Raw genomic sequence first — 228,658 nt, 5'->3', positions numbered from 1 at the left:
ACCGGTGTTCGGCATGTATGCCGTCTGCGCCCGCCTGCAGAACGCGCCGCTGATCGAGGTGCCCCTGGTCGATCAGGGCGATGCGCTGGTCGCCGATATCGATGCGGTGATCGCCGCCGCGCTGGGTGGTAACGCCAAGCTGGTGTTCCTGTGCTCGCCGTCCAATCCCGCAGGCAGCGTGATCACCCTGGCTGAGATAGAGCGTGTGGCTGCGGCGTTGCAGGGCAGGGCGATGGTGGTGGTGGATGAGGCCTACGGTGAATATGCCGAGCAGCCGTCCGCGACCACACTGTTGAGCCGTTACGAAAACATCGCCGTGCTCCGCACGCTGTCCAAGGCGCATGCGCTGGCGGCCGCGCGCATTGGCAGCCTGATCGCCGATGCTGCCCTGATCCAGGTGCTGCGCCGCTGCCAGGCGCCGTACCCGGTGCCCGCGCCCTGTGCCGAGCTGGCGTTGGCCGGTCTCGGCGCCGAGAGTCTGTCCATCACCACCCAGCGCATCGCGCAGGTCAAGGCCGAACGTACCCGCCTGCAGTCCGGCCTCGCCGCGCTGCCCGGTGTGGTGCGTGTCTATCCCTCGCAGGGCAACTACCTGCTGGCCCGCTTTGCCGACGCACAAGGCGCGTTCGATGCGCTGCTCGCCGCCGGTGTGGTGGTGCGTGACCAACGTGCCGCGCCGCAACTGGGGGATGCACTGCGCATCACCCTCGGCAGCCCGGAACAGAACGACCGTGTACTCGCCGCCCTGATGGCCCGGAGGGCTGCCGCATGACCCCGATTCTGTTCGTCGACCGCGACGGCACCCTGATCGAAGAACCCGCCGATTTCCAGATCGACGCCTACGAGAAGCTGCGCTTCGTGCGCGATGTGATCCCGGCGATGCTCAAGCTGCGCGATGCGGGCTATCAGTTCGTGATCGTCAGCAACCAGGATGGCCTGGGCACCGAAGGCTATCCGCAGGCCAGCTTCGATGGCCCCAACGACCTGATGCTGCAGATCTTCGCCAGCCAGGGCATCACCTTCCGTGACGTGCTGATCGACGGCACCTGGCCGCAGGACAACGCGCCGACCCGCAAGCCGGGTATCGGCCTGATGCTGCCGTACCTGCAGGACCGCAGCATCGACTGGTCACGCTCGGCGATGGTGGGTGACCGCCTGACCGATATCCAGTTCGCGGAGAACATGAAGATCCGAGGTTTCCAGCTGCGCACCGAGCAGTTCGGCGGCGACTGGGACTGGACCTCGATCGCGCATGAGCTGGCCGATGCACCGCGCCGTGCCACTGTGCAGCGCAATACCAAGGAGACGAAGATCCGGGTCGAGGTCGATCTGGATCGCACCGCCGAGCCGCAGACCCACACCGGGCTGCCGTTCTTCGATCACATGCTGGAGCAGATCGGCAAGCACGGCGGCTTCGCGCTGAGCGTGCAGGCCGAGGGCGACCTGCACATCGACGAGCACCACACCATTGAAGACACCGGCCTGGCGCTCGGCCAGGCCCTGCGCGAGGCACTTGGCGACAAGCGCGGCATCGGCCGCTACGGCTTCACCCTGCCGATGGATGAGACGCTGGCCAGTGCCGCGCTGGATTTCAGCGGCCGCCCGTACTTCGTCTTCGAAGGCGAGTTCAAGCGCGAGCGCGTGGGCGACATGCCGACCGAGCTGGTGCCGCACTTCTTCCGCTCGCTGTGCGATGCGGCCGGGTTGAACCTGCACCTGAGCGTGCGCGGTGACAACGACCACCACAAGGTCGAGGCCTGCTTCAAGGCGCTGGCGCGCGCGCTGCGCCAGGCCTTGCCGCGGCAGGGCACCGCACTGCCGAGCACCAAGGGGGCGCTGTGACCGAGGTTGCGCTGATCGATGCGGGCGGCGCCAACCTCGGCTCGGTCCGCTATGCGCTGGAACGGCTGGGCGTGCAGGTGCGGCTGGTACGCGATGCGCAGGGCCTGCAGGGCGTCTCGCGGGTGATCCTGCCCGGCGTCGGCGCGGCCCCGCACGGCATGGCGCGTCTGCATGCACAGGGCCTGGTGCAGCCGCTGCGCGAGCTGCAGGTGCCGCTGCTCGGGATCTGCCTGGGCATGCAGCTGCTGTTCGACGGCTCCGAGGAAGGACACGTCGAATGCCTGGGCCTGTTGCCCGGAGTCGTGCGCCACCTGCGTCCTGCCACCGGCATCCGTGTGCCGCACATGGGCTGGAACCGGCTGCTGCCCCTGCGCACGTCGCCGCTGCTGGCCGGCGTGCCGGCGCGGGCCAGCGCGTACTTCGTCCACAGCTACGCCGCGCCCCTGGGCGAAGACACCGTGGCCGCGTGCGATCACGGCGGGCTGTTCGCGGCCGTCGTGCAGCGCGGCCGGCACAGCGGTGCCCAGTTCCACCCGGAGCGCTCAGCCGACACCGGCGCGCGCATCCTGCGCAATTTCATCGAGAACGAACCGACATGAGTTTCATCGTCTATCCCGCCCTGGATATCCGCGAAGGCCGCGTGGTGCGGCTGCTGCAGGGTGACTACGCGCAGCAGACCACCTACGGCGATGACCCGCTGCCGCGCGCGCAGGCCTTTGCCGCGGCGGGCGCAAGCTGGATGCACCTGGTGGATCTGGATGCGGCCCGCGCCGGTGGCTACACGCTGGCACCGCTGCTGTCCTCGATCGCATCACAGACCGGCCTGAAGGTGCAGACCGGCGGCGGTGTGCGCTCGCGCGATGACGTCGCCCGGATTCTCGATGCCGGTGCCACCCGCGTGGTGGTCGGCTCGGTATCGGTCCGCGAGCCGGACACGGTGATTGGCTGGCTGCGCGAGTTCGGTCCGGAGCGGCTGACCATCGCGCTGGACGCGCGCCAGGCCGAGGACGGCCGCTGGCTGTTGCCGGTGCATGGCTGGACCGAGACCGCCGAGGACACGCTGGACGTGTTGGCCCAGCGCTACGCAGAGGCGGGCATGCAGCACCTGCTGTGCACGGATATCGCGCGCGACGGCATGCTGTCCGGGCCGAACATCGATCTCTACCGGCATCTGGCCGCACGGCTTCCCGGCGTGGCGGTGCAGGCCTCCGGTGGCGTGCGCGATGCCGATGATGTCGCCCAGGCCAAGGCGGTCGGCTGCGGCGGGGCGATCCTCGGCAAGGCATTGCTGGAAGGGCGCATGACCCTGGAAGGGGCGCTGGCATGTTGAGCCGCCGCCTGATTCCGTGCCTGGATGTGCGCGATGGTCGCGTGGTCAAGGGCGTGCGCTTCCGCGATCACGTGGACATGGGCGATATCGCCGAACTGGCGATGCGTTACCGCGACCAGGGTGCGGATGAACTCGTGTTCTACGACATCGGCGCCAGCCCGGAAGGGCGCGCGGTGGACGTGGCCTGGATCGAGCGCATCGCGCGCTTGATCGACATTCCGTTCTGCGTGGCCGGTGGGATCAGCGATGTGGAGACCGCGCGGCGCGTGCTGCATGCCGGTGCCGACAAAATCTCGATCAACTCGCCGGCTCTCGGTCGGCCCGAACTGATCGAAGAACTGGCCGATGCCTTCGGCGTCCAGTGCGTGGTGGTCGGCATCGATTCGGTGCGCGAGGCGGACGGCGAATGGCGCGTGCGTCGCTTCAGCGGCGATCCGGACAAGACCCAGGCGGTGGCGGTCCGTACCTTGGACTGGGTGGTGGAGGCACAGCGCCGGGGTGCCGGTGAGATCGTGCTCAACTGCATGGACAGCGATGGCGTGCGCCGCGGCTACGATGTGGCGCAGCTGCGCCAGGCCCGTGCGCTGTGCCAGGTGCCACTGATCGCCTCCGGCGGCGCTGGCGAGATGCAGCACTTCGCCGATGTGTTCGACCAGGCCGATGTTGACGGTGCGCTGGCCGCCAGCGTGTTCCACAGTGGCGCCATTGCCATTCCCGCGCTCAAGCAGTTCCTGCGCGAGCAGCAGATCGAGGTTCGAGATGTCTATTGACGTGAATTCCATTGACGTGCAGCCATCGCGCGAGGCGCTGGCGCAGCTGGACTGGGGCAAGGGCGATGGCCTGTTGCCGGTGGTGGTGCAGGACACGGATACGTTGCGCGTGCTGATGCTCGGCTATGCCAATGCGGCCTCGCTGGCGCAGACCCTGGCCACGGGCCACATGACCTTCTACAGCCGCAGCAAGCAGCGGTTGTGGACCAAGGGCGAATCCTCCGGCAACGTGCTGGCGGTGACTGCCGTGCGGATCGACTGCGACAGCGACACCCTGCTGGTCAGTGCGCGCCCGGCCGGGCCGACCTGCCATACCGGCAGCGAGAGCTGCTTCCCGCAGGCACCCGGCAACTTCCTGGGCCGGCTGGATACCGTGGTGCGCGAACGCGAGCAGCAGCGCCCGGCCGGCAGCTACACCACGTCGCTGTTCGAGGGCGACATCCGCCGCATCGCGCAGAAAGTGGGCGAGGAGGGCGTGGAGACCGCGCTGGCAGGGGTGGTGCAGGACGATGACGCGCTGCTGGGCGAGTCGGCCGATCTGCTGTTCCATCTGACCGTGCTGCTGCGTGCGCGTGGGCTGTCGCTGGATGATGCGGTCGCGGTGCTGGCGGCGCGCCACGCCGGGTAAGCACGGGCTGCACATCGTTTAACGTCGGTGAAACGCGGTGCAGGCGATGATGTGCGGCTCTACATTCCCCACCCCCGACCGGACCGCCCCCGATGACCCGTACTGCCGCCTGGCTGGCTTGCCTGCTGTTGATGACTTCGCCTGCCTGGGCTGCTGAAACGACCGTCACCGGCAAGGTGTATCAGGAGCGCGACGGCAAGCCCGGGCGCGGCCCGACCGATCCCGGCCTGGCCGGGGTACAGGTCTCCAACGGCGAAACGATCGTGCGCACCGCCGCCGATGGCAGCTACAGCCTGCCGGTGCGCGAGGGCCAGACCATCTTCGTGATCAAGCCGGACGAGTACCGCTTCCCGGCGGCGGCCAATGGGCTGCCTTCCTACTGGCGCCACTACGCGCCCCAGGGCTCGCCAAAGCTGAAGTACGACGGCATCCGCGCCACCGGCGGCGCCCCCCGCAACTGGGATTTCGCGCTGGAACCGGCCAAGGGCACCGATGCGGCACGCAACGGTTTCGAGATGCTGGTGTTCACCGATTCGCAGACCGCCAGTCGCCAGGACATCGGCTACTACCAGCGCGCCATCGTCGAGCCGATCATCGGCAAGCACCCGGCGCGGCTGGGCACCACCCTGGGCGACATCGTCAACGACGACCTGAGCCTGTACCCGGACATCAACAAGGTCACCGCGCAGCTGCAGGTGCCGTGGTTCCACGTGCCGGGCAACCACGACCTGGACATGGACGCCGGCAACGATGCGCACTCGCTGGACAGCTGGCGCGCCGTGTACGGCCCGGATACCTATGCGGTGGAAGAGGGCGGCGCGAGTTTCGTGTTCCTCGATGACGTGGTCTACGACCCCAAGGCCAAACCGAGCTACGTGGGTGGCCTGCGCGCGGACCAGTTCACCTTCCTCGGCAATTATCTCAAGGGGCTGCCGCGTGATCGGCTGATCGTGCTTGGCATGCACATCCCGCTGTTCGATGCCGCGCCCGGCCGGGAGACGTTCCGCCATGCCGACCGCACGCGTCTGTTCGCGCTGCTCAAGGACTTCCCGAACGTACTGGTGCTCAGCGGCCACAGTCACACCCAGCAGCACTACTACCACGGTGCGGCCGAAGGCTGGCAGGGCAGCAAGCCGCTGCACGAGTACAACGTGGGCGCGGCCTGCGGGGCATTCTGGTCGGGCGTGAAGGACAGCAACGGCATCCCCGATGCGACCATGAGCGATGGCACCCCGAACGGCTATGCGGTGCTGTCGGTCAAGCCCGGTGGCGACTACGGCCTGCGCTATTACGTGGCGCGTGCGCCGGACGATTACCAGATCGCCCTGCATGCGCCGAAGGTGCTTCGCCAGGGCGCGTATCCGGCCTGGGGCGTATACGCCAACGTGTTCATGGGCCAGGCCGATTCGTTGGTGGAGTACCGCGTGGACGATGGCGCCTGGCAGCCAATGAAGCGCGTCGAGCAGCCCGATCCGCGCCTGCTGCAGGAGAACGTCGCCGACGACACCGCCGAGCGCCTGCGTGGCTTCGACCGCTCGCCGGAAGCCACGCCGTCACCGCACCTGTGGCGCGGCGCGCTGCCGACCCACCTGGCCGTGGGCGAGCACAAGGTGGAAGTGCGTGCCGTGCAGGGCGATGGCCCGACGGCCACGGCCAGCACCAGCTACCGCCTGCAGACCGCCAAGCCCTGATCACGGCGCCGTGGGTTCAGTACGGCGCTGTATGGCGCAGGCGGCTTTGCATTCCCCCGGCGATGCCTGAGAATCGCCGGGATTCAATCGATTCAACCAAGGCAAGCGAGTGAGCGCAGCGGTACCGGTTCCGGCTCAACCTGATGTGGCGCGGACCGCGGCCCACCGGGATTCCCCCCCTGACACGCTGATCGTGGCCGATGTGGGCGGCACGTTCGCCCGCGTCGCGCTGGCCACTGTGCGGGCGGGTGCTGCGCCACAGCTGAGCGGCCTGCAGCGTTATGCCTGCGCCGAGCACCCCAGTCTGGCCGCGATCCTGGCCGCTTTCATCGCCACGCTGCCGGCAGCGCCGGACAGTGCCGTGGTGGCGATCGCTGGCTTGCTGGACGGTGATCACTTGGTCAACACCAATCTGCCCTGGCCGGTCTCGGTCGCCCGGACCCGTCACGATTCCGGGCTGGCGTCGCTGGCGCTGATCAACGATTTCGAAGCGGTGGCCTATGCGATTCCGCACGTGGCGCCGGAGACGATGGTGGCCCTCAATGGCGATCCCGAGCCGGGACCGCGCTGGCCGGCGCTGGTGCTGGGCCCGGGCACCGGCCTGGGCGCAGCGCTGCGCTTCGAGGGCGGCGAGCGGCCGGTGCTGGCCAGCGAGGCCGGCCATGCCGCGTTGAACGCGTGCAACGGGCTGGAACTGGAGGTGCTCTCGCGCCTGCTGCAGCGTTGGGAGCACGTGGACAACGAGCGCGTCCTGTCAGGTGGCGGCTTGATGAACCTGTATCCCTGCCTGTGCGATATCCGTGGCGTCACGCCGCACTTGACGAGCACCGAAGCCCTGATCGCGGCCGCCCATGAGGGCGTGGATGCGGTGGCGGTCGAGACGCTGGAGGTGTTCTGCGCCTGGCTCGGCAGTCTGGCCGGCGACCTGGCCACGACCTTCGGTGCGCGCTCGGTCTACCTGGCCGGTGGCATCTCCACGCGGGTAGACCGCTTCCTGCGCGATGGCGGTTTCCGCGCACGCTTCCTGGCCAAGGGCGTGATGCACGATGTGCTGTGCCAGGTGCCGATCTGGCGGGTGGACCACGGCGAGCTCGGCGTGCTTGGCGCGGCGGTCTGGCATGCGGAGCATCGCTGCATCGTCGTGTAATTCCCTCATTTTCCGTTCGCTGGAGACCTACCCATGACTGACCGCAGGCGATTTCTCCAGGCCAGTGCCTTGGCCGCTGGCGCCCTCGCGCTGCCGACGTTGCAGGCACGTACTGCCTCCGGCGCGCGCGTCGTGTCCACCTGGGATTTCGGTGTGGGAGCCAACCAGGTGGCCTGGAAAACGCTGGCGAGCGGCGGCTCCGCGCTCGATGCGGTCGAGGCCGGCGCGCGCTGGGCCGAGAGCGATCTGTGCAATCCCACGGTCGGGCGCTGCGGCAATCCGGACCGTGACGGCGTGCTGAGCCTGGATGCCAGCATCATGGACGGCGATGGCCGCTGTGGTTCGGTGGCGGCGCTGAGTGATATCGCGCACCCCGTCTCGGTGGCACGGCGGGTGATGGAACAGACGCCGCACGTGATGCTGGTGGGCGAGGGCGCGCAGCAGTTCGCGGTGCAGCAGGGCTTTGAACGCAGGAAGCTGCTTACCCCGGAAGCCGAGAAGGCCTGGCGCGAGTGGCTCAAGACCGCGCAGTACACGCCCGAGATCAATGCCGAGCGCCGCAGCCGCCCCGGCGACAGCAGCAACCACGACACGCTGGGCATGCTCGCCATCGATGCCCAGGGGCATCTGGCCGGTGCCTGCACCACCAGTGGCATGGCCTGGAAGATGCACGGCCGCGTCGGCGACAGCCCGATCATCGGCGCGGGCCTGTACGTAGACAACGAGGTCGGCGCCGCCACCGCCTCGGGCGTCGGTGAGGAAATGATCCGCAATGCCGCCTCATTCCTGGTGGTCGAGCTGATGCGCCAGGGCCGCTCGCCGGCCGAGGCCTGCCGCGAGGCGATCGCCCGGGTAGTGCGCAAGCGCCCTGAGGCAAGCAAGACCCTGCAGGTGTGCTTCCTCGCGTTGAACAAGCACGGTGAGGTCGGCGCCTATGCGCTGCACCGCGGCTTTGTCTACGCGGTCTGCGACAAGGACCGGCAGGACGATCTGCGTGATTCCGCCTCGGTGTACACGAGCGAGCAGACGTGAGCGCGCCGTGCCGAGTGCTGGAGATCGCGTCCAATTCGGTGGCCTCTGCGTTGGCCGCCCAGCAGGGTGGCGCGGATCGGATCGAACTGTTCGACAACCTCGCCGAGGGCGGCACCACCCCGTCGCAGGGCAGCATCGCGGTCGCCCGTGATCGCCTGCAGATTCCGCTGTTCGTGCTGATCCGGCCGCGGCCTGGCGATTTCCTCTACACCGCGCTGGAGGCCGAGATCATGCTGCGCGATATCGCGTACTGCCGTGCACTCGGCTGCGAGGGCGTGGTGATCGGCGCGCTGGATGCCGACGGTGGCATCGACATGGCGTTGTGCCGTGAACTGGTGTCCGCGGCAGGTCCACTCGGCATCACGTTCCACCGCGCCTTCGATGCGGCGCGTGATCTGCCGGCGGCGCTGGAGCAGATCGTGACGCTGGGCTGCCAACGCATCCTGAGTTCGGGCGGACAGGCCAGTGCACTGGCCGGTGCCGATGTGCTGGCCGCCCTGGTGGCGCAGGCCGGCGACCGCATCTCACTCATGGCCGGTGCGGGAATCACTGCGGCCAACGCCGTGGAGGTAGCCCAACGCAGTGGGTGCGTTGAACTGCACGCCTCAGCGAAGGCGACGCAGCCGTCGGCAATGCGTCATCACAATCCCGAGTTGACCGGGTTGTCACCGGACTGGAACGTGACCGACACAGCGCACGTCAGAGCACTGCGCGCGGCTCTTGATAATAGTGATAATAGGGACGGAGGTAGTTAATCCGCGACGCCCGGCCGCAATTAACTACCTCCGTCCCCATTAGAAAAACGGCAGCCGCCTGTACAAGCGCAGCTGCCGTGGAGGACCGTTGCCCCGCCCGAAGGCGGGGGCGGGTGAGGCTTAGAACTTCCAGTTCACGCCGAAGTACAGCTGGCGGCCGGCATAGATGTTGGACAGCAGGCGGGCCTGGCTGTCATCGCCGATATAGCTCTGCAGCTCGGACTTGGTGGCGTTCAGTACCGAGGCGGTGACCGTCCAGTCCGGGGTGATGTTGTAGGCCACGTTGAGGTCGAGCTGGTCGTACGGCTTGGTGTAGGTGGTCATGCCGTTGTTCAGGCCGCCCACCACTTCGCCACGGCGGTTGTACGAGGCGCGGGCCAGGATCGTGTCGTTCTCATAGAAGATCGTGACGTTGGCCTGGTTCTTGGCGCTGCCCACCAGCGGCGAGGCACCGATTTCTTCCCCATCCAGCACGATCGAGGCGAGGTTGGTGTCGTTGTAGGTGTAGTTGGCCTGGACGCCGAAGCCCATGTCGAAGGTGTACTGGCCGTACACTTCAACGCCCTGCGAGACGCCGTCACGGCCGTTGGCTTCGGTGCGGTACTTCTGCACGGTGACCGACTGCCCGCCGACCGTCATCTGCTGGTCGCGCACCACCGGCACGGTGAAGTTGTCCACGTTCTTGCGGAACAGCGCCACGCCCGCGGCAGAGCCGGGCTTGAAGTACCACTCCAGGCCGAGGTCGAACTGGACGGCCTTGAACGGTTCCAGGTTCTTGTTGCTGCCCGAGCCGTACCAGCCCGGGGTGTCAGTACCACCGGCCACACGGCGGTCGTTGCTGTACTCCTCGCTGATGTAGTTCAGGCCGCCCGGGTAGGCGATGCTGGTATAGCCCGGCCGCGCGATGACCTTCGAGGCTGCGCCGCGCAGCACCAGGCTGTCGTTGATGTCCCAGGCGATGTTGAAGCTCGGCAGGAAGTCGGTATAGGTCTTGTCCAGCGAGCTGAGGGTGTAGACCTTGTCGCGCACCTGGTTGTCCGGCAGGCGCACGAAGCCACCCTGGCAGCGCAGGGTCGGATCCGCGGCCGGGTCATCGCAGCTCATCGGCGACCCGTTGGCGTTATCGACGAAGTAATCGTTGAAGCGCTCGACCGAATCGCTCGACTGGGCGAACTGCTCGGTACGCACCACGCGCACACCGACATTGCCGCGCAGGCGCTCGGTACGGAAGTTGGCCTGGAAGTACCCGGAGTAGATCTTCTCGTTGACGTCGTAGACGAAGTCTTCTTCGGTGCGGTTGTGCGAGCCGCCGTAGGTCTGGTTGAGGTAATTGATGTAGGCCGGGTAGTTGATGCCCGGGAACACGTTGGCGTTGAAGCCGCCGGCGATGTTGCTGATCGGGTTGGACAGGAAGAAGCCCGGCTGGGCATCACCGGCGGTGGAATCGCAGCCGGCCTGGTAACGGTTGTTGTCGTAGTCGGCCGGATCCAGGCCCTGGCACACCCAGTAGGTGTTGCCGGTGTTGCGGTGGACCTTGCCGTCACGGTACTTGGTGCCGAACTGGATGGAATCCAGCCAGCCGGTCTCGAACAGTTTGGTGAAATCGGCCTGGAAGTAGTTCTGTTCAACCTCGGTCTGCATCCACGACGAGTCGGTCGAGCCGGTGTCGACTTCGGCAATGCCGGCCATCAGCTGCTGCTGCAGGTCCGGGGAGAACTGCACCGACGGCGTGCCGGTCAGGTCCCATGCGGTGTACTGGTTACCCGACAGATAGTCCGGACCGACCTTGCGGCGCGGCTTGGCCGACATCCGGAAGTTCATCGACGGGCCACCTTCGGACCAGGTACGGCCACCGGTGAAGGACGCCTTCCACAGCGGGCTGATGTCCCATTCGACCGACAGGTCGGCGGTCTGCGAAAGCGCCTTTTCCTTGCTGTAGCCACCGGTCAGCTGCGGGGTGGGCAGGGTGCAGTCGTCCGGCCCCCAGCCGCCCGGCGCAAGGCCGGCCGCCGCGGCCTGTTCTTCGCTGCAGATGTAGGCCTTGCCTGGCAGCTTCTCGAACTGTGCGCCGGTCACGATGCTGCCGCTGGGATCGAAATCGAGCCCGTTGAGCAGCCGGCCGCCGGCCCAGTTACCGTCACCATTGAAGCGGGCCATGCTCCACTCCGGCACCTTGAGCATGTTCTGGGTGTAATCGCCCTGCAGCTCGAAGCGGAAGTAGTTGGCGGTCAGGGTCAGGTTGTCGAGCGGCTTGAACTGGAAGGTCAGCTGGCCGCCCTTGCGCTCGCGTTTTTCTTCCTTCACCGCGAAGTTGACCGAGGTCGGCATGAAGAAGTCGCTGTAGTTGCCGCCGGTCTGGTTGTTGAAGCCGGACTGCCCCCACCAGTAGTGGATACCATCCTGCGGCAGCGCATTGCCGTTGGCATCACGCGCGTCACCTGCGCCATACCACTGGTAGTCCTCGGTGCTGGCTTCCATGGTGCGGCTGGTGCGCTTCTGCTGCGTCACGCCCACCAGCACGCCGAAGCGTTCGTCCTTGCTGTGCCAGGAATACAGCGCCGAGGCCTGCGGATCGATGTCGTGGCTGGTGTCCGATGAGGTGCCTTCCAGGTTGACGTAACCGGAGTTGGCTTCCATATCGAGCGGGCGGCGGGTATGCAGGATCACGGTGCCACCGATGCCGCCTTCGTCGATGCGCGCTTCCGGGGATTTGAACAGCTCCGCGCTGGACAGCATGTTCGACGGCAGCAGCGTGTAGTTGAACGAACGCGACGCCTCGTTGTTGGTTTCCGAGGTGGCGACGTAGTTGCCGTTCAACTGGGTGAGGGTCAGGTCCGGCGCGAGGCCGCGCACGCTGACGCTCTTGCCTTCGCCGCCACTGCGCGTGATCACCACGCCGGGCACGCGCTGCAGCGCGTCGGCCACGTTCTTGTCGGGAAATTTGCCCACGTCTTCGGCGGTGATCACTTCGACCACGGCGTTGGCATCGCGCTTCTGCTGCAGGCTCTTCTCGATGGCGTAGCGATAGCCGGTGACGGTCACGCTGTCGAGCGTGGTCGCATCGGGGGTGCCGGTGGCCGGGGTTGCTTGTTGCGCGAAGGCGCTGGCCGGCACGATGGCCGTGGCCAACGCGCTGGCAATGGCCGCGGACAACGCAACGCGGCGGTGCATGCGTGACATCTTCATTCCACTCTCTCCCTCTCCTGGATTGAAACGGTGGCGATACGAATTCTTTGAATCGATCTAATGTTTGAAGCCGACTTTCTCGAGCGTCGAGTTGCCTGGCGCGTCCCGCATGCATCGCGTGGGGCAGTCCCCCGGCTCCCCACTTCCGGCAATCGTGACCGTTTTAAGTTGGATCGATCTAAACGATTGGCGGGGGATTTTTAGCACGACCGCGCGGGGGACGCATGCTGCTCCGCAATATGGATCCCGGCGGTGCTTTCGCTTGTGCCGGGCCGAGGCCGCGGCGGCGCTGGGTTGGCCGCCCCAGCCCTGTCGGCGGGCCGACGGGTGCCGATCCGCTTGCCCACGCGTGGGCGGTGCAGCCGAGTGCGCAACTGGACACGCTGCTGCTGGCCCCCAGGGTGCCGCCGATGTTGCAGCGCAGAATGCATCCCCCGAAATTCCCGTGCTTTACTTAAATCGATCTAAATTCACCGGGGTGTGGATTGGGTCCCAGTCCAGGGAACCAGCGGCGCCCGCCGCCACTGGTTCGCGCTGCCGCCACGTCCGCCAAGGAGTCCGTGTCCGTGACCCGTTTTTCTCACCGTCCTTCCGTTGTTCCCGCCGCCGGTGCCGTCCCGGCCCGCCGCCGCCCACTGGCGGGTCTGGCCTGCCTGCTGGCCCTGAGCTGCGCGCCGCTGTTGCTTCAGGCCGCGCCTGCGGCGCTGGAGCGCGAGGTCAACACCTTCATCGGCAGCAAGGACGATGGCAATACGTTCCCGGGTGCCTCGGCGCCGTTCGGCCTGATCCAGGTCAGCCCGACCGGTGAGCACTATGCTGGCTGGCGCTACGACGATCCCAAGATCCGTGGCTTCGGTCATTCCTTCCTGTCCGGCGCCGGCTGCTGGGAGCAGGGCGGCCAGGTCTCGGTCCTGCCGGTGACCGGCAGCATCGGCCCGGGCGGTGACTTCAATACCGACGACGCCAAGAGCTTCGACCACAAGCGCTACGCCTCCAGCTACACCCACGAGGGTGAAATCGGGCAGGCGGGCTACTACAAGGTGCGCCTGACCAACTACGGCGGCATCGACGCGGAGGCTACCGCACGCACGCGTGCCGCGGCCGAGCGTTACACCTTCGCCGCCGATGCGGGCACCGGCCACGTGCTGGTCAACCTCGGCCAGGCCAACGAGCGCCATTCGGTGATCGGCAGCGTGGTTGATGTTGTCGGCGACCGCGCGGTGGAAGGCAAGCTGGTCACCAAGAGCTTCTGTGGCGGGCATCAGTACACCACCTGGTTCCGCATCGAGTTCGACCGCCCGTTCAAGGCGTTCGGTACCTGGGGCGAGGGCGGCGGCCTGCCGGGCGCACGCCATGGCATGGAAGGCGAGCTCAAGCCCAGCGGCGCCTGGCTGAGCTTCGATCTGGCCAAGGGCCGTGCGGTGACCGCGGTCAGCGCGATCTCGCACGTGGATGACGAAGGGGCGCGCGCCAATCTGCGCAGCGATGGCATGCAGGGCGGTCGCCTGCTCGGCTTCGATCAGATGCGCCAGATGGCCCAGCAGCAGTGGCGCAAGGAATTGGCGGCCGTGCGTGTCCAGGGCGGCAGCAGCGACGACCGCACCGTGCTGTACACCGCGCTGTACCACGCGTTGCTGCAGCCGCTGACCGGCAGCGATGCCGACGGCCGTTACCGTGGCTACGACGACAACATCCATCGCGCCGATGGCTGGACCTACTACGAGTACTTCTCGCTGTGGGATACCTACCGCGCACAGAACCAGTGGCTGGCGTTGACCAAGCCGGAGGTCGCGCGCGATATCGGCCGCACCCTGCTGGCGATTGAAGCGCAGGGCGGTTGGCTGCCGCGTTGGGGCTACGCCAACTTCGAAACCAACGTGATGACGGGTGACCCGGTCACGCCGTTCCTGGTGGACCTGTGGCGCTTCGGCGCGCTGGCCGGCCGCGAAAGGGAGGCCTACACCGCGCTGCGCAAGAATGCGTTCGAGGTGCCGCCGATGAACTCGCGTCATGCGGGCCGTTCGGGCAACCCGAGCTACCTGGCCAATGGCTATGTCCAGTACGACCGCGCCTTCCCCTCCAAGGGCATGGACGTGGATCCGCACCACGGGGGTTCGGCGACGCTGGAGTACGCGCTGGCCGACTGCGCCCTGGCGCAGATGGCCGATGGCCTCGGCCATGCCGCCGATGCCGGCGTGCTGCGCGAGCGTGGCCGCAACTGGCACAAGGTGTGGGACCCGTCGGTGCGCGATGAAGAGGGCGATTTCAACGGCTTCCCGCGGCCGCGCATGGAAGATGGCGCGTGGTACCTGCCGGCCGATGGCGCGTACAGCCCGCGCTCGCACCATGGCTTCCATGAAGGCACCGCGTGGCAATACCAGTGGCTGGCGCAGCAGGACGTGCCGGGCCTGGTCCAGGCCATGCACGGCCGCGAGCAGGCCGCGCGGCGCTTGGATACCTTCTTCGCTTACGACGCGCTGGTGAAGTCGCCGCTGACCGCCGCCCGCAAGGAATGGGTGGTCGGTCCCTACAGCTACTACAACCAGTACCGCTACAACCCCAACAACGAACCGGACCTGCACGCGCCCTGGATGTACACGCTGATCGGGCAGCCGTGGAAGACCGCCACCGTGGTGCGCGCCGCGCAGCAGTTGTTCACCAACGCGCCCAACGGCGTCACCGGCAACGATGACCTGGGCACGATGTCGGCCTGGTACCTGTTCAGTGCGCTGGGCCTGTACCCGGCGGTGCCGGGCAGCGGCGAGTTCCTGTTGCATACGCCGCGCTTCGCCCGCGCCGAGATCGATCTGGGCCAGGGCAGGACGCTCACCCTGAAGGCGCCGGGCGCGGATGGCCGCCAGTTGCAGTATGTCCAGAACGTGCAGGTCGATGGCCGAGCGCATGCGCCGGTGTGGCTGGACTGGGCGCAGCTGCAGCGCGGTGGCACCATCGCCTTCGCCCTGGGCAGCACCGCGCAGGAGAACGGCTGGGGTACCCAGGCCGAGGCGCTGCCGGCGTCCTTCTGCGCCACCCCCGGCGCGGTACTGGAATGAGCCACACGCTGGTCCGCGCCGTGGCCAGCCCACCGGGGTTGACCCTCGGCGCGGGCAGGGACCGCTGGTCAATGCGATCGTTTAGGCTTGCACCTTGCTTGAGGAACCCGACGACCCGATGAAAGACAAGGCCACCCCCGCCGGCAAAGGCACGCGCGCGGTCACCGTGACCGACATCGCCGAAGCGATCGGCGTGTCGCGCGCGACCGTCTCGCTGGTGCTGCGTGGCAGCCCGCTGGTGAACGTCGACACCCGTGCCAAGGTGGAGGCCGAACTGCGACGGCAACGCTACGTGTACAACCGCGGCGCGGCCAATCTGCGTCGCCGCACGTCCTCAAGCGTGGCCCTGGTCATCAACGACCTGTCCAACCCGTTCTTCGCCGAATTCGCCTCCGGGGTGGATGAAGCGCTCGGCGGCAAGGGCTTCGTGACCCTGCTTGGCAGCACCGGCGAATCGCCGGAGCGGCAGCAGGCGGTGCTGACCACGCTGATGGAGCACATGCCCGCCGGGTTGATCCTGTCGCCGGCCGAAGGCAGCGATGCCGGGCAGCTGCGCCAGGTGCTCGGCCATGCCAACGTGCTGCTGTTCAACCGCGAACTGCCGGGGGCCGACTGGGACTTCCTGACCCTGGACAACCAGCAGGGTGCCTACCTTGCCACCCGTCATCTGATCGAACAGGGCCACCGCCGCATCGCGTTCTATGGCGGCCACGCGGTCTCCAGTTCGTGCCATCAGCGTCGTACCGGGTATGCGCAGGCGCTGGTCGAGGCGGGCATGCCGGTGCAGCCGGCGTGGCTGATCGAAACCTCGCCCAGCCGCCTGGATGCGGCTGCGCGCGCCGGCGAGCTGTTCGCGCTGGATGCCGTGCCGACCGCAGCGGTCTGCTACAACGACAGCGTCGCGCTGGGCCTGATGCTGGGCCTGGCCTCGCGCGGCGTGCAGCCGGGCCGCGACTTCGCGGTGACCGGTTTCGATGATATTTCCGAGGCCTCGGTGGCATCGCCGCCGCTGACCACGCTGACCGTCAACCCGCGCGAGCGCGGGCGACAGGCGGCTGAACTGCTGTTGCTGCGTCTGGATCATCCCGACGCGGCGCCGGCCCGTACCGTTGCACCGGTCCAGCTCCGCGTTCGCGAGAGCAGTGGCGCGATGACCGTCTGATGGTTTCCCCAATCACCTGCTCGCGCACTGAGGCGCGTACCTGAATGCCCATCTCTCCTACGCCCCGCCTCCCATCCTCATCCTCCGCTGCGCCCGTGGTGAACACGCGTGTCGCGCTGGCCGTGGCGACCACCATCTTCTTCATGTGGGGCTTCCTCACCTGCCTCAACGACATCCTGATCCCGCATCTGAAGGCGGTGTTCGAACTGAACTACGCCCGCGCGATGCTGGTGCAGTTCACCTTCTTCGGTGCGTACTTCCTGATGTCGCTCCCGGCCGGCCGGCTGGTTGCGCATCTGGGGTACAAGAAGGGCATCGTGGCTGGCCTGGCGATCGCCGCGGTTGGTGCGCTGGGCTTCTGGCCGGCCGCCGAACTGCGCGTGTATGAAGCCTTCCTGGGCGCCCTGTTCGTGCTGGCCACCGGCATCACGGTGCTGCAGGTCGCGGCCAACCCGTACGTGGCGCTGCTCGGTCCGGAACAGACGGCCTCCAGCCGGCTGACCCTGGCCCAGGCGCTGAACTCGCTGGGGACCGCGATCGCACCGATCTTCGGTGGCCTGCTGATCCTGGGCAACACGGTCAAGAGTGCCGACGAGATCGGCGCGCTGCCGGCTGCCGAGCAGATCGCCTACCGCGTGCAGGAAGCGCAATCGGTGCAGGGCCCGTACGCCGGCCTGGCCGTGGCGCTGTTCCTGCTGGCCGTGTTCGTCTACCTGTTCCGTCTGCCCGCGCTGACCGAGACCACCGAGCAGGCCGATACCAGCAAGCACACCCTGCTGGATGCGCTGCGCCATCGCCACGTGCTGTTCGGCGTGCTGGCGATCTTCTTCTACGTGGGGGCGGAGGTGTCGATCGGCAGCTTCCTGGTCAACTACCTGTCGCTGCCCAACATCGGCGGCTTCACCGAGAAGGAAGCCACCCATTACGTTTCGGCTTACTGGACGCTGGCGATGATCGGTCGTTTCGCCGGCTCGGCGATCATGACCCGGTTCTCGCCGCGTGTGCTGCTGACCCTGTTCGCGGGCATGAACGTGGCGCTGCTGGCCCTGACCATGCTCAGCCAAGGGCAGGTCGCGCTGTATTCGATCGTGGCGGTGGGCCTGTTCAATTCCATCATGTTCCCGACCATCTTCGCGCTGAGCATCGAACGCCTGGGCACGCTGACCAACAAGGCCTCCAGCCTGTTGATCATGGCCATCGTCGGCGGCGCGGTGGTGCCGTACCTGCAGGGCCTGCTGGCCGACCAGATCGGGCTGCATGAGTCCTTCATCCTGCCGCTGCTGTGCTACGGCTACATCATCTTCTACGGCCTGTCCGGTTCGCGCCCGGCCGTCGGATTCCGACAGGGAGCTTGAGGCCACGATGTCCAAGATTGTTTGTTTCGGCGAGATTTTGATCGATCTACTTGCCCAACCGCCGGCCACCCCGGACACCCCGCGTGCCTTCCTGCAGTATGCCGGCGGTGCGCCGGCCAACGTCGCCGTTGCCGCAGCGCGGCTCGGTGCGGACACCCATTTTGCCGGCATGCTCGGCCAGGACATGTTCGGCGACTTCCTCGCCGAGAGCCTGGCCAGTGCCGGCGTGGCGACCGACTGCATCGTGCGCACCGACGCCGCCAAGACCGCGCTGGCGTTCGTTGCCCTGGATGCCAGCGGCGAGCGCAGCTTCAGCTTCTACCGCCCGCCGGCGGCCGATCTGTTGTTCCGCAGTGTGCACTTCCACCCGAACTGCTTTGAAGGCACGCGCAGCTTCCACGTGTGCTCCAACAGCCTGACCGAGGCCGAGATCGCGCAGGCCACGCTGGAGGGCATGCGCCGCGCCCGCCAGGCCGGTGCGATGGTGAGCCTCGACCTCAACCTGCGCCCCGCGCTGTGGCCGACCGCTGTCGACCCGCTGCCGCGGTTGTGGGAAGCGCTGTCGCTGGCCGATCTGGTCAAGCTCTCGCGCGAAGAACTGGAGTACCTGGCGGCCGCAGTGCCGGGCGGCGACGCCGCCGTGATCGCGCGCCTGCTGGGTGCGCAGGCGCAGGCGGTGGTGATCACCGACGGTGCCGCGCCGATCCGCTGGCATACCCGCCACGCCCACGGCGTGCTCACCGGCTTCCGTGTCACGACGGTCGATTCCACCGCGGCCGGCGATGCCTTTGTCGGCGGCCTGCTGTTCGGGATTGGCGAGCGCGGCGGCGACGGCACCGGTTTTGCCGGGTTCTGCCAGGACCCCACCGCGCTGGTGGAGGCGATCCGGTTCGGCGCGGCCGTCGGTGCTTTGGCCGTGACCCGCAAGGGCGCCTTCGCCGCGATGCCCAGCCTTCATGAAGTCCAGCAACTGCTGCAGCAACAACAGGATGACGCCGCATGACCACGCCGGTTCCGCCGACCCCCGACTTCCGCTCGCCCGCGTTCCTGCGCGCCCACATCGCGCAGACGATGGCGTTCTACCAGCCGCATGAAATCGACCCCAAGGGCGGTTTCTTCCACTACTACCGTGACGATGGCAGCGTGTACGATGCCAGCCACCGCCATCTGGTCAGCAGCACCCGGTTCGTGTTCAACCATGCGATGGCTTACCGCGAATTCGGCAAGCCCGAGGATCTGGCGGCGGCCGAACACGGCGTGCGCTACCTGCGCGAGGTGCATCGCAATCCGGCCACCGGCGGTTATGCGTGGACGCTGCGCGACGGCGTGGTCGAAGACGCGACCAACCACTGCTACGGCGTGGCGTTCGTGCTGCTGGCCTACAGTTGCGCGCTGAAGGCCGGCATTGCCGAGGCGCGTTCGTGGATGGACGAGACCTGGCAGCTGCTGGAAACGCGCTTCTGGGAACCGGCGTTCGGCCTGTACAAGGACGAAGCCGATGCCGACTGGAACTTCACCGACTACCGCGGCCAGAACGCCAACATGCACATGTGCGAGGCGATGCTGGCCGCCTTCGAGGCCAGTGGCGAGCAGCGCTACCTTGATCGTGCGCTGTTGCTGGCCGACCACATGACCCGCCGCCAGGCGGCGCAGGGCGACGGCCTGGTGTGGGAGCACTACGACACCCAGTGGCAGATCGACTGGGACTACAACCGCCACAACCCCAAGCACCTGTTCCGTCCGTGGGGTTTCCAACCCGGGCATCAGACCGAGTGGGCCAAGCTGCTGCTGATCCTGGATCGCCACGTACAGGCCGACTGGCTGGTGCCGACCGCGCGGCATCTGTTCGATGTGGCGGTGGCGCGCAGTTGGGACGCCGAGCGTGGTGGGTTGTATTACGGCTTCGCGCCGGATGGCAGCGTCTGCGATGACGACAAATATTTCTGGGTACAGGCCGAATCGCTGGCCACCGCCGCGCTGCTGGCCAAGCGCACCGGCGATGCCGTGTACTGGGACTGGTACGACGCCCTGTGGGGCTACGCGTGGCAGCACATGATCGATCATCGCTACGGTGCCTGGTATCGCATCCTGGATGCGGACAACCGCAAGTACAGCGATGAGAAGAGCCCGGCCGGCAAGACCGATTACCACACCATGGGCGCGTGCTACGAAGTGCTCAACGTGGTCCGTTGAATCCGGAAGCCGACCGTCGGTCGGCTTCCCCGACATCCCGGTAGCGCCGACCGTTGGTCGGCTGCCCCCGCAGCCAGGCAGGTCCCCATGCGCGCGCACAGCCGTCTCCATGTCGTTGCACCGGCCAGCTGGCTGATGCTGGTCCTGCTGGCAGCATGGGCGCTGCCCGTGGCAGCCGCCCCGCTGGCGGCCGAGTGGTCATTCCGCCTGATGCCCGGCGATGCGCAGCTTCGTGCCCACCCGCAGCTAGCCGAGTGGCGTGCCGCACAGGTGCCCGGCGCGGTGCATACCGACCTGCTGGCGCGGGGGCAGTTTCCCGATCCTTACGTGGGTGCGCCGGAGGCCGGGCTGCAGTGGATCGGCCTGGCCGACTGGGAGTACCGCGCACGATTCGATGTGGATGCGACGACCTTGGCGCGCGCGCACGCCGAGCTGGCCTTCGAAGGCCTGGATACGTTCGCCACGGTCACGCTCAACGGCCAGCCGTTGCTGCAGGCCGACAACAGCCATCGCACCTGGCGTGCGCGGGTGGAGGGCAGGCTGCGGCCTCGCGGCAATGAACTGCGCGTCGTGCTGCGCTCGCCGATCCGCACGCTGCTGCCGGGCGTGCAGGCGATGCCGCACAAGATCGCCGGCAACTACCCCTCGCCGTATGGCGATGAGCCCAAAGACGCGATGGTCGGCAATTTCGTACGCAAACCGGGCTACCACTTCGGTTGGGACTGGGGCCCGCGTTACGTGACCGCGGGCATCTGGCGGCCGGTGACGCTGGAGAGCTGGGACGCGCAGCGGCTGACCGCGCTGGTGGTGCAGACCCGCAGCCTGGACGCGGCCAAGGCTGAGCTTGAGATCGCGGTCGAGGTGGAAAGCGCAGTGGTTGGTTCCGCGTCGGTGCAGATCGAGGTGCTGGATCCGGACGGCACGCGCGTGGCGCGCATCGACCGCAGGACGATGCTGAAGGCCGGTGACAACCGCGTCGCGGTGCCGGTGGCGCTGCAGGAGCCGCGGCGCTGGTGGCCGGCCGGGCAGGGCGAGCAGGCCCGCTATACCGTGCGTGCCACGCTGGCACCTGAGACGGCGGAGGCGACGCACATCGAGCAGCGCACCGGCCTGCGTACCGTCGAGCTGCGCCGCGAGGTGGACCGCAACGGCGGACAGGGCTTCGTGTTCGTGATCAACGGTGTGCCTATCTTCGCCAAGGGCGCCAACGTGATTCCGTTCGACATGTTCCCGGCGCGTGTGGACGCGGCGCGGATCCGGCGCGAGCTGACCGCGGCGCGCGATGCCAACATGAACATGCTGCGCAACTGGGGCGGTGGCTATTACGAAGAGGATGTGTTCTTCGATATCGCCGACGAGCTGGGGCTGCTGGTCTGGCAGGACTTCATGTTCGGTGGCGGCATGCAGCCCGGCTACGATCCAGCGTTCCGCGCGAACGTGGTCCATGAGGCGCGCGACAATGTGCGTCGTCTGCGCCATCACCCCAGCGTGGTGCTGTGGTGTGGCAACAACGAAGAAGAGACCGCATGGAAGGACTGGGGCCACGGCCGTGACCTGACCGCTGCCGATCCTGCCTTCGCCGCGAGGGTCTGGCAGGGCTATGTGGAGCTGTTCGGCAACGACCTGCGCCAGGTGGTGGCCGAGGAAGGGCTGGGCGTGCCGTACTGGTCCAGCTCGCCGAGCAATGATCTGGACGAGAAGGCCAACGATTCCACCCGTGGCGACAAGCACTACTGGCAGGTGTGGGGCAACCCGGCGCTGCCGGTGACCGCCTACCTGCGCGAGACGCCGCGCTTCATGTCCGAATACGGGCTGCAGGCCTGGCCGGTGCTGCGCACGCTGGACGGCATCATTCCCGCCGCCGAGCAGCAGGTGGACAGCCCAACGGTGCGCGCGCACCAGAAGTTCATGGCGGGCGAGGGCAACCAGCGCCTGCTCAAGTACATTGAGGAGGAGTACGGCACGCCGCGTGACTTCCCCACGTTCGTCTACCTGAGCCAGGTGATGCAGGCCGATGGCATCCAGCTCGCTGCCCTGCATCACCGGGCCTCGCGGCCGTACACGATGGGCTCGCTGTACTGGCAGCTCAACGATGTATGGCCGGGGGCGTCGTGGTCCAGCATCGATTACGCCGGCCGCTGGAAGGCGCTGCACTTCCACGCCAAACGTTTCTTCGCCGACCACGCGGTGGCGGCGTTGCGCGACGAGGGCGTGACCCGGGTGAGCCTGCTCAATGATCGTCAGCAGGGCCTGCAGGCGACATGGCGGCTGCGCGTGCTCGATCTCGATGGCACCCAGCGCAGCGAGCAGCGGCACACCGTGGCAGTGCCACCGCTGTCAGCACTGGAGGTAGGGCAGTTCGCCGATGCCGTGTTGTTGAAGGGCGCCGATCCGGGCCGCACCGTGGCGGTGGTCGAGCTGTTCGACGGCGCCACGCTGTTGTCGCAGCAGGTGGTGTATTTCGTCCCGGCCAAAGCGTTGGCGCTGTCACCGGCGAAGATCGACAGCGCGCTGCGCGCCGATGGCGACGGCTACCTGCTGACGCTGCGCTCGCCGACGCTGGTGCGGGCGCTGTGGATCGACTTCGATGGGCTGGATGCCGCGCTGGAGAACAATGCGCTCGACCTGTTGCCGGGTGAAACGGTGACGATCCGGCTGCGCGCGGAGGCGGATCTGGCCACGCTGCGCGGCGCGTTGCGCCTGCACTCTTTGGCAGATATCCGGAGGTAGGGCCACGCCATGCGTGGCTGGCGTGGTACCGGAATCGCGCGAAAGGCATCCACGCGTGGCGTGGATCCACCCGTTACAGCGTGATCTGCTGGAAGTTCTCGACGCGGTCGTGGCCGTGGGTGGCCTCACCGCTGCGCGGCAGCGGGTAATCGTCCAGGCGGTCGATCAGGCGCGTCTGCAGGCCGGCGTCGCGCGCGGCATCCAGCTCTTCCACCACGTCAGACAGGAACAGGATCTGCGCGGCCGGTACGTCGATCGCCTCGACGATGTGACGGTAGCTGTCGGCCTCACGCTTGCCGCCCACTTCGGTGTCGAACCAGCCCGAGACCAGCCCGGTCAGGTCACCGGCTTCGCTGAAGCCGAAGAACAGCTTCTGCGACGGCACCGAGCCGGAGGAATACACGTACAGCGGCTTGCCCTGCGCATGCCAGCCCTTCAGGACGGCGGCCACTTCCGGATAGAAGTGCGCCTTGTAATCGCCGTTGCGGTAGCCGCTTTCCCAGATCATGCCCTGCAGCGCCTTGAGCGCGGTGTGCTTGCGGTCCTGGTCGATCCAGCCCTGCAGCGTCTCCACGATCAGGCTGTCCTGGCAGGCACCACCGATCTCCACCGCCACCGCGTCTAGCCAGCGGCGCACCTGCGGCTCCTGGCCGTGCGCGGCGACGAACGCCGGCAGCGCCTTGCGCGCATACGGGAACAGCACGTTCTTGACGAACGAAATGCTGCTGGTGGTGCCCTCGATATCGGTGAGGATGACGGTCGGTTGCGGCATGGATCAGTCGGCCTGGTGCTGTGCGGGGTGGTAACGCGGGAAGGTCTGGGCGATGTCGCTGCCGGTGAAATGGCCGACCCAGCCATCCGGCTCGGTGAAGAAGCGGATCGCCACGAAACTCGGTTCCTCGCCCATATCGAACCAATGGGTGATGCCATCGGGCACGGCGATCAGGTCGTTCTTGACGCACTCGATCTCGTAGACCTTGCCGTCCACGTGCAGGGTGAACAGCCCGGAGCCGGCGACGAAGAAGCGGACTTCATCTTCCTTGTGGAAGTGCTCGTCCAGGAACTTCCTGCGCAGCTCGGCGCGGTTCGGGTTGTCCGGCGCGATCGAGGCGACGTCCACGCTCTTGAAACCGTGCGTGGCGACGAGACGGTCGATATCGACCTTGTAGGCGGCGAAGACCTCGTCCTGGCTGGCGCCCGGCGCGACCTCGTGGGCCGCCTGCCAGCGCTCGAACGTGACGCCGATCTTCTTCAGTTCGGCAGCGATCGCCTCGCCATCCCGGCTGTCGAACAGCGGGACATCCGGGGCGGTGTCATCAAAGATACGGAGTCGGCTCATGGCGGCGGCATCGAGGCGAAGAGGGGAAGGAAAGGGTACCAGTGCGGCGCCGGGGTGGGGGCGACGTACTGATGCCGATGCGCGGAATACAGATTCTCTTCAGGAATCTGAGCGCGATCAGCCACGCAGCTTGCGCAGTTCCAGCTCACAGTGCAGCAGGAATTCGAAGGCTTCCATGTGGCGGCGCGCCTCGGCCATGGTGCGGCCCCACGCGTACAGGCCGTGGCCGTCGATCAGGTAGCCCCACAGCGGCTGGGTGTCGAGCAGGGCATCGACCTGGGCCGAGAGCACGTCCATGTCCTGTGTATTGGCGAACACTGGCACATCGATCGCCATCTCGTGGGTGCTGTTGCCGTGGAAGGCCTTCAGCAGCTCGTAGCCTTCCAGGCGGATATGGCCCTGCGGCGCATACAGGCGCGAGGCGATGGTCTGCACCGGCGAATGGGTGTGCAGCACGCAGCCGATCTCCGGGAACCGGCGATACAGCTGGGTGTGCAGCAGCGTCTCGGCGGACGGGCGCAGCGGGCGGCCGACGGCCTGGCCGTCGAAATCGACCACCATGATGTCGTCCTCCACCAGCCGGCCCTTGTCCTTGCCGGACACGGTGATCGCCGCGTGGCGGTCATCCAGGCGGTGGGAGAAGTTGCTGCTGGTGGCCGGGGTCCAGCCGGCGTGCGCCAGCTCACGGACGTTGTCGATCAGCAGCTGGGCCAGCTCGCTCAGGCGCGCGGTGTCGTACGGGAAGGTGGGGGTGCTCATGGGGCTATTTTACGGCGCTTCCATCGATTTCGCGCGCTCTGCGGTAGTGCCGGCCGCCGGCCGGCTCCTCATGAGCGTGTTGGGTGCAGGTGGAGCCGGCCAGCGGCCGGCACTACTTGCGCAGCCGGCTATGGCGATACCCATAACAGAAATAGATCGCGAAACCGCCCAGCGTCCAGAAGCCCATCAGCATCCAGTTGTGGGCCGTCATCGCCGTCAGCAGCGCGATGCAGCTGAGCACGCCCAGGCTGCAGATCAGCCACGCCATCGGCATCCGGAACGGACGCGGCAGGTCCGGTTGGGTACGGCGCAGGATCAGCACGCCCGCGCAGACCGCCGCGAACGCGATCAGCGTGCCCATCGAGGTCAGCTCACCCAGCACGTCCAGCGGGAACACTGCCGCCAGCAGCGCGATGCCGATACCGGTGATCACGGTGTTGATGTGCGGCGTGCGGTACTTGGGATGGATCTTGGTGAACAGGGACGGCAACAGCCCGTCGCGGCCCATGATCATGAAGATGCGCGGCTGCGCGATCACCATCACCAGCACCACCGAGGACAGCCCGATCAGCGCGCCGATCTCCACGACCACGCGCAACCAGCCCAGCTGCGGATGCGCCGCCACCGCGGTCACCACCGGCTCATCGGTCCCCAGCAGTTGGTACGGCACCAGCCCGGTCATCACCGCGGCCATGGCGATGTACAGCACGGTGCAGATCACCAGCGAGAGCAGCATGCCGATCGGCATGTCGCGCTGCGGCTTGTGCGACTCCTGCGCGGCTACCGACACCGCCTCGAAACCGATATAGGCGAAGAACACCATTGCCGCACCGCGCAGCACGCCGTCGAAGCCGTACTTGCCCGGGCCTTCGTTTTCCGGAATGAACGGGGTCCAATTGGCCGGGTCCACGTACTTCCAGCCAACCACGATCACCAGCACGATCAGCGCGGTCTTGAGCACCACCATCGCCATGTTCATGGCCGAGGATTTGCTGATGCCCACGTAGCACAGCCAGGTCAGCAGCAGCACCAGCACCGCGGCCGGGATGTTGGCGATGGCGCCGGTCGGGCGCAGCTGGCCATCCAGTGGCGCGCTGACCAGCGCGGCGGGGAGATGGATGTCGAAATGGCTGAGCAGGCTCAGGAAATAGCCGGTCCAGCTGACCGCCACGGCCGAGGCGGAGACGCCATATTCCAGCACCAGCATCCAGCCGATGAACCAGGCCGAGAGCTCGCCGAAGGTGGCATAGGTATAGGTGTAGGCACTGCCGGAGACCGGCACCATCGCCGCGAACTCGGCGTAGGCCATCGCGCAGAATGCGCAGCAGATCGCGGCGAGCACGAACGACAGCATGATCGCCGGGCCGGCGTGGTTGGCCGCGGCCTGGCCGGTGATCACGAAGATGCCGCCGCCGATCACCGCGCCGATGCCCAGCGCGGTCAGGCCCCAGGGGCCGAGGGTGCGGCGCAGGCTCAGGCCGTTGGCGTCTTCATGGGCGGCGTGCGGATGCTTGGTGGCCCACAGTTGCTTGAACATGGTTTGGATGTCTTCTCAGGCGCGACGTATCAAACGGCCGGGCCGGCACGTGGCCGGCCCGGCAGCACTCAGGCGTTCTTCTTGTTCAGCTTGCTGTGGCGGATGCCGTAGCCGAAGTAGATGCACAGACCCAGCAGGGTCCAGGCCACGAACAGGTGCCAATGCACGACGAACGCCTGGTAGAACAGGAACAGGCAGGCCAGGGCGCCCAGCGGGCAGATGACCCACACCAGCGGCACGCGGAACGGTCGCTCCAGTTCCGGGCGCGTGTAGCGCAGGACAAGCACGCCGATGCAGACGGTGGCAAAGGCCAGCAGGGTGCCCATCGAGACCAGTTCACCGAGCACGTTCAGCGGCACGGTACCGGCCAGGGTGGCGGCAATGGCGCCGACAACGATGGTGCTCCAGTACGGGGTACGGAAGCGCTTGTGCACCTTGCCGAAGATCTTCGGCAGCAGGCCGTCGCGCGAGATCGTGTAGGCGATGCGGGTCTGGCCCATCATCATCACCAGCACCACCGAGGAGAGGCCGGCGATCGCACCGATTTCCACGGCGGTCTTCAGCCAGGACAGGGTCGGGTAGGGCTCCAGCGCGGTCGCGACGGGCTTGTCCGTGCCCAGCAGGTGGTACGGCATCATGCCGGTCAGCACGGCGCAGACGATGATGTAGACGATGGTGCACACGGCCAGCGAGCCGAGCAGGCCGATCGGCATGTTGCGCTGCGGGTCCTTGGTTTCGCCGGCGGCGGTGGAGACCGCATCGAAGCCGATGTAGGCGAAGAACACGATGGTTGCCGCACGGAACACGCCACTCCAGCCGAACTCACCCGGCACGCCGGTGTTCTCCGGAATGAAGGGGGTCCAGTTGGCCGTATCCAGGTGCGCGGCGCCGAACCCGATGAACAGACAGATCACGGTGACCTTGATCGCCACGATGATCGCGTTGACGAAGGCCGACTGCGTCACGCCGACGTACAGCAGGCCCGAGACGGCCGCCACGATCAGCACCGCCGGCAGGTTGAACAGCTTGCCGGAGGAGATGAACTCATGGCCAGTCCAGGCGATGGGCGCGGCGCTGAGCGCATCGGGGAAGGGCATGTTCAGCGTGGTGGTGATGAAGCTGATCAGGTACGCCGACCAACCCACCGCGACCGAGGCCGAGGCGAACAGGTACTCCAGCACCAGGCACCAGCCGATGAACCAGGCCATGCCTTCGCCGAGGGTGGCGTACGAATAGGAATAGGCGCTGCCGGAGACCGGCATCATCGCCGCGAACTCGGCGTAGCACAGGCCGGCCAGCGCGCAGGCAAAGCCGGCGAACACGAACGAGAGCATCACCGCCGGGCCGGCATGGTTCGCCGCGGCCTGGCCGGTGAGCACGAAGATACCCGCACCGATCACCGCGCCGATACCCAGCAGGATCAGGTGTTTCGCTGTGAGGGTCCGCCTCAGTGTGGGCTCGCCGTCCAGGCTGCCTTCGATGGGCTCGCCGGCATCGACGTGCGGTGCCGGTGCGACCGGTTTGACCCTCAACAGAGACTTCAGCATGCAGTGCTTCCCTAAATGAACAAAGGTGAGGCGCGCGGTACATTGCCGCACGCCCTGATGGCGACTGGGCGCCCCAGCGGTGCGGGGGCCGCTGTACCTTAGCCAAAGCTGAAGCCGCTGTACAAGCACAAATGCAGCATGGCCGAGCGATAATCGGCCAAATCCGCACGATGCCTGCACCTGCCATGTCGCTGAACCTCGAATCCGTTGCCATTCCTGACGCCGCCCTGCGCAGTCAGCTTGATGCTTACGCCCGCCGACACCCCGAGCACGCGGCATTGGCTGACGAATTCAGCACAGTGCTGGACGATCCGGACAACCCGTTCCTGCGCGAGCGCCTGGCCGGGCACTTCACCGGCAGCGCGTGGCTGGTCAGCGCCGACGGGCAGCGCGTGCTGCTGACCCACCACCGCAAGCTGGACCGCTGGCTGCAGCTGGGCGGCCACGCGGATGGCGAGCGCGATCTGGCCCAGGTGGCGCTGAAGGAAGCCGAGGAGGAATCCGGGCTGACCGCGCTGGTGCTGGAGGATGGCGAGTTGTTCGACATCGACAAGCACTGGATTCCCGAACGCAAGGACGTCCCGGGGCATTGGCACTACGACGCGCGCTACGTCGTGCGGGCGCTGGGCAGTGAGCAGTTCGCGATCAGCGACGAATCGCTGGCGTTGGCCTGGCGCGAGATCCGTGACGTGGCCAATGCGGCGATCGAGACCCCCGATGGGGATGATTCGTTGCCACGCATGGCCAAGCGCTGGCTGGCGCGGTGATTTAACAGGATTTAACAGGGACGGGGGTAATTATTAATTACCCCCGTCCCCTTTAATACATTAATACAGCACGCGGGTGCGCAGGGTGCCGGGGATCGCCGCCAGCTCCTCGCGCACCGCGCCGGCCTGGGCTTCGCTGGCGGTGATGTCGATCACCACGTAGCCCACCTTCGGGTCCGTACGCAGGAACTGGCCGTCGATGTTGACGTTGTGGCGCGAGAAGATCTCGTTGACCTTGGAGAGTACGCCCGGCACGTTCTGGTGGATGTGCAGCAGGCGCAGGCTCTCGGCGTGCTCGGGCAACGTCACTTCCGGGAAGTTGACCGCCGACAGGGTGCTGCCGTTGTCGCTGTAGCGCACCAGTTTGGCCGCCACTTCCACACCGATGTTGTCCTGTGCTTCCAGTGTGCTGCCGCCAACGTGCGGGGTCAGGATCACGTTGTCGTGGGCGGTGAGCGGGGAGACGAAGACATCGCCGTTGCCCTTGGGCTCCACCGGGAACACATCCAGCGCCGCACCACCGAGGTGGCCCGAGCGCAGCGCCGCATCCAGCGCGTCGATGTCGACCACGGTGCCGCGCGCGGCGTTGATCAGGTGTGCGCCGGGGCGCATGCGCGCCAGTTCGTCGGCACCGATCATCCACTGCGTGGCCGGGGTTTCCGGCACATGCACGGTCACGATGTCGGCGCGCGCCAGCAGGTCATCCAGGCTGATCGCCGCGCGGGCATTGCCCAGTGACAGCTTGGTTTCCACATCGTGGAAGATCACCTGCATGCCCATCGCCTCGGCCATCACGCCGACCTGGGTGCCGATATGGCCATAACCGATGATGCCCAGCGTCTTGCCGCGCACCTCATGGCTGCCGGCGGCCGACTTGGACCAGCCGCCGCGATGGCACTCGGCGTTTTTCTGCGGGATGCCGCGGGTCAGCATGATCGCTTCGGCGATCACCAGCTCGGCCACGCTGCGGGTGTTGGAATAGGGGGCGTTGAACACCGGGATGCCGGCCAGTTCCGCCGCCTCCAGGTCGACCTGGTTGGTGCCGATGCAGAAGCAGCCGACCGCCATCAGGCGCTTGGCGTTCGCCAGCACCTCCGCACTGAGTTGCGTGCGCGAACGGATGCCGACGATGTGGGCCTCGGCGATGCGCGCCTTCAGTTCGTCTTCGGGCAGCGCCTTGCTGTGCAGTTCGATCTGCGAATAGCCGGCCGCGGTGAACACGTCGATCGCGGTCTGGCTGACCCCCTCGAGCAACAGTACGCGGATATCCTGCTTCGGGAACGAGGTCTTTTTCGGCGACATGGGCGGCGTGCGACGTGTGGCGGCGGGAGCCCTCAACTATGCCAGAAGCCGGCCGCGATGGTGCGGTGCGCCAATCGATGTCCAAACGGTTTCAGATGCACCTATTTGGGTGAGGCCGACGAGCCGCGGGAACAGGCCCCGCTACTGGACGCGGCGTGGAGTGGCTGGCAGGCTTGCGGGCTCCCCCGGCACCGCCAGACGCCCCATGACCGATCCGCGCCTTGATTCGCTGTTGCACGCTTGCCCCGGGCTGCGCCTGAAGACCGATCCGGCCGATCTGGAGCACTACGGCCGCGATTGGACCCGGCGCTGGACACCCGCGCCGCTGGCGATCGCCCTGCCGGGCACGGTGGAGGAGGTGCAGGCGATCCTGCGCTGGGCGACCGCCCAGGGCGTGGCCGTGGTGCCCTCCGGTGGCCGCACCGGCCTCTCTGGCGGCGCGGTGGCAGCCCACGGTGAGCTGGTGCTCAGCCTGGAGCGGATGAACAAGCCGCTGGCCTTCGATGCGGTCGACCGCACCCTGACCGTGCAGGCGGGCATGCCACTGGAGGCGGTGCACAACGCGGCGCTCGAGCATGGCCTGATCTACCCGGTGGATTTCGCCGCGCGTGGTTCGTGCTCGATCGGCGGCAACATCGCCACCAATGCCGGTGGCATCCGCGTGATCCGCTACGGCAATACCCGCGAGTGGATCGCCGGCCTGAAGGTGGTGACGATGGCCGGTGAGCTGGTCGAGCTCAACAAGGGCCTGATCAAGAACTCCAGCGGCTATGACTTCCGCCAGCTGCTGATCGGCTCGGAAGGCACGCTCGGCGTAATCGTCGAAGCCACCTTGAAGCTCACCGATCCGCCGCCGGCCAGCAACGTGATGCTGCTGGCGCTGCCCTCGTTCGAGGTGTTGATGCAGGTGTTTGCCGCTTTCCGCGAGCGGCTGCAGCTGCAGGCCTTCGAGTTCTTCACCGACCGCGCGCTCGGGCATGTGCTGGCGCATGGCGCGCAGGCACCGTTCGACGAGGTCCACCCGTATTACGTGGTAACCGAATTCGCTGCCGGCGACGAGGCGCAGGAAGCCGCCGCGATGGCCGCGTTCGAAGACTGCATGGAGCACGGCTGGGTCAGCGATGGCGTGGTCAGCCAGAGCGACGCGCAGGCCGCGCAGCTGTGGCGCCTGCGCGAGGGCATCACCGAAGCGGTGGCGCGCTACACGCCCTACAAGAACGATGTCTCGGTGCGGATCTCGGCGATGCCGGCCTTCCTTGCCGAAACCCAGGCCCTGATCGGGCAGGCCTACCCGCAGTTTGAAGTGGTCTGGTTCGGGCACATCGGCGACGGCAACCTGCACATCAACGTGCTCAAGCCGGACGAGACCGCCGATGCGGAGTTCCTGACCCAATGCGAGCATGTCACCAAGCTGCTCGCTGGTGTGCTGGCGCGCTTTGACGGCAGCATCTCGGCCGAACACGGGATCGGCCTGGTTAAAAAGGGCTACCTGGACAGCACGCGCAGCGCGCCGGAAATCGCACTGATGAAGGCGGTCAAACGTGCGTTTGATCCCCAAGCGCTGCTGAATCCCGGCAAGCTCTTCGACCTCTGAGGCAAGACAGGATTTCACGCAGCCTATACGCTCTGTGCTTTCCACCGCGAACGACACCCCGATGATGCGTCCGATCCTGCTTGTTGCCGTGCTCGCCCTGCCGTTGTCGGCGATGGCCTCCAGTTTTGCCGGCAGCTCTGCCGGTTCCGCCTCCGGCGCGTCCTCGGCCGGTTCGTCCAGCTCGGGCGATGACAAGATCGTGCTTGATGCGCGCGATGATGCAGCCGCCTTCGTGGCCAGCGACGGTGCGATCCGTGGTGCCCGTCTGGAAGCTGCGCTGCTGCACCTGCGCGAACAGAGCGTTGCGAAGCAGCAGGCCAGTGACATGGCGCTGGCCAGGACCCTGCTGGCCCGCTGATGCGAACGCTTGGTCAGGTCCGCCGCTGGCGCTGGGCGGTCCTGATCGCGTGGCTCGCCGCGCCGTTCGCACAGGCGGCGCTGCAGCTGGAGCTGCAGCCGCAGGGATTGAGCGTGGCGCAGATCGTGGCCGCCGAGCGTGCCCTGCAGCAGGTGCACACGCGCCTGCCAGCGCCGTGGCAGGCACGTTTCCAGCACCCGGTGCAGGTGCGCTGGTCGGAAACGCTGCCGGCCCACGTGCACGGCCGCACCCGCAACGGCACGATCACCCTGCAGCGCGCGTTGCTGGACACCGTGCAGGACGATCAACCGTTGCCACGCCCGCTCGAAGCCGCGCTGATCCATGAATTGACCCATGTGCTGGACCGTTCGCCGCAGGGTGGCTGGTCGCGCGATGCGCGTCTGCGTGACCTGGCCGGCTGGCAGCGACGCCCGTGGAAGCTGGGGCGTACAGCGAATGCCTTCAGCGAGCGCAGTCCGGACGATTACGAGCGCATGCGACCGGCCGAGTTCCTGGCGGTCAACGCCGAGCACCTGCTGCTCGATCCGGATTACCCCTGCCGCCGTCCGGCCGTCGCCGCGTGGTTTGCCGAGCACCTTGGGCCGAACGACCCGGCCGAGGGATGCGACACCCGTCTGCCGTTGATGCAGGCCGAAGAGGAGGCGGGCGCGGCGACGCTGCTCGAACTGGATCCGGCCCGGATCTACGCGGTGGACTACCTGCTCGCCGAAGGCAATGACCAGCTGATGAGTCGCTGGGGCCACAGCATGCTGCGCCTGGTGATCTGCGCGCCAGGCCGCCCGCGTGGGCCGGCCTGCCGGATGGATCTGTCCCATCACCGCGTGCTGTCCTACCGTGCCTTCGTCGGCGATGTACAGATCTCCAGCTGGCGCGGGCTGACCGGTGCCTATCCTTCGCGCCTGTTCGTGCTGCCGCTCAACCAGGTCATCAACGAATACACACAGGTGGAACTGCGGGGGCTGTCTTCCGTGCCGTTGGCGTTGGATGCGCCGGACATCGCCAGCCTGCTGGAGCGCGTCGCGCAGGTGCACTGGAGCTATGACGGGCGCTATCTGTTCGTCAGCAACAACTGCGCGGTGGAGACCGGCAAGCTGCTGCAGGAAGGCGTGCCACGCCTGGCTTCGCCGGGGTTGAACCGGCTCACCCCGCGCGGGCTGCTGACCCGCCTGGAGCGCCAGGGCGTGGCCGACGCCAGCGTGCTGGCCGATCGCGGGCAGGCGACGCGACAGGGCTACTACTTCGCCTCCGCCGAGGATCACTACCAGCAGTTGTTCGATGCGGCGCGCCAGCAGCTACGGCTGGGCACGACAACCGTCGGCGAGTGGTTGCGGCAACCGGCCAGCGAGCGTGCACGCTGGGTAGGGCAGGGTGATCTACGTGCCACCGCCGCCCTGCTGTTGCTGGAACAGGCTGCCCTGCGTCGCGAAGAACTGCGCGCACGCGACGTGCTGAAGCGGCTGCTGGGCGATCCGGCCAAGGAAGATGCTGCGGCGCGCGACACGCTGCGCGCGTTGCTGGAAGACACCGGCCAGCTGATCAGCCCGGCCGCACTGGTGGCGGGGGGCGGCTACGGGCTGCCGTCGGCGCACGAGCGGGCGCAGGCCAGCGAGGCGGCGGCGCGGCTCAGTGCACAGGGTGTGCCGGCCTGGCAGGCGTTACAGACACAGCTCAAACACCGCCTGCCACAGGCACAGCAACGCGAACTGGCCCTGATCGACAGCAACCTGGCACGGCTGGGTGCGCGCATGCGTGCGCTGGCGCGAGAGGACGAAGGACGGGTCGCACCGCACTGAACCGCGTGTTCAGCGATGCCCGGAAGGTCAGCGTCGCTTCACCTGTTCTCACGGCCCGGCAGGTACGATCAAGTGTTGTCGACGTTATCGCAAGGAGTCCCTCATGCGCGCATCCCCCTGGTTGTTGAGCCTGGCCATTACCGGCGCACTCGCCGCCTGCCAACCGGCCAGCCAGAGCAGCCCCGCCGCCGATGGCAGCGAAGCGCCGCCCCCGATCGATGCCTCCACTGCTGAAGAGCGCGCGTATGCGTTCCGCTGTGGGGAGCTGGAAGTGCATGCTACTTACCGCGGTCAGGATTCGGCAACGGTGGTGGTGGGCGACCGCACTTTCCCGATGTCCTCGCAGCCTGCAGCGTCCGGCGCGAAGTATGGCGATGGGCAGGGCAACGAATTGTGGACCAAGGGCACCACCGAAGGCAGCCTGATCCTGAAGGGCGAGCCGGACCGCACCTGCACCGGCACCGGCGAGCAGGGCGGACAAGCACCGCCGGCCAATGCGACCGCCCATGGGGAGACGGACGCCGATGCGGCAGGCGGATTCCGCGCGACCGGCAATGAGCCCGGCTGGCTGGCCCAGGTCGGTGCGGGTGCCACCCCGGCGCTGCACATCGAGATGGATTACGGCGAGCGCAAGCTCGAGATTTCCAGCCCCACCCAAGGCCGTGACGGCTGGTCGGGTACTGCCGCCGATGGCACCCCGGTCAAGCTGACCTTCCAGCGCACGGTGTGCCAGGACGACATGAGCGGCCAGGCCTTCGGTGCCACGGCCATGCTCACGGTCGGCGCGCGCCAGTACCACGGCTGCGGGGATTTTGCCGGCGCGCCCTCGTTGGCGGCCAAGCCCTGATCCAGCAAGCTCTGACTCAGTTGAAGGCACCGGATGCGCGCATGCGCGTCCGGTGAACCATCACATGCCGCGCGGGCAGGGGTTGGGCAGCGCCCGGCTGTCGGCATCCAGCATCAGCTCATTGCGGGTGCCCAGCAGCATCAGTTCGGTGTGCACCAGGCAGTTGTCGGCATGGCGCTGCAGGAGTTGATTGAAGCGCCGGGCACGGTCGTCGCAGCTCTCGTGGATCGCGTAGGCCAATTCGCGCGCACGGTCTTCGTCGTACGCTTCTTCGCCAGCGAAGTGCTGGCACGCGCTTTCGCGCGCCAGGAAGGCCTGCACATCGCCGGGCATCGCGCAGTACATGCGGATGTCCTCGGCCACGAACACCTCCGCCGGGACGTCGCAGCGCTCACCGTGGGCGGTCTCAGCCAACGTGGCGGGTGCGCGCGGGGTATCCAATGTCTCACTCTCCACCGCCCGCGGCGAGCACGCCGCGAGCAGCAGGAGCAGGACGATCAGTGCAGACCGTTTAGTCGGCACGGCCGGCGAATTCACCGGTGGTGGTATTGACCAGCACACGTTCACCGTTGGCGATGTACTCCGGCACCATGATTTCGATGCCGGTGCTGAGCTTGGCCGGTTTCGGGCGCTTGGTGGCAGTGCCGCCCTTGAGCTCCGGCGGCGTTTCGACCACTTCCAGCACCACGCTGGTCGGCAACTGCACGCCCACCGGGGTCTCGTCGATCACCTGCACGTAGATGCCGGTCAGGCCATCGGTGATGTAGCCGGCGTCATCGCCGAGCACATCCGCATCGACCATGTACGGGGTGTAGTCCTCGTCATCCAGGAAGACGAAGGCGTCGCCATCCATGTACGAGTAGGTGGCCTGGCGGCGCAGCAGCTCGACTTCCGGCAGGTTGTCGTCGGCGTCGAAGCTGGAGTCGAGCTTGTTGCCGCCCGGCACGCTGTACATGATGAAACGGAAGCGGACATTGCCGCCGCGGCCCTGCGGGGAGCTGCGTTCGATGTCGCGGATCTGGTAGACGCCGTTGTTGAATTCGACGACGTTGCCTTTCTTGATGTCGCTGGCTTTCATGGGAATGAAGGTCGGTTCGTGGAGGTGGCGGGTGCCGGAACCGGGCACCCAGCGGGTTGCGTGCTCGCTTACTTCGGCGCCAGACGCACGGCGCCGTCAAGGCGGATGGTCTCGCCGTTGAGATAGGTGTTGCCCAGGATATAGGCGACCAGGCCGGCGAAATCCTCCGGCTTGCCCAGGCGGGGCGGGAACGGGATCGAGGCGGCCAGCGATTCCTGCACGGCCGGCGGCATGCCATCGACCATCGGGGTCCAGAAGATGCCCGGGGCGATGGTCATCACGCGGATGCCGAAGCGCGACAGTTCGCGGGCCATCGGCAGGGTCATGCTGACCACGCCGCCCTTGGAGGCGGCATAGGCGGCCTGGCCGATCTGGCCCTCGTAGGCCGCCACGCTGGCGGTGTTGATGATCACGCCGCGCTCGCCATCCTCGCCCGGGGTGTTGTGCTGCATGCGGTTGGCGGCGGCCTTGGCGACGTTGAAGCTGCCGACCAGGTTGACCATCACCGTGCCCTGGAAGTTGGCCAGCGGCATCGGCGCTTCCTTGCCGAGCACGCGGCCGGCGCCCAGGATGCCGGCGCAGTTGATCGCGGTGTTCAGCCCGCCCAGGAAGTCGCAGGCGGCATCGATCTGCGCGGCCACGGCGGCTTCGTCGCTGACGTTGGTGCGGTAGTAGCGCGCGTTGGCTTCGCCAAGCGCGGCCACGGCGGCCGCGCCCTTGTCGTCATTGAGATCGAACAGGGCCACCTTGGCGCCGTTGGCGACCAGGTGCTGGGCCACGGACAGGCCAAGGCCGGAGACACCGCCGGTGATGACGGCGCGGACAGAAGACAGCTGCATTGCACGATCCCGCTGGTTCAAGAACCGCCGATTCTAGCGGAAGCGGCCGCCTTCACCGTTGTGCACTGCCCACGGCGACCTTCGCACGCAGTGCCAGCCGCCGGGCGAACTCGTCCGCCGCCAGCCCTGGGGCGAACAGGAAGCCCTGGCCGACCGAGACCCCCAGCGTGGTCAGGAACTGGCGCTGGGCCTCCGATTCGATGCCCTCGGCGACCAACCCAAGGCCCAGGCTGCGCGCGATGCCGCAGACCGCCTCGCAGACCGCCACGTCCGAACGGTTGGTCGGCACGCCCTCCACGAACAGCTGGCTCAGCTTGAGGCCATGGATCGGCAGCCGGCGCAGATAGTTCAGCGCGCTGTAGCCTTCGCCGAAGTCGTCGATGGTCAACAGCACGCCCATCTCGCGCAGCTGCGCGAAGGTGCGCAGGGTGTCCGGGGCGTCTTCGATCAACACCCGCTCGGTGAACTCCAGCTCCAGTGCGCTGCCGGGCAGGTGGAATTCGTCCAGTACGGCGCGCACGTTCCGGGCCAGATCCTCGCCGACGAACTGCCGGTAGGACACGTTGACCGCCACCCGCACGATGCCCAGCCCGTCGTCCTGCCACTGGCGCACCTGCCGGCACGCCTCGCGCAGCACCCACAGGCCGATCCGGACGATGTCGCCGGTGCTCTCGGCATGGCCGATGAAGATGTCCGGGCGCAGTTCGCCCAGCTGCGTGTTGCGCCAACGAATCAGCGCCTCGGCGGCGATCAGCTGGCCGCTGTGCAGGTTGACCTGCGGCTGGTAGACCAGGTGGAACTCATCGTCGTCCAGCGCCCGGTGCAGCCGGCTCTCGATCTGCAGCCGATCATGCTGGCGCTGGGCCAGCTCGGGCGAGAACACCTGCCAGCCGTTGCGGGTGCGCCGCTTGCAGTCGTACATGGCGATGTCCGCGTTCTGGATCAGCTGCTGCGGGCGCAGCCCATCCTGGGGCGCACGCGCGATGCCGATGCTGGTGGTCACCGGGAATTCGTCGGCACCGAAGCGGAACGGGGTGCTGAACGCACGGGTGATCGCATCGGCCAGCCGCTCGGGCTGATCGGCCTGGTCGCGGGTATCGCAGACCACCAGGAACTCATCGCCGCCGAACCGGGCCAGCAGCCCCTCGGTACCGATCGCGGTGGCGATGCGGCGGGTGGCATCGATCAGCAGCTCATCACCGGCGTTGTGGCCGAGCAGATCGTTGACGATCTTGAAGCGGTCCAGATCGATGTACAGCACGGCCACCCGGCAATGGGTGGGGTTGGCCATGCGTGTGGCCAGATCATTGAGCACCGCATCGCGGTTCATGATGCCGGTGAGCGGATCGGTGCGCGCCTGGATGCGCAGCGTCTCTTCGGCCTGCTTGCGCGCGGTGATGTCCTGCACGGTGCCGGCGATGCGGGCGGCGTCGACATCGCCGGCCTCGGCTTCGCCGATCATGCGCACCCAGAACGAATGTCCATCACTGCGCTGGCCCTGCAGCTCCAGTTCGAAGGACACCTGCCGGTCGATCACATCCAGCAGCGCCTGCTGCAGCAGCGCGCGATCATCCACGCGCAAGCACTCCAGCAGCTCGGCCATGTCGCGCATCGGCAAGTTCTGGCCGAGGATGCGGGTCGCCTCATCAGTGAGGTACAGGCGCTGCAGGCCGCGGTCCCACTCCCAGCCGCCGATGTGCGCCAGCGACTGCGCGCGATCGAACAGGGTGTTGTTGCGCTTGAGCTCGGTGATGTCGCTGAACAGCCCGAACACGTGGTCAGGCGCGTCGCGCCCGTTGCCGTATACCGGTACGTTGGTGGTGGAGATCCAGATCATCCGGCCGCGCGGGCGGTGGTACAGGCCGACGATGGTGCTGCGCACGATGCGCCCGGTCTGCAGCGAGACACTGGCGGGCCATTGGTCGCGGGTGAGCGGGTGGCCGTGCTCGTCCACGCTGATCCAGTCCTCCGGCGCCAGCATCGCCTGCAGGCTGCCGCCATTGCCGGCGGTGCCCAGAATGCGGTGCGCGGCCGGGTTGGCCGAGACCACCCGCAACTGGCGGTCAAACAGGACCACGCCCTTGTCGATGGATTCCATCAGCAGCCGGTAACGCGATTCGGCCTGCCAGCGGCTGCTCAGATCGCGCGCCACCGCCACGATGCAGTGCTCGCCCTGGTGCTCGAAGCCGGCCGAATGCACCTCCACCGGGAAGCGGCTGCCATCGCCGCGCATGTTGGTGACTTCGATGACGTAGGTCTCGCCCCGATGCAGGGCTTCCCAGACCGGGTCCAGGTGGTCGCCGGGCAGGTCCGGGTTCAACAGTTCGATCGGCTGGCCGACGATCTCCTCACGGGGGCGGCCATAGGCACGCACGCCCGCCTTGTTGAGGTCCAGCACCACGCCGCGTTCGCTGAGGATGCTGACCGGGTCCGGGACGGCATCGAACAAGGCGGCGTAGCGACGCAGGGCCAGCTGCCGCTCGTCCATCGCTTCCTGCAGGGCCTGCTGGACCTCCTCCAACAGGCCGCGCAGGTCGCCCGGCGAGTGGGCCAGGGCGCGTTCCAGGGCAGCCAGCGCGTGGACGTGGGGGGTGAGGTGATCACCCACCGCAGCGTCCTTGCGCGGGCCGCCGCTTTTCATGTCGCCGCCAGGGCCCTGCCGGTCTTGCTGCCGGTCTCGCGGCCCAGCCGTGCGGCCAGCCAGCGCCCGGTGGCGGCCAGCGCCGGCAGATCGATGCCGGTGCGCATGCCGATGCCATGCAGCATGTAGACCACGTCTTCGCTGGCGACATTGCCGCTGGCGCCCTTGGCATACGGGCAGCCACCTGCACCGGAGACCGCCGAATCGACCACGCGCACACCTTCGTCCAGGCAGGCATCGATGTTGGCCAGGGCCTGGCCATAGGTGTCATGGAAGTGCACGGCCAGCGCGGCCATCGGCAGTTCGCTGGCGACCGCGTTGAGCATCGCGCGCGCCTTGCGTGGCGTGCCCACGCCGATGGTGTCGCCGAGCGAGATTTCGTAACAGCCCATGTCATGCAGCGCACGCGCGACCCGGACCACCTCGCTCACCGCGACCTCGCCCTGGTAGGGGCAGCCGAGTACGGTGGAGACATAGCCACGCACCTTGACCCCGTCGGCCTTGGCCCGCTCAAGGATGGGTGCGAAGCGCGCCAGCGACTCGTCGATGCCGGCGTTGGTGTTGGTCCGGTTGAAGGTTTCCGAGGCGGCAGTGAACACCGCCACTTCCTGTACGCCCACCGCGCGTGCGCGGTCGTAACCCTGTTCGTTGGGCACCAGCACCGGGTAGTCGATGCCCGGGCGGCGCTCGATGCCGGTGTACACCTCGGCAGCGTCGGCCAGTTGCGGCACCCAGCGCGGGCTGACGAAGCTGGTCGCCTCGATGGTGCGCAGGCCGGTCAGCGAGAGCTGGCGGATCAGTTCGATCTTGTCGGCGGTGGCCACCGGCTGGGCTTCGTTCTGCAGCCCGTCGCGCGGGCCGACCTCGACGATGCGCACGAAGTCATTCATTCGCCAGCCCTCCGCGAACGGAGCGACGGACGACCAGCAGGGGGCGGGGCGGGGTAGAGATCACGGAGATTCCTGTCAGACGAAAGGCGGCCCACGGTCCCCGGCAGGCCACGAAAGGGGGATACGCGGGATGGGCGACAAAGCGGCCATCCCGCCGGCGATGGGCGGTCAGCCCGGGTGGTGGCAGACCGCTTCGATGTTGTTGCCATCCGGGTCGAGCACGAAGGCCCCGTAATAATCGGGGTGGTAATGCTCGCGGATGCCCGGGGCACCGTTGTCCGTGCCGCCGGCTGCCAGTGCGGCGCGGTGGAAAGCGTCCACGTCGGCCCGGCTGCCCGCGCTGAAAGCGATGTGCACGCCGCCATGGGCGCCCGGGGCGTTGCCGATCCAGAAGTCCGGCTTGCCGCTGCGGCCGAAGCCGGCATGGTCATGGTCGCCGGTCTGCGCGGCCGAGACGTGCATCACCACCGCGATGCCCAGCGGGGCCAGGGCCTGCTGGAAGAACGACAGGCTGCGCGCGAAATCGCCGCAGCGGATGCCAACGTGGTCGAGCATGGTGCTTCTCCTCAGTCCTGGGTGACCCAGTGCGGGGCGCGCTTGTCCAGGAAGGCGCCGAGGCCCTCCTGGCCTTCGGCCGAGACCCGCAGGCGGGCGATCAGGGCCGCGTTGTCGCGGTCGGTGGCGTCGCGGTCGCGGCCCAGCGCGACCCGCCGGACCAGCTCCTTGGCAGAGGAAGAGGCCACCGGACCGGCCTTGTCGAGCAGCCCGAGCTGGCGCTGGACGGCCTCGTCGATCCGTTCAGGCTCGATCAGCTGGTGGACCAGGCCGATGCGCAGGGCGGTCTCGGCGTCGAAATGCTCGCCGGTGGCGAACCAGCGCCGCGACTGGCGTGGGCCGATCGCGTCGATGACATAGGGCGAGATCACGGCGGGCAGCAGGCCCAGGCGGCTCTCGGTCAGGCCGAAGCGGGCGCTGGTGCTGGCGATGGCGATATCGCAGCAGGCCACCAGTCCGACCCCGCCACCGAAGGCGGCGCCCTGGACACGGGCGATGGTCGGCTTGGGCAGCTCATCCAGGGTCCGCATCAGGCGGGCCAGGGCGAGCGAGTCCTGGCGGTTGTCCTCCTCGCTGGCGGCGGCCATGCCACGCATCCACTGCATGTCCGCGCCCGCCGAGAACGAGGCGCCTTCGCCGGCCAGCACCACCGCCCGGACGTGGTCGTCGCGGCCGGCGGCCTCCAGGGCGGCCGTCAGCTGGGCGATCAACGAGGCGTCGAAAGCGTTGTGCAGGGCCGGGCGGTTCAGCCACAGGGTCAGCACCGAGGCGCTGCGTTCAATCCGTAGTGCATCACTCATGGGTCGGCTTGCTCCAGTACATGTACAGATCATAGCGGGCCATCGGTCACGGGCAATGGCGCGGCGCGTCGATGGTAGAATTGATAACCATTCCTATCATCGAGAAGGCGCTCCGTGACGTTGTCCGATCTGGCGCTGTACAGCTCCGCCGTGGTGGAGTCCGTGCAGGAAACACACGCAAACGATGCGATCGCCCGCCGACTGAAGGAGCTTGGCTTCGTCAAAGGGGAAGAGGTGCGTCTGGTCGCCCGTGGTCCCGTCGGCGCCGAGCCGCTGCTGGTGCAGGTGGGGTTCACGCGTTTCGCGCTTCGCCGCAGTGAGGCCGCCCGCATCGTGGTAACCGCGTTGCAGTCCCAGGAGGCCCGCGCATGAGCGCCGCCAGCAACGCCCTGCGCATCGCCCTGGTCGGCAACCCGAACAGCGGCAAGACCGCGCTGTTCAACCAGCTCACCGGCAGCCGCCAGAAAGTGGCCAACTACACCGGCGTCACCGTTGAACGCAAGGAAGGCCGCCTGCGTGCGCCGTCCGGCCGCGAGTTCGCCGTGCTGGATCTGCCGGGCGCCTACAGCCTGCAGCCGGCCAGCCTGGACGAAGCGATCACCCGTGACCTGTGCCGGGGCTTCTACCCCGGCGAGGCCGCGCCGGACGTGCTGCTGTGTGTGATCGATGCGACCAACCTGCGCCTGCACCTGCGCTTCGCGCTGGAGCTGCGTGAGTTGGGCAAGCCGATGATCGTGGCCCTGAACATGGTCGATGCGGCCGAGCGCCGCGGCATCAAGATCGATGTGCAGGCGCTGGAACAGGCCCTGGGTGTGCCCGTGGTGGAGACCGTGGCGGTGCGTCGCAACGGCGCGGCCAGGCTGGTCGAGCGCCTGGATGCGATGGTGCCGCACCTGCAGGCCCCGGTGGCGGTGCCTGCCGCCGAGGCCGATTACCACGCCCAGGTGCGCGACATCCTGGCCGCTTCGGTGAGCATGCCGACACGTACGGCGAAGATCGATGACGCACTGGATCGCTGGCTGCTGCACCCGGTGTTCGGTCTGCTGACCCTGGCCGTGGTGATGTTCCTGATCTTCCAGGCGGTGTATGCCTGGGCGACGCCGGTCATGGACCTGATCGAGGCCGGTACGGCGGCACTGGGCGGCTGGATCGGTGGCGCGCTGCCGGAAGGCCCGCTCAACAGCCTGCTGACCGACGGCATCATTGCCGGCGTGGGTGGCGTGATCGTGTTCCTGCCGCAGATCCTGATCCTGTTCGCCTTCATCCTGGCGTTGGAAGAATCCGGTTACCTGCCGCGCGCGGCGTTCCTGCTGGATCGCATGATGGCGGCGGCCGGTCTGTCCGGGCGCTCGTTCATCCCGTTGCTGTCCAGCTTCGCCTGCGCGGTGCCGGGCATCATGTCCACCCGCAGCATCCAGGACCCGCGCGACCGGCTCGCCACGATCCTGGTGGCCCCTCTGATGACCTGTTCGGCGCGCCTGCCGGTGTATGCGCTGCTGATCGGCGCCTTCATCCCGCAGAAGCAGATCTGGGGCGTCTTCAACCAGCAGGGCCTGGTGTTGTTCGGCCTGTACGCGGCCGGCATCCTCAGCGCGCTGCTGATGTCCTGGACAATGAAGAAGTGGCGCCGCGACAAGAGCGAGCATCCGTTGATGCTGGAACTGCCGTCCTACCGCATCCCGCACCCGCGCGATCTGGCGGTGGGGCTGTACGAGCGCGGCATGATCTTCCTCAAGCGCGTGGGTGGCATCATCCTGGCGCTGACCATCCTGCTGTGGGTACTGCTGTCGTTCCCGGGGGCGCCGGAAAACGCGACCATGCCGGCGATCGACTACAGCTTCGCCGGCCAGATCGGCCATGCCATGGCGGTGTTCTTCGCGCCGCTGGGCTTCAACTGGCAGATCTGCATCGCACTGATCCCGGGCCTGGCCGCGCGTGAAGTGGCGGTGGCCTCGCTGGCCACGGTGTACGCGCTGTCCGCCGCCGATGACGATGCCGCCAGCCAGGCGCTGACCCCGCTGATCAGCGACGGCTGGTCGCTGGCCACCGCGCTGTCGTTGCTGGTCTGGTACATCTACGCCCCGATGTGCATCTCCACGCTGGCCACGATCAAGCGTGAAACCAACTCGTGGAAGCAGATGGGCTTTGCCACGTTCTACCTGTTCGCGGCCGCCTACATCGCCTCGCTGATCACCTACCAGGTGACCGTGGCCCTGGGCGGCGGCTGATGGAGACCGGTCTGCTGCTGCAGTACGTCGTGATCGCGCTGGCCGTGCTGGTCAGCGCGTGGGTGGTGATGAAGAAGCAGTTCCCGGGCACCGTGCGCAAGGCACGCGGGGCGATCGCGCTGGGGTTGGTCAAACCGCAGCGCGCCGCCTGGTTGCAGGCGCTGGGCCGGAAGATCGCACCACCGGCGACCGGTGGCGGTGGTGCGTGCGGTGGTTGTGACAGCTGCGGGCCGACGCCGCCGAAGCGGCACTGAGGCGCTCGGCGGTAGAGCACGCCCTGCGTGATTGCTCAATCGCGCACCAGCCCCCCATCCACCACCAGGTTCTGCCCGGTCACCGCGCGTGACCATGGCGAAGCGAAGAACAGCACCGCATCGGCGAACTCGGCCGGGGTGGTGACGCTGCGCAACGGGGTGTTGGCCGCGATGTAGTCGAACACCGCCTCCGGCGTGGCCGCACTGGCATCCGTGGTGCGCAGCAGACCACCGGAGAGCATGTTGACGGTGATGCCGTCCGGGCCGAGATCGCCCGCCAGCGTGCGGGTCAGCGACAGCAGGGCGGCCTTGGCCGCGGTGTAGTCGTGGTACGGCACCACCGGGTTCTGGAACAGGTTGGTGCCGATGTTGATCACGCGGCCGAAGCGCTGCGCGCGCATGCCGGGCAGGGCGGCCTGCACCGTGTTGAGTGCGCCGCGCACGCTGCCTTCGAACTGCTGGTTGAAGGCGTCCCAGCCGATCACGTCGGCCTTGTCGCGCGCATCGCCGTTGAACGAGAACGCCGCCAGTGCGTTGTTGACCACCGTGGTGATGTCACGGCCGAAGTGCTGGCGCGCCTGTGCGAACAGGGCATCGACCTGGGCGCGGTCGGTCACGTCGGCCTGGATCGCCACGCAGGCGCTGCCCAGCTCGGCCGCCAGCTTCTGCGCGGCTTCTGCGCTGGCGTGGTAGTTGATGACGACCTGTGCGCCCTCGCGGACGAAGGCGCGGACCAGATGCTGGCCGAGCCCGCGGGCACCGCCGGTGACGAGAACGAGCTGCTGCGAAAGCTGCATGGAGGGGCTGCCATGGGGATCCACCCGCTAGCGTAGCAAGCGGTGCGCGGATTTCCTCTTGTGCAGCGCCGCCGGCACCCGCTAGCCTGCATGCATGACTACCACTCCCCTACGTTTGCTCATCCACGGTGCGTCCGGCCGCATGGGCCAGGCACTGCTCCGCCTTGCCGCTGACAATCCCGCCCTGCAGGTGGTGGCCGCGGTGAACCGCCGCTCGCCGGCCCAGCGCGTGGTCGAGGGCGTGCCGCATTTCGCCAGCAGCGAGCTGGCTGGTGCCCCCCCGTTCGATGTCGCCATCGATTTCAGCCTGCCCGAGGGTTTTGATCCGGTGCTGGCGCTGTGCGTGGAGCGCGGTGCGGGCTTCGTGTCCGGCACTACCGGCATCAGTGAGGCGCAGCGCCAGGCACTGATCCGGGCGGCCGGCCGGATTCCACTGGTCTGGGCCTCCAACTTCAGCCTCGGTGTGGCGGTGCTGGATGAGCTGGTCGAGCGGGCTGCCGCTGCACTGGCCGGCTGGGACTGCGACATCGTCGAATCCCACCACACCCAGAAGAAGGACGCGCCCTCCGGCACGGCCCTGACCCTGGGCGCGGCGGCGGAGAAGGGCGGGGCGCATCCGCACTACGCCAGCCTGCGCGCCGGCGACATCGTGGGTGAGCATCTGGTCCAGTTCACCGGGCTGGGCGAGCGCATCGAGCTGACCCACCGTGCCACCAATCGGGACATTTTTGCCCGTGGGGCCCTGTTCGCGGCCAGCCAGCTGCCGGGTCGCGCGCCGGGCAGCTACCGGGTCCGGGATCTGCTGGATGGGGCCACGCCGCCGCCCGCCGTCTGAATTGGGGCCTCGGGGCAGGATGGGCGGGCGCCTGAACCGGCGCTGCGCCCTCCGTCGGCCTGAATAGGGCAATTGCACGCGGATACTGGCGCCGCACCCGGCTTGCCTTTACAATTCCCGCTCGCCGAATCACGACAGCCGGACCGGTCCAGAACCGCAGTCCGCGCTTTTTTGCAGCCGCTTTTTCGTGAAGCGCAGGCGTGACTTCGGCGACCCCTCGGTAGCCAAAGTGAGATTTCCGTGACCCAAGCCGCAATCCTCGTCCTCGAAGACGGCACCGTATTCGAGGGCGAATCCGTAGGCGCGCCCGGCCTGTCCGTCGGTGAGGTGGTGTTCAACACCGCCATGACCGGCTATCAGGAAGTGTTGACCGATCCTTCCTACGCCCGGCAGATGGTCACGCTGACCTACCCGCATATCGGCAACACCGGCATGACCGACCAGGACGATGAAGCGGCCAAGGTGTGGTCGGCCGGCCTGATCGTGCGCGATGTCCCGCGCCGCCCGAGCAACTGGCGCAGCCAGGTGTCGCTGCAGGATTGGCTGATCCAGCGCGGCGTGGTCGCCATCTCCGGCATCGATACCCGCAAGCTGACGCGCATCCTGCGCGAGCGCGGCGCCCAGAACGGTGCGCTGATGGCCGGCGAAGGCCTGAGCGTGGAAACGGCGCTGGAAGCGGCGCGCAAGTTCCCGGGCCTGAAGGGCATGGATCTGGCCAAGGTGGTCAGCACCGACAAGCGTTACACCTGGACCGAGGGCCAGCTGGATCTGGACAGCAATGCCTTCGTCAACGCCGCACCGCGTTTCAAGGTGGTGGCCTATGACTTCGGCGCCAAGCTCAACATCCTGCGCATGCTGGCCGAGCGCGGCTGCGAGCTGACCGTGGTGCCGGCGCAGACTCCGGCTGCCGACGTGCTGGCGATGAATCCGGACGGCGTGTTCCTGTCCAACGGCCCGGGCGATCCGGAGCCGTGCGATTACGCGATCGCCGCGATCAAGACCTTCCTGGAGAAAAAGGTGCCGACCTTCGGCATCTGCCTGGGCCACCAACTGCTGGCGCTGGCCTCCGGCGCGAAGACGGTCAAGATGGGCCACGGCCACCACGGCGCCAACCACCCGGTCCAGGATCTGGACGGCGGCCGTGTGATGATCACGTCGCAGAACCATGGCTTCGCGGTGGATGAGGCCTCGCTGCCGGCGACCCTGCGCGTGACCCACCGCTCGTTGTTCGACGGCACCAACCAGGGCATCGCCCGCACCGACGTGCCGGCGTTCTCGTTCCAGGGCCACCCGGAAGCCTCGCCGGGCCCGCACGATGTCGGTCCGCTGTTCGACCGGTTCGTGACGATGATGGCCGAGGCCAAGGCGTGATGCGCAGCCCCGCGCTGCTGCTGTCGCTGGTGTGCCTGACCGGTGTGGCCCAGGCTGCACCGGCGTCCGATACGCAGGTGCAGGCGGTCATGCAGAAGTTGAGCATGGGCACGCTGGGCACCGACATGGCCAAGCTGATGATCGACAACGTGCCGGCGCTCAAGGCCCTGCCCGAGACCGATCGCCAGTGCGCGCATGCGCCGATCCAGAATCTGCTCGATGCGCAGTTTCGTCATTCGGTGATCACCGGCCTCGGCAACGACGGCGACCAGGTGATCGCCGAGTGGTCGCGCTTCCTGGGGACGCCCGGCGGCAAGAGCCTGTCCTCGGCCTTCGCCGGTGCCAATCCCGCGACGATGGCGGAAAAGGCCAACGTGAACCTGAGCGAGAAGGACCGCGCCGAGGTGACCGCGTTCCTGGCCAGCCCGGCGTACACCCGCTTCATCGCCACGTTCGACACCGAATCGGAGCTGCCCGACGACATCGGCGTGCGGCTGGCGAAAGGACTGCAGGACCAGTGCCGGATCGCGCTGAACCCCGACGATATTTCCTGATCGACAGCGTGCGATCACCCCCATCTGCCTCGCTGTCCAGACTTAGAGAAGACAATGCCCAAGCGCACTGACCTTAAAACCATCCTCATCATCGGTGCCGGCCCGATCGTCATCGGCCAGGCCTGTGAGTTCGACTACTCTGGCGCGCAGGCCTGCAAGGCACTGCGCGACGAGGGTTACCGCGTGGTGCTGGTCAACAGCAATCCGGCCACCATCATGACCGACCCGGAGATGGCCGACGCCGTCTACATCGAGCCGATCAACTGGCAGACGGTCGAGAAGATCATCGCCAAGGAAAAGCCCGACGCGCTGCTGCCGACCATGGGCGGCCAGACCGCGCTGAACTGCGCACTGGATCTGGCCGACAACGGCGTGCTGGAGAAGTACAACGTTGAACTGATCGGCGCCAAGCGCGACGCGATCCGCATGGCCGAAGACCGCGAGCTGTTCCGCGTGGCCATGGGCGAGATCGGCCTGGAGTGCCCGTCCGCTGCGGTGGCGCACACGCTGGAAGAAGCGATCGACATCCAGACCCGCGTCGGCTACCCGACCATCATCCGCCCCAGCTTCACCCTGGGCGGCAGCGGCGGCGGCATCGCCTACAACCGCGAAGAGCTGGTGGATATCGTGACCCGCGGCCTGGAACTGTCGCCGACCACCGAAGTGCTGGTGGAAGAATCGGTGCTGGGCTGGAAGGAATTCGAGATGGAGGTGGTGCGCGACACCGCCGACAACTGCATCATCGTCTGCTCGATCGAGAACCTGGACCCGATGGGCGTGCACACCGGTGACTCGATCACCGTGGCCCCGGCCCAGACCCTGACCGACAAGGAATACCAGCGCCTGCGCGATGCCTCCATCGCCGTGCTGCGCAAGATCGGCGTGGATACCGGCGGTTCGAACGTGCAGTTCGGCATCAGCCCGACCACCGGCCGCGTGGTCGTGATCGAAATGAACCCGCGCGTATCGCGTTCCTCGGCGCTGGCCTCCAAGGCCACCGGCTTCCCGATCGCCAAGGTCGCGGCCAAGCTGGCCGTGGGTTACACCCTGGACGAACTGAAGAACGAAATCACCGGTGGTCTGACCCCGGCCTCGTTCGAACCGTCGATCGATTACGTCGTCACCAAGATTCCGCGCTTCGCCTTCGAGAAGTTCCCGGCCGCCGATGCGCGCCTGACCACCCAGATGAAGTCGGTGGGCGAGGTGATGGCGATGGGCCGCACCTTCCAGGAGTCGCTGCAGAAGGCCCTGCGTGGCCTGGAAACCGGCAAGATCGGCCTGGACCCGACCGGTCTGGACCTGTCCAACGAAGACGACATCACCACCATCAAGCGCGAGCTCAAGGCCCCGGGCCCGGAGCGCCTGTTCTTCGTGGGGGATGCGTTCCGCGCCGGTTTCAGCGTGGAAGAGGTCTTCGCGCTGTCGCACATCGACCCGTGGTTCCTGGACCAGATCGAAGAGATCATCCAGGCCGAAGCCGAGGTGGCCGCCGACGGCATCGACGCACTCGATGCTGCGCGTCTGCGCAAGCTCAAGCGCGCCGGATTCTCCGATGCCCGCCTGGCCGAACTGACCGGCACCAACGAAGCGGCCGTGCGCGCGCTGCGTCGTGCCCACAAGGTGCGCCCGGTATACAAGCGCGTGGATTCGTGCGCCGCCGAGTTCGCCACCAGCACCGCGTACCTGTACTCGACCTACGAGGACGAGTGCGAAGCGGCGCCGAGCAACCGCGACAAGATCATGATCCTGGGTGGCGGTCCGAACCGTATCGGCCAGGGCATCGAGTTCGACTACTGCTGCGTGCATGCGGCACTGGCGCTGCGCGAGGATGGGTATGAAACCATCATGGTCAACTGCAACCCGGAAACCGTCTCCACCGATTACGACACCTCCGACCGCCTGTACTTCGAGCCGCTGACGCTGGAAGACGTGCTGGAGATCGTCGAGCTGGAACAGCCGAAGGGCGTGATCGTGCAGTACGGTGGCCAGACCCCGCTGAAGCTGGCGCGCGCGCTGGAAGCCAACGGCGTGCCGGTGATCGGCACCTCGCCGGACTCCATCGATCTGGCCGAAGACCGCGAGCGCTTCCAGCAGCTGGTCGACAAGCTCGGCCTGAAGCAGCCGCCGAACCGCATCGCCCGCAACGACCAGGAAGCCCTGCTGCTGGCCCGCGAGATCGGCTACCCGCTGGTGGTGCGCCCGAGCTACGTGCTGGGCGGCCGTGCGATGGAAATCGTCTACGGTGAATCCGATCTGGCCCGCTACGTCCGCGACGCGGTGAAGGTCTCCAATGATTCGCCGGTGCTGCTGGACCGCTTCCTGGACAACGCCGTGGAAGTGGACGTGGACATCATTGCCGACAAGGACGGCAACGTGCTGATCGGCGGCGTGATGGAGCACATCGAAGAAGCCGGCGTGCATTCGGGCGATTCGTCCTGCTCGCTGCCGCCGTACTCGCTGTCGGCTGAAACCCAGGCAGAGCTGCGTCGCCAGGTGGTCGAGCTGGCCAAGGCCCTGAACGTGGTCGGCCTGATGAATACCCAGTTCGCGATCCAGACCGGCGAGAACGGCGAAGACATCGTCTACCTGCTGGAAGTGAACCCGCGTGCCTCGCGCACCGTGCCGTTCGTCTCCAAGGCCACCGGCATGCCGCTGGCCAAGATCGCCGCGCGCTGCATGGCCGGCAAGACGCTGGCCGAGCAGGGCGCGACCAAGGAAATCGTGCCGGGCTACTACTCGGTCAAGGAAGCGATCTTCCCGTTCGCCAAGTTCCAGGGCGTCGATCCGATCCTCGGGCCGGAGATGCGCTCCACCGGTGAGGTGATGGGCGTGGGCCGCAGCTTCAGCGCCGCCTTCGCGCGTGCGCAGGAAGCCGGTGGCATCAAGGCACCGCCGCTGGGCAAGGCGTTCGTGTCGGTCCGTGACCCGGACAAGAAGCGCGTGCTGCCGGTCGCCAAGGCACTGGTCGAGCGCGGCTACACCCTGGTCGCGACCCGTGGCACTGGCGCGTGGCTGCAGGAGCACGGCATGACCTGCGAAATCGTCAACAAGGTGGTCGAAGGCCGTCCGCACATCGTCGATTCGATCAAGAACGGCGAGATCGTTTACATCGTCAACACGACCGAAGGTCGTGCGGCGATCAATGACTCGTTCTCGATCCGTCGCGAAGCGCTGCAGCATCGCGTGACCTATTCGACCACCATCGCCGGCGCCATGGCGCTGGTGCAATCACTGGAATTCCGCGGTACCGGCCCCGTCTGGTCGCTGCAGGAACTGCACAAGGAGTTGAACGCATGAGAGCACCGATCACCCTGAAGGGCGCGCAGCGTCTGCGCGAAGAGCTTGACCACCTGAAGTCGGTCAAGCGCCCGAAGGTCATCGCGGCGATCGCCGAGGCACGCGAACACGGCGATCTGAAAGAGAACGCCGAGTACCACGCCGCGCGCGAAGAGCAGGGCTTCATCGAAGGCCGCATCAAGCAGCTGGAAGGTGAGCTTTCGCATGCCGAGATCATCGACATCACCAAGCTCAACGCCGGCAGCAAGGTGGTGTTCGGCGCCACGGTCGAGCTGTCGGACGTGGAGAATGATGAAGAGAAGCGCTACCAGATCGTGGGCGACCTGGAAGCGGACATCAAGCTGGGCCTGATCGCGATCTCCTCGCCGCTGGCCCGTGCCTTGATCGGCAAGCTGGAAGGCGATGCGGTCACCATCGACGCACCGGCCGGCCAGCGCGAGTACGAAATCGTCAGCGTCCAGTACCTGGACTGACGGCGATGGCCACGGCGACGTTGTTGCTGCCGGCGCGCAGCCGGTTTCCGGCGGCGCCGTTGCCCGATGGCGTCGCCAAAGCGCTGGGGCGTGCGCAGCGCCACAGCGCCGAGGCGGGCGAACGCGCCCAGCTGCGTCGGCATTTCCAGACGCAGCCGGACGCGTGGTCCGCCGCCGCCCTGACCCGCCAGCTGGATGGCGGCGATGCCGATGGGGCGGTGTGGTTGCGGGCCGATCCGGCCAATGTGGTGCCGGACATGCATGGCGCACGCCTGATGGGGCACGGGGATACCCTGCGGCCGGATCTGGCCGATGTCATGCACCTGCTGCCGGCGTTGCAGCCGTTGTTTGCCGGGTTCGGCTTCGTGCTGGATGCCCCGGTGCCGTCACGCTGGTACCTGCGGCTGCCGCCGGGCACCATGCTGCCCGCATTCGCCGAGCCTGATGAAGTGCTCGGCGATGATCTGTTCGCCCATCTGCCCGAAGGCGATGCAGGCCGCCGCTGGCGCGCCTTGTTGACCGAGGCACAGGTGGTGTTGCACCAGCATGAATGGAACCAGCAGCGCGTGGCCGACGGCAAGCGCGCGATCAATTCGCTGTGGTTCTGGGGTGGCGGTGAGCTGCCTGAGCGCGTGACCACCCCGCATGCCCAGGTCCGCAGCCGCGATGCGCTGCTGCAGGCGCTGGCCAGGGCGGCGGGCCTGCAGGCCGATGGCGAGCAGACCGTGGATGCGCTGGTGGACCTGCGCCAGCTGCGCTCACTGGAGCAGCTGGGCAATGAGGCGATCCGCCCGTTGCTGGCGGCGATCGCACGCGGGGAATTGAAACGGCTGGTGCTGGATTTCGAGGACGGGGCCCGCGTGGAGATCGACAAGAGCCAGCGCTGGCGGTTCTGGAAGAAGCCGGTGCAGCTGCACGACCTCTGAGTTCGTCGAAGGACAGCCGGCCAGCGGCCGTCCCCGGCGCGCCATCCACGCCATGCGTGGATGCGTTCACCGGGCAGTATCATGGTCGCGCACGTCATCGATCGAGCCCGTTTTGACCCCGTCTGAAGCACCCCGTATCCAGCGCCGTCCTGCCGCCGCCGTCAGCGAGTGGCCGTCCTCCATGTTGCCGTTGCTGCAGCGCTTGTACGCCGCGCGCGGGGTGACCGATGCCGCGCAGGCCCAGCCGAAGCTGGCCCAGCTGCATGCGCCGGATCTGCTGGGCAGCATGCAGGCCGCGGTAACGCTGCTGGCCGATGCGATCGCCCACAACGAACGCATCCTGATCGTCGGCGATTTCGACTGCGATGGCGCCACCGCCTGTGCGGTCGGGGTGCGCGGCCTGCGCATGCTCGGCGCGCGCGATGTGGTGCACGCGGTGCCCAACCGCATGCTGCATGGCTATGGGCTGTCGCCATCGCTGGTGGCCGAACTGGCCCCGCTCAATCCGGGCCTGCTGGTCACGGTCGACCATGGCATCGCCTGCCATGCCGGCGTCAACGCGGCCAAGGCACTGGGCTGGAAAGTACTGGTCACCGATCACCATCTGCCGGGCGAGCACCTGCCGCCGGCCGATGCCATCGTCGACCCCAACATCAGCGGCGATGCGTTCCCCAGCAAGGCACTGGCCGGCGTCGGGGTCATCTTCTACGTGTTGATGGCGCTGCGCCGCCACCTGCGCGAGCAGGGCGCGTACGCCACGGCACCTGAGCCGGACCTGCTGACCCTGCTGGATCTGGTCGCAGTGGGCACCGTTGCCGATCTGGTCGCGCTGGATGACAACAACCGCGCCCTGGTCTCGGCCGGCCTGCGCCGGCTGCGCAGCGGCAAGGGCTGCGTCGGCCTGCAGGCGCTGATCGAGGCCAGTGGTCGTGACGCCTCGCGGCTCACTGGCAGTGACATTGGTTTCGCGCTCGGCCCACGGTTGAACGCCGCTGGCCGGCTGGAAGACATGGCACTGGGCATCGAGCTGCTGCTCACTGAAGACCGCGCCCACGCGCGTGAGATCGCCACGACGCTGGAGTCGATCAACACCGAGCGCCGTGCGGTCCAACAGCTGATGACCGACGACGCGGAGCTGGCAGTGTCCCGTGCAGTGCTCAGCGCCGAGGGCGTGCGCCCGGTTGCGGCCTGCCTGTTCGATGCCGAATGGCACCCCGGTGTGGTCGGGCTGGTGGCGTCCAAGATGAAGGATCGGCTGCACCGGCCGGTGATCGCGTTCGCACCTTCAGAGCCCGGCGGCGATTCGCTGCGGGGCTCGGCGCGCTCGATTCCCGGCTTCCATATCCGTGACGCGCTGGCCTTGGTCAACGCGGCGCACCCGGGCCTGATCGACAAGTTCGGTGGCCACGCCATGGCTGCCGGCCTCAGTCTGCCGCATGCGCAGCTGGCCGCGTTCGAGCAGGCCTTCGTGGACGTGGTGGAGCGCACGCTGGATCCGCTCTCGCTGCAGCAGCTGCTGCTCACCGACGGCGAGCTGTTGCCGCAGGAGCTGGATTTCGCCCATGCCGAGGCGCTGCGCCTGGCCGGCCCGTGGGGGCAGGGCTTCCCCGAGCCGTTGTTCGATGGTCACTTCCAGGTGGCGCGCTGGCAGGTGCTCAAAGAGAAGCACCTGAAACTGAGCCTGCGCGTGCCGGGCCGGGCCGAGCCGGTCAGCGCCATCCACTTCAGCGGCTGGAGCGGCAACGCGCCGGCCAACCGCGTCCATATCGCGTACCGCCTCGTCAGCGACGACTACCGCGGCGGTGGCGCGATCCAACTGATCGTGGAGCACTGCGCCGACGCGTAACCGGGCGGGTGCGGATTATTCGCGCACCTGCGTCACCAGTGTCGGCATTTCCCAGGCGCCACCGGCGGCGACCAGGCGGCACAACCCGGTGCTGCTGTCCGCCGTCTTCACGAATTGCGTGCCGGTCCAGCCCCAGGTGGTGGAGTACCAGCAATCGCCGAGGCCACGGCCCTTGTGCGCCTCCTGGATGGTGCGCACCTCATCACCGACCGCTGCCGTGGTGACCAGCCGCGGCTGGTACGGCGCGCGGTCGTTGATCACCCAGTAGCCGTCACCGGTGTTGTACGCGCCGCGCCAGCAGCTCAGCGAGACCAGCAGCTTGTCGGCGCTGAGCCGCTGCACCGTCAGCGCTTCGGGTTCCTCGCCGGGTGACAGGCTGCCGCTGGGTCCCAGCGCTTCGCAATCGTCGGCTGACGTCACCGCTGCGAGGGCGGCACGCAGCGCCGGCGATGCGGCCAGCGCGGTGTCCGCCGGGCGGGTGGCCACCGGCTTGCCCAGCCGCACGACCGGCACCGGTAGTGCGGGCGGCACCGAGGATTCGGCGAGGGTGCCTTTGCGCATCAACGCGCCGGGTGTGCCGAGGCGACCTTGGAACGCATCCATCTTCAACAGCACGGCCGAGGCGCCCTGATCAGAGACCGTCCAGCGCGCGCCATCGTCGCCGATCAGCTCGATGCGGCTGTTGCGTGTCAGCGAGGTAAGCAGGGCAGCGAGCTGCTTCGCAGAAAAGGTGGCGGTGCCCTCGGCGGCATCAAACTGCATCGGGCCCAGCGAGGTGCCGTTGATCTGCAGGCTGAGCCGCCGGGTCGCGGTGTTGTCGTCGTATTGGCCGAGCATCAGTTCAGCCTGCACCGGCTGGTCCGGCCCGCCCGCGCGGGTGAGCAGGATCGAGACCGGGTCGCCGCCATTGTCGTCGGCCTGATAACCGGCGGCGCGGCAGGTACGGGTGTTGTCGCAGGCCAGCGTCCAGTCGTGGTGGGTGAACGTCACGCCCTCGATGGCGGCGGCGGCGTAACCGGGCAGGGCGAGGCCCATCAACAGCGGGGCGGTCAACAACAGGCGCATGCGGCATCCTTGGTCCATCAATCCGTGGAGGGCGATCTTGGCCCAGCACGGATGAGGCGTCCATGACCGGAACAGGCGGTTGCCAGCGCTCAACCCCGTTCTCGTGCGCCGTGCGTTCAATGAGGTGTCATCGGATCAGGAGCGTCACATGGGACTCGCACTGCGCAGTATCGGTCTGCTCGCGCTGCTGTGCTGGCAGCTGCCCAGCGCCCACGCACAGGCGCGGCGTTTCCCGCCGCCACGGCCGCCGATCCTGCAGGTCGCCGGCGCCGAGGTGCCGGTGCGGCTGACCGAGGCCCGTATCGACAGCCGCGTCATGGCGGGGCTGGGTGAGACCACGATCGAGTTGACCTTCCACAATCCCAACGCGCGGGTGCTGGAAGGGCAGCTGGCGTTCCCGCTGGCCGCGGGCCAACAGGTGGCCGGGTTCGCACTGGATATCGACGGTGAGCTGCGCGACGCGGTGCCGGTCCCCAAGGCGCAGGGCCGCCAGGTGTTCGAGGCGATCGAGCGCCGCCAGGTTGATCCGGGGCTGCTGGAACAGACCGCCGGCAATCAGTTCCGGCTGCGGCTCTATCCCATCCCGGCGCGTGGTGAGCGTCGCGTCCGTCTGGTGCTGCGCGACAGCCTGCCGACCGTTCCGCAGGGCCTGCAGTGGTCACTGCCCGTGTTCTTCGCACGCCAGGCCGAGCAGGTGACGGTGAAGCTCGAGGCGAGCGGGACGGGCAAGCCGGTCGCCGTGGGCGCCAATCCACTGGGATTCACAGTGAAGACCGGCGCCTATGTGGCGCAGTGGCAAGGGCGCGGTGCGGATCTGCCCGCACAACTGCAGTGGAGCCTTCCGCTCGCCCGCAGCGCTGACGTGGTCACCGGGCTGCATGAGGGGCAGCGCTATCTGCTGGCCAGCGTGCCGGTTCGCACGTCCACCGCGCCGCGCGTTCTGCCTCGGCGCATCGGCCTGCTCTGGGACGCGTCGGGCTCGGCAGGGTCACGCGACCGCGCGGCCGAACTGGCGGTGCTGGATCGCTACTTCAACGCCCTCGGCACCGGTCAGGTCCAGCTGACCGTGCTGCGTGACCGCAGCGAAACGCCGCAGCAGTTCCCGGTGACCCAGGGCGACTGGTCAGCACTGCGCGAGTACCTGCGGGCACTGCCCAACGATGGCGCCAGTGCGCTGGGTGACTGGACGCCGAACCCCGCCATCGGCGAGTACCTGCTGGTCAGCGATGGCCTGGCCAACTACGGCAGCCAGACCTTGCCCACCCTGTCGCCCGATCAACGCCTGTATGCGCTGAGCAGCGCCGGTGCGAAGACCGACACACCGCGCCTGCGCGCCTGGACCGGCGCCCATCATGGCCAGCTGCTGCAGGTGAGCAGCGAGGCGGAGGTGCCAGGCGTGATGCCGCTGCTGCTCCAGCAGCCGGTCGAGGTTGCCGAGGTGCGGGCACGTGGCGTGGAGGACGTGAACGTGGATGCCTCCAGCGCCACACAGGGTTGGATCCGCGTCACCGGCCGCGTGCTGCGTCCCGATGCGACGGTGCTGCTGTCTCTGCGCGGTGGCGGCACCGATCCACAACCGATCACGCTCAACGTCGCGAACGCACGGGGGGTGGAAGGCGGAATGGTCGCCCACGCGTGGGCGAATGCGCGGTTGGCCGCGCTCGCCGCTGACCCGGCCGGGGCGCAGGCCGCCAAGGCGCTGGCGCAGCAGTTCGGGATGGTGACGGCCGATACGTCGCTGCTGGTCCTTGAGACGCTGGAGGACTATCTGCGCTACGGCATCCGTCCGCCTGGCCCGTTGCGCGCGGCCTACGACCAGCGCCATGCGTTGACGGTGGCCGATGCGGCAAGCGAGCGGAAGCGCCGCCTGGATGGCATCGCCCGCCAGTTCGCCGAGCGCGAACAGTGGTGGAATACCCGCTGGCCCAAGGATGCGCCGCCGCGACCCAAGCCGGAATCCCGATCCGTCGCCGCGCCAGTCGCCATGGCGATGGCCGCGCCACCGCCGGCACCTGCGGCGCCGATGGCGCTGGACCGTGTCGAGCTGACCGCGTCGGCGGTTGCCGATCAGGAAGAGGCAACCACCGAGCGCCGCGCTAAATCTGCACCCAAGGCCAACAGCGGCCAGATCACCCTGACGCTGGCGCCGTGGGCACCGGATTCGGCCTATGCACGCCGCCTGCGCGATGCCACGCCGGCGCAGCTGTATCCGCTGTATCTGCAGGAGCGCGAACAGCACGCTGGCAGCAGCGCCTTCTATCTGGACGTGGCCGATCTGCTGCTGGCCAGCGGACAGCGTGACCTGGCCCTGCGCGTGCTCTCCAACCTGGCTGAGATGCAGCTGGAAAACCGCCACGTGCTGCGCGTGCTCGGTTATCGCCTGATGCAGGCCAAGGCGCCGGCACTGGCCGTGCCGGTGTTCCGCCAGGTGCTGGCGATGGGCGAGGAGGAGCCGCAGAGTTTCCGTGACCTCGGCCTGGCGCTCGAAGCGGCCGGGCAGTACCAGGCGGCGGTGGCATCGCTGTATGAAGTGGTGGTGCGCCCGTGGGATGGGCGGTTCGACGGTATCTCGCTGATCGCGCTGGACGAACTGACCCGGCTGATCGCGCGCGAGCGTGTGGATGCTTCCGCGGTCGACCCGCGTCTGCGCCGTGCGATGCCGTTGGACCTGCGCGTGGTGCTGAGCTGGGACAGCGATAACAGCGACATGGACCTGTGGGTCACCGATCCCAACGGCGAGCGCGCGTACTACGGCAACCGGCTGACCTACCAGGGCGGGCAGATGTCGCAGGACTTCACCGGCGGCTATGGCCCGGAGCAGTTTTCGTTGCGTGATGCCAAGCCCGGCACTTACAGGATCGAAGCGAACTACTTCGACAGCCGCGAGCAGCTGGTCACCGGCGCCACCACGTTGATGCTGCGCCTGAGCACCAAGTGGGGCAGCCGCGACCAGCGCGACCAGCAGGTCACGCTGCGGTTGAAGGACCGGGCGGAGACGGTGCTGGTCGGGGAGTTCGAGGTGAAGTAGCCGCCTAGCCGGCCCGCGGCGATCCCGCTGCTGCTCCAACGGCGGTGGGACTCTGCCCCTGCAACCGCTGCCGGCGCAGTCCGAAAAGAGGGCGCAACCAATCGACGCGACGGATCAGCCCTTCGTGCAGCAGCAGGCAGCCCGCCACCGTCCCGGCCACGACCAGCAGCGGCTCCCACCACAGCCCAAGATGCAGCGGCTTGAGCCAGAACAGGAGCGCGATGATCAGGCTCTGGTGCAGGATGTACCAGGGATACACCGCCTCGGTGCAGTACGGCAGCCAGCGGAATGGGCGATCCAGGTACACCTTGGCCCAGCCGAGCACGGTCAGCAGCACGGCCCACAGGTACAGCGACTGGCTGGCAATCACCTGCACCGTCCAGATGCTGTCCGGCCACTGCCGCAACAGGGAATCGGCCGGCAACACCCGCCCCAGGATGCGGATGCCGAAGTACCAGCACGCCGCAAAGACCGCCACCCCCAGGGTGAGCCGGCGCAGCTCGACCACGCGTGCCCAGAACGGGGTGGCGCGGGCAAGCAGATAGCCGGCCAGGAACACCGTGCCGTACTTGGCGTGCTGGTACCAATCGCCGAACAGCAGGTTGGTGGAGGGAAACAGGGGATCGAGCCAGGCCACCCAGCCGAAGGAGAGCAGCGAGGGCAATCCGATCAGCATCGGCGCCGGCGCCCGGGCATAGCGCTCCACCGCGCGGCGCACCGCAGGGGTATCCAGTACCGGCATCAGCAGCGCCAGCACCAGTGTGTAGACCCATAGGTAGGCCAGGTACCACAGGTGGTTCCAGGTGATGCGCAGTTGCCAGCCGGCAAACGTGTCCTGCGGCCAGGCCGGCATCTGCCAGTAGCGCAGCAGGAAGGCGCCGAAGCCGGGCTCGATCTGTCCGTTGGTCAGTGCCTCGGCGTAGGGCTGGATCGGCACCACGACGAACATTCCGAACAGCAGCGGCAGCAGCAACCGCCACGTGCGCAGCACGGCAAAGCGCGCGATGCGCGCCTCGGGCCGCATCAGGGCGATGGCGATACCGGAGAGCAGGAACAGCAACGGCATCCGCCAGCGGTTCACCAGCAGCATCGGCCACTGCAGCCACTCGGCGGTGTACTCGCTCTTGAGATGGAAGCCCCAGCCATCCACGTAGGCCATGGCGGTGTGATAGAGGATGAGCAGGGCGAAGGCGAGCACGCGCAGGGCGTCGATGTCGTGGCGGCGTGGCATGGACGGGGCAGGCAGGAAAGGAGACTGCACGGTGCGCAGTCGCCGCGCGGTCCGCCATGGCGGAGGGGCCTGCCGCCGGGGGCAAGTGACGAATGGCGGTCGCCAAGGGACGGGTGGGGCGCACTACCATGGCCTGATGAGTCAGGCTGACGACCCTTTGCGAATGGACGATTCAATGGCGAACGGACGTGCCGCGCGGTGGCGGCCGCGTGCGCGGATGCTGGTGTGGTCGGTCATCCTGTTGACCACGGCGGTGGCCAATGCGCTGGTGGAAGTGATGGATGCGGGCCGCCGTGGCGAAGACCTGGGCCTGTGGCAGCCGATGATCTGGGAGCTGAGCAGCGTCACGATGATCCTGCTGACGCTGCCGGTCCTGTGGTGGGGCTGCCAGCGTTGGCCGCTGCACGCCGATACCTGGAAACGACGGCTGCCGCTGTACCTGCTGGCCAGCGTGGCGTGGTCGCTGGTGCATGTCACCGGGATGATGGGGCTGCGCCATCTCGCTTATGCCGCGCTCGGCTACCACTACCAGGACGATGCCACCTGGCCGGTACGCTTGATGTACGAGTACCTCAAGGATGTCCGTGCCTTCTTCACCTTCGTGGCGATCGAGCACTTCTTCAGCTGGTTCGGGCGGCGCCGGCAGGGCGAGGCCCACCTGCTGGTGGCGCCGGATGATGCGCCCCCGGTGGACGCCGTGGAGCGCCCGGAGCGGTTTCTGGTGCGCAAGCTGGGCCGCGACTTCCTGGTCGCCACCGGTGATATCGAGTACGCCCAGGCGGCCGGCAACTACGTCAACCTGCGGGTGCGCGGGCACGACTACCCGCTGCGCAGCACCATGGCGGCGCTGGAAGAACGATTGGATCCGGCGCTGTTCGTGCGTGCCCACCGCAGCTGGCTGGTGAATGTGCGGCACCTGGTCTCGATCGAGCCGCTGGATGGGGGCGAGGCCCTGCTGCACATGGACGATGGCGGCCGGGTGCCGTGCAGCCGCCGGCAGCTGCCCTCGTTCCGGCAGGCGCTGGCCGTGCAGGGGGCGGCGTGAGATCAATGCGTACGGGGGGGGCGGCACCCCGCAGGCTTGGCCGGGCAAGCCCCGGATAGGCTATGATGGACAGTCTTTTCGCACGCATTAATCGCCGACATGATCGAGCTCAATCCTGTCCGCCAGCGCATCACCGATCTCACCGATCGCGTGCTCTCGCTCAGGGGGTATCTTTGACTACGACGCCAAGAAAGAGCGTCTGGAAGAAGTAACCCGGGAACTGGAAAACCCGGATATCTGGAACAACGCCGAATACGCCCAGAACCTTGGCCGCGAACGCGCCAATCTGGAGAAGACCGTCGGCGGAATCGCCACGATCCTCGACGGCCTGGCCGAATCGGGTGAACTGCTGGAACTGGCCGAAAGCGAACAGGACGAAGAAACCGCCCTGGCCGTGGTCAGCGACCTGGACAAGTACCAGAAGCATGTCGAGCAGCTGGAGTTCCAGCGCATGTTCTCCGGGCAGATGGATACCGCGGCGGCCTTCGTCGACATCCAGGCGGGCGCCGGCGGTACCGAAGCCCAGGACTGGGCCGAAATCCTGCTGCGCATGTACCTGCGCTGGTGCGAATCGCGCGGCTGGAAGACCGAGCTGATGGAAGTCTCCGGCGGCGACGTCGCAGGCATCAAGTCGGCCACGCTGCGCGTGGAAGGCGATTACGCCTATGGCTGGCTGAAGACCGAAACCGGCGTGCACCGGCTGGTGCGCAAGTCGCCGTTCGATTCGGACAACCGCCGCCACACCAGCTTCACCTCGGTGTTCGTGTCGCCGGAAGTCGATGACAACATCGAAATCGACATCAACCCGGCCGACCTGCGTACCGATGTGTACCGCTCCTCCGGCGCGGGTGGTCAGCACGTCAACAAGACCGAGTCGGCGGTGCGTATCACGCACATCCCGACCAACACGGTCGTGGCCTGCCAGACCGGCCGCAGCCAGCACCAGAACCGCGACAACGCGATGAAGATGCTGGCCGCCAAGCTGTACGAGCTGGAAATCCAGAAGCGCAACGCCGAGCGCGATGCCGTGGAAGCCACCAAGTCCGACATCGGCTGGGGCAGCCAGATCCGCAACTACGTGCTCGACCAGAGCCGTATCAAGGACCTGCGCACCGGCATCGAACGCTCCGATACGCAGAAGGTGCTGGATGGCGACCTCGACGAATTCGTCGAAGCGAGCCTGAAGTCCGGCCTGGCCGTGGGTGCCAAACGCACCGACGCCTGACCGTCGGGGCCGCCACGCGCGGCCCCGATCCGTTGTGCCCGGGCCACGCCCGGTTTCGCAATCCGCCCCGACCATCGGCATGATGGCGGGGACCGTCCCTCCCCCCGACATACATAGACCCACGCCATGAACGATCAGACCGCCGCGCCGCAGCCCCCCGTCGACGAGAACAGCCTCATCGCCGAGCGCCGCGCGAAACTGACCGCCCTGCGCGGGCAGGGCATCGCCTACCCGAACGATTTCCGCCGCGAGCACTTCGCCGGGACCCTGCAGGCCGAGTTCGCCGATGCCGAGCAGTGGACCGCCGAAGCACTGGAAGCCAGTGACCGCCAGGTCAAGATGGCCGGCCGCCTGATGGCCAAGCGCGTGATGGGCAAGGCCAGCTTCGCCCAGATCCAGGACGAGTCCGGCCGCATCCAGCTGTTCCTGCAGGGCAGCACCCTGGGTGACGCCTACACCGCCTTCAAGGGCTGGGACGTGGGCGACATCATCGCCGTCGAGGGTGGGCTGACCCGCACCAAGACCGGTGAGCTGTCGGTCAAGGCCACCAGCATCCGCCTGCTGACCAAGTCGCTGCGCCCGCTGCCGGACAAGTGGCACGGCCTGGCCGACGTGGAGCAGCGCTACCGCCAGCGCTACGTCGATCTGATCGTGACCCCGGAGTCGCGCGAGGTGTTCATCAAGCGCTCGCGGATCATCCGCGCCATGCGCGCCTGGCTGGACAACCGCGACTTCCTGGAAGTCGAAACGCCGATGATGCATTACATCCCCGGCGGCGCCACGGCCAAGCCGTTCACCACCCACCACAACGCGCTGGACCTGGACCTGTACCTGCGCGTGGCCCCGGAGCTGTACCTCAAGCGCCTGGTCGTGGGTGGGCTGGAGCGCGTGTACGAGATCAACCGCAACTTCCGCAATGAAGGCGTCAGTACCCGCCACAACCCGGAATTCACCATGATGGAGCTGTACGAGGCCTATGCCACGTACACCGAAGTGATGGACCTGACCGAAGGCGTGATCCGTGACGTGGCCAGCAAGGTGCTGGGCACCACCACGGTGGAGTGGGACGGCGCCACGATCGATCTGGCCCCGGCCTTCCGCCGTTGGCGCATGGACGAGGCGGTGCGCCACCACAACCCGGAGATCAGTGCGGCCGACTGTACCGACCGCGATGCGCTGGTGGCCCACTGCGAGCGCCTGAAGATCCGCATCAAGCCGTCCTACGGCTGGGGCAAGCTGCTGCTGGAGATCTTCGAAGCTACCGTCGAGCACACCCTGATCCAGCCGACCTTCATCACCGACCACCCGGTGGAAGTCTCGCCGCTGGCCCGTGCCAACGATGACCAGCCGGGCTATACCGACCGCTTCGAGCTGTTCATCAACGGCAAGGAGCTGGCCAACGGCTTCTCCGAGCTGAACGATCCGGAAGACCAGGCGGCCCGTTTCCAGGCCCAGGTCACGGCGAAGGAGGGCGGTGATGACGAAGCCATGCATTACGACGCCGATTACATCCGCGCGTTGGAGTACGGCATGGCGCCGACCGGCGGCCTGGGCATCGGCATCGACCGGCTGGTGATGCTGCTGACCGGCAGCAGCTCGATCCGTGACGTGCTGCTGTTCCCGTACATGCGTCCCGAAAACTGAGACCTGGGTCCGGGCGTGCTTGGGGCGCGTCCGGATGGGGGTTCCGCTCCCGTGGCCGCGCGAGTATGGTTTCTGCGTGGCCTTAGCAAGGTGCTATGGCGTGATGGCCACGGACCATGACGGGTCGCAGCAGGTGCTTACATCGGCATCACACTGTGACGACGATCATGAACTGGGGTGTTCATGACGGGAGGCGGACCCATGCAAGGTGCCAGTGTGCTGAGCGGCGGAGTATCCTCTCCGCAGCATGTTCCAGTGTGGTCAAGGAAGAAGGCAGAAGCAGCCTTGAATATTGTCATCGTTGACGACCAGACGTCCGCGCGTACCATGCTGCGCCATGTCATCGAAGACATCGCGCCGGAACTGTCCGTGCACGACTTCGGCGATCCGCTGACGGCGCTCGCCTGGTGCGAGTCGCATGCCGTGGATCTGCTCCTGCTCGATTACCGCATGCCGGAAATGGATGGGCTCGAGTTTGCCCGCCGGTTCCGCCGCCTGCCCAAGCACCGCGACATCCCCGTGATCCTGATCACCGTGGTTGGCGATGAGCCGATCCGCCAGGCCGCGCTGGAAGCAGGGGTGATCGATTTCCTGGTCAAGCCGATCCGCCCGCGCGAACTGCGCGCGCGCTGCTACAACCTGTTGCAGCTGCGCCAGCAGTCGGAGAACGTGAAGCAGCGCGCGCTGTCGCTGGAGCAGCGGCTGCTGGCCAGCATGCACGAGGTGGAAGAGCGCGAGCGCGAGACGCTCTCGCGCCTGGCGCGGGCGATCGAGTTCCGTGATGCCGGCACCAGCGCCTATCTGGAGCGCATGGCGCACGTGGCGGGCCTGATCGCCGAGCAGCTCGGGCTGCCGGAGGAAGAGGTCAAGCTGATCGAGATGGCCGCGCCCCTGCACGACATGGGCAAGATCGCCATTCCCGATGCCGTGCTGCTCAAGCAGGGCAAGCTGAGCGATGAGGAGCAGGCGATCATGCGCCGGCACCCGCGCATCGGCTATGAACTGCTGAGTGGCAGCCAGAACCGGTTCATCCAGGTCGGCGCGCTGATCGCGCTGCGACACCATGAGCGCTACGACGGCAGCGGCTACCCGGATGGGCTGGTCGGCGATGCCATTCCGCTGGAAGCGCGGATCGTGGCGGTGGCCGATGTGTTCGACGCCCTGATCTCACCCCGTCCGTACAAGGAAGCATGGACCATGGAAGCCACGCTGGCTTATCTGTACGCCCAGCGTGGCCGGTTGTTCGACCCGCGCTGCGTTGATGCCCTGCTGCGCGGCCGCCTCCAGCTTGATGAGATCTGCGCACAGCACTCCACTGCGTCATCCCGCCCGGGGATGTGATATGCGTCGTCTGTACCCGCGCCTGAAGCAACGTCTGGCGCAGCGCCCGGATACCGAGCACGGCCAGGCGATCGTGCGCATCGTGCTGATCACCCTGATCCTGCTGTATGTGCTGATGCCGGGGCCGCGGCACGATCTGCCGCCGGCGCAGTACCACGGCGTGCTGGCGATCGTGCTGACCGGCCTGACCCTCTCGCTTGGGCTGTTCGGCTGGCTGCTGTGGCGGCCGGGGCGTTCGGATCCACGCCGGGTGGCCGGCATGCTGGCCGACTACGGGCTGATCGCCGCGGGGATGGTGCAGATGGGTGAGCCGCTGGCCTGGGTCTACATCGTGGTGATGTGGGTGACGGTCGGCAACGGCATGCGCTATGGCAACAACTATCTCTATGTGGCCGTGGCGATGGCCATGGTCAGCTTCGGCAGCACCGCGCTGCTTACGCCTTACTGGGAACGCAATGCCCGGCTGGCGTTCGGCCTGTGGCTGGGCCTGGCCGCGGTGCCGCTGTATTTCTCCACGCTGCTGCGCCAGTTGACCCGGGCGATGGCCGAGGCGCGCCGTGCGAGCGAGGCCAAGAGCCGCTTCCTGGCCAACATGAGTCATGAATTCCGCACGCCGCTCAACGGGCTGTCGGGCATGACCGAGCTGCTGGCCACCACCAAGCTCGATGAAGAGCAGCGCGAGTGCGTCAATACCATCCAGGCCTCCTCGCGCAGTCTGCTGGCGCTGGTGGAAGAGGTGCTGGACATCTCCGCGATCGAAGCGGGCAAGCTGCGCGTCACCGCCGAGGATTTCGCGCTGGCCGATGTGATCCAGGCGATCGGGCTGATCCTGCTGCCGCAGGCCAAGGCCAAGCGATTGGACTACCGGGTCAAGGTCGCCGATACCGTGCCGCCTTTGTTGCGCGGCGATCTCGGTCACCTGCGCCAGATCCTGCTCAACATCGCCGGCAACGCGGTCAAGTTCACCGACCATGGCCGGGTCGAAATCCGCGTCGGCGTGCTCAATGCCGAATCCAATGGCGGGGTGCGGCTGCGCTTTGACATCCTCGATACCGGCATCGGCGTTGCGCCGGAAATGCGCCCGCGTCTGTTCGAAGCCTTCGAGCAGGCCGATGTCAGCATGGCCCGCCGGCACGAAGGCACCGGCCTGGGGACGACCATCGCCAAGGGCCTGGTCGAGGCGATGGGCGGCGACATCGGCTACGAAGAAAACCCGCCGCAGGGCAGTCATTTCTGGTTCGAGCTGCCGTTCGCGCCGCCGCGCGTGCCGTTGGGCGCGGTCACCCCGGCCCTGGTCGGCGACGGGCTGCCGGACCGCAACGGCAATGTCATTGCCTTCGCCGATCCGTTCCTGCGCCACCGCGCGCGCGTGCGCAGCATGCACATCCTGGTCGCCGATGATCATGAGGCCAACCGGATGGTGCTGCAGCGCCTGCTGCAGAAAGCGGGCCACAAGGTGCTGTGCGTCAACGGTGGCGAAGCGGTGCTGGATGCGATGGCCGAGAGCGATTTCGATGCCGCCATCGTCGATCTGCACATGCCCGGCATGAGTGGCCTGGACATGCTCAAGGAGCTGCGCGTGATGCAGGCCGGGGGCGGTCCGCGCACGCCGGTGCTGGTGCTCAGCGCCGATGTCACCCCCGAGGCGATCCAGCGCTGCACCCAGGCCGGTGCGCACACGTTCCTGGCCAAGCCAGTGGTGGCCGTGCGGCTACTGGACGTGCTGGCCGACATCGCCTCCAACGGGCAACTCAAGGCCAGCGCGCCGATCGTGCGCACCGCCACCGTATTGGATGGCGTGCTGGATCCCGGCGTGCTCGACGAGTTGGCTTCGCTCGGCATGGGCGATGGCTTCGAGCGCGAGTTCATCCGCCAGTGCCTGGCCGATGCCGAGCAGTGCGTCGGTGTGGCGCTGGCCGACGGCGAGCGCGGCGATTGGGTGCATTTCCGTGAGCAGGCCCACGCGATCAAGGGCGTGGCCAGCAATCTGGGCCTGGTCCGCGTGGCCAACCGCGCGGGCGACCTGATGCGCATGGCCGATTGGCAGCTCAAGAGTGAGTGGCGTCAGCGCGTGACCCTGCTGCAGGCCGGGATCAAGGAGGGCCGTCAGGCACTGGATGCGCGTGCCCAGCGCAAGGCACAGGGGCACGCCGACGACGGCGGCGACATGCGCTGAGCGGGCAACACTAAAAAATGTCCGCAGTCAAGCGATTGTTGAAATCAGCCTGATGGCCGGAAGTCTATATGGGGTGCGGGTTTGGCTCTACTTCGGGCCGCCTTGCGGGGCTGTGGCGTTGTGGGCTGGGAGCCACATAGGAGCTTCGCGGTAGAAAGCCCGAGCGTGCTGCATCGGGGGCGGTTGCCTGCAGGCGGTAGCCGCGTTTGGTCTTCATAGCCCAATCGGTCGCCGTCCTCCAGAATGAAGAACGCGCAGCCTTGGGCTGCGCGTTTGAGGGATGGCCGCCAGCGGAAACCGGCATCATCAGCTTGGCTTCGGCGGCGCGGCCTTGCCCGCGCCTCCCTTCCTGAATCCCCGATCTCCGACCATGAAGGCTTCTAGCATGTGCGGAATTAGCACCGTGGCATCGACCGCCTCGCCGTAGGTCTGCGCGTGCAGCGTAGCGTAGCGGTCGAGGTCGGCTTTCAGGCTGGCCGGGCAAGCAAAAGTCAGCTTCGTGGATTCCGTTTTCGGCAGCGGCCCGAGCCGTAGCTTGCGCGTCGTCATCGCGAAGTCCCCCTGTTGAAGAAAAGTGGCTGGTACGGCCGCAGCACCAGATCGCGGTTGACGATGATGCGAACCGGCAAGCCGGGGCGCTCCGTCAAGGTGGGCTGGATGTTGAGGTTGCGCCGGGTCATCTCCTGACCGACCTGATTGATGCTGTCCTGGGCGCTATCGCGGCCGGCGATGATGACGCGATCACCGTCCTGCCGGTTCTCCGGCGCAGCCAGTTCGGCACCGATGCCCAGTAGCGTCGTCAGTGCCGCACCGGCAAAGACGCGATCCCAATGCCAATCCACATCATCTTCCAAGCCGGCGTAGCCGGCCGGATCGGTGCCGGCCAAGTTGTCGAGCTTGAGCGAAGACGTGTCGGGCAGGATGATCCGGTTCCACACCACTTGCACGCGGCTCTGCCCGTAGCTGACCTGGCTGTTGTATTTGCCCAGGATGCGTGACCCCTGCGGGATCAGCAGGAACTTGCCGGTAGCCGTGTCATAGACCGGCTCCGTCACTGTGGCGATCACATCGCCCGGCAAGTCCGACTTGATGCCCGTCACCAGCGCCCCGGCGACCACCGTTCCGGCCATGACCTGATACGGCGACGCCGGCAGCGTCAGGTTGCCGGAATCACGGGCTTCCGTGGTTCCGGCTTTCTGGAATGCCTCTTTCTGGTCTTGCCGGTTCTGCACGGCGGTCGGGTCGGCGGGCTGGGCCGCCGTCGACGCAGGCCCGGCCGCCAGCGGGTCGAAGGCCGCATTGGCGGTGAAGCCCGGCGCAGCGGCTACCTGTGTCTGCGCCACCGGCGCGGCCTTCTGCGAACCAGAGCGGAAGAACACCGCCGATGCCGCTGCTGCTTCGGCTTCCTTGCGCAACGCGTCGTTGGGGTCGTTGCCGGGGGCCGCGTAGGCGGCCGTCACCGGCTGCTGCGACTTCACAATGGCCGGGCCAAGATCGCCTGGCAGCGGCGGCCCCAACTCCGGCACGGATGCCGCCAAGGGGGGCGGCAGCTTCGAGTAGTCCGCCGGCAGCGCGTCCAACCCTTCGGACTTCGAGACGCGATCGACGTTGTAAAGCTCGGTCTGCTCGCCTGCACCGCGCCGCTGCGGTTGCAGCGACCACATCAGCGCGCCGAGCACAGCGACCGAGAGACCGCCGACGAGGATGGCCAGCGTGCGCCGGTTCAGGCGCGTGACCGGGCGCGGTTGGGCGCGCAGCGCAACTGCCTCGGGTGCCACCTTGCCCGCATGCGGCGTGGCGAGGTCGGGAGTGTCGTCCTGGCTCATGGTCAGTTCCTCCGCGCCAAGCCATCCGTGCGTTCGATACGCACCACGTCACCCTTGTCGCCGCCCAGGCGCAGTTCGGCCGCGCCGAACAGCCGATCCACGATGTAGTAAGGCGAGCGAAAACGGTAATTCACCAGTTGTCCGTCGCCCTGCGCGCCGATGACGAACAGCGGTGGCAGCTCGCCTTGGGCGATTCCCGGCGGGAACTGGATATAGACCTTCTCGCCATCGTCGAAGGCGCGCAGCGGCTTCCACGGCGGATTGCTGCCTGAGACGGAATATCGGAAGCGGATCTTCTCCAGCGACAGTCCGGTATCGACCGGTGCGGCGGCGCTAGCCGCCTGCGACTGGCGCTGCAAGGCCAACATCCGGTCTTTTGGGTAGTCCCAGGACACCGACGCCATCCATGCCTTTTCCGTCGAGGTCAGTTCCAGCAGGTATGTTCTGCGACTGGTGGTGATGACCAAATTCGTCTTGAGGCCTGAGCGGATGGGCTTGACCAGCACATTGATGCGCATCGCGTCGCCGCTGCCGCTGGACGTGTCACCGACGATCCAGCGCACGGTATCGCCGGCTGCGACCGTCACTAGTTCCTCGCCCGGCTGCAAGGAAACCACGGTCACGCGTCCCGGCGCGGCATAGACTTGGTAGAGCGCACCATCGGTGAAGGGCCACACCTGAATCGCATTGACGTAGCCCTCGCGCGTGGGCGCGATGCGCGCCTCGGCATTGGCACGGGAAACGCGCACCTTCTCATCGGCCGGCTCCGGCTTAGCCGGGGCCGCGTCCAACTCGTGCAGCGGCTTCAACTGCGCTGGCAGCGCCAGCGGCTCGGGCATGGCGACGACTTCCACTGGAGCAGGCGGCTCCGGCAGCGGCTGTGCCTGCACCGGCTCATCGAGCGAAATGGACGGAGGCGGCTTGCCCTGCGAAGCGCAGCCCGACAGGGCCACCACGGTCAGCGCGAAAGCGTATAAGCGGAAAGACAGGTTCATGGCTTGGCTCCTTCAGAAGAATCCAGTTCGCGGCTCCACGACAGGCCGTTGACGTAGATACCCAGCGGGTTCTTGCGCAGGCGCTGTTCGGTGCGCGGGGTTTGCAGGACGGTGGAAAGCACCGCGTTCCATCGCTCGGTCCCGGCGGGGGCACCGTTGATGAACCGTTGCTCCGTCCAACGGACGTTGAACGAGGCATCGCTGGCGCGTACCACGCTGGTGATCTGCACCGTCACCGACTCGCGGCCAACACGGGCGAAAGGATCGTTCTTGCTGGCGTAGTCGTTGAGCACCGCCGCGCCTTTGTCGGTGGTGTAGTCGTAGGCGTCCAGCCAGTTTTGCCGCACCACGATGGGATCGATAGACAGCGAGCGCACCAGCGTCACGAAGCGCGCCAGGTGGTGCGCGATCTGCGCATCGGCGGGCCGGTACGGCGTGGCGGCTTCGCCGACGGCGCGCACCTGCCCCGACTGATCGACCTCGATGACGTAAGGGGTGACGATGGACTGCGCCGAGCGCCACACCAGGCCACCGGCCATCAGCAGCGCAAGCGTGAGGCAGCCGAAGGCCATAAAACGCCAGTTCTTGGCCTGGACGCGGGCCGAGCCGATGCGCTCGTCCCACACCTGCGCGGCGGATTGGTACGGGGTGGCAGGCTGCGGCGTGTCGGCATAGCGCACCTGCGGGCGTTTGAATCGCATAGGGTTCTCCTTGGTGGTCAGGTATCGGGTCACGCATCGGGGCGCAGGCTTGGGCCTTGCCCTGAGCCGCCGCCGTCGCCACTGCGCAGCGTGTGGGCTGCGGTGGTTGCGGCATGGGTGATCTGCTGGCGGCGGTGCATCCGCTTTGCCCAGGCGGGTTGCTCTTGCTTCGGCGCGCTGGCTGCGCCTTCGCCTGCGGCGGCCTGGCCGGAACCGGCAGCGCCGACATCCGCACCGTTCCATCCTGCCCGGAAGGAGTCGGCCACCTTCTGACCGGCAGCGGAAGCGCCCGATGCAGCTCGGCGGCCTGCCGCTTGCGCGCCGGTCTTGGCGACATTGCCGAGGCCCGCAGCCGCGCCTTTAGCCCCGCCGCCCGCAGCGGCGGAACCGGCCTGGAATGCGGACTTGGCGCTGCTGGCCGCCGACGTGGCGGCGCGTGCGCCGCTCCCGGCCAGCTTTGCGGCGGCCGGGGCCATGCGTGCGCCCGCCATGACGGCACCGCCCACGCCGGTCGCGGCGGCACCGATGGCAACACCCGTGCCTACCGCGCCGACGGCAGCGCCCGCCATCGCACCCGCGCCGAGCTGCGGCGCACCGGACACAAGGCCCGTGGCGATGCCGGGGCCGAAGATGCCCAGCGCCAGCAAGGCAAGCGAAGCCAGCATCACGACAAGCGCATGGTCGATGGAAGGCTCGTCGGGATGAACCTGGAACTCCGCGAACAGGCCCGAGCCGATGCCGACGATTACCGCCAGCACCAAGACCTTGATGCCTGACGAAACCACATTGCCGAGCACCTTTTCCGCGAGGAACGAGGTTTTGTTCCAGAGCGCAAACGGGATCAAGACGAAGCCGGCAAGCGTGGTCAGCTTGAACTCGATCAACGTGATGAAAAGCTGAACCGCGAGCACGAAGAAACAGAGGATCACCACCAGCCAAGCGATGAACAGCACCACGATGGGGTCGAGGTTCACGAACACTTCGGGGAAGCCGGCCATGTCACCGATCTGGTCGAGGATCGGCGCAGCGGCGTCGATGCCGGTCTTGGCAAGCCGACCCGGCTGCAAGAAGTTCTCCATCGTTATGGCCGAGCCAGTGGCGGTGATGCCTAGCCCGGCGAACGAGCGGAACACGATGCTCGACAGCCAATTGAAGTTACCGATGATGTAGGCGAAGGCACCGACGTAAAGCACCTTGCGCAGCAGCTTGGCGATCACGTCCTCGCCCTGGCCGGTCGCATGGCTCATGGCCCAATACAGACCGGCAATGGTCATGTCGATGACAATGAGAGTGGCCGTCAGGAACGCGACTTCGCCTTGCAGCAGACCGAAACCGGAGTCGATGTAGCGCGAGAAGGTATCGAGGAATCTGTCGATGATCGTTACGTCGTTCATGGCGTGTCCTCCGCAGCGGCGAGCGACGCATCACCTTCCGGCGCGTCGTCGGTTGGCGTGTCGAAACTCGCCGGAATCGGCGGCAGTTCTGCCAGCGTCCGGTATTCGTCCGGCCCAGTCTGGCCGGTGAAGAAGCGCCGCCGGAAGGCTTCGGCAGCGGCGCGACAGGTGTCTTCGCCTGCGGTTTGCCGGTCGGCTGCGCATTGGGCGCGCAGCGCCTTGAGCCGCACGGGATCGGCGGCCAAGGTGGCGGTCAGGTCTTCAGCCGGCTGCTGGCCGCATGCGGTCAGCAGCACGGCCAGCAGGACAGGAACGCATCGCATGGCCGCCTCCCGTCAGTTGTTGTAGAAGTTGACGGACTGCGGTGTGTACGGCGTGCCGGTGCCCAGGAAGCGCCGCCGCACTTCGCGGGCGCGCTCGGTGGCCGCTGCCTGCCGCGCCAGCTCCAGCGAGGCCGCCCTGTCTTGTGTGATCTGGAGCTGCTGGGCCTGGATGGACTGCTTGGCCTGCAAGGCGAGAAGCTGGTTCGTTGCCTGCATCGCTTGCAGCGCACCCGTGGCCGATTGGCTTTGGCTCACGAGGTCGGCCAGCGCGCTTTCGTCTTGCGTCAGGTTCTGCGACACCTGCGCCTGCATCCGCATCGCGGTGTGCAGGCCGTCGAGCGTGTTCTTCCAGCGTTCGCGTGCGTCCTGTGCCATGCGGTCGCCGCTGATGGTGGCGGCGTACTGCTCCGGGTACAGGCGCGAGAACGTGGCATCCATGCTCTGCACGTCGTAGGCCAGCCCTTGCGCCTCGGCAATCAGGCGTTCAGTCGTGGCGAGCGTCGAGCGCAGCCGGTTGACGATGTTGAAGTCGAGATTCGCCAGGTTGCGCGCCTGGTTCATCAACATCTGCGCTTCGTTCTGGAGCTGGTTGATCTGGTTGTTGATCTGCTCCAGCGTGCGGATGGCAGTCAGCGTGTTCTGCACCAAGTTGACGGGATCAACGAAAGTGAGCGCCGCCGCTGGCTGAGCGAGCATCAGCGAGCCGGCCAGCGCGGCGGCGAGCGAAACGGAAAGTACACGGGTCTTCATGGCGAAATCTCCAGGGGTTGAGTAGCGAGGAAAGAAGCCGCCGACGGCGAGGACGGCAGCAGGTCGGCGGCCCAATCGAGGCCGCGATGGCGTAGCCACGCACCGGCGAAGCCGGGAGCGCCGGCCTGCGTCAGCACTCGGTCAATGTCGCGTTGGTCTTGCGGTGTGGATGCGCCCGAGAAGGCGAGCGCGGCTGGCCCCAGGTCGAGGTCGAACAGACGATTGCCCAGGCGCGATTGGTAGTAGTAGTCGCGCTTGGGCTGCGCGGTGGCGACGATTTCGATTTGCCGACTGTTGAGGCCAAAGCCCTCGTAGACCGTGCGAATCTGCGGCTCGGTCGCCTGCGGGTTGGGCAAGAAAATCCGGCTCGCGCAGCTTTCGATGATCGCGGGCGCGATGGTCGAATCCTTGATGTCGGCAAGCGACTGCGTGGCGAAGATCACCGACACGTTTTTCTTGCGCAGAGTTTTCAACCATTGCCGGATGCGTGCCGCGAAGGACGGTTCATCAAGGAATAGCCAGGCTTCATCGAGAATCAGCAGCGTGGGAGCACCGTCGAAACGTGCATCGAAGCGGGCGAACAAGTAGCGCAGCACCGCTTGCACGGCGGCGGGGCTGTGCATTAGCTCTTCCATCTCAAAGCCCTGCACGTCGCCGCTGCCGAGCCGGTCGCGGTCGGCATCCAGTAGCTTGCCGTGCGCGCCGCCCAGCACATACGGCGACAATGCCTGCCGCAGCGCGTTCGATTGCAGCAGCACCGAAAGCCCGGTCATCGTGCGCTGCTCCACCGGCGCACCAGCGAGGCTGCCGAGCGCCGACCAAATGGCGGCTTTCTCGTCGGGGCCGACGGTCACGCCTTCATGCAGCAGGCGGCCTTCGATCCACTCGGCGGCCCAGGTGCGATAGCCTTCGCTGTCGATACGGGCCAAGGGCTGAAAGGCAATGGCGCCGTCCGCGCCGAGGTCGTAGTGTTCGCCGCCCAGGCCCAGCACCGTCGCCCGCATGGATCGCCCCATGTCGAAGGCGAAGATGCGCGAGCCGCCATAGCGGCGGAACTGCAAGGCGAGCATCGCCAGCAGGACAGATTTTCCCATGCCCGTCGGCCCCGCGACCAGCGTATGCCCCACGTCGCCGATGTGCGTCACCAGCCGGAACGGCGTCGCGCCATCCGTGCGCGTGACGATCAGCGGCGGGCCGTCGAGATGGGCGTTTTTCTCCGGCCCAGCCCACACGGCGGACACCGGCATCATGTGCGCCAGATTCAGCGTCGAGACGATGGGCTGGCGCACGTTGGCATAGGCATTGCCTGGTATGGACGACAGCCACGCATCGACTGCATTTAAGGTTTCGGGGATGGTGACGAAGCCACGTCCTTGGATGACACGTTCCACCATGCGCAGCTTTTCGTCGGCTACGGCAGGGTCGTCATCGAACACCGTCACCGTGGCGGTGAGGTAGCCGAAGGCGACTTGATCGCTGCCAAGCTCTTGCAAGGCGGCATCCGCGTCGGCCGCCTTGTTGCTGGCATCCGTGTCCACCAGCGGCGATTCCTGCTGGAAGATGGTTTCGCGCAGTAGCGCAATGACATTCTTCCGTTTCGCAAACCACTGGCGACGCAGGCGGCCCAGCTCCTTTTCCGCCTCGGCTTTATCGAGGCAGAGAAACCGGGTACTCCAGCGATAGGCAAAGCCCAGGCGATTGAGGTCGTCCAGCAGGCCCGGCCAGGTCGAGGTCGGAAAGCCCCGCACCGACACCACGCGCAGATGCTGGTCACCCAGCATGGGCGCAAGGCCGCCGACTAGGGCGGAATCGGCCAGCAGTGCGTCGAGGTGGAAAGGCACCTCGGGCACGGCCAGCCGGTAGCGCCGCGTGGACACCGTGGCGTGAAGATAAGTCAGCGTCGCGGCATCGTCCAACCAGACGATTTCTGGCATCACGCCATCGAGCAGGTCGAAAACCCGATCCGTTTCTGCCAGGAAGGCGTCAAGCCGACCGCGCCAGTCCACACCATCGCCCGGCGCGTGCTCGTAGAGCAGCTTGGCTGCACGAGCGCGGGATTCCTCCGGCGGCAGATAGGCTAGCGTCAGGTGATAGCTGCTTTCGTAGTGGTTCCCCGATTCCTCAAAGGCAGCGCGGCGTTCTTCGTCCACCAGCCAGGACAGCGGTTCGGGAAAGTCGGAATGCGGATAGTCCGCGGCCGACTGGCGCTCGGCTTCCACGAACAGCGCCCAGCCCGAACCCAGCCGGCGCAACGCGTTGTTTAGCCGTGCCGTCGTGGCGATCAATTCGCCCTGCGTGGCGCTGTCCAGATCAGGCCCGCGAAAGCGCGCCGTGCGCTGAAACGAGCCATCCTTGTTCAGCACCACGCCCGGCGCGATCAGCCCAGCCCAGGGAAGCCAGTCGGCCAGCAAGGCGGGCCGCTGGCGGTATTCGGCAAGGTTAAGCATGGCGGCGTCTCCTACACGTCCAGCAGCGGCTTGTGCTTGATGTGCCGGGCGAAGACCTGCATGAACTGCGGATCGACCCTCGCGCCCCACACGGCCAGCGAGTGACCGACGATCCAGAGCACTACGCCAGGAATCCAGAGTTGCAGGCCCAGCCCGACGGCAGCGGCTAGCGTGCCGTTGGCAATCGCCACCGTGCGCGGTGCGCCGCCCATCAAGAGCGGCTCGGTCAGCGAGCGATGTAGCGGCACCTCGAAGCCGGCCGCGAAGCTATCCGGGCCACTCATACGACAGCCCCGCCGGAGAAGCTGAAGAACGACAGGAAGAACGAGGACGCGGCGAACGCGATGCTCAAACCGAACACGATCTGGATCAGCTTGCGAAAGCCGCCCGACGTGTCGCCGAAGGCGAGCGCGAGGCCCGTGGCGATGATGATGATGACCGCGACGATGCGTGCCACCGGCCCCTGAATCGACTCCAGAATGGATTGCAGCGGGCCTTCCCATGGCATCGAGGAGCCGGATGCCTTCGCCGTGCCCGCCGTCATCAGCATGACTGCGGCCAGCAGCAGGCCGTGGTGCGCGGGGCCGGCCAGCCGCCGCAGGCGTGCGATGGTTGAAACCGGATTTACGGAATTACGGAAAGCGTGAACGTGCATCTGCGTCATGGCAGTTCTCCAGGTAGGTCAAGGGACGAGGAAGGCGCAGCGGCATCGGCTGCGAGAGGAACCGGCATCAGCTCGGGAAACGGTGTTTCCAGCGCGTCCGCCAGGCGATAGCCGGTGCCGTCGAAACCGACGACACGGGCGATGCTTTCGACGCGGCGCTTGCGGCCACGCCCGGCGATGTGGATCACGACGTTGACCGCCTCGGCGATCAGCGCACGCGGTGGGTTCACCGCCACTTCAAGAATCAACTGTTCGAGGCGCAGCAGCGCGCCCAGCGCGGAACCGGCGTGGATGGTGGCGATGCCGCCGGGGTGGCCGGTGCCCCACACCTTAACCAAGTCCAGGGCTTCGCCGCCGCGTACCTCGCCGACGATCACGCGGTCGGGGCGCAGGCGCATCGTGGCCCGCACCAGCTCGGTCATAGACACGACGCCAGCGCGGGTGCGCAGCGGCACATGGTCGCGGGCTGCGCATTGCAGCTCGATGGTGTCTTCGAGCACAAGCACGCGGTCGCCCGTGGCGGCGATCTCCGCAAGCAAGGCATTGGCGAGTGTGGTTTTGCCGCTGCTCGTCGCCCCGGCGATCAGGATGTTCTGGCGCTCACGCACGGCGCGGCGCAGGAACTCGGCCTGGCCTGTGGTCAAGATGCCGTCGGCCACATAGCGATCCAGCCCGATGATGCTCACGGCGCGCTTGCGCAGCGCGAAGGCTGGGCCGGGCGCTGCGGGCGGCAAGATGCCCTCGAACCGCTCGCCGGTTTCGGGCAGCTCGGCGGTCAGCAGCGGCCGCCCGCGATGCACCTCTGCGCCGACGTGCGCAGCCACCAGCCGGATGATGCGTTCGCCATCGTCTTGGGACAGCTCCACGCCCAGCGGCATGCGGCCCGATGACAACCGATCCACCCATAGGGTGCGGTCGGGGTTGAGCATGATTTCCACCACGTCGGGGTCGGCCAGCGCAGCGGCGATGACTGGCCCCATTGCCGTGCGCAGCATCTGGATACGGCGATCCAGAGAGGTTGCGGCGGATGAGAGTTCGGGCGGGGTTTGCGGAATGGCGCTCATGAGGCACGCTCCTGCGCTTCAGCCAGTGCCTCCGCGTCATCCATTCGCGCCGGGTCTGGGTGCAGTTCTTCCACAACGTCGCGCACCAGGCTGCGGCCACGCAGCAGGTGGCGGCCGAGCCGCTCCACGAATTGCTCGAAACGCGCTTTGCCTTGGGCGCGAGCTGCGTCCTGATGGGCTTCGGGAATCGGGGTGCTGACGGTCAGGAAGTAGCGGATGAACAGCGCCAGTGTTTCGATCTGGATGTTCTGGTCGCGCTCCATGCGCTCGGCCTGCCGCGACAGGCGATCGAGCCGCTTGGCGATGGCCGCCTCGCGCTGGTCGCCAGCATCGGGCGATAGCCACGACGCGAGCGCCGCCGCGACAATGGACGACTTGGACACGCCTTTCTTGGCGGCCAGTTCTTCGAGACGCTTGGCGTGCTCGGGCTGAATGAACAGATTGAGGCGGTATTGGCTCATAAGTCGATTCCGTCGTTGGGGTCGAGGGAAGCCAGCCGGGCCGTGCGCTGCATGGCCGGGTCGAGCTGGCCGGGAAGCGGCAGCGGCAGGTCGTCGTCGTCATCGAGCAGAGTCAGGTCATGGCCGGCGAGCAGCGGTTCGGGGCTGTATTCGCTGACTTCGGATAGCTCCGGCTGTCGGCGTGGGCCGCCGTCATCGGCGGTGCCTGTGCCATCGCCGGACAGGCCCGCAGCCCGGACCGTTGACACGGCTGGGATCGATAGGCCGCTCCAGTCGTCGGGCCGGGCCGGTGGCGCGTCCGCGTATTGCCCGGCCGCGAGCACAGGCGGCGGTAAAACGCGGTTCTTGAAATTCGCGTCGGCGTAGTAGCGCAGCTTCTTGGCCTTGATCGGTGCCACGCTGGACACCATCACCACAGCTTCCTCAGTCGGAAGCTGCATCACTTCACCGGGCGTCAGTAGCGGGCGGGCCGTCTCCTGCCGCGACACCATGAGGTGCCCCAGCCACGGTGCCAATCTGTGCCCGGCATAGTTGCGCTGCGCGCGCAGTTCGGTAGCGGTGCCAAGCGTTTCGGAGATCCGTTTCGCAGTGCGTTCATCGTTGGTGGCGAACGTCACGCGGACATGGCAGTTATCCAGAATCGAATGGTTCTGGCCGTAGGCTTTGTCGATCTGGTTGAGCGATTGGGCGATAAGAAAACTGCGGATTCCGTAGCCCGCCATGAAGGCAAGCGCCGTCTCGAAGAAGTCCAGGCGGCCCAGCGCCGGGAACTCATCGAGCATCAGCAGCAGCTTGTGGCGGCGTTCGATGCCGTCGCTGCCGTCGAGCGATTCGGTGAGCCGTCGGCCGATCTGGTTGAGGATCAGGCGAATGAGCGGTTTCGTCCGCGAAATATCCGAAGGTGGCACTACCAGATAAAGCGACACCGGATGCTCGGACGCGATCAGGTCGGCGATACGCCAGTCGCAGCGCGAGGTGACTTCGGCCACCGTGGGGTCGCGGTAGAGGCCCAGGAACGACATGGCGGTGCTCAACACGCCGGAACGCTCGTTGTCCGACTTGTTGAGCACTTCGCGCGCCGCCGAAGCGACGACTGGATGCGGGCCACCACCTTCCACGTTCACGAGGTGCTGTGTGGTCATCATCCGGTGCAAGGTCAGCTCGAAGGGGCTGGCCGGATCGGAGAGGAAATTGGCGACGCCGCGCAGCGTCTTGTCCTCGCCCGCGTAGAGCACATGCAGGATGGCCCCGACCAGCAGCGCGTGCGAAGTCTTCTCCCAATGGTTGCGCTTCTCAAGCGCGCCTTCTGGATCGACCAGAATGTCGGCTATGTTCTGTACGTCACGCACTTCATGTGCGCCGCGCCGAACTTCTAGCAGCGGGTTGTAGGCCGCCGACTTCGCATCGGTCGGATTGAACAGCAGGCAGTGTGAGTAGCGTGAGCGCCAACCTGCGGTGATCTGCCAATTCTCGCCCTTGATGTCGTGGACTACGGCGGATGCAGGCCAAGAAAGCAGCGTCGGCACCACAAGGCCGACGCCTTTGCCTGAGCGCGTGGGCGCGAAAGTGAGGATGTGTTCCGGGCCTTCATGCCGAAGGTACTTGCCATCGTGCTGACCGAGGAACACGCCGATCGGCTGCGTAAGGCCGGCTTTGCGAATGTCCTCCGTACTTGCCCAGCGTGCCGAGCCATAGGTCGTGACTAGGCGTGATTGACGAGAGCGCCAGATCGACATGCAGACTGCGACCACCACCGCCAGCAAGCCACTGCCACCCGCTATGGCACCGCCCGTGTCGAAAACGCGTGGCGCGTAGGCATCGAAGAAGAACCACCACTCAAACAGCTTCCACGGGAGGTAGATCGGTGTGCCGAGGAAATCAAACCAGGGGGAGCCAAGGCGTACCTGATAGCCAAGGGCTGCTGCCGTCCATTGTGTGGCGCCCCACACACCCGCGATCACGATGCCGAATACCACGGCTATCTGACCGAACAGCACATTCGTACCTTGCATAGCCCCGCCTCCAATCTCTCCTACGCTGATTCCCTTGGGAAACGCGGCTTAGAAATGTGCCGCAGGCGTCAGGATCGGTGCTGGCTTAGTGCCGGTCAAAGACCGTTTGGGGCAGAAAGGTCGATAAGAAAGAATGAATTCGCGCTGTGTCTAGCCAGGGAGTGACTCCGTAAGCGCCGGCGAATATCAGCGTGCCGAACAGAAGATTCAGGCAGACTAGCGAATTGCTGAATTGCTGAATTGCTGAATTGCTGAATTGCTGAATTGCTGAATTTCAGAATTTGGGGGATTCTTTGGGCGGTGTGTATGGCGTTTTTCCGTCACCGTAGAACCGCTTACGTGTTGCCTCCGCTACCCGGTTGCAAAGCAGTTCGCCCAAAGTAGGCCGATCCGTCTTGCATTGCTGGCGCAACTTCTTGAGCTGTTCCGGGTCTGCCACCAGCTCTTCTACTGTCGGGGTTTTCTTTTCTGCACTAGTGGCTTTGTGCGGTTTATCAGATTGACCGCATGCGACTAGCATTGCAGCGACGAGCGTGATGGCGAGTCTCATGGCATCAATTCCTCCGGAAGATCGGGATTTCGGCTTTTTGTTGACCTGAGAAACTCTGGCAATTCGATGGCCTGTACTCGCTGAATGAAGCGCGCAAGCTCGTCAAACGGATCGCCTTCAAGTCTGAGTAGATAGGTCGTCAAAGGTGGTACGCGTGTCGAAAGCGGCCTCGCCACGACTCCTGGCTCTCGGGAGGCTGCAATGTGTGCAGCCCCTGTAAGTCCGAGTGCAAAACCGGCAGATACCAACGCCATCATCAGGTCGAAAGTGGTAACCCGCTCGGCAACTAGAGGCTGCATTTCAGCCCGGCTAAGTACTCGCTCAATGTGCTTGGCGTGGCCCTCGCACACTTGAGGATCAGATAGCACTAGCGGGTAGCGCAGCAGTTCATCCAATGGAATTCGCTTAAGAGCCAGCAACGGATGCCGAGCTGGCAGCGCCACCATAAGCGTGTCAGTCCACGCGGGAAGTGCGACGATTCCATCACCTACGTCGTCGGACTGTGCAAAGCCGACGTCATACAGGTCGTCGTGCAATCCTTTGATTTGTTGGGATAGTGGCACCTCAAAAAAGCGAATCTCAACCTCGGGCTCCTCCTCGCGACACAACGCCAATAGGGCTGGTAAGCACAGTAGTGTTGCGCCGTCTGACAAGGCGACGCGGAGTTGTCCATGAAAGCCATTTTTTGCTGCCTTCACGCAGTCCCGCGCCTGTTGCAAGGATGCGAACACCCGAGGTGCGTGCTCCATGAGCATCAACCCAGCTCGTGTCAAACGCGTGCTTCTCGTGTTCCGAATAAAGAGCTGTGCTCCTAACTCCTCTTCGAGTTCTTTGATCGTGCGAGACAGTGGGGACTGCTCAATATGCAGTTTCGCAGCGGCGCGAGCGAAGTGAAGTTCCTCGGCGAGCGCCATAAAACAACGTAGATGTCGAATTTCCATGCGTCCCCTACTAATCGTCGATCTATTCAGTATTTAAAACTCGCTGCCATGCTGCGTTCTTCCAACTCAAGGACTCAGGGTGAAGATTGCAGATTCACATGCTCTGGCGAACCAGAAAGCGCTTTAGCGAGAACACCCCATTGCACGGCTGCGTCGGCGCGAGCACGGACCAGAGCCGCTCGCTGGGACAAGGTGCCACGCTCCGCTTCTGCAACAACGGTCGCATCCACCTGTCCCGCCTCAAAGAGGCGTCGACTGCGGTCAAGGAGTCGATCAGCGACGACAAGACCATCGACCTGATGCTGCAGAGAAGTCCGCTGGGTCTGCCAGCCCAGATAAGCGTTCTCCACATCCTGAAGCGCAAGCAAAACCGTGCGTTCCAGGTCAGCCTGTGCGCCGCGACTGCGTGCTGAGCCCTCGTCGATTCCCGCTTGTATTGCTCCACCGTCAAAGATCGGAAGCGTCACACCCAAGCCCAGAGAGAAAATGTTCCCTGCCACACGTGTTCCGTTGTTCTCGAAGCGTTGGCGCCCACCACTCAAATCGAGCACAAGTTTGGGGAACCGCTCGCCTTCTGCTGCGTTCCATCGCGCCGTCGCCGCTGCAAGACGCGCCTGCGCGGCTCTGACGTCGGGGCGCTGCTGCAGCAATTCGCCTGGCACGCTTCTGGGAGTCCAATCGGGCATGGTGAGAGAGGCAAGCGCAGGACCGCTGCCAAGCGCCCCCGGAATCCGGCCAACGAGCACATCCAAGGCATGCGTTGCTTCGCCGCGTACGCGTCGCAACTGCTCTTGCTCCACCCGGAGGGCGATGACCTCGGAACGCGTGCGTTCAATGTCAAAGCCCGTAGCTTGACCTGCCTTGAACTTCTGCTCTGTCAGACGCTCAAGGCGCTCGGCGACTTGAAGTCGCTCTTTTGCCAGATCTTCCAGCTCTGCCGCCTGCCGCTGCTGCAGTGCAGCGGACACTGTCTCAAAGGCGATCTGCCAACGTGTCGCGAACCAGTTCTGTTCGACAGCAACTGCGTCCATCCGTGCGCCATCAGCGGCATGCGAGAGGCGGCCCGCTAGATCAACTTCCCATGAAGCCGACAGCGGAAGCCTGGCATCGCTGCTGATGGTCGGTGCCAAAGAAAAGTCGCGCGCGCGCGTTGCTTGGGGCGTGAGCGCCAAGCTAGGGAACATTGAAGCGCGTGTACGTCGGGTGATCGCCACAGCTTCATCAATCCGCGCTCTTGCAATAGCGAGATCGGTGTTGTGCTCCAGCGCGTTGCGCACCAGCGCGTCAATCAGCGGATCACCGTACGCCGTCCACCACTCGGCCGGGAGTGCTTGTGCTGGCACCTGCTGCACAGCCAGACCCGCTTCGTTCATGAATTTGGCCGGAACCTCAACGCGTGATGTCTCCACCCTGTGAGGCGAGTGGCTGCACGCGGCGAGAAGCGTGATCGATAGGAATGCAACAGCAGTAAGGCCGCGGCGGGCGTAGGGATCGGACATGTTGAGCCACTAGGTTGTGAATTGAGGAGGCCGTCTTGACGGGCATAGTTCATGGCGTGTACTATACCGTCCAGACGGTTCAAAAATCAAGCATCTTTGGAGTTTCACCATGGCAACTCGTATGAAATCAAGCCCAGAGGAGTCGCATTCGGCGGACAACGGCGCTGAAGCCCCCTCCATCTCTAAGAAAGCGCAACAAACACGGGAGCGCATCCTTCAAGCTGCGCGTGACGTAGTCATGGAGGGAGGTGCCGGGCACCTAACGCTTGACGCGGTCGTTGCACGGGCAGGAATGAGCAAAGGTGCGTTCCTGTACCACTTCGAGACCAAGCGCGATCTGCTCCTCACGATGATTGATGACCAGGTCTCGGCGTTTGATGGCGGGCAGGAAGAGCGAGAGCTGCCATTCGTCGGCGATCCAGACCCTTGGCTATCCAGCCAGGTCTCGGCTATGCCTGACGGCGGGATGCAAAAGATGAGCGCTGCATTGCTGGCGGCCGTGGCTGAAGACCCCACGCTGCTTGAGCCTGTGCGCGGCTGGTACCGCAGGCAGTACGAGAACGCGAGCAAATCTCCACGCGGCACCGATATCGCCGGAATCGTTCTATTTGCCTTGGACGGAGTCTTCCTCGCCGAAATGATGGGTTTTCCGACGTTTGCTGCCGAAGACCTTTCTCGACTCATGCACACCCTCCAGGCGCTCGCCCGCGGCGAACTGGAACTCACCCCTATTGATAAACGCTGATGAAAGGCCTTCCCGTGTCTTGCACTCCCTTTAAATCCCAGTCCTGGCAAATGCAGAAAGTCGGCCTCGCGTTTGTTCTGCTCGCATCGCTTGCCGGCTGTGGTAGTCAGAAGGAGCCTGCTTCCGATCCACCGCGAGCGGTCAAGCTGCTCACGGTGGGGGATGTAGGTTCTGTGGCCAATCGCATTGAATTGAGTGGTCTAGCTCGCTCCAGTGAGCGGAGTACCTTGGGGTTCGAGACTGGCGGGCGTATCAGCAAGCTTCATGTGGACGTGGGAGATCGCTTCTCTCGCGGACAGCTTCTGGCTGAGTTGGATGTTCAGCCCGAGCAACTCCGCCTAGAACAGGCTCGGGCGACACTCGCTGCTGCGGAAGCCGCATTGGCAGACAGAATCGTGCAGACAACGCAGCAAAGGGGGCTGCTTGAGGGCAACGTAATCTCCCCGGCTGCATTCGAGAGTGTGAAAGCACAGTTGGTTGCAGCTGAAGGCCAGGTGCGCAATGCAAAGGCCGCATTCGGCCTTGCCGAGCGTGCGCGAAGGGGGGCCGCCATTCATGCGCCATTCGACGGCGTCGTCGCGGAGAAACTCGCTCTGCCGTTCACAGATATTGCAGCCGGAGCGCCGGTGCTTCAAGTGGATGGACTACGCAGCGGCGTAGAAGTCCTTGCGACTGCATCGACGACCCAGGCGGCAAATATCAAAATTGGGCAGGTCGCCGAACTGCGCCTGAGCGAGTCAGCAAGTCCCGTTCGTGCTTCGGTACAACGCATCGGCTTGCGTGCTGAAAATGGCTCACTTTTACCTGTCGTGCTCGTTCCTCAAGATGCTACTCTTGCGCGCAGTCTTCGACCCGGGTCTGCCGTTCAAGTATTGCTGAAGGCACCGGAAGCGAAGGATGCCTCACCAGATCGTCTGATGCTTCCCTATTCGGCACTGGTGCTCAGTGAGAAAGCAGGACAAGCCGCAGTGTTTGTATATGACGTGACCGGAAAGAAGGTGCACCGCCGGGAAGTGCAATTCCAGAGCGAGCCAGGCGGCGACAACGTTCGCGTTGTGGGCGGCCTGAAGCGCGGCGAGATGGTAGTCGCGGCTGGCGCGAGTTGGCTGACGAACGAGCAACAAGTCACCCCACTCAAGGCCACGACCCAATTGGCCGGACGCTGACCCGCTACAGGAAGACTTCGCTATGAAGATCACAGAAATGGCGCTGCGCGCCAGCAGACTCACCTACCTTGCCGCGGTCATCATTCTTGTTGCCGGCATTGCCACGTTTCTCAATTTCCCTTCGCAGGAAGAGCCATCGGTCACGATTCGAGATGCGGTTGTTGCCGTTCTGAACCCTGGCATGCCAGCCGAACGTGTTGAGCAGTTGATCGCGCGTCCGATCGAGGAGCGTTTGCGGGAGCTGGCCGAGGTCAAGCGTGTAACCACAACCGTTCGCGCGGGCGGGGCCGTCATACAGGTCACGATCTGGGAGCGGTACACCGACCTAGCCCCCATATGGCAGCGCGTTCGCGCGAAGGTTGCCGATGCTCAGCCTCTGCTTCCACAGGGTACGTTGGGGCCATTTGTCAACGACGACTTCGGCCGTGTTGCCGTGGCCTCCATTGCGGTGACCGCGCCGGGCTACTCCATGGGCGAAATGCGTGTGTCGTTGAAAGAGATGCGCGATCGCCTATACGCGCTTCCCGGCGTTGATCGCATCAGCTTCTACGGCTTGCAGGAAGAGCGCGTCTATCTCGAATTTGATCGACCAAAACTAGCCCAGCTTGGATTGACCCCACAAGGGGTGATCGATCAACTCGTTAAACAAAACGTCGTGCTTTCAGGCGGGCAAATCGCCATCGGTGGCATCAACGCTTCGCTGGCTGTTAGTGGAGAGGTTCGCGACGCCGCCTCGCTGCGCGCGTTGCCGATCATGATGGCGCAAGCTCAGGGTGCGCGCGGTGCTTCGCCTGCTCCTTCAATCTCACTGGGAGAGCTTGCGCGCGTGCAGGTACAACCTGCAGATCCTCCCGAGTCTGCTGCAGTCTATAAGGGCCAGCCTGCCGTAGTGATGGCAGTGTCCATGACCTCGGGCCAGAACGTGGAGCAATTCGGCGTAGCCCTCAAATCCCGTGTGGCCGAGCTTGAGAAACTTCTGCCCGCAGGTTTCGAGCTCTCCTATGTGACATTCCAGGCAGACGTCGTCAAACGTGAAATGGGCAAGATGAACCAGGTGATGATCGAAACGATTGTCATCGTGCTCGGCGTCGTCGTCCTTTTCCTGGGATGGCGCACAGGATTCATCGTCGGGATGATCGTGCCGCTTACCATTCTGGGGGCACTGATCGTGATGCGCGCGCTGAACATCGAGCTGCAAAGTGTTTCGATGGCAGCCATCATCATCGCTTTGGGGCTCTTGGTAGACAACGGCATCGTGATTGCCGAAGACATTGAACGGCGCTTGGCAGCCGGTGAAGACCGCAAACAGGCTTGTCTCGAAGCGGGTCGTACCCTCGCACTGCCGCTGCTGACGTCCTCATTGGTTATCGTCATCGCCTTCTCCCCGTTCTTCTTCGGCCAGAGTGCGACGAGTGAGTATCTGCGCTCTCTCGTCATTGTCCTCGCGCTCACGTTACTCGGATCTTGGCTGTTGTGTCTGACCGTCACTCCACTGCTGTGCTACCACTTCACCAAAGTGCATCATCAACCGGCGAATGACGCGCAAACCTACAACACACGCTTCTATCGCGGCTATCGCAAGTTGCTTGAGTGGGTGCTTGACCACAAGGCGATCTACGTTGGTGTGATGACGGGTGCATTGGCCGTAGCTCTGTACGGATTCACGACACTGCCATACGACTTCTTGCCGAAGTCCGACCGAGTTCAATTCCAAATACCGGTGCAGCTCGCCCCTGGAACGGATTCACGGCTCACTCTTGCCAAAGTGAAGGAAGTGAGCGGCTGGCTCGGTGATCAAGAAATCAACCCCGAAATCACGGATCACATTGGCTACGTCGCTGACGGTGGGCCGCGCTTCATCCTTGGGCTCAATCCCCCATTGCCAGCATCGAACATCGCGTACTTTGTCGTGACGGTCAAGGCAGGCACCAACATTGACGTCGTGATTGCCCGAACTCGGGCTTACTTCGCGCAGCATCATGGAGATGTACGCGCAGAGCCTCAGCGGTTCTCGCTAGGCACTACCGAAGCCGGCACAGCCGTCTACCGGGTCAGTGGGCCGGATCATGAGGTGCTGATGAATGCGGCGGCGAAAATTGAGTCCGCGCTACGGGAGCTGCCAGGTACGGCCAACATCAAGAACAACTGGGATACCCGTGTCGGCCGTCTCGATGTTCGGGTCGATCAAGATCGTGCGCGACGTGCTGGCGTCACCACCGACGACATAGCTGCCTGGCTTGGCACCCGCTACATCGGCCAGTCGATCTCTGTGATCCGAGATGGCGATACCAGCGTGCCAATCGTGATGCGCGGGACGTCCAATGATCGGCGCAGCACTGCGGACGTTGGTTCGACGACCATCTATCCAGCGTCGGGTGGCCAGCCGGTTTCCCTGGCGCAAGTGGCCGATGTCACGCTCGCTAGCGAGCCGTCTGTGATCCAGCGCCGCAATCTCATTCGTACAGTCACAGTTCAGGGGCAGAACACCGCATACACCGCGCAAGAGATCGTGGATCACCTCGCACCTCGGATCGCCGCAATTGAACTACCTGCAGGCTATGCCATAGAGCTTGGTGGAGAAATTGAGGAATCGGCTGAATCGAATGCATCGCTCACGCACTACATGCCGTTCGCTCTTCTGGCGATGTTGCTGCTATTCATCTGGCAGTTCAACTCCTTCCGCAAGCTGATCGTGATTCTCGCAACGATTCCCTTCACGTTGATTGGGGTCGTGATTGCACTGAAGGCAACAGGCACTCCTTTCAGCTTCATGGCGACATTCGGGGTGCTTGCGCTGTTCGGAATCATCGTCAACAACGCCGTTCTTCTGCTCGAACAAATTGAACACGGCCTCTCGGAAGGTCTCGCCCGACATGAAGCCCTGGTGGGAGCTGCGATGCAGCGGCTGCGTCCAATCGTGATGACCAAGGTGACCTGTATCGCGGGTCTCGTGCCCCTGATGTTGTTTGCGGGGCCGCTGTGGAAGGGCATGGCCATCGGCATGATCGGTGGTCTCGCACTTGGCACGCTCGTGACGCTTGGCCTGATTCCGTTGCTCTACGAGGTGCTGTTCGGAATGAAGTGGCCGGGCAGCAAACGGAGTCACGAGGCGGTACAACAACCAGTGCAACCGGTCTGATCCCTCAGCGTAACTGTCCACACGCTTCCCCCGATCTCTCTCGTGGCCGGAGAGATCGGGGAGACAGATTCTCGCCATCAGAGAGTTTAAGAAGAAATCAGAAGCAGAGCGAATTGACCGCCTACTGCCTATTCTTTGATGCTTTGATGCTTTGATAATCAATTTTCACTGAATAGATTTGGAGAAATATATGAACCCGTTGTCATGGAATCCATGGTTGGTTCTACTGATTGCCGGCCTGTTCGAAATCGGTTGGCCACTAGGCCTCAAGATGGGTGCGGCCAATGCAGCGATGCGCTACGTGGGGCCGGCGATTGCAGTTGCCTGTATGGCAGCCAGCGGCTTTTTCCTATGGTTATCTCTTAAACAGATCCCCATAGGAACAGCTTATGCGGTCTGGACCGGCATCGGTTCGCTGGGCGCGTTTTTCGTGGGCGTGTATGTGTTCGGCGATACCGCCTCCTTGATACGTTGGGTTGGAATTGCGCTGGTTGTTGCTGGCATCGTCTGTCTGAAAATGGGATAAATGAAAATATATATGAAACGCCCTATTTCATTAATCCATTTTGTGCTGCTGGCAGGCCTCACGGCAACCTTATCTGGCTGTGCTTCAAACGGAATGACTCGATCAGGGTTTCTTGGTGATTACGATGTATTGGGAAAAACGAAGTACGAAAATGTTCTGCTCTTCAAGGCGCCAGGCTTTGAACCCAGTCGTTACCGGGAAATATTAGTCGAGGATGCTCAGGTAGTGACGGCAACTGGACGCATAGGTGGGCTTGAAGCTGAGCAAGTGCGAGAGCTTCTCGATCACGTCAACAGTGAACTGCGACATCTCCAAACTAAGTCCGAAGCTCCCGCATCGTCAGGCCGCATACGTGTGCGTGTGGCAATTACGACCATTGAGACGCCCAATAGAGCAGTCAACACCCTAACGACGTTGCTTGTTGGACCAGTGACAACTGGGGGAGCTAGTTTGGAGTTTGAGGCAGTAGATGAACAAACAGATCGTCGGGTGGCTGCTGCTAGCTGCTTCGAGCACGGCAACGCTCTCGCGGATTTCAAAGGCTCCTACACACTGCTCGGGCATGCAAAGTCTGCAATCACCACCTGCCTTGAACGGATCAATAGCGCTTGGAGAAGTGCTGGCTCGTGAATAGCTGCTATTCCATAACTTCGCGCGGATCGCGAGGAGCCTCATCAAGGGGATTCGTAGGGTGCCGTTCTTGTAACGTCTGCAGCATTCTGGAGTGGCTCTGCTTCGTCGCAAAATTGCCGGCGTTTCTCGTTCTTGTCTATTCGAAACGCTGCGTGGTGCTGCTTGCAGAGGTAAAGCGCCTGGAGGTGTGTAAATTCACACGATGGAGTTTGGCCGGTGTGCTGGCAACGGTAGTTCTGACAGGGTGTTCCACTTACCGTCCTTGGATCAACCCGACACTTTCCGACGCCGCCTTAATGTCTCTCGCCGAGAACGACCAACGCATCAGGCCGTCGGAGGTCAACCAACCGGTGGTTGTAGCGGTGACACTGTCAGGCGGGGGCGCTCGGGCGGCGGCCTTCGGCCTGGGCGTGCTGCGCGAACTCAAGGCCACACGCTTCGCGCTAGAGGGCCAGGAGACCACTCTGTTGGATCAGGTGTTCCTGGTCAGCGGAGTGTCGGGGGGCAGCATCCTTGCCGCGCACTTCGCGGCCTTCGGCGATGCCACGCTGACTCGTTTCGAGCCGGATTTTCTGCTTGTGCCTTTTGAGGGGCGACTCATACGTGAAGCTCTGTGGCCTGAGCGTCTTTATAGACTAACTTCACCTTGGTTTGGGCGCAGCCAGATCCTGGCTCAACGCTTGGACGAACTTTTTGAAGGCCGCACCTTTGGTGACGTGCGCCGACGACCGGGCGCGCCCGAACTGATGATCACGGCAACCGACCTCACGACCGGTGCCCCTTTCGATTTCACCACCGAGCAATTCCGGCTAATCTGTTCCGACCTCGATGCAACGCCGCTGTCTTTCGCGGTGGCGGCCTCGTCGGCAGTACCGCTGGTGCTGTCGCCCGTAACGGTGCGAAACAACGCCAATACCTGTCCGCCGCCTCTCCGATCTTTGCCTGTCAGAGGGCAAAATTACAGATCACGCATCCTGCAAAGCGGCATAGACAGCTACCTCAATGCGCACGATCGGCCCTATATCCACCTCGTGGACGGTGGTGTCTCCGACAACCTCGGCGTACGTCTGATGCTAGACCGGCTAGTAGCTTCGGGCTCAATGAGCGCCAATTTCTCGGAGGTCAAGCCCGGAAGCTTGCGCCGACTCGTGTTGGTGACGGTGAACTCCGAACGAGGACTGAGCGAGAGAGTGGACAGTAGCGACCGAGTTCCCAGCACGACGCAAGTACTTGAGTCGCTGATCTTCGGTGCCGGCGCTCGCGAGACCCAGGTGACGCTGGCCATGCTTAACGACGACCTGCAACACTGGCGTTCCGAGATTGTCCGCACCCGTGGCCAAGCGGACAGCCCCTTTGCGGCCGACGCAGAAATCTACGTAGTAAGCGTAAGTCTGAACGACGTGCCGGACGACAAGATCCGGCATTCGCTGCTGCGCGTGCCCACAGCCTTCACGATCGAGGCTACGGATGTCTTGGACCTGCAAACTGCGGGAGGCGAAGCACTGAGGCAATCCAAGGAGTTTATGGCATTGATTGAATCTCTAAGAAGAATCACAGCAGCCAAGCAGACTGCGCCTGGTACTCAGCTTCCCTTGATATCTAACTGATACCGATACTGGGCTTTCGTCCAAGTTCCCAAGAGGCACTTCCGCCGATAACCTTTGCGGCAAGCTGTTGTCCCAGTCGCGGCTCAATTACCGGCCGCCACGGCACAAGGCTGAACCCCATGCCGTCATCGAGCATCGCGTAGCGCCCGCTGGCGAGCATAATGGAACGCCGGTAGATACCGGCTACGCGCTGCCCGTCGGCCACCGGGCGATGCTCTAGGCCGGTTTCCGCCGCAATGTCTTTCGCGGCCTGCACTAGTTCCCGATTGCGTAGCGTGCCCAGCAGGTTGCGCGCGAGGATGACGCGCTGCCCGCGGCGCTGTGCCAGCCCCTGTTCTTCGAGGAAATCGGCTCGCTGCTGTATGGCCTGCTTGGTATCACCGCCAAAGCCCAAGTTGCCCAGCCCACGGCCACCGCCGATCAGTTGCTGGTCAAGCCAAGTCGCGCCGATGACGCGGGCCTGCCGTTCAATAGGAAGGTGTGATTTCAGCTCTACGGCTACATCGCCCAGCCGTTGCGCGTCGTATTGGCGGCCACGCTCGGCCAGGTCGTCCGGTACCTTCCATAGCCCTTCGGCCACGCGCTCCACGATGCAAGCCCGGCGCAGGGCTTCCAGCCGCCGGACATGAGCGGCGACGACTTCCTGCGGGTCGCGTCCGGGCGTAGCCCGGCCCTGCTCGATTACCAGGTGATGATCGGTGCGGTACAGGCCATCGCTCGCCAGCGAGGCGATGTTCTTGTCGGCCGTGCGCACCTCAGTCGAACCCTTCACCTCTACCACAGCGCCCGTGGGATAGTTCGCCAGTTCGTCGCGGGCGTTCAGTGCAACGTAGTGGGCCTTACCGTCCGTGCCGTCGATGATCAGATAGCCTCGGTCGTGCAACTCATCGGCAAGCCCCTTCGCGGCCACGCGGCCGATGAGGCTGCGACCATCGTCGCCCGGCTCGAACACCGCCAGCTCACGCGGCTGGCCGCTCATGGCCCGCTGCATCGTTCGGATGATGTCGCCACGCTCACCCAGGGCACGCAAGGTCTTCTCGGCATCGGCATGAATGGCCCAGGTGCCGGGCTGCACCTCGTCGGCTAGGCCCAGGCGCTGCAAGCGTTGCAGGCGGCCGATCAGCAGCAGGCGCTGGCGTTGCAACCTCGGCTCGTTGAGCCGTTCGACATGCACCCGGCCATCCTCGCCGGTCTCGCGCTGCAAGGTGCGATCCAGGCTCGTCCACCGCTCCTGTTCCACCTCGCGCCTCAAGGTCTGCTGAATCTCCAGTTCGGTGCGCGGCCCCAGCCACTCGGTCGCCAGCTCGGCGGCGCGATGGCGGAAGCCGTGGGCGATGTAGTCACCCGCGATGATGAGGTCTTTGCCGGTGTCGTCGCGCCCGCGCACGATCAGGTGGGTGTGCGGGTTGTCGGTGTTCCAGTGATCCACCGCCACCCAATCCAGCCGCGTGCCCAGGTCGGCTTCCATGCGGCTCACCAGATGCCGGGTGTAGGTGCGCAGGTCGTCCAGCTCGGCCCCGTCCTCGGGCGAGACGATGAAGCGGAAATGGTGCCGGTCGTCGGCGCAGCGTTCCTTGAAGGCGTCCAGATCGGCTTCGTCGGCCTGTGGCCCGTAGCCCCGGCCCGGTTCGCCATCGCGACCCGCGCCGTCGCGCTCGATGTAGCGCAGGTGCTTGGCGAGCGATTGCGGGCTGGCCCGCTGGTGATTGACCAGCAAGGTCTTGATGGTCACGCGCCGCGACATGGGCATTAGCTTCGCCCCGGCGAAGCGCGCCGCCGTGTGGCCACGTCCGAGCCGAGAGCCGGGCCGCTGGCCGGTGCCAGCCGCGCCAGGACGGCGTACTGCCGACTTGCCGCTGCTGGCTTTGCCGGCCTGCTTGAGCACCTTGGAAACGAAGCTCTGCCCCTGGCCCTTGCCCCGGTTCTTCGGGGCGCTGGGGCGCACGCGAAAGTCGTCGTCGCGGCTGTCGGTCATGGCTGCGCTCCCCGCAAGCTTGGGCGTGTCCTGTCGTGCGAAGCACGCGGACATGCCAGCATTGGCGCGACCCTCGCGCCAAACGCGGCACGGTGGCGAAGCCGCTCCGTGCCGCGTTCCCCCCATGTGCTGACTGGCTTTCGACGCGGCCAGGTGCCGCGTCCTTTTGTCTTGCCTTCCGCCTTTGCCCCTCGCTGGCGCTCCGGGCAGCGGCGGCCCGGCGGCGCTGCTGCGTGAGCAGCCAGCGCGCCGGCGAACGCGGCGACGGCCATAGGCCGGGCGCGTTCGAGGCAAGACGCCTGCACATGGGAAGGCAGCGCGAAGTGCAGCGCGGATGCGCTGGCATTGCACGCGCGACGACATGCAGAAAGCCACTGGATCGGCACGCCCGATGGCACGATGAGATGCACGGCAACGTGCAGCGAATTGGCCGCCATCATGGGCGGGCCTCCAGCCAGACCGGACGCGCAACGCCGATCACGGCGGACGCGCGCACGGGCCCGAAATACCGGCTGTCGAATGACGCCGGGTTGGTGACGCTGAGCAGGAACAGCTCGCCGGGCCGCAGGCGGCGGCACTGCTGCCAGGATGGCAGCGGCCGGCCCCAGCGGTCGGCGGACAACACAGCGGCCGAAGGCACACCGTCGATGCGAACGCTGCCGCCAGTAATGCACACCTCCTGCGGTGCTATCGCGCCCACGCGCTTGAGCAGTGGAACGCGCGTCGGCAGGTAGCCGCGCTGCGCGGCCAGCGCGGCAGCGTCAGGCGGCAGCGTGGTCAGGACGATGCTGCCCACGGCCAATGGACGTGGCAGCGCGCCGGTGCGCAGGTCAAGCGGATCGACGCGATACCAGCCGACCGCCACGCTGTCGGACGGGTTGTAGGTCAGACGCGGCAACGGATGCACAAAGGACGCCCAGGCCAGCGCAGCGAGGCCGCAGGCGGACAGGCCCGCCAGCACGAGGCGAGCGCGCAGGCGTGAGCGAGGCCGCGTTGCCATCATCGTGGTCATGGCAATGCCCTCCCGGCCAGCCAGGCGGCGTGCCGCTCGGCGGTGTATTCGGGCAGCGGCAGGCGCGCAGCGAGCCGATTGCCCAGCGTGCGCCAGTACGCGGGCGAGACGGCAACGGGCGCGATGCCCAGCGCCTCGATGGCGTCGATGCGTTCCAGCACGGCGCGCACCTGGTTGTCGCCCTCGGCGTGCAGCAGCAGGCGCGCGCCTGGCTGCACGCCGGGGATGCGCTGCGCCGCATCCAGCGGCGTGCAAGCCTGCATCACCATGAGCTGCCAACGCACAGTGCCGTAGTCGTTGGCCTGCCAGTGGATGCGGCACAACATGGCGCCCGGCTGGAACACCGCGCAGCGCCGCCAGCGGTCGAGCTGGTGTGTGCGCGCAGGCTCGCCGAAGCGCAGGTAGAGCTTGAAGCGCGGTTCGATGTAGGCCAGTGCCACGCGCGTCAGCGGCGCGCTGGCAGGCTGGCCGGAAGGTGCTGCGAGCGCAGCCGTGGCCGCGCTAGCGGCAGGCGAAGCGGATGCAGTCATGGTGCGTTCTCCCTACGTTGCTCTGGAAACTCCCGTTCCAGCAGGCCGCGCAGCAGGTCGGCCACGGTCACGCCTTGCGTGAAGGCCGACACCTTGATGCGCGCCCGCATCGCGGACGTGATGTCGAGAGTCAGGCGGGCGGTGTAGAGGTCGCCCTTGCCCAGCGCATCCGCGTCGCCCTGGCGAATCCACGCCTCGGCATGCGGATTCGCGGGCGGACGCGCGCCGATGCCGACGCGCTTGGCCGTGCGCTTGCTGTTCGGTGATGGCTTCTCTGTCATGACGGCCACCGCAGCAGTTCGTCTACCAGCGCAGTGATTTCACGCGCGGCCGCGCTGTCCGGCGCCGTCTCGCGTGTAAGCCGGCCAGCGGCCACGCTGTCGGCGAACACGATGCGTTGATGCACTTCCGAGCGCAGCGCAGGAAGCGGCTGGTCTGCGAGCGCCTGGCGTGCTTCGCGTCCGATCACGGTGGTGCTGACGCGCCGGTTGATGACGAAGGCCGCGCGCAGCGCAGGCCGGAACACCTGCGCCTCGCGGATCAGCGCCACCATCTCGGCGCTGGCCCACAGGTCGTAAGGGCTGGGCTGCACCGGGATCAGCACGCGCTCGGCCGCCAGCAGCGCGGAGCGCGCCAAGGCGGCGATGCGCGGCGGCCCGTCGATGACGACGTGATCGGCCCGCCTGGCGAGTTCTGGCGCCTCTTGGTGCAGCGTTTCGCGTGCGAGGCCCACGGCGCCGAACAGCCGTGGCAAGCCTTGCTGGCTTCTGCGCTGCGTCCAGTCCAGCGATGAACCCTGCGGGTCGGCGTCCAGTAGCACGACGTGCTGGCCGCGCATCGCCAGTTCGCCGGCGATGTGCGTGGCGAGCGTGGTCTTGCCCACGCCGCCTTTCTGGTTGAGCAGAGCGACGATCATGGCCTGGCCCTCCGCGTTGGAAAGCCCGGCTGTTGCCGCTGCGTTTGCGGCCGCGTGGTGGTTGTCCACCGCAGCGGCGTTTCCCTACTAAAAGTTAGAGAAATTAAGTTAGGGAAGTTAGAGGGCGAGGAAACCCAGCGCTGGCGCGGGTTTGCGGCCGATCTGCACGCCTGATAGCACGATAGTCCCACGCCTGATAGCACGATACCCCGCACGCCTGATAGCACGACACCATCCACAGGCTTTTCCGAAGTTATCCCCGTGCCGTATGCGGCACGGGCCGGAAGGTCAGCAGCTCCATGCCGTTGTCCGGCATTCGCTCGATGCCCAGGACGTAGCCGGGCAGCGACTGCCGCGCGACCAGCGCGCGCAGGTCGCAGGCGAAGTCGTAGGGCTTGGCGGTACTGCCCGATTTCTGGTGCAGGTAGCGAAAGTCGAACTGCCAGCCGTATTCCTGCTTGCCGCCGTGCTTGCGCACCAGCCGGTACAGCCAGCGCTCGATGCCGCCCGTGAGCCGGAAATACGCCGGGTCGATGGTCAGCACCAGGGCGGCGTCGAGCACGCCGGCATAGAACCAGTCCGGCAGGATCAGCTCGATGCCCAGCGGCGTGCCGCTGGCATCGGCCAGTTCCTTCCATTCGTTGATCCACGAAAACCGATGCAAGCGTCGTCCGCTCGTCTCGCGGATGGACGTGGCCACCGTGGTTGATTGCAAGCGATCCAGCGCGGCTTTGAGGCGCTGGTAGTCGCGCAGCGACTTGCCGCGCCCGATGAAGCGCAGGATCTCGTAGGGCGTGGCGCGCATCAGCCGTGAGGGCCGCAGGCCCGCGTCCTTCGCCTCCACGATCTGCGAGGCCGCCCATATCAGCACGTCCGAATCCCAGATCGTGGCGATGCCGTGTTCCTGCGTGCCCTCCACGCGGATCGTCACGTTGCCTGCACGGAAGTCGATGGGCTTGACCCGCTTGGACTTGCCGAGCGAGAAGAACGGATAGGCCATCAAGTCCTGGCTGTCGCGCGGCGCCATGTCGCCCGGCAAGGCGCGGAACAGGTCGAGCTGTTCGCGTTCTTGCAACGGCCGCTGCCGCATGGGCAGCGCAGTGCTGGACATGGCGATGGCCTGCCGCGCGCCGCCGATCAGCGCGCACGACTGTCGGCCGAGTGGTGCTCGGCGTATTCGGGATCGGAGGTCGTCTCGAAGCTGCGGTCGGCCGCCCAGGCATCGAGGTCGGCCACGGCGTACATGACGCGCCGGCCGAACTTGCGAAACTTGGGGCCGCCGCCGATCACGCGCTGCTTCTCCAGCGTGCGCGGCGACAGGCGCAGGTAGTCGGCGGCTTCGTCGTTGGTGAGATAGCGCTGCGGCTGCGCAGCGGGAGTCGAGACAGTAGCGGCAGGCCGCAAGGGAGCAGGACGCATGGTGAACACCTCCATAGCTTTCAAAGCTCCGGCCACACAGCGCAACCGGATGGAGGCAGTCTCAGAAAACGCGGCCCGCGTGCTCAGGGTCGTTTTGCGTCGCCTTCAAAACGACCCTTCTCAAGCGGTGAAAGCTGTGCTAAGCGGCGATAGCCGCCGCGCATCAACGCATCGCCGCGCCGCACCAGGCGGCGCACCTTGGAGCGCAGGCCGCCGTCGCTGTACCAATCGGCCACGGCGTCGGCACCGAACAGCCCTTCGCCGACCTCGCGCAAGGATGCGCCCGCCAGGGTCGCGTCGAGCGCCTGCAAGGTATGCAGCTCCAGCAGTGCAGCGGGTGGTGGCCTGGGCATGGCATGGGCCAGGGCGGCATCCAGCACGGGCACATGACCACAGGCAGGCGCGGCAGCGCCGCCGCGATGGGCATGTGCGACCGCCATGCCGTCTTCAAGGCTTGGAGCGAGCGCGAAGCGCGCGCAATGGCCGGGGCTGCGCGCGATCAGCGTCAGTCCCTTGCCGTCGTGCAGCAGTTGCTTGTGTCCGGGTATGCGCCAGAACGCGAAGACGGCCGCATCCGGCGGTGGATCGGCATCGGGATGGAGCTGCACCACGGCCGTATGGCCGGGCAGCCAGGCCGGATGCGCGTCGCGCGCATCCAGCGCCGGGTCTTCCAGCAGGCGCAAGCCCCAGCGATGCGCCGCCTGCTGTGCGGCCTGTGGCCGGCGATGGTGGCGCAGCCAGTCAAGCCGGTAGTCGGGATGCCTGCGCAGGTACTCCCAGGCCAGCGCCAGCGCATCCAGCCACAGGATGTAGAGGTAGGCGGCAGTGGGATACCAGTGCGCAACATGATGAGGCTGGATCATGGCGAAAGCTCCTGTCGAACCGCAGGAACGCCGCCACGGGCAGATCAAAACGGAGCTACCGCATCCAGATCAAAACCATCATTTGCATCAATTCAAAGCTGTAACATGCGGTGTCAAGACCGATTGGCTCCGGTGTATTGCGAATCCCGTCCGAATGCGACGGCCGCCTGACCTCAAAACGTCGCGCGGCATAAAACACCGTGCCCGAACCCGCATCAGAGATCGTGACTGATTCGGTCATGCCAGCACGGTTTTGGTGCAAGAGTGCGAATTCAGACCGGACAGGTCTGGAGTAAGACGGAAATAGTCTCAATACGCCTCGCTTGTCCGCAGGGCGAATCGCTCAATCGAGGACGGAACCGTTCTCCTGGGCCAGCCGCAGATATTCCGACAGCGGGCGTGCCGCCTGGAAATACCGATCACGCATCACGGGCTGCTTGCGCGGCCCGACGATGGACTCCAGATCGGACAGCTTCACGGTGCCCAGCTCAGGCATACCGATCCCCAGGTCGATCAGGCCGAAGGCCGTATCGGCATCAACGGGATCGAGCGCGGTCAGCAGCCAGATGGCGTGCGCGTCGGGGGTGAACAGCCGCACGACGGGTAACGGGTCGATGGCCTCGCCACCGGCACGGGCCCGGCCGTGGGCCAGCAACTGCCTGCGCTCGTCCTCGGTGATGAGTCGGTTCATGGGCGGCCCCTTCTTGGAACAAATCCGCCGAAACGTGAAAGCGTAAAGCCATCTCGGCGGATTTGGAGATATGCACGGATGCGGCTTTGCGCTTTTGTGGGAAGCCGCAAAAGCGGATTTCCGTAAAAACGTAGAACCACAAAAAAGGATCGAATCGTATGAATGAGTTAAAGATAACGTGGTTTTAATTGTGCTGCGAATTGACGCTTCTGTCTATGCAGAAGCGCACCGTCCAGCGCGGCCGACCGGCCGGCTCCACCACCCATGACGCCGAGTTGGCTCACGCCTTCGGCGCAGCGGTGCGTGCGCTGCGGATGGAGCGCGGCATCGCGCAGGAATCGCTGGCGCACCAGGCCGGGATCGAGCGTTCCCACATGGGCAAGATCGAGCGCGGCGAGCACATGCCCACGCTGGCGATCATCTTCAAGATCGCCGGCGCGCTCGAATGCAGCACGGCGGTGCTGATGAGCGAGGCTGAAAGCCAGCTCGCAGCAGCGGCCCAGCCGTAGGCGACGGCCCAGCCGATCCGGCGCCGCCGGTTCGGGGAGTTCAGGGGCGCCAAGCCACGCGCGGCGGGGATAGCCCGCAGGGCTTTCCCTGGAGGCAAGCGAAGCGCGCCGCGTCGCAGTCGCAGAGGGAGGTCAGTACCCAGCCACCCCAAATAGCTGGTGTGCCATTTTATGAGGGCCTACTACGTTGATTCCTATCCCCCTATCTCTATCGCTGTGATGCAAAAGTAGATCGACCGCCTCGTCAAGAACCTGTGTATCACCTTCTTCTTGCAAATGTGCTTGGTACCAGCGCATTGATAGACCCGCCACTATATCGGAGAGTTGAATTCCTGTGCTTTCTGGTGATGCCTTAAAAAACAAATCAGCCATTTGCTGAAAGTTATAGTCTGAATAAGGCAATTTGAATTGTGCGGGGTCTACCTTAGCGTTCTCAGCCTGGAATTTGGCTTCGGCGATGATTTCATCGAAGTGGGCTTGCTCATCATGGAAAATTCGACATCCCTCCAAACTCCCAGACAAGTAAAGATTCATTCTGGCATAAATGTTGGTGAAAGATGAGAAATTCGGAAGCAGCCAAATCTCTTGGTCGCGCTTGCCGATGTCCGGGAGAGGCAAGAACCGTCTATGGGCTTTGTCTCCCTCTTTCTCAATCATGATGCGGAAGTCATCTTTGCTTTCTTCCACCTGCGAGGCGATGCCCTGCGCAACTTCATGGGAATGTTGGCTTACACAATCTTTGAGAAGATCGAAGTAGGTGCCAATCTTTTCATTTGATGGATTGTTCATGCATTGAACGAACTCATAAACCACATCGCTGGGAACTCGGTAATAAATGTAATCGGCAAAGATGTTTTTCATCCAAACGGTATCTTGTGATTCTGGAGTATTGAAATACGGAGGCCAGATGAAGCCGTTGGTAATGCTTACAGCCAGTTGGTACTTTTTGTCTACAATCTCAATGAAGAATGGGAAGTCGCTCTTCACCAAGAGATTGATGGCATCAAGAGCGAAGTCAGGCTTGCGCCTCAGAATTTTGCTGAGTTTAAGTTCGTTGGCCTGAATTTTGTGCTTCTGCCTTAAGGCGGCAAGCTCTGCTACAAGGCTGCTCTCATTAGAAATTCCCACTGCTGCCAAACTGAAAACAGCTTGCCCACCGAAATCAAGCGCTGCGCTAGTTCGCGCAAGATCCCCGGTATTGCCACTCTCGTCTATGTAGAAATCCATATCTCCCCCATCACAACGGAAAATTACAAATGAATGCCAATAGACTTGCGCAGCTTACGTGCTGCGAGAAGTCTAATGGAGACGTAGAAAGAGCCAAACCTCCGAGGGAAGCCAAAGGAGGTAAATAAGTTCCACATGATGCCTGAGGGGGCCGATTTCTTTGGCCTGCCCAATCGCTTCTGGTCAACGCCACCGGTTCGGGGCATTCAGGGGCGTCGAGCTACGCCCGGCGGGGATAGCGTTCCGGGCTTTCCCCCAGAGGGCAAGCGAAGCGCGCAGTGCTGCAGGCGCGAAGGCGTGAGGGATTGGAGCCGGATGGCCGTGACGGCGAAGTCGGCACGGGGCGCAGCCCGCAAAGCCCGGCGGTGCGACGCACCGACACGCCCGGCCGTTCTTGCAGCCTCAGTCCCAACGCATACGGAAGCGACTCGATACGGCGCAGCCCAGGCGATGGTGCTGCCTCCATACAGTGCCGCGAAAGCAGCACTGCGCCCCGCCGCGTGGGCGGGGCGCGGCGGCGGTCACGCCGCCTGGAGCTTGCTGCGCGACCAGATCAGGTCGTGCGTGCCGTTTTCGCCTTCGATCAGGCGGGCATAGACCGTGGCCGGGAACGAAGGATCGTCGAGGGTCACGGAGATGTATTCCCGCCCGGCCTCGCTGATCTTCTTCCACGCCGCGCCGATGTCGTGGCCGGCCGCCTGCAGGCGGAAGTCCGGGGCCTTCTCGTTGTCCCCCTTATCGTTGGGCATCAGCTTGACCTTGACGTTGAGCGTCAGGGTGCGAAGCGTGCCGGTGAAGCCGTCTTTGTCTGCGGTGAAGGTGCCGATGTTGGCCATGATGATTTCTCCTATCGGTGGAACAAGGTTCGCGCCCATCGCGTCCTTGTTGTGATCCGGCCGGCGGGGGACGGGCTGGCTGCACCGCTGGCGGCCGCAACGTAGTGGAGGGCCGGGAGGCGAAAAGAATTTGTCCCGCGAGGAATGCGCCGAACGCAGTGACAAAGCAGGGGAAATTGTTTTCGCCGGACGGTTGCAGCCATGAAGCCCGAGGCGCAGCCGTGCCACCGCCAGGATTCACAACAACACAAGGACGCCTTGGGCCGAACCACCCCCCATCCGAAAGGAGACAGGGCCGACTCGGTATCCCCGCCCGAAGGCTGCACCGGCTCGCCCCTGACGCGGGCCAGGTCAACCACCCGACGACAGGCGAGAACGCACCCGCCGCACCGTGCGGCGCCGGTCTATAGGCGTGCTGTGGAAGCGCCATAGCGATGCCGGGCGGGTTGTCTGTGAACCGTCCTTCGTGACGTGATGGGCAGGAACCGCCAGCGTTGAGGACGGCACGTATCCGCACAACCTGCCGCAGCAAGCTCCAGCGCGTTCGCCAGCGGCCCGGCCATCCGGCGCAGCCGGTTCGGCGGCATCGAGGGGCGCCAAGCTGCGCGCGGCGGGGATAGCCCGCAGGGCTTCCCCTGGAGGCAAGCGCAGCGCCACAGGCGCGGAGGCGTAAGGGATTGGAGCCGAATGGCCGTGACGGCAAAGGCGGCACGGGGCGCAGTCTGAAAGCACGGCGGCGCTTTGCGCCGTCACGCTCAAAAGTCTAAATGCACAACGAGGAGTTCATTCGGGGAAATGGCAGGTAATATTTACCCCCATTTTTGAATGGATTTCATTTGCCGATAACTACAGATTCGCCAATGAAATGGGATAACCCTGGGCCGCCATTTCCTTTGCCAGAAGCGGCCCTGCATCTTTTTGCAGATTGTCCTTGAACGGGATATAGAGCAACCCTTGGATGTCGGATGGGCGCTCCATATTGTCTTGTTGCTTCATGAGAATGGCAACGTTCTTGCGGCCGAGCAGCGTGAGCATCATGCCCAATTCCATCACAACGTTTTGGCGCGCACGGAACGCCTTTTCGTCTTCGTGACCAGCACGGTAGCCCTCGTCATCAGGCGTGGCCAGCACCACAGCAAAATTTACCTCTGCCGTGTACTTTTCCAATTTCTCGATGATGGTCTGCCCTTCCGAAGGAAGTTGATCCAAGATCAACGGCTCAAGCCTCCAGCGGCGCAGCATCGCTTCAAGCTCGGTTCGAGCAGCATTATCGTGTCCATAAACCACGAACACCTTGCTGAGCATTGGCTTAGCAGCGGCACCATTCTGTGGAGCTGCTGCCGCAGCCTGCGCAGGTTGTACGCCAAGGCAAGCCTTTACTGCCTCTTGGTTTTTGCCCTGAACATTGAAATTACCGGTGTGGTAGCTATTGACGATTGCACCATTTTGCAAACGAAGCTGTGTGCCAGTGCCGTTCGCAAGTGCTGTCTCATTCGCAATCTGAAGATTACCGGCCTGTAGGCAAGCTTTAATTTCGTCGAGAGTCATCGCCATTCCTTCTAAGCTCCCCAAATCGCTTTTTTCGCAGCTTCGCTGAGTACATCAACAACAATGTCGCGCACACCAGATGCAACCGAAGTGCCAACCTTCGTCATCACCTTCTTGAATCGAAGGGATGCAACTTGAGTTTTGGGACTGTCTTTGGTCAATTCCGTCAAATCAGTACGGAACTGCTGGACTTCTTCTGGCGACAGCTCTGCGCCTGCTTCCACTAGCTCAACAGCGCCAGCAATCTTGCGTTCAGTCCAAGGGAATCGGCCACCGCAGTTGTAGCAGAACGAGGGGGGCTCGTAATCACCCCCAAAGCCAAAAACGCCTTCAACGTAGTAATCGCCGCGAATGGATGCGCTGCACGAAGGACACTGCAGGATGGTCGCTTCGCCGCACTTAGAGCAGAACGCCTCTCGAAGCTCGGGATTCTGATCAGCGGCTGTTGTTGCGACATGCCCATTAGGGCAAACTTGTGCGACCCGATATGTCCCCATTGCGCTCCCTTGTTGATTTATGCCGATAGATACGACGTTGGTCAATTCAAGGCATTTTAAAGCAGCAGCGTGAAAATTGAAGGCGTGGACGTCACCGGGCGCGGCCACTGCCGCGCCCGGATTTTGCGTCCACCGCGCCCAGGACGGAACGGCCTGGGCGCGGTGCTGATCGCGGTTATTCCTTCGTCTCGATGATCCACCACACGGCACGCGGCAAGGCGCGGCCTGTGATGGGGTGAATGTCGGTGAGGTCGGCGCGGGCCGCCCAGCCCAGGGGCGGGCGATAGCCGCGCACGTCGCCATCGCCGTGCCAGCGGCGGGCGCGCACCGTGCCGGGGGCGTAGATTGCAGCCATGCGCGGGCGGCGGGTGGTGGTGCGGGTCATAGGCGGTTCTCCTTCCAGCGAAGCGCCCCAGTCAAGGCCGGGGCGCTTGCCTTCGGCGCGGGTCAAGCGGCCAGCGCCTCGGCGGGTTCATCCGCCATTGCTTCGGCATCCGCCGGTGCGTCCCGCTGCGGGCCTTCCTCCTGCGCGGCATCTTGTGGGCCTGCGATCTTGAAGATCGCAGGCATCCACCCCGTGCCATCCGCCAGCCGTTCGGCTTCGCTGGCAATGTCGGCCTTCTTCAATTTCGCCAGCCGGGAAACCTGCTCGGGCGCGTACTCGCCCACGGCTTGCAGAATCGCGGCCTTCGGCACATGCCGGAAATAACCGTCATTGGTGGGCTGCCACCATGCGGCCATGTCCAACCCCACGGCCTGCGCGAGTTCTGCGCCCGGTTGCTGCGGCGTGGCGCGGGGCGTCACCACATCCACCGTGGAAGCCACGCACACGGCCAGCAGTCGCACCAGTTCGTCTTGCGGCTTCGCCAGCAGCGCGGCGAACAGTTCGGCGCTGTCCTGCGGCAAGGCTTCGTCCGCCACCTGTTGCAGTTCGCGCAGCGCCACGACGGCGGGCGATTCCGGCCAGTCCGGGGCCATGCCTTCCAGCCGGTCTTGCACTTTCAGGCTCACGCCCAGGGGGAAGTCGTGGCCGTAGTAACGTTCCTGCAAGACGGTCTGCACCATGCCATGCACCACAGCAGCCAGTGCGGCTTGCGGATGCCGGGCGACTTCGATTTGCAGCGCGGCGGTGCGGTGGGCGCTCAAGCGTTGCGCCAACCGGTCGGACATGGCGGCGGTCTTGGGTGCGTCGTCGGCTTCCTCGTCTTCGTCGCTCCCGGCTTCGCCTTCGCTGTCGAAACCTTGGCGCAGCCGTTCCAACGTCCGTAGCGCCTTCGCCTCGGCCTCGCGCATCAGGCCGCGATGAATCACGGCCTCGCCGTTGCGGTCGATGGTGATGATGGCACCGGCTGCGGCCTTCACGTTCGGGCCGTAGCCTTGCAAGCCATCTTCCAGCGCCTGCAACTGCTCGCCCAGGGCTTCGCCTTCCTCCTGCAAGGCGTCGGCCTTATCCTCGTCGTCGGCATCCATCGCCGCATCCACGGCTTCGCCGATGGCTTGCATCTTCTCTTGCAGCTTTTCGATGCGCTGCGCTTCGCGCTTGTTCGGCTCGCGCCGTTCCCTCGGCGCACGCTGGAAGGCGTGCAGGTCGGCATGGGTGACGCCCGGCGTGGCATCCACCCAAGCCCAGCCCTCGGCGCGAACCGTGGCGGCGATGCCCGCCAGCCGGTCTTGCGCCAGCCGTTCCAGCAGCGCGGCGTCGGTCAGATACACGCCCGCGTCCCCCTCCGCGAACAGGTCACGGCGCACGCCGCCGCCTGCGGCCTCGTAGGTGTCCAGCCCGACGAAACGCACCAGTGGATGCCGGTAGGCGTCGATTTCGCGCTCGGTGAGACGGTCGCGCAGCGCGGACGGCTGGCGCTGCCATGTCGGTGCATCGTAGAAGGCGTTTTCCTGCGCGGCGTGGTCGTCAGTGATGGACAAGGCCATCAACTGATCGAGCGTGACGGCATCGGCGCGATAGTCGCCCATCAGGCGCGGCGAGACGTTCGCCAGCTTCAAGCGGCGCTGCACCACCAGCGGCGTGACGGAGAAATCCGCCGCAATGTCCTCAATTGGTCGGCCTTCTGCCACCAGCGCCGCGAAAGCCTCGAACTGGTCTGCGGGGTGCATCGCCTCGCGCTGCACGTTCTCGGTGAGGCTGGCGGTGCGGGCCGTGCCATCGGCCACTTGCAGGCAAGGCACCTCCCATTCCTTGCTGATGCGGTGCTTTTTCGCCAGCAGCTTCAACGCTGCGAGGCGACGGCCACCGGCCACGACTTCGTAATGCTCGCTACCTTCTCCATGTCGGGCGGATGCAATCACGATCAGGTTTTGCAGCAGACCCACGCGCTGGATGCTTGCGGCCAGTTCGGGGATGGACATGCGCGGGGTCTTGCGCACGTTGCGGCCCGTAGGGCGCGACACCAGCCGCGACAGCGGAACCAGAATCAGGTTCTTGGTCGGGTCGGCGGCTTCCAGCGCGGGGGCTTGGATGGCGCGGGCTTCGGTAGTGGTAACGGCGTTCATGGTGTATCTCCAATCGAATGAAACAAGGAATGGAGGGGAAACCGCCCCTCCTACGGGGGACGGGTCAGGCTTTCAACTGGCGCAGGCCATCGGCCAGCATCCACAAAGCGCGATTGAGGCGCACATCGGAATCAATGCCCTGTATCGGGCGGGTCTGCTGGCGGCGTCCGTTGGCGCTGCGGCCATGCAATCCGCCTTTGGTCAGGTTTTCTTGGGTGCGGTTGAACACGCTCCACAGATCGGGGCGGCGATCTTCAAACCGGCGCGGCATCAGAATCTGGCTTTCGGTGATGGGCGCAGGCTTGTTCGGGTCGTCGTACTTGAGCGTCAACGCGGCGCGGGCGAACACTTCGGCCTCGCCGTCGTCAAGCGTGATGGCGCGCATGGCATCGCGGGAATCGCGCACACGGTCGAAACCGCGCAGCACCTCGAAAGCGCCTTCGATGACTTGGCCCGCCACGTCGCCTTTGTGGGGGACGCGCACGTCCGCCACGGTGTCGCCGCACACAAGGCCATTGCTGCAAACAAATCGGAACTGGCCTGCCAGCATCTGGTAGCTGCTCGTGCCGTCGTGCGAGTTCAGCAGGATGATTTCATTGGCCTCCGTGCCGTTGATCTGGCTGGTATGGCGCAGGCGCAGCATGTGTTTCGTGTGCTCGCGCTTGCCTTCATCGCGCACGCGGGTTTGCGTCACCATGAAAGGCTGAAACCCTTCCTTGCGAAGCTCGGTCAGAACCGCCGCCGTGGGGATATAGGCGTATCGCTGCGAACGGCTCTCGTGCGGGGCATCCGCGAAGATGGACGGCGCTACCCGGTGAATCTGGTCATCGGACAGCGGGGTGTCGCTGCGCAGTGCGGGGGAATGGGAAGCGAAACGGTTTGCAAGCATGTCGTTCTCCTGACTTGGCTGTTGAAGAAAGCGCACACCGGATTCCTAGATTCAGAGCCCAGCCTTTCGGCTGTTCGGTGCGGTCGGCACGAGGAACCCGGTTGGCCCTGTTGCCACCGTCTTTCCTGAGTTCATCGCCCGCGACGGTCAGGAGCGCGCGGACGGGGGCCGTCAAGGAGACAAGCGCAGGGTTGGTGCGGCCCGCAGGCGCAGCCGAGGACACGGCCCTGCGCGCCTTGACGGCACACGGGCGCGGGCTACAGTCGCGGACAAGGTGATGAAGTCAGGGGAGACGGCTGGACATGGCAACGGCCCTCCCACACGCCGACCGCACGGCAAGCGAAGCGCGCAGGCCCGAAGCTGGAAGCCGGGCCGGAGGCGTCAGCGATGCGAAAGGCTGGCAAAGCCAGTCCCGCCAGGGATGAGCGACTAGCGAACCTGGAGCAGCGCGATCCGCGAAGCGGAGACGCAAAAGAACTCTTCGTTTATTATTTGTTTTGCAAGCAAATGTTGCTAAAGCAAGAACACGGGGGCTAAAAGTGATCGTCTGCATTAACCGTCTCAAGCAGTTCGGCATCTTCAGCGACTTCAATGGAACGAAGATCCAGAAGTTCGGCCGGTACAACCTTGTCTATGGCTGGAACGGAACAGGCAAGTCAACCCTATCGAATCTATTCTCTTGCTTTGAGCTTCGCTCGATGGTTCCTCGCTTCAGTGCGGGCCAGTTTTCAGTCGTTTTGGAGGACGGCTCCACGATCACGGAAACCACACTCCCTTCATCCCAATTAAATATCCATGTCTTCAATCAACGCTTTGTGCATGAGAACATTGATTGGGACAAATCCGTAAAAAGCATCCTTCTCATTGCGAAAGAGAAGATTGACGACTTGCAGAAACTGGAGAAGCTAAAAGGCGAGCTTCAATCGAAAAAGAAAGCTCACGACGAAAAGCAAAGTGACATCAAGAAGCAGCGTGAAGCATTGGATAAATTTCTGACCAATGCTGCCAAGAAAATGAAGCTAGGACTTCAGGCGATTGATACGAGCGATAGCTACTACTTGAATTATGATCGCCGAAAGCTCTCTAATTTCATTCAGAGTAATGGCGATGCCATTATTAAGCCTGACTCGGTTCTTCCAGATGAAAAGGTCATCGACCTTACGAATGCCGCCAAGCCAGATCAGCTTCCAAGCATCACTTTCGCCTCAACGGCCATTGAGCCGGACTACTTTAAGAAGGCGGCAGGTCGCATCAGAGACTTGATTGGAACTACAGCAGTCAATCAAGCTATCCAGCGGCTGACTGATAATCCGGACATTCGTGACTGGGTTCAAACAGGCTTGGAAATTCATAAGAACCATGATTCGCAATCCTGCGAGTTCTGCGGCTCTCCATTCACCCAGCTTCGTGCCGAGGCACTTGCCGCTCACTTCAGCAAAGAGTTCACGGATTTTCAAAGCCGGCTTCAGAGCGCCGCGACTTGGATTGAATCTCAAGGTGCTCCAGCCAATCAGTTGCCCGCAGCGACGGAGTTTTATAAAGAGCTATCGGCTGACGCAGATAAGCTCCAGAAAGAATACACATCTGCTGCTGAGAAGATCAACCAGCAAATAGACGGATGGCGGCAAGCTCTGAAAGCCAAAATTACAGACCCCGCAAAGACAGACATTCAGATTTCGGATGTGGTTGAAGAGGATGTCACGAATTTCAATGAGATCCTAAAGTCGATCGTTGCGCTCGTCGGAAAGCACAACAATAAGACTTCAAACTTCAAATCTGAGACATCCAAAAGCAAGGTGGCACTGGAACTTCACTTTGCTGCGGCTGAGGTGCAAGAATTTGACTATGCTGGAAGTGAGAAGAAATGCAATGACCTTGAGGCTGAAGCAAAGAATGACTACAAGGAAATTGAAAAACTTGGTCAAGAGGTCGGAGCAATAGAGGCGCTGCTCTCAAATGAGACGGTTGGGGCGAAGGAGTTCAATGACATCCTGCATCGTTTCATCGGTCGCTCTGAGCTTTGCCTGAGCTTTAATCAAAAGAAAAAAGGCTATGAGATCATCAGAAACGGAGTGGGTGAGCATGATGGGAATTTGAGCGAAGGTGAGAAGACTGCGATTGCATTCGTCTACTTCATCACGAAGCTCAAAGAAAACGGAAACAACATCAAGGACACGATTGTGGTTGTTGATGATCCCGTCTCAAGCTTTGACTCAAATCACTTGTTTCATGCCTATTCGTTCCTGAGAACTCAATGCACTGAAGCCAAGCAACTTTTTGTGCTGACTCATAATTTCACCTACTTCAAGCTAGTGAGAGACTGGTTCACTGGAACGAACAGGAACAGGATTGCCAAAGGAAAAGCTGAGAATTGTTTCTTCTATCGACTGGATGCGCCTCCTGGTTCACCCCGCCATTCGCTGCTTGTTGATGCCGATGATTCTCTGAAAAATTACGGTTCTGAGTATCACTACATCTTCAAAAAGCTCTATGAATACAGGGCGCATACGATCCTTAATAGAGATGAAGCCTTTTTGACTGCGAACCTCGCTCGCAAGCTCATTGAATCGTTCTTTACCTTCAAATATCCCAGGCGGAGAAGCGACATCAGTCAACTGATGGATGTTGGTCTGAAAGACTGCGCCATCACAACGCCGGAACTCAAGGAAAAAATATATCGCTTTATCAACAAATACTCGCATAGCGATGTAATTGAAATAACCGAGGAATCGGCAGAAAACTTGGCTGGCGAAAGCCATAGCGTCATCGGACACATCTTTCAGTGGTTTGAAGAAGTGGACAAGAAGCATTACGACGAAATGATTCAGGTTGTGACTTCTTGAGCATTAACTTCAGAACGAAGGCACGGACAGGCAAGGGCCGCGCGCAGGCCCTGCCAGCAGGCGCAGCAAAAAGGGGCCGAAGCCCCTTGAGCTAGATCAGCCCACGCTCGGCGAACGATGCCGTTGCGTTGCCGGCGACGATGACGTGATCGAGTACGCGCACGTCCACAAGCCCCAGCGCTTCCCTGAGCCGCTGGGTCAGCGCTTGGTCTGCCGCACTCGGCTCGGGATTACCGCTCGGATGATTGTGCGAAACGATGACCGCGGCCGCGTTGTGCCGCAGGGCTGCCTTGACCACCTCGCGCGGATGCACTTCGGCCGAGTCGATGGTGCCCTGGAACATCTCGGCATACTCGATCAGGCGATGCCGTGTATCGAGGAACAGCACGGCGAACACTTCATGCTCGAAGCCACCCAACTTGGTGCACAGGTACTCCTTGACCGCCGCCGGCGAAGTGAACGATGCACCGCGCTGCATCTTGTGCTCGATGGCCTGGCGCGCAGCGTCCAGAATCTGGTCGGCCGTCGCCGGCTGGTAGTGACCCTTCGCATCGCGCACCATCAGCGAGGCATCGAACGAGGAAAAGGAAAATTGCGACATGAGCGTGCTCCGGTTGCACGGGCGGAATTGCCCGGAACCGTCGCCAGCACGGCGCAGCGCAAGCAGTCAGGGGTCGCAGACGGCCGCCAGGACGCAAGCGCGCATGGCGCGCGCTGCCCTTGACGGCGAGAACGCCGTGATACGGTGATGGGAACAGCAAGACCGCCCACACCCGCCCACTGCACACACCTTGCTTTTGGGGCAAGCGGAGCGCGTAGGCCCGGATCAACGAGCAGGGCCGGAGGCGTCAGTGATGGAAGCCCGGCAGGGGCGAGACTCGCGCAGCGAGGCTTGATGCGCAGCACGAGAGCGCGACGGCGGCACGCCGGGACGCCCGAATGCCTGGGGCAGAACTACTCGGCATCCGTCTTGCGCTGCTCGATCTGCAAACGTGCCCTCTCGGTCGCCTGCTGCAACCGCTCACCCAACACCGCACGCGGCGGCAAGCTCGTCAGGTACTCGGCCACATGGATGCCCGACTTGTCCAACTCCAGCAACTCGATCTGTTCGCGCTTCTTGCCGGTGCAAAGGATGATCCCCAGCGGCGAGGCTTCCTCCGGCTCGCGCTCATGCTTGTCCAGCCAGCGCAGATAAAGCTCCATCTGCCCTTTGTACGCGGCCTTGAACTCGCCGACCTTCAACTCCACCGCCACCAGGCGCCGCAGCTTGCGGTTGTAGAAAAGCAGGTCGAGGTGGAAATCCTCGTCGTCGATCTGGATGCGCTTCTGCCGGGCAACGAAAGAGAAACCCGCGCCCAGCTCCAGCAGGAACGACTCCATTTCACGGATGATCGCGGCCTCCAAATCGCCTTCCTGCCAGGTGTCCCGCAGCCCGAGGAAGTCGAGGATGTAGGGATCGCGCATGACCAGGGCGGGCGACATGCGCTGCGCGTCGCGCATCGTCGCCAGCTCCTGCGCAATGGTTTCGTCCGGCTTTTGGGACAGCGCGGTGCGCTCGTAGAGCATCGAGTCGATGCGCTCGCGCAGCGTCCGCACGCTCCAGCGGCCGGCACTCGCCATCTGCGCGTAGTAGTCCCGCTGGAGCGGGTCTTTGAGCGGCAGTAGGGCCAGAAAATGTGACCAGCTCAATTGTCGTGACAGCGTCACGACAATTGGCTCGTCCGAGTAGGTGGCGGCGAACTGCACCATCCGGCGCAGATTCTTGTCCGCGAAGCTGCGCCCGTAGTCGCGTACCAACTGCTCGGCCAAGGTTGGCAGGATTTCCTCGCCGTACCCGGCCCGCTGACCGGCCAGCACTTCCGTATGGATACGCTGGCCGATGCGCCAGAACAGCAGGGTCAGCTCGGCATTGACGGCCGAGGCAGCGCGCTTGTGCGCCGCCTCGATCAGCGCCCGAATATCGCCCAGCAGCGCCGACGGCGCTGCGGATGACGCCACGGATACTTTGCGCCGGTTCATGTCGTCACCTTCACGGGGCGCTGCGCCCCGGTGATTGTCTTGCGCCGGTTCGCCACCAGTTCGGCCGCCTTGCGCACCGGGTCATCCTCGGTGTGGACGTAGCGCATGAACATCGCGACGGTCTTGTGCGCCGTCAGCGCCATGCCGACCTTGACCGGGATGCCCGAGTTGGCAATGTCGGTAGCCGAACGATGCCGGATGCCGTGCGTACCGACGTGGGCCGCTCCAGCAGCCTTGAGCGCACGGCACCAGCCGTTGTAATACTCGCCCGTGGTCAAGTGCTGGCCCTCATGGTTTGGGGACGGCAGCACATGGGGAATGCCGTCCTGCCTCGGCGCGGTCGAAAGCAGTCGGTAGGCTTCCTCACTCATGGGCTTGGACATGCCGCCGGTCTTGCTGTCAGGCCAAACCACGCGCCGGTTCTCGAAGTCCACCCAATCCCATTGGAGCGTGACGATTTCGCCACGGCGGGCAGCGAACTCGAATTGCAAGCGGATCGCCAGGGGAATGACGTAAGGCTCCAGCCCTTCCGCCTCCAGCTTGCCCAGATGGCGGAAGATCCGCGCCATGTCCTCGTCGCTGATGAGGTGCGTGGCCTTCCCGTTGGGGTACATCGGGACGTGGCGGCACGGGTTGGTTCCATCCGTCCGGTAGCCCCACACCTCGGCCAGATTGAACATCCTGCGCATCACGCTGAAAGCGTTGTTGGCCTCGGCCGGCTTGTGGGCCATCTTCTTCATCACCGTGGCCACGTCGGGCCGCTTCACGTCCTGCACCTTCATCCGGCCCAGCATCGGAACGATGCAGCGGTCTATGACAGCCTGATAGCCGCGTTGCGTGCTGGGCTTGTTGCGCAGCTTGGAGTAGTCCTCCATGAACTTGCCGCACAGTTCCGCGACCGTAGGCGCGGCACGGGCGGCGGCCTTGGCCGCCCCAGGATCACCGCCCTTGCGCACCTCGGCCAGCCACTCCTGGGCCAAGGCGCGGGCCTGCTCGACGGTCAGTTCCCCATACAGGCCCAAGGCGGGCTTGCGCCGCTCTCCGGCATTCGTGCGGTATTGCAGCATGAACACCTTGCGGCCCGCCGGGGTGATCTTGCAGAGGAAGCCGGGCACCATCGTGTCCCGGAGTTCGACAGCCTGCGCCTGGGGTTGTGCCGCATCGACGGCGGACTTGGTGAGCTTGAGTTTTGCCATGATGACTCCTCGGAACGACCCGGTTTCCAAGAGCCACATGGGAGCCATGCGAGCACAAGCCGGGTCAGGTTTCAGAAAGCACCGGCATATGTTGAACTCGCCTAAGTCATTGATAAACCTGCTGCATCTGGCTTGGGCGTAGTCCGGCGTAATGTCGGGCTGGAGTCATCGTGAAATAAAAAAAGCCCGGCGGCAGCCGGGCTTGAACAACACAGGGGAGGGGAGGACTCAGGCGACGTCGAGGGTGGCGCGGCGGGTCTGGGCCTTGATCAGGCGGTCCATGGTGCGCAGCGACTTGTCGCCCAGCGCCAGCGCCGAATCGACCCACACTTTGGTGATCTCCAGCAGTTCGTCGTAGCGCACGGCCTGGGCCAGGTTGCGCGCGGCATTCATCGCCAGGTACGAGTGCGGAATGCGCTGATGCTGGCGGATCAGATCCTCGACCGCCTTGACCCCCTGGCCCTTCGGCACCAGCACGTCGACCACGCCCATGGCGTGCATCTCTTCGGAGGAATACACGCGGCCGTCCAGGATGATCTTCTCGGCCAGCTGGGGGGCCACGCGCTTGCACAGGAACGAGTACGCGCCCATGCCCGGGAACAGGCCGAACAGCACTTCCGGCAGGCCCATGCCGCAGCCTTCCTCGGCCACGATGGTGTGGCAGGCCAGCGCCATCTCCAGGCCGCCGCCGAGCGCGTCGCCCTGGATCAGCGCGATCGAGCGCACGTCGCCACCGAAGCCGGTGTGCAGGTGGTGCACGCCTTCCACGCAGCGCTGTGCGTAGGTCAGCAGGCGGTCGCGGTTGCCCTCGCGGATCAGGCGGGTGAACAGATCCAGATCGCCGCCCAGGTTGTAGGCATTCGCATCGGAGGCGAGCACGAAATGGCGCAGCTTGCCGCTGTTGCGCTCGGCCGGTGTGCGGGTGATGGCGCTCATGAAATTCCACATTTCATCGAGCATGTCCTTCCGGCAGCACGGGCGGATGCCGCTGGCGGCATCGGCGTGCATGTACAGCCAATGGGCATCGTCGTTGCCCGTGGTGTCGGTGCGGATGGTGGCGTAGCGGTGGTTGACGGGCAGCTTTTCAATGGTGCTCATGGCGATTTCCTCGGAGGCTGGCCCGCTGGGAGGACGGTGGGCGGCGGGCCTGACGGGTCCACACGCCGCGATCCTACACCCCCGGCATCTCACGCAATGCAAAAGGCCCCCGCCGTTGCCGGCAGGGGCCCTGTGAAGATGCAGCCGTTGGGGAACCGTTACGGCGCGGGCGTATCGCGCAGTTCGCGGCGCAGGATCTTGCCGACGTTGGTCTTCGGCAGCTCCTTGCGGAACTCCACGATGCGCGGATGCTTGTAACCGGTCAGGTTGGCACGCGCATGCTCCTTGACCATTTCCGCGGTGAGGTTGGGGTCCTTCTTGACGATGACCACCTTGACCACTTCGCCGGATTTCTCGTCGGGCACGCCGACCGCGGCGACTTCGAGCACGCCGGGCATCATCGCGATGACGTCTTCAACCTCGTTGGGATACACGTTGAAGCCGGACACCAGGATCATGTCCTTCTTGCGATCCACGATGTAGAAGAAGCCCTGCTCATCCATGCGCGCCATGTCGCCGGTGTGCAGCCAGCCCTCGGCATCGACCGCCTGCGCGGTGTCCTCCGGGCGCTGCCAGTAGCCCTTCATCACCTGCGGGCCCTTGATGCACAGCTCGCCGACTTCGCCGGCGGCCAGCGTCTTGCCGGCGTCATCCTTCACGCAGGCATCGGTGGACGGGATCGGCAGGCCGATCGCGCCGTTGTATTCGGCCAGGCTGAGTGGATTGATGCAGGCGGCCGGCGAGGTCTCGGTCAGGCCGTAGGCCTCGACCAGGGTCACGCCGGTGACCTTCTTCCAGCGCTCGGCGACGGCGCGCTGCACCGCCATGCCGCCCCCCAGGGTGACCTTCAGCGAGGAGAAATCGACCTCGTCGAAGCCGGGCGTGTTGAGCAGGCCGTTGAACAGCGTGTTGACGCCGGTGATCGCGGTGAAGCGGGTCGCCTTGAGCTCCTTGACGAAGCCCTTCATGTCGCGCGGGTTGGTGATCAGGTAGTTGCAGCCACCGAACTTCATGAAGACCAGGCCGTTCGCCGTCAACGCGAAGATGTGGTACAGCGGCAGGGCGGTGATGATCACCTCCTTGCCCATCTCGATCCCCGAGGCGGAGATCCAGGCCGAAGCCTGCTGCATGTTGGCGACCAGGTTGCGGTTGGTCAGCATCGCACCCTTGGCCACGCCGGTGGTGCCGCCGGTGTACTGCAGGAAGGCGACGTCGTCGTGATCGATCTCGACCTTGGGCAGGGTGTGGCGGCTGCCCAGCTTGAGCGCCTGGTTGAAGCGGATCGCACCGCGCAGGCTGTAGTTGGGCACCATCTTCTTGATGTACTTCAGCACGAAGTTCACCACGATGCCCTTGGCGCCGAGCATGTCGCCCAGGCCGGTGGTCACCACCTGCTTGATCGGGGTATCAGCGATGACCTGCTGCACGGTGTCGCAGAAGTTGTCGACCACCACCAGCACGGCCGCGCCGGAATCCACCAGCTGGTGCTTGAGCTCGCGGGCGGTGTACAGCGGGTTGACGTTGACCACGGTCAGGCCGGCACGCAGCACGCCGAAGGTCGCGATCGGGTACTGCAGGCAGTTGGGCATCATCAGGGCAACGCGGTCGCCCTTCTTGAGCTGCAGCTCACCGAGCAGGTAGGCGGCGAACTGTTCGACCAGTGCGTCCGTTTCCCCGTAGGTCAGAACCTTGCCGAAACTGGAGTAGGCGGGGCGGTCGCGGAACTTGGCCACCGAGGTGTCGAAGACGGCCGACACCGAATGGAACTCATTGACGTCGATCTCGGCGGGTACGCCTTTGGGATAACTCTGCAGCCAGGGTCGTTCCAGACTCATATTCCCCCTCCAGGAAACGTGGATGATGTAACGCGATGACGGAGAGTATCCGTCGTTTCATGCCTCGGCAGCATACCGTCCCGAATGGGAAACGCGAAGGGCCGGTGAAGAAAGGCGGCGGAGAGGGTTCCCGGGCGCGCTGTTTGCGACATGCCAGGTCGATGCCCACGACCAACGGTCGTGGGCTACCGTGGGGATCACGACCGTTGGCGGTGTGACCCGGTGCCGCCGAGAGCGCGGCGGCTGGCTTACTTCTTGCCCGCCAGCTGGCGCAGCACGTACTGCAGCAGGCCGCCGTGCTTGAAGTACTCCACTTCCTTCGGGGTCAGCAGCATTACATGGGCCTGGAAGGTCTTCCTGGTGCCATCGGCGCGGGTCGCGGTGAGGGTGGCCGACTTGCTGGCGCCATCCTCCAGGCCGGTGATGTCCACCACTTCCGAACCGTCCAGGCCCAGGCTCTGTGCGTTGTCGCCGTTCTTGAACTGCAGCGGCAGCACGCCCATGCCGACCAGGTTGGAGCGGTGGATGCGCTCGAAGCTCTCGGCGATCACCGCCTTGACGCCCAGCAGGTTGGTGCCCTTGGCTGCCCAGTCGCGGGAGGAACCGGTGCCGTATTCCTTGCCGGCGAACACCACCAGCGGGACGCCCTCGGCCTTGTACTTGACGGCCGCATCATAGATCGCCAGCTTCTGCGGTTCGCCGCCGTCCTTCGGGAAGTACAGCGTGTTGCCGCCTTCTTCGCCGCCGAACATCAGGTTCTTGATCCGGATGTTGGCGAATGTGCCGCGCACCATGACGTCATCGTTGCCGCGACGGCTGCCATAGCTGTTGAAGTCGGCCGGCTGCACGCCACGCCCCTGCAGGAAGCGGCCCGCCGGGGAATCCTTTTTGATGTTGCCGGCCGGGGAGATGTGATCGGTGGTGATCGAGTCGCCGAACAGGCCCATCACACGCGCGCCGTGCACGTCGTCGATGTGGCCGACGTCCATCGTCATGCCCTCGAAGTAGGGCGGGTTCTTGATGTAGGTCGAGGTGCCATCCCACTCATACAGATCGCCATCGGGCGACTTGATGGTGTTCCAGCGGGTGTCGCCCTTGAATACGTCGGCATAGTTCTTCTTGAACATCTCCGGCCCGATGGTCGCGGCGATCACGTCGCCGATTTCCTTGTTGCTGGGCCAGATATCGCGTAGGTACACCGGCTGCCCATCACTGCCCGTGCCCAGCGGCTCGGTGGTCAGGTCGATATCGGTGGTGCCGGCGATGGCGTAGGCGACGACCAGGGGCGGGCTGGCCAGGTAGTTCATTTTGACTTCCGGGTGCACGCGGCCTTCGAAGTTGCGGTTGCCCGACAACACCGATGCCACCACCAGGTCACCAGCAGCGATGCCCGCGCTGACTTCGGTCGGCAGCGGGCCGGAGTTGCCGATGCAGGTGGTGCAACCATAGCCGACCACATAGAAACCGATCTTCTCCAGCTCGGCGAGCACACCGGCTTTTTCCAGGTAATCGGTGACCACGCGCGAGCCCGGGCCGAGCGAGGTCTTGACCCACGGCTTGCGGTCCAGGCCCTTGGCCGCAGCGTTGCGGGCGAGCAGGCCGGCACCGATCATCACCGCCGGGTTGGAGGTATTGGTGCACGAGGTGATCGCGGCGATCACCACCGCGCCATCTTTCAGGCGGAATCTGTGACCATCCAGCTCGACATCGCTGTAGCCCTTGGCCAGCTGTTCGTTGCCGACCGCCGCACCGCCGCCTTCGTTGACGAACTTGGAGACGTCGTCATTGCGCTTGTCGCGGTTGGTGGTCAGGCCGACCAGGTTCTCGCGGTAGTTCTGCTTGACGTCTTCCAGCAGCACGCGGTCCTGCGGGCGCTTCGGGCCGGCCAGCGACGGCTTGACCTGACCCATGTCCAGTTCCAGCGTGGCGCTGTAGCTGGCGTGCGCGGTGTTGGCGTCGTGCCACAGGCCCTGGGCCTTGGCATAGGCTTCGACGAGATCGATCTGCGCTTCGCTGCGGCCGGACAGGCGCAGGTAGGTCAGTGATTCCTCATCGATCGGGAAGATGCCGCAGGTCGCGCCGTACTCCGGCGCCATGTTGCCGATCGTGGCACGGTCAGCCAGCGGCAGATGCTGCAGGCCCTCACCGAAGAACTCCACGAACTTGCCGACCACGCCGTGCTTGCGCAGCATCTGGGTGACGGTCAGCACCAGATCGGTGGCGGTGGCGCCTTCGGGCATGCGGCCGGTCAGCTTGAAGCCGACCACCTGCGGGATCAGCATCGACGACGGCTGGCCGAGCATGGCGGCCTCGGCTTCGATACCGCCCACGCCCCAGCCGAGCACGCCGATGCCATTGATCATCGTGGTGTGGCTGTCGGTCCCGAACACGGTGTCCGGGTACGCCACCGCCTTGCCATTCTTGTCCGCGGTCATGACGACGCGGGCCAGGTTTTCCAGATTCACCTGGTGGACGATGCCGGTGTTGGGCGGCACCACCTTGAAGTTGTCGAAGGCCTTCTGGCCCCAGCGCAGGAAGCCATAGCGTTCCTGATTACGCTGGAATTCGATCTTGCCGTTGAGGTCCAGCGCGTCGGGCGTACCGAACACATCGACCTGCACCGAGTGATCGATCACCAGCTCGGAGGGAATCTGCGGATTGATCTGCTCCGGCCGACCGCCGAGCTTGACCACCGCATCGCGCATCGCGGCCAGATCGACCACGCAGGGCACACCGGTGAAATCCTGCAGCACCACGCGGGCCGGCATGAAGGCGATCTCGATGTCGGGCTCGGCCTTGGGGTCCCACTGGGCCACGGCCTGGATGTGGTCCTTGCCGACGGTGACGCCACCATCCTCATGCCGGAGCAGATTCTCCAGCAGGATCTTCATCGAGTAGGGCAGGTGGGAGATGTCGAACGTCTGTCCGAGCTTGGGCAGGCTGAAGTAGTCGTAGGTGGTGCCGCCGACGTCCAGCTGGCTGCGGGTGGAGAACGAATCGCTCATTGCAGATGACTCCTTTGCTGATGGCTTGCAGCGGCTGCGCCGGAACGCGCGCCTGCTTGCGGCTGCCGTCGGGCTCGCTGCGCCCGCCGATCCCTCGCAGTATGCGACAGCGGCGGGGGCGTGCCAGCCCTTGGGCTCAGGACGCAAGGTTACACGGGCATGTGTAGTGCCGATGTCACGGCTGGCCGCGCCACTGGCTCATCAGCATCTGCAGGAAGCGCTCGGCGCTGGGCGAGAGCAGGGCGCCGCGGCGGCGCACGATGCCGATGGTGCGCGAGACCACCGGGTTGCCGATCGGTCGGGTGACCAAGGTCGGGTGCTCGCCATCCGGGGTCGCCATCTTCGGCAACACCGACACGCCGATGCCGGCCTCGACCATGCCCAGCGAGGTGGACAGGTGGGTCACTTCGTAATGCCAGCTGAGCTTGAGGTTCTCGCGCGCCAGCGCACCATCGAGCAGCGTCCGGTTGCCGCTGGTGCGGTGCACCGTAATCAGCTGATGGCGGGCGAGGTCGGCCCATTCAACCTTCTTCTTTTTCGCCAGCGGGTGGTCGCGGCGGCAGGCGAGCACGAACGGGTCTTCTGCCAGGACGTCGAAATCCAGATTGGGATCGTTGGCACCCATGAAGTTGATGCCGAACTCGACCTCGCCACGTTCGACCGCCTGCAGGCCTTCAGTGGCCGGGATGTCCAGGATGCGGAAGCGCACGTTCGGGAAGGCCTCGTGGAAGCGGGCCATCACACTGGGCAGGAAGTAGAACGCGGCCGTGGGCAGGCAGGCGATGGTGACCTGGGCACCGCGGGTGTCGTCCTGGCCCCGCACCGAGAACAGCGAGCCGTCGAATTCTTCCAGCATGCGCCGCACCAGCGGCAGCAGGTTCTCGCCGACGGCCGTGGTGGAGACGCTGCGCGTGGTGCGCTCCAGCAGCGGCGCCCCGACGGCCTGTTCGAGCTTCTGGATGCGGCGGCTGAGCGCAGGCTGGGACACGTGCAGCGCTTCGGCCGCGCGGTGGAAACTGCGCGTCTCGGCGATCAGCAGAAAGGCGCGGAGATCCAGAATTTCGCAATTGATGCTCATGGGGTATCAATCATCCAAAAAAGAGCAATTCACAGATTAATTATGCTCATGCCAGTATCGGATCACAGAAGTTCATTGATCTGATAGGCGCATCAATCTAGCACACGTATGTCCAACGATCTCACCAGCATTCCCTGCGTTCTGATGCGCGGCGGCACCTCCAAGGGGCCGTTCTTCCTCGCCTCGGACCTGCCTGCCGATACCGCCCGCCGCGATCGCCTGCTGCTGGAGGTCATGGGTTCGGGTCATCCGCTTCAGATCGATGGCATCGGTGGCGGCAACGCCCTGACCAGCAAGGTGGCGATCATTGATCGCGCCAGCCGGCCGGACGCCGATGTCGACTATCTGTTCGCCCAGGTCAAGGTCGAGCAGCGTGTGGTGGATACCTCGCCCAACTGCGGCAACATGCTGGCGGCCGTAGGTCCGTATGCGATCGAGAAGGGCCTGGTGGCTGCGCGCCATCCGCGCACCGAGGTGCGCATCCACAACGTCAATACCGGCAAGATCATCCTGGCCACGGTGGAAACGCCGGGCGGCCAGGTGGTGTACCGCGGTGACACGCGCATCGCCGGTGCGCCCGGTAGTGCAGCACCGGTCCGGTTGTCGTTCCTGGATGCGGCGGGCGCACGCACCGGTCGCCTGCTGCCGACCGGCAATGCGCAGGAACAGATCCACGGGGTGACGGTAAGCCTGATCGATTGCGCGATGCCGATGGTGCTGATGCGGGCGTGCGATCTGGGCCTGCGTGGCGGCGAGAGCCCGGCCGAACTGAATACGAATGGCGCACTGCTGGCGCGGATCGAAGCGATCCGCATCGAGGCCGGTGCACGCATGGGCATTGCCGATGCCGGGGACAAAGTGATTCCCAAGCCGGTGCTGTTGTCGGCCCCTGAACACGGCGGCGACCTACAGGTGCGCTACTTCATGCCCCACCACTGCCATACGGCACTGGCGATCACCGGCGGCGTCGGCATTGCCACGGCGGCCGCCACCGAAGGCACCTTGGCCAACACTTTCGTCGGGTGTGTGGACCTGCCTGTGGGGATTACCCTCGAACATCCGAGCGGTGCCCTGGAGGTGGGCTTGAGCCGCAGCTCGGAGCACGCGCCGGTCGTGGCCAGCGTGGTGCGCACCGCCCGTCGCCTGTTCGAGGGTCGCGTGTTCGCCACCTCGTCTCTGGCGACCGACGCCGCCCAATGGACGTCCGCGGCATGACCTGACTTCGTCGGGAGGGGGCGCCGTGCTGGTGTGCCCTCCGGACCCCTGAAAGCAACAACGCACCACAATCCTGGGAGGGATGATGTACAAGCAGATGTTCAAGGCCGCGCTGGTCGCGGCAACGCTGGCGCTCGCCGCGTGCGGTAAAGGTGACGCCGAAGGCGCCGCCGGTGCGGACAACGCGCCGGTCCGCATCAGCGTCGGCTCCTACAACCTCAACAACCTGCCGTTTTTCATCGCCGATGCGAACGGCTATTTCGACCAGGTCGGGTTGAAGGTGCAGACGGAGAACTTCGCCCAGGGCGGCTCGAAGGTTCTACAGGCCCTGGTGGCCAATTCCACCGATGTGGCGGTGGGCTTCTACGATCACACCATCCAGATGCAGGCCAAGCACAAAGAGGTGGTCGGCTTCGTCCTGCTGTCACGCAACTCGGGCCTGGTGATGGCCGGGCGCGAGGACGGCAGCTTCGACCCGGCGCGGCCGGAGACGATCAAGGGCCAGAAGGTGGGCATCACCGCACCGGGCTCTTCATCGGATTTCTTCGTGCGCCATTTTCTTGCCCAGCACGACATCCCGGTGGACAGCATTGCGCTGATCGGGGTCGGCTCGGGTGCCGCCGCGGTGGCCGCACTGGAGCAGGGCAAGATCGATCTGCTGGTGAACTATGACCCGGCAGCGACGCTGATCACCGAGCGCAAGGTCGGGCGCATCATCATCGATGCACGCAGTGATGAGGGCGCGCGTCAGGTGTACGGCGGGCTGTATCCGACCTCGGTGATGTATGCCAACCAGAGCTTCCTGGACAAGCGTCCGGAAGCGGCGACCAAGATCGCCCGTGCCCAGCAGATGGCACTGCGCTTCATCGCCGACAACACCGCCGAAGACATCGTCGCCGCGTTGCCGGATGCCTACATCTCCGGTGACCGCAAGACCTATGCGCGCGCCGTGGAAAACGCCCGCGCCATCTTCACCACCGACGGCCGCTTCGTTCCTGCCGATCTGGAAACCCCGCTGGCGGTGCTGCGCGAGTTCAACAAGGACGTTGCCGGGACCGAGATCGATCTGTCCAAGACCTATACGAACGCCTTCGTCGAACGTGCCAGCGCCTCGGCGCCGGCCCAACCGTAACCCACAAGGGAGACTCCCCATGGCACTCAATGCCACCGTGCGTCAGTTCAATGGCGCGCCGCAGCTGGAGCCTGCGCAGACCATGGTCAGCATCAACCGCATGACCATGTCCTTCGGCGACTTCACCGCCGTCCGCGATGTCGACATCCAGGTCGGCAATGGCGAGTTCCTCGCCATCGTGGGGCCAACCGGCTGCGGCAAGAGCACCATCCTCAACTCCGTCGCCGGGCTGCTCAAGCCGTCGGCCGGCGAGATCGCCATCGATGGCAAGCCGGTCGCCGGCGTACAGGAGGCGGTTGGTTACCTGTTCCAGCAGGACGCGCTGTTGCCGTGGAAGACGGCGTACCAGAACGTTGAGCTCGGCCTGCGTTTCCGTGGCGTTGCCGACGCCGAACGCAAGCAGAAGGTCAACGCCTGGCTGGCCAAAGTCGGCCTGACCGGTTTCGAGCACCGCTACCCGCACCAGCTCTCCGGCGGCCAGCGCAAGCGCGTGCAGATGGCGCAGGCCCTGATCGTGGAGCCCAAGGTGATCCTGATGGATGAGCCGTTCTCGGCCCTGGACATCCATACCCGGCACCTGATGCAGAACGAGCTGCTGCGGCTGTGGCAGGAAGATCGCCGCTCAGTGATCCTGATCACCCATGACCTGGAAGAGGCGATCGCGCTGGGTGACCGCGTGGTGGTGTTGTCCTCCTGCCCGGCTGCACGGGTCGTGCGCAGTTTCGATGTCGATCTTGAGCGGCCGCGCAACGTTGCCGAAATCAAGCTGGATGAACGTTTCACCGACCTGTACCGCGATATCTGGGCCTGCCTGCGCGGCGAAGTGGAGAAGAGCTATGCACGCCAAGACTGACCGTTTCATCCAGATCGCGCTGGTCGTCACCGTCTTCGGTGGCTGGCAGGCCGGCACCACGCTGGGCATCATCGACCCGTTCTTCTTCCCGGCACCGCTGGATATCGGCCGGCAGATGTATGCCTGGCTGGCTGATACGTCGTTCTACCAGCACGTCTACATCACCCTGACCGAAACCGCGCTGGGCTATCTGATCGGCACCGCGCTGGGCGTGGCCGGCGGTGTGTGGCTCGGCCTGAGCCGTCGTTCGGCGCGCATCCTGGATCCGTTCATCAAGGGCTTCAACGCGATCCCGCGCGTGGTGCTCGCGCCGATCTTCGTGTTGTGGCTCGGCCTGGGGTTGTGGTCCAAGGTGGCTCTGGCCGTGACGCTGGTGTTCTTCACCACCTTCTTCAACGCCATGCAGGGCGTGCGTGAAGTGAACCCGGTCGTGCTGGCCAACGCCCGCATTCTCGGTGCAGGCCGCAGCGATCTGCTGCGCCATGTGTACTTCCCGGCCGCCGCGAGCTGGATTCTGTCCTCGCTGCGTACCTCGGTAGGCTTTGCCGTCGTCGGCGCCATCATCGGTGAGTATCTGGGCGCCTCGGCGGGCCTGGGCTACCTGATCGCACAGGCCGAAGGCAACTTCAACGCGGTCGGCGTGTTCGCCGGCATCATCATCCTGGCCGCGTTCGTGCTGGTCATCGATGCGTTGCTCGACGTGGTCGAGAACCGTCTCATCACCTGGCGCCCGAACGCCCAGCAGTCAGCCACCAGCTGACCGATCGCCCGGCGGCGCCGGCTGTCTGGCCGGCGCCGCTGCTGCTGCGACCTCCCACGTTTTTTCCGCACCCCTGCAACAGGCCAGCACCGGCTGCGTGCCGGTTGGCCGGAGAGACCTCATGCATACGTCCCATGTGCTGCCCCGCGCAGCGCTGTCGGTGGCGCTCGGCCTGCTGTTGGCCAGCGGCCATGCCGGCGCCCAGACTTCCACCGCCCCTGCGCCACTGAGCCAGGCCGAACTCAGCCAACTGGTCCAGCGGCAGGCGCTGCAGATCCAGCAGCTTGAAGCCCGGTTGCGTGCAGTGGAGGGCAATGCTGCGCCGGCCGCTGCACCGGCATTGGAGCAGCGCGTCGCCGCCGTCGAAACGGCCCAGTCCAAGGCGCCGAAGGTATCCTGGTCCAAGGGCGCACCGGAATTCAGCAGTGCCGATGGCGAATCCACATTCCGCCCGCGCGGACGCTTGTTCGTGGATCAATCCAGCACCTCCGGATCCGGATACGGTGCGCGCAACCTGTCGGGCACCGAAATCCGTTCGGTGCGCCTGGGCGCGGAGGGCCGTCATGGCGTTCTGGGCTACGTGGTGGAAGGTGATTTCGCCGACAACGCGGTGGCGTGGAAGTCCGTGTACGCCAGCGTGGATCACACGCTGTTCGGGCAGGCGGCTGACCTGACCATCGGCAATCGCCTCAATGACCGCGGTCTGGATGGCTCCAGCAGTACGTCCAATACGCCGTTCCAGGACCGCAACGTGGTCGGCACACTGATGCTGCCGCAACGCGGCCTGTTCGGTGTCGGTCTGACCGAGCGGGTGTACGGCAACGGATGGCACGCCAGCGTTTCGGTGGCCGGCAACGATCTCAACAACAGCGGCAGCGACAATGACAGTCTGACCTGGGCCACGCGCGTGCACTGGAATCCAGTGTTGGGCAGGAACGCGACCGTGCATCTGGCCGGCTGGGCGTTCCACGAGGAGATATCCGCGGGCGCCTCCGGTGTGCTGCGCTCATCTGCGATCAGTGGTCACTTCAATGACGAGATCAAGATTGCGCCGGGCACGCTGCTCGGCGCCGAACGCAGCAATGCCTGGGGACTGGAAGCCGCAGGCTTCTTCGGGCCGTTCTGGACCAGCGGCGAATGGGGTACCCGCACGCTGCGGGGCGTGGATGCGCGGGGCCGCTATGATCTGGATCATGCGGCGTGGGCGGTCGGGGCAGGGTGGTTCGTTTCCGGCGCGCGGCCGTCGTACTCGGCCAAGGCCGGCACCTGGGGCAAGGTCAAGGTCGCCGAGCCAGTCACCGCAGGCGGGCATGGCGCCTTCGAGCTGAAGGCGCGCTATGAGGATGTCGATTACGCAGAACTCCCCACCGGCGGTACCGGCCGGGCCTGGACGGTCGGCGGCAACTGGTACCTGAACGACTACAGCCGGGTGATGCTGGATGTGGTCCGTTGGCGGACCGACAACCGCGGTGGCGCTTACACCGGTCCTGACGAGGGCACGACCTTCAACACCCGTCTGCAGCTGGTGTTCTGAACGCAGGGCAGGGGGCGCTTGAGCCCCGATCGCCCTGGATGCTGGCGGTATGCCCTCGCAGGTATGTATAATTCGTACATACCGAAGAGGGCCTACCCATGGAAGCCACTGTTGCTGAACGCGGACAGATCACGCTGCCCAAGGCCGTGCGTGATGCCCTGGGGCTGACCAAGGGCACCCAGTTGACCGTGGAGCTGGAAGGCGGCCGGATCATCCTGCGCAAGAGCGTGGACGATGCGATCTCGCGCGCCCGCGGCAAATTCGCACTCGATGGCTTCGAATCGTCCGAGGCCGCGGTGAAGGCTGTCCGTGACGAAGAGTGAGCCCGCCATGATCGCCGTCGATTCGCCGGTGCTGATCGAACTGCTCAGCAACGGCCCGCAGGCCGATGCCGTGGAGGCCTGCCTGCGGCAGAGCCTGGTCGGCGGGCGCGTGGTGGTCTGCGGCGCGACCCTGGCCGAGCTGTGTGCCTCGCTGCGCGGCGGCGCCGAAGTGCTTGAGGCCCTGGAGGAGATGGGGGTCCATTTCAACGCGCTGGAGGCGAAATCCGCCCTGCGCGCCGGCGAGATGCAGCGCCGCCACCGGCAGCGTGGCCAAGGCCGGCGCAGCCTGGACGACTTCATGGTGGGGGCCCATGCACTGCTGCAGTGCGATGGCCTGATCACCTGGAACGACACGTTTTACCGCGACTACTTCAAGGGCCTGAAGCTGATCGTGCCGCACGCCTGAGCCCATACTTTTAAACCGCATTCTTTCAAAGAATCACCCGGGAGTTGTCATGTTGGAAGCCTACCGCCACCACGTAGCCGAGCGCGCCGCGCTTGGCATCCCGCCGCTGCCGCTGAGCGCCCAGCAGACGGCCGACGTCATCGAGCTGCTGAAGAACCCACCCGCCGGCGAAGCCGAGTTCCTGCTGGAACTGCTGACCCACCGCGTGCCGGCCGGCGTCGATGACGCGGCCAAGGTCAAGGCCTCGTACCTGGCCGCGATTGCCCTGGGCAGCGAAGTCAATCCGCTGATCACGCGCGAGCGCGCCACCGAACTGCTGGGCACCATGCTCGGCGGTTACAACGTCGCCCCGCTGGTCCAGCTGCTGGACGACAGCGCCGTGGGTGCCATCGCCGCCGATGCGCTGAAGAACACCCTGCTGGTGTTCGATGCGTTCCACGACGTGCAGGAAAAGGCCAAGGCCGGCAACGCGAACGCCCAGGGCGTGCTGCAGAGCTGGGCCGATGCCGAATGGTTCACCAGCCGTCCGCAGGTGCCGGAAAGCCTGACCATCACCGTGCTCAAGGTGACCGGCGAAACCAACACCGACGACCTGTCGCCGGCCCCGGACGCCACCACCCGCCCGGACATCCCGCTGCACGCCTTGGCGATGCTGAAGAACAAGCGTGATGGCATCGAGCCGGAAGAAGACGGCAAGCGCGGCCCGGTCAAATTCATCGAATCGCTGAAGGACAAGGGCCACCTGGTCGCCTACGTGGGCGACGTGGTCGGTACCGGTTCCAGCCGCAAGTCGGCCACCAACTCGGTGCTGTGGTTCACCGGCGAAGATATTCCGTTCATTCCGAACAAGCGCTTCGGCGGCGTGTGCCTGGGCTCGAAGATCGCGCCGATCTTCTACAACACGATGGAAGACGCCGGCGCGCTGCCGATCGAACTTGACGTGTCGCAGATGAACATGGGCGATGTGATCGAGCTGCGCCCGTACGACGGCAAGGCCCTGAAGGACGGCGCGGTCATTGCCGAGTTCAAGGTGAAGTCCGACGTGCTGTTCGACGAAGTGCGCGCCGGTGGCCGCATTCCGCTGATCATCGGCCGCGGCCTGACCGCCAAGGCGCGTGAAGCGCTGGGCCTGGCCCCGACCGATCTGTTCCGCCTGCCGATGGACCCGCCGGATACCGGCAAGGGCTTCTCGCTGGCGCAGAAGATGGTCGGCCGCGCCTGTGGCCTGCCGGAAGGCCAGGGCATGCGCCCGGGCACCTACTGCGAACCGAAGATGACCTCGGTGGGCTCGCAGGACACCACCGGCCCGATGACCCGTGACGAGCTGAAGGACCTGGCCTGCCTGGGCTTCTCGGCCGACCTGGTGATGCAGTCGTTCTGCCACACCGCCGCGTACCCGAAGCCGGTGGACGTCAAGACCCACCACACGCTGCCCGAGTTCATCTCCACCCGTGGCGGCATCTCGCTGCGCCCGGGCGACGGCGTGATCCACAGCTGGCTCAACCGCATGCTGCTGCCCGACACCGTCGGCACCGGTGGCGACTCGCACACCCGTTTCCCGGTGGGCATTTCGTTCCCGGCCGGCTCGGGCCTGGTGGCCTTCGCGGCCGCCACCGGCGTGATGCCGCTGGACATGCCCGAATCGGTGCTGGTCCGCTTCAAGGGCAAGATGCAGCCGGGCGTGACCCTGCGTGACCTGGTCAACGCGATCCCGCTGTACGCGATCAAGTCCGGTCTGCTCACCGTGGCCAAGGCCGGCAAGAAGAACATCTTCTCCGGCCGCATCCTGGAAATCGAAGGTCTGCCGGAGCTGAAGGTCGAGCAGGCGTTCGAACTGTCCGATGCCTCGGCCGAACGTTCGGCCGCCGGTTGCTCGGTGCACCTGAACAAGGAGCCGATCATCGAGTACCTCACCAGCAACATCACGCTGCTGAAGTGGATGATCGCCGAGGGTTACCAGGACGCCCGTTCGCTGGCGCGCCGCATCGAGAAGATGGAAGCCTGGCTGGCCAACCCGGAGCTGCTGGCCCCGGATGCCGACGCCGAGTATGCCGCCGTCATCGAGATCGACCTGGCCGACATCCACGAGCCGATCGTGGCCTGCCCGAACGATCCGGATGACGTCAAGACCCTGTCCGACGTGGCCGGTGCGGCGATCGACGAAGTGTTCATCGGTTCGTGCATGACCAACATCGGTCACTTCCGCGCGGCCGCCAAGCTGCTGGAAGGCAAGCGCGACATCCCGACCAAGCTGTGGGTGGCCCCGCCGACCAAGATGGATGCTTCGGAGCTGACCAAGGAAGGCCATTACGGCACCTTCGGCACCGCCGGTGCACGCATGGAAATGCCGGGCTGCTCGCTGTGCATGGGCAACCAGGCGCAGGTGCGCGAAGGCGCGACGGTGTTCTCGACCTCGACCCGCAACTTCCCGAACCGTCTGGGCCGCAACTCCAACGTGTACCTGGGTTCGGCCGAACTGGCCGCGATCTGCTCGCGTCTGGGTCGCATCCCGACCAAGGAAGAGTACATGGCCGACATCGGCGTGCTGGATGCCAGCAGCAAGGACATCTACCGCTACATGAACTTCGACCAGATCGAGGACTACCAGGAAGTGGCCGGTACGGTTGCTGCCTGATCCGGGCGCCGGGCGGTGCCCGGCTCCGATGGCCATCGATCGTTGATCGGTGGATGAAAGACGAAAACACCCGGCGCGAGCCGGGTGTTTTTGTAAGAACACGAACTGACCGCGCGACATCAACGTGAGCCAATCTTCTTCGAGCAGAAGACCGCGGGTGATCAATGCCGAAGCGCATTCAATGCTCAGCCATGGCGTCACTCCACTCAACGCTGACCCAAAGGTTGCGCGGCGACGCCATATTTACAGCGGGGGCTTCTGGCTGCGGGCAATCGCATCGTAGTCGGCATCCGGTCGGGTGCAGACTAGCGGCGCTTGCCGGGCCGCTACCGGCAACCGGCTGCCATCGGCGTCCACCCGATGGATGCTCAGCTTGCACGCCCTGCCTGCGGTGTTCATCACCACCTCGTAGTCTTCTCCGGACTTCGGCACGAACTGCGAAGCAAGGTGTCCTGAGCAGAAGTAGCCGCTCAGTCGCATTGCAGCATCAAAGATCAGTGGCTGCCCAGCCTCCACCGCGTACTCGCGATACTTGGGATGCTTCACGCTGCGCAGCGTCTCGGTTTCGGGGATGCCAAGGCTGAGGTTCTGCGCGTCCGGGTCCCCAGCGGGTTCTGTGCGCGAGACGCTCCAGCGCGGGTCGTTGAAGGTCGCGCCGTGATCACTCATGCAACGGGCGTTGGTAAGCATGGTCACGCGCTGGGTGGCTTGGCTGAGCACGCGCACACGTGCAGTTCCGACGCTGCTGCCATCGGCCGCTGGCAACTGTGCAGCAACCGGCGGCTGGGGAAAGTACAGCGGTATCTTGGCGACGAACTGCTGCACACAGGCAGCGGCCAACTCGCGTGACGCGGCGCGCAGACGAGCATAGTCATCGGCCTGCCACTGTTCCATGGTGGCACTGCGGCCCTGATCGTGACACCGCAGCAGTTCATGTGCCGTGCCATCTGGCTGCAACAGGCGCAGCATGCTGAAATGGCGGAGCTCGTAGGGTCGTTCGCCCCGCTTCGTCTCCTGATAGATCAGCGCCCATTCGTTGGCTTCAACCCGCAGGGTCGCCCGGCCGTAAGGAACAGCGTTGGGGAAGACGCTGAAATAGCCATCAAGCCATGACGCCAGCATCGCAGGCATATGTTCTATTGCCGGGCTTGCCACGGCATCAACGTTGGTCCCGCTCAGGTAGTTCTTGTCGAAACGTGTCGTCGAAGAGGCACCGAAGACCTGGCGGACAAACTGACCGCTCTTTGCCGTTGCGCTGATGCGCTCGCCATCGGATGGGTTGACGACGCGCAGCACTACGTCCGGGCGATGTTCGCGATGGACTACGGTTCCTGCCCCGGGGCTGATCTGTACATGCGAGCTCCATTCAGCCGATGGCGCCGTCGAAGGAGCTGCATCGCGGTTGTCGCTGGCGACGACCGGGAGCGGCAGCAGGAAGGTTGAACAGATCAGGTTGCGAAAGTGGTGTAGGCGTAATGCCATGGTGAAGCTCCTTGGGAATCAGACTACGCCTGGTTATCCATCCAGGTCGGTGATGTGAGGGATGACGGGGCAGAGCGCGCGTGGAGCTTCAACGCGACGCTGTTCCACGTCAACCCCGCGCCAACGCCATCAACCGCTCCGCAATCCGCTCCAGCGGCACCATTTCTTCCGCGGCGCCGATCCTCACCGCGCTGCCCGGCATGCCCCAGACCACGCTGGTGGCTTCATCCTGCACGAGGGTGGGGGCGCCGGCGTTGCGAAGATCCAGCAAGCCGCGGGCACCGTCGTCGCCCATGCCGGTCAGGATCGCGCCGATCGCGTTGGCGCCGGCGCTTTCGGCCACCGAGCGGAACAACACGTCCACCGCCGGCTTGTGCCGGTTGATCGGCGGGCCGTCGTCGATCCGGCAGCGCCAGCGGGCGCCGTCGCGGATCACGCGCAGGTGCTTGCCACCGGGCGGCAGGTAGGCGTGGCCGGGCAGGACCGCTTCGCCGTCGCTGGCTTCGCGCACGGACATTGCAGAATGGCGGTCCAGGCGCTCGGCGAACGGGGTGCTGAACTGCGCCGGCAGGTGCTGGGTCATCACCACGGCCGGGGCATCGGCAGGCAGGCCTTCCAGCACCACGCGCAGGGCCTCGGTGCCCCCGGCGGAGGCGCCGATCGCGATCAGGCGGTCGGTGGTGCGGAACTGGATGGAGCGCGGTGTCGCCACCGGCGCCACGGCACCCAGGGTGATCCGCGGCGGATTGGGCCGGGACAGCGGGTGCACGCGCGAGCGTGCGGCCATCTTGACCTTGGCGATGATCTCGTCGGCGTAGCCCTGCAGGCCACGGGCGACATCCAGCTTGGGCTTGGACACGAAGTCCACCGCGCCCAGCGCCAATGCCTGCAGCGTGGTGTCAGCGCCACGCTCGGTCAGCGAGGAGATCATCACCACCGGCAGCGGATGCAGGCGCATCAGGTTTTCCAGGAAGGCCAGGCCATCCATCCGTGGCATTTCCACGTCCAGGGTGATCACGTCCGGCGCCAGGCGCTTGATCTTCTCGCGCGCCAGCAGGGGGTCGGCAGCGGTGCCGACGACCTCGATGCCGGGATCGCTGGCGAGGATCTCGCTCAGCATCTGGCGGACGACCGCCGAGTCGTCGACGATCAGCACTTTGCAGGGCACACCGTGGGTCATTCGAACAGCTCCACGCCGCCGGTGACCGGGGCCTTGGACAGGCGGGCGCGCACGGCCGATTCGGTCGCGGCCACTTCGGCTTCATGCGCGTGCGGCAGGCGCTGCACGACCACGCGGCCGGTATCGGCGAAGAACCACACCTTGCGTGGATGGATGCCGCACAGGTCCTCGGCGATGATTGGAATGTGCTCGGCCTGCAGGTACTGGCGCACGAACTCGGCGTTGCGGGTGCCGACCGGGTTGCTGGTGAAGCCCTTGAGCACGTTGGCCCCGCCGAACACCTTGGCCTCCAGCCGCTTGCGGTGTGCGCCGCGCTTGAGCAGATCGTTGATCAGCAGTTCCATCGCGTAGCTGCCGTAACGCGCGGGCGCGCCATCACCGACGTTGCCCTCGGGCAGCAGGAAGTGGTTCATGCCGCCGATCTTGAGCACTGGATCGCGCAGGCAGGCGGCCACGCAGGAGCCCAGCGTGGTGGTCAGTGCGGTGTTGTCATCCACGGCGAGGTACTGGGTCGGCAGCAGCTTGGCGGCGGTCACCTGGAAGCGGCTGTCGTAGTAGCGCATCACCTCATCGTTGCGGATCGGCAGACTCATACCGGCGCTCCGGGCGCGCGCTTGTACAGGGTGCGGCCGCAGGGCTGGATCAGGTCGGCGGCGTGCAGGTAGTTCTCCGAGTGGCCGGTATAGAGCAGGCCGTCATCGCCCATGTGCTGGATGAGACGCGAGAGGATCCCGCGCTGGGTCGGTTTATCGAAATAGATCATCACGTTGCGGCAGAACAGGGCATCGAACGGGCCGCCGACGTCGTAACGGTTGGCGAGCAGGTTGAGCGGGCGGTAGTCGATGAGGTCACGCAGGGCCGGATTGACCCGGCAATGGCCTTCGTTGGGCCCGGTACCGCGCTGGAAGTAGCGCTTTCGGAGGGCCGGATCCAGCCCGGCGACGCGGTCGATCGCGTACACGCCGCGGCTGGCGGTGGCCAACACCTGGGTGTCCACGTCGGTCGCCAGGATGCGTACCGGCGGTTTGAGCGTGCCAAAGGTCTCGCAGGCCGTGATGGCCATCGAGTAGGGCTCTTCGCCGGTCGAAGCCGCGCATGACCACAGCTGCAGCGTGCCATGGCCGGCGCGAAGGCGCAGTTCCTCGGTGAGCTTCTCGAAGTGGTGTGGTTCGCGGAAGAACGCGGTGAGGTTGGTGGTCAGCGCGTTGGTGAACGCCTGCCATTCGTCACCGCCGTGGGCTTCGAGCTGGTCCAGGTAGTCGCTGAAGCTGCGCATGCCGAGCGCACGCAGCCGCCGCGACAGCCGTCCATAGACCATGTCGCGCTTGGCCGGCGCCAGCGAGATGCCGACGCGCTGGTAGATCAGCTCGCAGACGCGGCGGAAGTCACGGTCGGCGAACTCGAATTCGCGAGCGTTCGGTGAAGCGGCGTTGGCGGGGGGCGTGGACACGGGCGGACTCGCAGGGGAAGGGGGTGCGGCGATCGCGGGATCGCCGCGGGAACTCAGAATGCTTGCCAGTTGCCGTCATCGGCTGGCGTGCTGCGCGGGGTGCGCACCGGGGCGGCGGCACGCGGGGCAGGCGGTGCCGGCGGTACCGGGCGGCTGGGGCGGCGCATCGGGGCCAGCTCGGCAACCGCACGGGCGGTCACGGCACTGACCGCCTGGGCGACCTGATTGTCCAGCCGGAAGATCGCCACCGCATCGGCCAGCTGGGTGGCCTGTTCTTCCATCGCGCGGGCGGCGGCAGTGGCTTCTTCCACCAGGGCGGCGTTCTGCTGGGTGGTCTCGTCCATCTGCACTACGGTCTGGTTGACCTGATCGATGCCGGCGGACTGTTCCTGCGAGGCAGCGGAAATCTCGGCCATGATGTCGGTCACGCGCTGCACCGAGGCCACGATCTCGCCCATGGTGGCACCGGCCTGATTGACCAGCTGCGAGCCCTCGGCGACCTTGCCGACGGAGTCGTCGATCAGGCCCTTGATCTCCTTGGCCGCGCCGGCCGAGCGCTGGGCAAGCGTGCGAACCTCTGAGGCGACCACCGCAAAGCCGCGGCCCTGCTCGCCGGCACGCGCGGCTTCCACCGCGGCGTTCAGCGCCAGGATATTGGTCTGGAAGGCGATGCCGTCGATGACCGAGATGATCTCGGCGATCTTCCTGGAGGAGGTCTGGATCGCGGCCATGGTGGTCACCACTTCGCCGACGACATTGCCTCCCTGGGAGGCCACCGTGTGTGCGCCGATCGCCAGCTGGTTGGCCTGGCGGGCATGTTCGGCATTCTGGCGCACCGTGGAGGTGAGTTCCTCCATCGAGGCGGCGGTCTCTTCCAGGTTGGCGGCCTGCTGCTCGGTGCGGCGCGACAGATCGCTGTTGCCGGTGGCGATTTCACCGGCGGCCAGGTTGATGCTGCCGGCGGCCTCTTGGATCTGGCCGACGATCTGGGTCAGCTGCGCAACGGTGGCGTTGGCATCGTCACGCATGGTGGCGAAGACGCCCTGGAAATCGCCGTGCATGCGCGCGGTCAGATCGCCTTCGGCAATGGCCGACAACAACTGCGAGAGCTTGCCCAGGTTCTCATCGCTGACCTGCATCATCGCGTTGAGGTGACCGATCATCCGGCGGAAATCGTGATCGAAGCGGGCGGCATCGCCCCGCTGGCTGAAATCGCCGGCGGCGGCGGCCGCAGCCAGGCGCTGGATCTCGCCATTGATGCTGCCCAGGTTCTGCTTGACCGCATCGACGGTGCTGGTGATGGCGGCCTTCTCCCCCGGGTAGCGCGCGATATCCGCGCTGAGGTCGCCCTGTGCGTAACGCTGCACCACCGCCAGTACTTCGTCCATGGTCTGCACGTGCGCGCCGACCAGGGTGTTGGTCTCGTGCACCATCAGGCCGTACTCGCCGGGGAAGGCGGTTTCGTCCATGCGGTAGCCGGTGTTGCCGGCGTCATGGCGGCTGGCCATCTCGCGCTGGCCGCTGATCACCGCGTGCAGCTGTTCCTGCATGCGCGCCATGCTTTCCAGCAGGCGGCCGGGTTCGTCATGGGCCTGCTCGCCGATGCGGCTGTCCAGCTTGCCGCGGGCGATGCTCTCGGCCACATGGGTGGCCTGGCGCAGGGGCAGGGTGATGCGGTTGCCGATCAGCCAGCTCAGCGCCAGCACGATCAGCACCACGCCGCCGCCGGTCGCCGCCATGATGGCGGTGAACACCAATGCCTGCTGCTGCACATCGTCCATGTAGACGCCGCTGCTGATCACCCAGTTCCATGGTGCGTACATGCCGGCATAGGCGACCTTCTCCACCACCTTCTCGGTGCCCGGCTTGGCCCACTGGTAGGAGACGAAGCCGCCGCCGAGGCGGGCCATGCCGATCTGGTCGTAGTACACGCGCACCCCGTCATCGGTGCGGTAGTCCTTCATGTCCTGCCCGATCAGCTCCTTGCGGAACGGATGCATGAGCATGCGGTAGTTCGTGTCGTACACGTTGAAGTAGTAGGTGTCGCCGTCGGCACGCATGCTTTCCAGCGCCGTCAGCGCGGCCTGCTTGGCCGCGGCTTCGGTCAGTTCACCGCTGTCCGCCAGCCGGTGGTAGTGCTCCAGGATGCCGTAAGTGAGCTCGACCTGGGTCTTCAGGCTGTCCTTGCGGGTGTCGGTCAGATCCAGGTACTGCATGCGCGCAGCGACCACCGACAGGGCGATGACACCCAGGGCGATCAGCACGGTCAGCAGGTTGAGCTTGCGCCTGACGGACAGGTTGGAGAAATACGGGTTCCAGCGGCGGAATAGATTCATGGGCAGGGCATCTGAGCGGGCAAAAGCACGTGGCGATGCCAGGAGCACGCGGTGGCGATCACCATCCTGGCTGGCCGCGACGACGTGTCGGGCAATGCTGTTATCGGCCGGATCCGGCGAGTATTGAGTGCGTTGCCTATCGGCCATTCAGCCGGCCAACAAAAAACCCCGGTGCCGAAGCACCGGGGCCTGTCATTCACAACACGCCGCAGGGCGGCTTAGAACTCCTGCCAGTCGCCGTCGGCTAGTTCGGTGGCCACCGGGCGCGAGGCCGGGCGACGCACTGCAGCCTGCGCCAGCGGCGCGCGGACGGCGCGCGGCGGGGCTGCCACGACCGGAGCGGGTGCGAGCTCATGCTCGTCCAGCTTGAAGATCGACACCGCATCGGTCAGATGGCCGGCCTGTTCTTCCATCGCACGGGCGGCGGCGGTGGCTTCTTCCACCAGCGCGGCGTTCTGCTGGGTGGTCTCATCCATCTGCACCACGGTCTGGTTGACCTGCTCGATGCCGGCGGACTGCTCCTGCGAGGCCGCGGAGATCTCGGCCATGATGTCGGTCACGCGCTGCACCGAGGCGACGATCTCGCCCATGGTGGCGCCTGCCTTCTGCACCAGCGCCGAGCCATCATTGACCTTGCCGACGGAGTCGTCGATCAGGCCCTTGATCTCCTTGGCCGCACCGGCCGAACGCTGGGCCAGGGTGCGTACTTCGGAGGCCACGACCGCGAAGCCGCGCCCCTGTTCACCGGCGCGTGCCGCTTCGACGGCCGCGTTCAACGCGAGGATGTTGGTCTGGAAGGCGATGCCGTCGATGACCGAGATGATCTCGGCGATCTTCTTGGACGAGGTCTGGATCGCGCTCATGGTCGTGACGACCTGGCCGACCACGTCACCGCCCTGCGAGGCCACGGTGTGCGCACCGATGGCGAGCTGATTGGCCTGGCGGGCATGCTCGGCGTTCTGGCGCACGGTGGACGTCAGTTCCTCCATCGAGGCCGCGGTTTCTTCCAGGTTGGCGGCCTGCTGTTCGGTACGGCGCGACAGGTCACTGTTGCCGGTGGCGATCTCGCTGGCGGCCGAGTTGATCTGCTGGCTGGAGTGCTTGATCCGGGTGACGATGCCGCTGAGCTGCTCGGCGGTGGCGTTGGCGTCGTCGCGCATCCTGGCGAACACGCCCTGGAAGTCGCCGTGCATACGCACGGTCAGGTCGCCCTGGGACAGCGCGGCGAGCAGGTTGGAGACCTGTTCGATGCTGGCCGAGTTGGCATCCAGCAGGCCGTTGAGCTGCTGGGCCAGCTGCAGGAAGAAGCCTTCCTTGCCATCGCTGTCGATGCGGCCGGAGAGGTCGCCGGCTGCGGCCTGGGCGATCACGCGGGCCACTTCGGCTTCCACCAGGGCTTCCGGAGTGCGGTCGCGCCATTCGATGACGTGGCCGACGGTCTCACCCTGTTCGTTGGCGATCGAGGAGATGACCTGGGCGAACTGGGCTTCGCCGAACTGCATCGGGCGGCGGCTGACGCCGTGCTGCTGCAGCTGGGCCAGGGTCTTGGGATCCATTTCGCTGCCGTGCTCCAGCGCGGCGGCCGACTTGCCGATCAGCGAGGCGGCGGCGTCGAAGTCCGGCAGGTCCTTGCGGATGTCGGCTTCGTACTGGCTCAGGGTCTGCTGCAGGGCGCGGTTGCTGTACACGATGGTGTGGTGCGCATCGGTCAGGTAGACGCCAGTGGAGCTGTAATCCAGCGCAGTCCGGATGCGCAGGTTCTCGCGGGCGATGGCCTGGTCGGTTTCGGTACGCTCGCGCAGATCGCGCTGCATGCGCTGCATGGCCTGCAGCAGATCGCCGACTTCATCCTTGCGGCTGACATCGATATGGCCGTCCAGCTTGCCGCTGGCCACATCGTTGGCGACCGAGACGGCGCCGCGCATGCTGCCCACCAGCGAACGGGCAAACAGATACACCAGCACCAGGCCCAGGGCGGCGCCGCCGAGCAGGGTGATGACGGTCAGCGTGGCCGAGGCGGCATAAGTGGATTCGGCTTCTTCGCGGGAGGCGCGCGAGAGGCGGTTGTCTTCGGCGATCAGCGCTTCGAGCGCGGCCGAGGCCTTGCGATGCTTGGCGCGGGTTTCACCGACAAAGGTGTCCACGGCATCGTCGGGCAGGTCCAGCTCGAGCATTTCGGTGACGGCGTCGTAGGACGCCAGCGAGTCCGTCCAATCCTTGGCGAAGGTGTCAAACAGCTTCTTCTGCTGCGGATTGTCGATCAGCGCGGGGTATTTTTTGATCGAGGCATCGATCTGGGTGCGAAGCTCCGCCGCGCGGGACTTGGCTTCGGCCTTGACGTCATCGCTGGCGCGGATGAGGCCCTGGTAAGCGGAGTTGCGGTACTCGCCGACCATGCCACGCAGCTCGCCGGCCATGCGGATGCTGTCCATCCGGGGTCCGGCCAGTTCGGTGGTGACGTTGTTGAGTGAGTGCAGGCCACGATAGGCCACGATGCCCTGCAGCAGCATTACCAGCAGGAGGACGCCGAAAGTCAGCATCAACTTGGGCATCAGTTTGAGGTTGTTGATCCACGGCATGGCAGGTGCGGTCTCCAGTGGCAAGCGCGTCCGGCCGTCGGGGCCGGTTGCAGCGACCACGCCGGCCTGGGCCGGCGTGGCAGGGCGTACGGGGAATTACTTGATGTTGGCCAGCTTCAGGCCGGCCGGCGAGCTGACTTCGATTTCAGCGCGCGAGGCATCGCGGGCGATCTTGCCGATCACGCAGACGGTCTTGCCTTCCAGCGATTCCAGCGGGAAGCTGAACTTGTCGCGGTTGGCGCCGGCGATGCGGGCCGAGAAGGTGTGGCGCGGGAAAGCGCCGCCCATGTACAGGAAGGTCGGCTGGCCTTCAGAGCCTTCGGCGTACCGGGCCTTTTCGACCTTGCCGCAGACCATGCCGTCCTTGCCGACCGAGCGCGGGGCCATTTCCGGCGGAATCATTTCACCGGACTGGGCGAATGCAGTAGAGGTGGAAGAGGCGATCACGGCGACCGAGAACAGGGCAAGCAGGGACTTCATCGGGAAGATTCTCCGGGGATATGGGTAGTTGGCCCGGCCATGGGCGATCCAGTGCAGCCGGGTTCTGAAACCAGCTATCGGCCGGTCCGGGCGGAACTGAAGCACGTTTTTTCGTCAGTGGCCGCCACGGTACGTACCGGGCGCAGACAGCGCTTTGTTCTGTGACGTATGTCTCAGGCTGCGACGTCGTCGATGACCGGGGCCTGGCCCATGTCGGCGCTGTCGAGCAGGGTTTCGATATCCAGCAGGATCAGCATGCGATCGTCCTGGGTGCCGATGCCGGAGATGAAGCGGGTATCGACGGCGGCGCCGAACTCGGGCGTCGGGCGGATCTGATCGGCAGCCAGCGGGATGACGTCGGAGACGCTGTCGACGACGATGCCGACGACGCGGTCTTCGACGTTGAGCACGATCATGACGGTGAAGGCGTCGTAGGTGGCATTTTCCAGGCGCAGCTTGAGGCGCAGGTCGATGACGGGGACGATGGTGCCGCGCAGGTTGATGACGCCTTTGATGTAGTCCGGGGCATCGGGGACGCGGGTGACGGAGTCGTAGCCGCGGATTTCCTGGACTTTGAGGATGTCCACGCCGTAGTGCTCGGCGCCGAGGGTGAAGCTGAGGTATTCGCCGCCGTCGCTGGCGGCGTTGGTATTCTTGTCGTTCATCGAGGGGTCCTGGGTCGGGCGTGGCGGTCGAATAACCGGGGGTCACGCTGGATATCGGCCTGGCCGGGGGCGACTTTAGGGTGCTTGGCGAGAGCAACGGCGTTGGCGGTGCTGCGTTCGGCGGCTGGGCTGGTGTGGGTGGGGGCGTGTCCCGCCAACCCACCCGCGCCGACCCAGTCACGCAGCATCAAACCGCCGAGCAGTTGAGGCAGCCATCAACTCTCCCCATTCTTCCTCGCACTGCGCTGCCGGTCGATGCGGAAGATGTAGCGCTGGATCGCGCTGTCGCCACCGCGCGGGAGGTCGTCGAAGCGCATGCCGATGCGCTTCATCTCGACACCGTTGGGCAGCTTGACCGCCAACTGGTTGCAGACGATCAGCGAGACATGCAGCGGGCTGCCGTCGGGGAGGTCGAGCTGGGCGGCGTAGCGTTTCTGCAGGGAGAATACGTTGCAGTCCACCGGCACCGTGACGGCCAGGCCGCCGCCGCTGATGTCCACCACGCGCAACTGCAGGATCTCACTGCGGTCTTCGTTGATCGGGAACTGCAGGTGGGGCGAATCGGTGATCGGCGTTTCCAGCCGGTACAGTTCGCGGCGCTGCAGGTGCACCAGCTCGTCGGGGAAGGGCACGCGGAAAGCAACATGCCCTTCGTTGCGAACGCGTTCCAGGCCATCCAGGCGGAAGCGCACCATCACCCGGTCCAGCTGGGCGAAGCAGAGCAGGTGGCCGGCGTCTTCGGCGGCGCGGTTGGCGGGCTCGGACGGGCTGCCGTCCAGCAGCAGCCAATCGTCGTCTTCGTCCAGTTCCAGCACCGCGGTGGGGAAGGATTGATCGCGGCCGCCCAGATGGGCGTTGATCAACGAACGCTGGTCGATCAGCGCCTGCAGCAACTGCCGGATCTGGCGGGGATTGCGGACCAGGTACCTGTCATCCGTGCCGTCGTCGTGCGCGGCATGGGATCGGTCGTGTGCGTCGAGGCTGCCTTCGGACATGGAATCTGCTGAGTTGGGCGGGTGCTGGCATGCGTAGATGCCGGGGCTCAGTCCGTTTATCGGCAGTAGTTCACATTTATGTAGGGGAATTGTGCGGCTGTGGCGTGGCATGGCACCGGCGAAACGACGACACCCCGCCGGAGCGGGGTGTCGAAGGTCGATCGATCACGTGCCGAACGCGATCAGAATTCCTGCCACTCGGTATCGTTGGCCAGGGCCGGTTCACGGCTCATGACACGGCGGGGCGCGGCCACCACGCTGCGCGGCTTGGCCGGTGCCGCAGCGCGCGGCGGGGCGGGTGCGCGGATGACGGCTGCGGGTGCTGCGTGCGCCTGGCCCTCCAGCTTGAACAGCGCGACCGCATCGGTCAGATGGCCGGCCTGTTCTTCCATCGCACGGGCAGCGGCGGTGGCTTCCTCCACCAGCGCGGCGTTCTGCTGGGTGGTCTCATCCATCTGCACCACGGTCTGGTTGACCTGCTCGATGCCGGCGGACTGCTCCTGCGAGGCCGCGGAGATCTCGGCCATGATGTCGGTCACGCGCTGCACCGAGGCGACGATCTCACCCATGGTAGCGCCGGCCTGGTTGACCAGTTGCGAGCCTTCGGCGACCTTGCCGACCGATTCGTCGATCAGGCCCTTGATCTCCTTGGCCGCGCCGGCCGAGCGCTGGGCCAGGGTGCGCACTTCGGAGGCGACGACCGCGAACCCACGACCCTGCTCACCGGCACGGGCGGCTTCCACCGCGGCGTTCAGCGCCAGGATGTTGGTCTGGAAGGCGATGCCGTCGATCACGGTGATGATGTCGGCGATGCGGCGCGAGGAGGCGTCGATCTCGTGCATGGTGCTGACCACGCGGCCCACCACATCACCGCCCTGCGACGCGACCGAGTGCGCGCCGATGGCAAGCTGGTTGGCCTGACGGGCGTGTTCGGCGTTCTGGCGCACGGTGGAGGTCAGTTCCTCCATCGAAGCCGCGGTTTCTTCCAGATTGGCGGCCTGCTGCTCGGTACGGCGCGACAGATCGTTGTTGCCCGAGGCGATCTCGCCGGCCGCGGTGCTGATGCTGGAGGACGCCTGCTGGATGCGCCCGACGATCTGGGTCAGCTGGGCGACGGTAGTGTTGGCATCGTCACGCATCGAGGCGAACACGCCGTGGAACTCGCCCTGCATGCGCGCGGTGAGGTCGCCGTTGGCGATGGACTGCAGCAGATGCGAGAGCTGGGACAGATTGCCGTCGGCGACCTGCATCATCGTGTTGAGGTGCTCGATCATGACCCGGAAGTCGTGGTCGAAGCGCGTCGCATCGCCACGCTGGGTGAAGTCACCTGCAGCAGCGGCCTGGGCCAGCGACTGGATCTGGGTGTTGATCGCCAGCAGGCTCGCCTTGGCCGCATCCATTGATTCGTGCAGGATCGCGCGGGTGCCGGGCAGGCGGCGGGCGTTCGGCGAGAGGTCGCCGGCGGCGTACTGGTTCAGGACGTTGATCGCGTCCTTGATTGAATCCAGGTGCTCGAAGATCACCGTGTTGATGCCAACGGCCAGCTGGCCATACACGCCCGGGAAATCTTCCGGAATACGGTGGCTGATGTCCGGGCCGGCGTGCATTTCCACCATCTGCTGGGTCTGCTCGGAGAAGCGGCGCAGCATCACGGTCATGTCGCGGGTGGCGGTCAGCATCTTGCCGGCTTCATCCTTGCTGGTGGCCTGGATGTTGACCGACAGATCGCCACGGGCGACCGACTGGATGGCGTGTACGGCCTGGCCGAGCGGGCGGGTGATGGCGCGCGAGATCACGACGCCCATCACGGCAGCCAGCAGCGACAGCAGCACGATGCAGCCGATGATCGCGTAAACGCTGTTCTGGTGCGTGGCGTTGGCGCTCTCGATGCGGCTGGCCATCACGCCGTTGCTGAACTCACCCAGGTCCTTGAGCGCGGCGAACAGCGCACGGCGCGCCGGGCGCGATTGTTCATCGGAAATCTGCTGGGCAGTGACGCCGTCGCCGGCGGCGATGGCATCCTTGATCAGGCCGTTGGCCTTGAAGTAATCGGCGGTGCGGGCGGCAACCACTTCGTACAACTGACGTTCCTTGTCGCCGGCCGGCAGCAGCGCGTAGGCAGCCAGCTCGGCGTTGACGATCTTGCCGGTGTCGGCCATGCGCTTGTCGTAGTCGGCGACCGACTCCGGCTTGTCCAGCACGGTCAGCTGGGCCATTTCGTAGGTGCGGAACTCGCCGAGCTGCGCACGCACTTCGCCCAGGTGCTGCACGGAGGGAATGTCGTTGGTGCTCATCGCGCGCAGCTGGGCGTTGGCTTCGCCCAGGCGGAGCAGGGCGAAGCTGCCCAGGGCCAGTGTCATCAACGTGGTGAGGGTGAAGCCTACCGCCAGCTTGCGGGCGATGGGCAGGTCGTGGAACCACTTCATGATTGGAACTCCGGGCAGGGCAGTGACGCACAGCCGTGGGGTGCTGGGCGGAATCAGCGGGGATGGGAGAGAGTGGAGCGGAGGAGCGCGACGGTTGCCGTAGTCGCTACTTCGGATAGCGGCGCTGATCGACCGCAACTTGATAGTGCTGCGTCACATTTTTTTCACGTTCGCCATCACGGTTCAGCGGGCGGCGATGGTTGCTGTTGCAAGGGTTTGAGCGGGCTCGTCCGTACGCAAGCGGACGGTGGGAGGGGAGGCTCGCTGCCATCGTCCGCTGATGGAGTTCACAGTTCCGCGCGCCGTGATCACCGACGCCCACGCACGCCCACAAACGAACGCCGCCGCTCCCGGGGGAGCGGCGGCGTCGGGGACAGCATGCTGTAGGCGCGTTATGCGGCCTGTGGCACCTTGAGCGACCGCACCAGGCCGCCGATGTCGACGATCAGCGCGACCCGGCCGTCGCCGAGGATGGTCGCACCGGAAACCCCGCTGATACGGCGGTAGTTGTTCTCGATGTTCTTGACCACGACCTGCTGCTGTCCGACCAGTTCGTCTACTTCCAGCGCGATCTTCTGGCCGTCGCCCTCGACGACCACCACCAGCGGATCGTCCATGGCACGGCCACCGTAGCCGTAGTACTCGCTGAGCGAGAGGATCGGCAGGTATTCGCCACGCACCCGCAGCACCCGGCCTTCGCCAGCCATGGTGCGCACATCGTCGGCCTGCGGCTGCAGGGCTTCGAGCACATAGGCCAGGGGCAGGATCAGCGTTTCGCCGGCCACCGAGACGGTCATGCCATCCAGGATCGCCAACGTCAGCGGCAGGCGGATCAGCACGCGGGTGCCGTTGCCGGCCTGGCTTTCCAGCTGTACTTCGCCACCCAGCGCCTGGATGTTGCGGCGGACCACATCCATGCCGACGCCACGACCGGACAGATCCGTGACGGCATCGGCGGTGGAGAAGCCCGGCTGGAAAATGAGATCCCAGACCTGCGCGTCGGTGGGGTTGTCCGGCACGCTCAGGCCGCGTTCGAGCGCCTTGGACAGGATCTTGTCGCGGTTCAGGCCGCGGCCGTCATCGCTGACTTCGATCACGATGTGGCCGCCCTGATGCGAGGCCGCCAACGTGATCGTACCGGTTTCGTCCTTGCCCGCTTCGCGACGCACGTCCGGCATCTCCAGGCCGTGGTCGATCGAGTTGCGGACCAGGTGCACGAGCGGATCGGCGATCTTCTCGATCAGGCCCTTGTCCAGCTCGGTGCCTTCGCCGATGGTGCGCAGGCGCACGTGCTTGCCCAGGCGCGAGGACAGATCGCGGACCAGGCGCGGGAAGCGCCGGAACACCGCGTCCACCGGCAGCATGCGCACGCCGATGACCGCTTCCTGCAGATCGCGGGTATTGCGTTCCAGCAGATCCAGGCCGGTCAGCAGCTGCTCGGCCTGCGCCGGATCCAGCGCGTGCGAGACCTGCTTGAGCATGGCCTGGGTGATGACCAGTTCGCCGACCAGATTGATCAGCGCATCGACCTTGTCCACGCTGACGCGGATCGAGGTCTCGGCTTCATGAGCGGCGGCGGGCGGTGCGGCCGCAGCCGCGGGGGCGACGACGGCGGGTTTGGCCTCGACCGGCGCGCTGGTGGCCAGGCTCGGCGGTGCGGCCGGACGGATGTCCAGTTCGCAGTCGTCCACGACCCAGGCGAAGGTATCTTCGATCTTGCTGCGCGGTACCTTGCCGACCAGGCCGAGGTCCCACGCCAGGTGCGCTTCGAGTGGATCGAGCTGGTCGAAGCCGGGCAGGCGATCCAGGCGTGCGGCGACCTGCAGTGAGCCCAGGTGCTCGAGCTCGCGGATGATGCGCAGCGGGTCGTTGCCGCTCATGAACAGCGACGGCGCCGGCACGAAACCGATCTGCCATGCCTCCGGGGTGTCATCGACCTTGGCGGCGGCGACCGGTGCCGCAGCAGCGGCCTGGCCGGACAGCACCGCTTCCAGGCGCGCCTTGACCTCGGCGACCGCGTGCGGATCTGCGGCCTGGCCGTGTTCGGCTTCGCGCAGCAGGGCGCGCAGCACGTCCACCGACGCCAGCATCGCATCAACCGCGGCCGGCTCCAGCGCCCGCTTGCCGGCACGCAGTTCGTCCAGCAGCGTTTCCAGTACGTGGGTCAACGCGGCGATCGCGTCGAAGCCGAAGGTGCCGGCGCCGCCCTTGATCGAATGCGCGGCACGGAACACCGAGTTGATGATCTCCGGGTCCTGCTGGCCCGATTCGAGCGCCAGCAGGCCAGCTTCCATCGCATCCAGCCCCTCGCGGCTTTCTTCGAGGAAGGTGGCGTGGAAACGTTGCAGATCCATGCTCATGGTGCGGGGTGTCCAGGTGCGAGGGGAGGGAAGGGTGAAGCGGGATCAGCCCAGGACTTTCTGGACGGTGGCGACCAGCTGTTCCGGGTTGAACGGCTTGACCAGCCAGCCGGTCGCGCCGGCGGCCTTGCCTTCGGACTTCTTGTCCGCGGCCGATTCGGTGGTCAGCATGAGCATCGGCGTGAACTTGTAGTCCGGCAGCTGGCGCAGCTCACGGATCAGCGCGATGCCATCCATGTTGGGCATGTTGACGTCGGTGACCACCGCGTTGAAGCGTTGGCCCTTGGCACGACCGAGGGCGACCGCGCCGTCTTCGGCTTCCTCGACGGAAAAGCCGGCCGAGGTGAGGGCGAAAGAGACCATCTGGCGCATCGACGCCGAATCGTCCACCACCAAGATACGTGCGCTCATGCAGCGTTCTCCACAGATTTCAGGTTGTCATGGGGTGCATCCAGGCCGAGGGCCTGGGTGACGCCGAGCAGACGCGCGGCATCACGGAAGGTTGCGGTGCAACCGTGGAATCCGGTGGGATGCCCGGCCTTGCGGCGGGCCTCGACGAATGCGCACAGCACCTGCACCGAGGCGGTATGGATACGGCCGACCTGGCTGGCATCCAGCGTCAGATCGCCGGCCTGATCCACCAGGGGGGCCAAACGTGTTTTCAGCTCGGTGCTGGTCTCGATGCCGAGATCATCACCTAGGGCCACAGTGCTCATCATTGCTCCGGACAAACGGTTCCGAGGTCTATAACGGCAATAACCCGGGAAGCTTTAGCCGTTCCGGCGGTCAGTTCAGCAGCTGCGTCGCATCCAGCAGGATCATCGGCTGGGCGCCACCGCGGGCCACGCCCCGGAAGAGGTCGTTGGAGATCTGGCAGATGCGGGCGGTATCGGGGGGCTCGATCTGCGAATCGGTGAGGTTGGCGACATCCTCCACGGCCGAGACGCGCAGGCCCATGGTCTCGCCGTTCTCTTCCAGCACCACGATGCGGGTATTGGCGTCGTTACCGGCGGCGCTGCTGCCCAGGTGGATGCCCAGGTCCATCACCGGCACCACCTGGCCGCGCAGGTTCATGATGCCCAGCATTGCCGGCGAGGTGCCGCGCAGCGGCAGCAACGGCACCGGCAGGACCACTTCCTGGACCTTGAGCAGTTCCAGCGCGTAGGCCTGGGCGCCGCAGCGCAGGCGCAGCCAGCGGGAGGTGCGTTCGCTGGCGCGACGGTTCTCGCGCGGGCTGGAGGCCGGGTCACGTGCCTGGCGTTGTAGTTCCTCCCAGCTGCCGGGGCGGCTCTGTGCCAGCGAAGGGCTGCCGGCGCGGACGCTGGTGGCGGCCGGCATCGGCGGCATCGGCGTCATGGAGGGCATCGGCCGGGCGATCGGTGCGCGGGCGCTTGGCACCGCCGCGATCGGTGCCGGGGCGGGGGCTGTTGCGGGCGCGTCGGCACCTGTGGCCACGGGATCTATTTCGTAGACGACCTCGGGCGGCAGGTCGTCCCAGCTGGGGCGGGCTTCGTCCACGGGTGCAGGCATCGCGCCGCTGAGGAGGGGGTCGTTGCGCAGTTCATCGAGCAGGTCGTCGAAGCCCGGCGCGACAGCAATTGATTCAGCCGCCGAAGCTGCTTCGGTGACGCCCACGTCGACGGTGGCAGACCCGGCGTCCACTGCTTCGATGGCTTCGGTTGCGGCGAGAGCATCCACCACCTCGGCCACTGCGACCGGCACCGGCGCCTCTGTCGGCGCCGGCATCGCGTCGCCGAGCAGCTGCTCCAGGTAGTCGTCCAGGACGCCGGCGGTGTTCATGCCGCGCGCTCCATCTGCTGCGCATCGTCGGCCAGGATCCATTCCAGGGCGCGGCGGTAGGCGGCCAGGCCACGCCCGGGGTAGTCCTCCGATTGCGGTGGCACGGTGAGGCTGGCGGCGTTGCAGATCCGGGTGTCGACCGGGATCGCGTCTTCCCAGACGCGGTGGCCGTGCTTGTCCTGCATCAGCTTGACGGTTTCGTTGCCAGCGCGGGTGCGGCGGTCGAACAGGGTCGGCAGGATCGACATCGGCAGCGGGCGGCGGCGCGAGCGCTCGACCATTTCGCCGGTGCGGACCATGCCATCCAGGCCGTGCAGGGCCAGCGGCTCGGCCTGGGTCGGGATGATCAGGCGGTCGGCTGCGGCCAGTGCGTTGATCATCAACAGGCCCAGGGTGGGCGCGCAGTCGAGCAGGATGTAATCGTGCTGTCCCTGATGGCGGCCCAACGCATTCTGCAGGGCCAGGCCGAGGCCGGGCTGGTTCGCGCTGCGGCGCTCCAGCGTGGCCAGCGCGGCCTGTGCGCAGACGTAGTCCAAGCCCGGGATGTCGCTGTGGTGGGCGAGGGTGGAGAGCTCGGCCGGTGGCGCGGCGAACAGTTCCAGCACGCCCTGCGGCGGCGGATCCAGCGGCACGCCGAAGGCGCGGGTCAGCGACGAATGCGGATCCAGATCGATCAACAGCACGCGGTGGCCCTGCGTAGCCAAGCCGCGGCCGAGCGCGAGCGTTGTGGTGGTCTTGCCCACCCCGCCTTTCTGATTGGCAACAGCCCAGATACGCATGCGGTTCACTCCTTCATTGCGGGCGGAACGGCGGCGCCAACGCGGCTGCCGGCCGGCACCGGTGGCAACTGCACCGGTGCGATGGGGGTAACAGGGGTGCTGGCGGCCGGTGCCTTGGCCGCATCGGCGGCGTCGGCATCGGCGCTGAGCCGGTCGGTGATCGGATCGATGCTCTGCGCGGTATCGGCCAGGATGATCACCATCACCCGCCGGTTGCGGTTGCGGCCTTCGGCGCTGGCATTGTCTTCGCGCGGGCGGAACTGGCCATAGCCAACCATCGCCAGCCGTGCCGGCTGCAGGCCCTGATCGGCGAACAGGTGCACCACGCTGGCCGCGCGCCCAGCCGACAGCTCCCAGTTGGAGGGGAACAGCGAGGTGGCGATCGGGATGTTGTCGGTGTGGCCTTCCACGCGCACGCCGTTGGGTGCATCACGCAGCACTACGGCCAGCTTGGAGAGGGTGTCGCGCGCGTGCACATCCAGCGTGGCCGAGCCGGTCGGGAACAGGATGTCGCTGTTGATCTCCACTTCGATCCACAGCTCGGTGCGACGCACGGTGATCATGCCGCGTTCGATCAGCGGCGCCAGCGTGGCGGTGAGCTTGTCGGCGATGCCGTTGAGCTGGCGCTCGGCGCGCTGCAGCTGTTCCTGGTTGCGGATCGAGACCGGCATGCGCATCTGCGAGGCCATCGCCGGCAGCAGGGTCGGGTCGTTGCTGGGGGCGGGGGCGGAGGGGCCGATCTTGGTCCCGGCCCTGATCACCGAGGGGCTGTCCCAGCCGCCCCCCTGGACCTGCTGGTTGCCGACCTGCACCGGGTTGATGGTGCGCGGCGCGCCACCGAAGGCGGTGGTCAGCGCGTCGGCCATGATCCGGTATTTGCCCTCGTTGAGCGAGGAGATGGCGTACATCACCACGAAGAAGGCGAGCAGCAGCGTCATGAGGTCGGCGTAAGGGATCGCCCAGGCCTCATGGTTGGCATGTTCTTCGTGGTGCTTGCGGCGGGCCATGTCAGTGCAGGAACCCGGACAGGTTGGTTTCGATGTTGCGCGGGTTCTCACCCTGGGCGATGGAAATCAGCCCTTCGATGATCATTTCGCGGTCGCGGCTGTTGTGGTGGATCACGCTCTTGAGCTTGGCCGAGACCGGCAGGAACAGCAGGTTGGCCGAGGCGATGCCGTAGATGGTGGCGGTGAACGCCGCCGCGATGCCGTGGCCGAGCTTGCTCGGGTCGGCAAGATTCTTCATCACCGCGATCAGGCCGAGCACCGCGCCGATGATGCCCAGCGTCGGCGCATAGATGCCCATGCCCTCGAACACCTTGGACGCGGCCAGATCCTGGCTTTCCTGGCTGCTCAGCTCGATCTCCATCATGTGCCGGATGGTCTCCGGCTCCACGCCGTCCACCAGCAGCTGCAGCCCCTTGCGCAGGAACGGATCGTCCTGGGCGTCGACCTGCGCTTCCAGACCGAGCAGGCCCTGGCGGCGGGCGATGTTGCTCCACTCCACGATCTGCTGGATCAGGTGGCGGCGGTCGCTGCTCGGCGGCAGGATCACCCACTTCACGATCTTGAAGGCGTGCTTGAACACGGCCGGCGAGGTATGCAGCAGGATCGAGGCGATGGTGCCGACGATGACGATCACGAAGGCGGCCGGCGACCACAGCGACGCCAGACCGGCCCCCTTGAGGATGCTGCCGCCGACCAGTGAGGCCAACGCGAGGAAAAGTCCAATGAGGCTGAGTCTGTCCATGGGTCCGTTATCGGCTTGTGTGAATGGGACTTGAGACGCCGAAGGAATCCAGTGATGCGGCGGTCACACTTTCACGCGGTCAATCGTGGTGGGTACGCAGCCCGTCCACGTCCAGGATCAGCGCCATGCGGCCGTCACCGATGAGGGTGGCGCCGGCATAGCCACGCAACCCGCGCAGGGCTTTCGGAAGCGGCTTGATCACGACTTCCTCGCGGCCGCGCACCTGGTCCACCACCAGGCCGAAGCGGGCTTCACCGGCCTGCAGTACGACGATGGTCAGCAGCGAGGACGGCATCGGCTCGACATCGAGCCAGTGGCGCAGATCGACCAGCGCCAGCGTGTGCGATTTGCGGTCCAGCACGGCGCGGCCGTCGAACCAGCCCAGGGAGGTGTTGGGGGCATGCAGCACCTCCATCACGCGGGCCAGGGGCAGGGCGTAGACGTCTTCGCCGGCCTGCACCAGCAGGGTCGGCAGGATCGCCAGGGTCAGCGGCACGCGGATCATGAAGCGGCTGCCGCGGCCCAGCTCGGATTGGATCTGGATCTGGCCGCTGAGCTCGCGGATGCGGGACTGGACCACGTCCATGCCCACGCCGCGGCCGGAGATGTCGGTGACCTGTTGCTTGGTCGAGAAACCGGGCAGGAACACCAGGTGCAGGCACTCCTCGCTGCTCAGGCGGGCAGCGGCTTCCGGATCGATCAAGCCCTTCTCGCGTGCCTTCTGGCGCAGGCGTTCGGGGTCGATACCCGCGCCGTCGTCCTGCACTTCGATGCTGACGTAGTCGCCTTCCTGCTGCGCGGACAGGCGCACGTGGCCACTGCGCGGCTTGCCCTGGGCCTCGCGCAGGTCCGGCATTTCCACGCCGTGGTCGATCGCGTTGCGGACCAGATGGACCAGAGGATCGGCCAGCGCTTCGACCAGGTTGCGGTCCAGCTCGGTTTCCGCACCGATCAGCTCAAGTTCGACCTCCTTCTTCAGCGAGCGCGCGACATCGCGCGCCACCTTGGGGAAGCGCGAGAACACCTTGCCGACCGGCTGCATGCGGGTGCGCATGACCGCCGACTGCAGGCGGGCGGTGGCGATGTCCAACGTGGAGACCGCACGGTCAAGCTCTTCATCGTGCAGGCGCGCACGCAGGGTCTTGAGCCGGTTGCGTGAGAGCACCAGCTCGCCGATCAGGTTGACGATCGCATCCAGGCGCTTGGTGTCCACGCGCACGGTGTGTTCGGCTTCGGCGACCGGTTTGGCCGGGGCCGGCTTGGCGCCCGGTGCGGCCGGCGCAGCCACGGCCCGCGGTGCAGCCACCGGCGCGGCGGCACCGGCCTTGGCGCCGGGAACAGCGCCACCGTGCAGCTGGTCCAGCAGGGCTTCGAACTCGTCCTCGCCGATCAGGCCGTCATCTTTCTTCGGGGCCGCGATGGCGGTCGGTGCGGCACCGCCATGCAACTGGTCGAGCAGCGCCTCGAACTCATCATCGGTGATCATCTCGCCGCCGCTGGCCGTGGTGGCGGCCGCCGGCGCCGGCGTGGCCGGCCCGCTGACGTCGAACTGGGCGATCAGCTCCGGCGGGGCGTAGCCCGGCTCGGTCCCGGCCGAGACCGAATCCAGCATCGACTGCAGGTAATCCAGCGATTGCTGGGCCGCATCGAAGTGGTGGGCCTGCAGCGTGGCCTGGCCGGAGCGGGCCATGCCGAGGGTTTCCTCGGCGGCGTGGCACAGCTCGACCATCGCCTGGATGCCGAGGAAGCCGGCACCGCCCTTGAGCGTGTGGAAGCCACGGAACACGGCGTTGAGCTGGTCGGCATCCTGGGGCGCCTGCTCCAGCGACACCAGCTGTTCGCCGAGGCGATCCAGGATTTCCTGGGCCTCGAGGATGAAGTCGGCAGCGATATCGTCTGGCACAGCACTCATGATCGTTACAGTCCCAGGTCCGAGAGCAGGTCGTCGGCGTCGTTCTGTGACACCGCATGGCGATCCAGGCCCTTCAGGGCCGGGCCGGCCAGGCCGTTGTTGTCGCGCTTGTTCTCGTCTTCCTGCGGGGGCAGGCCGAGCGCACCGAAGCCCTCATGCACGCGACGCACGATCCCGACCACGCGGCGGATGATCTGCCCGGTCAGGTCCTGGTAGCTCTGGGTCAGCGCGATTTCGGTGAGGTTGTGGCGGATCCGGTCCAGTTGCTGGCCCTGGTCGGGCGTCAACCCGTTGGCGCGCAGCTGTTCGGTGAGCGAGCGACATTCTTCGGCCAGGTCCAGCGTGCGGTGGGTGGCCTGTTCGGTCATCGCCACCACGTGGTCCAGGCGCGCGCAGGCGTCATCCAGCTCGCCGGCTTCGCTGGGCAGGCTGGGCAGTTCGCCCAAGGCCTGGCCGAGCTCGCGGGCCAGGCGGTTCAGGCCGGCCATCATCGGCTGCGTGCGCAGCGCGGCGAGGGCGTCGATTTCCCGGCGCCAACCGGCTTCGTCACCGCTTTCCAGCGCGGCCAGGGCATCCTGCAGGCGCTGCACCAGCGCGGATTTGTCGCTCAGGGTTTCCATCAGGCGCTCGCCGCCAGGCGTTCGAAGATCTTGCCGAGCTTTTCTTCCAGGGTCTGGGCGGTGAACGGCTTGATGATGTACCCGTTCACGCCGGCCTGCGCCGCTTCAATGATCTGCTCGCGCTTGGCTTCCGCGGTCACCATCAGCACCGGCAGCGTCTTGAGCTTGGCGTCGGCACGCACGGCCTTGAGCAGGTCGATGCCGGTCATGACCGGCATGTTCCAGTCGGTGACCACGAAATCGAACGGCTGGCTCTGCAACAGCGCCAGCGCGGCATGCCCGTCCTCGGCTTCGGCCGTATTGGTGAAGCCCAGATCGCCCAGCAGGTTCTTGACGATACGACGCATGGTCGAGAAGTCGTCGACGATCAGGATACGCATGTTCTTGTTCAAAGCACTTTCCTCGATTTCAATGGTTCTCGAGGCCGGCGTCTGCCGCCTCGAAGATCTTCAGCCGGCCCCGCAGGCGCAGCACGGCCTGGCCATGGATCTGGCACACGCGCGATTCGCTGACACCCAACACGGCGCCGATCTCTTTCAGGTTCAGTTCCTGCTCGTAGTACAGCGACAGCACCAGCTGTTCGCGCTCGGGCAGCAGGCCGATCGCGTTGCCCAGCTCACGCCCGAACTCGCCGCGTTCCAGCACCTGCTGCGGGGTCGGGCCGCCCTGGGCGACGGTGTCCAGTTCGCCCTGGTCCTCGATCCGCGATTCCAGGCTCAGCACCTGGCCCCGCGAGGCGTCTTCCATCAGGCGCAGGTAATCCGGCAGCGGCATGTCCATCGCGGCGGCCACTTCGGTGGCGCTGGCGGCACGGCCGGTGCTCTGCTCGAGGCGACGGATGGTCGCGGCGGCATCGCGGGCGCGGCGGTGCACCGAGCGCGGCACCCAGTCGCCACGGCGGATTTCATCGATCATCGAACCGCGGATGCGGATCGAGGCGTAGGTTTCGAACGAGGCGCCCTGGTCGGCGTCGTAGCTGCGCGAGGCCTCGATCAGGCCCATCATGCCGGCCTGGATCAGGTCGTCGACCTCCACGCTGGCTGGCAGACGTGCCGCCAGATGGTGGGCGATGCGGCGGACCAGATCCGAGTGCTGGGCAATGCACTCGTTGGCCGCGGTCCGCTGGACTTCTTTGTATTGTGCTGCGCCCTTCATACCGTCACCCCGCGTTGCTTGAGGATGCGTTCCAGGAAGAATTCGACCCCCCCACGCGGCTCGGTCGGGGCCTGCCAGCGGGCGGTGCGGCGCGCGATCTCGGTCAGCGCCAGGGCGGCCGGGCTGGACGGGTAGGCCTTCACCACCGGCTGCTGGCGCTGCACCGACAGGCGCAGCCAGTCATCCTGCGGCACGCAGCCCAGGTAGTTCAGCGAGACATCGGCGAGGAACTTCTCGCAGACGCGGCTCAGCTTTTCGTACAGCACGCGGCCTTCGTTCGGGTCGCGCACCATGTTGGCCACCACCTGGATCCGGTCCACGCCGCGCTCGCGCGAGAGGACCTTGATCAGCGCGTAGGCGTCGGTGATCGAGGCCGGCTCATCGCAGACCACCACCACGGTGTCCTGTGCGGCCTGGCAGAAGGTCAGCACGCCATCGGTGATGCCGGCGGCGGTATCCACGATCATGATGTCCAGCTCGCGCTCGAGCTCGGAGAACACGTTGACCAGGCCGACGTGCTCGGCCGGCTGCAGCTCGGCCATGTGGCGGCGACCGGAGGCGGCCGGGACCACCAGCACGCCGCCGGGGCCTTCCATGATCACTTCTTCAAGCGTGCAGCGCCCGGCGACGAGGTCGGCCAGGGTCACCTTCGGCTGCAGGCCGAGGATCACGTCGATGTTGGCCAGGCCGAGGTCGGCATCCAGCAGCAGCGTGCGCTTGCCCATGTCCGCCAGCGCCACGGCCAGATTGGCCGAAACGTTCGTTTTGCCCACGCCGCCCTTGCCGCCGGTGACGGCGATGGTGCGGACCGGGCCCAGCGGCTGGCTTCGGGTAGCCGACAACGGGAAGGTCTTGGTCAGCTTGGCGTACTCACGCGACGGCATGGTTCAACTCCGGGTTGCAGGGCATATCGGCCGCGCGGCGCAAATCTTCAAGGCGAAGTACAAGATTGGCCGCACTGGCACGGTGCAGGTCTTCAGGAACGTCCTGGCCATCGGTGACCCAGGTGATCGGCAGGCGGTGATCCACGGCCACCGACAGGGCGGTACCGAAGCGGCCGGTTTCGTCCAGCTTGCTCAGCACCACGCCCTGCGGGTTGGCGGCGCTGAAGCGGCGGACCACCTCGTCCATGTCGCCGAAGCTGGTGTTGGCCGGCAGCACCAGCAGGGTGCGGATCTGCTCGGCGGCACGCAGCCACTGCAGCTGGGCCGCCAGGGCGCGGTCGCGCGGGCCCAGGCCGGCGGTGTCGATCAGGACCAGCTTGTAGTCCTTCAGGCGTTCCAGCAGCTGGTTCAGATCGCTGCCGCTGCTGGCCTCGTGGACGGCGATGCCGAGCTGGCGGCCGAAGCCGTACAGCTGCTCGCGGGCGCCGATGCGGCCGGTATCGGTGGTGACCAGGGCGACATCGCGGGCGGCATGCGCCTCGGCGAAACGCGAGGCCAGCTTGGCGATGGTGGTGGTCTTGCCGGCGCCGGTGGGGCCGACCAGGGCGATCACGCCGCCGGCTTCCAGCGGATCGACCGGGGCGATCGGCAGCTTCTTGGAGAGCAGGCCGAGCATCAGGCCGCGACCACGGTGGGCTTCGGTATCCAGCGGAATCTGCATGGCCACGTCGCGGCTGATGCCGGCGTCGAAGCCGTATTCGTCCATCAGGTCCAGCGCGACGGCGCGCACCGGCGAGCCGCGCAGGCGCTCATCGGTGAAGCGGTGCATCTCGCGCTCGATGACATGGCGCATGCCGGCCACTTCATGGCGCAGCTGGCGGATTTCTTCGTCATCGCGCTGGATGACCGTCAGCTCCGGCACGCTGGCCACGACCGGTGCCGGTTCATTGGCGGCGGCGATGACGGTTTCGGCGATCGGCAGCGGGAGGGCCGGCGGCAGGGCAGCAGCGACGATCGGCAAGGGCGCGAGCGCAGCGGCGACCGGCAGCACGGTCTCGTCCGTCTCCTCCAGTGGCGGATCGATCACGAAGCGGGCGCGGTTGATCGGGGCGGGTGCGGCGATGGCCTCTACCGGTGCGGCAGGTGAGGCGGCGGCGGCCTGCTCGACGTTGAACGGCGCGAAGATCTGCTCCGGCAGCGACGGTTCATTGACGGCAGGGCTGACGCTGGCGCGGGCCAGGGTGGCAGCGAAACCGTCGCTGCCCGGCGGCGGCACGATTTCGTTGGCGGTATCCAGGGTGCGACCGGTCGCGCCGACGGCGGCGCGGGCCAGTGCGGCCACGGCCGAGGTGGTTGCGGCCACCGGCTCGGGCGTGGCGACCGGGGCCTTGCGGCGGGTCACCGCGGCAATCACGGCATCGGCGGCGCTGCGCGGGCGCGGTGCCGGCGGCGCGACATCCTTGCGGGCCGCTTCCAGCGCACGCTGCACGGCGCTTTCGTCGTAGTTGGCCGCCGCCACGATTTCGACACCTTCGGCGATCCGGCGGTTGGACAGGATCACTGCGTCCGGCCCGTGTTCCTTGCGCACCAGATTCATGGCCGAGCGCATATCGGAGGCGACGAAGCGTTTGATTTTCATGCTGTGGTACCGGGACTGGGGCGGCGGAGTGGTGGAAGGGAAACGCTGGTTGTCGGTGGTCTGCACGGTCAGGGAGTCCCTTTATTTCCTGCTGCGGTGAAATCGAATGAGGTGTCTGTTTTCTGTCGCGGTGCCGTCGGGTGTCCGGCTCAACTGATCGTGCCGACCAGCTTCAACCGTTTGTCCTCGGGCACCTCGCTGTAGGCGAGTACGGACAGCGAGGGGACGCTGTGGCGTACCAGCCGTGCCAGCGCGGCACGTACCGGGCCGGGCACCAGCACGACCGCCGGCTCGTTCTTCGCTTCCTGCTTGCCGACACATTCGGCCAGGCTTTGATGCAGTCGCTCGGCGAGTCCGGGTTCCAGCGCGGCGCCGTTGCCCTGTGTGGACTCCTGCAAGACGCGTTCCAGTTGCGGGTTGAGGGTGAAGACCGGCAGCTCCGGCGACATCCCGGCGATCTCCTGCACGATGAAACGGCCCAGCGCATTGCGCACGGCAGCGGTGAGCACGGCCGGGTCCTGGCTGGTCGGCGCGCTTTCCACCAGCGATTCAACGATCTTGCGCAGCTGGCGGATCGGAATGCGCTCGATCAGCAGGTTCTGCAGCACGCGCACCACGGCCGACAGCGGCAGCGACTTGGGTGTCAGATCTTCGACCAGCTTCGGCGCGCTCTTGGCCAGGTTGGCCAGCAACTGCTGCACTTCTTCATGGCCAAGCAGCTCCGGGGCGTGCTCGCGGATCAGGTGCGACAAATGGGTGGCGACCACGGTGGCCGGGTCGACCACGGTGTAGCCCATCGATTCGGCATTGGCACGCTGGTGTGGCTGGATCCAGGTCGCATCCAGCCCGAAGGCAGGATCCTTGCCGGCGATGCCCTCCAGCGTGCCCAGGGCGCTGCCCGGGTCCAACGCGAGTTCGCGGTCGGGGTGGATCTCGGCGGTGGCCACCGGCACGCCGTGGATCAGCAGGCGATACGCGGTGGCCGGCAGTTCCAGGTTGTCGCGGATATGCACGGAGGGAATCAGGAAGCCGATGTCGTGGGTGAGCTTGCGGCGCACGCCCTTGATCCGCGCCATCAGCTCGCCGCCCTGGTTTTTGTCCACCAGCGGAATCAACCGATAGCCGACTTCCAGGCCGAGTGGATCGACCGGGCGCAGTTCATCCCAGGTCAGCTCGGCGGTGGGCGAGGGCGCCGCGCCGGGCAGGCCGAGGGTATCGGGACGGTTGGCGGCGGGAGATTCGGCGGCGCGGGCTTCGGCCGTGCTCTTCTTCCAGGCCTTCCAGGCGATGAAGAAGAGGATCGCGGCCAGCGTCAAGAAGGCGACGTTGGGCATGCCCGGCACCAGGCCGACCACCGCCAGAATCGCGGCGGCGATCGTCAGCGCGCGGTACTGGCCGAACACCTGGCCCATCATGGCCTGGGCCATGTCCTGCGAGCGCGAGGCGCGGGTGACCAGCATGGCGACCGCCGAGGACACCAGCAGCGCCGGGAGCTGGGCGACCAGACCGTCACCGATGGAGAGCAGGGTGTAGGTCGCGGCGGCATCACCAAACGGCATGCCGTGCTGGAGCACGCCGACCGCCAGGCCACCGACCAGGTTGATGAACAGGATCAGGATGCCGGCGATCGCATCGCCGCGGATGAACTTGCTGGCACCGTCCATCGCACCGTAGAAGTCGGCTTCCTCGCGGACCTCCTCACGACGGGCCTTGGCCTCTTCACGCGTCAGCAAACCGGCGTTGAGATCGGCGTCGATCGCCATCTGCTTGCCGGGCATGGCATCGAGGATGAAGCGTGCGGTCACTTCGGAGACGCGCCCGGCACCCTTGGTGATCACCACGAAGTTGATGATGGTCAGGATCGCGAACACCACGATGCCGACCGCGTAGTTGCCGCCGATCACGAACTCACCGAACGAGGCGATCACCTTGCCGGCTGCTTCGTGGCCGTTCTGGCCATTGAGCAGGATCACGCGGGTGGAGGCCACGTTCAAGGCCAGCCGCAGCATCGTGGTGACCAGCAGCACGATCGGGAAGATGGTGAAGTCCAGCGGGCGCTTCACGTAGACCACCGCCAGCAGCACCATCAGCGAGATGGCGATGTTGAAGGTGAACAGCGCATCGAGCACCGGCGGTGCCAGCGGCACCACCACCATGGCCAGCAGGGCCAGCACGATCAGCGGGGCACCCAGCCCGTGGCGGATCATGTCCAGCGCGCGGCGCACGTTCATCCCGGCAGGTTGCGCGCTCATGGGCGGCCTCCCTTGCCGAATTCATCGATGTCGATGCTCGGTGCCGCCGGCATCGGGCCGGTCCCCCAACTGCGCAGCTGGTAGACGTAGGAGAGCACCTGGGCCACGGCCGAATACAGTCTCACGGGAATTTCCTTTCCAAGTTGACCTTCCCGATACAAGGCGCGTGCCAAAGGCGGGGCGGAGACGATGGCGACCTTGTTGCCGTCGGCCACTTCACGGATGCGCAGGGCGGTTTCATCCACGCCCAGGGCGACCACGGTAGGCGCGCCCATCTTTCCGCCTTCGTACTTCAGGGCGACCGCGTAGTGGGTGGGGTTGACCACCACGACATCGGCCGTGGGCACCGCTTCCATCATCCGGCGGTTGGACATCTGCTGCTGCAGCTGGCGGATACGGCCCTTGACCTCGGGGCTGCCCTCGCTTTCCTTCATTTCCCGGCGCAGCTCTTCACGGGTCATCTTCAGCTTGCGCATCCAGTTCCAGCGCTGGTACGGCGCATCGATGGCGGCCAGCAGCATCATCGCGCCGCCGGTGGCCAGCATCAGCTTCAGGGTGAAGCCCAGGCCCTGCACCATCGCCGCTTCCAGGGGCTGGTTGAGCAGGTCGCGCAGCGGCCGCACGCCGTGCCACACCACCAGCCCCGCCGCGGTGCCGACGAAGGCGATGCGCAGCAGCGACTTGGTGAACTCGGCGATCGCTTCAGGCCCGTAGAGGCGCTTCATGCCGGCCATCGGGCTGAGCCGCTTGAAATCGGGCATCAGCGACTTGTTCGACCAGCGCAGCCCGCCCATCACCACCGGCGACAGGAAACTGGCCAACAGGCAGATCACCACGAGCGGCCACATGCCCAGCAGCAGGCGCAGCAGCAGCTCGCCGAAGTGGCCGAACAGCGCCTGGGGATGCAGGCGCAGGCCCGGCTCGGGGCTGAGCGCGAACTGCATCCAGGTCTTGGCGTTGCGGGCGATGGTGCCGGAGAACGCCATCAGCGCCAGCACGCCGGCACCGAACACGGCCGCCGTCGCCAGCTCCCGCGAGCGCGGGATGTTGCCCTGTTCCCGGGCATCGCGCAGGCGTTTTTCGGTGGGTAATTCGGTCTTTTCGCCGGCTTGTTCGTTCTCGGACATCAGGGCACGACACGGGAGGAGATACCCGGGTCCGTGCAAGAACCGTTCCGTGACCAGCCGGTTACCGGGCCGGCATCACCCGGCCGAGGCCCCTGGCCGCGCCTGCGCCTTCCAGCCTGCCGCCACTTCCACCCGTGGGCGGGGCAGATCATGCAGCTGCATGAAGCGCTGGGCGTCTACCGGTCTGCCCAGCAGATAGCCCTGCAGGTAATCGCAGCCCAACCGTTCCAGGTAGGCGCGCTGACCGACGGTCTCGACCCCCTCGGCGACGATATCCATGTCCAGCGCATGCCCCAGGGCCACGATCGCCGAAACGATCACCACATCCTCGGAGCTGTTTTCCAGGTCGCGCACGAACGCATGGTCGATCTTGATCTCGGTGGCGGGCAGGCGCTTGAGATACAACAGGCTGGAGTAGCCGGTACCGAAGTCATCGATGGAGATGCCCACCCCCAACGCCGCCATGGCCTGCAACAGGGTCAGGCTGGCCTCGGTATCGCGCATCACCGTGTTTTCGGTGATCTCCAGGATCAGCCGGCGCGGCTCGATACGATGGGTCTGCAGCGCCTCGCGCACTTCCTTCAGCAGGTTGGGCGAGGCGAACTGGATCGGCGAGAGATTCACCGACACCGTCCAGCCGTCATGCCCGGCGTCGTGCCACACGCGCAGCTGGCGGCAGGCTTCATCCAGTGCCCAGCGCCCGATCTCGTTGATCACGCCACTGCGCTCGGCCAGCCGGATGAAACGGTCCGGCGGAATCAGGCCCTGTTGCGGATGCCGCCAGCGGATCAACGCTTCGGCGCCGCTGATGGATTGCCCGGCGACGCGGGTCTTGGGCTGGTAGTGCAGGAACAGCTGCTCGCTGCCGATGGCGCGGCGCAGGTCGGCCAGCAGCTGGAACTGCTGCTCGGCGCTGTCATTCATCCAGTCCGCAAACAGCACGTAGGCGTTGCGACCGGCTTCCTTGGCCTGGTACATCGCCGCATCGGCGAAGGCCATCAGCTGGCGCTCGCTGGCGGCGTGGTCCGGGCAGATCGCGATGCCGATGCTGGCGGTCACCTGCAGGTCGTGGCGCGGCAGCAGTGGCTCGTTGCCGACGGTCTGGATGAGCCGACTGGCCAGTGTCGCCACGTCCTCGTCGTTCTCGATCGGCACCACCAGCACGAACTCATCGCCGCCCAGCCGCGCCAGCATATCCGCCGGCCGCAGCAGCTTGCGGGTGCGGTCGGCGACGGCCACCAGCAGCGCATCGCCGGTCTGGTGGCCGTAGGCATCGTTGACCTGCTTGAAGCCGTCCAGATCCATGAACATGACCGCGAAGCGGCTGCCGCGCTGTTCGGCCTCGGCCAGGGCCTGCTCGATGCGCTGCTGCAGCAGCCGGCGGTTCGGCAGGCGGGTCAGGGGATCGTGCAGGGCGGCCTGGGTCAACTCCGCCTGCGCATCATCCAGCGAGCTGCTCAGGTCGGTATTGCGCAGCCGCAGCAGCTGCGCCTCCATGCGCTGGTCCAGCCAGGACACGATCAAGACCACCGCCAGGATGGCGATGGTCAGGGCAAGCACCACCAGTGCCAGCCATTGCGCCTGCAGGCCATCACCGGCCGCAGCACCGCAGATGCTGCCCGCCGGAAAGCGGGCGGCGGCCATGCCGGTGTAATGCATGCCCACGATCGCGGTGCCCAGCACCAGTGCAGGTGCGGCGCGGTCGCGCAGGCGCCGGTGGGTGCTGCGCAGGCGGAAGGCAATGAACAGGGCCGTCCACGAGGCCGCCACTGCGATCAGCAGCGACACCGCCACCCAGCCGGCGTGGTAGTCGATCCCGGGCTGCATGTACAGCGCGGCCATGCCCAGGTAATGCATCGAGGCGATGCCACTGCCCATCAGCACGGCGCCAAGCGCCAGGCGCCCGTGCGGCAGGGTCGGCTGCGAGACCAGCCAAAGCGCGAAGATGGAGGAGGCCATGGCGGCCAGCAGCGAGACGGTGGTCAGGCCAAGCGCATAGCCGAGCGGGATCGGCAACTGGAAGGCGAGCATGCCGATGAAGTGCATCGACCAGATGCCCAGCCCCATCGCGCAGCCGCCGCCGACCAACCACAACCAGGTGGTGCGGCGCGTGGTGGCGGTCGTCACCCGGCTGGACATATCCAGTGCGGTGAAGGAGGCCAGTACTGCGACGAGAAACGAAATCACCACCAACCACGGGGTATAGCTGCCGATCAGCATGGAAGACACTCTCCCTGGTCAACATCTGAGCGATACGACAGGACACCCGGCCATCACCGCAAAGACACGGTGAAGATTTTGTCATTGCGTTGCAAAGGCAGGTGCGGCCGAGCGGTCAAGACTACCGTCAGGCCCCCGGTGCCCCGCAAGTGGCGTTGGTGCCCCCAACCCATGGCGGCACGCGGTGTCCCGCCGCGTGTCCCGGGTCAGCGACTGACGCTGTCGGCGGCATCGAACGCCGCATCGAACAGGCGTTGTACGGGCGGGCCCATCTCACCGGCCAGCACGGTCAGCAGGAACAGCCCCAGCAACAGCGCGACCGGCAGGCCGAGCTGGATAGGGTTCAACGCAGGCGCTGCACGGGCCAGCACGCCGAAGGCCAGGTTGATCGCGAGCATCGCCACGGTCAGCGGCAGTGCCAGCGTGAGCGCGCCACGGAACACCTGCAGCAGGAAGGTCGGGGCGATGCTCAGGAATGCCTGCGGATCGGGCAGCGAGGTGCCGATCGGCAAGGCCTTGTAGCTGTCCATCAACAGCGAGATCAGCGCCAGGTGGCCGTTGACGGTGAAGAACAGCAGGCCGAACAGCAGATAGAACCACTGCCCGATCACGCCGGAACTGCCGCCGCGCAGCGGATCGCTCATCTGTGCAAAGGCCAGGCCGGTGCCCTGGGCGACCAGCTCGCCAGCCATGGCACCGGCCTCGAAGACCAGGCGCAGCACGAAGCCGATCGAGACACCGATCGCCAGTTCGCGGGCAATGGTCAGCACCGTAGCCGCATCGAAGCCGGTCCATTCGGGCACCGGCGGCAGCATCGGCGACAGCGCGATCGCCAATGCGCCGGCAAGCAGCACGCGGATCCGTGACGGCACCGCGCGCGTACCGATCAGCGGCATGGCCATCAGCATCGCGCCGATGCGCAGCATGGTCCACAGGATCGTGCCGATCATGCCGAAGGCCTGCAGGCCATCGGCGGCCATCTGGGTCGCGGAATCCACGGCGGCTGCCTCAGCCGATCAGATGTGGAATGCGCTGGAACAGCAGCGTGGTGTATTCGACCAGGTGGCCGATCAGCAGGCTGCCGAGGGCGAACAGCACCACGGTCAACGCCGCGGCCTTGGCGACGAAGGCGATGGTGGGTTCGTTGAGCTGGGTCGCGGCCTGGACCACGCCAACCACCACGCCGACGATCAGCACGGTGAGCAGCAGCGGGCCGGCAACCCACAGCACGGTGATCAGGCCACCACGCAGTTCGGTCAGGGCAAGTTCGGGCGTCATATCAGTCTCGGGTCCGTATCGATCAACAGGGCGGGGCGGTCAGACCGCATTGAAGCTGGCGGCCAACGTGCCCACCACCAGAACCCAGCCATCCACCAGCACGAACAACAGGATCTTGAACGGGGCGGAGACCAGCATCGGCGAGAGCATCATCATGCCCATCGACATCAGTACGCTGGCCACGACCAGATCGATGATCACGAACGGAATGAAGATCAGGAAGCCGATTTCGAAGGCGGTCTTTAGCTCGCTGGTGACGAACGAGGCGACCAGGATCGGGAACGGGATGGCATCCGGGCTGTCGTAGGTGCCGTGGCCGGCCATGCCGGCAAAGGTCATCAGATCGGTCTCGCGGATCTGCGCCAGCATGAAGGCGCGCAGCGGCTGGGTAGTCAGGGTCCAGGCGGTCTGGAAATCGATCTCGCCATTGAGGTACGGCGCCATGCCGCTGCCCCACGCCTTCTGCCACACCGGCAGCATCACCATCGCGGTGAGGAACAGCGCCAGGCCGAGCAGCACCTGGTTGGACGGGGTCTGGCCGGTGCCCAGCGCCTGGCGCAGCAGGCCCAGCACGATGATGATGCGGGTGAACGCGGTCAGCACCAGCAGCATCGACGGAATCAGGGTGATCGCCGTCATCAGCAGCAACGTCTGCAGCGGCAGGCTGACCGGCTGCCCGCCGATCTTGCCGACATTCACATCCGGCAGCGCCGGCACACCCGGTACGCCGGGTGCGGCCCAGGCCAGGGCCGGCAGCGCGCACAGCAGGGCAGTGAGCAACAGCGGCAGGTATCGGGTCCAGGAAGTACGGGGGCCACGCATGGTCAGGGTTCCTTGCGCAGCCGCTGTTGCAGCAGCTGGGCGAAATTCGGGAGGTGTTTGAAATCGGGAAGGCGCGCCGGCGTCGGGGCCGGCAGGGGTTCGGGCAGCTGATGCAACGTGTTGATGCCGCCGGCAGTGACACCCAGCAGCAGCTGGGTGCCATTGACCTCGACCACCACCACGCGCTCTTTCGCGCCGACGGTCAGGCTGGCGACCACGCGCAGCCCTTCGGCCGGGCGGAAGCCGCTGCCGGGCATGCGCTTGAGCAGCCAGCCCAGCCCGATGATCAACGCCAGCACGCCGAGCAGTGCCAGCACCGCACCGAACATGCCCGGTGCAGCGGCGGCATGCTGGCCGACCTTGACGGTCGAGGCGCCGGCCGCGATCAGCAGCCCGGCACTCAACGCAGTCTCCGGATCCGTTCGCTCGGGCTGACCACGTCGGTCAGGCGCACGCCGAAGCGGTCGTTGATCACCACCACCTCGCCATGGGCGATCAGGGTGCCGTTGACGAACACGTCCAGCGATTCGCCGGCACCGCGCTCCAGTTCCACCACCGAGCCCTGGTTGAGCTGCAGCAGGTTGCGGATCGGCAGGCGGGCGCGGCCCACTTCCAGCGACAGCGTCACTGGCACATCCAGGATCACATCCAGGTTGAGCTCGTCGCCGACCGTGGTGTCATCGGACTGCAGCTGGGTGAACTGCGCCGGTGCCGGCGCGTTGGATTCGATATCGTTCATTGCGGGTCTTCCTGCAGTACGGGAACGCGTGGGCGGGTGCCCGGGGGATGGGTGGCGGTGATCTTCACCGCGTTGAAGCCGTTGGCGACGCCGAACTCGCCGGTAAACACCGGCACGTTTTCCACGCACACCGGCACCTGCTTGGGCAGTTCGATGGGCAGCACGTCGCCGATCTTCAGCTTGGTCAGGTCGCGCAGGCTCATGCGCTTGGTGGCCAGGACGGTGGAGAGGGTGACCTCGGCGATGTTGAGTTGCTCGCGCAGCATCACGCCCCAGCTGGCGTCGCGGTCGTTGCGGTCGCTCTGGATGCCCGCGTCAAGCAGCTCGCGGATCGGTTCGAGCATCGAGTAGGGCAGGGTGACGTGGATGTCGCCGCCACCCCCGTCAAGCTCGACATGCAGGCGGCACACCACCACGTACTCGCGCGGCGTCACGATGTTGGCGAAGTGCGGATTGATCTCGGAGTTGATGTACTCCAGCTCCACATCCATCACCGGTGCCCAGGCTTCCTGAAGATCGGCGAAGGTCTGCTTGAGCAGCAGGTGGATCACGCGCATCTCGGTGGCGGTGAACTCGCGGCCTTCGATGCGGGTCGGGTAGCGCCCATCACCGCCGAAGAAGTTGTCCACGATCGCGAACACCAGCGTCGGCTCGAACACGATCAGCCCGGTCCCGCGCAGCGGCTTGAAGCGGATCAGGTTGAGGTTGGTCGGCACGTACAGCGAGTGCATGTAGTCGTTGAACTTGATCAGCTCGATGCCCCGCACGGAGAGCTCGGCCGAGCGGCGGATCAGGTTGAACAGGCCGATGCGCCACAGGCGCGCGAAGCGCTCGTTGACCATTTCCAGGGTCGGCATGCGGCCGCGGATGATGCGGTCCTGACTGGCGAAATCGTACGAGCGCGCCTCGCCGGGCGTGGGCGCATCGATGTCGGTCTCGACCGCACCGGAGTCCACGCCATGCAGCAGGGCATCGATCTCGTCCTGGGAAAGCAGGTCATTCATGGTCGCCCTTACTGGGTCACGAAACTGGTGAACAGCAATTCGTCGGCACCGGGCTTGCCGGTCTCGGCCTTGAGCAGCTTCTGCACTTCAGCCAGCGAACTGGCCTGCAGGCGCTCTTTGCCGGCGCGGTCGGCGATGTCGCTCGGCTCGACCTGGGAGAACAGCATCAGCAGCTTGGCGCGGATGGCCGGCGCATGCAGCTTGATCGCCTCCATCGCGGCCGGGTCGCGGCTCATCAGCTGCACTTCGACCTGCAGGTAGCGCGGGCCGTCGAAGCTGCTGTTGAGGTTGACCACGAACGGTGGCTCAAGGCCGAAGTACTGGGCCGGGGCAGGCACTGCGGATTTGCTGGCGGCCGGCTTGGCGGCCTTGTCATCGTGCTTGGACTGGGTGAAGTACCAGACCCCGCCGCCGGCGGCGCCAGCGGCGAGCACCGCGACCAGGGCGGTGACCAGGAGCGGACTGCGCGGCTTGGCGGTCTTGTCCTTGTCGGCGGATTTCTTGGTTTTATCGGCGGCTGCGGCCACGAGGGGAAGCTCCAGAGGATTGCTTCCTGCCTACATGCAAAGGTCGTGCCTGAATGCTGAAGATGACGCGTGTCGGGTTTCTGGCGGCGCGGTTGGGCCCGCGCCGCCGCGTGCGATCACGCGTAGGCGTCGACCAGGCCGCGCTGGCGGATCAACTGCGAAGGCGACAGCGTGGTGTCGGCCAGCGCCGGTTCTCCGTCGTCGCCGTTCATTCCGCCGCGGCCATCGCCACGTCCGCCATCGGGCGCGTTCTGCTCGTGGCCTACATCGGCATTGCCAAGCTGGAAGCCCTGCTCGCCAAGCAGGTCGCGCAGGCGCGGCAGGCTGCTTTCCAGTGCATGGCGCACGTCGGCGTGGGCGCTGGTGAAGGTCGCATGGACCTTGTCGCCGTCCAGCTGCAGGCGCACCTCGATCGGACCGAGGTCGTTCGGGGTGATCTTGATGTGGGCGTGGCCGATCTTCTGGTCCGCCAGCCAACCGACGCGCGCGCCGACGGCATCGTCGAAATCCTCACCCCCCAGGTGCGGGGTGGCGGTAGGCGAGCCGGTGAACAGGCTGGCCACCGTGGGCTTGGCCTCGGTCATGCCCTGCAGCGCATGCAGCAGCGGGCTGGCAGGGGCATCGGGGCCGTCGTTGGTGGCCGCGTTCAAGGCGTCCGTGAAAGTCTTGAGCAGCGGGGCATCGTCGGCCGGCGCGGCGTCGGTGGCCAAGGCGGGCAGGGCGATGCTGCCGTCGGTGGATGGCGCGGCGGCCAGCGCCGGGGTGGTGGCGTTGGCGTCCGGGGCTGCGGTGGCCAAGGCCGGCAGGGCCGCATTGGCGCCCGCGGCGGCGCCGGTCGCCACGGGTGTGACGGGTGTGACAGGCGTGGGCGCCGCTACCGGCAGGCCGTTCAATGCCAGCCCGGCCAGCCCCAGCGGCGGCCATGCGGCTTCGGTGTCGTCGGCCGGTTCGGCGGCCGGCTTCTCCGCCGTGGCCGGTGCTGTAGCAGTGGCATCGGTGGTGGCGACCTTGTCGTCGGCCTTCTTGGCGCCGGGCGTGGCCGGGCGCGTCGCTGCGTCCTTGTCCTGGCGGGCGGTGGTGGGCGTGGCGTTCCTGCCTGCGTCGCGGCTGCTGCCGGCGTTGCGCGGCGTGTCGTTGCGGGAGGCCTCGCTACCCGGCTTGAGCAGCGCGTCAAAGTCCCGACGGTCGTTGCCTTGGGTACTGTCCGGGCGCGGGCTGGACGCGCTGCCGCCCGCATTCTGTGCGGACGCGGCGCCGCCGAGCAGGGCGGGGGGCATCACGCGGTGCCTCCGTTCTCGCCCTCGTCGCGCTGCGCCTGGCGCGAGCGGCGGGCGCCGAGGTCGTCCATCTCGCGCTGGTCGCGGCGGTCGGTGACCACCTTCTCCTGCGCGCGGTAGCTGGCGGCGAGCTGTTCCAGCACCTGCTTGTCACGGCTGGCCAGCAACAGGCGGGCGCGCTCGGCGTCCACCTTCTCGCGGTTGTTGTCCACGGTCTGGCGCTGCTGGGCGACCGCACTGTCCAGGCGATCCAGGAAGGCGCGGCGGTTCATCAGCTGAGCCGGGCTGGTGGCCGACATCTGGGCGCCGGCGTACTCCTCGGCATAACGGCGCAGCTCATCCAGGCGCGACACATGTGTGTCGAGCGCACGCTGGCGCTCGGCCAGGTCGCGGGCGACCTCGTCTTCGTGGTCCTGGGCTCGTTTCAGCAAGGGGTCGAAGCGCTTGGATTGGATCATGGCTTAACTCTCTGGTTCCACCAGCCGCTTGAGGGCGGCCTGACTGTGCGGCAGGTCGGCGGCTTTGCCGACGTCCTGGCCGAGGAATTCAACAATGTCCGACCAGCGCTCCAGCGCCTCGTCGGTCGCCGGGTCGTTGCCGCGCTGATACGCACCGATCGCGATCAGGTCGCGGTTGGACGAATACGCCGAGACCAGCCGCTTGAGCTTGCGGATGCGAAGCCGCCACGGCTCGTCGGCGATTTCCGTGACCACGCGGCTGACCGAGGATTCCACGTCGATGGCCGGGTACAAACCGCTGTCGGCGACGCGGCGCGAGAGCAGGATGTGGCCGTCAAGAATCGCGCGTGCGGCATCGGCGATCGGATCCTGCGGATCATCGCCTTCGGTCAGCACGGTGTAGAACGCGGTGATCGAGCCGCGGCCCTTGGCACCGTTGCCGGCGCGCTCGACCAGGGCCGGCAGCTTGGCGAACACGGACGGCGGATAGCCGCGCGTGGTCGGCGGCTCACCGACCGACAGGCCGATTTCGCGCTGGGCCTGGGCGAAGCGGGTCAGCGAATCCATCAGCAGCAGGACGTTCAAGCCCTGGTCGCGGAACCACTCGGCGATCGCGGTCGCGCGGTAGGCACCGTGCAGGCGGGCCAAGGGCGGGCGGTCCGCCGGGCTGGCCACCACCACGGCGCGGCGCAGGCCTTCTTCGCCCAGCGTGCTTTCCACGAAATCGCGGACTTCGCGGCCACGTTCACCGATCAGGCCGACCACGATGACATCGGCGGCGGTGTAGCGGGTCATCATGCCCAGCAGGGTCGATTTACCGACACCGGAGCCTGCGAACAGGCCGACGCGCTGGCCACGGCCAATCGGCAGCAGGGCGTTGATCGCGCGCACGCCCACGTCCAGCGGCTGGGTGATCGGCTCGCGTGCGAGCGGGTTGATCGAGACGCCGGCCATGCCGACGGTACCTTCGGCGCGGATCGGGCCCTTGCCATCCAGCGGCACGCCGTCGCTGTCGATCACGCGCCCAAGCAGGCCTTCGCCCACTTCCACGCCGCCACGGCCGAGCGAGGGCACCACCCGCGCATTGGGCAGCAGGCCGTGCAGTTCGGCGCTGGGCATCAGGTAGGTGCGTTCGCCGGCGAAGCCGACCACTTCGGCATCGACCCAGCCACCGTCGGCCACTTCGACCTTGCAGCTGGCGCCCATCGGCGCTTCACAGCCGACTGCTTCCAGCGTCAGGCCGACCGCACGGCGCAGCACGCCTTCGCGGATCAGGCCGCGGCCATGGGCGGTGTCCGGGCGGATGTTGTCCAGCCGCGAAGCCAGCCGCAGGTTGCGTGCGGCAGTCCAATCGGCGGGCGGGGGCAGGGTCTCGGTGTTCATGGGGTGGTTCCGGCTTTGCGGATGACCGCATCCAGGGCGCCGCGCAGGCGAGCGTCGAGCGTGCCGTCGATGCGCACGGCCTCGGCATGCACGCGCAGGTCGCCGCGGCTCAGGCTCAGATCCGGCGTCAGGCGCTGGTTCGGGGCCAGGTTGAGCACCGGCGCCAGCGCAGCGATGTCGTCCGGATGCAGGCGGACTTCCACGTCGCGGCTCGCGCCACCGACGGCATCCAGGGCCTCGTTGACCAGCTGCGCCAGCAGTTCCGGTTCGGCCTCGTAGGCACGCCCGACCAGGTTGCCGGCCACCCGCACCGCCAGTTCGCCCAGTGCGGCGACCACCTCGTTCTCCAGCCGCACCAGTGGCCGGCTGAAGTTGTCCAGGATGCCTTCGATCTGGGCGATCAGCCGGCGCACTTCCGCCTGGCCCTGGGCCAGGCCTTCGGCGTGACCGTGATCAAAGCCGTCTTTCTCGGCGCTGTCCTGGATCGCCTGGATTTCTTCCAGGGTCGGCAGCTGCAGCAGCGGTTCCGGCTCGTGGTCCGGATCCGGTTCGGTGAGTTCGAACTGCTGTTCCGGCGGCGGCTCGGGCACCGCCAGCAGGTCCGGGGCAAGCCAGCGCACGGCGTTGTTCACAGCATGGCCTCCGCGTTGCCGCCAATAGTGACGGTGCCTTCATCGGCCATCCGCTTGACGATCGCCAGGATCTCGCGCTGCGCCACTTCCACATCGGACAGGCGCACCGGGCCGCGGGCCTCCATGTCTTCGAGCAGGATTTCAGCGGCACGCTGGGACATGTTGCGGGTGATCTTGTCGCGCACCTTGATGTCGGCGCCGCGCAGGGCCAGGCCGAGGCGCTCGCCGCTGACTTCGCGCAGCACCAGCTGCAGTTCGCGGTCGTCCAGGTCCACCAGATCGTCGAACACGAACATCAGGTCCTGGATGCGGCCGCTCAGCGGGGCGTCGATGCGGGCGATCTCACCGAGGATCGCCTGATCCTGGCCGCTGTCCATGAAGTTCAGGATATTGGCCGCACACTGCACGCCGCCCACGTTGGACGACTTCAGGTTCTGGTTGCCGGCGAACTGGCGCTCCATGATCTCGTTGAGCTCATTGAGCGCGTTCGGCGGAATGCCATCCAGCGTGGCGATACGCAGCAGCACGTCCACGCGGGTGCGTTCGGGCAGCAGCTTGAGCGCGTCGGCGGCCTGGTCGGTTTCCAGGTGCGCCATCACGATGGCGATGATCTGCGGGTGCTCGTTGCGCACCAGGTCGGCCACGGCACGCGGATCCATCCACTTCAGCGCGTCCAGGCCGGTGGTGTTGCGCCCCAGCAGGATGCGGTCGATCAGGCTGCCGGCTTTTTCGGTGCCCAGCGCCTGCACCAGCATGTTGCGGATGTAGTCGTCCGAGCCCACGCCCAGCGAGGTCTTGGAGCCCAGCTCGCTGCCGAACTGGTCCATGACCCGTTCGACCTGCTCGCGGGTGATGTCGGTCATGGTCGCCATGGCGATGCCGATCTTCTGGACTTCCTTGGGCTCCATGTGGCGCAGCACTTCGGCCGCATCCAGTTCACCCAGCGAAAGCAGCAGGACGGCGGCGCGCTGAACGCCGGTCAGCGGGGGAGGTGCATCAATCATTGGCCACCCAGCCCTTGACCACCTGGGCCACGCGCTTGGAATCGGTCTTTACAGCTTCACGCGCCATGCGCAGTCGTTCCTCGTAAGAGTCCACCGGCAGCGCCAGCGGTTCATGTCCGGCCGCGTGCAGGCGCTCGCTGCCGATCGCCGGCAGCCCTTCGCCATCGTCGACCAGCTGCACATCGGCACTATGGGGTTCCAGCTCGTCAGCGTTGGACTTGGGCTGGCCGGTGATCGAGCGCAGCGCCGGGCGCAGCACACCGAACACCAGGGCCAGCACCACGATCGCGCCGAGCAGCAGGCGCAATGCGTCCTGCACCTGCGGCAACTCCCACCACTTCGGCCCTTCGACCGGGGTGACTTCGCGCACGAACGGGGCATTCATGACCGAGACCGTGTCGCCACGCTCGGCATCGAAGCCGACCGCCTGCTTGACCAGCGCTTCGATGCGGGTCAGCTCGGCCGCCGAGAGGGCCTGGTCGGCCATCTTGCCGTTGGCACCGGCGCGCGGCACGTTGTCCACCAGTACCGCCACCGAGACGCGCTTGATGCGGCCGGCTGGCTGGCGGGTGTGCTGCAGGGTGCGGTCCAGCTCGTAGTTGCGGGTCGCGTTCTTGGAGGATTCCGTCGGCGCCTGCGCCGTGGCCGGCGCGGCGGCCGGGCCGGGCGGGGTATTGCTGGCCGCGCCGGGCACGCCCTGCGGACCGGGCACGTTGCTGCTGTTTTCGCTCATCTGCTCGCTGCGCAGCTTCTGCGGCTCGCCGTTGTAGAGCTCACGGGCTTCTTCCATCACCGAGAAGTCCATGTCCACGCTGACTTCCGGGTTGACGCGGCCGGGACCGGTCATCGGCTCGAGCAGCTCGCGGATGCGCTGGTTGAACGAGGTTTCCTGGCGGCGCACCTGCTCGAACTGCGCGGCGTTCATGGCTGCTTCGCTGTTCGGGTCGGAGACGCTGAGCATGCGCCCGCTCTGGTCGACCACGGTGACGCGCTCGGGCGCCAGGTCCGGAATGCTGGCCGCGACCATGTGCACGATCGCATCGATCTGGCCGCGTTCAAGCTGCTGGCCACCGCGCAGCTCCAGCACCACCGAGGCGCTGGCCACGTCACGCTGGCGGGTGAAGGCGCTGGGCTTGGGAATGGCCAGATGCACGCGCGAATCGCGGACCGGGCGCAGCGTGTTGATGGTGCGCGAGAGCTCGGTTTCCAGCGAGTGCTGGTAGCGGGCGTTTTCCATGAACTGGCTGACGCCGAAGCCGGGGTCACGCTCCATCAGTTCAAAGCCCAGGCGGCCGCTGTCGGTCAAGCCGGAGCCGGCCAGCTTCAGGCGGGCATCGTGCAGGTTCTTTTCCGGCACGGTGATGCCGCCGGTGGCGGGATCCAGCTGGAAGGGAATCTGTGCCGCGCGCAGCAGGTCGGTGGCCTCGGCCGTGGCCTTCTGGTCCAGCCCGGTGTACAGCGGCACCATGCCCGGCTTCTGCGACCAGAAGAACACGAACAGCCCTGCCGCCACGGCCACGGCGATCATCGCCATCAGGCCGAGCCGACGGGTGATCTGCAGGCTTTGCAGCCGGTCGAACCACTGCCCAGCCTTTTCGGTGTTCAGCGATTCTTTGGAGAGCGACAGGGCCATGCGTTTCTATCCTTACAGCGGCATGTTCATCACGTCCTGATAAGCCTGGACGAGACGGTTGCGGACTTCCACGGTGGCGCGGAAGGCGATCTGGGACTGCTGCGAGGCGACCATGACCTTGGCCAGGTCCGCACCGGGTTCACCCAGTTCGAAGGACTTGGCCAGGGCGCCGGATTTCTGTTGCGCATCGTTGACGCCGGCGATGGCGCCCCGCAGGGTTTCGGTGAAGCTGGGGCCCTGGATCTCCTGGGGGGACACCAGGCCCTGGATGGCATTGCTGCGCGGCACCTCCGTCAGCGGGCTGACGGTGGGCTGGCCCATCTGGGTCTGGAAGGTGCGGATCTGAGAAAGGATCGAGGTGACGGAGTGCGACATCTGGAACGTTCCGAAGCAGGGGTGGGTTACACGGGAATACGTTGCAAGTGCTGTGCCGAAACGGATGAGTGGTTCAGTTTTGTAAGGGGTGGCGCGCGTTTGCGTATTCAGCGGCGCCTGCAGGCGCGGCCGTGATGTTCGTGAGGCGCCGGGGAGCGGCCGAGCGGCGGTGTGACGCGCTGGCGTGCCGGAGAGTCGACGCCGGAAAACCGGCGGAGGTTGCGCGATACGTGCGAGCAGAACCACAAAAAAGCCCGGGACATGCCCGGGCGTCTGGTTTCCATGTGTTGATCGGCTCAGCCAGCCAGTTCGGTCTGGTCGCGTTCGATGCCGTACTTGCGCAGCTTTTCCACCAGGGTGGTGCGGCGCAGGCCGAGCAGCTGGGCGGCGTGGGCGACGACGCCCTGGGTGCGTTCCAGCGCTTCGTTGATCAGGTTCAACTCGATGTTGGCCATGTGGTTGCGCAGGTCCAGGCCATCGTCGGGCAGGGCCGGCGCGCGGCTGACGGGGCCGATGCCGCTGTCCAGGGCCGGGGTGCTCTGGGCGCCCGGGGTGTGGAAGGAGAAGCTGCGCAGGTCCAGGCGTTCGTCCGCCACGGCGGCTGGCGCAGCGACGGCCACCGGCGCGGCGGCAGCGAAGTCACCGCGGTAGCGGGCCGGCAGGTCCTGCACGCGCACGTTGCCGCTGGGGTGCAGCACGGCGAGGCGCTCGACCAGGTTGGTCAGCTCGCGCACGTTGCCGGGCCACTCGTAGGCGGCCAGGGCCTGCAGCGCTTCGCCGGTGAACCGCACTTCTCCACGCCCGGTACGGGCCAGCTGGCCGGCGATGGTGGTGACCAGTGCAGGCAGGTCTTCGCTGCGCTCGCGCAGGGCCGGCACATCGATCGGGAACACGTTGAGGCGATAGAACAGATCCTCGCGGAACTTGCCGTCGGCGATGCGCGATTCGAGATCGCGGTGGGTGGCGGCGATCACGCGCACGTTGCAGCGGATGGTCTGGTTGCCACCGACACGCTCGAAGCTGCGCTCCTGCAGCACGCGCAGCAGCTTGACCTGCATCGGCAGGCTCATGTCGCCGATTTCATCCAGCAGCAGGGTGCCGCCCTCGGCCATTTCGAAACGACCCTTGCGGGCGCTCAGTGCGCCGGTGAAGGCGCCCTTTTCGTGACCGAACAATTCGCTTTCCAGCAGGTCGGCCGGAATGGCACCGCAGTTGATTGCCACGAACGGGCCGTCGCGGCGCGGCGAGCGCTGGTGGATCGAGCGCGAGACCACTTCCTTGCCGGTGCCCGATTCGCCCAGCACCAGCACGGTGGTGTCGAACGCGGCGACCTGCTCGATCATCCGGCGCAGCTGGGTGACGGCCGCGCCATCGCCGGTTGGCCCCTGGTCCTGCACGGCGCCGGCCTGGTGCTCGGCATCCAGGCGCTTGAGGCTGGCACGGCGCAGCAGGCCTTCCATCTGCGCGTGGCGCAGCGGCGCTTCCAATGGCCACACATTGGCCTCGTGCAGGCCGAACTGCTGGGCGAAGGCAGTGGTGTCGCCGTCGATCAGCATCACCGGCGGGGGCAGGGCACCCTTGCCCAGCCAGGCAAACAGCGCGTCGCTGCGCTCGGAAGTGTCCAGCCCACCGATGATCGCGGCCATCCAGTCGTTCGGGCGGTGGCGGGTGATGTCGAAATCGTTGGCATCAGCCACCCAGCGCGGGTTGAAATCCATGAACTCCAGCAGGGCGACGGTGCGCTCGGCGCGGACGGCGTCGTTGTCCAGTACCAGGATGCGTGATTCGCTCATGATCCGTTCCCCTTCAGGCCTTCCAGGATCGGCATCACTTCCTGGATGTAGGACAGCTTGCTGACGAAGTTGTCGGCGCCGGCGCGCAGGGCATGCTCGCGGTGTTCGGCGTCATCGAAGTGGCTGGCGATGACGATGTACGGCGCGTCATCCTGGGATTTGATCAGGCGGGTCGCCTGCAGGCCGCCCATCTCCGGCATGGCCAGATCCATCAGCACCACCTTCGGGCGCAGCGACTCGGAGCGTTCGATCGCTTCCAGGCCATTGGCGGCGCTGCCGATCACATCGAGCCAATCGACCTTGCGGAAGTGGCGCATGGCGGCGTTGATGAAACCTTCGTGGTCGTCGACCAGCAGGACGGTGAGCTTGTTCATGTCTTCCATTTCCTTCAGCCCACCCGGGCCAGGAGGTGCGGGGTGCTGGCATGGCTGCGGCGGCGTTCGCGCGCCGGGGCGATGTCCAGTTGTTCGCGGTATTTTGCAACGGTACGGCGGGCGATGTTCACCCCTTGGCGCGAAAGCAGGCCGGCGATGGCTTCATCGGCGAGCGGGCGCGCCGCCGGTTCGGATTCGATGAGACGGCGCACCATGGCCTTGACGGCCTGGCCGGAGACGCTGGCACCTTCCAGGCGCACCGCGAAGAAGTGCTTCAGCTCCAGCGTGCCGCGCGGGGTCTGCAGGTACTTGCCGGTGGTGATGCGCGAAACGGTGGACTCGTGCATGCCGATCTCGTCGGCCACTTCCTTCAGGGTGAGCGGCGCCATGGCTTCTTCGCCACGGGTCAGGAAGCCGGCCTGGCGTTCGATGATCACGCGCGCCGTGCGCAGCAGGGTGTCGTAACGCATCGACAGGCCGCGGGTCAGCCAGCGCGCTTCCTGCAGCATGTCGCGCAGTGGCTGTGCAGCTTCGCTGGTCTCGGCCAGGGCCTGTTCGTACTGCGGGTTGATGCTGAGGCGGCGGCTGGTGGCCGGATTCAGCGCGACGCGCCACTGGCCATCGGCATGCCAGGCGACCACGTCCGGAATCACCACGCCGTTGCTGTCCGGCAGCAGGCTCTCGCCCGGGCGCGGCTGCAGCGACAGGATCAGCCGGACGGCCTCATGGATGTCGGCGACTTCGGCGTCCAGCTGCTGGGCCAGGGCCGGGTAATCGTGTGCGGCCAGCGCGGTCAGGCCGTCGTCGAGCACACGCTGGGCGAGGTGGCGGGCCGGCACGCGGCCGGGCAGGGCGCGCAGCTGCACGCTCAGGCATTCGTACAGGTCCTGCGCGGCCAGGCCGATTGGATCGCCGTGCAGGATCTGCTGGCGGACCGCTTCCACACCGGCAGCGTCCACATCGCAGCGCGCACTGGCGAGCAGGGTCAGCTGGGCAAGCGGGGCATCCAGATAGCCGGCGTCGTCGCAGTGCTCCAGCCAGAAACCGGCCACGGTCAGTTCGCGGTCATCCAGCTCCATCGCCAGGCGCTGCAGGGCACGCAGCTGCGGATCGGAGGATTCCCCGGCCGCCACGCGCTGCATGCGGTCATCGTCACCGTCCTGCCAACCGGCACCGGCCACATCCCACATAGTGCTTTCGGGCAGTTCGTCGAAGGCGGCCACGTCCTGGGTGGTGGTGGCTTCGGCAGTCTCGGCGGCCGCCGGCTCCGGGGCTTCTTCAATCTCGAGCAGCGGGTTGGTCTCAAGCGCGCGGCGGATTTCCAGCTCCAGCTGCATGCCGTCGAGCTGGAGCAGCCGGATCGACTGCAGCAGTTGCGGGGTGAGGTGAAGCTGCTGACCCATCTGGGTCGACATGGAGGCTTTCAAAGTGATGTCCCGTTCGCACCGACTCCCCGGTGCGTTATGGAACACATCTTGCTTCTCTTCCCGTACGCCGGGAATCAGGGGGTTCCTGAGTCGGGTCGTCAAATCCCTGACAGTGTGTAGGGGGAACCCCTACATCGGCGCGGTATTTTGACGGGTGTCCGGGGGCGAGACCTTGTCCTTCCGTGCCCACCCGTCGGGTCGGGCTTCAAAATCCGTCGCCATGCGCGGCGGGCAAGGCCTGTGTGCCGGAGAACCGGCGCAGATCACTCCAGCTCGTGCTGGTGACGGGCGGCGAGCAGCACCAGATCATTGGCACGGCGGCAGCCCAGCGACTCCATCATGCGGGCGCGATGGGTCTCCACCGTCTTGACGCTGATGCCCAGGTCCGCGGCGATTTCCTTGTTGCTCTCGCCCTTGCCGATCTGGCGCAGGATCTCGCGCTGGCGCGGCGAGAGGGCTGCCACGCCCACCGGCTTTTCCCTGCCCAGCATCGGGGCAAGCATCTTGGCCGAGATCTGCGGGCTCAGGAACACCTGGCCGGCATGCGCGGCGCGCAGCGCCAGTTCGAGCTCCTGCGGGGCGGCATCCTTGACCACGAAACCGACCGCGCCCCGGTCCAGCGCATCACGCACGTGCACCGCGTCGTCGTGCATGGTCATCATCACCACGCGCGAGCCGGGCGTACGCAGCAGGATGTCGCTCAGGGCTTCCAGGCCGGTGCGGCCCGGCAGGGACAGGTCCATCAGGACGACGTCCGGGGAATGCTGCACGCTCAGTTGCAGCGCCTGTTCGGCGTTGCTGGCCTCGGCGATGACCTCGACGTCGGCAAAGCCCTGCAGCAGGCGGCTGAGGCCGGCACGGACCAGGGTGTGATCATCGACGATGAGAACGCGCACAGGCTGCTAGGGGAGCGGGGAGGCCGTCACCTTAACGGAGTGAAGGCCCACCGCCAAGCCGAATGCGTCACAGTCGCGAGCGTAGGGTCAGCGCAATCGTCGTGCTTCGGCGATCTGGCGGCGGTGCAGGCGGAACAGATGCCGCTCCAGGGCCATCTCCAGCGCATCGCTGAGCCCTTCAAAACGCAGCCACAGGTAATGCGCGCCGGCGCCATTGGCGGCCTCGGCCACGATCACCACGGGCAGGTCGATGTGGTCGGGCAGCCAGTCGCAGGGCTGCAGGCGGATCACGCCCATGCTGCCCGGTGCGGCGCCACTGCGCGCGCCCTGTTCCAGGCGGATGCCACGGCGCGACCAGCGCAGGGGGCGCAGCGGCAGGTCCTGGCTGCTTTGCCGCACCAGCCGGCCCAGCAGCACCATGACCAGATCCAGCTTGGCCTCCAGCCGCTGCACCTGCAGCGTGGCATCGCTGCGGTCGTCATGGCCGTCGTCGCCGCGGGCGTCTTCAACCAGCGCCACACTGCGCAGCAGGGTTTCGGCGGTGCCGGGGCGGATCACCGCGCTGCCGATGCGGTATTCGGCCGGCAGCGCCAGTTCGCAGCTCAGCGTCTCATCGAACAGCTCGCTTTCGGCCGGGTGATGGATGGCGCTGGTGCGAAGCTCGGTCATGACAGGGATTCTGCGGTCAGGTACGCCTGCGCGGCGCGAAGGGACTGGTGGCCGTTGTGGATGTGCCGGCTGGCCTCTTCGCGCTGCCGCATCATGAACAGCATGATGCGCTGCTGGCGTGCCTGCAGCGAGGACAGGCCAGGAACATCGAAGCCGGCAGAGGGGCCGGCCAGGTAGTCACGCTGGGCCGCGTCGAGTGCATCCAGCTGCAGACCCGCTTCGTCGAAGTTCTCGGCGTGCAGCGCGGTTTCCAGCGCATCCAGACGGGCGTTCAGCGCGCCAAGCGAGGTCACGGGGCGACCTGCGCGGTCTGGCGCTGCTGTTGCGGGATGGCATTCCAGGCCGCATCGATCTCGCCCAGCAGTTCAAGGGCTTCGGACAATGCGGCCGGATCGTTGTGCAGATTGGCTTCGGTCAACCGTTGCATCACGTAGTCATACAGCGAGGACAGGTTGCCGGCGATTTCGCCGCCGGCCTCATGGTCCAGCGAGCCATTGAGGTGGCCGACGATCGCGCAGACCTCGCCGATCGCCTTGCCTTTGCGTGCCTGGTCGCCGCGTTCCATGCAGGCCAGGGCGAGCCGAAGGCGTTCGCAGGCACCGGCCAGCAGCAACGCGACCAGCTTGTGCGGGTCGGCATCGGTAACCGAACTCTGCACGCCGACCTTGCGGTACTGCTCGGTGAATTGACGGTTGGAACCGTACATCAATCATGTCTCCTTCATGCGGGGCCGCGAGGTTCGCGACATCGTCGGCACCGGGTGGAGCCTGCGGGGTGTCCTGCCAGTGATATCGGCCGCGAACCGGTTCAACTTGAGTCCGCGGCCGGCATGCATCAGCCGCTGAGCTGGGAGAGCTGCGAGGTGAGGCTGCTCATGGTCTGGCTCATCTTGCTCATCAGGGCATCGAGCGCGAGGAACTGCTTTTTGTAACGTTCGGACACGCCTTCCATGCGGACATCCAGCGCCTTGCGGCGCTTGTCGATATCGGTCAGCGTGGTGTTGATGCTCTTGGTGCGCGAAACGAACGCGCCTTCCTTGCCGACGGTGGTGCTGACGTAGCCATCCACCATCGCAAACAACTTCGCTGCCGCACCGTCATCGCCGGTGAACGCCTCACGCACGGCGCCGCCCTGGTTGACCAGGGCCGCGTCGAACTTTGCGGTATCCAGCACCAGGCTGCCATCAGCGTTGGGATAGGCACGGGTCTGCAGACCGATCTTCTTGGGATCCAGGCCGGCGGCCGAGAGGTCCTTGAGAATGCCGCCCATCATGCTGCGCAGCTGGCTGGAGGCGCCGCGCATCTGCGCATCGCCGGTCAGCGAGGAGGGCTCCTTGTTCTCGATGTCGTACTTGGTCGCGGTGTTGATTGCCGCAATGGCCCCGTTGTACGCCGTGACGAAGTCCTGCATCACCTTGCGCGCCGCGGCGACGTCGGTGGTGATGGTGACGGTGCTTTCGCCTTCCTTCTTCAGGTTCAGGGTGAGGCCGGGCACCACGTCAGTGACGGTGTTTTCGCTGCTGGTGATGGCCACGCCGTCGATGGTCAGCTTGGCGTCTGCGGCCGGTGTACGCTCCTTCAGGCTGACAGCGAGGTCGGCCAGCTTGGTATTGCCTGGTGCGGCAGTCAACGTGATGGCGTTGGCGACGCCCGACTTCTCCTGCGAGAGGGACAGAATCTGGTTATCGCCCGACGCGATGAGCGTGGCCTGTACGCCCGAGGCGCGGCCGGCTTTTTCGATCTTCGTCCGGATCGAGCTGAGCGTGTCGTCGGCTTCGACGTTGATGTCCAGCGTCTTCTGCTTGTCGCCGACGCCCACGGTCAGCGTCAGGGTTCCGGCGCCGAAGGTGTCTGTCTTCGGTATCGCGGTTTCCGAAATCAGCTTGTGTGCGGTAGCAAGCTTTTCCACATTGATCAGGTGCGTGCCAGCCGCAGCGGAGTTGGTGCCGCTGACCGTCAAGATCTCGTCGGTACCGGCTTTGCTGGCCGTGAACGTGCGTGCGTCGAACGCCGTATTGGCCTTCAGTGCCTTCAGTGCCGTATTCAGCGTGTCGAACGCGGATTTGACCGTGCCGATTGCCGAGAGCTGCATCTTGGCCTTGGACTGCTGCAGGTTCAGTGCGTTGTCCGCCGGCTTGCGATCCGCTGCCACCAGGCTGCTGACCATGCCGGAAATATCCAGTCCTGAACCGATGCCGCCGTAACCGAAGTCCGCCACGTTGTATCTCCTGTTTGTAGCCGCTGCCGTGAAGTCGCAGGGCGATGCCATCAACGAAAGTAGCGGCCGTAGCCGCCGGGTCTTTAGAACCACGTTGATGCAGGAGTTGTGCCAGCCAGGGCAGGGGCGGGTTTGGCACGCCGGTTGCAGGAGCCCTGGGGCAGGGGCGGCGGTCCGCGCCCTTGATAGGTGGTCTGTAAAAAACCCTCCTCCAATGCAGAGGAGGGGTCAGGCTACTGAAAAGCGGGGGGAGACGAAGCCACCCGGGGTGTTCAGTCAAACAAACAGCGCTGATAACAGTTCTGCCGCAGGGGCGGGCCATGGCCACGACGATGTGGCGACCGGGAGAGAGTCCGGTCCATGGCCATGGCCCGTTCCTGCGCGTGCTTTGCGATGCCGCGGGTTGCCCGCGCCGCCGGCCGGAGCCGGCGGCGGGACGATGCAGCCGTGGATCAGCGCAGCAGGCTGAGCACGTTCTGCGGCACCTGGTTGGCCTGGGCCAGCATGGCCGTACCGGCCTGCTGCAGGATCTGGGTGCGGGTCAGCTCTGCGGTTTCCTTGGCGAAATCCGTGTCCTTGATGCGGCTACGCGACGCGGACAGGTTTTCGGTCGAGGTCTGCAGGTTGGCCACCACCGAGGTGAAGCGGTTCTGGATGGCGCCGAGGTCTGCACGGGTGCTGTTGATGGCACCCAATGCCTTGTCGACGATTTCCAGAGCCTGCTGTGCCCCAACGACGGTATCAACGCGCAGGTCTGAAAGGTGCGAAGCGGCGGTGCCTTCCGCAACCTGGGCGATGTTGGCATCAGCAACAACGCCGGACACCTTCAGCTTTGCCACGTCGACGTCTGCCTTTACGGACGACAAGGTGATCTTGCCGGCGACGACATTGCCCGTTGTTTCATCCACGCTTGCAGCCGCGTGCAGACCCGTTTCGCCGATTTTCGCGTTGATTGCGGCGGAGATCGACTTGACAGCGTTCTCTTTCGTCGATGCCAGAGCCGCAGCAACGTCCGCCGCGTCCGCGGTCGCAGCTTTGACGACGTCAAAGCTGATGTCGCCCAGCTTGACGTCACCTACGGTCGCGCCTGCAATCTTGCCCGTTCCCAGGCTTGCGTCTGCGTCGGCAAGGGTGATCGTGCCAGCCGTCGCGAACGTGGTTGTGCCCAGTGAGTCGGACTTTGCATTGATCACCTTATCGATGGCGATTGCTTGTCCTGCATTGGCACCGACCTGGAACAACTGGCTGGAGAACGATCCGTCAAGCAGCTTGGTGCCGTTGAAGTCAGACTGCTTGGCAACGCGGTCGATTTCGCTGACCAGCTGCGTCACTTCTGCCTGCAGCGCCTTGCGGTCGCTGGCGGAGTTGGTGGCGTTGGACGACTGCACGGCCAGTTCACGGACGCGCTGCAGGTTGTTGCCGATTTCGCTCAGCGAACCTTCGGCGACCTGGGCCAGCGAAATGCCGTCGTTGGCATTGCGGATGGCTACATCGGTACCACGGATCTGGGTGCCGAAACGCTCGGAGATCGCCAGGCCGGCGGCGTCGTCCTTGGCGCTGTTGATGCGCGAACCCGACGACAGGCGCTGGATGGTGGTGGCCAGGGAGCTGCCGCTGGTACTCAGGTTGCGCTGAGCATTCAACGACATCGTGTTGGTGTTGATGACTTGTGCCATGGTGGTTTCCTTTGGCGGTGGATCGTGAATCGATCGTTACACCTGCGGCGAATCTCTCGGCGCAGGTGTTTGGAGTGCGGCTTAGCGCAGCAGGCTGAGCACGTTCTGCGGCACCTGGTTGGCCTGGGCCAGCATGGCCGTACCGGCCTGCTGCAGGATCTGGGTGCGGGTCAGCTCTGCGGTTTCCTTGGCGAAATCCGTGTCCTTGATGCGGCTACGCGACGCGGACAGGTTTTCGGTCGAGGTCTGCAGGTTGGCCACCACCGAGGTAAAGCGGTTCTGGATGGCGCCGAGGTCAGCGCGGGTGCTGTTGATCGAGCCCAGTGCACTGTCAACGATCTCGAGAGCCTGCTGGGCACCGGCAACGGTGTCGATTTTGAGATCGGACAGGTGCGATGCGGCGGTCCCATTGGCGGCATCTGTATTCAGAGTCAGGCCGTCGGGCGTGGTGGCACCAGCTGTCACAGCGATGTCAGTCGCTTTGTTGTCCGCCTTGACTGAGGTGAGGGTAATCGACCCTGCGGTTACAGCTCCAGTTGCCTCATCAACTGTCGGCGCGGCATGCAGGCCGGTCTCACCGATTTTGCTATTGATAGCTGCCGTGATCGCCTTGACAGCGTTGGCTGCGTTCGACGCCTGGATGGTGGCATCACCGGCCGGGTCAACAAAATCGAACTTAACTTCACCAAGGTCAATCTTTCCGACCTTCATTGATGCAATCGTTCCGCTGTCCAGCGTGGCGCCGTCCACCTTAAGGGTGCCGCCGGTAGCGAAGGTCGTTCCTCCCAAAGCGTTCGCCTTGGCGTCCACCACCTTATCGATGGCAATGGCCTGACCAGCATTGGCGCCGACCTGGAACAGCTGGCTGGAGAACGAACCGTCGAGCAGCTTGGTGCCGTTGAAGTCCGACTGCTTGGCCACGCGGTCGATTTCGCTGACCAGCTGGGTGACTTCTGCCTGCAGGGCCTTGCGGTCGCTGGCGGAATTGGTGGCGTTGGACGACTGCACGGCCAGTTCACGGACGCGCTGCAGGTTGTTGCCGATTTCGCTCAGCGAACCTTCGGCGACCTGGGCCAGCGAGATGCCGTCGTTGGCATTGCGGATGGCCACATCGGTGCCGCGGATCTGGGTGCCGAAACGCTCGGAGATCGCCAGACCAGCCGCGTCGTCCTTGGCGCTGTTGATGCGCGAACCCGACGACAGGCGCTGGATGGTGGTGGCCAGGGAGCTGCCGCTGGTGCTCAGGTTACGCTGAGCATTCAACGACATCGTGTTGGTGTTGATGACTTGTGCCATGAGGAAGGGTCCTTGAGCAGTTGCACGTGAGTTGGGTTAGCCGCCCCTGACGTGCTTCAGGGGCGTCGCATGTCAGCGCTGCAACAGGCTGAGCACGTTCTGGGGAACCTGGTTGGCCTGGGCCAGCATGGCGGTGCCGGCCTGCTGCAGGATCTGGGTACGGGTCAGTTCCGCGGTTTCCTTGGCGAAATCGGTGTCGCGGATGCGGCTCCGCGAGGCCGACAGATTTTCCGAGGAGGTCTGCAGGTTGGCCACCACCGAGGTGAAGCGGTTCTGGATGGCGCCGAGGTCGGCGCGGACGCTGTTGACGGATTCCAGCGCCTTGTCGACGATTTCCAGAGCCTGCTGGGCGCCGGCAACGGTGTCGATCTTGATGTCAGAGACATGCGACGGACCGCCACCCGCGGCAGGCGTGTTCAAGGCGGCGGGAGGCGTCCCAGCGGAAGTAACGGCCACGTCGGCCACCTTGTTGTCTGCCTTGATCGAGGTCAGGGTAATGACACCAGGAGTGGCAACACCCGCCGCGTCGGTCTGTTGTGCAGCATGCAGACCGGTTTCACTCAACTTGCCGTTGATGGCCGCCATCATGGCCTTGGTGGCGTTTTCCTGATTCTTGGTCGCGGTCGCCGCTTGTTCCGCCGTGGTGCCGGCGGGGACGGTGTAGTCGAACTCGACATCGCCGATGCTGATCTCACCCACCATCACGCCTTCGATCTTTCCCGCTGCAGTGGTAACTGCTGCCGCGTTGAGCGTGATGCTGCCGGCGTCGACGAAGGTGGTGGCGCCCAAAGAGGTCGCCTTTGCATCCACGACGCTGTTGATCGCGATCGCCTGACCCGCATTCGCACCTACCTGGAACAGCTGGCTGGTGAAACTGCCGTCCAGCAGCTTGGTGCCGTTGAAGTCGGACTGCTTGGCGACGCGGTCGATTTCGCTGACCAGCTGGGTCACTTCGGCCTGCAGTGCCTTGCGGTCGCTGGCCGAGTTGGTGGCGTTGGAGGCCTGCACAGCCAGTTCACGGACGCGCTGCAGGTTGTTGCCGATCTCGCTCAGCGAACCTTCCGCGACCTGGGCCAGCGAGATGCCGTCATTGGCGTTGCGGATCGCGACATCGGTGCCGCGGATCTGGGTGCCGAAGCGCTCGGAGATTGCCAGGCCGGCGGCGTCGTCTTTTGCGCTGTTGATGCGCAGGCCCGACGACAGGCGCTGGATGGTGGTAGCGAGCGAGCTGCCGCTGGTGCTCAGGTTGCGCTGAGCGTTGAGCGACATCGTATTGGTGTTGATTACCTGTGCCATGGGTCGTCTCCCTTATTGGAATCCCGGTGGTGAATGGAACGAAGCGCCGCCGTTTTTTTGTTTTTGGCTGTGTGCTTCGCTGTTGCCAAATCAATAACGGCGCTTTGTCAACAACCTTTAGGCGGAGATTCACGCGGATCTGCAGGGGAGGCGGAGGCGGCCCGATTTCACGCCCCAAAACGAAAAAGGCCGCGATGCTCAAAGCATCGCGGCCTTCAGGCCAACCCGGGTTGCAGAGGGGTCAGCGGATCATGTTGAACAGCGACATCGACTGCATCTGCGAGAACAGCGTCTGGGCCGCCTGCAGGGCGGTCTTCTCCAGCTGATACTGGCTCAGTGCATCGGCGTAGTCCAGGTCGCGCATCTGCGAGAGGGTGGTCTTGAGCGTGACGACGTTCGATTCCCGCATGTCCGAGGCGTTGTCCAGCGCCTTGAGCTGGGCGCCGCCGGCGGCGCGGGAGTCGATCATCCGCTCCGAGGCGCGGGCCACGTCGCGCAGGCCGCTCTGCAGCAGGTTCTGCTGGGCTGCCTGCTGGGCGGGGGTACCGGTATCCATCTTCAGTGCGCCGATCAGCGAATCCAGGGTGCCGAAGATGTCGCGGCTGGACGCGGGGCTGACCTCGACGATATCGCCCGCGGCGGGCGCACCTTCGATATGAAGGCGCACGCCGTTGACCACCAGGTCGTCGCCGGTCTTGAGCGTGCCGCTGGACACCACGGCGCCACCGGCATCCAGCAGGTCATAGCTGTCGGCGCCAGTGAAGCGCACGCTGAAGCCTTCTCCATTCCAGCTGCCGTCGCTGTCGCGGGTGATGTTGGTCAGCACGGCGCTGCCGGTATTGCCGGGGCTGGCCTTGCCATCCACATGCCCGTCGCCGGTGACGATGCGCATGAAGATCTCGCTGCCGGGCAGGGCGTCCTTCACGTAGGTGTCCGGGCCAACCTCTACCTCGCGCTGGTTCTGGTCGCCGTTGTAGACGATGCGGCCATCCACCTGGCTGAAGGGCGGGCTGCCGTCATCCGTACCACCGAAGAGATAGCGGCCGGTACCGTCGGTACTGTTGGCCACCGCGAGCAGATTGCCGCGGATCGCCTCGATTTCCGTGACCATCGATTGCTTGTCGGCGGCGGCCAGGCCCGGGTTGTTGGCGTAGATGGTCAACTCGGTGATGCGGCCCATCATGTCGCCCACCTGGGCCAGCGCGTTTTCCTGCAGCCCCAGCCGGTTCTGCACGTTGCCGGCGTTGAGCTGCATGCGGTCCAGCGAGGCCAGGGTGCGGTCCAGGCCGACCGCGCTGCCGGCCGAGACCGGATCGTCCTTGGCCGACACGATCTTGCTGCCGGTGGCGATCTGGCGCTCCAGATGGTTCATCTTCGCCTGCGAGGCGAGCATCAGGGACACCGACTGATTGAACATCATCCCGGTGGAAATGCGGTTGTTCATCGCGAGACGGCTCCGAGGATGGTCTGGAACATGTTGTCGGCAGTGGAGATCAGCTGCGAGGCGGCCTGGTAGGCCTGCTGCAGGCGGAGCATGTCCGAGGCCTCCTCATCCAGGTTTACGCCGGAGATCGAGTCGCGCGCGGCCTGGGCCTGGTCGGTGATCACCTGTTGCGCCATCAGCGAGTACTCCGCAGAGCGTGCGGCCGCGCCGACCTGGGTGGTCAGGCCGCCGAGCGCGCCGCTGAGCGTGACCGTGCCCGCATTGAAGGTCTTGGCCTGCTCGACCTTGGCCAGCAGCAGGGCATTGCTGTTGTCCGAGGAACCGGCCGGGGTCGGCCCGATGTTGAAGGTGTCGCCGGTCTTGGGCGCGCCGTCGAGGACAAAGCTCCAGCCGTTGGCGGTGATGGTCTGGCCGGCGGTGTAGGTGCTGGGGGGGCCGCCATCGATGGTGTATTCGGTGGCACTGATGAACACGATCGCCGCCGGATTACGCAGGGCGGCGTTGTCCGGGTCGGTCACCTTGACCCCGGTGAGCTTGCCGGTGCCGGTGTTCGCCATCGCGGCGGTGCCCTTGATCGGGGCGGCGGCGGCGATGCGCGAGGTATCGGTGATCGCCACGGCCATGCTGCCGGCCACGCCTGCGGTGGGCTGCAGCAGGAAGCGGTCGTCCTTGGCCGGCGTGCCGCTCATGACCAGCGCTACGCCGTTGAGTACCAGCGGGTCGGCTGCGGTGCCGGCGCCGGTCATCGGGATGGCGGCGCCGGTGTCGGCGCGGGTGGCCTGCCACTGGGTGCCATCGAACTTCATCACGATGTTCTGGCCGTCCAGCTTGGAGAGGTCGCCGAAGCTGGCGCTCATGCTGGCGGTGCCGGCGTTGGCGCTGTTGGCGGTGATGCGTGGGTTGCCGATGGTGAAGAAGTCACCGCCCATGTTGCCGTACAGATCCGCGCCCTGGCGGTGGACGTCGTTGAAGCTGCTGGCCATGCCGATCGCCAGCTTGCCCAGTTCGGCCTGGGCCGGGGTCAGCACGGTGTCGCGGAACTCCAGCAGGCCACCGATCTGGCCACCGAGCGTCTTGCCCTCGATGGTGATCTTCTGGCCCTGGCTTTCCAGCGCCAGCTGCAGCCGCTCGGGCTGATAGGGATCGGTGACGGTGGTGACCTTGGAGGCCGTGGTGCCGACCACCAGCGCCTGGCCGCCGGCGGTGTAGACGTTCATCAGCCCGCCGTCCTGCATCACCGCGGTGCCGCCGGTGTAGCCGACCAGATTGGCGATCAGCTGGTCGCGGCGGTCGAGCAGATCCGGCGCGGCGGTCGCGGCATTGCCGCCGATCGACCCATTGAGCTGGGCAATCTCCTGGGCCAACCGGTTGATCTCGGTGGCGCCGGCGATCAGACCGTTGTTGACCTCGCCATTGAGGTTGTTGAGCTGGGTGTTGAGCTGCTGGAAGCGGTTGGCCAGGGTCTTGCCGCTGTCCAGCATGTTCTGCCGGTCGGCACTGCCGGAGGCATTGGAGGACAGCCCGCTGACCGAATCGAAGAAGTTGGACCACACCCCGGCGACGTTGGTCGCGGTGTCGGAGAACATCGCATCCACGCGATCGGCCATGGTCGAGAGCTGCTTCAGGCGCGCCAGTTCACCGCTGCCATCGAGCAGCCGCGAGATCGCCAGCTGGTCCGCCACCCGGCGGACGTCGGTGATGCGGGTGCCATTGCCCACGTCGCCGTACCCGTAGTTCTGCGGGTCGGCCGTGGCGAAGTCCACCTTCTGCCGGCTGTAGCCCGGGGTCTTGATGTTGGCGACGTTGTGGCTGGTGGTCGCCAGGGCCCGCTGGAAAGCGAGCAGGGCGCTGGTGCCGGTGGAGAGTACGCTGGACATGGATTACCTCAACGACGGATGACACCCAGCCCGGTCGGGCTGGCGGTGCTGGCAAAGGTGCGGCCCAGGCGCTCGCCGGCATCGCTCACCGCCGCGACGGCGCGCTCGATGGTCGGGCCGCCGGCGATCGCGGCGATCTTGGCCGCGTAGGTCGGGTCGGTGGCGTAGCCGGCGCGCTGCAGCCCCTGCGCGAAGCTGCGCACGTTGCTGCCGGCCTGGAGGGCGTTCTGGTAGCGCGGGCTGGTCTTCAGCAGGCGCACGTAGTCGGCGAAGCTCTCGCCGACCGAGTTGTAGGCGCGGAAGCTCGCCGTTTCGTTACGGCGCACGCCGTTGACGTATTCATGGGTGCCGCTGGTGGCACGTGCGCCCTGCCAGCCGTTGGCCTTGATCCCGAACAGATTGTGCGAGCTGTCGCCACCACTGCGCCGGACCAGCTTGCGGCCCCAGCCGGTTTCCAGCGCGGCCTGGGCGACCAGCGCCTTGGCATCCACGCCGAGTTCGCGTGCGGCCTGCTGGGCATGGCCCCAGATGCTGGCCACGAAGCCTTCCGGCGTGTGCGGGCCGAGCTCGGCGGCAGCCGTGTTGGCCGCCAGGGTATCGGCGGCGCTCGGGCCGGTGGCCGCAGTGCGGTTGACGCCGGTCCAGCGGTCATCGGCCATGGCCCAGTGGGCGCTGGCCGGATCGGTATCGGCGACTGCCGCGTAGGGATCGCTGCGGCCGATCGCCTCATGCATCTGGCTGCTTTCACGGCCGGCAATCAGGTCCAGGGCACGCTCCATCGGCTGCAGCACGGCCGACGGCTCACCACCGCCGAGCTGCTGCAGCAGGTCAACCTCGCGCGGCGCGGCCGGTGCGGTGCTGGCCGGCAGCGGCATGGCGGCGGCCGGTGCATTGAGCTGATAGGCACGCAGCGCGGCGGCCGGGTTGAGCGTGGTATCGACCGGCTTGGCCGTCTCGCCCTCGGCGCCACCCAGCTGGCGCGCGATCATGCTCGACAGCCCCAGGCCACGGCCGCGGGTCATCGCATCGGCGATCTTCTGGTCGTACATTTCGCGGAACATGGTGTTTTCGCCGGGGAACAGCGAATCGCCGAAGCTCGCTTCACGCATGCTCTTGATCAGCATCTGCGCGAACTGGCCTTCCAGCTGCCGGGCGACCTTGTCGACCTTGGCCGGGCTGTTGGGCTGGGCGGGATTGAGTTCCAGGGCCGGTTGAATACGCATGTCAGATCACCTCGAGTTCGGCGCTGAGCGCGCCGGCCTGCTTGAGGGCTTCCAGGATGGCGATGAGATCGCCCGGGGCGGCGCCCACGGCGTTCACCGCGTGCACGATTTCATCCAGCGTGGTGCCGCCGCTGAACTTGAACATGCGGCTGCCATCGTTGGTCGCGGTGATGGTCGACTGGGGCGTGACCGCCGTCTGGCCGCCGCTGAAGGCGCCCGGCTGGCTGACATTGAGGTTCTCGTTGATGGTCACCGTAAGCGAGCCATGCGAGATCGCCGCCGCACCTACGCGCACCTGTGAACCGATCACCACGGTGCCCGTGCGCGAGTTGACCACTACCTTGGCCGGCGCGCTGCCGGGGGTGAGTTCCAGGTTCTCGATGCGCGCCAGCAGGCCGATGCGTGCGCCGGGATCGGACGGCGACTGCACCGACACGGTGACGCCGTCGATCGCGCGGGCAGCGCCTTCGCCGAAGGCGTTGTTCAATGCCGCCACCATCCGCGAGACCGTGGTGAAGTCGTTCTTGTGCAGGTTCAGGGTGATGTCGCCACCACCGCTGAACACGTCCGGCAGGGCACGTTCGACGGTCGCGCCGTTCGGAATGCGGCCGACGCTGGGCACGTTGACCGAGACGCGCGAGCCATCCTTGCCCTGCACGCCGAAGCCACCCACGATCAGGTTGCCCTGGGCAATCGCATAGACCTGCCCATCGGCACCGCGCAGCGGCGCCATCAGCAGCGAGCCGCCGCGCAGCGAGACCGCGTTGCCCACCGAGGAAACGGTGATGTCGATCGGCTGGCCGGGCTTGGCGAACGGCGGCAGTTCGGCATGGATCGCCACGGCCGCCACGTTCTTCAGCTGAGGATTGACGTTCGCGGGCACGTTCACGCCTAGTTCGCCGAGCAGATTCTTCAGGCTCTGCACGGTGAAGGGGGCCTGGCTGGTGCGGTCGCCGCTTCCATCCAGGCCAACCACCAGGCCGTAGCCGACCAGCGCATTGCCGCGCACGCCGCCGACCTGGGCCAGGTCCTTGATGCGCTCGGCGGAAGCAGGCGCCGCCAGCGCGAACACGGCCAGCAGCGCCACGATGGCGCGTGTCGTGTAGCGCGACGCCGCGCCCCATGACCAGAGGGCGCCGGTCGGCTCGAGGCGTCGCCACGCGCCCGGATCTGACCGCGCCGCCTCTGGGCACGCTTCGGCGCTTCGCTGACGGCAAATGAGGGAGAGGAAGAAAGTCATGTCAGGCTCAGTACGGCGCCAGCGCCGAGTTGAAGAAGCGGCTCAACCAGCCCATCGCATTGGATTGGGCGATCGCACCGCGGCCGCCGTAGACGATGCGGGCATCGGCAACACGGCTGGAAGGAATGGTGTTGTCCGGGAAGATGTCCGCCGCGCGTACGATGCCCTGCACCTGCACCAGCTCATCGCCGCGGTTCAAGCGCAGGTTCTTGGCGCCCTGTACCACCAGGTTGCCGTTGGGCAGGCGCTGGATCACCGTGACGGTCACGCTGCCCTGCAGGCGGTTGCTCTGCGCGCTGGTGCCCTTGCCGGTGAAGTCACGCGAGCCGGCGGCGCTGGCACTGAGGATGTCCTTGCCGCCCAGCGTGACCGGGGCGCCGAAGATCGTCGGCGTGCCGATGCTCAGCTCCGACTCTTTCGAGGTGGAGGTGTTGGCGGTGGTCTGCGCGGTGGTGCTCTCGGTCAAGGTGATCGTGAGCAGGTCACCGACATCGCGGGCGCGCCGGTCCGAGTACAGCTGCAGGCCCGGGCCGGCAGCGTAGATCGCCCCGGCCGTGGCCTGGGCCGACGGCGGCATGATCGGTTCGACCGGCGCCATGGCCGGGTAGGGCCGGACATCGCCGGCGATCACGCAGCCACTCAGGGTGGCGACGATGACGGCGGCGGCGAGCAGGCGGAGGGTAGGGGCAAGACGCGACATGGCAGGTTCCCGGGTCGACCGATCAGACGTTCTGGTTGAGGTAGCCGAGCATCGCGTCGGTGGTGGAGATCGCCTTGGCGTTCATTTCGTAGGCGCGCTGGGTTTCGATCATCGAGACCAGTTCTTCCACCACGTTGACGTTGCTGCCTTCCAGCGCACCCTGCACCACGGTGCCCAGGCCATTGAGGCCGGGGTTGCCGTTCTGCGCCGGGCCGGAGGCGGTGGTTTCCAGGAACAGGTTTTCACCGCGCGCCTGCAGGCCCGCCGGATTGACGAAGTCGGTCAGGGTCAGCGCGCCGATTTCCACCGAGGCGGCGTCGTCGGCCATCTTCACGCTGATGGTGCCGTCGGTGCCGATGGTGAGCGACTGCGCGCCTTCCGGAATCTGGATGCCCGGCTGCACCGGGTAGCCACTGTTGGTGACCAGCTCGCCATCCTGGTTGCGCTGGAACGAGCCATCGCGGGTATAGGCGGAAGAACCATCCGGCATCTGCACTTCAAAGAAGCCGCGGCCGTTGACCATCACATCCAGCGCGCGGCCGGTCTGCTGCTGGCTGCCCTGCTCGAAGTTCTTGGAGGTGGCGACCACGCGCACACCGGTGCCCAGCTGCAGGCCCGAGGGCAACTGCGTCTGCGCCGAGGAAGCGCCGCCGGGCTGGCGGACCTGCTGGTACAGCAGATCTTCAAAGCTGGCACGGTCCTGCTTGAAACCGGTGGTGTTGGTGTTGGCGAGGTTGTTGGAAACCACCGACATGCGCGTCTGCTGCGCATCCAGCCCGGTCTTGGCGATCCACAATGCCTGGTTCATGGCGTCATTCCTGTGTTGTAGCGGATGGCCGCGTGGTGCGGCCCTTGCGAAGGGCAATGCATGGCGCGTGCCAGAACCGCGCCGGGATTACGTCACCGGCGGTGGTCAGCCGCCCAGGCGCAGCAGGCTGTTGGCGCTGCGGGCGTTGTCGTCGCCGTGCTTGATCACCTTCACCTGCATTTCGTACTGGCGCTGCAGCTGGATCATCTGCACCAGCGCACCGGCGGCATCCACATTGCTGCCTTCCAGCTGGCCGCTTTCCAGCGACTTGCCCTGGGCCTGCACGAACGGCTGCTGCGGATCGGTGTTGCGCATCAGCCCGTCCAGGCCACGCTCCAGCCGTGCGTCGTCGGCCTGCACCACGCGGATGCGACCAACGTTGGCCATCGTCTGCGGGCCTTCGCCCAACGGAATGATCGAGATCGTGCCGTCGTTGCCGATGTCCATCGCCTGGTGCGGAGGGATCGCGATCGGATTGCTGTTCTCATCCAGCACCGGATGGCCGCCGGCGGTCACCAGCTGGCCATTGGGCGTAATCGAGAGCGCCGCACCCCGGGTATACGCCTCACCGGCATTGGCGCCTGGTGCCTGCACGGCCAGCCAGTTGCCGGCCTGCAGCGACAGATCCAGCGGGTTGCCGGTGATCTGCTGGGCGCCCATGCGCCGGTTGAAGCCGGCGTCCACGTGCAGGGCATCCACGCGCGAGGCGTAGCCGGTCCCCTTGATCGGGAAGGCCTCGGTGTTGGCGAGCGCCTCCTTGAAGCCGGGGGTGTCGGTGTTGGCCAGGTTGTGCGAGAGCGTGCCCTGCGCCTGCAGGGAAGCGCGTGCACCGGTCATCGCGACGTAGAGTGCCTTGTCCATCGGTGTAATCCCGTGTTGCGGTCAGTGGCTCATCAACGCAGGTTGATGATGGTCTGGGTGATCTGGTCCTGCGTGGAGACCATCTGCGAGTTGGCCTGGAAGTTGCGCTGGGCAGTGATCATGTTGACCAGCTGCTCGGTCAGGTCGACCGTGGAGGCTTCCAGCGAACCGGCCTGGATCTTGCCCAGGTTGGAGCTGTCCGGCGAACCGGTACGCGGGGTGCCGGAGGCGAAACTCTCCACCCACAGGTTGTTGCCCTTGGCTTCCAGGCCCTGTGCGTTGTTGAAGGTGGTCAGTGCGACCTGGCCCAGCGGCTTGTCATCGCCGTTGGAGTAGCGCGCGTAGACGATGCCTTCCTCGGAGACGGTGATCTCGTTGAGCTTGCCGGCCGCGTAGCCGTCCTGCTGGGTGTTGCGCAGCGCGAACTTCTCGCCGTACTGGGTGGAGCCGCTGAGGTTCAGCGACATCGACAGCACGCCGGCGCCGGTGGTCGGGGTGAACGGATCCATGACGATCTGGCCGTTGGTCGGCTCGGTCAGCGCGCCGCTGTCGGAGAACTTCAGCAGCGTCGGCGTACCGGCGGCCTTGCCGTCCACGTAGTTGTAGACCTGCCATTCGTTCGGGTTTTCGGTCTTCACGAAGTACGAGGTCTGGGTGTGGCTCACGCCCAGCGAGTCGTACACGGTGATGCCGCCGGTGGAGTGGCTGTAGCTGTTCGAATCGGTCGGGTCGAAGGTACCAACCGTCGGTTCCTTGGCGTTGGCCGGCAGGGTGAAGCTGACATCGACCTTGCCGGTCTGTTTGGGCGGGCTGTCGGTGGTCAGCAGCTGCAGATCGGTCAGGCGGCCGGCATCGAAGTTGGTGCCGTCGGCATTGGGCGCGAACACCTGCAGGCGCGCGCCCTGCGGGTTGGTCACGTAGCCGGCCTGGTCGGTCTGGAAGTTGCCGGCGCGCGAGTACACGCGGGCACCGTTCATGGTCAGGGTGAAGAAGCCCTCGCCGGAAATGGCCATATCCAGGCTGCGCCCGGTCTGTTCGTTGTTGCCCTGCGAGAACTGCTGGGCGACGTTGGTCAGGCGCACGCCCGAGCCGACCGCGTTCTTGGACAGGCCATAGCTGGTGGCCGAGAACAGATCGGCGAACTCGGCGCGCGACTGCTTGAAGCCGGTGGTGTTGACGTTGGCGATGTTGTTCGCCGTGACGTTCAGATCGGCATTGGCTGCGTTGATGCCGGACAACGAGACGTTGAAGCCCATGGGATGCTCCTGTGGATGCGGGTAAGGCGGCTCAGCTGATGCGGAGCACGTAATCGATCGGGGCCGTGCCCAGACCCTTGAGGTTGAGGTACAGGCCGTCCGTGCCGACCGTGACGCTCTCCACCGGGGCCTGCACGTAGGTGTTGAGCTTCGTCTTGGTGCCGGCGGTATCGGTATGCGAGGCGGCGATGGTGTAGGTGCCTTCGGCCATGCGGTTGCCGTTGGCGTCCTTGCCGTCCCAGTCGAAGGTGACTTCGCCGGAGGCCTTGGCTTCCACGCTGATCTGGTTGACCTTGACGCCGTTGGCATCGGTGATGTCCACCGTCACGAAGCCGGCGCCGGGGGCGGCGACCATGCCGGTGACATCGCCGTCCTTCTCCAGCGCGAGCTTCTCCGACGGCACCAGCACTTCGTGGCCGACCAGGGCCGCGCCGCGCAGGATCTGGTCGCTGGACATCGAATCCTGGAAGCCCTTGACCGTGTTGTTGAGGTCGGTGATGCCCTGGACCTGCGACAGCTGCGCCATCTGCGCGACCATCTGGGTGTTGTCCATCGGCTTGAGCGGATCCTGGTGACGCAGCTGCTCGGTCATCAGGCGCATGAAATCGGCCTGGTCCAGGGTGCTCTTTTTCTTGCTGGTGTCGCTGTTGGGCGCGTTCAGGCCCAGCGCGCTGTAGATGTCGCTGCTGTTCTGGCCAACGCCGTTGGTGCTGCTCATGGGAGGGGATTCCTGCGGTAAGAGGGTCAGCGACCCATGGTCAGCGTGGCCAGCGCCAGTTCCTTGGCGGTGGTCAGCATCTCCACGCCGGCTTGGTAATTGCGCGAGGTCGAGATCAGGTTGACCATCTGCGCGACCGGGTCCACGTCGGGCTGGTAGATGTAGCCATCGGCATCGGCCAGCGGGTGGCCCGGCTCGTAGCGCTGGATCGGCGCGGCGTTGCTCTGGCTGATCTCCTTGACCTGCACCGTGGTGATGTTCGGGTCGGTGCGGCTGGTCACCGACTGGAAGATCGGCTCCAGCGGCTTATAGACCGCATCGGCCGAACCGGCGACGGTGTCGGCGTTGGAGAGGTTGGAGGCGATGGTGCTCATGCGCACGGACTGCGCCTGCAGCGCGGAACCGGCGATATCGAAAATGGGCAGATTGCTCATGGCTTATTGCCCCGTGATCGCGGTGAGCATGGAGCGCACCTTGGATTCGACGAAGCTCAGCGAGGCGCGGTACTCCAGCGCGGCGCGGCCGTAGGCGGCACGCTCGGCATCCGGGTCGACGGTGTTGCCGTCGATGCTCGGCTGCACGCCTTCCTTGGCGATCTGGAACGGGTTCAACCCGCCGCCGATCTCATAGTGTTTTTCACTGGTGGTCTTCAGCAGGCCGTTGCCATCCAGCCCCTGGGCATTGCGCAGGGCGGCATCGAAGTCCAGGTCCTGGGCCTTGTACCCGGGGGTGTCGGCATTGCTCAGGTTGCTGGCGATCAGCTTCATCCGCTGCTCGCGCAACGGCATGGCCTGGGCATGGACACCCAGATAGTTCGAAATCAGATTGGGCATGACGCACTCCCACGGGACGATGCCTGGGCCAGTGCAAGCGGCGTGCCAGAGGGGCGCCAGAGGGGAGGGGCCGGTGCCCGGCGGCATCATTCACGCCGGGAAAATCCACCGACCCGCAGGGCCGGGTAGATCCACGCCATGCGTGGATGCCGTCAACCCACCGGAGGAAGGGCGCCGACACCAGGGCCGGCCGCCCCTTACGCCGCCATTGCGACCTTGCGCAGGCGGTCCAGCAGGAAGTCCGCCAGCTCATGCGGGGAGTACTTGGCCACGAAGGCGTTCGCGCCGACCCGTTCGACCATCGCGTTGTTGAACACGCCCGACAAGGACGTGTGCAGCAGCACGTACAGGCCGGCCAGCCCCGGGTGACGCCGGATTTCCGTCGTCAGGGTGTAACCATCCATCGCCGGCATCTCGATATCGGAGATCACCATGGCGTAGCGCTCGGCCGGGTTTTCGCCCGAGGCGTGGATCTGCAGCAGGTGGTCCAGCGCCTGCTTGCCGTCCGAAAGCAGGGTCGCCCCGACCCCCAGCTGGTCCAGCACGCTGCGGATCTGCTGGCGGGCCACGCGCGAATCGTCCACCACCAGCACCTGCATCGGCGGGGCATCGGGAGGCAAGGCCATGGAGGGGTCCAGCACCGCTTCGCCACGGATCTCGGCGATGTCGGCCAGCACGCTTTCCACGTCGATCACCTGGATAAGCTCACCCTGGAAGCGGGTCACCGCCGTCAGGTAGCTGGATTCGGCGCCCAGTTCCGGTGGCGGGTGGATGTCTTCCACCGCGATGTTGACGATGCGTTCCACACCGCTGACCAGGAAGCCCTGGATGGAGCGGTTGAACTCGGTCACCACCAGGTAGCCCGGCGCCTTGTCGGCATCGGGCTCACGCTCGGGATGGCCGATCGCCAGGCCCAGGTCCAGCACCGGCACCGAGCGGCCACGCACATCGGCCACACCGGCGAACTGGCTGGGCAGCCCGGGCACCTGGAACAGATCCGGGCGCCGCAGGACTTCCTGCACCTTGAACACATTCACGCCAAAAAGCTGACGTCCCCCCAGCCGGAACAGCAGCAGGGCCAGACGATTGTGGCCGGCCAGGCGCGTACGCTGGTCGATGCGGTTGAGCAGGTCATGAGACATGGGCTTGGTATCGGCGGGAGCCGCGGTGACTTGAGCGCCGCGTAGAGGGCGGTTCGGCATGGGGCTTGCATCGTGCTGCGCATGTTCCTTGCCCATGGAGTGCCCATGCGATCTCTTGTCTTTGTCGCGCTGCTGCTGGCGGCGCCCGCCTGGGCGGCCGGTGGTTGGCAGCCGGTGGATAGCATCCGCCAGGCCGCGCTCGGCACCTTGCCGGCCGGCAGCGAGGGCGACACCACCCTGGATTCGGCGCTGCGCCTGCCTGCCTGCGGTCAGCCGCTGGCGGCCCAGCCGACCGGCACCAGTACCGTGGAAGTCAGCTGCCCGGATGCAGGCGGCTGGCGCCTGTTCGTGCCGGTAAAGGTGCGTCGCAACCAGACCGTGCTGATCCTCAATCGGGGCGTGGCCGCTGGAGAAACCCTGTCGGCGGCCGATATCACTACTGGCCAGCGTGATGCGGCCCGGATCGCCGGCGCTGCATTGGCCGATCCGGCCGCCGCCGTCGGCCGCGTGGCGCGCAGGACCCTCAGTGCTGGCAGTCTGATCTCGGCCAATGACCTGGTCGCGCAGCGGCTGGTGCGCCGGGGCGACAGTGTCGCGCTGGTGTCGCGGCGGGGCGGGGTGGAGGTCCGGGTGGCCGGGCGCGCCATGGCCGATGCCGGCGAGAATGAGCGGGTCTCGGTCGAGAACCTGTCGTCCCGCAAGATCGTGCAAGGCACCGTCGCAGCCAGCGGTGACGTTTTAGTGACGCGCTGAACACGATTGTGAATAAGGGCCACATTTCCCGTAAAACCTGCAATATTCCCCTAAAGATGGCGCCCGACCGGCCGTTATCCCTTGTGAACCGCATTCCCAGGACAACTCCATGAGCCAGAAAATCGACGGCAACCTGCAGGCCACCGCCCATCTGCGCAGCGTCGCTCCCGGCAACAAGCCGAGCGTCAGCACCGATGCCCCGGCCCGCCCGGTGGAAGCCGCTGACAGCCTGCGCCTGACCGGCGAAGCCACCAGCCTGCAGGCGATGCAGCGCGAACTGTCCACGGCTCCGGCGATCGACGCGGCCCGTGTCCAGGCCGTGCGCGACTCGCTGCAGAACGGCACCTACAAGATCAATCCCGACGCGATCGCCTCGCGCATGCTTGAGCTGGACCAGCAGCTGCAGGGATGAAGCTGGCGATGAGCGAGCCGCTGCAGCGCCTCAGCGATGCCTTGGACGTCGAACGCCAGGCATTGGTCGAGCATGACGTGCAGGCCCTGATCCGCGCGACCGGCGCCAAGCTGGAGGCGTTGCGGGCACTCGAAGCCGCGCTGCCGCTTGGCCAGGCCGAGCGTGTGCAGGAACTGGCAGAGCGCAACCGTGCCAACGGCGTACTGCTTTCACGGCGCCGCCGCGAGGTCAACTGGGCATTGCGCCAGCTCGGCCGCAGCGAAGATGCCGCGTCGTACGATGCCAAGGGCCAGTCGCACACGCTCAACACCCGGCGGCCGCTCGCGGTCGCCTGATCTCCCCATCTGGCGGCCCCAGGCTGCCGATGTGAACGTCACCGCGTATATTGAGCGCCTGTTTCCCGCCGCCTCGATGTGACCGTGACCGTAACTTCCGCCCTTGTCACCGCCCCGTTGCCCCCGCATCCGGTCCTGCTTGCCCTGTTTGAACGGATCAAGGAGGGCGTGCTGCTGTTCCGCGAGGATGGCAGCGTGGCCCTGGCCAATGCCGCCGTCAGCGAGATCCTCGGCCAGGCCGAGCGCGATGCCGAACTGACCCCAGCGCAATGGCTGCGCCAGTTGCTGCCACCGGATGCGCTGGAACAGGCGCGCCTCAACGGCCACTGGAACGGCAGCCTTCCGGTCGGCGAGCGCATGGTCATCGCCCATGTCTACCATCACGACGATGGCGGCCAGCGACACTATCTGGCCTTGTTCCGCCGCATCGAAGGCCAAGAGGATTACGAGCGCGAGCTGCAGCAGCGCCATGCCGAACTGCGCCAGGCGTACCTGCGCCTCAACGGCACCCAGGAAAAGCTGCTGCAGTCGGAGAAGATGGCCTCGATCGGTCAGCTCGCCGCTGGTGTGGCGCACGAGATCAACAACCCGATCGGTTATGTGCACTCCAACCTCGGCAGCCTGCAGGAATACCTGCGCAGCCTGTTCACCGTGATCGAAGCCTACGAGCGCGCCCTGCGGGCACCAGATCCGAAGGCGTTGATCCCGGAAATCGATGACATCCGCCAACGCTTCGACATCGATTTCATCAGCCGTGATCTGCCGCAGCTGATGGCCGAATCACGCGAGGGCATCGAGCGGGTGACCCGGATCGTGCGCGATCTGAAGGACTTCTCGTATTCCGGCCGGGATGAGTCGTGGAAGCTGGTGGACCTGCACGCGGGCCTGGAATCCACGATCAACATCATCTGGAACGAGCTCAAATACAAGGTGACCCTGCACCGCGAGTTCGGCCAGCTGCCGCTGGTGGAGTGCCTGCCGTCGGAGTTGAACCAGGTGTACATGAACCTGCTGCTCAACGCCGGCCACGCCATTGCCGACCGCGGCACGATCCATGTGCGCACCGGCGTGGACGGCGACACGGTCTGGGTGGAGTTCGAAGACACCGGCGGCGGCATCTCGCCGGACCTGCGCCAGCGCATCTTCGATCCGTTCTTCACCACCAAGCCGGTCGGCAGCGGCACCGGGCTGGGGCTGTCGATCTCCTACAGCATCATCAACAAGCACCATGGCCGCATCGATCTGGAGAGCACGCCGGGCGTGGGCTCCAAGTTCCGGCTGGTGCTGCCGATCAAGCAGCCGCGCTGAGCCGGCAGCGGTCGCGCCGGCCGCTGGCCCGCAGTCGCGGGCTTTCAGGCAGCCTCAATCCGCGTCGACTGCCGGCAGCGCTGGCGCCGGTGCCGTGTTCGCCCGGCGCTGCTCCTCATGCGTGCGGAATGCCTGGTGGATGTGCTTGCGCAGCTCATCATCGTTCCACGGCTTGGTCAGGAACCGGTAGATCGCGCCACGGTTGATCGCGTCGGTCACGGTGTTGAGGTCGGTGTAGCCGGACAGCACCAGGCGGATCGTATCCGGGTAGAGCATCTTCACCCGGCCCAGGAACTCGGTGCCGCTCATGTCGCTCATGCGCTGATCGGACAGGATCACCTGCACGTCGTTGATGGCCAGTAGATCAAAGGCATCGCGCACGTTGCCGGCAGCCAGGATGCGGTAACCGTCGCGGCGGAACAGGCGCACCAGCGAACGCAGCACGTTTTCTTCGTCGTCCAGCAGCAGCAGCGTGCGGTCCGGACGGGTTTCTGCGAAGGCCTCCGGACGCAGGTAACGGCGGCGCAGGGTCATGCCGGCGGCATCGGCCGACATCGGCTCACCGAACAGATAGCCCTGGAACACATCGCAGTCGTTGCGGCGCAGGAAGCCGAGCTGGGCCTGCGATTCCACGCCGTTGGCGATCACGGTCATGCCCAGCTGGTGGCCCATGGCGATGATCGCGCGGGCGATCGCGGCCTCGCGGTTGCCGGCCGGCGCGCTCTTGATGAAGCTGCGGTCGATCTTGAGCTTGTCCACCGGATACCGGACCAGCGCGCTGAGGCTGGAATCACCGGTGCCGAAGTTGTCCAGGCTCAGGCTGATGCCTTCGTTGCGCAGGTTGACCAGCGTCTCGTGGACGAAGTTGACGTTGTTGGTCAGCGCGCTTTCGTTGATCTCCAGCGTGAGCATGTGCGCCGGCACGCCGGCGGCCTGCAGCAGCGACATCACCTCGGCGAAGAAGTTCGGGCGCAGCAGCTGCAGCGTGGACACGTTCACCGCGATGGTGAAATCGTCGAAGCCCTGGTCGCGCCACAGCTTGGCCTGTTTGAGCGCGCCTTCCAGCACCCAGGTGCCGATCTGCACGATGATGCCCAGGCGTTCGGCGGTGCGCATGAAGCGCTCCGGCACCAGCATGCCCAGCGTGGGCGATTGCCAGCGCAGCAGTGCTTCCATGCCGACCACGTGGCCGTCGCGGGCGCTGACCAGCGGCTGGTAACGCAGCTTGAGCTCGCCATTGGGGATCGCGTCGACAATCTGGCGCGCGATGATGCTCTCGCTGTGCGCGCTGGAGGGCGTATCCACGGCGTGGATGCGCACCGCATTGCCGCCTTCGCGGGCGGCCTGGTACAGCGCGTCTTCGGCGTGGTCGAGCAGGCGCGAGACACCGGTGGCGTGCTCCGGGCACAGGCTCACGCCCAGCTTGCCGGTCATGAACAGCGTGTACGGCAGCACCGACAGCGGCAGCTCCAGTTGCTGGCGGATTTCCTCGGCCAGGTCCTCGGGCAGTGGCATGTCGGCCGTACGCGGCACGGCCAGCAGGAATTCATCGCTGCCGTGGCGCCACAGCTTGCCGCGCCCGCGCAGGTGGTGCTGCAGGCGCTGGGCGACCAGCACCAGCGCCTGGTCGCCGACCTCGGCGCTCATGTTCTCGTTGACCGAAGCGAAGTGGTCGATATCCACGTGCATCAGCATCAGCGGCGTGCCGCCGGAGGCGGCCTCGGTCACCATCGCCTGCAGTTCGGGGTTGCCGGCGCCCAGGCGGGGCGGGGCGTCCTCGATGCTGACCAGGGGCAGAGAAGGGTTCCACATGAGCTCAGTGTTCCAGGGTGTCGTGAGCCGTCGCGCCGGTGGCGCGGTACGGCAGGTAAAGGTCGATCAGGGTACCGGCGCCGTGCGCCGATTCGATGCGCAATGTGCCACCCACGCTCTGCGCGCGCTCGCGCATCACGATCAGTCCCAGCCCGCGCGGGCCGTCCGGGTCGAAGCCCTCGCCGTCGTCGCGCACCTGCAGGTGCAGGCCGTGGTCGTCCACATCGCGCAGGTGCAGGTTGACCTGGCTGGCGCGGGCATGGCGCAGCACGTTGGTCAGGCTTTCCTGTGCGATGCGGAAGCACGCCTGTTCGATGTCGCCGGCCGGGCGCCGGGGCAGGGACTGGATGTCCGGCAGCAGTTCGATCGCCGCCGAGCGGAACAGCACGCCGGCCTGCCAGCGCAGCGCCGCTTCCAGACCCAGCGCATCCAGCTGCGGGGGGCGCAGCAGGGTGGAAATGTCGCGCAGCTTGCCGACGGTCGCATCGGCCAGCTGGATGATCTGGGCCAGGTCTTCATCGCGGCGGGCGGCGTCCTGCTCGTCCTGGGCGGCGTAGGCAGACAGTTTCATCGCGGTGATCGCCTGGCCGATATCGTCGTGCAGATCGCGCGAGATCGCCCGGCGCTCGTCCTCCTGCAGCGAAAACAGCCGCCCGGCCATCGCCTGCAGCTCACGGTTGCTGGTTTCCAGCGCCTCGCGGATGCGCTCGGGCTCGCTGAGGTCGCGCACGATCAACAGCTTGCAGTTGCGCCCGCCGTAGCGCACATCGCCAACGGCCAGGCCGGCCTGGAACGCCTGGCCGTTGAAGCGGCGCATGCCGATCACTTCGCCAGCCCCCGCGCTCTGCAGGGGCAACTGGGCGAACAACTGCGCCCGCACCCGGGGCAGGTCGTCGTCGGTGACGAGCGCGGCCAGCGGCTCGCCGAGCAGGGTGTTGTTGCCGTAGCCGAACTGGGTGGCCGCGCAGGCATTGGCGTACAGCACGTGCTCCTCGGACAGGATCACCACGCCATCAGGCAGTACCCGCACCAGCTCGCGGAACTGTTCTTCGCGCTCACGCAGCAGGCGGCGCGACTGCTCGCGTTCGGTGACGTCCTGCAGGGTGCCCAGCACGCGCGGGCGGCCGGCGTCGTCCTGGCCGCTCTCAGCGCGCAGGTGCACCATCAGGGCGCGCCCGTCCATCGCCAGCAGCGGCAGCAGCACATCGATCTGCACGGGCTCGCCGGAGCTCATTTCCTGCAACAGCTGTTCGCTGAGCGCCGCCGTGGCCGGATCGGCCGGCACCAGCAGCTCATCGAACCGGTGCCAGCGCCGGGCTTCGGGTGCGCGCCGCCCGAGCAGGCGATACACCTGATTGGCGTACCGGCCCAGGCCGGTGGCCGGATCGATCTCCCACGCGCCGATGCGCGCCATCTCGTGCGCTTCTTCCACCCGGGCCAGCGCCTGGTCGCGGCGCAACAGGGCCTGGTCTTCGCGGGTGCGGTCGATCGCGATCAACAGACGCGCGCGGCGGCCGCCGTAATCGATGAAATTGCTGCGCATCTCCATCCGCCGCGTGCTGCCGTCACTCAGCCGCAGGTCGGCGGTGATCACGCACAATTGCTCGGGGTTGGCGCGGATGTGGTCCAGCTTGGCCTCGAGCATGGCCTCGTGCCCCGGCGGCCACAGCGCGGTGATCGGCATCGCGGTGAAGGCCTCGCGGCTGAAGCCGAAGAAGCTGGCCGCGGCCGGGTTGACGTCCAGGATGGCCAGCGATTCCAGATCGTAGACCAGGATCGGACCGGGATTGCCTTCGAACATCTGCCGGTGGCGCGTTTCCGAACTCTCCAGCCGCGCGTGGGTGTGCAGCACGTGCTGGGCCAGCGGGCGCAGCAGCAGATAGATCAGTGCCGCGCTGGCGACCACGAAGAATGTGCCCTTGAGGGTCTGCCACTGCGCGGCCGTCTGCAGATCCGAGGCCACCACCTTGACCGCCGCGTCGCTGCTCAGGATCCACACCATGGCCAGTACCAGGTAGGCCACGACCACACGCCAGCGGTCCCGGCGCAGATCGCGTGCCAGCGGGGTCTCGGCAGCGGGTTCGGAAGGGCCTGGCAGGTGGGTCGACATGGGGCAGGGCGGGGCCAATCGGACAAGGCGAGTGTCATCTTACCTGCCTCGGGCGAGGATGCAGGACGCCAGGGAACTCAATAAACCGCAATCTCCGCCGTTAACGATTGCGTTCCCCGGTTGTCGGGTGCGTTATCGGAGTTACAGGGCGTGGACCAAGGGATTATCGCGAGTCTGCTGCAGCACCCATTGGCCTCGGCGCTGGTGATCCTCGACCGTGCCGGTCGCCCGATCGCTGCCAACCCGGCCGCGCGTGAGCATGGCCTGCCTGCAACGGTCGCCGCCTACGGGGAGGTGCTGGAAGACCTGCGCCTGCTCGCCGCAGATGGCGGGCTGGTGCCCTGCCAGCTTCCCGGCGGGCCCGGTGGTCGTTTCGATGGCTGGATGCGCGCCGTGCACGATCCGGATGGGCACCTGCTGGCCTTCACCCTGAGCGTGCCCGAGCCGGTCGCCGCCTACGCGGGCAGCCGCTGGGAGGTGGCCCTGGATCATGCCGGGCATGGGCTGTGGGATTGGGATCTGCCCAGTGACAGCGTGCGCCGCTCTCGGCGCTGGGACGGCCAGCCCATCGAGGAGTCACACAGTCACGCCGAAGGTGTCAGCGCGCTGCTGGAGAACGTCCACCCGGACGATCAGCCAGCGGTGCGTGTGGCGATGGATGCCCACCTGCGCGGCGATAGCGAGGCCTATACCACCCAGTTCCGTGCCCGCCACCCCAACGGGGAGTGGCGCTGGGTGCTGGACCGCGGCCGCGTGGTCACCCGCACGGCCGACGGCCAGCCGCTGCGCATGGTCGGTACCCACACCGACATCCAGGCCCAGAAGCAGATGGAAGCCCAGCTGCGCGAGCAGCAGGTGCACCTGCGCGAAGCCCAGCGGATCGCCAGCATGGGCAGTTGGTCGTGGGATCCGGAGGCGCGCCAGTTCTGGTGGTCGCCCGAGTTCCGGGCGCTGCTGGAGACCGGTGACGCACCGCTGCACGGCCGCCGCCACTGGCTGCGTCAGCTGGAGCCGCACTCCCGCGGCCGGCTGCGTGGCGCCTGGCGCCGGATGTGGCGCGATGGCGCGGCCACCACGCTGGAGCTGGAGCTGATCCGTGACAACGGCGGCGCGCTGCACCTGCGCGTGTGGATGCAGCCGTTGATCGGGCCGGACGGGCGGATCCAGCGCCTGCTCGGCCAGGTCCAGAACATCACCGAACAACACCAGACCGATGCGCTGATCCGCTGGCGCACCGAGCTGCTCAACCGCGTCTCCGCGCTGGGCCGCATCGGCGGCTGCGAGATCGAGGTGGGCACCCGCCACATGCAGTGGACCGAGGAGTGCTACCGCATCCACGGCCTGCGCAAAGAGCCGATCAGCCTGGACCAGGCGCTGAGCCTGTACACCCAGGACTCGCGCGACGCCTTCGAGGCCGCGCTGCTGCGGATCGCCGAAGGCGGGCTGCCCGAGCAGCTGGACCTGTGTTTCTACCGGCAGTCCGGGCTGCGCATCTGGGTGCAGGTGCTGATCGAACTGGACCGCCGCGACGGCCTGCCGACCCGCTTCGTGGTGCTGTTCCGTGACATCACCCGCGAGCGCGAAGCCAACGAGCGCATCGAGCTGCTGGCGCATTACGACCTGCTCACCGGCCTGCCGAACCGGATGCTGCTGCGCGAGCAGACCGCCGACGCCATCGAGGTGGCGCGCGATCGTGGTAGCCCGCTGGCGATGCTGTTCATCGATCTGGATGGCTTCAAGACCATCAACGACACCTTCGGCCACGCCACCGGCGATGCGCTGCTCAAGGCGGCCGCCTCGCGCCTGCACCAGAGCCTGCGCAACAACGACCTGTTCGGCCGTTTCAGCGGCGACGAGTTCATCGTGGTGCTGCGCGACCTGGCCGCCCCGGAAGATGCCGGGCATGTGGCACGCAAGCTGATCGCCTCGCTGGCCGAACCACTGCACCGCGGCGAGAGCACGCTGAAGGTCGGCGCCAGCGTCGGCATCGCGATGCTCGACGACAGCCGCCAGGATTTCGAATCGCTGCTGCGCGCTGCCGATGCGGCGATGTACGCGGCCAAGGAAGCCGGGCGCAACACGTACCAGTATTACAGTCAGGACGCGCTGGCCAAGATCCAGCGCAAGCTGGAGATCGAGCACGCGCTGCTTGGCGCGATCGAACGCGAAGAGTTCACCCTGGCCTACCAGCCCCTGATGCATGCCGAGAACGACCAGCCCCCGGCGATCGAAGCGCTGCTGCGCTGGCATCGCCCCGGCATCGGCTACTGCAGCCCGGCCGAGTTCATCCCGATTGCCGAAAAGTGCGGCGAGATCGTCCGGATTGGCGACTGGGTGCTGGCCGAAGCCTGCCGCCAAGCCGCCGCGTGGGATGCTGCCGGCCTGCAGTTCGATCGCGTGGCGGTGAACGTTTCAGCCGTGCAGCTGCGCGACCGCGGTTTTGCCGAGCGCGTGATCGACATCTGCCACGCCCACGGCTGGCCGCCTCAGCGCCTCGAGCTGGAGCTGACCGAGTCCGCCCTGATCCGTGACACCGAGGTGCTGCGTCATTGCTTCGATGTGCTGGAACGGCACGGCGTGCCGCTGGCCGTGGACGATTTCGGCACCGGTTTCTCGAACCTGCATTATCTCAACCGCTTCCCGGTCGGCCGCCTCAAGATCGACCGCAGCTTCGTGCAGGGCATGCTGCACGATGCCGGCACCGCCGAAGTCACCCAGGCGATCGTGCACCTGGGCCACGCGCTGGGCATGAAGGTCGTGGCCGAAGGCGTGGAGACCGAGCAGGAAGAGGCGATGCTGCGCCGCCAGGGCTGCGATGAGATCCAGGGCTACCTGTACTCGCGGCCGCTGGCGCCGCGTGATCTGGCGCAGTGGTTGAAGCTGGGCACCCAGACGCCGCCACGCGAGAGTTATGCGGCGGTGACGCAAAGCGTTTGAGGGCGGCCGACGTCGCCCTGTGCGGGGCTGCCCGCCTGACCTGACACGGTGCGTCAGGCGGGGGTGCCAACGGCGTCGCCAGCCTCACATCCATTGAACGCGGCAAAGCGGTGGAGCGCCCACCTGCAATCGACCCTCCCCGCGGCGGACCTTGCAGTCGATCCTCGCCACCAGCGTGTCTCACAACGGGATGGGCAGGCAGCAATAGCCGAGCGTGCGTTTACGTTCGGCTGTGCAGCATTCGATCCGGTAGTAGTCGCGCATCGGCAGGCTCACGCCAGGCAAGGCGGGAGGATATCCATGTTGAATGCCTTTCGCGGATTCGCGACGGAGCAATTGTGCGCCGGTAACTGCGTCGATACAGGTGGATCGGGGAGGCGTGGCGGATGCCGCGCCTTCAGCGCACAGCAGCACCAAGATCATCACCGCTCAAGCCCAGATCCCACGCCAGGCCGGCGAGGGCAGGGTCGATGGCGGGTGGCAGTGCGGCAAGGGCGGGCGAGGGTCGCTTGGCCAGCTGCGCCAGCTCCTGCTGGGCAAGCTGCTCCAGCCGGGCGATCAGGGCGCGGCCCTGCAGTGGCGCTGCCGCAGCGGCAGGTGCGGCAGGTGCGGCAGCGAGCGTGACGGCGTCACTGCCCGGCACCGCCGGCTCCAGCTCGGCGGGGACAACAGATGCAACGGACAGCATGGACGCGTTCAACATCAGGTAATCATCTGCAGCCAAGGCGGGTAGTGCAAGCACAACGGCCCCGGGGTAAACCGGGGCCGCAGGGTGTGCCCGGAGGGGCACGGTGCCGCTGGATCAGAACAGCTCGACCGCGCCGGCGGCCATGCTCTGCTGGGCAACGGCCTTGTGCGGCGGGCGCTCCCACTCGGTGCGCATGTCGCGCAGGCGGGTGCCGGTGCGCTGCAGGGCGGTCACGACTTCTTCGTCGAACACGCCGCCACTGCGGTGCAGCAGTTCCTGCAGGGCCACCGCTTCGCGGTTGATCGCGGTCAGGCGATCCAGGTGGGTGTGCACGCCGCCCAGGGCCTGGGTGGCGATGTCCTCGAACTGCAGGGCACGCACGGCTTCGGCGACGCTGCTGTCGATGGCGCGACCGCACTCGGAGATCTCGCGCATGCCGTCACCCAGCGATGCGTTGATCTGGGCCACGTTGTCCAGCATCTGCGCCGCCTCATGGCGCGCTTCGCGGGAGCGGTCCATATCGCGGGAGGCCATATGCGAGACGGTCTCGCGCACCTTGGCGATGGCGTCCTTGGAGCTGTGGGCCAGCTTGCGGATCTGCTCGTTGAAGGTGGTGGAGCGCTCGGACAGATTGCGGACTTCATCGGCGACCACCGCGAAACCGCGGCCGGCTTCACCGGCACGCGCGGCCTCGATGGCAGCGTTCAGGGCCAGCAGGTTGGTCTGGTCGGCGATCGACTTGACGTCTTCCAGCAGCGCGAAGATGCCATCCAGGTGCTGCGCCATCTGGTCGATGTGCTGCACGGTGGTGCTGCTCTGGCCGCTGACCTGCTCCAGCGCCTCGACCAGCTGCTCCATGCGGTGGCTGGCATGCTGGGCGAAACGGGCCACGTCGACGCCGGCGCCACCTTCGTCACCGGCGCGGTCGACGATGCGGGCCAGGGCCTGGCTCTGCTGGCGCGACTTGCGGTTCATGGCATCGAAGCTGCTGCCCAAGCCACCGACCGCATGACGGATCAGATCGCGGGCACGTTCGACTTCGCCACGCGAGCCCTCGATTTCGTTGCCGACAAACGAGCGCAGCTCGGTCAGCAACTGGTCCTGCTCGCGCAGGATGCGGGCCTGCTCAGGCGAACGCTGGGTCTGGGCGCGGGCGCTCCACCAGGCAAACCCGAGCCAGCTGAGCGTCATCGTGCTCAGGATCGCCCAACGCAGGGCGGCGGGCCACTCGAAGCCGATGGCAAAGGGAAGCAGAAGGGTCAGGACCAGGGGGGCGGCCAGACGAATGAAGAGGCGTGAGTACATGGACGTTCTCGGGGAGGTGCACGGATGCTGTATCGGCCGTACCCCGGTTTGCTTTAGCCGTCCTCATGATTTTTCCGCCCGTCGATACGCACTTGCCTCGATCCAAGGGGCACAACGCTGGGCCGCCGATCCCCTCGGCGGCCCCTCCACGGCGGCTCAGCGGAGCTGGCGCGCGACCGCTTCGAGCATTGTTTTGCGGGAGAACAGGAAGTCCCAGTACTGGCCGCCGGTCTGGCGCCACAGCACCGCCGAGCGGACCGCCGCCAACAGCAGGGCGCGGATCTCGGCGACCACGCCGGCCTGGCCGAGGTAGTGCGGATTGCCCTGGACCATCACGCGCGGCTTGAGGTTGCTGATGGTGTCTGCGTACAGGCCGCCCAGCGCGGCGAGCACATCCGGGTGGGCGCTGTCGCCGAGTTCGCTGGCCTGGGCCTGGGCGCGCTCGATGCCGGTGCTGACCTTGGCCACGATCTCGTTCTCACGCACGAACCGGCGCTCCAGCTGCAGCACGGACAAGGCCAGGCGAGGCAGGTGCTCGTCCTGCCCCTGGCTGCTCAGGTAGTTGTGCAGCAGGCGCAGGCCCGGGGCGACATTGCTGGCGCTGCCGTAGATCTCCTGCGGGCTGGCCGCGTCAATGCGGAACACGCTCTCCACCGCGGTGCGGACCACGGCGGCTTCGGAGTGGCCGGTTTCGGCGATGCGGCGGACCTGCTGCAGGGCCTGGGCGATGCCGGCCAGAGCAAGAACGCGGTCGTCGACGGAAAAACTCATGCAGCAGATACCTCGAAAGGAGAAGGGGTGGCGCGAAGGCGCTGTTCCAGGGGGGCATCGGTGGCGGCGATGACGGCGCCGCCGAGGCAGACCTCATCGTCATACAACACCAACGATTGACCGGGGGTGACGGCACGCTGCGGGCGGGCGAAGCGCACCTCCAGGGTGCCATCGTCGCGCACCGTGACGGTGCACGGCTCGTCGGGCTGACGGTAGCGGGTCTGGGCGGTGCACTCGAACCGGCGCGCGGGCGGGGCGCCGGCGATCCAGTGGGCGGCCTCGGAGTGCAGCCGGGTGGACTGCAGCCACGGGCTCTCGCGGTCCTGGTCCACGTAGAGCACGTTGCTGGCGACATCCTTGCCGACCACGTACCACGGCGCCGCCGGCCGGCCTCGCACGCCGCCGATGTTCAGGCCCTCGCGCTGGCCGAGCGTGAAATAGAACACGCCGGGATGTTCGGCGATCAGGGCGCCATCCGGATCGCGGATCTCGCCCGTTTTCGCCGGCAGATAGCGGCCGAGGAACTCGCGGAAGTCGCGTTCGCCGATGAAGCAGATCCCGGTGGAATCCTTCTTGGCGTGGGTCGGCAGGCGCGCGTCGCGGGCGATCCGGCGCAGGTCGTTCTTCTGCAGATCGCCGATCGGGAACAGCGTGGCGGCCAGCTGTTGCTGGCCCAGCTGGTGCAGGAAGTAGCTCTGATCCTTGCTGCGGTCGGCACCGCGCAGCAGTGCCCAGCGGCCGCCGGCCTGCGCGATGCGGGCGTAATGCCCGGTCGCGATGCGCTCGGCGCCGAGCTCACGCGCGGCATCGAGGAAATGCTTGAACTTCACTTCGCGGTTGCACAGCACGTCCGGATTGGGCGTGCGGCCGGCGGCGTACTCGGCCAGGAAGTGCTCGAACACCCCTTGCCAGTACTCGCTGGAGAAATCGCGGAAGTGGAACGGGATGCCGAGCAGGCCGCAGACGGCCACGGCATCGCGGCGGTCATCTTCGGCGCGGCAATCGCCGCTGCCGTCATCGGCCCAGTTCTGCATGAACAGCCCGGCTACGGGCTCGCCCTGCTGGACCAGCCGCCAGGCCGCGACGGAGGAGTCCACGCCGCCGGAGACGCCCACCATGATGCGCGGGGTGCTCATGCAGCCTCCTTGACGATGCAGAGCGGGTGGCGCTGGCCTGCCAGGTAATCGGCGACCACCTGCCAGACCAGCGGGCTGCGCAGGCGGCCGGGATCGGCCTTCAGCTCGGCCGGGGTCAGCCAGAGCGCGCGCAGGATGCCGTCGTCCAGCGGCCGGCCGGGATCGTGCGACACCGGTTCGGCCGCGTAGGCAAAGCGCAGGAACGGCGTGCCATCCGGGGCGGTCCACTGGTAGGTACCGATGAAGGCGCTCAGGCGCACCGTCCAGCCGGTCTCTTCCAGCGTTTCGCGTACGGCGGCCGCCGCCAGCGATTCGTCCGGCTCCAGGTGCCCAGCGGGCTGGTTCAGCACCTGGCGCCCGTCGATCGCCTCCTCGACCAGCAACAGACGCCCATCACGCACCACCACGGTGGCCACGGTGACATGGGGCGTCCAGCGCGGTTCCTGCACGGCATTCACCTCAGTATTCGTCCTGCTCGGTCAGTTCGAGCTCCATCGCATCGGCGGTGCGGACGGCCGCATCGATGGCGTCGCTGAGCTGTTCCGGGGTGGCGGTGGCATCGACCTTGACCACGAACATCGCCAGCTGGTCCTGCTTCACCCACGCACCCATCTTGGCATCCTGCGAGTCTTCGAGCAGGCGGTTGGCGACGGCGGCGGGGAACTGCTTGCCCGGCGAATTGTAGGCCGGCGACCAGATCTCACGGATCTTGTGCTTGCCGAATTCCTCGACGGTGGAGCGCACGAAGGCCAGCTGGCTGCGGCCATCATCCATGTCGAAGACCATCTTGTAGTCGCCGTCTTCGTCCACCTCGTAGGTGTACTTCAGCGTGTCCAGGGCACGCCCGACCGCCTTGTCCGGCTCGGCCGCATGGGCGCCGGTGGCAGTCACGGCCAGCAGCAGTGCGGCAGCAATCCTTTTCATGAAATCCCTGTGAAGGTCTGGTTGGAGAGTGCAGATTGTGAAGGGCGGCAGGGGGCAACGTCCAATCCGGGGGCTGGAGCCCTATAATGTGGGGATGCCCCGCGAGACTTCCCACGAAACTCATCACGACCATGGCGTGCTGCTTGAGCCTGCACGCCCTGAGGTCGCGCCGCCGCCGATGTACCAGGTGATGCTGTTGAACGACGACTACACCCCGATGGATTTCGTGGTGACGGTCCTGCAGCATTTCTTCTCGATGGATCTGGACCAGGCCACCCAGGTCATGCTCCACGTGCATACCCGCGGCCGCGGCGTGTGCGGGGTGTTCACCCGCGAGGTCGCCGAATCCAAGGTGGCCCAGGTCAACGAGTTCTCGCGCATGAACCAGCATCCGCTGCTGTGCACGATGGAAAAGGCCAGCGGCTGACGTTCTGGCGGGCCTGCACTGCGTGTGCCCGCGATCCGCACTGTTCCACCCACAATGACATCCGGCCCGCAGCGGCCGGCGTGGCCCTGCGCCGGGCCTGTTGCCAAGCCCGTCCTGGCGGTCCAACCATGGCACGCGCGCCACGCCCTTCTCCGCGCCACCGGCTGTCGCTGCACCACCCTTGGCTGGCCGTGACATCGCCATCACGGTGAAGCTGCCATTTCGTGGCCGGAAGTTCGTGCATGATGGAGGCTCGTCGAATGGACGGGCGCGATCAGGCAAGTGCTAACGCCGTCTGAACGCACTGATCCGCTAGGGTGATGGAAATCGTGAAGGTTGGCCGCATATTGTTCCTAACTGCCGCCGGAGTTAATCATGTTCAGTAAAGACCTCGAACACACCATCGGACAGTGCTACAAGCGCGCCCGTGAGGCCCGGCATGAATTCATGACGGTGGAACACCTGCTGCTGGCACTGCTCTACAACCCGTCCGCCCAGGCCGTCCTCAAGGCCTGCGGCGCGGATGCCGACCGCCTGCGCCAGGAACTGGAACAGGCCATCGAGGCCTCGGTCTCGCGCCTGGCCGAAGATGATGGGCGCGATACCCAGCCGACGCTGGGCTTCCAGCGCGTGCTGCAGCGCGCGGTGTACCACGTGCAGTCCTCGGGCAAGAAGGAAGTCACCGGCGCCAACGTACTGGTGGCGATCTTCGGCGAGAAGGACTCGCATGCCGTGTACTACCTCAACCAGCAGGACGTCACCCGGCTGGATATCGTCAATTACCTTTCCCACGGCATCGCCAAGCTGGGCGAGGAGGGCGAAGTGCCCCCTGCCGCCGATGGCGAGGGCCGTACCGAGGGTGCCGAGGGCGAAGGCAAGGGCGATGCCCTGGCCGAGTTCGCCAGCAACCTCAACGAGCAGGCCCGCAACGGCAAGATCGACCCGCTGGTCGGCCGTGCCGATGAAATCGAGCGCACCATCCAGGTCCTGTGCCGGCGCCGCAAGAACAACCCGCTGTATGTGGGCGAGGCAGGCGTGGGCAAGACGGCGATCGCCGAAGGCCTGGCCAAGCGCATCGTGGAAGGCTCCGTGCCGGACGTGCTCGCCGATGCGGTGATCTATTCGCTGGACCTGGGCGCCCTGGTGGCCGGGACCAAGTACCGCGGTGATTTCGAGAAGCGCCTGAAGGGCGTGCTGACCGCGATGAAGAAGCTGCCCAACGCGGTGCTGTTCATCGATGAGATCCACACCATCATCGGCGCCGGGTCCGCCTCGGGCGGCACCATGGATGCCTCCAACCTGATCAAACCGGCCCTGGCCTCGGGCGAGCTGCGCTGCATCGGCTCGACCACCTTCCAGGAATACCGCGGGATCTTCGAGAAGGATCGGGCCCTGGCCCGCCGCTTCCAGAAGATCGACATCGTCGAGCCGACCGTGGGCGAAACCTACGAGATCCTGCAGGGCCTCAAGCCCAAGTACGAAGCGCACCACGGCGTGACCTACGCCGATGACGCGCTGCAGGCCGCGGTGGATCTGTCGGTCAAGCACATCAACGACCGCCTGCTGCCGGACAAGGCGATCGATGTGATCGACGAAGCCGGTGCCCGCCAGCGCCTGCTGCCGGACGGTGAGCGCAAGGAACTGATCGACATCGAGGAGATCGAGACCATCGTCGCCAAGATGGCCCGCATCCCGGCCAAGCAGGTCAGCGCGACCGACAAGGACGTGCTCCAGCATCTGGAGCGCAACCTGAAGATGGTGATCTTCGGCCAGGACCCGGCCATCGAGACGCTGTCCTCGGCGATCAAGCTGGCCCGCTCGGGCCTGGCCAATCCGGAAAAGCCGATCGGCAACTTCCTGTTCTCCGGCCCGACCGGCGTGGGCAAGACCGAGGTGACCAAGCAGCTTGCGCTGCAGCTGGGCATCGAGCTGGTCCGCTTCGACATGAGCGAATACATGGAGTCGCACTCGATCAGCCGCCTGATCGGTGCCCCCCCGGGCTATGTCGGGTTCGACCAGGGGGGCCTGCTGACCGAGAAGATCGTCAAGACCCCGCATTGCGTGCTGCTGCTGGACGAGGTGGAAAAAGCCCACCCGGACATCTTCAACATCCTGCTGCAGGTCATGGATCGCGGCGTGCTGACCGACACCAATGGCCGTGAGGCGAACTTCAAGAACGTGGTGCTGGTGATGACCACCAATGCCGGCGCGGCCCAGGCCTCGCGGCGTTCGATCGGCTTCACCCGCCAGGACCATGCCACCGACGCGATGGAAGTCATCCGCAAGAGTTTCACGCCGGAGTTCCGCAACCGCCTGGATGCGATCGTGCAGTTCCAGGCGCTGGGCTTCGAGCACATCCTGCGCGTGGTGGACAAGTTCCTGATCGAGCTGGAAATGCTGCTGCAGGAAAAGCACGTCAGCCTGTCGGCCACCCCGACCGCGCGCGACTGGCTGGCCCACCATGGCTTCGACCCGCTGATGGGTGCCCGCCCGATGGCGCGCGTGATCCAGGACAAGATCAAGCGTCCGCTGGCCGACGAGCTGCTGTTCGGCAAGCTGGTCAACGGTGGCAAGGTCAGCATCGACGTCCGCGACGACCAGCTGTTTGTCGAGACCGAGGCCGAACCGGAGCGTCTGTTGCCGGCCACGGTGTAATCGGGCGGCAGGTGCTGTCGAGATGAATACAAAAGCCCCCGAAAGGGGGCTTTTGTTTACGCGGGCGTGGGTGCGTGGCCGATCACTGGCGCGCGCGTGCCTTACGTGTGAATTCTTCGGCGGTGATCGGATCAATGGCACTGATCGCGCAGCTCTGTGCATTGGTACGCAGGTTGCTGGCCCCTGCGCCGCAGAGTTGGCCCTCCCGGCCAGGCGTGACGAAGGCGAGTTTCGGCGACATCGCGGCGCTGCTGCAGGAGCGTTCGAAGCGCACCAGGTAGTGCTGGGCGCCATTGCGCAGCAGCACATCGCGGTCAGCCCTGTTGCGTACCAGCTGTTGATCGGCAGAGAGCGTGATGCAGTCGCCGGGGGCGGTGGGTTCGGCGGCCTGGGCCGACGCGGCGGCCAGACAGGTGATCAGGAGCAAGGGAGACAGGTACTTCATGGCGGGGCCATCGGGTCGTGATCCGGATTGGATCGACCGCCAGCGTGGCTGCTTGCAGGCCGGAGCGAATCTGCATCAAGGCATCCTGACCGACGTCAGGGTGCACTGGGTCAGGGTGCCGCTTGGCAGGGTAAGGCCGCTGCCGGCTGAATGCCGCCCACGCGAAAAGGCCAGCACCTGGCTGGCCTTCTGGCGGGAACAACCCCCGGACCGCTTATTTCATGCGGTAGGTGATGCGACCCTTGGTCAGGTCGTACGGGGTCATTTCGACCTTGACGCGGTCGCCCGTCAGGATGCGGATGTAGTTCTTGCGCATGCGGCCGGAGATGTGGGCGATGATTTCATGCCCATTTTCCAGTCGTACGCGGAAAGTGGTGTTCGGCAGCGTCTCGCTGACGGTGCCTTCGAACTCGATGGAGTCGTCTTTCGACATGTAGTCCTGTGCAGTTCTGTAACCGGCCGAGCTGGCCTGAAGAGCGGGCATTTTACGCGCGTCGGGCGTTTGATGCAAAGTTTTGGTTAAGGCCGGTCCGGATCAGCGATGTCGGCGGCGGCCAGCGTGCCGAACATATCCCCCCAATCGCCTGCGGCGGCTGGCTGTAGGGCCTGTTCACGGACCAGCGCGAGAAAGCGCTGCCGGGGCCAGTGCTCAGCGCCCATGCGCAGCAGATGGTCATTTTCGACCTGCGCATCGATCAGCGGCCACCCCCAGCTGGCCAGCCGATGGGCCAGCCCGGCCAGGGCGACCTTGGAGCCGCCCGATGCCGCACTGAACATGCTTTCCCCGAAAAACATCCGCCCGATCGCCACCCCGTAGATGCCGCCGACCAAGGCATCGCCATCGAATACCTCCACCGAGTGCGCGAAGCCGAGCCGGTGCAGGTCGACATACGCATCGCGCATGTCACGCGTGATCCAGGTGCCGTCCTGGCCGGGGCGCGGGCTGGCTGCGCAGGCATCGATCACCTGCTCGAAACACGTATCGGCGCGCAGCGTCCAGGTGCTCTGGCGCAGGGAGCGACGAAAGCGGCTGGACAGGTGCACGCCGTCGGTGCGGAACACCATGCGCGGGTCCGGCGACCACCACAGCAGCGGTTGGCCTTCGGAGAACCACGGGAAGATGCCGCCCGCATAGGCATTGAGCAGCCGCACCGGCGAGAGGTCGCCGCCGAGGGCGAGCAGGCCGTCGGGATCGCGCAGGGCGGTCTCGGCGGGCGGGAAGGGGGCGTCCGGCGCGTCGTCCAGGCGCCAGGGCAGGCGGCGGGTCATGCCGGGTCGGCCTTGAACGGACTGTGCGACGCCAGCACACGTGCGTAGTGGGCGACCTCGGCGCGTTCCTGTGCGCACCACGCCATCAGTGCCTCGGCGAATGCAGGCTGGGCTATCCAGTGCCGGCTGCGCACCCGGTGCGGCAGGAAGCCGCGCGCCAGCTTGTGCTCACCCTGGGCGCCGGGCTCGAAGCGGGTCAGACCTTCGCGCAGGCAGTAGGCGATCCCTTGGTAATAGCAGGTCTCGAAATGCAGGCCGGGCAAGGTGGCACCGCCCCAGTAGCGCCCGTACAGGGTGTCCGCACCGCGCAGGCACAGCGCGCCGGCGACCGGCTCGCCATCGAGCACCGCCAGGAAGATCACCAGCGCGCGCGGCATCGTGCGGGCGAGATGCTGCAGGAACGGGAGCGTGAGCGCGGGCGAGTTGCCGTACTCGGCGAAGGTCTGCAGGTAGAAGCCATGCATGGCGCGCAGGTCGGCCTCGGTCGCCTCATCGCCATGCACGATGCGATACGTGACACCGCTGCGCGCGAGCTTGGCGCGTTCCTGGCGGATGTTCTTGCGGTGCTTGTGGTCCATCGCGCCGAGGAAGTCGTCGAAGGTCTCCCAGCTTCCGGGGTTGTGCCACTGGAACTGGATGTCCTCGCGCAGCAGCCAGTCCGGGCTGAAGGCCGGGTCTTCATCGGCGGGGTGGAAGTTGATGTGGGCCGAGGACCAGCCCATGCGTGCCACTTCGCCCGCCAGCGTTGCCAGCAGCGCGCCACGATCCTCCGTGGTGCCGGCAAGTAAACGCGGGCCGGTCACCGGCGAATACGGCACCGCGCCCAGCCACTTGGGGAAGTAGTCCAGCCCGTGCTGGGCGTACGCGTGGGCCCAGGCGTGATCGAACACGAACTCGCCGTGGGAGTTGTCCTTGAGGTAGCCGGGGATCGCCGCGACCAGGGCGCCCCCGTCCCACAGGGTGAAGTGGCGCGGGCGCCAGCCCCACTCCGGGCGCAGGCAACCGTGCTCTTCCAGGCCGGCCAGGAAGGCGTGCGACAGGAACGGGTTGCGGCCGTCGTGCAGGGCGTCCCAGGCAGCGGCGGGGACATCGGACAGGCGATGCAGGAAACGTGGATCGGGCATGGACAGAGGATAGAGCAGGCGGGACGGGCGCAGGGCGTGCGGAACGTACCGGTCAGTAAAAAGGCCGGTGAATGATTCACCGGCCTTCGTGTGCTGCGCGATACGGGCGGCAGATCAGCTCGCCTGACCCTTCGCATCCAGATAGCGCTCGGCATCCAGCGCGGCCATGCAGCCGAAGCCGGCCGAGGTGATCGCCTGGCGATAGTGCTGGTCGGCCACGTCGCCGGCGGCGAACACGCCCTCCACCGACGTCTGGGTGGCGTTGCCGCCCAGGCCCGAGCGGATGTCCAGGTAGCCGTTGTTCATGGTCAGCTGGCCATCGAACAGGCTGGTGTTGGGGTGGTGGCCGATCGCCACGAAGAAGCCATGGGCCTCGATGTCACGGGTGCTGCCGTCCAGCGTGGACTTGACGCGCACACCGGTCACGCCGGCCTCGTTGCCCAGTACTTCGTCCACCTGGTGGTGCCACACGGTCTCGATCTTGCCGGCGGCGACCTTGGCGAACAGCTTGTCCTGCATGATCTTTTCCGCCTTGAGGGTGTCGCGGCGGTGGACCAGGTAGACCTTGCGGGCGATGTTGGACAGGTACAGGGCCTCTTCCACGGCGGTGTTGCCGCCGCCGACCACGACCACGTCCTGGTCACGGTAGAAGAAGCCATCGCAGGTGGCGCAGGCCGACACGCCGCGGCCCTTGAAGGCCTCTTCGCTGGGGATGCCCAGGTACTTGGCGGTGGCGCCGGTGGCGATGATCAGGGCATCGCAGGTGTACTCGGCGCTGTCACCGATCAGCTTGAACGGGCGCTGGGAGACATCGGCGGTGTGGATGTGATCGAAGATGACCTCGGTCTCGAAGCGCTCGGCGTGCGCCTGCATGCGCGTCATCAGGTCCGGGCCCATCAGGCCGTGCGCATCTCCAGGCCAGTTGTCCACCTCGGTGGTGGTCATCAGCTGGCCGCCCTGCTGCAGGCCGGTGATCACGACGGGCTTGAGGTTGGCGCGCGCGGCGTAGACGGCGGCGGTCCAGCCGGCCGGGCCGGAACCAAGGATCAACAGGCGGGAGTGCTTGGAGTTGCTCATGTAAGCTCGCAATAGAAGGTAGGGCGGGACGCTGGCAGGGTGATTGCGCGGCGTCCGAGCGAAGTCATAGAGTGGCGGCAGGGGCGGGGCGATTCAAGGCGCGCAGTGGAACGCGGCGACCCGCAAAGCACGACGCCCATCCCGGTGCCGGAGTGTTGACGCTGACCGTGCCGGCCAGCGGCCGGCACCTACCGGGGTGGGATCCAGTCGTTTATTATCAAGCACTAACAGTGCATTCCCAAGGTGTGGTCTAAGGTGGCGAAACAGGTCCCGGAACGAGCCAAGGCGTCCGACAGCAAGGCAGCGCCGCGCAAACCGGCTGGCGAGGACAATCCGCGCCGGCAGCGCCTGTGGCGCGACCTGGGGTTGATCGCGGTCGCCCCGGCATTGCTGTATCTGGTCGCCAGTCTGTTCACCTACTCGGCCACCGACCCCGGTTGGTCGCATACCGGCAGCGTGGTTGCCCCGGTCCACAACATGGGCGGTCGCGCCGGTGCCTGGATCGCCGACGTCCTGCTGCAGCTGTTCGGCTACATGGCCTTCGTGCTGCCGATCGTGCTGGGCGCACTGGCCTGGATCGCGATGTTCGGGCTCAAGCGCGAGGCCAAGGGCGAGCATGATCTGGATCCGGCGCTGCGCCTGGTCGGCCTGGTCGGGTTCCTGATCGCCGGCACCGGCTTCCTGCACCTGCGCCTGTTCGTGGCCGATGTGGCCCATGCCGGCGGCATCCTCGGCAAGCTGGTGGGCAGCTCGCTCAGCGTCGGTTTCGGCGCATTGGGCGCCAACCTGTTCGTACTGGTCCTGCTTCTGGCTTCGATCACCCTGGCCACGGGCATTTCCTGGTTCGTGGTGATGGAGAAGATCGGCAACTGGGTGCTGGCGCTGCCGCCGCTGTTCAACAAGAAGAAAGAGCAGGCCACCGAGTGGCAGCAGACCCGCGCGATGCGCGAGGAACGCCAGGAAGTGCGCAAGGTCGACGCCGAGGTCCGCGCCAAGCGCGAGCCGGTCAAGATCGAGCCGCGCCCGGAGCCGGTGCTGGAGAAGAGTGATCGCGCCAAGCGCGAGACCCAGATTCCCATGTTCCGCGGGGTCAACGGCGATGGCTCGGATGTGCCGCCGCTGGCGCTGCTGGATGATCCCAAGCCGCAGCCCAAGGGCTACGACGAAGGCACGCTGGAGACGCTCTCGCGCCAGATCGAGTTCAAGCTCAAGGACTTCCGCATCGATGCACAGGTGGTCGGTGCCTATCCCGGCCCGGTCATCACCCGCTTCGAAATCGAGCCGGCCCCGGGCATCAAGGTCAGCCAGATCAGTTCGCTGGACAAGGACATCGCGCGCGGTCTGTCGGTGAAGTCGGTGCGCGTGGTCGATGTGATCCCGGGCAAGTCGGTGGTGGGTCTGGAGATCCCCAACGTCACCCGCGAGATGATCTATCTGTCCGAGCTGCTGCGCTCAAAGGAATACGACAAGTCCGCCAGCGTGCTGACGCTCGCGTTGGGCAAAGACATCGCCGGCCGCCCGACCGTGGCCGACCTGGCGCGCATGCCGCATCTGCTGGTGGCCGGCACCACCGGCTCGGGCAAGTCCGTGGCGGTCAATGCGATGGTGCTGAGCCTGTTGTACAAGGCCTCGCCGAAAGACCTGCGGATGCTGATGATCGACCCGAAGATGCTCGAACTGAGCGTCTACCAGGGCATCCCGCATCTGCTGGCGCCGGTGGTCACCGACATGAAGGAGGCCGCCAACGGCCTGCGCTGGTGCGTGGCAGAAATGGAGCGGCGCTACAAGCTGATGAGCGCCGTGGGCGTGCGCAACCTGGCCGGCTTCAACAAGAAGGTCAAGGATGCCCAGGACGCCGGGCAGCCGATGATGGACCCGCTGTTCAAGCCCAACCCGGAACTCGGCGAGGCCCCGCGCCCGCTGGAGACGCTGCCCTTCATCGTCATCTTCATCGACGAATTCGCCGACATGATGATGATCGTCGGCAAGAAGGTGGAAGAGCTGATCGCGCGCCTGGCGCAGAAGGCGCGTGCGGCCGGCATCCATCTGATCCTGGCCACCCAGCGCCCCTCGGTGGACGTGATCACCGGCTTGATCAAGGCCAACATCCCGACCCGTATCGGCTTCCAGGTCAGCTCGAAGATCGATTCGCGCACCATCCTCGATCAGTCCGGCGCGGAAACGCTGCTGGGCCACGGCGACATGCTGTATCTGCCGCCGGGCACCGCGTTGCCGGACCGCGTGCACGGTGCGTTCGTCTCCGATGAGGAGGTGCACCGCGTGGTCGAACATCTCAAGGCCAGCGGCCCGACCGACTACATCACCGGCGTGCTGGACGAAGTGCAGATGATGGGCGATGGCGTCGTGGTCGGCCCCGGTGGCCTGCCCGAGGCAGGCGGCGGTGGCGGCGATGAGTCCGATCCGCTGTACGACGAGGCCCTGCGCATCGTCACCGAAACACGTCGTGCCTCCATCTCCGGCGTGCAGCGTCGCCTGAAGATCGGCTACAACCGTGCCGCGCGCCTGATCGAAGCGATGGAGGCGGCTGGCGTGGTCAGCCCGCCCGAGCACAACGGCGACCGCAGCGTGCTGGCGCCGCCCCCGCCCAAGTAACGCCGGGCCCGGCCTGGCTGCGTAGAACCCGGGCGCGGCCCGGGTGTTGCCGAGCACAAGGAACCTGCAATGAAGCCGATGATCTGGACGATGCTGGGCGCCATGACGCTCGCGCCCGTAGTGGCGTGGGCCGATGCCCATCCCGTGCCGGCACCCGTGACACCCGTGGCACCGCCCACCCCGGGCGGGCAGAGCGGCCCGGCCGCGGGCGCTGAAGCGCAGGCCAACAACAACTTCAGCTTCGTGCGCTATCGCGCCGACTACGTGGTGCGCCCGGATGCGGGCAATACGCAGACCGAAGCGTACGAGATCCTGCTCAAGACCACATCGGCGGTCGAGCAGTTCAGCCAGGTGCGGCTGAGCTACAGCGAGAAGATGGAAACGCTGGAGGTGCTGCAGGCCTACACCCTCACCGCCGATGGTCAGCGTCGGGACGTGCCGGCCGACCGCATCTACACGCAGGAAAGCTATTCCAGCGCGGCTGCGGCGATGTACGCCGACCGCAAGGTGCGCGTGGTGGTGTTCCCGAATCTGGCGCCCGGTACGCGCGTGGTCTACCAGACCCGGCGCACCCAGAACACGCCGTACTTCCCGGGCTACTTCGGCCTGTGGGAAACCTTCAGCGTGTTCACCCAGTACGACGATGCCCGCGTGACCCTGAGCGCGCCTGCCGATCTGCCCATGCAGGTGGAACAGCGGGGCGTGCAGGGCAGCCAGGTGCCGCGTGTGCGCAATGGCATGGCGCACTGGGAATGGACGTACCGGCGCACGGATCCGCTGAAGGCGCAGAACTGGTCCGCCGCCGCGTGGGAGTACAGCCCCACCATCATGGCCAGTACGTACCGTGACTGGTCGCAGGTGGCGCAGGCCTACCAGCTCAAAGGTGGCGAGGCCGCCGCTGTCACGCCGCAGATCCAGGCGCTGGCCGACGAGCTCACCCGTGGCATCACCGACCGTCGCGAGCAGGCCGCCGTGCTGTACCGCTGGGTGGCGCAGAACATCCGCTACGTGGCGGTGTACCTCGGCAACGGCGGACTGGAACCCAACCCGGCGCAGAGCATCCTCGACAACCACTACGGCGACTGCAAAGACCATGTCGTGATCCTGGAGGCGTTGTTGGCTGCGCGTGGTATCCAGAGCACGCCGGTGCTGATCGGTGCCGGCGGAGGGCCGACGTTGCCGGCGATTCCGCTGCTGGGCCGTTTCGACCACGCCATCACCTACATCCCCGAGTTCGACCTGTACCTGGACTCGACCGCACCCTATGCGCGTGTTGGCCAGCTGCCCGAGGGCGATCTGGGCGTGCCGGTGCTGCATACCCGCCAGGCGGTGGTGGCGCGCACCCCGGCCAACGATGCCTCGCGCAACGGCACCGGGATCGAGGCGGCGTTCCGGTTCGATCCGGCGGGCAATCTGTCTGGCCAGACCGTGCTTCACCCGAGCGGCGTGACCGAGATTGGCATGCGCGGTGCTTTCGCACGGCTCAACGCGCAGAACCGGGCGCGTGCCGAAGAATCGATGATGGCCGCATCCGGCTTCGACGGCAGTGGCGCACTGACACTGCTGGGCGACCCGCAGGACCTGACCCGGCCGTTCAACTTCCGCTATGACTTCCTGGCCAGCGACTACGTCGATTTTGGCGTGGTCGGCGGGATGGTGCTGCCTGACGCCCCGGGCAGCCAATCGTTCCGTGACCTGTATGCCAGCACGTCGGCGCCGGAAAACGCCACGCCGTTCTATTGCAACGACAGTCTGCGCGATGAGCGCTACCAGCTGACGTTCCCGGCGAACGTGCCGATCGTAGCGATCCCGCGCGGCCAGCACTTCGCCAATGCGGCGGGTGAGTACCAGGTGGACTGGACGCGCGAGGGGCAGGTGATCACCGCGCACCATCGGCTGCACCAGCGGGCCGTGCGCGGGGCGGATGCGCTGTGCCAGCCGCAGGATTACGCCGCCTTCCGCGAGCTGTACCAGCAGGTCCGTCGCGGCTTCCGCGGGCAGGTGGTGTATGGGGATCTGAAGACGGTGCAGGCCGGGCCGTAAACCGCGTTAGGCAAGCGGCTTCCAGCGCATAATGTGCCCCTGATCGCCCATTCAGGATTGAATGGGCACACTGCCTTCCATCCTTCCCATTTGCCTGGATACCTCACATGCACACCACCTTCCGCCGCTCCCTGCTTGCCGCCACCCTGGTCGTGGCCAGTGTCGGCTCGGCTTCGGCCTGGGCAGGCGCCCGTGATGAGCTCAATCGCTTCACCCAGGGCCTGAAGGGCCTGGACGGGCAGTTCAGCCAGCAGGTGTTCGACAGCAAGGGCAAGGTCAAGGAGAACACCAGCGGCCGCGTTGCACTGTCCGCGCCGCGCCTGTTCCGTTGGGAGTACATCAAGCCGCACGAGCAGCTGATCGTGGCCGATGGCAAGAAGGTCTGGGTCTACGAGCCGGACCTGGAGCAGGCCAGCGTGCGCCCGCAGGGGCAGGAGGAGCAGAACAGCCCGCTGACCGCGCTGATCAATCCGGCCCTGCTGGACAAGCAATACGACGTCAGCGAAGAGGCCGCCGTGCGCGATGGCCTGCAGTGGCTGTCGCTGAGCCCGAAGCGTGAGACCGACACTGCCTTCCAGTACGCCGCGCTGGGCTTCAATGGCCAGGGCCTGGCCCGCATGGAAGTAGTAGATGCGGTGGGCCAGCGCACGGTGATCAGCTTCACCGGGTGGAAGCGCAACCCGAGCTTCGCCTCGGGCACCTTCAGCTTTACCCCGGCCAAGGGTGTGGACGTCATCGGCGAGTAAAGGCCGCGGGCGTTCGGCCGCGATAGAATAGAGACGTGGCCAGAAACCGAACGACATTCAATGGGCCCGATCTGCTGACCGTGGATCGGGACAACATGCGTCCGCTCGCCGAGCGGATGCGCCCGCAGACGCTGGATGAGATGGTGGGCCAGAAGCGCCTGCTTGCACCGGGCAGTGCGCTGCGCCGGGCGGTCGAATCCGGCCATGTGCACTCGATGATCCTGTGGGGCCCGCCAGGCTGCGGCAAGACCACACTCTCGCTGCTGCTGGCGCATTACGCCGATGCCGAGTTCCGTGCGATCTCCGCCGTGCTGTCCGGCCTGCCGGAGGTGCGCCAGGTGCTGGCCGAGGCCGCGCAGCGCTTCGCCGAGGGGCGCCGCACGGTGCTGTTCGTGGACGAGGTGCATCGCTTCAACAAGGCCCAGCAGGATGCGTTCCTGCCGCATATCGAACGCGGCACCATCGTGTTCGTGGGCGCCACCACCGAAAACCCCTCGTTCGAACTGAACTCGGCGCTGCTGTCGCGCTGCCGCGTGCACGTGCTGGAGTCGGTTTCTCCAGCGGACATCGTGGAGGCGCTGGAGCGTGCGCTGCAGGACGCCGAGCGTGGCCTGGGCGCGGAGCAGCTGCAGGTCGCGCCGGAGGCGTTGCTGGAGATCGCGACCGCCGCCGATGGCGATGTGCGCCGGGCCTTGACCCTGCTGGAGATCGCGGCCGAGCTGGCCAGTGGCGACGGCGGGCGGATCAGCCCGGAGATGCTGGTGCAGGTGCTGGCCGATCGCACCCGTCGCTTCGACAAGGGCGGCGAGCAGTTCTACGACCAGATCTCGGCACTGCACAAATCCGTGCGCAGCTCCAACCCGGATGCCGCGCTGTACTGGCTGACGCGCATGCTCGATGGTGGTTGTGATCCGTCGTATCTGGCACGTCGCCTGACCCGGATGGCGATCGAGGATATCGGGTTGGCCGATCCGCGCGCGCAGTCGATGGCGCTGGAGGCCTGGGACATCTACGAGCGGCTGGGCAGCCCGGAGGGCGAGCTCGCGTTCGCGCAACTGGTGCTGTATCTGGCCAGTACCGCCAAATCGAACGCCGGCTATGCCGCCTTCAACAAGGCCAAGCAGGAAGTGCGCGAGACCGGTACCCAGGAGGTGCCGCTGCACCTGCGCAACGCGCCGACCAAGCTGATGAAGGAGCTGGGCTACGGCAAGACCTATCAATACGATCACGACGCGGACGGTGGGATTGCGCTGGATCAGACCGGCTTCCCCGATGCGATGGGCGAGCGCGTGTATTACGAACCGGTGCCGCGCGGGTTGGAGATCAAGCTGAAAGAGAAGCTGGATCGCCTGCGTGCCGCACGTGCGCAGGCGCGGGCCGAGAAAGGCACTGACTGATGGAAGGCCTGGGCGTCTGGTGGCAGCAGCTCGGGCTGGTGATGGCCGGTGGCGCACTGGGCGCGGCGCTGCGTTTCATGATCGGCGATGCGATGCTGCGCCAGTTCGGCACTGGCTTCCCGTGGGGCACGCTGACGGTGAACCTGGTCGGCGCCTTCGCGGCGGGTTACGTGATGATCTGGCTGCAGAGTCGGGGCACGGCGGCAGTGTACTGGCGCGCCTTTCTGATCGTGGGGATCGTGGGCGGGTTGACCACGTTCTCCTCGATGACGCTCGAGTCGCTGGTGTTCACCCGTACCGATCGCAGCCTGATGGTGCCGCTGTACCTCGGGGTGAGCCTCGTCGGCGGGATGCTGCTGGTGTGGGCGGGCGCGCGCGTGGCAGAGGCGTGGCGCTGACGCGTGCGTCGCAAATGCAGAAATCCACGGAAAATGCTGGATTAAAGTGATGTCTCACGATATCGTGCGCGCCCCCGTTTGCATCCTCGTCCGTCATGCGCGATGAACAAGACCCCGGAACACTGGAACTGACGCTGCCGCGCAAGCGCGGCCGTCCGCCCACGTTCGGCTACGCGATGACCGATGCGCAGCGAGCGGCCCGTTACCGTGCGCGTCGCGCCGGCCAGGCCGGGCATGCCGATGTGCGCAACTGCAGCGACATGGTGCTGTTGGACAAGATCCGCGCCTCGATCACCAGCAAGGACCCGGAACTGACCGGCTTCCTTGTGCACGTGCTCTGGCAGCGCTACCCGCTGCAGCTCAAGTAAGCGTGCCCGCCCGTTCCTGATCGAGCAGGCCCGTCAGACGCACGGCCAGGGCTTTGACCAGCGGGTCGGCCGTGGTGCGGTGGAGCAGGGCGATTTCGAACGTATCGATCGGCGGCAGGCCCTGTTCGGCGCCCAGGACGGTGTGCTCTCGACTCAAGGCGCGCGCCGGCAGCAGACTGATACCCATGCCATCGGCGACCGCGCCCTGGATGCCGCTCAGGCTGGAACTGGTGAAGCTGATCCGCCATCGGCGGCCGAGTGCTTCGATGGCATCGATGATGTCGTCGCGATACAGCCCGCGTGGCGGGAAGGTGACCAGCGGGACCGGATCCAGACCGATGCAGCCATTGCGGGCACTGTCGATCCAGACCATGGTCTCCGGCCAGCAGGCCACGGCGGCGCGGCTGTTGCGGCGCTGCTTGACCAGGATCAGATCGAGCTCGCCGTGATCGTAGCCATTGGCCAGGTCGCGGCTGAGGCCGCTGGTGACTTCGAGCTTGACCTGCGGGTGTTCCCGATTGAAGGCGCCAAGCAGCTGCGTGGTCGCGGCGCTGACGAAGTCTTCCGGAACCCCCAGCCGGACGGTGACGGCCACCGTGGTGCCGGCCAGCGCTTCGAACAGTTGGTCGTTGAGTGCCAGCAGTTGGCGAGCATGGCCGAGCACGAGCTGGCCTGCATCGGTGGGATGCACATCACGGTTGCCCCGCACCAGCAGCGGATGGCCGGCCATTTCTTCCAGCCGGCGGATCTTCTGGCTGATGGTGGATTGAGTGGAGTGCAGGCGCGCGGCGGCCGTGGTGAAGCTGGCGCAGTCGGCGACCATCACGATGGCGCGCAGCAGGTCCAGATCGAACAGGGTGCGATTCGGTTTTTCACTTGCGGTCATGCCGTCATTGTGAATCGCAATGGCTGTCGGCGCCAACACCGACGCGCATGCGGTCAGGTGCTGTTGGTGCCTGCCGAGGCCTCCGACGGTTCGCTACGGGCCAGGCTGCGGCTGATCCGCTCACCTGCCTCGCGCATGGCCTGGTGCAGTGCAGGGGGTCCCAGTACCTCGAAATCCAGACCCAGTGCCAACAACCAATACACCACCGTGCCCAAGGGGTTGGCGGCGCAGCGCAGCAGGCAGCGCCGGTCATCGACCGCCTCAAGTTCTCCGGCTGATGCCGGGATCTGCTGGCGCATCACCGACAGCGGTGCGTGCAGGATGATCCGCGCCAGGTCGTGGTGCTGGCCCAGCGAGAGCGCGCGGGCGACCCACTGGCGCAGATCGCCCTCGCCGGGCCCTGCGCGCGGCGCGAAGTGCGCACCCACCACCGGTGCGCTGGCGATCCGATCGATGCGGAAGGTGCGCCAGTCGTTGCGCCCGGTGTCCCAGGCGACCAGATACCAGCGGCGATCGGCATGCACCACGCCCTGTGGCTCGACCTGGCGTGTGCTGGAGACGCCCTCACGGTCGGTGTAGTCGAAACGGAGTTGTACCTGGTCGCGGCAGGCACAGGCCAGGGTGGTCAGCCGCCCGGCATTCACCTGCGGGCCGATCGGGTTGGCGGGCAGGAGCGCCGAGCGCAGTGCGGCCAACCGGGGGCGCAGTCGCGGTGGCATGGCCTGTTCAATCTTCACCAGCGCCGTGATCGCGGTCTGCTCGATGCCGCTGATGGTGCCGGTCACGGCGGTACGCAGCGCAACCGCCGCCGCCAGCGCTTCCTCGTCATCCAACAACAGCGGCGGCAATGCACGCCCCGGGCGGAACGCATAGCCGCCGGCGACGCCGGTGCTGGCGTGGATGGGGTAGCCGAGCTGGCGCAGGCGATCAATGTCACGCCGCAGCGTGCGCGGATGGATGGCCATGCGCTCGGCCAGCTCGCCGCCGGCCCAGTGCGGGCGGGATTGCAGCAGCGAAAGCAGGCTCAGCAGGCGGGCGGAGGCGGTCAGCATGCGCGGCAGCGTAGCAGTCATTGCGGGCCGATTCTGTCCGCAATGCTGCCTAGTCTTGAGCGCACGGTGCAGCACCGGTTCCGCCGCACCTTTCCACCCCTCTCAAGGAGTTCTTCGATGTCCCTCGTTTTCTATTGGCACCCCATGTCCAGCGCCACCCCGGTCGCGTGCGCCCTGGCCGAGCTGTCCGTCCCGCACGATCGGGTCAAGATCGACATCCGCAACGGCGAACAGCGCACGCCGGCGTATCTGGCGATCAATCCGAACGGCAAGGTCCCGTGCCTGGTGGTGGACGGCACGCCCCTGTTTGAAGGTCTGGCGATCCACCTGTGGTTGGGCGAGCAGTACGGGGTGGACCAGGGCCTGTGGCCGGTGGTGGGGACCCCGGCTCGACTGGAGGCGATGTCCTGGTGCACATGGGCGTACGTCACCTACGCAGCAGTGCTCGGGCGGGTATGGCTGGCGACCGTGGACGATGCGCTGCGCAGCGTGGAGCATGCTGCGGCGGGCATCCGTGCCGCCAACGAACTGCTGGATCTGCTGGAGGCGCGCCTGTCGCAGCAGTCGTGGATGCTTGGCGATGCGTACTCGTTGGTGGATCTGGTGGTAGGCCAGGTGGTGGGCTACGGCACCCATCTGGGGGCGGTGGTGGATGCGCATCCGGCGGTGGCAGCCTGGCTGCAGCGGGTGCAGGCCCGCCCGGCGATGCAGGGCGAGAATTGACGCAGCCGGATCCGGCAGCGCGCAGCATCGCAATCATGCATGTGCCTCATGCTGAAATTTAACTGGTGAATGTGCCGGGCCTGACCGTAAGGTGGCCCGGTTCTCTCTCCGGTGTGCACTCCATGTCTTTGCGTCTTGCGATCCCGGTGCTGCTTGCACTGACCCCTTCCGCGTTCGCGGCCGAGCAGGCGGATCTGATGATCCGGCATGCCACCGTGGTCGACGTCGAGCACGCCACGACGCTGGCCGACCAGACGGTCGTGGTCCGTGGTCAGGACATCGTCGCCGTCGGCACCGACCGGGCGATGCGCAAGGCATGGCGGGCCAGGCATCAGGTGGACGGCAAGGGTCGCTATCTGATCCCCGGGTTGTGGGACATGCACGTGCACTTCGGGGGTGGCCCGGATCTGATCGAAGAGAACAAGGCGCTGCTGCCGCTGTATATCGCCCATGGCATCACCACCATCCGTGATGCGTCCGGCGATCTGCCCGAGCAGGTGCTGCAGTGGCGCGGGGAGATCGCCGACGGCCGCCTGGCTGGCCCGCAGTTGTTCACCTCGGGCGCCAAGATCGAAGGCATCAAGCCGGTCTGGAAGGGCACCATTGAAGTGGGTTCGCAGGCGGACCTGGATGCGGCATTCGTGCGCCTCAAGCGCGACCGCGTCGATTTCGTCAAGATCACCGACAGCACGCTGACGCCTGAGTTGTTCCTGGCTGCCGTGCGCGGGGCGCGCGCCAATGGGCTGCGTGCCTCCGGCCACATCCCGATGGCGTTGACCGTGCAGCAGGCCGTCGATGCCGGTATCAGCTCGATCGAACACCTGGACTACGCCTACAAAGCCGGGGTCAAGGATGAGGCGGCCATCGCGGCGGACTTCGCTGCCAAGCGGATTGATCGTGCCCAGGCCAACGCACGGCTGGATGCTGGATTTGATCGTGATACCGCCATGGCCGCCTACCGCGGCTTTGCGGCGAAGGGGGTGTTCGTGACGCCGACCCTCAATGGCGGGCGCATCCTGGACTTCCTGGATCAGGACGACCATCACGACGATCCCTACCTGGCCTATATCGGGCCGAAACTGCAGGCGACCTACACATGGCGGGTCGAGCGTGCCGCCAAGGCAACCCCGGCGCAGATCCAGGCCCGCCATCAGGAATACCACCAGGTCGCCGCCGTACTACCGATGCTGCAGCAGGCCGGCGTCACGATCATGGCCGGCACCGATGCGGGCTTCCTCAACTCGTTCAACTATCCGGGCATCGGCCTGCATGACGAACTGTCACTGTTCGTCAAGGAAGGGCTGACCCCGGCGCAGGCACTCTCGGCGGCCACCCGAGCAGGCCCGGCCTGGTTCGGCACGCTGGATCGCTACGGCGCGGTCGCGCCAGGCAAGGCCGCCGATCTGGTGTTGCTGGAGCGCAATCCGCTGGAGGACATCGAGGCCACGCGTGGCATCCAGTACGTGGTGCTGCGCGGCCAAGGGTATGACCGCAAAGCGCTGGATGCGCTGCTGGCCCAGGCGCGCGGAAAGGTGGCAGTGTGGAAGGCCGAAACAGTGAAGGAGTGACGGGGTCGATGCCATCCCGAGGGTGGGCCAGCGAAGCTTGAACATTCCTCTATGTAAGCCGAGGTATGGCGGAGCTAGGTTGAGGTTGCCTCAACCACTCTGGATCCCGACCTATGCGCCTCGATGCCTCCTCGCTGCTGTGCTCGCGCCATCTGCTCACGTTGGCCATCAGCGCCGTACTGACCACACCCGCGGCGGCGTTCGAGGAGCGCGGTGCAGTCGTTGCTGATGGCATCGATCATGATGCGGTCTACCGCAGTTACATCACAGAGCTCGACGGTATCGATGGGCACGCGTTCCACGCGTTGAATGGCGGCACCATCTCCGCCGTGGGCGGTGCTACGTTGGTCACCCGCGGTGCGTCGGCAGCGGGTGCGCATGCGGCAAGTGGTGGCGGCATAGCATTGCATGGTGGCACGGTCAGCACGGAGGGCGTCTCGGCGTTCGGCCTGTCTGTTGCCAGTGGTGGCTGGCTGCATACGCGGCTCGATGCCAGTGGCGCGGGGGTGGCGGTGTCTACGACCGCCCTGGGCGCGCACGCCGTACAGGCTCAGCAGGGGCGCGTTGAACTGATCGGCGCGATGTTGACCACGCGTGGTGATGCCGCGCACGGGCTGCACCTGGATAATGGCGGCATCGCGCAGCTCGACGGGGGGGCGATCCGCACCATCGGTCGCAATGCCTATGGTCTACTGGTGGCCAATGGCGAGGCAAATCTGAGCGGTACGCGCGTGCT

Annotated in this window: 203 protein-coding genes and 2 pseudogenes (1 of these 205 cut by a window edge); 69 read left to right on the top strand and 136 right to left on the bottom strand. The window is 66.0% G+C overall.

Annotated features, from left to right (window positions below; all coding sequences use genetic code 11):
* The 10 genes from hisC to ACW6W5_RS02900 form a co-directional block, all read left to right on the top strand.
* Positions 1 to 772, top strand: the 3' portion of a protein-coding gene (hisC, locus tag ACW6W5_RS02945) for a histidinol-phosphate transaminase (protein ID WP_152150666.1). It extends 317 nt beyond the left edge of the window; only the last 772 of its 1,089 coding nucleotides appear in the window; the start codon falls outside the window, past its left edge; it ends in the stop codon at positions 770 to 772.
* Complete coding sequence (gene hisB / locus ACW6W5_RS02940; protein ID WP_121036646.1) at positions 769 to 1,842, top strand: bifunctional histidinol-phosphatase/imidazoleglycerol-phosphate dehydratase HisB; 1,074 nt, start codon at positions 769 to 771, stop codon at positions 1,840 to 1,842. The genes hisC and hisB overlap by 4 nt, the downstream gene beginning before the upstream one ends.
* Entirely contained in the window at positions 1,839 to 2,441 is a 603-nt protein-coding gene (gene hisH, locus ACW6W5_RS02935) for an imidazole glycerol phosphate synthase subunit HisH (RefSeq protein ID WP_152150668.1), read from the top strand. Before hisB ends, hisH begins: the two co-directional genes overlap by 4 nt.
* On the top strand, positions 2,438 to 3,172 hold the full coding sequence (gene hisA / locus ACW6W5_RS02930; protein WP_121036648.1) for a 1-(5-phosphoribosyl)-5-[(5-phosphoribosylamino)methylideneamino]imidazole-4-carboxamide isomerase: 735 nt from the start codon (positions 2,438 to 2,440) through the stop codon (positions 3,170 to 3,172). The genes hisH and hisA overlap by 4 nt, the downstream gene beginning before the upstream one ends.
* Positions 3,166 to 3,942, top strand: coding sequence for an imidazole glycerol phosphate synthase subunit HisF (gene hisF / locus ACW6W5_RS02925; RefSeq protein WP_152150670.1), 777 nt, complete (start codon positions 3,166 to 3,168; stop codon positions 3,940 to 3,942). Before hisA ends, hisF begins: the two co-directional genes overlap by 7 nt.
* Positions 3,932 to 4,570, top strand: a complete 639-nt coding sequence (gene hisIE, locus ACW6W5_RS02920; protein WP_152150673.1) for a bifunctional phosphoribosyl-AMP cyclohydrolase/phosphoribosyl-ATP diphosphatase HisIE — start codon at positions 3,932 to 3,934, stop codon at positions 4,568 to 4,570. Before hisF ends, hisIE begins: the two co-directional genes overlap by 11 nt.
* Before the next feature lie 92 nt (positions 4,571 to 4,662).
* Positions 4,663 to 6,261, top strand: a complete 1,599-nt coding sequence (locus ACW6W5_RS02915; RefSeq protein ID WP_152150675.1) for a calcineurin-like phosphoesterase C-terminal domain-containing protein — start codon at positions 4,663 to 4,665, stop codon at positions 6,259 to 6,261.
* A gap of 145 nt (positions 6,262 to 6,406) precedes the next feature.
* Positions 6,407 to 7,408 (top strand): glucokinase, encoded by a 1,002-nt coding sequence (locus tag ACW6W5_RS02910; protein ID WP_152150677.1) that lies wholly within the window; start codon positions 6,407 to 6,409, stop codon positions 7,406 to 7,408.
* A gap of 33 nt (positions 7,409 to 7,441) precedes the next feature.
* Positions 7,442 to 8,440 carry a N(4)-(beta-N-acetylglucosaminyl)-L-asparaginase gene (locus ACW6W5_RS02905; RefSeq protein ID WP_152150679.1) on the top strand — a complete coding sequence of 333 codons (999 nt, stop codon included), beginning with the start codon at positions 7,442 to 7,444 and terminating at the stop codon, positions 8,438 to 8,440.
* Positions 8,437 to 9,195: a copper homeostasis protein CutC gene (locus ACW6W5_RS02900; RefSeq protein WP_152150681.1), complete on the top strand. Its 759-nt coding sequence runs from the start codon at positions 8,437 to 8,439 to the stop codon at positions 9,193 to 9,195. Before ACW6W5_RS02905 ends, ACW6W5_RS02900 begins: the two co-directional genes overlap by 4 nt.
* A gap of 120 nt (positions 9,196 to 9,315) precedes the next feature.
* Here the strand turns inward: ACW6W5_RS02900 and ACW6W5_RS02895 are convergent, their stop codons facing one another.
* Positions 9,316 to 12,381: a TonB-dependent receptor gene (locus ACW6W5_RS02895; protein ID WP_152150683.1), complete on the bottom strand. Its 3,066-nt coding sequence runs from the start codon at positions 12,379 to 12,381 to the stop codon at positions 9,316 to 9,318.
* 566 nt (positions 12,382 to 12,947) lie between these two features.
* Here ACW6W5_RS02895 and ACW6W5_RS02890 point away from each other — a divergent pair.
* The 6 genes from ACW6W5_RS02890 to ACW6W5_RS02865 all read left to right on the top strand — a co-directional run bounded on the left by ACW6W5_RS02890 (position 12,948) and on the right by ACW6W5_RS02865 (position 22,874).
* A complete protein-coding gene (locus ACW6W5_RS02890; RefSeq protein ID WP_152150685.1) occupies positions 12,948 to 15,434 on the top strand; it encodes a GH92 family glycosyl hydrolase in 2,487 nt (828 codons plus the stop codon).
* A gap of 118 nt (positions 15,435 to 15,552) precedes the next feature.
* On the top strand, positions 15,553 to 16,596 hold the full coding sequence (locus ACW6W5_RS02885; protein ID WP_121036657.1) for a LacI family DNA-binding transcriptional regulator: 1,044 nt from the start codon (positions 15,553 to 15,555) through the stop codon (positions 16,594 to 16,596).
* A gap of 44 nt (positions 16,597 to 16,640) precedes the next feature.
* On the top strand, positions 16,641 to 17,951 hold the full coding sequence (gene fucP / locus ACW6W5_RS02880) for an L-fucose:H+ symporter permease (protein ID WP_152150687.1): 1,311 nt from the start codon (positions 16,641 to 16,643) through the stop codon (positions 17,949 to 17,951).
* A 7-nt stretch (positions 17,952 to 17,958) separates the two neighbouring features.
* Complete coding sequence (locus tag ACW6W5_RS02875; RefSeq protein WP_152150688.1) at positions 17,959 to 18,954, top strand: carbohydrate kinase family protein; 996 nt, start codon at positions 17,959 to 17,961, stop codon at positions 18,952 to 18,954.
* On the top strand, positions 18,951 to 20,144 hold the full coding sequence (locus ACW6W5_RS02870) for an AGE family epimerase/isomerase (protein WP_152150690.1): 1,194 nt from the start codon (positions 18,951 to 18,953) through the stop codon (positions 20,142 to 20,144). The genes ACW6W5_RS02875 and ACW6W5_RS02870 overlap by 4 nt, the downstream gene beginning before the upstream one ends.
* Positions 20,145 to 20,231: 87 nt before the next feature.
* Positions 20,232 to 22,874: a beta-mannosidase gene (locus ACW6W5_RS02865; protein ID WP_152150693.1), complete on the top strand. Its 2,643-nt coding sequence runs from the start codon at positions 20,232 to 20,234 to the stop codon at positions 22,872 to 22,874.
* A gap of 73 nt (positions 22,875 to 22,947) precedes the next feature.
* Here ACW6W5_RS02865 and mtnC read toward each other — a convergent pair whose 3' ends face one another.
* The 5 genes from mtnC to ACW6W5_RS02840 form a co-directional block, all read right to left on the bottom strand.
* Positions 22,948 to 23,646 carry an acireductone synthase gene (gene mtnC, locus ACW6W5_RS02860; RefSeq protein ID WP_152150695.1) on the bottom strand — a complete coding sequence of 233 codons (699 nt, stop codon included), beginning with the start codon at positions 23,644 to 23,646 and terminating at the stop codon, positions 22,948 to 22,950.
* Positions 23,647 to 23,649: 3 nt separating this feature from the next.
* Positions 23,650 to 24,213, bottom strand: coding sequence for a 1,2-dihydroxy-3-keto-5-methylthiopentene dioxygenase (locus tag ACW6W5_RS02855; protein WP_121036663.1), 564 nt, complete (start codon positions 24,211 to 24,213; stop codon positions 23,650 to 23,652).
* Between the two features lie 117 nt (positions 24,214 to 24,330).
* The gene (locus ACW6W5_RS02850; protein WP_121036664.1) at positions 24,331 to 24,972 is read right to left on the bottom strand and encodes a methylthioribulose 1-phosphate dehydratase; all 642 of its coding nucleotides are present in this window, start codon (positions 24,970 to 24,972) and stop codon (positions 24,331 to 24,333) included.
* Between the two features lie 112 nt (positions 24,973 to 25,084).
* Positions 25,085 to 26,509 (bottom strand): amino acid permease, encoded by a 1,425-nt coding sequence (locus ACW6W5_RS02845; RefSeq protein WP_152150697.1) that lies wholly within the window; start codon positions 26,507 to 26,509, stop codon positions 25,085 to 25,087.
* A gap of 68 nt (positions 26,510 to 26,577) precedes the next feature.
* Positions 26,578 to 28,056: an amino acid permease gene (locus ACW6W5_RS02840; RefSeq protein ID WP_121036666.1), complete on the bottom strand. Its 1,479-nt coding sequence runs from the start codon at positions 28,054 to 28,056 to the stop codon at positions 26,578 to 26,580.
* A 185-nt stretch (positions 28,057 to 28,241) separates the two neighbouring features.
* On the opposite strand from ACW6W5_RS02840, the gene ACW6W5_RS02835 reads away from it, so the two are divergent.
* Positions 28,242 to 28,823, top strand: coding sequence for an NUDIX hydrolase (locus ACW6W5_RS02835; protein WP_121036667.1), 582 nt, complete (start codon positions 28,242 to 28,244; stop codon positions 28,821 to 28,823).
* Positions 28,824 to 28,883: 60 nt separating this feature from the next.
* On the opposite strand, the gene serA is transcribed toward ACW6W5_RS02835, so the two are convergent.
* A complete protein-coding gene (gene serA / locus ACW6W5_RS02830; protein ID WP_152150699.1) occupies positions 28,884 to 30,125 on the bottom strand; it encodes a phosphoglycerate dehydrogenase in 1,242 nt (413 codons plus the stop codon).
* 205 nt (positions 30,126 to 30,330) lie between these two features.
* On the opposite strand from serA, the gene ACW6W5_RS02825 reads away from it, so the two are divergent.
* The 4 genes from ACW6W5_RS02825 to ACW6W5_RS02810 all read left to right on the top strand — a co-directional run bounded on the left by ACW6W5_RS02825 (position 30,331) and on the right by ACW6W5_RS02810 (position 34,738).
* Positions 30,331 to 31,719 (top strand): FAD-binding oxidoreductase, encoded by a 1,389-nt coding sequence (locus ACW6W5_RS02825; RefSeq protein ID WP_152150701.1) that lies wholly within the window; start codon positions 30,331 to 30,333, stop codon positions 31,717 to 31,719.
* Between the two features lie 61 nt (positions 31,720 to 31,780).
* The gene (locus ACW6W5_RS02820) at positions 31,781 to 32,077 is read left to right on the top strand and encodes a DUF2388 domain-containing protein (RefSeq protein ID WP_121036670.1); all 297 of its coding nucleotides are present in this window, start codon (positions 31,781 to 31,783) and stop codon (positions 32,075 to 32,077) included.
* A complete protein-coding gene (locus ACW6W5_RS02815; protein ID WP_152150703.1) occupies positions 32,077 to 33,891 on the top strand; it encodes a DUF7844 domain-containing protein in 1,815 nt (604 codons plus the stop codon). The genes ACW6W5_RS02820 and ACW6W5_RS02815 overlap by 1 nt, the downstream gene beginning before the upstream one ends.
* Positions 33,892 to 33,994: 103 nt before the next feature.
* Entirely contained in the window at positions 33,995 to 34,738 is a 744-nt protein-coding gene (locus ACW6W5_RS02810; protein WP_152150705.1) for an MliC family protein, read from the top strand.
* A 60-nt stretch (positions 34,739 to 34,798) separates the two neighbouring features.
* Here the strand turns inward: ACW6W5_RS02810 and ACW6W5_RS02805 are convergent, their stop codons facing one another.
* From ACW6W5_RS02805 to ACW6W5_RS02775, 7 genes are all read right to left on the bottom strand, one after another.
* Positions 34,799 to 35,179, bottom strand: coding sequence for a hypothetical protein (locus tag ACW6W5_RS02805; protein ID WP_226956558.1), 381 nt, complete (start codon positions 35,177 to 35,179; stop codon positions 34,799 to 34,801).
* Between the two features lie 70 nt (positions 35,180 to 35,249).
* Positions 35,250 to 35,816 carry an elongation factor P-like protein YeiP gene (gene yeiP, locus ACW6W5_RS02800; RefSeq protein WP_121036675.1) on the bottom strand — a complete coding sequence of 189 codons (567 nt, stop codon included), beginning with the start codon at positions 35,814 to 35,816 and terminating at the stop codon, positions 35,250 to 35,252.
* A 68-nt stretch (positions 35,817 to 35,884) separates the two neighbouring features.
* Positions 35,885 to 36,655 (bottom strand): SDR family NAD(P)-dependent oxidoreductase, encoded by a 771-nt coding sequence (locus ACW6W5_RS02795; RefSeq protein WP_152150709.1) that lies wholly within the window; start codon positions 36,653 to 36,655, stop codon positions 35,885 to 35,887.
* A 52-nt stretch (positions 36,656 to 36,707) separates the two neighbouring features.
* Positions 36,708 to 39,296: a sensor domain-containing protein gene (locus ACW6W5_RS02790; protein WP_152150711.1), complete on the bottom strand. Its 2,589-nt coding sequence runs from the start codon at positions 39,294 to 39,296 to the stop codon at positions 36,708 to 36,710.
* The gene (locus ACW6W5_RS02785; RefSeq protein WP_152150713.1) at positions 39,293 to 40,186 is read right to left on the bottom strand and encodes a hydroxymethylglutaryl-CoA lyase; all 894 of its coding nucleotides are present in this window, start codon (positions 40,184 to 40,186) and stop codon (positions 39,293 to 39,295) included. The genes ACW6W5_RS02790 and ACW6W5_RS02785 overlap by 4 nt, the downstream gene beginning before the upstream one ends.
* Positions 40,187 to 40,354: 168 nt before the next feature.
* On the bottom strand, positions 40,355 to 40,741 hold the full coding sequence (locus ACW6W5_RS02780) for a VOC family protein (RefSeq protein ID WP_152150715.1): 387 nt from the start codon (positions 40,739 to 40,741) through the stop codon (positions 40,355 to 40,357).
* Positions 40,742 to 40,752: 11 nt separating this feature from the next.
* Positions 40,753 to 41,541, bottom strand: a complete 789-nt coding sequence (locus ACW6W5_RS02775) for an enoyl-CoA hydratase-related protein (protein WP_121036680.1) — start codon at positions 41,539 to 41,541, stop codon at positions 40,753 to 40,755.
* A gap of 114 nt (positions 41,542 to 41,655) precedes the next feature.
* Between ACW6W5_RS02775 and ACW6W5_RS02770 the strand changes: the two genes are divergently transcribed.
* The 3 genes from ACW6W5_RS02770 to ACW6W5_RS02760 are packed head-to-tail and all read left to right on the top strand — an operon-like array spanning position 41,656 to position 44,023.
* Positions 41,656 to 41,913, top strand: coding sequence for a FeoA family protein (locus ACW6W5_RS02770; RefSeq protein WP_121036681.1), 258 nt, complete (start codon positions 41,656 to 41,658; stop codon positions 41,911 to 41,913).
* The gene (gene feoB / locus ACW6W5_RS02765) at positions 41,910 to 43,769 is read left to right on the top strand and encodes a ferrous iron transporter B (RefSeq protein WP_121036682.1); all 1,860 of its coding nucleotides are present in this window, start codon (positions 41,910 to 41,912) and stop codon (positions 43,767 to 43,769) included. Before ACW6W5_RS02770 ends, feoB begins: the two co-directional genes overlap by 4 nt.
* Positions 43,769 to 44,023 carry a DUF6587 family protein gene (locus ACW6W5_RS02760; protein WP_121036683.1) on the top strand — a complete coding sequence of 85 codons (255 nt, stop codon included), beginning with the start codon at positions 43,769 to 43,771 and terminating at the stop codon, positions 44,021 to 44,023. The genes feoB and ACW6W5_RS02760 overlap by 1 nt, the downstream gene beginning before the upstream one ends.
* A 35-nt stretch (positions 44,024 to 44,058) precedes the next feature.
* On the opposite strand, the gene ACW6W5_RS02755 is transcribed toward ACW6W5_RS02760, so the two are convergent.
* Positions 44,059 to 44,820: a 3-oxoacyl-ACP reductase gene (locus ACW6W5_RS02755; protein WP_121036684.1), complete on the bottom strand. Its 762-nt coding sequence runs from the start codon at positions 44,818 to 44,820 to the stop codon at positions 44,059 to 44,061.
* A gap of 94 nt (positions 44,821 to 44,914) precedes the next feature.
* On the opposite strand from ACW6W5_RS02755, the gene dapB reads away from it, so the two are divergent.
* The 7 genes from dapB (at position 44,915) to recJ (ending at position 54,122) form a co-directional block, all read left to right on the top strand.
* Positions 44,915 to 45,655 carry a 4-hydroxy-tetrahydrodipicolinate reductase gene (gene dapB / locus ACW6W5_RS02750; protein ID WP_152150717.1) on the top strand — a complete coding sequence of 247 codons (741 nt, stop codon included), beginning with the start codon at positions 44,915 to 44,917 and terminating at the stop codon, positions 45,653 to 45,655.
* Between the two features lie 240 nt (positions 45,656 to 45,895).
* A complete protein-coding gene (carA, locus tag ACW6W5_RS02745) occupies positions 45,896 to 47,026 on the top strand; it encodes a glutamine-hydrolyzing carbamoyl-phosphate synthase small subunit (protein ID WP_152150719.1) in 1,131 nt (376 codons plus the stop codon).
* Entirely contained in the window at positions 47,023 to 47,580 is a 558-nt protein-coding gene (locus ACW6W5_RS02740; RefSeq protein WP_152150721.1) for a hypothetical protein, read from the top strand. The genes carA and ACW6W5_RS02740 overlap by 4 nt, the downstream gene beginning before the upstream one ends.
* A gap of 54 nt (positions 47,581 to 47,634) precedes the next feature.
* Entirely contained in the window at positions 47,635 to 50,877 is a 3,243-nt protein-coding gene (gene carB / locus ACW6W5_RS02735; protein ID WP_152150723.1) for a carbamoyl-phosphate synthase large subunit, read from the top strand.
* Positions 50,878 to 50,885: 8 nt separating this feature from the next.
* Positions 50,886 to 51,350, top strand: coding sequence for a transcription elongation factor GreA (gene greA, locus ACW6W5_RS02730; protein ID WP_183073734.1), 465 nt, complete (start codon positions 50,886 to 50,888; stop codon positions 51,348 to 51,350).
* 5 nt (positions 51,351 to 51,355) lie between these two features.
* Positions 51,356 to 52,276: a phosphoglycerate mutase gene (locus ACW6W5_RS02725; RefSeq protein WP_152150725.1), complete on the top strand. Its 921-nt coding sequence runs from the start codon at positions 51,356 to 51,358 to the stop codon at positions 52,274 to 52,276.
* Positions 52,277 to 52,457: 181 nt separating this feature from the next.
* On the top strand, positions 52,458 to 54,122 hold the full coding sequence (recJ, locus tag ACW6W5_RS02720; RefSeq protein ID WP_226956562.1) for a single-stranded-DNA-specific exonuclease RecJ: 1,665 nt from the start codon (positions 52,458 to 52,460) through the stop codon (positions 54,120 to 54,122).
* 15 nt (positions 54,123 to 54,137) lie between these two features.
* Here the strand turns inward: recJ and ACW6W5_RS02715 are convergent, their stop codons facing one another.
* A complete protein-coding gene (locus tag ACW6W5_RS02715; RefSeq protein WP_152150730.1) occupies positions 54,138 to 55,187 on the bottom strand; it encodes a DUF1176 domain-containing protein in 1,050 nt (349 codons plus the stop codon).
* A gap of 148 nt (positions 55,188 to 55,335) precedes the next feature.
* Here ACW6W5_RS02715 and ACW6W5_RS02710 point away from each other — a divergent pair, with 148 nt between their 5' ends.
* Positions 55,336 to 58,215 (top strand): VIT domain-containing protein, encoded by a 2,880-nt coding sequence (locus ACW6W5_RS02710; protein ID WP_152150732.1) that lies wholly within the window; start codon positions 55,336 to 55,338, stop codon positions 58,213 to 58,215.
* 4 nt (positions 58,216 to 58,219) lie between these two features.
* On the opposite strand, the gene ACW6W5_RS02705 is transcribed toward ACW6W5_RS02710, so the two are convergent.
* Entirely contained in the window at positions 58,220 to 59,446 is a 1,227-nt protein-coding gene (locus ACW6W5_RS02705; RefSeq protein WP_152150825.1) for an acyltransferase family protein, read from the bottom strand.
* Between the two features lie 175 nt (positions 59,447 to 59,621).
* On the opposite strand from ACW6W5_RS02705, the gene ACW6W5_RS02700 reads away from it, so the two are divergent.
* The 5 genes from ACW6W5_RS02700 (at position 59,622) to ACW6W5_RS02680 (ending at position 66,877) form a co-directional block, all read left to right on the top strand.
* Complete coding sequence (locus ACW6W5_RS02700; RefSeq protein ID WP_121036695.1) at positions 59,622 to 60,491, top strand: LytTR family DNA-binding domain-containing protein; 870 nt, start codon at positions 59,622 to 59,624, stop codon at positions 60,489 to 60,491.
* Positions 60,492 to 60,590: 99 nt separating this feature from the next.
* Positions 60,591 to 61,716 (top strand): peptide chain release factor 2 gene (gene prfB, locus ACW6W5_RS02695; protein WP_121036696.1). Its coding sequence is split into 2 segments (ribosomal slippage): positions 60,591 to 60,665 and positions 60,667 to 61,716, totalling 1,125 coding nucleotides; the frame shifts between segments, so codons are not numbered across the junction.
* A 126-nt stretch (positions 61,717 to 61,842) separates the two neighbouring features.
* Positions 61,843 to 63,360, top strand: a complete 1,518-nt coding sequence (gene lysS, locus ACW6W5_RS02690; protein WP_121036697.1) for a lysine--tRNA ligase — start codon at positions 61,843 to 61,845, stop codon at positions 63,358 to 63,360.
* Between the two features lie 201 nt (positions 63,361 to 63,561).
* The gene (locus ACW6W5_RS02685) at positions 63,562 to 64,701 is read left to right on the top strand and encodes a response regulator (protein ID WP_152150734.1); all 1,140 of its coding nucleotides are present in this window, start codon (positions 63,562 to 63,564) and stop codon (positions 64,699 to 64,701) included.
* Position 64,702: 1 nt separating this feature from the next.
* Entirely contained in the window at positions 64,703 to 66,877 is a 2,175-nt protein-coding gene (locus tag ACW6W5_RS02680) for an ATP-binding protein (RefSeq protein WP_121036699.1), read from the top strand.
* A gap of 306 nt (positions 66,878 to 67,183) precedes the next feature.
* Here ACW6W5_RS02680 and ACW6W5_RS02675 read toward each other — a convergent pair whose 3' ends face one another.
* The 16 genes from ACW6W5_RS02675 to ACW6W5_RS02600 all read right to left on the bottom strand — a co-directional run bounded on the left by ACW6W5_RS02675 (position 67,184) and on the right by ACW6W5_RS02600 (position 82,504).
* On the bottom strand, positions 67,184 to 67,426 hold the full coding sequence (locus tag ACW6W5_RS02675; protein ID WP_004883121.1) for a DUF2274 domain-containing protein: 243 nt from the start codon (positions 67,424 to 67,426) through the stop codon (positions 67,184 to 67,186).
* Positions 67,423 to 68,703: a TraB/TrbI/VirB10 family type IV secretion system protein gene (locus ACW6W5_RS02670; protein WP_004883119.1), complete on the bottom strand. Its 1,281-nt coding sequence runs from the start codon at positions 68,701 to 68,703 to the stop codon at positions 67,423 to 67,425. Before ACW6W5_RS02670 ends, ACW6W5_RS02675 begins: the two co-directional genes overlap by 4 nt.
* 2 nt (positions 68,704 to 68,705) lie before the next feature.
* Positions 68,706 to 69,698: a P-type conjugative transfer protein TrbG gene (gene trbG / locus ACW6W5_RS02665; RefSeq protein ID WP_004883112.1), complete on the bottom strand. Its 993-nt coding sequence runs from the start codon at positions 69,696 to 69,698 to the stop codon at positions 68,706 to 68,708.
* On the bottom strand, positions 69,695 to 70,399 hold the full coding sequence (gene trbF / locus ACW6W5_RS02660; protein ID WP_004883108.1) for a conjugal transfer protein TrbF: 705 nt from the start codon (positions 70,397 to 70,399) through the stop codon (positions 69,695 to 69,697). Before trbF ends, trbG begins: the two co-directional genes overlap by 4 nt.
* A gap of 29 nt (positions 70,400 to 70,428) precedes the next feature.
* Positions 70,429 to 71,793 (bottom strand): P-type conjugative transfer protein TrbL, encoded by a 1,365-nt coding sequence (gene trbL / locus ACW6W5_RS02655; RefSeq protein ID WP_004883106.1) that lies wholly within the window; start codon positions 71,791 to 71,793, stop codon positions 70,429 to 70,431.
* The gene (locus tag ACW6W5_RS02650) at positions 71,790 to 72,116 is read right to left on the bottom strand and encodes a hypothetical protein (RefSeq protein ID WP_004883103.1); all 327 of its coding nucleotides are present in this window, start codon (positions 72,114 to 72,116) and stop codon (positions 71,790 to 71,792) included. Before ACW6W5_RS02650 ends, trbL begins: the two co-directional genes overlap by 4 nt.
* Positions 72,117 to 72,128: 12 nt before the next feature.
* Positions 72,129 to 72,866 (bottom strand): P-type conjugative transfer protein TrbJ, encoded by a 738-nt coding sequence (gene trbJ, locus ACW6W5_RS02645; RefSeq protein ID WP_004883101.1) that lies wholly within the window; start codon positions 72,864 to 72,866, stop codon positions 72,129 to 72,131.
* Positions 72,863 to 75,313, bottom strand: coding sequence for a conjugal transfer protein TrbE (trbE, locus tag ACW6W5_RS02640; protein WP_004883099.1), 2,451 nt, complete (start codon positions 75,311 to 75,313; stop codon positions 72,863 to 72,865). The genes trbJ and trbE overlap by 4 nt, the downstream gene beginning before the upstream one ends.
* 11 nt (positions 75,314 to 75,324) lie before the next feature.
* Complete coding sequence (locus ACW6W5_RS02635) at positions 75,325 to 75,597, bottom strand: VirB3 family type IV secretion system protein (RefSeq protein ID WP_004883097.1); 273 nt, start codon at positions 75,595 to 75,597, stop codon at positions 75,325 to 75,327.
* Complete coding sequence (locus ACW6W5_RS02630) at positions 75,594 to 75,977, bottom strand: TrbC/VirB2 family type IV secretion system protein (protein ID WP_004883090.1); 384 nt, start codon at positions 75,975 to 75,977, stop codon at positions 75,594 to 75,596. The genes ACW6W5_RS02635 and ACW6W5_RS02630 overlap by 4 nt, the downstream gene beginning before the upstream one ends.
* On the bottom strand, positions 75,974 to 77,041 hold the full coding sequence (trbB, locus tag ACW6W5_RS02625) for a P-type conjugative transfer ATPase TrbB (RefSeq protein WP_004883088.1): 1,068 nt from the start codon (positions 77,039 to 77,041) through the stop codon (positions 75,974 to 75,976). Before trbB ends, ACW6W5_RS02630 begins: the two co-directional genes overlap by 4 nt.
* A complete protein-coding gene (locus ACW6W5_RS02620; RefSeq protein ID WP_004883086.1) occupies positions 77,038 to 77,502 on the bottom strand; it encodes a ribbon-helix-helix protein, CopG family in 465 nt (154 codons plus the stop codon). Before ACW6W5_RS02620 ends, trbB begins: the two co-directional genes overlap by 4 nt.
* Complete coding sequence (locus ACW6W5_RS02615) at positions 77,499 to 79,514, bottom strand: conjugal transfer protein TraG (RefSeq protein ID WP_004883083.1); 2,016 nt, start codon at positions 79,512 to 79,514, stop codon at positions 77,499 to 77,501. Before ACW6W5_RS02615 ends, ACW6W5_RS02620 begins: the two co-directional genes overlap by 4 nt.
* Positions 79,515 to 79,788: 274 nt before the next feature.
* Positions 79,789 to 80,064, bottom strand: coding sequence for an EexN family lipoprotein (locus ACW6W5_RS02610; RefSeq protein ID WP_004883082.1), 276 nt, complete (start codon positions 80,062 to 80,064; stop codon positions 79,789 to 79,791).
* On the bottom strand, positions 80,061 to 81,005 hold the full coding sequence (locus tag ACW6W5_RS02605; protein WP_004883081.1) for a LysR family transcriptional regulator: 945 nt from the start codon (positions 81,003 to 81,005) through the stop codon (positions 80,061 to 80,063). Before ACW6W5_RS02605 ends, ACW6W5_RS02610 begins: the two co-directional genes overlap by 4 nt.
* A 74-nt stretch (positions 81,006 to 81,079) precedes the next feature.
* Positions 81,080 to 82,504 (bottom strand): efflux transporter outer membrane subunit, encoded by a 1,425-nt coding sequence (locus ACW6W5_RS02600; protein WP_028699135.1) that lies wholly within the window; start codon positions 82,502 to 82,504, stop codon positions 81,080 to 81,082.
* A gap of 109 nt (positions 82,505 to 82,613) precedes the next feature.
* Between ACW6W5_RS02600 and ACW6W5_RS02595 the strand changes: the two genes are divergently transcribed.
* From ACW6W5_RS02595 to ACW6W5_RS02570, 6 genes are all read left to right on the top strand, one after another.
* Positions 82,614 to 83,249, top strand: coding sequence for a TetR/AcrR family transcriptional regulator (locus ACW6W5_RS02595; protein ID WP_028699136.1), 636 nt, complete (start codon positions 82,614 to 82,616; stop codon positions 83,247 to 83,249).
* Entirely contained in the window at positions 83,249 to 84,415 is a 1,167-nt protein-coding gene (locus tag ACW6W5_RS02590; RefSeq protein WP_023123862.1) for an efflux RND transporter periplasmic adaptor subunit, read from the top strand. The genes ACW6W5_RS02595 and ACW6W5_RS02590 overlap by 1 nt, the downstream gene beginning before the upstream one ends.
* A gap of 22 nt (positions 84,416 to 84,437) precedes the next feature.
* Entirely contained in the window at positions 84,438 to 87,554 is a 3,117-nt protein-coding gene (locus ACW6W5_RS02585) for an efflux RND transporter permease subunit (protein WP_004883075.1), read from the top strand.
* A 190-nt stretch (positions 87,555 to 87,744) separates the two neighbouring features.
* Entirely contained in the window at positions 87,745 to 88,080 is a 336-nt protein-coding gene (locus ACW6W5_RS02580) for a DMT family transporter (RefSeq protein WP_004883073.1), read from the top strand.
* A 12-nt stretch (positions 88,081 to 88,092) separates the two neighbouring features.
* Positions 88,093 to 88,710 (top strand): DUF3313 family protein, encoded by a 618-nt coding sequence (locus ACW6W5_RS02575; RefSeq protein WP_004883071.1) that lies wholly within the window; start codon positions 88,093 to 88,095, stop codon positions 88,708 to 88,710.
* A 155-nt stretch (positions 88,711 to 88,865) separates the two neighbouring features.
* Positions 88,866 to 90,320, top strand: coding sequence for a patatin-like phospholipase family protein (locus ACW6W5_RS02570; protein ID WP_196636953.1), 1,455 nt, complete (start codon positions 88,866 to 88,868; stop codon positions 90,318 to 90,320).
* Here ACW6W5_RS02570 and ACW6W5_RS02565 read toward each other — a convergent pair.
* The 9 genes from ACW6W5_RS02565 to ACW6W5_RS02525 form a co-directional block, all read right to left on the bottom strand.
* Positions 90,313 to 92,295 carry a relaxase/mobilization nuclease domain-containing protein gene (locus tag ACW6W5_RS02565; RefSeq protein ID WP_004883068.1) on the bottom strand — a complete coding sequence of 661 codons (1,983 nt, stop codon included), beginning with the start codon at positions 92,293 to 92,295 and terminating at the stop codon, positions 90,313 to 90,315. The genes ACW6W5_RS02570 and ACW6W5_RS02565 overlap by 8 nt on opposite strands.
* A gap of 436 nt (positions 92,296 to 92,731) precedes the next feature.
* Positions 92,732 to 93,307, bottom strand: a complete 576-nt coding sequence (locus ACW6W5_RS02560; protein WP_039388925.1) for a S26 family signal peptidase — start codon at positions 93,305 to 93,307, stop codon at positions 92,732 to 92,734.
* Entirely contained in the window at positions 93,304 to 93,837 is a 534-nt protein-coding gene (locus ACW6W5_RS02555) for a DUF2840 domain-containing protein (protein ID WP_039388927.1), read from the bottom strand. The genes ACW6W5_RS02560 and ACW6W5_RS02555 overlap by 4 nt, the downstream gene beginning before the upstream one ends.
* Positions 93,834 to 94,118 (bottom strand): hypothetical protein, encoded by a 285-nt coding sequence (locus ACW6W5_RS02550; protein ID WP_039391707.1) that lies wholly within the window; start codon positions 94,116 to 94,118, stop codon positions 93,834 to 93,836. The genes ACW6W5_RS02555 and ACW6W5_RS02550 overlap by 4 nt, the downstream gene beginning before the upstream one ends.
* Positions 94,115 to 94,753 (bottom strand): ParA family partition ATPase, encoded by a 639-nt coding sequence (parA, locus tag ACW6W5_RS02545; RefSeq protein WP_039589798.1) that lies wholly within the window; start codon positions 94,751 to 94,753, stop codon positions 94,115 to 94,117. The genes ACW6W5_RS02550 and parA overlap by 4 nt, the downstream gene beginning before the upstream one ends.
* A gap of 253 nt (positions 94,754 to 95,006) precedes the next feature.
* Positions 95,007 to 95,843 (bottom strand): replication initiator protein A, encoded by an 837-nt coding sequence (locus ACW6W5_RS02540; RefSeq protein WP_428999804.1) that lies wholly within the window; start codon positions 95,841 to 95,843, stop codon positions 95,007 to 95,009.
* A gap of 47 nt (positions 95,844 to 95,890) precedes the next feature.
* On the bottom strand, positions 95,891 to 96,172 hold the full coding sequence (locus tag ACW6W5_RS02535) for a helix-turn-helix transcriptional regulator (protein WP_039391709.1): 282 nt from the start codon (positions 96,170 to 96,172) through the stop codon (positions 95,891 to 95,893).
* Between the two features lie 83 nt (positions 96,173 to 96,255).
* A complete protein-coding gene (locus tag ACW6W5_RS02530; RefSeq protein WP_039388930.1) occupies positions 96,256 to 97,035 on the bottom strand; it encodes a DUF2285 domain-containing protein in 780 nt (259 codons plus the stop codon).
* Between the two features lie 343 nt (positions 97,036 to 97,378).
* Positions 97,379 to 97,726, bottom strand: a complete 348-nt coding sequence (locus ACW6W5_RS02525) for a DUF2958 domain-containing protein (protein WP_039388932.1) — start codon at positions 97,724 to 97,726, stop codon at positions 97,379 to 97,381.
* A 215-nt stretch (positions 97,727 to 97,941) separates the two neighbouring features.
* Between ACW6W5_RS02525 and ACW6W5_RS02520 the strand changes: the two genes are divergently transcribed.
* Positions 97,942 to 98,235 carry a helix-turn-helix domain-containing protein gene (locus tag ACW6W5_RS02520; RefSeq protein ID WP_011516230.1) on the top strand — a complete coding sequence of 98 codons (294 nt, stop codon included), beginning with the start codon at positions 97,942 to 97,944 and terminating at the stop codon, positions 98,233 to 98,235.
* 132 nt (positions 98,236 to 98,367) lie between these two features.
* Here the strand turns inward: ACW6W5_RS02520 and ACW6W5_RS02515 are convergent, their stop codons facing one another.
* From ACW6W5_RS02515 to ACW6W5_RS02485, 7 genes are all read right to left on the bottom strand, one after another.
* Positions 98,368 to 99,462, bottom strand: a complete 1,095-nt coding sequence (locus ACW6W5_RS02515; protein WP_039388936.1) for a DUF3800 domain-containing protein — start codon at positions 99,460 to 99,462, stop codon at positions 98,368 to 98,370.
* Positions 99,463 to 99,983: 521 nt separating this feature from the next.
* Positions 99,984 to 100,298 (bottom strand): DUF736 domain-containing protein, encoded by a 315-nt coding sequence (locus ACW6W5_RS02510; RefSeq protein WP_039391711.1) that lies wholly within the window; start codon positions 100,296 to 100,298, stop codon positions 99,984 to 99,986.
* An 846-nt stretch (positions 100,299 to 101,144) separates the two neighbouring features.
* Positions 101,145 to 101,846: a TIR domain-containing protein gene (locus ACW6W5_RS02505; protein WP_223148854.1), complete on the bottom strand. Its 702-nt coding sequence runs from the start codon at positions 101,844 to 101,846 to the stop codon at positions 101,145 to 101,147.
* Between the two features lie 11 nt (positions 101,847 to 101,857).
* Positions 101,858 to 102,451 carry a DUF2321 domain-containing protein gene (locus tag ACW6W5_RS02500; RefSeq protein ID WP_225247913.1) on the bottom strand — a complete coding sequence of 198 codons (594 nt, stop codon included), beginning with the start codon at positions 102,449 to 102,451 and terminating at the stop codon, positions 101,858 to 101,860.
* Positions 102,452 to 102,518: 67 nt separating this feature from the next.
* Positions 102,519 to 102,728 carry a hypothetical protein gene (locus ACW6W5_RS02495; RefSeq protein ID WP_039388937.1) on the bottom strand — a complete coding sequence of 70 codons (210 nt, stop codon included), beginning with the start codon at positions 102,726 to 102,728 and terminating at the stop codon, positions 102,519 to 102,521.
* 62 nt (positions 102,729 to 102,790) lie between these two features.
* Entirely contained in the window at positions 102,791 to 104,851 is a 2,061-nt protein-coding gene (locus ACW6W5_RS02490) for a ParB/RepB/Spo0J family partition protein (RefSeq protein ID WP_039388938.1), read from the bottom strand.
* Between the two features lie 64 nt (positions 104,852 to 104,915).
* Positions 104,916 to 105,740, bottom strand: coding sequence for a DUF932 domain-containing protein (locus ACW6W5_RS02485; RefSeq protein WP_039388939.1), 825 nt, complete (start codon positions 105,738 to 105,740; stop codon positions 104,916 to 104,918).
* Between the two features lie 539 nt (positions 105,741 to 106,279).
* Here ACW6W5_RS02485 and ACW6W5_RS02480 point away from each other — a divergent pair.
* Positions 106,280 to 108,583 carry an ATP-binding protein gene (locus ACW6W5_RS02480; protein ID WP_039388940.1) on the top strand — a complete coding sequence of 768 codons (2,304 nt, stop codon included), beginning with the start codon at positions 106,280 to 106,282 and terminating at the stop codon, positions 108,581 to 108,583.
* Positions 108,584 to 108,674: 91 nt separating this feature from the next.
* Here ACW6W5_RS02480 and radC read toward each other — a convergent pair whose 3' ends face one another.
* The 7 genes from radC to ACW6W5_RS02445 form a co-directional block, all read right to left on the bottom strand.
* Entirely contained in the window at positions 108,675 to 109,184 is a 510-nt protein-coding gene (gene radC, locus ACW6W5_RS02475; RefSeq protein ID WP_039388941.1) for a RadC family protein, read from the bottom strand.
* A gap of 353 nt (positions 109,185 to 109,537) precedes the next feature.
* Positions 109,538 to 110,602, bottom strand: a complete 1,065-nt coding sequence (locus tag ACW6W5_RS02470; RefSeq protein ID WP_039388943.1) for a PDDEXK nuclease domain-containing protein — start codon at positions 110,600 to 110,602, stop codon at positions 109,538 to 109,540.
* Positions 110,599 to 111,798, bottom strand: a complete 1,200-nt coding sequence (locus ACW6W5_RS02465) for a tyrosine-type recombinase/integrase (protein WP_039388945.1) — start codon at positions 111,796 to 111,798, stop codon at positions 110,599 to 110,601. Before ACW6W5_RS02465 ends, ACW6W5_RS02470 begins: the two co-directional genes overlap by 4 nt.
* A gap of 228 nt (positions 111,799 to 112,026) precedes the next feature.
* A complete protein-coding gene (locus ACW6W5_RS02460; protein ID WP_121036700.1) occupies positions 112,027 to 112,896 on the bottom strand; it encodes a crotonase/enoyl-CoA hydratase family protein in 870 nt (289 codons plus the stop codon).
* A gap of 158 nt (positions 112,897 to 113,054) precedes the next feature.
* A complete protein-coding gene (locus ACW6W5_RS02455) occupies positions 113,055 to 114,731 on the bottom strand; it encodes a long-chain fatty acid--CoA ligase (protein ID WP_152150741.1) in 1,677 nt (558 codons plus the stop codon).
* A gap of 248 nt (positions 114,732 to 114,979) precedes the next feature.
* On the bottom strand, positions 114,980 to 117,736 hold the full coding sequence (gene acnA / locus ACW6W5_RS02450) for an aconitate hydratase AcnA (RefSeq protein ID WP_152150743.1): 2,757 nt from the start codon (positions 117,734 to 117,736) through the stop codon (positions 114,980 to 114,982).
* A gap of 175 nt (positions 117,737 to 117,911) precedes the next feature.
* Positions 117,912 to 118,814, bottom strand: a complete 903-nt coding sequence (locus ACW6W5_RS02445) for a LysR family transcriptional regulator (RefSeq protein ID WP_121036703.1) — start codon at positions 118,812 to 118,814, stop codon at positions 117,912 to 117,914.
* Positions 118,815 to 118,922: 108 nt separating this feature from the next.
* On the opposite strand from ACW6W5_RS02445, the gene ACW6W5_RS02440 reads away from it, so the two are divergent.
* From ACW6W5_RS02440 to acnB, 8 genes are all read left to right on the top strand, one after another.
* The gene (locus tag ACW6W5_RS02440; RefSeq protein ID WP_152150745.1) at positions 118,923 to 120,029 is read left to right on the top strand and encodes a 4-oxalomesaconate tautomerase; all 1,107 of its coding nucleotides are present in this window, start codon (positions 118,923 to 118,925) and stop codon (positions 120,027 to 120,029) included.
* A gap of 85 nt (positions 120,030 to 120,114) precedes the next feature.
* Entirely contained in the window at positions 120,115 to 121,161 is a 1,047-nt protein-coding gene (locus tag ACW6W5_RS02435; protein WP_121041034.1) for an ABC transporter substrate-binding protein, read from the top strand.
* A 19-nt stretch (positions 121,162 to 121,180) separates the two neighbouring features.
* The gene (locus ACW6W5_RS02430) at positions 121,181 to 122,014 is read left to right on the top strand and encodes an ABC transporter ATP-binding protein (protein ID WP_152150747.1); all 834 of its coding nucleotides are present in this window, start codon (positions 121,181 to 121,183) and stop codon (positions 122,012 to 122,014) included.
* Positions 121,998 to 122,774 carry an ABC transporter permease gene (locus tag ACW6W5_RS02425; RefSeq protein WP_121036706.1) on the top strand — a complete coding sequence of 259 codons (777 nt, stop codon included), beginning with the start codon at positions 121,998 to 122,000 and terminating at the stop codon, positions 122,772 to 122,774. The genes ACW6W5_RS02430 and ACW6W5_RS02425 overlap by 17 nt, the downstream gene beginning before the upstream one ends.
* Positions 122,775 to 122,895: 121 nt before the next feature.
* Positions 122,896 to 124,308 carry an OprO/OprP family phosphate-selective porin gene (locus ACW6W5_RS02420; protein ID WP_152150749.1) on the top strand — a complete coding sequence of 471 codons (1,413 nt, stop codon included), beginning with the start codon at positions 122,896 to 122,898 and terminating at the stop codon, positions 124,306 to 124,308.
* 98 nt (positions 124,309 to 124,406) lie between these two features.
* Positions 124,407 to 124,631 (top strand): AbrB/MazE/SpoVT family DNA-binding domain-containing protein, encoded by a 225-nt coding sequence (locus tag ACW6W5_RS02415; protein ID WP_121036708.1) that lies wholly within the window; start codon positions 124,407 to 124,409, stop codon positions 124,629 to 124,631.
* A gap of 7 nt (positions 124,632 to 124,638) precedes the next feature.
* Positions 124,639 to 125,037: a type II toxin-antitoxin system VapC family toxin gene (locus ACW6W5_RS02410; protein WP_121036709.1), complete on the top strand. Its 399-nt coding sequence runs from the start codon at positions 124,639 to 124,641 to the stop codon at positions 125,035 to 125,037.
* A 49-nt stretch (positions 125,038 to 125,086) separates the two neighbouring features.
* A complete protein-coding gene (acnB, locus tag ACW6W5_RS02405) occupies positions 125,087 to 127,672 on the top strand; it encodes a bifunctional aconitate hydratase 2/2-methylisocitrate dehydratase (RefSeq protein WP_152150751.1) in 2,586 nt (861 codons plus the stop codon).
* A gap of 96 nt (positions 127,673 to 127,768) precedes the next feature.
* Here the strand turns inward: acnB and ACW6W5_RS02400 are convergent.
* From ACW6W5_RS02400 to ACW6W5_RS02085, 64 genes and pseudogenes are all read right to left on the bottom strand, one after another.
* Positions 127,769 to 127,867: pseudogene (locus ACW6W5_RS02400) on the bottom strand (LysR substrate-binding domain-containing protein); the annotation flags it as partial.
* Between the two features lie 48 nt (positions 127,868 to 127,915).
* Complete coding sequence (locus ACW6W5_RS02395; RefSeq protein WP_152150754.1) at positions 127,916 to 129,154, bottom strand: hypothetical protein; 1,239 nt, start codon at positions 129,152 to 129,154, stop codon at positions 127,916 to 127,918.
* Positions 129,155 to 129,263: 109 nt separating this feature from the next.
* Positions 129,264 to 130,334 carry a protein-glutamate methylesterase/protein-glutamine glutaminase gene (locus ACW6W5_RS02390; protein ID WP_152150756.1) on the bottom strand — a complete coding sequence of 357 codons (1,071 nt, stop codon included), beginning with the start codon at positions 130,332 to 130,334 and terminating at the stop codon, positions 129,264 to 129,266.
* Positions 130,331 to 130,927: a chemoreceptor glutamine deamidase CheD gene (cheD, locus tag ACW6W5_RS02385; RefSeq protein ID WP_123729173.1), complete on the bottom strand. Its 597-nt coding sequence runs from the start codon at positions 130,925 to 130,927 to the stop codon at positions 130,331 to 130,333. The genes ACW6W5_RS02390 and cheD overlap by 4 nt, the downstream gene beginning before the upstream one ends.
* Positions 130,924 to 131,784: a CheR family methyltransferase gene (locus ACW6W5_RS02380; RefSeq protein ID WP_121036714.1), complete on the bottom strand. Its 861-nt coding sequence runs from the start codon at positions 131,782 to 131,784 to the stop codon at positions 130,924 to 130,926. Before ACW6W5_RS02380 ends, cheD begins: the two co-directional genes overlap by 4 nt.
* A gap of 53 nt (positions 131,785 to 131,837) precedes the next feature.
* Complete coding sequence (locus ACW6W5_RS02375; protein WP_152150758.1) at positions 131,838 to 134,120, bottom strand: methyl-accepting chemotaxis protein; 2,283 nt, start codon at positions 134,118 to 134,120, stop codon at positions 131,838 to 131,840.
* Positions 134,121 to 134,338: 218 nt separating this feature from the next.
* Entirely contained in the window at positions 134,339 to 136,699 is a 2,361-nt protein-coding gene (locus ACW6W5_RS02370; RefSeq protein ID WP_121036716.1) for a methyl-accepting chemotaxis protein, read from the bottom strand.
* Positions 136,700 to 136,795: 96 nt separating this feature from the next.
* Positions 136,796 to 137,179, bottom strand: coding sequence for a hypothetical protein (locus ACW6W5_RS02365; RefSeq protein ID WP_121036717.1), 384 nt, complete (start codon positions 137,177 to 137,179; stop codon positions 136,796 to 136,798).
* A gap of 173 nt (positions 137,180 to 137,352) precedes the next feature.
* Positions 137,353 to 137,844, bottom strand: a complete 492-nt coding sequence (locus ACW6W5_RS02360) for a chemotaxis protein CheW (RefSeq protein ID WP_121036718.1) — start codon at positions 137,842 to 137,844, stop codon at positions 137,353 to 137,355.
* 215 nt (positions 137,845 to 138,059) lie between these two features.
* Positions 138,060 to 138,839 (bottom strand): flagellar brake protein, encoded by a 780-nt coding sequence (locus ACW6W5_RS02355; RefSeq protein ID WP_121036719.1) that lies wholly within the window; start codon positions 138,837 to 138,839, stop codon positions 138,060 to 138,062.
* A gap of 182 nt (positions 138,840 to 139,021) precedes the next feature.
* Entirely contained in the window at positions 139,022 to 141,265 is a 2,244-nt protein-coding gene (locus ACW6W5_RS02350; protein ID WP_152150760.1) for a methyl-accepting chemotaxis protein, read from the bottom strand.
* 392 nt (positions 141,266 to 141,657) lie between these two features.
* On the bottom strand, positions 141,658 to 143,625 hold the full coding sequence (locus ACW6W5_RS02345) for a chemotaxis protein CheA (protein WP_152150762.1): 1,968 nt from the start codon (positions 143,623 to 143,625) through the stop codon (positions 141,658 to 141,660).
* A gap of 45 nt (positions 143,626 to 143,670) precedes the next feature.
* Positions 143,671 to 144,036, bottom strand: coding sequence for a response regulator (locus ACW6W5_RS02340; protein ID WP_088435039.1), 366 nt, complete (start codon positions 144,034 to 144,036; stop codon positions 143,671 to 143,673).
* Positions 144,033 to 144,341 carry an STAS domain-containing protein gene (locus tag ACW6W5_RS02335; RefSeq protein WP_121036722.1) on the bottom strand — a complete coding sequence of 103 codons (309 nt, stop codon included), beginning with the start codon at positions 144,339 to 144,341 and terminating at the stop codon, positions 144,033 to 144,035. Before ACW6W5_RS02335 ends, ACW6W5_RS02340 begins: the two co-directional genes overlap by 4 nt.
* A 70-nt stretch (positions 144,342 to 144,411) precedes the next feature.
* Positions 144,412 to 145,425: a chemotaxis protein CheW gene (locus tag ACW6W5_RS02330; protein WP_121036723.1), complete on the bottom strand. Its 1,014-nt coding sequence runs from the start codon at positions 145,423 to 145,425 to the stop codon at positions 144,412 to 144,414.
* Complete coding sequence (locus tag ACW6W5_RS02325; protein ID WP_088435041.1) at positions 145,422 to 146,204, bottom strand: ParA family protein; 783 nt, start codon at positions 146,202 to 146,204, stop codon at positions 145,422 to 145,424. The genes ACW6W5_RS02330 and ACW6W5_RS02325 overlap by 4 nt, the downstream gene beginning before the upstream one ends.
* Before the next feature lie 5 nt (positions 146,205 to 146,209).
* A complete protein-coding gene (gene motD / locus ACW6W5_RS02320) occupies positions 146,210 to 147,211 on the bottom strand; it encodes a flagellar motor protein MotD (protein WP_121036724.1) in 1,002 nt (333 codons plus the stop codon).
* A gap of 1 nt (position 147,212) precedes the next feature.
* Positions 147,213 to 147,953 carry a flagellar motor protein gene (locus ACW6W5_RS02315; RefSeq protein WP_121036725.1) on the bottom strand — a complete coding sequence of 247 codons (741 nt, stop codon included), beginning with the start codon at positions 147,951 to 147,953 and terminating at the stop codon, positions 147,213 to 147,215.
* Positions 147,954 to 148,032: 79 nt separating this feature from the next.
* Positions 148,033 to 149,865 carry a chemotaxis protein CheA gene (locus ACW6W5_RS02310; protein WP_121036726.1) on the bottom strand — a complete coding sequence of 611 codons (1,833 nt, stop codon included), beginning with the start codon at positions 149,863 to 149,865 and terminating at the stop codon, positions 148,033 to 148,035.
* Positions 149,866 to 149,870: 5 nt separating this feature from the next.
* Positions 149,871 to 150,485 (bottom strand): protein phosphatase CheZ, encoded by a 615-nt coding sequence (locus ACW6W5_RS02305; RefSeq protein WP_121036727.1) that lies wholly within the window; start codon positions 150,483 to 150,485, stop codon positions 149,871 to 149,873.
* A complete protein-coding gene (gene cheY / locus ACW6W5_RS02300) occupies positions 150,485 to 150,877 on the bottom strand; it encodes a chemotaxis response regulator CheY (RefSeq protein ID WP_179459007.1) in 393 nt (130 codons plus the stop codon). The genes ACW6W5_RS02305 and cheY overlap by 1 nt, the downstream gene beginning before the upstream one ends.
* Positions 150,878 to 150,893: 16 nt before the next feature.
* A complete protein-coding gene (locus ACW6W5_RS02295) occupies positions 150,894 to 151,640 on the bottom strand; it encodes an RNA polymerase sigma factor FliA (protein WP_019182907.1) in 747 nt (248 codons plus the stop codon).
* Entirely contained in the window at positions 151,637 to 152,524 is an 888-nt protein-coding gene (locus tag ACW6W5_RS02290; protein ID WP_019182906.1) for a MinD/ParA family ATP-binding protein, read from the bottom strand. Before ACW6W5_RS02290 ends, ACW6W5_RS02295 begins: the two co-directional genes overlap by 4 nt.
* Positions 152,511 to 154,163: a flagellar biosynthesis protein FlhF gene (gene flhF, locus ACW6W5_RS02285; RefSeq protein WP_152150764.1), complete on the bottom strand. Its 1,653-nt coding sequence runs from the start codon at positions 154,161 to 154,163 to the stop codon at positions 152,511 to 152,513. The genes ACW6W5_RS02290 and flhF overlap by 14 nt, the downstream gene beginning before the upstream one ends.
* A gap of 149 nt (positions 154,164 to 154,312) precedes the next feature.
* Positions 154,313 to 156,415 carry a flagellar biosynthesis protein FlhA gene (gene flhA, locus ACW6W5_RS02280; protein WP_121036728.1) on the bottom strand — a complete coding sequence of 701 codons (2,103 nt, stop codon included), beginning with the start codon at positions 156,413 to 156,415 and terminating at the stop codon, positions 154,313 to 154,315.
* On the bottom strand, positions 156,412 to 157,542 hold the full coding sequence (gene flhB / locus ACW6W5_RS02275) for a flagellar biosynthesis protein FlhB (RefSeq protein WP_121036729.1): 1,131 nt from the start codon (positions 157,540 to 157,542) through the stop codon (positions 156,412 to 156,414). Before flhB ends, flhA begins: the two co-directional genes overlap by 4 nt.
* Positions 157,543 to 157,617: 75 nt before the next feature.
* On the bottom strand, positions 157,618 to 159,762 hold the full coding sequence (locus tag ACW6W5_RS02270) for a putative bifunctional diguanylate cyclase/phosphodiesterase (protein ID WP_152150828.1): 2,145 nt from the start codon (positions 159,760 to 159,762) through the stop codon (positions 157,618 to 157,620).
* A 206-nt stretch (positions 159,763 to 159,968) separates the two neighbouring features.
* Entirely contained in the window at positions 159,969 to 160,760 is a 792-nt protein-coding gene (fliR, locus tag ACW6W5_RS02265; protein WP_121036735.1) for a flagellar biosynthetic protein FliR, read from the bottom strand.
* Between the two features lie 10 nt (positions 160,761 to 160,770).
* A complete protein-coding gene (locus ACW6W5_RS02260; protein ID WP_019184809.1) occupies positions 160,771 to 161,040 on the bottom strand; it encodes a flagellar biosynthetic protein FliQ in 270 nt (89 codons plus the stop codon).
* 39 nt (positions 161,041 to 161,079) lie between these two features.
* A complete protein-coding gene (gene fliP / locus ACW6W5_RS02255; protein ID WP_121036736.1) occupies positions 161,080 to 161,862 on the bottom strand; it encodes a flagellar type III secretion system pore protein FliP in 783 nt (260 codons plus the stop codon).
* Positions 161,863 to 161,864: 2 nt separating this feature from the next.
* Positions 161,865 to 162,266, bottom strand: coding sequence for a flagellar biosynthetic protein FliO (fliO, locus tag ACW6W5_RS02250; protein WP_121036737.1), 402 nt, complete (start codon positions 162,264 to 162,266; stop codon positions 161,865 to 161,867).
* Positions 162,263 to 162,601: a flagellar motor switch protein FliN gene (fliN, locus tag ACW6W5_RS02245; RefSeq protein ID WP_121036738.1), complete on the bottom strand. Its 339-nt coding sequence runs from the start codon at positions 162,599 to 162,601 to the stop codon at positions 162,263 to 162,265. Before fliN ends, fliO begins: the two co-directional genes overlap by 4 nt.
* Positions 162,598 to 163,605: a flagellar motor switch protein FliM gene (gene fliM, locus ACW6W5_RS02240; protein ID WP_121036739.1), complete on the bottom strand. Its 1,008-nt coding sequence runs from the start codon at positions 163,603 to 163,605 to the stop codon at positions 162,598 to 162,600. Before fliM ends, fliN begins: the two co-directional genes overlap by 4 nt.
* 8 nt (positions 163,606 to 163,613) lie before the next feature.
* Positions 163,614 to 164,132, bottom strand: coding sequence for a flagellar basal body-associated FliL family protein (locus ACW6W5_RS02235; protein ID WP_121036740.1), 519 nt, complete (start codon positions 164,130 to 164,132; stop codon positions 163,614 to 163,616).
* A gap of 116 nt (positions 164,133 to 164,248) precedes the next feature.
* Entirely contained in the window at positions 164,249 to 165,409 is a 1,161-nt protein-coding gene (locus ACW6W5_RS02230) for a flagellar hook-length control protein FliK (protein WP_152150830.1), read from the bottom strand.
* Positions 165,409 to 165,867, bottom strand: coding sequence for a flagellar export protein FliJ (fliJ, locus tag ACW6W5_RS02225; RefSeq protein ID WP_121036742.1), 459 nt, complete (start codon positions 165,865 to 165,867; stop codon positions 165,409 to 165,411). The genes ACW6W5_RS02230 and fliJ overlap by 1 nt, the downstream gene beginning before the upstream one ends.
* A gap of 3 nt (positions 165,868 to 165,870) precedes the next feature.
* Positions 165,871 to 167,250: a FliI/YscN family ATPase gene (locus ACW6W5_RS02220; protein ID WP_121036743.1), complete on the bottom strand. Its 1,380-nt coding sequence runs from the start codon at positions 167,248 to 167,250 to the stop codon at positions 165,871 to 165,873.
* Positions 167,247 to 167,882: a FliH/SctL family protein gene (locus tag ACW6W5_RS02215; protein ID WP_121036744.1), complete on the bottom strand. Its 636-nt coding sequence runs from the start codon at positions 167,880 to 167,882 to the stop codon at positions 167,247 to 167,249. The genes ACW6W5_RS02220 and ACW6W5_RS02215 overlap by 4 nt, the downstream gene beginning before the upstream one ends.
* Positions 167,879 to 168,865, bottom strand: a complete 987-nt coding sequence (gene fliG, locus ACW6W5_RS02210; RefSeq protein WP_026070041.1) for a flagellar motor switch protein FliG — start codon at positions 168,863 to 168,865, stop codon at positions 167,879 to 167,881. Before fliG ends, ACW6W5_RS02215 begins: the two co-directional genes overlap by 4 nt.
* Positions 168,866 to 168,878: 13 nt before the next feature.
* Positions 168,879 to 170,519 carry a flagellar basal-body MS-ring/collar protein FliF gene (gene fliF, locus ACW6W5_RS02205; protein WP_152150766.1) on the bottom strand — a complete coding sequence of 547 codons (1,641 nt, stop codon included), beginning with the start codon at positions 170,517 to 170,519 and terminating at the stop codon, positions 168,879 to 168,881.
* A gap of 12 nt (positions 170,520 to 170,531) precedes the next feature.
* The gene (gene fliE / locus ACW6W5_RS02200) at positions 170,532 to 170,894 is read right to left on the bottom strand and encodes a flagellar hook-basal body complex protein FliE (RefSeq protein ID WP_121036746.1); all 363 of its coding nucleotides are present in this window, start codon (positions 170,892 to 170,894) and stop codon (positions 170,532 to 170,534) included.
* A 296-nt stretch (positions 170,895 to 171,190) separates the two neighbouring features.
* Positions 171,191 to 172,687, bottom strand: coding sequence for a sigma-54 dependent transcriptional regulator (locus tag ACW6W5_RS02195; protein WP_121036747.1), 1,497 nt, complete (start codon positions 172,685 to 172,687; stop codon positions 171,191 to 171,193).
* Positions 172,684 to 173,061, bottom strand: a complete 378-nt coding sequence (locus tag ACW6W5_RS02190) for a response regulator (RefSeq protein WP_026070040.1) — start codon at positions 173,059 to 173,061, stop codon at positions 172,684 to 172,686. The genes ACW6W5_RS02195 and ACW6W5_RS02190 overlap by 4 nt, the downstream gene beginning before the upstream one ends.
* Before the next feature lie 14 nt (positions 173,062 to 173,075).
* A complete protein-coding gene (gene rpoN / locus ACW6W5_RS02185; RefSeq protein ID WP_121036748.1) occupies positions 173,076 to 174,488 on the bottom strand; it encodes an RNA polymerase factor sigma-54 in 1,413 nt (470 codons plus the stop codon).
* Between the two features lie 263 nt (positions 174,489 to 174,751).
* A complete protein-coding gene (locus ACW6W5_RS02180) occupies positions 174,752 to 175,384 on the bottom strand; it encodes a response regulator (RefSeq protein WP_121036749.1) in 633 nt (210 codons plus the stop codon).
* Positions 175,385 to 175,471: 87 nt separating this feature from the next.
* Positions 175,472 to 176,053, bottom strand: coding sequence for a PilZ domain-containing protein (locus tag ACW6W5_RS02175; RefSeq protein WP_121036750.1), 582 nt, complete (start codon positions 176,051 to 176,053; stop codon positions 175,472 to 175,474).
* Positions 176,050 to 176,346 carry a hypothetical protein gene (locus ACW6W5_RS02170; protein ID WP_121036751.1) on the bottom strand — a complete coding sequence of 99 codons (297 nt, stop codon included), beginning with the start codon at positions 176,344 to 176,346 and terminating at the stop codon, positions 176,050 to 176,052. Before ACW6W5_RS02170 ends, ACW6W5_RS02175 begins: the two co-directional genes overlap by 4 nt.
* Positions 176,343 to 176,759: a flagellar export chaperone FliS gene (gene fliS, locus ACW6W5_RS02165; RefSeq protein ID WP_121036752.1), complete on the bottom strand. Its 417-nt coding sequence runs from the start codon at positions 176,757 to 176,759 to the stop codon at positions 176,343 to 176,345. Before fliS ends, ACW6W5_RS02170 begins: the two co-directional genes overlap by 4 nt.
* 128 nt (positions 176,760 to 176,887) lie before the next feature.
* On the bottom strand, positions 176,888 to 178,270 hold the full coding sequence (gene fliD / locus ACW6W5_RS02160) for a flagellar filament capping protein FliD (RefSeq protein WP_152150768.1): 1,383 nt from the start codon (positions 178,268 to 178,270) through the stop codon (positions 176,888 to 176,890).
* 452 nt (positions 178,271 to 178,722) lie between these two features.
* Complete coding sequence (locus ACW6W5_RS02155) at positions 178,723 to 179,946, bottom strand: flagellin (RefSeq protein ID WP_152150770.1); 1,224 nt, start codon at positions 179,944 to 179,946, stop codon at positions 178,723 to 178,725.
* An 81-nt stretch (positions 179,947 to 180,027) separates the two neighbouring features.
* Positions 180,028 to 181,242 (bottom strand): flagellin, encoded by a 1,215-nt coding sequence (locus ACW6W5_RS02150; protein ID WP_152150772.1) that lies wholly within the window; start codon positions 181,240 to 181,242, stop codon positions 180,028 to 180,030.
* 72 nt (positions 181,243 to 181,314) lie between these two features.
* Positions 181,315 to 182,538, bottom strand: coding sequence for a flagellin (locus tag ACW6W5_RS02145; protein WP_121036755.1), 1,224 nt, complete (start codon positions 182,536 to 182,538; stop codon positions 181,315 to 181,317).
* 241 nt (positions 182,539 to 182,779) lie between these two features.
* Positions 182,780 to 183,982 (bottom strand): flagellar hook-associated protein FlgL, encoded by a 1,203-nt coding sequence (gene flgL, locus ACW6W5_RS02140; RefSeq protein ID WP_152150774.1) that lies wholly within the window; start codon positions 183,980 to 183,982, stop codon positions 182,780 to 182,782.
* Positions 183,979 to 185,859, bottom strand: a complete 1,881-nt coding sequence (gene flgK / locus ACW6W5_RS02135) for a flagellar hook-associated protein FlgK (RefSeq protein ID WP_152150776.1) — start codon at positions 185,857 to 185,859, stop codon at positions 183,979 to 183,981. The genes flgL and flgK overlap by 4 nt, the downstream gene beginning before the upstream one ends.
* An 8-nt stretch (positions 185,860 to 185,867) precedes the next feature.
* Positions 185,868 to 187,082: a flagellar assembly peptidoglycan hydrolase FlgJ gene (gene flgJ / locus ACW6W5_RS02130; RefSeq protein WP_152150779.1), complete on the bottom strand. Its 1,215-nt coding sequence runs from the start codon at positions 187,080 to 187,082 to the stop codon at positions 185,868 to 185,870.
* Position 187,083: 1 nt separating this feature from the next.
* Complete coding sequence (locus tag ACW6W5_RS02125) at positions 187,084 to 188,172, bottom strand: flagellar basal body P-ring protein FlgI (protein WP_152150831.1); 1,089 nt, start codon at positions 188,170 to 188,172, stop codon at positions 187,084 to 187,086.
* Positions 188,173 to 188,329: 157 nt separating this feature from the next.
* Complete coding sequence (gene flgH, locus ACW6W5_RS02120; RefSeq protein WP_070471594.1) at positions 188,330 to 189,022, bottom strand: flagellar basal body L-ring protein FlgH; 693 nt, start codon at positions 189,020 to 189,022, stop codon at positions 188,330 to 188,332.
* A gap of 22 nt (positions 189,023 to 189,044) precedes the next feature.
* The gene (flgG, locus tag ACW6W5_RS02115; RefSeq protein WP_102788470.1) at positions 189,045 to 189,830 is read right to left on the bottom strand and encodes a flagellar basal-body rod protein FlgG; all 786 of its coding nucleotides are present in this window, start codon (positions 189,828 to 189,830) and stop codon (positions 189,045 to 189,047) included.
* A gap of 105 nt (positions 189,831 to 189,935) precedes the next feature.
* Positions 189,936 to 190,691, bottom strand: coding sequence for a flagellar basal body rod protein FlgF (locus ACW6W5_RS02110; RefSeq protein WP_121036760.1), 756 nt, complete (start codon positions 190,689 to 190,691; stop codon positions 189,936 to 189,938).
* Between the two features lie 32 nt (positions 190,692 to 190,723).
* Positions 190,724 to 191,947: a flagellar hook protein FlgE gene (gene flgE, locus ACW6W5_RS02105; protein ID WP_121036761.1), complete on the bottom strand. Its 1,224-nt coding sequence runs from the start codon at positions 191,945 to 191,947 to the stop codon at positions 190,724 to 190,726.
* Between the two features lie 31 nt (positions 191,948 to 191,978).
* Positions 191,979 to 192,665 (bottom strand): flagellar hook assembly protein FlgD, encoded by a 687-nt coding sequence (locus tag ACW6W5_RS02100; protein ID WP_121036762.1) that lies wholly within the window; start codon positions 192,663 to 192,665, stop codon positions 191,979 to 191,981.
* A 26-nt stretch (positions 192,666 to 192,691) separates the two neighbouring features.
* Positions 192,692 to 193,099 (bottom strand): flagellar basal body rod protein FlgC, encoded by a 408-nt coding sequence (flgC, locus tag ACW6W5_RS02095; RefSeq protein WP_088435081.1) that lies wholly within the window; start codon positions 193,097 to 193,099, stop codon positions 192,692 to 192,694.
* Between the two features lie 3 nt (positions 193,100 to 193,102).
* Complete coding sequence (gene flgB / locus ACW6W5_RS02090) at positions 193,103 to 193,498, bottom strand: flagellar basal body rod protein FlgB (protein ID WP_152150781.1); 396 nt, start codon at positions 193,496 to 193,498, stop codon at positions 193,103 to 193,105.
* Positions 193,499 to 193,695: 197 nt separating this feature from the next.
* Positions 193,696 to 194,640 carry a chemotaxis protein gene (locus ACW6W5_RS02085; protein ID WP_070471614.1) on the bottom strand — a complete coding sequence of 315 codons (945 nt, stop codon included), beginning with the start codon at positions 194,638 to 194,640 and terminating at the stop codon, positions 193,696 to 193,698.
* 105 nt (positions 194,641 to 194,745) lie between these two features.
* Between ACW6W5_RS02085 and flgA the strand changes: the two genes are divergently transcribed.
* From flgA to ACW6W5_RS02065, 4 genes are all read left to right on the top strand, one after another.
* Complete coding sequence (gene flgA / locus ACW6W5_RS02080) at positions 194,746 to 195,393, top strand: flagellar basal body P-ring formation chaperone FlgA (protein ID WP_152150783.1); 648 nt, start codon at positions 194,746 to 194,748, stop codon at positions 195,391 to 195,393.
* A 109-nt stretch (positions 195,394 to 195,502) separates the two neighbouring features.
* Entirely contained in the window at positions 195,503 to 195,805 is a 303-nt protein-coding gene (flgM, locus tag ACW6W5_RS02075) for a flagellar biosynthesis anti-sigma factor FlgM (protein ID WP_088435084.1), read from the top strand.
* A gap of 2 nt (positions 195,806 to 195,807) precedes the next feature.
* The gene (locus ACW6W5_RS02070; RefSeq protein WP_183073736.1) at positions 195,808 to 196,140 is read left to right on the top strand and encodes a flagellar protein FlgN; all 333 of its coding nucleotides are present in this window, start codon (positions 195,808 to 195,810) and stop codon (positions 196,138 to 196,140) included.
* 84 nt (positions 196,141 to 196,224) lie between these two features.
* Entirely contained in the window at positions 196,225 to 197,448 is a 1,224-nt protein-coding gene (locus tag ACW6W5_RS02065) for an ATP-binding protein (protein WP_121041042.1), read from the top strand.
* A 54-nt stretch (positions 197,449 to 197,502) separates the two neighbouring features.
* Here the strand turns inward: ACW6W5_RS02065 and ACW6W5_RS02060 are convergent, their stop codons facing one another.
* Complete coding sequence (locus ACW6W5_RS02060) at positions 197,503 to 199,260, bottom strand: EAL domain-containing protein (RefSeq protein ID WP_121036766.1); 1,758 nt, start codon at positions 199,258 to 199,260, stop codon at positions 197,503 to 197,505.
* Between the two features lie 4 nt (positions 199,261 to 199,264).
* Entirely contained in the window at positions 199,265 to 201,370 is a 2,106-nt protein-coding gene (locus ACW6W5_RS02055) for a sensor histidine kinase (RefSeq protein WP_152150785.1), read from the bottom strand.
* A gap of 150 nt (positions 201,371 to 201,520) precedes the next feature.
* Here ACW6W5_RS02055 and ACW6W5_RS02050 point away from each other — a divergent pair, with 150 nt between their 5' ends.
* A complete protein-coding gene (locus ACW6W5_RS02050; RefSeq protein WP_152150788.1) occupies positions 201,521 to 204,307 on the top strand; it encodes a bifunctional diguanylate cyclase/phosphodiesterase in 2,787 nt (928 codons plus the stop codon).
* A 180-nt stretch (positions 204,308 to 204,487) separates the two neighbouring features.
* Here ACW6W5_RS02050 and ACW6W5_RS02045 read toward each other — a convergent pair whose 3' ends face one another.
* From ACW6W5_RS02045 to ACW6W5_RS02015, 7 genes are all read right to left on the bottom strand, one after another.
* On the bottom strand, positions 204,488 to 204,730 hold the full coding sequence (locus ACW6W5_RS02045) for a hypothetical protein (RefSeq protein ID WP_152150790.1): 243 nt from the start codon (positions 204,728 to 204,730) through the stop codon (positions 204,488 to 204,490).
* Complete coding sequence (locus ACW6W5_RS02040; protein WP_152150792.1) at positions 204,705 to 205,010, bottom strand: hypothetical protein; 306 nt, start codon at positions 205,008 to 205,010, stop codon at positions 204,705 to 204,707. Before ACW6W5_RS02040 ends, ACW6W5_RS02045 begins: the two co-directional genes overlap by 26 nt.
* A 99-nt stretch (positions 205,011 to 205,109) precedes the next feature.
* On the bottom strand, positions 205,110 to 206,300 hold the full coding sequence (locus ACW6W5_RS02035) for a methyl-accepting chemotaxis protein (protein ID WP_121036770.1): 1,191 nt from the start codon (positions 206,298 to 206,300) through the stop codon (positions 205,110 to 205,112).
* Positions 206,301 to 206,456: 156 nt separating this feature from the next.
* Positions 206,457 to 207,071 carry a high frequency lysogenization protein HflD gene (gene hflD, locus ACW6W5_RS02030; protein ID WP_152150794.1) on the bottom strand — a complete coding sequence of 205 codons (615 nt, stop codon included), beginning with the start codon at positions 207,069 to 207,071 and terminating at the stop codon, positions 206,457 to 206,459.
* Positions 207,068 to 208,207 (bottom strand): tRNA 2-thiouridine(34) synthase MnmA, encoded by a 1,140-nt coding sequence (gene mnmA, locus ACW6W5_RS02025; protein WP_121036772.1) that lies wholly within the window; start codon positions 208,205 to 208,207, stop codon positions 207,068 to 207,070. Before mnmA ends, hflD begins: the two co-directional genes overlap by 4 nt.
* Positions 208,204 to 208,665: an NUDIX hydrolase gene (locus tag ACW6W5_RS02020; protein ID WP_152150796.1), complete on the bottom strand. Its 462-nt coding sequence runs from the start codon at positions 208,663 to 208,665 to the stop codon at positions 208,204 to 208,206. The genes mnmA and ACW6W5_RS02020 overlap by 4 nt, the downstream gene beginning before the upstream one ends.
* Before the next feature lies 1 nt (position 208,666).
* Positions 208,667 to 209,131 (bottom strand): type III secretion system chaperone family protein, encoded by a 465-nt coding sequence (locus ACW6W5_RS02015; RefSeq protein WP_121036774.1) that lies wholly within the window; start codon positions 209,129 to 209,131, stop codon positions 208,667 to 208,669.
* A 94-nt stretch (positions 209,132 to 209,225) separates the two neighbouring features.
* Here ACW6W5_RS02015 and clpS point away from each other — a divergent pair, with 94 nt between their 5' ends.
* Together clpS and clpA are read left to right on the top strand one after the other, a co-directional pair.
* Complete coding sequence (clpS, locus tag ACW6W5_RS02010; protein WP_121036775.1) at positions 209,226 to 209,558, top strand: ATP-dependent Clp protease adapter ClpS; 333 nt, start codon at positions 209,226 to 209,228, stop codon at positions 209,556 to 209,558.
* 375 nt (positions 209,559 to 209,933) lie between these two features.
* Positions 209,934 to 212,213, top strand: coding sequence for an ATP-dependent Clp protease ATP-binding subunit ClpA (clpA, locus tag ACW6W5_RS02005; protein ID WP_152150798.1), 2,280 nt, complete (start codon positions 209,934 to 209,936; stop codon positions 212,211 to 212,213).
* A gap of 82 nt (positions 212,214 to 212,295) precedes the next feature.
* On the opposite strand, the gene ACW6W5_RS02000 is transcribed toward clpA, so the two are convergent.
* The 5 genes from ACW6W5_RS02000 to trxB form a co-directional block, all read right to left on the bottom strand.
* On the bottom strand, positions 212,296 to 212,658 hold the full coding sequence (locus tag ACW6W5_RS02000; RefSeq protein WP_152150801.1) for a hypothetical protein: 363 nt from the start codon (positions 212,656 to 212,658) through the stop codon (positions 212,296 to 212,298).
* Positions 212,659 to 212,872: 214 nt separating this feature from the next.
* Positions 212,873 to 213,091 carry a translation initiation factor IF-1 gene (gene infA / locus ACW6W5_RS01995; RefSeq protein ID WP_005409596.1) on the bottom strand — a complete coding sequence of 73 codons (219 nt, stop codon included), beginning with the start codon at positions 213,089 to 213,091 and terminating at the stop codon, positions 212,873 to 212,875.
* 86 nt (positions 213,092 to 213,177) lie between these two features.
* Complete coding sequence (gene aat / locus ACW6W5_RS01990) at positions 213,178 to 213,927, bottom strand: leucyl/phenylalanyl-tRNA--protein transferase (RefSeq protein WP_152150803.1); 750 nt, start codon at positions 213,925 to 213,927, stop codon at positions 213,178 to 213,180.
* On the bottom strand, positions 213,924 to 215,051 hold the full coding sequence (locus ACW6W5_RS01985; RefSeq protein ID WP_152150805.1) for a GNAT family N-acetyltransferase: 1,128 nt from the start codon (positions 215,049 to 215,051) through the stop codon (positions 213,924 to 213,926). The genes aat and ACW6W5_RS01985 overlap by 4 nt, the downstream gene beginning before the upstream one ends.
* Positions 215,052 to 215,165: 114 nt before the next feature.
* A complete protein-coding gene (trxB, locus tag ACW6W5_RS01980; protein WP_121036780.1) occupies positions 215,166 to 216,128 on the bottom strand; it encodes a thioredoxin-disulfide reductase in 963 nt (320 codons plus the stop codon).
* Between the two features lie 255 nt (positions 216,129 to 216,383).
* On the opposite strand from trxB, the gene ACW6W5_RS01975 reads away from it, so the two are divergent.
* From ACW6W5_RS01975 to ACW6W5_RS01950, 6 genes are all read left to right on the top strand, one after another.
* Positions 216,384 to 218,741, top strand: a complete 2,358-nt coding sequence (locus ACW6W5_RS01975; protein ID WP_121036781.1) for a DNA translocase FtsK — start codon at positions 216,384 to 216,386, stop codon at positions 218,739 to 218,741.
* Positions 218,742 to 218,831: 90 nt separating this feature from the next.
* On the top strand, positions 218,832 to 220,784 hold the full coding sequence (locus ACW6W5_RS01970) for a DUF3857 domain-containing transglutaminase family protein (RefSeq protein WP_428999807.1): 1,953 nt from the start codon (positions 218,832 to 218,834) through the stop codon (positions 220,782 to 220,784).
* 107 nt (positions 220,785 to 220,891) lie between these two features.
* On the top strand, positions 220,892 to 221,530 hold the full coding sequence (lolA, locus tag ACW6W5_RS01965) for an outer membrane lipoprotein chaperone LolA (protein WP_121036783.1): 639 nt from the start codon (positions 220,892 to 220,894) through the stop codon (positions 221,528 to 221,530).
* A gap of 95 nt (positions 221,531 to 221,625) precedes the next feature.
* A complete protein-coding gene (locus ACW6W5_RS01960; protein WP_226956559.1) occupies positions 221,626 to 222,927 on the top strand; it encodes a replication-associated recombination protein A in 1,302 nt (433 codons plus the stop codon).
* Entirely contained in the window at positions 222,927 to 223,325 is a 399-nt protein-coding gene (gene crcB / locus ACW6W5_RS01955) for a fluoride efflux transporter CrcB (protein ID WP_152150810.1), read from the top strand. The genes ACW6W5_RS01960 and crcB overlap by 1 nt, the downstream gene beginning before the upstream one ends.
* A 95-nt stretch (positions 223,326 to 223,420) precedes the next feature.
* Complete coding sequence (locus ACW6W5_RS01950) at positions 223,421 to 223,693, top strand: hypothetical protein (RefSeq protein ID WP_019184750.1); 273 nt, start codon at positions 223,421 to 223,423, stop codon at positions 223,691 to 223,693.
* On the opposite strand, the gene ACW6W5_RS01945 is transcribed toward ACW6W5_RS01950, so the two are convergent.
* Both ACW6W5_RS01945 and ACW6W5_RS01940 read right to left on the bottom strand, forming a co-directional pair.
* The gene (locus ACW6W5_RS01945; protein WP_152150812.1) at positions 223,686 to 224,579 is read right to left on the bottom strand and encodes a LysR substrate-binding domain-containing protein; all 894 of its coding nucleotides are present in this window, start codon (positions 224,577 to 224,579) and stop codon (positions 223,686 to 223,688) included. The two genes, ACW6W5_RS01950 and ACW6W5_RS01945, sit on opposite strands and share 8 nt — an antisense overlap.
* Before the next feature lie 53 nt (positions 224,580 to 224,632).
* The gene (locus tag ACW6W5_RS01940) at positions 224,633 to 225,652 is read right to left on the bottom strand and encodes a helix-turn-helix transcriptional regulator (protein WP_226956560.1); all 1,020 of its coding nucleotides are present in this window, start codon (positions 225,650 to 225,652) and stop codon (positions 224,633 to 224,635) included.
* A 96-nt stretch (positions 225,653 to 225,748) separates the two neighbouring features.
* Here ACW6W5_RS01940 and ACW6W5_RS01935 point away from each other — a divergent pair, with 96 nt between their 5' ends.
* The 3 genes and pseudogenes from ACW6W5_RS01935 to ACW6W5_RS01925 form a co-directional block, all read left to right on the top strand.
* Positions 225,749 to 226,354, top strand: a complete 606-nt coding sequence (locus ACW6W5_RS01935; protein ID WP_152150814.1) for a glutathione S-transferase family protein — start codon at positions 225,749 to 225,751, stop codon at positions 226,352 to 226,354.
* A 122-nt stretch (positions 226,355 to 226,476) separates the two neighbouring features.
* Positions 226,477 to 227,922 (top strand): amidohydrolase family protein, encoded by a 1,446-nt coding sequence (locus ACW6W5_RS01930; protein WP_152150816.1) that lies wholly within the window; start codon positions 226,477 to 226,479, stop codon positions 227,920 to 227,922.
* Between the two features lie 113 nt (positions 227,923 to 228,035).
* A pseudogene (locus ACW6W5_RS01925) lies at positions 228,036 to 228,658 on the top strand (hypothetical protein); the annotation flags it as partial.

The sequence above is a fragment of the Stenotrophomonas sp. IS26 genome, assembly GCF_054188265.1.
The sequence above is the reverse complement of the archived record's forward strand: the minus strand, read 5'-3'. Positions and strand labels throughout refer to the sequence as shown.

Excerpts from the sequence above, each read along its gene's own strand:
- hisB (WP_121036646.1), top strand. The coding sequence starts at position 769 with ATGACCCCGATTCTGTTCGTCGACCGCGACGGCACCCTGATCGAAGAA.
- hisA (WP_121036648.1), top strand. The coding sequence starts at position 2,438 with ATGAGTTTCATCGTCTATCCCGCCCTGGATATCCGCGAAGGCCGCGTG.
- hisF (WP_152150670.1), top strand. The coding sequence starts at position 3,166 with ATGTTGAGCCGCCGCCTGATTCCGTGCCTGGATGTGCGCGATGGTCGC.
- hisIE (WP_152150673.1), top strand. The coding sequence starts at position 3,932 with ATGTCTATTGACGTGAATTCCATTGACGTGCAGCCATCGCGCGAGGCG.
- ACW6W5_RS02915 (WP_152150675.1), top strand. The coding sequence starts at position 4,663 with ATGACCCGTACTGCCGCCTGGCTGGCTTGCCTGCTGTTGATGACTTCG.
- ACW6W5_RS02905 (WP_152150679.1), top strand. The coding sequence starts at position 7,442 with ATGACTGACCGCAGGCGATTTCTCCAGGCCAGTGCCTTGGCCGCTGGC.
- ACW6W5_RS02895 (WP_152150683.1), bottom strand. The coding sequence starts at position 12,381 with ATGAAGATGTCACGCATGCACCGCCGCGTTGCGTTGTCCGCGGCCATT.
- ACW6W5_RS02885 (WP_121036657.1), top strand. The coding sequence starts at position 15,553 with ATGAAAGACAAGGCCACCCCCGCCGGCAAAGGCACGCGCGCGGTCACC.
- fucP (WP_152150687.1), top strand. The coding sequence starts at position 16,641 with ATGCCCATCTCTCCTACGCCCCGCCTCCCATCCTCATCCTCCGCTGCG.
- ACW6W5_RS02875 (WP_152150688.1), top strand. The coding sequence starts at position 17,959 with ATGTCCAAGATTGTTTGTTTCGGCGAGATTTTGATCGATCTACTTGCC.
- ACW6W5_RS02870 (WP_152150690.1), top strand. The coding sequence starts at position 18,951 with ATGACCACGCCGGTTCCGCCGACCCCCGACTTCCGCTCGCCCGCGTTC.
- ACW6W5_RS02865 (WP_152150693.1), top strand. The coding sequence starts at position 20,232 with ATGCGCGCGCACAGCCGTCTCCATGTCGTTGCACCGGCCAGCTGGCTG.
- mtnC (WP_152150695.1), bottom strand. The coding sequence starts at position 23,646 with ATGCCGCAACCGACCGTCATCCTCACCGATATCGAGGGCACCACCAGC.
- ACW6W5_RS02855 (WP_121036663.1), bottom strand. The coding sequence starts at position 24,213 with ATGAGCCGACTCCGTATCTTTGATGACACCGCCCCGGATGTCCCGCTG.
- ACW6W5_RS02850 (WP_121036664.1), bottom strand. The coding sequence starts at position 24,972 with ATGAGCACCCCCACCTTCCCGTACGACACCGCGCGCCTGAGCGAGCTG.
- ACW6W5_RS02845 (WP_152150697.1), bottom strand. The coding sequence starts at position 26,509 with ATGTTCAAGCAACTGTGGGCCACCAAGCATCCGCACGCCGCCCATGAA.
- ACW6W5_RS02840 (WP_121036666.1), bottom strand. The coding sequence starts at position 28,056 with ATGCTGAAGTCTCTGTTGAGGGTCAAACCGGTCGCACCGGCACCGCAC.
- ACW6W5_RS02835 (WP_121036667.1), top strand. The coding sequence starts at position 28,242 with ATGTCGCTGAACCTCGAATCCGTTGCCATTCCTGACGCCGCCCTGCGC.
- serA (WP_152150699.1), bottom strand. The coding sequence starts at position 30,125 with ATGTCGCCGAAAAAGACCTCGTTCCCGAAGCAGGATATCCGCGTACTG.
- ACW6W5_RS02825 (WP_152150701.1), top strand. The coding sequence starts at position 30,331 with ATGACCGATCCGCGCCTTGATTCGCTGTTGCACGCTTGCCCCGGGCTG.
- ACW6W5_RS02820 (WP_121036670.1), top strand. The coding sequence starts at position 31,781 with ATGATGCGTCCGATCCTGCTTGTTGCCGTGCTCGCCCTGCCGTTGTCG.
- ACW6W5_RS02815 (WP_152150703.1), top strand. The coding sequence starts at position 32,077 with ATGCGAACGCTTGGTCAGGTCCGCCGCTGGCGCTGGGCGGTCCTGATC.
- ACW6W5_RS02810 (WP_152150705.1), top strand. The coding sequence starts at position 33,995 with ATGCGCGCATCCCCCTGGTTGTTGAGCCTGGCCATTACCGGCGCACTC.
- yeiP (WP_121036675.1), bottom strand. The coding sequence starts at position 35,816 with ATGAAAGCCAGCGACATCAAGAAAGGCAACGTCGTCGAATTCAACAAC.
- ACW6W5_RS02795 (WP_152150709.1), bottom strand. The coding sequence starts at position 36,655 with ATGCAGCTGTCTTCTGTCCGCGCCGTCATCACCGGCGGTGTCTCCGGC.
- ACW6W5_RS02790 (WP_152150711.1), bottom strand. The coding sequence starts at position 39,296 with ATGAAAAGCGGCGGCCCGCGCAAGGACGCTGCGGTGGGTGATCACCTC.
- ACW6W5_RS02785 (WP_152150713.1), bottom strand. The coding sequence starts at position 40,186 with ATGAATGACTTCGTGCGCATCGTCGAGGTCGGCCCGCGCGACGGGCTG.
- ACW6W5_RS02780 (WP_152150715.1), bottom strand. The coding sequence starts at position 40,741 with ATGCTCGACCACGTTGGCATCCGCTGCGGCGATTTCGCGCGCAGCCTG.
- ACW6W5_RS02775 (WP_121036680.1), bottom strand. The coding sequence starts at position 41,541 with ATGAGTGATGCACTACGGATTGAACGCAGCGCCTCGGTGCTGACCCTG.
- feoB (WP_121036682.1), top strand. The coding sequence starts at position 41,910 with ATGAGCGCCGCCAGCAACGCCCTGCGCATCGCCCTGGTCGGCAACCCG.
- ACW6W5_RS02760 (WP_121036683.1), top strand. The coding sequence starts at position 43,769 with ATGGAGACCGGTCTGCTGCTGCAGTACGTCGTGATCGCGCTGGCCGTG.
- ACW6W5_RS02755 (WP_121036684.1), bottom strand. The coding sequence starts at position 44,820 with ATGCAGCTTTCGCAGCAGCTCGTTCTCGTCACCGGCGGTGCCCGCGGG.
- dapB (WP_152150717.1), top strand. The coding sequence starts at position 44,915 with ATGACTACCACTCCCCTACGTTTGCTCATCCACGGTGCGTCCGGCCGC.
- carB (WP_152150723.1), top strand. The coding sequence starts at position 47,635 with ATGCCCAAGCGCACTGACCTTAAAACCATCCTCATCATCGGTGCCGGC.
- ACW6W5_RS02725 (WP_152150725.1), top strand. The coding sequence starts at position 51,356 with ATGGCCACGGCGACGTTGTTGCTGCCGGCGCGCAGCCGGTTTCCGGCG.
- recJ (WP_226956562.1), top strand. The coding sequence starts at position 52,458 with ATGTTGCCGTTGCTGCAGCGCTTGTACGCCGCGCGCGGGGTGACCGAT.
- ACW6W5_RS02715 (WP_152150730.1), bottom strand. The coding sequence starts at position 55,187 with ATGCGCCTGTTGTTGACCGCCCCGCTGTTGATGGGCCTCGCCCTGCCC.
- ACW6W5_RS02710 (WP_152150732.1), top strand. The coding sequence starts at position 55,336 with ATGGGACTCGCACTGCGCAGTATCGGTCTGCTCGCGCTGCTGTGCTGG.
- ACW6W5_RS02705 (WP_152150825.1), bottom strand. The coding sequence starts at position 59,446 with ATGCCACGCCGCCACGACATCGACGCCCTGCGCGTGCTCGCCTTCGCC.
- ACW6W5_RS02700 (WP_121036695.1), top strand. The coding sequence starts at position 59,622 with ATGGCGAACGGACGTGCCGCGCGGTGGCGGCCGCGTGCGCGGATGCTG.
- lysS (WP_121036697.1), top strand. The coding sequence starts at position 61,843 with ATGAACGATCAGACCGCCGCGCCGCAGCCCCCCGTCGACGAGAACAGC.
- ACW6W5_RS02685 (WP_152150734.1), top strand. The coding sequence starts at position 63,562 with ATGCAAGGTGCCAGTGTGCTGAGCGGCGGAGTATCCTCTCCGCAGCAT.
- ACW6W5_RS02680 (WP_121036699.1), top strand. The coding sequence starts at position 64,703 with ATGCGTCGTCTGTACCCGCGCCTGAAGCAACGTCTGGCGCAGCGCCCG.
- ACW6W5_RS02675 (WP_004883121.1), bottom strand. The coding sequence starts at position 67,426 with ATGACGACGCGCAAGCTACGGCTCGGGCCGCTGCCGAAAACGGAATCC.
- ACW6W5_RS02670 (WP_004883119.1), bottom strand. The coding sequence starts at position 68,703 with ATGAGCCAGGACGACACTCCCGACCTCGCCACGCCGCATGCGGGCAAG.
- trbG (WP_004883112.1), bottom strand. The coding sequence starts at position 69,698 with ATGAACCTGTCTTTCCGCTTATACGCTTTCGCGCTGACCGTGGTGGCC.
- trbF (WP_004883108.1), bottom strand. The coding sequence starts at position 70,399 with ATGCGATTCAAACGCCCGCAGGTGCGCTATGCCGACACGCCGCAGCCT.
- trbL (WP_004883106.1), bottom strand. The coding sequence starts at position 71,793 with ATGAACGACGTAACGATCATCGACAGATTCCTCGATACCTTCTCGCGC.
- ACW6W5_RS02650 (WP_004883103.1), bottom strand. The coding sequence starts at position 72,116 with ATGCGATGCGTTCCTGTCCTGCTGGCCGTGCTGCTGACCGCATGCGGC.
- trbJ (WP_004883101.1), bottom strand. The coding sequence starts at position 72,866 with ATGAAGACCCGTGTACTTTCCGTTTCGCTCGCCGCCGCGCTGGCCGGC.
- trbE (WP_004883099.1), bottom strand. The coding sequence starts at position 75,313 with ATGCTTAACCTTGCCGAATACCGCCAGCGGCCCGCCTTGCTGGCCGAC.
- ACW6W5_RS02635 (WP_004883097.1), bottom strand. The coding sequence starts at position 75,597 with ATGAGTGGCCCGGATAGCTTCGCGGCCGGCTTCGAGGTGCCGCTACAT.
- ACW6W5_RS02630 (WP_004883090.1), bottom strand. The coding sequence starts at position 75,977 with ATGACGCAGATGCACGTTCACGCTTTCCGTAATTCCGTAAATCCGGTT.
- trbB (WP_004883088.1), bottom strand. The coding sequence starts at position 77,041 with ATGAGCGCCATTCCGCAAACCCCGCCCGAACTCTCATCCGCCGCAACC.
- ACW6W5_RS02620 (WP_004883086.1), bottom strand. The coding sequence starts at position 77,502 with ATGAGCCAATACCGCCTCAATCTGTTCATTCAGCCCGAGCACGCCAAG.
- ACW6W5_RS02615 (WP_004883083.1), bottom strand. The coding sequence starts at position 79,514 with ATGCAAGGTACGAATGTGCTGTTCGGTCAGATAGCCGTGGTATTCGGC.
- ACW6W5_RS02610 (WP_004883082.1), bottom strand. The coding sequence starts at position 80,064 with ATGAGACTCGCCATCACGCTCGTCGCTGCAATGCTAGTCGCATGCGGT.
- ACW6W5_RS02605 (WP_004883081.1), bottom strand. The coding sequence starts at position 81,005 with ATGGAAATTCGACATCTACGTTGTTTTATGGCGCTCGCCGAGGAACTT.
- ACW6W5_RS02600 (WP_028699135.1), bottom strand. The coding sequence starts at position 82,504 with ATGTCCGATCCCTACGCCCGCCGCGGCCTTACTGCTGTTGCATTCCTA.
- ACW6W5_RS02595 (WP_028699136.1), top strand. The coding sequence starts at position 82,614 with ATGGCAACTCGTATGAAATCAAGCCCAGAGGAGTCGCATTCGGCGGAC.
- ACW6W5_RS02590 (WP_023123862.1), top strand. The coding sequence starts at position 83,249 with ATGAAAGGCCTTCCCGTGTCTTGCACTCCCTTTAAATCCCAGTCCTGG.
- ACW6W5_RS02585 (WP_004883075.1), top strand. The coding sequence starts at position 84,438 with ATGAAGATCACAGAAATGGCGCTGCGCGCCAGCAGACTCACCTACCTT.
- ACW6W5_RS02580 (WP_004883073.1), top strand. The coding sequence starts at position 87,745 with ATGAACCCGTTGTCATGGAATCCATGGTTGGTTCTACTGATTGCCGGC.
- ACW6W5_RS02575 (WP_004883071.1), top strand. The coding sequence starts at position 88,093 with ATGAAACGCCCTATTTCATTAATCCATTTTGTGCTGCTGGCAGGCCTC.
- ACW6W5_RS02565 (WP_004883068.1), bottom strand. The coding sequence starts at position 92,295 with ATGACCGACAGCCGCGACGACGACTTTCGCGTGCGCCCCAGCGCCCCG.
- ACW6W5_RS02560 (WP_039388925.1), bottom strand. The coding sequence starts at position 93,307 with ATGACCACGATGATGGCAACGCGGCCTCGCTCACGCCTGCGCGCTCGC.
- ACW6W5_RS02555 (WP_039388927.1), bottom strand. The coding sequence starts at position 93,837 with ATGACTGCATCCGCTTCGCCTGCCGCTAGCGCGGCCACGGCTGCGCTC.
- ACW6W5_RS02550 (WP_039391707.1), bottom strand. The coding sequence starts at position 94,118 with ATGACAGAGAAGCCATCACCGAACAGCAAGCGCACGGCCAAGCGCGTC.
- parA (WP_039589798.1), bottom strand. The coding sequence starts at position 94,753 with ATGATCGTCGCTCTGCTCAACCAGAAAGGCGGCGTGGGCAAGACCACG.
- ACW6W5_RS02540 (WP_428999804.1), bottom strand. The coding sequence starts at position 95,843 with ATGCGGCAGCGGCCGTTGCAAGAACGCGAACAGCTCGACCTGTTCCGC.
- ACW6W5_RS02535 (WP_039391709.1), bottom strand. The coding sequence starts at position 96,172 with ATGCGTCCTGCTCCCTTGCGGCCTGCCGCTACTGTCTCGACTCCCGCT.
- ACW6W5_RS02530 (WP_039388930.1), bottom strand. The coding sequence starts at position 97,035 with ATGATCCAGCCTCATCATGTTGCGCACTGGTATCCCACTGCCGCCTAC.
- ACW6W5_RS02525 (WP_039388932.1), bottom strand. The coding sequence starts at position 97,726 with ATGAACCGACTCATCACCGAGGACGAGCGCAGGCAGTTGCTGGCCCAC.
- ACW6W5_RS02520 (WP_011516230.1), top strand. The coding sequence starts at position 97,942 with ATGCAGAAGCGCACCGTCCAGCGCGGCCGACCGGCCGGCTCCACCACC.
- ACW6W5_RS02515 (WP_039388936.1), bottom strand. The coding sequence starts at position 99,462 with ATGGATTTCTACATAGACGAGAGTGGCAATACCGGGGATCTTGCGCGA.
- ACW6W5_RS02510 (WP_039391711.1), bottom strand. The coding sequence starts at position 100,298 with ATGGCCAACATCGGCACCTTCACCGCAGACAAAGACGGCTTCACCGGC.
- ACW6W5_RS02505 (WP_223148854.1), bottom strand. The coding sequence starts at position 101,846 with ATGACTCTCGACGAAATTAAAGCTTGCCTACAGGCCGGTAATCTTCAG.
- ACW6W5_RS02495 (WP_039388937.1), bottom strand. The coding sequence starts at position 102,728 with ATGACCCGCACCACCACCCGCCGCCCGCGCATGGCTGCAATCTACGCC.
- ACW6W5_RS02490 (WP_039388938.1), bottom strand. The coding sequence starts at position 104,851 with ATGAACGCCGTTACCACTACCGAAGCCCGCGCCATCCAAGCCCCCGCG.
- ACW6W5_RS02485 (WP_039388939.1), bottom strand. The coding sequence starts at position 105,740 with ATGCTTGCAAACCGTTTCGCTTCCCATTCCCCCGCACTGCGCAGCGAC.
- radC (WP_039388941.1), bottom strand. The coding sequence starts at position 109,184 with ATGTCGCAATTTTCCTTTTCCTCGTTCGATGCCTCGCTGATGGTGCGC.
- ACW6W5_RS02470 (WP_039388943.1), bottom strand. The coding sequence starts at position 110,602 with ATGAACCGGCGCAAAGTATCCGTGGCGTCATCCGCAGCGCCGTCGGCG.
- ACW6W5_RS02465 (WP_039388945.1), bottom strand. The coding sequence starts at position 111,798 with ATGGCAAAACTCAAGCTCACCAAGTCCGCCGTCGATGCGGCACAACCC.
- ACW6W5_RS02460 (WP_121036700.1), bottom strand. The coding sequence starts at position 112,896 with ATGAGCACCATTGAAAAGCTGCCCGTCAACCACCGCTACGCCACCATC.
- ACW6W5_RS02455 (WP_152150741.1), bottom strand. The coding sequence starts at position 114,731 with ATGAGTCTGGAACGACCCTGGCTGCAGAGTTATCCCAAAGGCGTACCC.
- acnA (WP_152150743.1), bottom strand. The coding sequence starts at position 117,736 with ATGAGCGATTCGTTCTCCACCCGCAGCCAGCTGGACGTCGGCGGCACC.
- ACW6W5_RS02445 (WP_121036703.1), bottom strand. The coding sequence starts at position 118,814 with ATGAGCATCAATTGCGAAATTCTGGATCTCCGCGCCTTTCTGCTGATC.
- ACW6W5_RS02440 (WP_152150745.1), top strand. The coding sequence starts at position 118,923 with ATGTCCAACGATCTCACCAGCATTCCCTGCGTTCTGATGCGCGGCGGC.
- ACW6W5_RS02435 (WP_121041034.1), top strand. The coding sequence starts at position 120,115 with ATGTACAAGCAGATGTTCAAGGCCGCGCTGGTCGCGGCAACGCTGGCG.
- ACW6W5_RS02430 (WP_152150747.1), top strand. The coding sequence starts at position 121,181 with ATGGCACTCAATGCCACCGTGCGTCAGTTCAATGGCGCGCCGCAGCTG.
- ACW6W5_RS02425 (WP_121036706.1), top strand. The coding sequence starts at position 121,998 with ATGCACGCCAAGACTGACCGTTTCATCCAGATCGCGCTGGTCGTCACC.
- ACW6W5_RS02420 (WP_152150749.1), top strand. The coding sequence starts at position 122,896 with ATGCATACGTCCCATGTGCTGCCCCGCGCAGCGCTGTCGGTGGCGCTC.
- ACW6W5_RS02415 (WP_121036708.1), top strand. The coding sequence starts at position 124,407 with ATGGAAGCCACTGTTGCTGAACGCGGACAGATCACGCTGCCCAAGGCC.
- ACW6W5_RS02410 (WP_121036709.1), top strand. The coding sequence starts at position 124,639 with ATGATCGCCGTCGATTCGCCGGTGCTGATCGAACTGCTCAGCAACGGC.
- acnB (WP_152150751.1), top strand. The coding sequence starts at position 125,087 with ATGTTGGAAGCCTACCGCCACCACGTAGCCGAGCGCGCCGCGCTTGGC.
- ACW6W5_RS02395 (WP_152150754.1), bottom strand. The coding sequence starts at position 129,154 with ATGGCATTACGCCTACACCACTTTCGCAACCTGATCTGTTCAACCTTC.
- ACW6W5_RS02390 (WP_152150756.1), bottom strand. The coding sequence starts at position 130,334 with ATGACCCACGGTGTGCCCTGCAAAGTGCTGATCGTCGACGACTCGGCG.
- cheD (WP_123729173.1), bottom strand. The coding sequence starts at position 130,927 with ATGAGTCTGCCGATCCGCAACGATGAGGTGATGCGCTACTACGACAGC.
- ACW6W5_RS02375 (WP_152150758.1), bottom strand. The coding sequence starts at position 134,120 with ATGAATCTATTCCGCCGCTGGAACCCGTATTTCTCCAACCTGTCCGTC.
- ACW6W5_RS02370 (WP_121036716.1), bottom strand. The coding sequence starts at position 136,699 with ATGCCGTGGATCAACAACCTCAAACTGATGCCCAAGTTGATGCTGACT.
- ACW6W5_RS02365 (WP_121036717.1), bottom strand. The coding sequence starts at position 137,179 with ATGAAGTCCCTGCTTGCCCTGTTCTCGGTCGCCGTGATCGCCTCTTCC.
- ACW6W5_RS02360 (WP_121036718.1), bottom strand. The coding sequence starts at position 137,844 with ATGAACGACAAGAATACCAACGCCGCCAGCGACGGCGGCGAATACCTC.
- ACW6W5_RS02355 (WP_121036719.1), bottom strand. The coding sequence starts at position 138,839 with ATGTCCGAAGGCAGCCTCGACGCACACGACCGATCCCATGCCGCGCAC.
- ACW6W5_RS02350 (WP_152150760.1), bottom strand. The coding sequence starts at position 141,265 with ATGAAGTGGTTCCACGACCTGCCCATCGCCCGCAAGCTGGCGGTAGGC.
- ACW6W5_RS02345 (WP_152150762.1), bottom strand. The coding sequence starts at position 143,625 with ATGAGCATGGATCTGCAACGTTTCCACGCCACCTTCCTCGAAGAAAGC.
- ACW6W5_RS02340 (WP_088435039.1), bottom strand. The coding sequence starts at position 144,036 with ATGAGCGCACGTATCTTGGTGGTGGACGATTCGGCGTCGATGCGCCAG.
- ACW6W5_RS02335 (WP_121036722.1), bottom strand. The coding sequence starts at position 144,341 with ATGAGCACTGTGGCCCTAGGTGATGATCTCGGCATCGAGACCAGCACC.
- ACW6W5_RS02330 (WP_121036723.1), bottom strand. The coding sequence starts at position 145,425 with ATGAACACCGCCGGCGTCCTGGACGACTACCTGGAGCAGCTGCTCGGC.
- ACW6W5_RS02325 (WP_088435041.1), bottom strand. The coding sequence starts at position 146,204 with ATGCGTATCTGGGCTGTTGCCAATCAGAAAGGCGGGGTGGGCAAGACC.
- motD (WP_121036724.1), bottom strand. The coding sequence starts at position 147,211 with ATGGCCCGCCGCAAGCACCACGAAGAACATGCCAACCATGAGGCCTGG.
- ACW6W5_RS02315 (WP_121036725.1), bottom strand. The coding sequence starts at position 147,953 with ATGGACAGACTCAGCCTCATTGGACTTTTCCTCGCGTTGGCCTCACTG.
- ACW6W5_RS02310 (WP_121036726.1), bottom strand. The coding sequence starts at position 149,865 with ATGAGTGCTGTGCCAGACGATATCGCTGCCGACTTCATCCTCGAGGCC.
- ACW6W5_RS02305 (WP_121036727.1), bottom strand. The coding sequence starts at position 150,485 with ATGGAAACCCTGAGCGACAAATCCGCGCTGGTGCAGCGCCTGCAGGAT.
- ACW6W5_RS02295 (WP_019182907.1), bottom strand. The coding sequence starts at position 151,640 with ATGAAGGGCGCAGCACAATACAAAGAAGTCCAGCGGACCGCGGCCAAC.
- ACW6W5_RS02290 (WP_019182906.1), bottom strand. The coding sequence starts at position 152,524 with ATGCCGTCGCGTGAGTACGCCAAGCTGACCAAGACCTTCCCGTTGTCG.
- flhF (WP_152150764.1), bottom strand. The coding sequence starts at position 154,163 with ATGAAAATCAAACGCTTCGTCGCCTCCGATATGCGCTCGGCCATGAAT.
- flhA (WP_121036728.1), bottom strand. The coding sequence starts at position 156,415 with ATGAGCGCGCAACCTGCCGGGATGAACGTGCGCCGCGCGCTGGACATG.
- flhB (WP_121036729.1), bottom strand. The coding sequence starts at position 157,542 with ATGTCCGAGAACGAACAAGCCGGCGAAAAGACCGAATTACCCACCGAA.
- ACW6W5_RS02270 (WP_152150828.1), bottom strand. The coding sequence starts at position 159,762 with ATGCTGATCGGCAGCTATACCCCGTGGTTGGTGGTGATTTCGTTTCTC.
- ACW6W5_RS02260 (WP_019184809.1), bottom strand. The coding sequence starts at position 161,040 with ATGACGCCCGAACTTGCCCTGACCGAACTGCGTGGTGGCCTGATCACC.
- fliP (WP_121036736.1), bottom strand. The coding sequence starts at position 161,862 with ATGCGTGGCCCCCGTACTTCCTGGACCCGATACCTGCCGCTGTTGCTC.
- fliN (WP_121036738.1), bottom strand. The coding sequence starts at position 162,601 with ATGAACGATATCGAATCCAACGCGCCGGCACCGGCGCAGTTCACCCAG.
- fliM (WP_121036739.1), bottom strand. The coding sequence starts at position 163,605 with ATGAATGACCTGCTTTCCCAGGACGAGATCGATGCCCTGCTGCATGGC.
- ACW6W5_RS02230 (WP_152150830.1), bottom strand. The coding sequence starts at position 165,409 with ATGCCCCCCGCCCTGCTCGGCGGCGCCGCGTCCGCACAGAATGCGGGC.
- fliJ (WP_121036742.1), bottom strand. The coding sequence starts at position 165,867 with ATGATCCAATCCAAGCGCTTCGACCCCTTGCTGAAACGAGCCCAGGAC.
- ACW6W5_RS02220 (WP_121036743.1), bottom strand. The coding sequence starts at position 167,250 with ATGAACACCGAGACCCTGCCCCCGCCCGCCGATTGGACTGCCGCACGC.
- fliF (WP_152150766.1), bottom strand. The coding sequence starts at position 170,519 with ATGGCCCTGTCGCTCTCCAAAGAATCGCTGAACACCGAAAAGGCTGGG.
- fliE (WP_121036746.1), bottom strand. The coding sequence starts at position 170,894 with ATGTCGCACTCCGTCACCTCGATCCTTTCTCAGATCCGCACCTTCCAG.
- ACW6W5_RS02195 (WP_121036747.1), bottom strand. The coding sequence starts at position 172,687 with ATGAGCGAATCACGCATCCTGGTACTGGACAACGACGCCGTCCGCGCC.
- ACW6W5_RS02190 (WP_026070040.1), bottom strand. The coding sequence starts at position 173,061 with ATGAACAAGCTCACCGTCCTGCTGGTCGACGACCACGAAGGTTTCATC.
- ACW6W5_RS02175 (WP_121036750.1), bottom strand. The coding sequence starts at position 176,053 with ATGACCGAGCTTCGCACCAGCGCCATCCATCACCCGGCCGAAAGCGAG.
- fliS (WP_121036752.1), bottom strand. The coding sequence starts at position 176,759 with ATGTACGGTTCCAACCGTCAATTCACCGAGCAGTACCGCAAGGTCGGC.
- ACW6W5_RS02155 (WP_152150770.1), bottom strand. The coding sequence starts at position 179,946 with ATGGCACAAGTCATCAACACCAACACGATGTCGTTGAATGCTCAGCGC.
- ACW6W5_RS02150 (WP_152150772.1), bottom strand. The coding sequence starts at position 181,242 with ATGGCACAAGTCATCAACACCAACACGATGTCGTTGAATGCTCAGCGT.
- ACW6W5_RS02145 (WP_121036755.1), bottom strand. The coding sequence starts at position 182,538 with ATGGCACAGGTAATCAACACCAATACGATGTCGCTCAACGCTCAGCGC.
- flgL (WP_152150774.1), bottom strand. The coding sequence starts at position 183,982 with ATGAACAACCGCATTTCCACCGGGATGATGTTCAATCAGTCGGTGTCC.
- flgK (WP_152150776.1), bottom strand. The coding sequence starts at position 185,859 with ATGTCCAGCGTACTCTCCACCGGCACCAGCGCCCTGCTCGCTTTCCAG.
- flgJ (WP_152150779.1), bottom strand. The coding sequence starts at position 187,082 with ATGCGTATTCAACCGGCCCTGGAACTCAATCCCGCCCAGCCCAACAGC.
- flgH (WP_070471594.1), bottom strand. The coding sequence starts at position 189,022 with ATGTCGCGTCTTGCCCCTACCCTCCGCCTGCTCGCCGCCGCCGTCATC.
- flgG (WP_102788470.1), bottom strand. The coding sequence starts at position 189,830 with ATGAACCAGGCATTGTGGATCGCCAAGACCGGGCTGGATGCGCAGCAG.
- ACW6W5_RS02110 (WP_121036760.1), bottom strand. The coding sequence starts at position 190,691 with ATGGACAAGGCACTCTACGTCGCGATGACCGGTGCACGCGCTTCCCTG.
- flgE (WP_121036761.1), bottom strand. The coding sequence starts at position 191,947 with ATGGGCTTCAACGTCTCGTTGTCCGGCATCAACGCAGCCAATGCCGAT.
- ACW6W5_RS02100 (WP_121036762.1), bottom strand. The coding sequence starts at position 192,665 with ATGAGCAGCACCAACGGCGTTGGCCAGAACAGCAGCGACATCTACAGC.
- flgC (WP_088435081.1), bottom strand. The coding sequence starts at position 193,099 with ATGAGCAATCTGCCCATTTTCGATATCGCCGGTTCCGCGCTGCAGGCG.
- flgB (WP_152150781.1), bottom strand. The coding sequence starts at position 193,498 with ATGCCCAATCTGATTTCGAACTATCTGGGTGTCCATGCCCAGGCCATG.
- ACW6W5_RS02085 (WP_070471614.1), bottom strand. The coding sequence starts at position 194,640 with ATGTCTCATGACCTGCTCAACCGCATCGACCAGCGTACGCGCCTGGCC.
- flgA (WP_152150783.1), top strand. The coding sequence starts at position 194,746 with ATGCGATCTCTTGTCTTTGTCGCGCTGCTGCTGGCGGCGCCCGCCTGG.
- flgM (WP_088435084.1), top strand. The coding sequence starts at position 195,503 with ATGAGCCAGAAAATCGACGGCAACCTGCAGGCCACCGCCCATCTGCGC.
- ACW6W5_RS02060 (WP_121036766.1), bottom strand. The coding sequence starts at position 199,260 with ATGTGGAACCCTTCTCTGCCCCTGGTCAGCATCGAGGACGCCCCGCCC.
- ACW6W5_RS02055 (WP_152150785.1), bottom strand. The coding sequence starts at position 201,370 with ATGTCGACCCACCTGCCAGGCCCTTCCGAACCCGCTGCCGAGACCCCG.
- ACW6W5_RS02045 (WP_152150790.1), bottom strand. The coding sequence starts at position 204,730 with ATGATCTTGGTGCTGCTGTGCGCTGAAGGCGCGGCATCCGCCACGCCT.
- ACW6W5_RS02040 (WP_152150792.1), bottom strand. The coding sequence starts at position 205,010 with ATGTTGAACGCGTCCATGCTGTCCGTTGCATCTGTTGTCCCCGCCGAG.
- ACW6W5_RS02035 (WP_121036770.1), bottom strand. The coding sequence starts at position 206,300 with ATGTACTCACGCCTCTTCATTCGTCTGGCCGCCCCCCTGGTCCTGACC.
- hflD (WP_152150794.1), bottom strand. The coding sequence starts at position 207,071 with ATGAGTTTTTCCGTCGACGACCGCGTTCTTGCTCTGGCCGGCATCGCC.
- mnmA (WP_121036772.1), bottom strand. The coding sequence starts at position 208,207 with ATGAGCACCCCGCGCATCATGGTGGGCGTCTCCGGCGGCGTGGACTCC.
- ACW6W5_RS02015 (WP_121036774.1), bottom strand. The coding sequence starts at position 209,131 with ATGAAAAGGATTGCTGCCGCACTGCTGCTGGCCGTGACTGCCACCGGC.
- clpS (WP_121036775.1), top strand. The coding sequence starts at position 209,226 with ATGCCCCGCGAGACTTCCCACGAAACTCATCACGACCATGGCGTGCTG.
- clpA (WP_152150798.1), top strand. The coding sequence starts at position 209,934 with ATGTTCAGTAAAGACCTCGAACACACCATCGGACAGTGCTACAAGCGC.
- ACW6W5_RS02000 (WP_152150801.1), bottom strand. The coding sequence starts at position 212,658 with ATGAAGTACCTGTCTCCCTTGCTCCTGATCACCTGTCTGGCCGCCGCG.
- infA (WP_005409596.1), bottom strand. The coding sequence starts at position 213,091 with ATGTCGAAAGACGACTCCATCGAGTTCGAAGGCACCGTCAGCGAGACG.
- aat (WP_152150803.1), bottom strand. The coding sequence starts at position 213,927 with ATGACCCGCCGCCTGCCCTGGCGCCTGGACGACGCGCCGGACGCCCCC.
- ACW6W5_RS01985 (WP_152150805.1), bottom strand. The coding sequence starts at position 215,051 with ATGCCCGATCCACGTTTCCTGCATCGCCTGTCCGATGTCCCCGCCGCT.
- trxB (WP_121036780.1), bottom strand. The coding sequence starts at position 216,128 with ATGAGCAACTCCAAGCACTCCCGCCTGTTGATCCTTGGTTCCGGCCCG.
- ACW6W5_RS01970 (WP_428999807.1), top strand. The coding sequence starts at position 218,832 with ATGCTGGGCGCCATGACGCTCGCGCCCGTAGTGGCGTGGGCCGATGCC.
- lolA (WP_121036783.1), top strand. The coding sequence starts at position 220,892 with ATGCACACCACCTTCCGCCGCTCCCTGCTTGCCGCCACCCTGGTCGTG.
- ACW6W5_RS01960 (WP_226956559.1), top strand. The coding sequence starts at position 221,626 with ATGCGTCCGCTCGCCGAGCGGATGCGCCCGCAGACGCTGGATGAGATG.
- crcB (WP_152150810.1), top strand. The coding sequence starts at position 222,927 with ATGGAAGGCCTGGGCGTCTGGTGGCAGCAGCTCGGGCTGGTGATGGCC.
- ACW6W5_RS01950 (WP_019184750.1), top strand. The coding sequence starts at position 223,421 with ATGCGCGATGAACAAGACCCCGGAACACTGGAACTGACGCTGCCGCGC.
- ACW6W5_RS01945 (WP_152150812.1), bottom strand. The coding sequence starts at position 224,579 with ATGACCGCAAGTGAAAAACCGAATCGCACCCTGTTCGATCTGGACCTG.
- ACW6W5_RS01940 (WP_226956560.1), bottom strand. The coding sequence starts at position 225,652 with ATGACTGCTACGCTGCCGCGCATGCTGACCGCCTCCGCCCGCCTGCTG.
- ACW6W5_RS01935 (WP_152150814.1), top strand. The coding sequence starts at position 225,749 with ATGTCCCTCGTTTTCTATTGGCACCCCATGTCCAGCGCCACCCCGGTC.
- ACW6W5_RS01930 (WP_152150816.1), top strand. The coding sequence starts at position 226,477 with ATGTCTTTGCGTCTTGCGATCCCGGTGCTGCTTGCACTGACCCCTTCC.